This window comes from Arthrobacter sp. NamB2, assembly GCF_005281365.1.
Taxonomy (GTDB): domain Bacteria; phylum Actinomycetota; class Actinomycetes; order Actinomycetales; family Micrococcaceae; genus Arthrobacter_D.
The window spans coordinates 1-214001 of sequence record NZ_SZWI01000007.1; the positions used below are offsets into that span (position 1 = coordinate 1).

Sequence of the window (214001 nt, forward strand, 5' to 3'; positions counted from 1 at the left end):
GCAACAACACCGACGGCAACGGCACCATGCCCGTCCGTTCACGGCAACCCGCGTCATGAGTGGGTACGGGAACGCCGCGCTGAGTAAGGTTGGAGCCGTGCAGGGACCCATCCCCGCACGGCTCCGACGAGGACACCGCTCTCCAGGGAGCCAGCAGGACCCCGATTGATTTCGGCACGAAGGTGTGCCCGGTACCAGATTTATTCGTCGCCGGCGCCGCCCGAGAAGGGTCGGCCGGCGGCACCACCTATGAAGGAGATGGAAACCAGTGACTACTCGTGTTGGAATCAATGGCTTCGGCCGCATCGGCCGCAACTACTTCCGCGCGGCCCTCGAGCAGGGTGCCGACCTCGAGATCGTTGCCGTCAACGACCTGACGAGCCCCGAGGCCCTCGCCCACCTGCTGAAGTACGACTCCGTCACCGGTCGCCTGAAGGCCTCCGTCGAGGTGGACGGCGGTGACCTCGTGGTCGGCGGCAAGCGCGTCAAGGTGCTGGCCGAGCGCGATCCCGCCAACCTCCCCTGGGCCGACCTCGGTGTCGACATCGTCATCGAATCGACCGGTTTCTTCACGAAGGCGGCCGATGCGCAGAAGCACATCGATGCCGGCGCCAAGAAGGTCCTGATCTCCGCACCGGCATCGGACGAGGACATCACCGTGGTCCTGGGCGTCAACGACGGAGACTACGACCCCGAGAACCACCACATCATCTCGAACGCCTCCTGCACCACCAACTGCCTGGGCCCCCTCGCCAAGGTGCTGAACGATGCTTTCGGCATCGAGCGCGGCCTGATGACGACGATCCACGCGTACACGGCGGACCAGAACCTGCAGGACGGCCCCCACAAGGACCTCCGCCGCGCCCGCGCAGCAGCGATCAACATGGTTCCCACCTCCACCGGAGCGGCCAAGGCGATCGGCCTCGTCCTGCCGGAACTCAAGGGCAAGCTCGACGGCTACGCCATCCGCGTCCCGGTCCCCACCGGCTCCGCGACCGACCTGACGGTCACCCTCAACCGTGAGGCGACGGTCGACGAGATCAACGCTGCGTACGCGGCTGCGGCAGCGGACGGTTCCCTCAAGGGCTACCTCTCCTACACGGATGCCCCCATCGTCTCGTCGGACATCGTCACCGACCCGTCGTCGTGCATCTTCGACTCCGGCCTGACCAAGGTGCTGGGCAACCAGGTCAAGGTGGTGGGGTGGTACGACAACGAGTGGGGCTACTCCAACCGCCTGGTCGACCTGACCGAAATCGTCGCCGCCAAGCTCTCCTAGGCGGACCGCACGTGGCTTACGCATCACTCGACGATCTCCTCGCCGAAGGGGTACGGGGACGTCGCGTCCTCGTCCGCTCGGACCTCAACGTGCCCCTGGAGGGCGAGGTCCCGGAGCAGAGGGTCACGGACGACGGTCGCGTGCGAGCTTCGCTGCCCGTTCTGCGCAAGCTGAGCGAGGCAGGAGCCGCCGTCATCGTCATGGCGCACCTCGGACGCCCCAAGGGTGCGCCCGAGGAGAAGTATTCGCTTAAGCCGGCGGTCGATGCGCTTCGCGGGCTCGCCGACTTCCCGGTGACCCTCGCGCCGGACACCACGGGGGAGGGGGCCCGCAGTGCTGCGGCGGCACTCGGCGACGGTGAGGTGCTGGTGCTCGAGAACGTGCGTTTCGACGCGCGCGAGACCAGCAAGGACGACGCCGAGCGCAAGGCATTCGCGGTCGAGCTCGCTGCGCTGGCGGGCGACGACGGCGCCTACGTGGACGACGCCTTCGGAGCTGTCCACCGGAAGCACGCCAGCGTGTACGACGTCGCTGCACTGCTCCCGGCCTACCAGGGTGACCTGGTCAGGACTGAACTCGTGGTGCTCGAGAGGCTGACGAAGGACCCGCAGCGGCCCTTCGTCGTCGTTCTCGGGGGTTCGAAGGTGTCCGACAAGCTCGCCGTCATCGAGAACCTGATCGGCACGGCCGACCGGATCCTGGTGGGCGGTGGGATGGTGTTCACGTTCCTCGCGGCCCAGGGTCACGCGGTGGGCGCGAGCCTGCTCGAGAAGGACCAGATCGACACCGTCCGCGGGTATCTCGAGCGGGGGGCACGGGACGGGACCCAGTTCGTGCTGCCGACGGATATCGTCGTGGCCGAGAGGTTCGCCGCCGATGCCGGTCACAGCGTGGTCGCGGCCGACGCCATGGAGTCGGGCACCTACGGTGCCTCCGGCATCGGGCTCGACATCGGGCCGGCGACGGGCGAGGATTTCGCCGCCAACATCGCCGAGGCGAAGACCGTCTTCTGGAACGGCCCGATGGGCGTCTTCGAGTTCGAGGCCTTCGCAAGTGGTACTCGGGCGGTGGCCCAGGCACTCGTCGACGCGCAGGCGAGCGGCGCGCTCACCGTGGTGGGTGGGGGCGACTCCGCTGCTGCCGTGCGCGGCCTCGGTTTCGTCGACGACCGTTTCGGGCACATCTCGACCGGAGGCGGGGCGAGCCTCGAATATCTCGAGGGCAAGGAGCTGCCGGGCCTGACCGCATTGGCTCGCGACTAGCAGGGCGGTCGATGGCCGGGCCCGGTCTCAAGCCGGGCAGGTGCAGCACCGGTAGGACCAGCCGCCCGGCACCGGGCGCAGGAGTGGCGGGATCCCACGGCCCAGGCCGTGCGGATCCCGCCGTCATGGAACGAACAGATGGAGTACGACGATGACCACCTCGACAAATGGCGCTTTCGACCGCCGTCCGCTGATCGCGGGCAACTGGAAGATGAACCTGGACCACATGCAGGGCATCACGTTCCTGCAGAAGCTGGCCTGGACCCTGGATGACGCCGGCCACGACTTCTCCCGCGTCGAGGTGTCCGTCTTTCCCCCCTTCACCGATCTGCGGGGCGTCCAGACCCTCGTGAAGGGTGACAACCTGGAACTCGTCTACGGGGGCCAGGACCTCTCTCCGGAGGACTCCGGAGCCTACACCGGAGACATCTCCGGCCAGTTCCTCGCGAAGCTCGACTGCACCTACGTGCTGGTCGGCCACTCGGAGCGCCGCACCATCCACCACGAGTCGGACGAGCTGCTCAACCGCAAGGTGCACGCCGCGTACCGGCACGGACTCGTTCCCGTCCTCTGCGTCGGCGAAGGCCTCGAGGTCCGGCAGGCCGGCTCGCACGTACCGCACACGCTCGAGCAGCTGCGCCAGGGCGTCGCGGGGCTCTCGGCCGAGCAGGCGTCGTCACTCGTTGTCGCCTACGAACCCGTCTGGGCCATCGGCACGGGAGAAGTGGCTGGTCCGGAGGACGCACAGGAGATGTGTGCCGCGATTCGCGCGGAGCTGGCAGAACTGTTCGACTCCGCGACCGCTTCGACGGCACGCCTGCTGTACGGCGGCTCGGTGAAGGCCGCGAACGCCGCGAGCATCCTGAGGGAGCGTGACGTGGACGGGGTCCTGGTCGGCGGTGCGAGCCTCGATGTGTCCGAGTTTGCTAGTATTGTCAGGTTCGAACAGCATCTGGTAACAGACTAGTTTCGTGCGCCGGCCGCTCCACAGAGCGGCTATCGAGCCTTGAAAGGGCCCCGTGGAAATCATTCGTATCATCCTGCTTGTCCTGCTCGGGATCACCAGCCTGCTGCTGACCCTGCTCATCCTGCTCCACAAGGGCCGTGGTGGCGGCATGTCGGACATGTTCGGTGGCGGCATGACTTCGAGCATGGGCTCCTCGGGCGTAGCCGAGCGCAACCTCAACCGCTTCACGGTGGCCCTCGGTCTCGCGTGGGGCGTCGTCATCGTCGCCCTGGGTCTCCTCCAGCGCTTCGCCGGTGAGTCGTAGGCCTAACTCTCCCGCACAATGACAAAGCCCCCGCTTCCATCGGAAGCGGGGGCTTTGTCGTCGTGCGGTGTACCGCGGGCGGGAACTAGGAGTCCGAGGACTCGTCATGGTGGTCGATCAGGCGTCCGGGCAGCTTCTGGGCGGCGTCCTGGTCGATCAGCCACAGGGTCTTCTTCACGCCGCGTGCGCCGGCGGCAGGCACCTGCACGTGGCCGGCGCCGGCGAGGGCGAGCCCCACGGCCCCTGCCTTGTCACTGCCACTGACGGACAGCCAGACTTCCTGCGCGGTGTTGATCGCCTCGAGGGTCAGGGAGATCCGCTGCGGCGGCGGCTTGGGCGCATCGGGGACGCCCACCGTCGTCACCCCCTTGGTCCGGATGCCCGCCATCTCGGGGAAGAGGGACGCGACGTGCGCGTCCGGTCCGACGCCCAGCAGGAGGACATCGAAGCGGGGGAGGCGAGGATCGGGCTGGACGGTGTCGCCATCCGCCGCGAGCTCCGCCCGGGCCGCCGCTGCCAGCTGCTCTGCGTAGTCGGCCGCAGCCGCGTCCTCGTCCGGGAACTCGTCCTTCGAGCCGAACTCGTGCACCTTCACCGGGTCGACGGCGATGCGGTCCAGAAGGGCCGCACGCGCCTGCACGGCGTTGCGGTCCGCGTCCTCCGCGCGCAGGAAGCGCTCGTCGCCCCACCAGAAGTGCACGTTGGCCCAGTCGACGGCGGTGTGCGCCGGGGACTCGACCACTGCCTGGAGTGCCGCGGTACCGATCGAGCCGCCCGTGAGGACCACCGTCGCCGTTCCGCGGTCACTTTGCACGTCGACCAGCCGTGTGATCAGTCGCGCGGCGACCGCCGCCGCGAGGGACGTCTGGGACGGATGGATGCTGACTTTCGGTTCGGCGCTCACGCGTTTTCCACGCTCCTTAGGTTGGTTCGGGCGAGACCCTCCGTGATGACTTCCCCGAAGACCTCGTCCGGATCCAGCCGCCTCAACTCCTCCGCCAGGCAGTCCCGCAGGCTGCGCCGTGGAAGGGAGATGCGCTGGATCGGCTGGTGCGGTTGGTGCAGTTCCGCGACATCGTGTCCCGGACGGTGCAGTTCGATGTCCCCACCGCTCCCGGACAGGAGCACGCGCTTGAGGCCCGTTCCCGCGGGTCCGGCCACGATGCTCACCGGGACGTCGAGCGATTTCGCCAGCCAGGCGGCCAGGAGCACGGTGCTGGGCGAGTCGGATGCGCCTTCGACCGCCACCGCGGTGATTCGCTGATCGCCTTCCGCCTGGTCGAGGACCGCTGCGAGCTGAATCCGCCAGTTGGTCAGGCGCGTCCAGGCCAGGTCGGTGTCCCCGGCGGTGTAGGTGCTGCTGATGTTGAACAGCGCGGCCGTCGGGTCCTCCTCATTGGCAGAATCGGTGATCCTCCGATGGGCGATGCTGCCGATCGAGGTCTGGGACGCGGCCTCGGGCACGCCGTGCGGCCACCAGGCGACGATCGGTGCATCCGGCAGGAGGAGGGCTGACACGAGGGACTCGTTCTCGTCCGAGAGCTCGCCGTATCCGCGGAGCACGATCACCTCCGACGCGCCGGCGTCACCGCCGACCCGGATCTGCCCGTCGAGGCGCGTCGCTTCATCGGCCGATCCTTCAGCGAGGACGATGATACGGCAGGGGTGTTCCCGGCTGGCCTCGTTGGCTGCGTCGATCGCCTCCTCCTCGTAGCCGGACTTCGTGATGACGACCAGGGTCAGCACGCGTCCCAGTGCGACGACGCCACCGCGTTCGCGCATCGTCATCAGTTCCTTCGACACCTTCGAGGTGGTGGTGTCCGGCAGCTCCACGATCATGGCCTTCTCCAGGTTCGTCCGTCGGCTGCGAGCAGCTCGTCAGCGGATGCGGGACCCCAGCTACCCGGCACATAGGGCTCGGGCTGCCCGTCGAGCGACTCCCAGTACTTCTCGAACGGGTCGAGGATCTTCCATGACAGCTCCACCTCCTCCTGTCGGGGGAAGAGCGGCGGCTCGCCGAGCAGGACGTCGAGGATGAGTCGTTCGTAGGCCTCGGGGCTGGACTCGGTGAAGGAGTGGCCGTAGCCGAAGTCCATCGTCACGTCGCGGACCTCGGTCTGGGTGCCGGGCACCTTGGAGCCGAACCGGATGGTCACGCCCTCATCGGGCTGCACCCGGATGACGACGGCATTCTGCCCGAAGTCCTCCTCGTTGTGGTCACGGAACAACAGGTTGGGAGCACGCTTGAAGACGACGGCGATCTCCGTGACCCTGCGCCCGAGCCGCTTGCCGGCCCGCAGGTAGAACGGAACACCGGCCCACCGGCGCGTGTTGATGTCCAGACGGAGCGCCGCGAAGCTCTCGGTGGTCGAGTCGGACGGTATGCCGTCCTCCTCGAGGAAGCCGTTCACACGCTCACCGCCCTGCCACCCGGCCTCGTACTGGCCCCTGGCGGAGCGTCCCGCGAGATCCTCGGGCAGGGAGACGGCCGCGAGGACCTTCTCCTTCTCCGACCGGAGGTGGTTGGCGTCGAACGAGATCGGTTCCTCCATCGCCGTCAGGGCGAGCAGCTGGAGCAGGTGGTTCTGGATGACGTCGCGGGCCGCCCCCACGCCGTCGTAGTACCCCGCCCGGCTGCCGATGCCGATGTCCTCGGCCATGGTGATCTGGACGTGGTCGACGTAGTTGGCGTTCCAGAGGGGTTCGAAGAGCTGGTTGGCGAAGCGCAGTGCCAGGATGTTCTGGACCGTCTCCTTGCCCAGGTAGTGGTCGATCCTGAAGACGGCATCGGGTGGGAAGACCTCCTCGACGATGCTGTTGAGCTCGCGGGCGGACGCGAGGTCGTGACCGAAGGGCTTTTCGATGACGACACGGCGCCACTGGCCGGCGTCGGGCTGAGCCAACCCGTGCTCGGACAGCTTCTGGCACACCGACTCGAACGCGTTGGGCGGGATAGAGAGGTAGAACGCGTGGTTGCCCCGCGTGCCCCGGCTCTGGTCCAGCTCCTCGATGCACTCCTTGAGGTTCTTGAATGCCTCGTCGTCGTCGAAATTGCCCTTCACGAATCGGATCCCCGCCGAGAGCTGCTCCCACACCGTGTCGTTGAACGGCGTCCGCGCGTGGCGCGTGACGGAGTCCTTGACCTGTTCGACGAACTCCTCGTCGGTCCAGTCACGTCGGCCGAAACCGACGAGCCCGAAGCTCGGCGGCAGCAGCCCACGATTGGCGAGGTCGTAGATGGCGGGCATGAGCTTCTTGCGGGCGAGATCCCCGGTGACACCGAACAGGACGAGCGACGATGGTCCGGCGATCCGGCTCAGCCGCCTGTCGCGCGAGTCACGCAGGGGGTTCGCGGCTTTCGCCGTGGTGCTTTCTGGCATGCTCACCCGTTCTCGTGCCGGTCCTCGCCGCGCACGGCAAGGGAGGAGATGACGTGATGGAGCTGTGCAACTCCTGCAGCGCGGTCCGTGAGGTGGAGGCGGAGAACGGGGCGTCCGTGGTCCGCGAGCACCTGCGCATCACCGGCGGCCTGGGCGGAGATGAGCTGCCCGAACGTGAAGGGCCGGTCCGGGATGGCGAGGTCGGTGCTGCTTGCCCCCGTCAGCTGGAGGTACACACCGATAGGGGAACCGCCCTTGTGGTACTGCCCGGTGGAGTGCAGGAAGCGCGGTCCCCAGCCGAAGGTCACCGGGCGCCCGGTGGCTGCAGCGAGCGGCGAGCGGATCTCCTCGAGGGACGCCTGATGGTGACGGTCGAGGTAGGCCTGCACGGACAGGTAGCCATTGGCGGGCAGGGCTGCGAGGAGCGCTTCGAGGGCTTCCGCGACCGTGCTCGACGAACCGAGCAGGCCGGCGTCGCCACGCACTTCCAGTGCGCCGTCGACGAAAGCGGCAGGGACCGGTTCCGGCTGTGCGTCCAGCAGGCCGCGGGCGGCCTTCTTCGCTGCCTCGACGTCGGGCTGGTCGAACGGATTGATCCCCAGCAGGCGTCCCGCGACGGCGACGGCGTACTCCCAGACGAACAGCTGGCTGCCCAGGGTGCCACTGACGGTGACGCGCGTACCCTCGGTGGCCTCGTCGCTGGGCGCCTCGTCGAACGGAGCCAGGATCACGGGCAGGACGTCGTCCGCCACGTCAGCCAGTTCGGGCGCGTCGAGGGTGGCGACGACGGGAAGCAGTCCGGTGCCGAGCTTCCCGGTCGATTCCGCGATGAGCTGCTCCGCCCAGTCCGCGAACCCGGGCAGGCCCGAGCCGGCGTCGGCGAACACGATCTTGTCCCGCAGCGGATTCGTGCCGCCGAGGACGGCGCCGAGTTGCAGTCCCACGTTGTCGGTCGTGTCGTCACCCAGGAATTCGGCGCTGTCCTCGGCGTCGTTCAGGAGTGCCTCGATGTCCGCGCCTGCGAGGCCGGACGGTACGAGACCGAAGGCCGTCAGGGCCGAGTACCGGCCTCCCACCTCGGGGTTGGCGTTGAACACCTTGCGGTATCCGGCCTTCCGGGAAGCCTCGTCGAGCGGAGAACCCGGATCGGTGACGATGATGATGCGCGAGGCGGCGTCGATGCCCGCGTCGCTGAATGCCTGTTCGAAGAGGCGGCGCTGCGAATCCGTCTCCACGGTGGAACCCGACTTCGACGACACGACGATGGCAGTGCGCTGGAGGTCCTCCTCGAGGGCCGTCCGGACCTGCTCCGGGTCGGTGGCGTCGAGCACGACGAGCTCGACGCCCGCTTCCTTGGTGATGACCTCCGGCGCGAGCGAGGACCCGCCCATGCCGCACAGCACGATGCGGTCGACGCCTTCGGCCTGGAGATCCGCCCGCAGGCCCGCGATCTCCGGCAGGAGGGCGCGCGAACCTTCGAACAGATCGAGCCAGCCCAGGCGGATCGACGCCTCGGACTCGGCGTCGGCGCCCCAGAGGGTGGAGTCCTTCGCCATGAGTCGTGAGGCGAACCGGTCACTCACGAGCGCGGGCACGGCCGCATCGACGGCGGCGAGCGCCGCCCCCGACGCGGTGAGAGCGAATGAGCCCATCGGGATCAGCCCTTCGAAGCGTCGAGTGCGGTCTGGACGGTCTCGAGGAGCTCCGACCAGCTGGTGACGAACTTGTCGAGGCCCTCGGTCTCGAGCTGCTCGACGACCTCGTCGTAGGAGATGCCGATGGCATCGAGCTTGTTCAGGATGTCGTTGGACTCGTCGTACGTGCCGGTGATGGTGTCGCCCTCGACGACGCCATGGTCCGCCATGGCTTCGAGCGTCTTCTCGGGCATGGTGTTGACGACATCCGGTGCGACGAGACCGGCGACGTACAGGGTGTCCGGCAGGTTGGGGTCCTTGACGCCCGTGGAGGCCCAGAGGGGTCGCTGTGCGTTTGCGCCCGCGGCCTTCAGGACCTGCCAGCGCTCCGAGGAGAACTGCTCCTGGAAGACCTGGTAGGCGAGACGCGCGTTGGCGAGGCCTGCCTTGCCCTTGAGCGCCGTCGCTTCGTCGGTCCCGATCGCGTCGAGCCGGGCGTCGATCTCCGCATCCACGCGGGAGACGAAGAACGAGGCGACGGAGTGGATCCTGGCCAGATCGTGGCCATTCTCCTTCGCCTGCTCCAGGCCCACCATGAAGGCGTTGATGACGGCGCGGTAGCGCTCGAGGGAGAAGATCAGCGTCACGTTGACGCTGATGCCCGCCGCGAGCGTCGACGAGATGGCCTCGAGACCCTCGACGGTTGCCGGGATCTTGATCAGCACGTTGGTGCGCTGCACCTTTGCGTGCAGGCGCTTGGCTTCGGTTACCGTTCCCGCGGTGTCGCGGGACAGCCGGGGATCGACCTCGATGGAGACACGGCCATCGGCACCGTTGGTGCGCTTGGCCTCCTCGGCGAAGATGTCGCAGGCCTGCGCGACGTCGTGGGTGGTGATGTCGAAGACTGCCTGGTCAACGTCGGCGCCGGCCTCGGCGAGTGCGCCTACCTGCGAGGCGTAGGACTCGCCCTTCTTCAGCGCTGCGGCGAAGATGCTCGGGTTGGTGGTCACGCCGACGACGTTGAGGTCCTCGATGAGGTGCTTGAAGGCGCCCGAGTTGATGCGCTCCCGGGAGAGATCGTCGAGCCAGATGGATACGCCGGCGGCCGAGAGGTCAGCTGTGGGTGTTGTCATGGTGTGCTCCTTGTCCGCTTGCGCGGAAGTATGTGCTGGACGGGTCTGACGGATGGGGCTGACTTACTGCTGGTCGCCGGTCTCGGTGGCGCGGTGACCGGACGGCATCGCCGAGGTGCCGTTCAGCGCCAGCGGATCGGCGGCCACGGCCTCGAGCGAGTCCTTGGCTGCAGCGACGACGGCGTCCGCCGTGATGCCGAACTCACGGTAGAGCGTCTTGTAGTCGGCGGAGGCGCCGAAGTGCTCGAGCGAGACGCTACGGCCGGCGTCGCCCACGATGCCGTGCCAGCTCTGCGAGACTCCGGCCTCGACCGAGACGCGGGCGCGGACGGTGCGTGGGAGGACACTCTCGCGGTAGGAGGCGTCCTGTGCGTTGAACCATTCGAGGCACGGCATCGACACCACGCGCGCGGAGATGCCCTGCGCTTCGAGTGCGTCGCGGGCCTCCACGGCGAGCTGCACCTCCGACCCGGTACCGATCAGGATGACGTCGGGGGAGCCGTTCTTCGCTTCCGCGAGGACATAGCCGCCCTTGGCGACCCCCTCGGCCGACCCGAAGGTGTCTCCCTCGGCCGCGCCCTCGCCCCGCTCGTAGGTGGGGATGTTCTGGCGCGTCAGGACGATGCCCGCCGGGTTCTCGGTGTTCTCGAGGATCGTCCGCCAGGCGATGGCGACCTCGTTCGCATCCCCGGGGCGCACGACGTCGAGCCCCGGGATGGTGCGCAGCGAGGACAGCTGCTCGACGGGCTGGTGCGTGGGGCCGTCCTCGCCGAGGCCGATCGAGTCGTGGGTCCAGACGTAGATCGCCGGGACGCCCATCAGTGCACCGAGACGGACGGCAGGACGCTGGTAGTCGCTGAAGATCAGGAAGGTGCCGGAGAACGCCCGCGTGCTGCTGTGCATCACGATGCCGTTGACGATCGCGGCGGCGGCGTGCTCACGGATACCGAAGTGCAGGACACGGCCGTACTCGTTGCCGGACCAGGCCTTCGTCTGCCGGCTCGGGGGGATGAACGACGGCGAGCCCTCGATCGTGGTGTTGTTCGACTCCGCGAGGTCCGCGCTGCCTCCCCAGAGTTCGGGAAGAACGGGTCCGATGGCTGTCAACACCTTGCCGGACGCCGCGCGGGTGGACATGTCCTTGCCGGACTCGAACGTCGGGAGGCTGGCCTCCCAGCCCTCCGGCAGCGTCCGCGCCTGGATGCGCTCGAGCAGGGCTGCCTCGTCGGCGTGGCCGGCCTTCCAGGAATCGAAGCCCTCCTGCCACGCGCTGTGTGCCTCAGCGCCACGCCGGACGACGCCGCGTGCGTGTTCGAGGACCTGGGGGTCGACGTCGAAGTGCTTCTCGGGGTCGAAGCCGAGGGCTTTCTTGAGGCCCACCAGCTCGTCCTTGCCCAGCGCCGAGCCGTGGATCTTGCCCGTATTCTGCTTGTTCGGGGCAGGGTAGCCGATGATGGTGCGCAGCGAGACGATGCTCGGCCTGGAGGTCTCGTTCTTCGCGGCCACGAGGGCGGAGTACAGCTCGGCGACGTCCTCGACGTACTCGCCGGTCTTGGTCCAGTCGACGCGCTGCGTGTGCCAGCCATAGGCCTCGTAGCGCTTGAGTACATCCTCCGTGAACGCGATGTCGGTGTCGTCCTCGATGGAGATGTGGTTCTCGTCGTAGAGCACCACGAGGTTGCCGAGCTCCTGGTGGCCCGCGAGGGAGGACGCTTCGGCGGTCACTCCCTCCTGCAGGTCGCCGTCGGAGGCGATGACCCAGATGGTGTGGTCGAAGGGGCTGGTGCCTGCGGGTGCATCGGCGTCGAACATGCCGCGCTGGCGGCGCTGGCCGTATGCGAAGCCGACCGAGGTCGCGAGACCCTGGCCCAACGGGCCCGTGGTGATCTCGACGCCCTTGGTGTGGCGGTACTCCGGGTGGCCCGGCGTGAGCGATCCCCACGTGCGCAGCGCCTTGAGGTCGTCGAGCTCGAGCCCGTAGCCGGACAGGTAGAGCTGGATGTAGAGGGTCAGCGACGTGTGGCCGGGGGAGAGGACGAACCGGTCGCGGCCGGTCCACTCGGGGTCCGACGGATCGTGACGCATCAGCTTCTGGAACAGGAGATAGGCCGCCGGCGCCAGGCTCATCGCCGTTCCTGGGTGCCCGTTGCCCACCTTCTCGACGGCGTCCGCCGCGAGGATACGGACTGTGTCGACCGCCTTCTGGTCGAGCTCGGTCCAGGTCAGTTCCTGCTCTTGCGTCTGTGGCACGTTTCCGGGCCCCTCTCTGTGCGGAACGGTCGCTGACGGGGAAGTGCCTCCAGGCACGCCGTCAGGCTGGCCGTTCACCGTTGAATCCTGCGAAGTTCGGCTCCGAGCGGAGACAGCACGAACCCCGGACGACATATTCCGGGCATGCTTCCACAGCGGGCTTTCGAATCCACACTATCCCTTCCGCCCTGAGTTGCGGCGTGGGTGTCGAAGAATGTCGTGCGTCACTTTTCGTGGTCACGCAGCTGCTTCTCGGGTCATCCCTCCCAGCGGCGGATTGCCGGCGCAGCGTTGACGCTTCGCGTCCGCGGATGCGCACCGGCACGGACGGTGGCGCGAAGGAGGGAGCAGGACCCTCTGCGGCCCCGCTTCGCTCCCACGCGGGTCGCGCCTCGGCAAGGATCGTCAGGACGGACGAGCGCGCCGATTTCTACACAGCGTAAAAGGGTATGATGAGGGTGTCTTTAACTCCGGAAGAAACGAAAGTGTTGCCTTGTGAAGACCCAGCAGGCTCCTGCTCCGGCACGTTCCCCGCAGGCCCGTCAGGGTTTCGGCCGCAAAGCGAAGGCCTACCTCGCGCTGACGAAGCCTCGCGTGATCGAGCTTCTCCTGGTCACCACTCTTCCAACCATGATCTTCGCCCAGGGCGGCTTCCCTCCGCTCGGTCTGATCCTCGCCACCATGATCGGCGGAGCCCTCGCAGCCGGTAGCGCAGGAGCCTTCAACTGCTACATCGACCGCGACATCGACAAGCTGATGCACCGCACGGAGAACCGTCCGCTCGTGACGGGAGAGATCACGCCCCGCGAGGCACTCGTCTTCTCGTGGATCCTGGGTGTCGTCGCGATCGCCGTGCTCTGGTTCGGGGCCAATCCGCTGGCCGGCATGCTCGGTGTCGCAGCGATCTTCCTCTATGTGGTCGTCTACACCCTGGTGCTCAAGCGCCGCACGCCGCAGAACATCGTATGGGGTGGAGCGGCCGGCTGCATGCCCGTCCTGATCGCGTGGGCCGCCGTCACCAATTCCGTCGAGTGGCCCGCGGTCGTCCTGTTCCTGATCATCTTCCTCTGGACGCCCCCGCACTACTGGCCGCTGTCCATGAAGTACAGCGACGACTACAACGCGGCGAGCGTCCCCATGCTCGGAGCGATCGCCGGTGCCAGGGTCGTGTCCGTGCAGGTCGTCCTCTACGCATGGGCGATGGTCGCCTGTTCGCTCCTGCTGATCCCCGCAGGAGCCGGCTGGGTGTACTCCGTGGCGGCGCTCGTCGGAGGTGCGTGGTTCATCCGCGAGTCGCACCGCTTGTACTCGCTCGCGCAGCAGGGGGAACTGAGCAATAAGGCAGCCATGAAGGTCTTCCACGGCTCCATCAGCTACCTGACCGTGCTCTTCCTCGGTCTCGCCGTCGATCCCTTCGTCGGATCGGCGCTCCTGCCCTGATCGGCCCTGGTCGGACCAGCTGACTGCGCAATGGTGTTCGCTGCAGCGATTCGGCTCGCTCGCCCCTAGGCTGGCACTCATGGACTTCACCGGACTGATCGCGTACCCCGTCACGCCCTTCTCCGCGGACGGGAGCGTCTCGCACGAAGCCCTCAGCGGTCTCGTCGAGGGACTGGCGACCTCCGGAGTCGACGCCATCACCGTGCTCGGCTCGTCGGGCAGCTTCGCCTACCTCGACCGGGCCGAACGATCCGCAGTGGCGCGGACGGCCATCGAAGCAGTCGGCGGTCGCCTTCCGGTAGCCGTCGGCATCAGCTCGGTGGGTACCCGCGAGGTTCTCGACGCCGCCGTCGACGCCCAGGCGGCAGGCGCCTCCGGGCTGGTTCTGTCACCGGTCTCCTACGTCCCCCTCACCGACGACGAGGTGAAGACGCAGGTGCGTGCCGTCTGCGCAGCGACCGACCTGCCGGTCTGTCTCTACAACAACCCGGGGACCACGCAGTTCGACTATTCGCTCCAGGTGGTCGCAGAGCTGTCGGTCCTCCCTGAGGTCGTCGCGTTCAAGGACACGGCCGCCGATGCCGCGACGTTCAACGCACGGCACGCCGCACTCTCGGCGCTCGTTCCCGGCGTCCTCAGCCACGGGGTCAGCGGAGACCTCCTCATGATGACGGGCGAGATCGCCGCGGACGCGTGGCACAGCGGCCCTGCCGCCCTCCTGCCGGTGCACTACGCCCGGCTCCGGTCAGCGGTCGTCGCCGGCGACCAGCACGAAGTCGACCGCGTGCGCCACGTGCTCGCACCCCTCGTCGACCACGTCGCCGGCCTGCGCAAGATCAGCGGGCTGCACCTGCTGGCGCGGGCCTGCGGGGTCGCGGCCGGCGATCCGCGCCCGCCCCTGCTGCCGAGCCCGGGCTCGGAACTCCGGGAACTGGGCAGGCTCCTCGACGTCCTCGAGTCGGAGTTCGGCGACGACTGACGGACGCGCACCCTCCCTCGGGACGGTCTGCCCGTCGGCGATGCCGACGTCACGGATCCAGGGCGGCGGCTGCCCGGGGACTCGCGGTGCCTCCCTGGTAGGTCGAGGCTGCCCGTCGGCAGGCGTCCTCCGACCGTATAATTCGAGCATGCCGATCACGCGCCCCCATGGCCTTCCCTGTCAGCCGTTCGCACTCGAGCAGTGCGGAGGCCGGCTGTGAGCGGCGGCCTCGTCGCCCTGCTCGACGACGTCGCTGCCCTGGCGCGCATAGCGGCCGCCTCGGTCGACGACGTCGCTGCCGGGGCGGCGAAAGCAGGGGCGAAGGCCGCCGGCGTGGTGATCGACGACGCCGCTGTCACGCCGCAGTACGTGTCGGGCGCCGATCCGTCCCGCGAGCTGCCGATGATCAAGCGGATCTTCTGGGGTTCGCTGCGGAACAAGCTCGTGATCATCCTGCCGGCTCTGCTGCTCATCAGTGCTTTCATACCCGGGGTCATTCCCTTCATCCTCATGCTGGGCGGGACCTACCTCTGCTACGAGGGCGCCGAGAAGGTATGGCACAAGCTCCGCGGCCACTCCGCGCACGAGGAGAAGGCTCCGGCCGTGGAACGCGGCCCGGAGGCAGAGGCCAAGGTCACCAAGGGTGCGATCACGACGGACTTCATCCTGTCCTGCGAGATCATGGTGATCTCGATGAACGAGGTCGCGACGGAGTCCCTGTGGGCCCGCGCGCTCATCCTCGTCGTCGTAGCTCTCGCCATCACCGTGCTCGTGTACGGCGCAGTCGCGCTCATCGTGAAGATGGACGACATCGGACTGCACCTGACCACCAAGGATTCTGCGGGCTCCCAGCGGTTCGGAGAGCTCCTCGTCAAGGGGATGCCGTCCGTGCTCGCGGCGATCACCCTCGTGGGCACGATCGCCATGCTGTGGGTCGGCGGTCACATCATGCTCCAGGGGGCCTACGACCTCGGCTGGCACCTGCCCTACGACGTCGTCCACAGCCTCGAAGCTCCCGTCGCCGGCATCGCCGTCGCCGGCGGTGCCCTGGCCTGGCTGGTGAACACCCTGTGCTCTGCGATCCTCGGCGCCGCCTGGGGCCTCGTGGTGATGGCCGTCGTGCACCCGCTGCTGAAGATGCTGCCCTTCGGGAAGAAGGACGGCCACCAAGAGGGCGACGTCCGCGCCGCAGTGGCGGGCCATCGCTCGACGAAACATGAAAACGATCCCGCCTAGGACAGGGCGAGCTCCCTTCCGGGGGTCGGAACTCCGGCCCCCGGTGCGCGGAAGGACAACTCCCGAGGCCTGGCGTCCTGAACGGTAGTCCGGCGGGGCTGGCCGGGCCCTGGGAGAGACCGAGTCCTAGGAGACGGTTTGGGGCAGCCTGGTGTCAGCAGCGGTGCCCGGCAAGGGTTTGCGCGTCGTGCCGGAGTACAGGGCATGGACCGCCGCGGCCATGAGCAGGGACGCGCCGAGCATGTGGAGGGCCACCAGCGCGATGGGCAGGTGGAGGAAGTGTTGCGTATAGCCGATGGCACCCTGTACCAGGACGACGGCGGCGAGCATCATGACCGGCTTCCGCAGCGTGCGGTGCGCCTCGGACCGGTAGGCGACCACCACAGCGAGGACCACCGTGGCGACCAGGAGGTACACCGGGAGGGCGTGCACGCGGGTCACGAGGTCGGAGTCCAGGCCGTTGCGGGCAGCCCCGTGGTCACCGGCATGCGGCCCGGACCCGGTCACGACGACGCCCAGCAGCACAGCGAGCGACGTCAGCACGGCTGACGTGACGAGCAGCTGCCGCATCAGGGGTGAGCCCACGGGTCCCGTGTCGGCCCGGTACTGCTCGGTGGTGAGCCGCGCGCGGTTCACGAGGACGGTAGCCAGGGAGACCAGGACCATCGAGACGACGAAGTGGAGACCGACGACCCACGGGTTGAGTCCCGTCCAGACCGTGATCCCGCCGATGACGGCCTGGGCGGGGATACCGAGGAAAAGCCCGATGGAGAGCCGGAACAGGTCCTTGCGCTCGCGCCTCATGCCGAGCACCGAGACGATCATGGCGACGGCGATGAGGACCAGCACGAAGGTCAGGAGCCGGTTCCCGAATTCGATCACGCCGTGGAACCCCATCTCCGGGGTGGTCACGAGGGAGTCGGGCGTGCAGCGCGGCCACTCGGGGCAGCCGAGACCGGAAGCGGTGAGGCGTACCGCCCCTCCGGTGACCACGATCGCGATCTGCGAGACGAGCGAGGCCACTGCCAGTCTGCGCACCGACGGCGTCGTTGTTCGGGGAAGGTTGTTCCTGAGGCGGGAGAGCGCGGGAAGGGTCATGGTCAGCTCCATTTGAACCAGCGGATGGCCGCCAGGCTAGCGAGAGCGGCCCAGGCGAGAAGCACGAGGCACGCTATGGGATCGAGGAAGCCGTCCGCCAGGGCGTGCCGCAGCCCGTCACCCAGAGCGGCGGAGGGAAGCACGGCGACGAAGGGCTCGGCCGCGGCCGGCAGGGCGGCTGCGGGGATGATCACGCCACCCGCAGCAGCCAGCAGGATCCAGACGAGGTTGGTGACGGCGAGGGTCGCCTCGGGACGGAGGGTGCCCGCAACGAGGAGCCCGAGGGCGGTGAACGCGGCGGAACCGATCAGCAGGAGCAGGGCCGCCGGCAGGATGCCCTCCGGCCGCGGCGACCACCCCATGAGGGCCGCGGTGCCACCGATCACGACGAGCTGGACGGCCAGCACGACCGCGACCGCGACCGCCTTGCCCAGGATGAGGCCCGAGCGGCCCAGTGGTGTCGTCGACAGGAAGCGCAGCACGCCGTACCGGCGGTCGAAGCCCGTCGCGATGCCCTGGCCGGTGAACGCGGTGGACATGGTGCAGAGCGCGAGGACGCCCGGCGCGGCAACGTCTATGCGGCTCGATCCGTATGCGTCGAGCAGGGGAGTGAGGACGAGCCCGGTGAGCGCGAGCAGCGGCAGGACGATCGCCAGGACGAGCTGCTCGCCGTTGCGGAGCATCGCCAGCGCCTCGTAGGCGCCGTGTCGCAGGACGCGCGTCGGCAGCGGAGCGGCGCTTCCGCCGATGATTCCCTGCGCTTCGCCGGGCGCAGCGGGGCGTGACGGCACTCCTGCCCTCGTACTCATCGGATGCTCCGTCCGGAGATGTCGAGGAAGACGTCCTCCAGAGACCGCGGCGCCATCGCGATGGCCGTCGGCATGACACCGAGGGAGGCCCACCACGTAGCCAGCTGCGCGACGTCGTCGGCTGTGAGCGCCCCGCGGAGCACGTACTGGCCGGGCTCCGGCTCACGCTGGTGCAGGTGGGGGAGAAGGTCCGCAGGGAGCATGAGTCCCGGTACCGTGTCGAAACGGAGCTCGCGCATCCCGTCGGCGTCCGTGTCGGCCGTCAGTTCGGCGACAGTGCCCTCCGCCACGGTGCGGCCGCTCTCGATGATGTAGACGTAGTCGGCGAGCTTCTGCGCATCGTCGAGCAGATGGGTGGTGAGGATGACGGCGAGGCCGTCGGCGCGCAGTTCGTTGATGAGGTCGAACACGATCGTGCGGGACTGGGGGTCGAGCCCCGCGCTCGGCTCATCCAGGAACACGACCTCCGGCCTTCCCACGAGCGCACACGCGAGGGCCAGGCGCTGCTTCTGACCGCCCGACAGCCGACGGATGGAGACCGCGCCGAACTCGTCGAGCCCGAGGCGCTCGGCCAGCGCGTCGACGGGCAAGGGGGAGCTGTACATGGACGCGACGTGGCGCAACAGGGGGAGCGGCCGTACGGAGGGTGGGAGTCCGCCGTCCTGCAGCATCACGCCCACGCGCGCACGCAGGTGCGGGCTCGCCCGGTGGGGATCCTCGCCGAGCAGCCTGATCGTGCCGCCGTCGGCGCGCTGAAGACCCTGGGCGCACTCCAGCGTCGTCGTCTTCCCGGCCCCGTTCGCTCCCAGCAGTACCGTCACGGCGCCGTGTGCGGCGCTGAGGCTCACGCCATCGAGCACGCGCACCATCCTGCCGTCGAGGGAACCGACGGGACCGAAGTCCTTGATCAGGCCGTCGATGACGAGGGCGGAGGGAGTTGTCGGCACGGCACTATTCTACGTCAGGTAGTAGGAGGGCAGCGGGGCCGAATGGGAAGCCTCACCTAAGTGGTGGGCCGGAATACATTAGGTCATGATTATGTTGTGTATTTTGTCGCCTACGGGAGGAATGGATCGTGACCGCATCAGCCCGTGCTGCCGTGTCGGTGGCAGTTTCCCCTCTCACCGCGTCGGCTCGCACGACCTCGAACCCGGGTGGCACGTCGTCCGAGCGGACAGCCCAGATCGTCTCGCCGGATCCGGACGAGCGGACCCGTGACCGGGTCCTGTCGGCCGTGCTGGAGAGGGGTCCGGTCAGCGCCGCCGAACTCGGCGATTGCCTGGGTTTCACCCCCGCCGCCATGCGCCGTCACCTCGATGCGCTGTCCTCCGACGGCCTGATCGAGGTCAAGCGCGTGCGGAGCTCGGCCAGCGGAGCCGGTCGGCCGGCCCGTCGCTACGTGCTCAGCCAACGCGGCCAGACCAAGATGGGCAACGACTACCTCGACATCGCGACTGCCGCCCTGGCGCAGCTCGGGCAAGCGGCCGGACCCGAGGCCATCGAGGAGTTCGCGCGGACACGCTTCGCCGGCATGGAGGAGCGCTACCGGCCTATCGTCGAAGCTGCTGGTCCCGACCTCGAGGCCCGTGCCCACGCGCTCGCCGGCGCGCTGACGACCGATGGTTTCGTCGGATCGACCAAGACGGTGGGCCTTCCGCAGGGCGGGGGCAGCCGGACCGCGGGAGTCTCCCGACCCGTGATGCTGAGCGTCCAGTTGTGCCAGGGGCACTGCCCCATCCAGGGACTCGCCTCCGCGTTCCCGGCATTCTGCGAGCAGGAGACCGGCGTCTTCGCCCGCCTGCTCGACGTCGATGTGCGCCGCCTCTCGACCCTGGCCAGCGGCGGTCATGTCTGCACAACCCACATACCCCTGGGACGGACGACGACGGCTCCGGCTCCTGCCGGCCCGGAAGCATCCACGCCGGCCGTCGATCAGGCGGCAGCGGATGCGGCTTCCCCCAGCAACCCAGCAACGTTATCCATCCATCAGCAAGGAAGGCCGTGATGACGGATCAAGTAGACCGCAAGCCAGCTGCATCGGCAGTGCCGGAGTCGGTGATCAATGACATCCTCGAGAAGAACCCCGAGCTCGAGGGCATCGGCACCTACCAGTACGGGTGGGCCGACAAGAACGAGGCCAGCGACAACGCTCGCCGTGGGCTCAGCGAGGAAGTCGTCCGCGACATCTCGGCCAAGAAGAACGAGCCCGAGTGGATGCTCGACCTCCGCCTCAAGGGTCTCAAGTACTTCGACCGCAAGCCGATGCCCGCCTGGGGCGCCGACCTCTCCGGCATCGACTTCGACAACATCAAGTACTTCGTGCGTTCCACGGAGAAGCAGGCGAACACGTGGGAGGACCTCCCCGAGGACATCCGCACCACCTACGAGAAGCTGGGCATCCCCGAGGCCGAGCGTGCCCGCCTCGTCTCCGGCGTCGCGGCCCAGTACGAGTCCGAGGTGGTCTACCACCAGCTCCGTGAGGACCTCGAGCGCCAGGGAGTCATCTTCCTCGACACCGATACCGCGCTGCGCGAGCACCCGGAGATCTTTAAGGAATACTTCGGCACGATCATCCCCGTGGGCGACAACAAGTTCGCGTCGCTGAACACGGCAGTCTGGTCCGGCGGCTCCTTCGTGTACGTCCCCAAGGGCGTACACGTCGAGATCCCCCTGCAGGCCTACTTCCGGATCAACACCGAGAACATGGGCCAGTTCGAGCGCACGCTGATCATCGCCGACGAGGACTCCTATGTGCACTACATCGAGGGCTGCACCGCTCCGATCTACACATCGGACTCCCTGCACTCGGCCGTCGTCGAGATCGTGGTGAAGAAGGGCGCACGCGTCCGGTACACCACCATCCAGAACTGGTCGAACAACGTGTACAACCTGGTGACCAAGCGGGCCATCGCGCACGAGGGCGCCACCATGGAGTGGATCGACGGGAACATCGGCTCGAAGGTCACCATGAAGTACCCGGCCGTGTACCTGGTGGGGGAGCACGCGAAGGGCGAGACGCTTTCCATCGCCTTCGCCGGCGAGGGACAGCACCAGGACACCGGATCGAAGATGGTGCACATCGCGCCGAACACGAAGTCCTCGATCATCTCGAAGTCCGTGGCACGCGGTGGCGGGCGGGCCGCCTATCGCGGGCTCGTCCAGGTCCGTGAGGGCGCCAAGCATTCCGCGAACACCGTGCGCTGCGACGCGCTCCTGGTGGACACGATCTCCCGCTCGGACACGTATCCCTACGTGGACATCCGCGAGGACGACGTCACGATGGGGCATGAGGCGACGGTGTCACGCGTCAGCGAGGAGCAGCTGTTCTACCTGATGTCCCGCGGACTCCCCGAGGACGAGGCCATGGCGATGATCGTGCGTGGGTTCATCGAGCCGATCGCACGGGAGCTGCCGATGGAATACGCGCTCGAGCTGAACCGGCTGATCGAACTGCAGATGGAAGGGGCCGTAGGCTAGCAATGGCTGAGACCACTCACACGGAATTTTCACCCAACACCGCCCCTGAGGGCGAGGTCACCGATCTCGGCGACCTCGACGAGAAGGCCCGCCTAGGGGCACCGTCGGGCGCCGCGGCGTCGGCCTCGATCGACGGCTTCACCGAAGAGGGCGAGCGGCTCTCGGCCCAGAACACGGGCAGCGAGCAGTTCGGGCTCAAGGAGCACAGCCACGGCAACGCCCCCGTCATCCCCGAGGCATCGCGCGGGGAGCGCCGCAGGTCCTTCGACCTCGCGGACTACCCGACGCTGACGGGCCTCGAGGAGGACTGGCGCTTCACGCCGCTCAAGCGCCTGCGCGGGCTGCACACCGATGCCCTCACCGGTACGGCTCCCTCCGTCGTCGTCACGGGTGCCGGGAACGTCACGGTCGAGACGGTCGGCCGGGACGACGCCCGCCTGGGCACCGCCGCGACGCCGGAGGACCGCGTGTCCGCAGCGGCATGGAACGCGTTCACCGAAGCCACCGTGATCACCATCCCGAAGGAGACGGTTGCGGACGGCGAGGTCACGGTGAGCGTCACCGGCTCGGCGATGGAGGCAGCAGCCCAGCAGATCCTGATCAACGCCGAGGCCTTCTCGAAAGCCGTCGTGGTCCTGGATCACTCCGGCTCCGCCACGCTCGCACAGAACGTCGAGATCATCGTGGGCGACGGCGCGGAGTTGACCGTCGTCAGCGTCCAGGAATGGAACGACGACGCCGTGCACGTCTCCTCCCAGCAGGCCAAGGTAGGTCGGGACGCCCGCTACAAGCACGTGGTCGTAAGCCTCGGCGGCGACCTCGTGCGCCTCACGCCGTCGTCGATCTTCACCGCCACCGGTGCCGAGGTCGAGATGTACGGACTGTACTTCGCGGATGCGGGCCAGCACCTCGAGCAGCGATTGCTCGTGGATCACGCCGTCCCGAACTGCACGTCGCGTGTGACCTACAAGGGTGCACTGCAGGGCCAGGACGCGCACACCGTCTGGGTGGGCGACGTCCTGATCCGCAAGGCCGCCGAGGGGACGGATACCTACGAGACGAACCGCAACCTGATCCTCACGGACGGTGCGCGCTCGGATTCGGTACCGAACCTGGAGATCGAGACGGGCCTCATCGAGGGTGCGGGCCATGCCAGCGCCACGGGCCGGTTCGACGACGAGCACCTCTTCTACCTCATGGCGCGCGGTATCCCCGAGAAGGCTGCACGCCGGCTCGTGGTCCGCGGATTCCTCAACGAGGTCATCCAGCAGATCAAGGTGCCGGCCCTCGAGGAGCGGCTCTCCGAGTCGGTCGAGCGCGAACTCGCGGCGGGCAACCTCTGATGGCGGATGCACCCCGCGGGGAACTGATCTGCAGCGTCGACGACATCCAGGTCAAGCAGGCGCTGCGGGTGCTGATCGACGACTACCCCGTCGCTGTCGTGCGTGATTCGGACGGCGAGATCCACGCGCTGGGAGACACGTGCTCGCACGCGGACATCTCGTTGTCCGAGGGCGATGTCGAGGGATGCGCGATCGAATGCTGGGGCCACGGCTCGCAGTTCGACCTCCGTAGCGGGGCTCCCCTGCAGCTCCCTGCCTACGAACCGGTTCCCGTCTTCGCACTCGAGATCCACGACGGCAACGTCTACGTCGACGTCACGACGGTCACCAATGGAGCACCCGCGCCGCAGCTCGGCTAGCTGCCGCCGACCCACGTACTTCCTGCACACTTCCTGCACAGCAGGCGAAGGAGAAAGAACACGATGTCCACACTTGAAATCAAGGACCTGCACGTCAGCATCGACACCGAGCAGGGCAACATCCCCATCCTCAAGGGCGTCACGCTGACGATCAACACCGGCGAGACCCACGCGATCATGGGTCCGAACGGCTCCGGGAAGTCGACGCTCGCGTCGACCATCGCCGGCCACCCCCGCTACAAGGTCGACAGCGGGTCCATCACGCTCGACGGGGAGGACGTCCTCTCGATGAGCGTCGACGAGCGCGCCCGCGCCGGGCTCTTCCTCGCGATGCAGTACCCGGTCGAGGTCCCCGGCGTCACGATGACGAACTTCCTGCGCACGGCCAAGACCGCGCTCGACGGCGAAGCCCCGAGCCTGCGGCACTGGACCAAGGACGTCAAGACGGCCATGGCGCAGCTCCGTATCGATGCGGACTTCGCCCAGCGCAACGTCAACGAGGGCTTCTCCGGCGGCGAGAAGAAGCGTGTCGAGATCCTCCAGCTCGAGCTCTTCCGCCCCAAGTTCGCGATCCTCGACGAGACCGACTCCGGCCTCGACGTCGACGCCCTCAAGGTCGTCTCCGAAGGAGTCAACCGCGAGCACTCGAAGGGCGAGATGGGCACGCTGCTCATCACCCACTACACGCGGATCCTGCGCTACATCAAGCCCGATTTCGTGCACGTGTTCGTCGCGGGGCGCATCGCCGAGGAGGGCGGTCCGGAACTCGCTGACCGCCTCGAGGAAGAGGGCTACGATCGTTTCACGGCCCAGTCCGCGGTCGAGGCCTAGGACCACCAGGATTACCGGCACGTCCGCGTGCCGAATCGCCCGAAAGGAAAAGTGCGATGAGTGATGTGCAGCAGGCGCAGACCGCGCTGGATGACGTCGAGGAAGCGCTGAGGGACGTGATCGACCCGGAGCTCGGTGTGAACATCGTGGACCTCGGCCTCCTCTACGGACTGAAGTACGCCGATGACGGCGCCCTCCTGATCGACATGACCCTCACCACGGCCGCGTGCCCCCTGACCGACGTGCTCGAGGAGCAGGTCGGTCAGGCGCTGGACGGCGTCGTCGACGAGTGGCGGCTCAACTGGGTGTGGATGCCGCCGTGGGGTCCCGAGCGGATCACCGAGGACGGCCGCGACCAGATGAGGGCACTCGGCTTCAATATCTGATCGGCAGGACAGTCGTTCCGACCACGGGGCGGTTCCAGCGGTTGCTGGGGCCGCCCTGTGGTCGTTCCTGCTCGGGTCAGCTCGTGCCCGTGTCCTCGGGGTCGAGTGACGGGCCGTCGCCGATGTCACCCGCTGATTTGGCGTCGCTCTTCTCACCACGGTCGTCGTGATCACCGAGGCCCCGTGCGGCCAGGGCTTCCCCCGTCCGATGGGCATAGGCGACCGCACCGACGACGAGGGGAGTGACGGCGACACGCGGATTGCGTTCGAGGCCGCGCGCCTTCGCCGCCTCCCGGACGTCGACGAACAGGCCGGCGAGGTAGGGGATGCTCCGCAGCATGATGGACAGTGCGAGCGCGAAGCGTTCGGGGTCCGCGCCCACGGCGCGGAGGGGCGTCACGAGCCGCATGATGCCGTCGAGCAGCGCCTGCGTCGGCGTCGTCAGTGTCACCGCTCGCGCCACGAGCAGGCACCCGGCGACGCCTCCCACCACGACGAATGCCCGCAGCCACCCCTGGGTCATGCCCTGATAGAGCCCGAGGATGCCGAGCACCGGTGCGGCAGGCAGCAGCATCCGCAGGATCCTCAGGGGGGAGAGGCGTGCACCGGTCAGGAGCGCTCCGAGGGCCATCAGCAGCACGGCCGAGGTGGTGGATGGGGAGCGCCAGGCGACGACGGCCACGGCGCAGCCGATCGATACCGCCGCCTTAACGGACAGCGGAGTCCGGTAGAGGAAACCCCGGCCCTCCTCGTACAGTCCGAGCGTGCTGCCGAAACCCCTCATGCGCCGGCGGCCGGGGTTCCGGCGAGGGAGCGATAGTGCGCCACGGCGGCGGCGGGAGCGCCGTCGAACACCACCCTGCCGTCGTCGACCACGAGCGTCCGCTGGGCCTCGAGGGCGAAAGCCAGGTTGTGGGTGGTGTAGACGACCTGCTGGTCGAGCCCGGCGAGGAGGGTCCGCACCAGGGCATCGTTGCGCAGGTCCAGGAGGGTCGTCGGTTCGTCGGCGACGAGGACACGCGGATCCACGGCGAGGACCACGGCAAGCGCGAGGACCTGGCGTTCGCCGCCCGAGAGATCGTAGATGCTGCGGTCGGCAAGCTGCTCCACGCCGAAACGCCGCAGGACCTCCTCACCGCGCCGCCGGCGATCCGTCGCGGACAACCTGCGGGTCCGGAGGGACAGTTCCACGTCCTCCCGGCCGGTCGGCATGACGAGCTGGGAGAGGGGGTCCGTGAAGACGAACCCGACGGCGCGTCGCACAGCCCGGCCCCCGGCACGCGTGTCATGGCCGAAGACCGCCACCGATCCTCGGCTGGGGAGAAGGAGTCCGTTGATGAGGCGCAACAGCGTGGACTTGCCGGACCCATTGGCTCCGATCACGCTGACGCGTTGCTCGGCCAGCGTCAGCGTGGTCGGATGCAGCAGCGTCCGGGCGCCGTCGTCCGTGCTGACCTGCGCGCCCCTGAGCTCGATCACTGTGCGCCGCGCGCCCTCGCGCCGAGGAGTCGGGGGAACGCCCGATGGACCGACACGGCAACCGCTGCGGCGAGAAGGTCCTTCACGACGTCGCCGGGCAGGTACGCGGCGTCGACGATGATCGCGTCGCGCAGCGGAAGGACCGCGTTCACCATGAGTCCTGCGATGCCCAGCGGATGAATGGTCAGCAGGCTGGCCGCGAGGCAGGCCAGGAACAGGAGGCCGGCGCGGAACCTGCGCGTCCTGCGGAGGACGACGACGGCCAGCAGACCGGCCACGAAGGCCGCGAGGGGGAAAGCCACGAGGTATCCGGCCGACGGTCCGGCCAGGACACCGAAACCTCCGTTGAAGCCGCTGAACACCGGCAGGCCGATCAGCCCGGCGGCGAGGTAGAGCAGGACGGCGGCCGCTCCGCGGGTGGGGCCGAGGACCAGCCCGGCGAGCAGGACGCCGAGCGTCTGCAGTGTGATCGGCACACCGAGCGGACCCACCGGTATACCGGGTAGGATTGCAAGGGCGGCGATGAGGGCGGCGAAGACCGCTACCAGGGAGAGATCGGTGGTATCCCACCGCTTGCGCGCCGGGGATCGGCCGGTGTCGGTCGATCCGGCGACGGTTTGCTCCGCTGGCTGCATGGAACACGCTCCTTCAGCAGGCCGGAGTCACACCGGCTGCTCCGGTGCTTTGTCGACTTCCTCCAGCCGTAACTGCTTCTGTACCGAGACTAGCGCCGGTCATCAGGGGATCCCTTGTGGGATTCCTACAACAAACGCCGTCTCCGGCACCATTGAAAGGCCTCACCGTGATTAGCGTATCGAACCTGGAGCTGCGGGCCGGAGCCCGCCTGCTCATGGATGAGGTGTCCTTCCGCGTCGACAAGGGCGACAAGATCGGGCTGGTCGGGCGCAACGGCGCCGGGAAGACGACCCTCACGAAGGTGCTCGCCGGGGAATCACTGCCCGCCGGAGGTACCGTGACCCGCTCGGGCGAGATCGGATACCTGCCACAGGATCCCCGCACCCCGAACATGGAGCAGCTCGCTCGCGATCGGATCCTCTCCGCGCGCAACCTCGACGCCGTCGTCGGCGAACTACGCCAGGCCCACGAGGACATGGCGAGCGAGAAGACGTCGGTGCGCAACAAGGCGATGGCTCGCTACGACCGCATCGAATCCGCATTCCTCGCCGGCGGTGGCTATGCAGCCGAAGCCGAGGCGGCTTCCATCTCGTCCAACCTCGCCTTGCCCGAGCGCATCCTGAACCAGCCCCTGAAGACGCTGTCCGGCGGTCAGCGTCGGCGCGTCGAGCTCGCCCGGATCCTGTTCTCCGGCGCGGAGACCATGCTCCTCGACGAACCGACCAACCACCTCGACGCCGATTCCATCACCTGGCTGAGGGATTTCCTGAAGAACCACCAGGGCGGCCTGATCGTCATCAGTCACGACGTCGAGCTGCTCGAGGCCACCGTCAACAAAGTGTTCCAGCTGGACGCCAATCGGGCGACGATCGACATCTACAACATGGGGTGGAAGCGCTACCAGCTGCAGCGCGAGACCGATGAGCGCGCCCGCAAGCGCGAACGCGCGAATGCCGAGAAGAAGGCGCAGGTCCTCATGGACCAGGCCAACAAGATGCGGGCCAAGGCGTCGAAGGCCGTCGCCGCCCAGAACATGGCCAAGCGCGCCGAGCGGCTGCTGGGCGGACTCGACGCCGTGCGCGCCTCGGACCGGGTGGCAGCGCTCCGCTTCCCGGAGCCGTCCCCGTGTGGCAAGACCCCCATGACCGCGGAGGGTCTCAGCAAGTCCTACGGGTCGCTGGAGATCTTCACCGATGTCGACCTCGCGATCGACCGCGGCTCGAAGGTGGTCATCCTGGGACTCAACGGTGCGGGGAAGACCACCCTGTTGCGGATGCTCGCAGGTGTGGACAAGCCCGATACGGGGAAGGTCATCGCGGGCCACGGACTGAAGGTGGGGTACTACGCGCAGGAGCACGAGACGCTCGACACGCAGCGCACCGTGCTCGAGAACATGAAGTCCTCGGCCCCGGACATGCAGGACGCGGAGGTCCGCGGGATCCTTGGATCGTTCCTCTTCTCCGGGGACGATGTCGACAAGCCTGCCGGCGTACTGTCCGGCGGCGAGAAGACCCGACTGGCCCTCGCGACCATCGTCGCGTCGTCGGCTAACGTCCTCCTGCTCGACGAACCGACGAACAACCTGGACCCGGCAAGCCGCGCCGAGATCCTCGGTGCGCTCAAGAACTACAGCGGGGCGGTCGTCATGGTCAGCCATGACGAGGGCGCCGTCGATGCCCTCGATCCCGAACGGGTCGTGATGCTGCCCGACGGCGTGGAGGACCTGTGGAACCAGGACTACCTGGAACTCGTCACGCTGGCGTAGGACGATGCGACGCCCCGACGGGAGCAAGCAGCCCTGCGGTCGCACTGCACATGAGCGACGCGCGGGGCACAGCGGTCATGCTCCGGGCACGCTAGGGTGATGCCCGTGGACTCCGATCGGCTGCGAATCTCGTGCCTGTCCTTCACGGGCGCCGTCGAGGACTATCCGTTCGGTCCGGAGATCGCGGTCTTCCGGGTGCGGGCGCCACAACGGGCGGCGAAGCCGAATCCCGGGAAGATATTCGCGCTGGTCCGTCTCGACGTCCATCCGCCCGCGATCTCCCTCAAGTGTGACCCTGCACTCGCCGTCCAGCTGAGGGCGGCCAATCCCGAGATCACCGGCGCCTGGCACCTGAACAAGAAGCACTGGAGCTCGGTACGGCTGGACGGAGCGCTGTCACCCGGGACCGTGCTGGACATGATCGAGGATTCCTACGACCTCGTCGTCGCCTCGCTCACTGCTGAGCAGCGGGCTTCGCTCGGCTGGTCGGCAGGTGCTCCGTGAGAGTCTGCAGCTACTAGCGGATCCCCTGCGAATCGAGGATGGCGTCCTCTTCATCCTCCGAGGAGGGGCGGCGCCGCGCGCGAACGGGCTGCCGTAGATCGCTGCCGTCCTGCTCGGAGTCGCTCCTGCGTTGCTGGCGCGCGGCATAGCCCAGCCCCACGAACGCCAGGACCCCGAAGGCGAACCACTGCATCGAGTACGAGAGATGCGGACCCTCGTCGATCGACGGTTTCGGTGCAGCAACAGGCGTCTGCGCCGCTGCCGGCCGTTCAAGCGCCAGAAGGCCGTACGCAGCGTCCTGCACGGGGTAGTCCAGGGTGCCGGCCAGGGCCTGCAGGTCGATCGATGCTACCTGTCCCTCCGGAGCGCCGCGGTTGACGGCGGGTTCGCCGGGCTTCATCCTGGCGGTGACTTCGACCCGCCCGGCCGGCGGTGCGGGAATCTCGTCCGGACGGCCGGCCTCCACGTTTCCGATGGGGAGCCAGCCACGATCGATGATCACGGCGGTGCCGTCCTCGAGCTTCAGGGGAGTGAGAACCTCGTAGCCGGGCTGGCCATTGAGCGGCCGGTTGCGCACGATCACCTGGTTCTCGACGTCGTAGGTGCCCTCGAAGGTGATCGGCGTCCATTCGCGGGAAGCGTCGTAGCTGTCGAAACCGTTCTCGCCGGGCACGTACCGTTCCGGTGCGGCGTCGTAGTTCGCCTCGATGCGCTGGATGTCCTCCACGACCGCCTCACGACGATCCAGCTGCCAGCGTCCGAGACCTACGCATCCGGCGGCGATCACCATGACCATGGCAAGCCAGCCGAACCAGCGGGCGGAGAAGAGGAAGCGGTACACCTAGCGGGTCTCCATCGGTCGGTCGGACGCCAGCGGAAGGGTCTCCTTCCAGAGGCCACGGGCGCGGAGGTACTCCTCGAACCACTCGACGTGGTCGGGACACGAGGCCCAGGCCTTCCTCCGCTCCGGGGTGTGGATGCGCGGGTTGTTCCACAACAACTGCCACTCGGCGTCGCTGCGACAGCCCTTGCGCGAGCACACGGGTGGCGCGTCGTGCGCCCGCTGCGGCCCGGCGAACAGTCCCAGACCCGCGGATGGAAACGCCCTCGCCGGCTCCCGGTTCGGTGCTCCGTCAGCCATGCGTGGACGGCCTGTCCTGACCGGCGGCGTGCGAGCCGTGCTGAACCGGCCCGGTGTCGTCGTCGATGATCTCGCCGCTGAGCACGTCGTCGCCGTCCCCGGGATCCGCATCGACGACCTTCGCCTCGATCTCGCGGACGGGCGCCCGGTCGATCAGCGCGTCGCTGTGTCGGATGTTGCTGGTGTCGCTGCCACCATTGGCGACGATCACGGCGAAGTACGGCAGGAACACCGCCCCGGCGATCATCACCCACTGCAGCCATACGTAGGGAACGACGAAGACCAGGACGAAGCAGACGAGACGGATGCTCATCGACACCGTGTACCGGATCATTCGTGTACGCATTTCCTCGCTGTGTGATTCACGAGCGTCGGAGATGCTGTGGACGTCTGTGTTGTGCTTCGTTTGTTTACTCATCACACTCCATGAAGACTCCCTCTATTGTCTCACTCAGGGTCCCGTTCCCGAAGTTGAGGGATGCGCCGCTAGGATCGTCGGGATAGTTTGACGAAAGAGCCGCCGAGCCGGTTCGACGGCGCCGAAGCCCTCGCCGGATCGCCTCCGTCGTCGGGATCGAACCGGACGTCGAACCGGACGTCGGACTGAACGTTGACTGGACGTCGAACTGGACGTCGAACTGGACGTCGAACTGGACATTGATCGGTATCTCGAACAACGCGGGCTCCTTGGAGCCCGCAGACAGAGGAGTTTCCCCTTGGCACCTGATGCAGACAGCACGACCACCGCGACTGGACGCAGTGTCCTCGTCACCGGTGGCAACCGAGGGATTGGCCTTGCCATCGCACAGGCATTCGTAGCGAACGGCGACAAGGTTGCCATCACTCATCGAAGTGGCGAGGTTCCCGAGGGGATGCTCGGCGTCAAGGCGGACGTGACGAGTCAGGAGCAGGTCGACGCGGCCTTCACCGAGGTCGAGGCCCAGCACGGACCGGTCGAGGTGCTCGTCGCGAATGCCGGCATCACACGGGACACGCTGCTGCTCCGGATGACGGAGAGCGACTTCACCGACGTCATCGACACGAACCTCACGGGCGCCTTCCGGGCGGTGAAGCGTGCATCGCGCGGCATGATCCGGATGCGTCGGGGGCGCGTGATCCTCATCTCGAGCGTCACCGGCCTTTACGGGGCACCAGGGCAGATCAACTACTCCGCATCGAAGGCGGGGCTCGTCGGCGTCGCGCGATCCCTGACCCGCGAACTGGGGTCCCGCGGCATCACGGCGAACGTCGTCGCTCCGGGATTCATCGACACCGACATGACGGCCGAGCTGCCCGAGGAGACGCGCAAGGGCTATCTCGCCACCATCCCCGCGGGACGCTTCGCTTCGCCGGACGAGGTAGCCGGCGTCGTGGCCTGGCTCGCCAGTGATGCAGCGGCCTACATCTCCGGCGCCGTCATCCCGGTAGACGGCGGCCTCGGCATGGGTCACTGACGCTCCTGCCGAGCCACCGCACCGATCCACCCCCTACCCCAGACTTCACCAGAAGGAGCACCATGGCCACTCTCGAGGGCACCACAGCTATCGTCACCGGTTCGTCGCGCGGCATCGGAGCCGACGTCGCGCAGCAGCTCGCTGCGCAGGGCGCCGCCGTCGTCGTCAACTACCGGCAGAAGGCCCCGCGCGCCAACAAGGTCGTCGCGGGCATCGAGGCAGCGGGCGGCAAGGCCGTCGCCGTGGGAGCGGACCTCACGACGCCGGAGGGACCGGCCGCGCTGGTCGATGCTGCCGTTACCTTCTTCGGCGGCCTCAACCTGCTGGTCCTCAATGCGTCCGGCGGCATGGAGACGGGAATGGGGGAGGACTACGCGCTGAAACTCAACCGCGATGCCCAGGTCGCGATGCTCACGGCCGCTGTCGAGGTCATGCCCGCCGGCTCGCGCGTCGTCTTCATCACGAGCCATCAGGCCCACTTCATCGAGAAGGTGGAGACGATGGACGCCTACGAGCCCGTGGCCCGCAGCAAGCGGGCCGGCGAGGACGCCCTGCGCGCCCTGATCCCGCAGCTCGACGAGAAGGGCATCTCCCTCGTCGTCGTGTCCGGCGACATGATCGAAGGAACGGTCACCGCGACCCTGCTCGACCGCGCGACTCCGGGCGCGATCGAGGCACGCCGCCAGGAGGCAGGGCGCCTGTATTCCGTCGCCGAGTTCGCCACCGAGATCGTCAGGATGGTCACCGCCGACGTCCCCACGGGTCACACCGAGTATGTGGGTGGCGCCGAGGACTTCCTCGCCAAGAGCTGACCCGGCGCCGCGGCGCGCCCCTGCCACCCCGGCCGGCACGGTCCAGGCGCCGGAGGGGTTCGCAGGGGCGTGGGTCCGGGCGTGCGCTCTCCCCCGGGGACCGCGCTCGTGCCGTTCGCAAGGCGGACTCCAGAAACCCTTGGTCCAGGAGTCCGCAGCCGTGCGGGCCTAGAGTCCGGCGAAGTGCCGCACGAGGTCGAGGTCCGGAAGGTCCACTGCGGCATCGGCTGCTGCACGTACGGCTGGCTTCGCGTTGAAGGCGACGCCGAGACCTGCCGCCCCGAGCATGTCGAGGTCGTTCGCGCCGTCGCCCACGGCGAGTGTCGCGGCGAGGGGCACGCCCGCCCGCTCCGCCTCGGCCCGCAGCATCCGCTCCTTCTCGCGGCGGTCGACGACGGCGCCCACGACCCGGCCGGTCAGCACCCCATCGACGATCTCCAGGTCATTGGCCTTCGCGAACGACAGCCGCAGGCGCGTGGCGAGTGGCTCGAGGACCTGCGTGAACCCTCCTGACACCACCCCGACACGGTGACCCGCGTCGAGGAAGGCGGCCACGAGCTCTTCCGCGCCATCGCTCAGCTCGATCCTTCCGATCACCTCGTCGATGACGGACGCAGGCAACCCCTCCAATGCTCGTACGCGGTGGTGCAGGGACTGGGCGAAGTCGAGCTCCCCGCGCATTGCCGCCTCCGTCACCGCCGCCACCTCCGACTCGCGCCCGGCGTGTGCCGCGAGCAGTTCGATGACCTCCTGCTTGACCAGCGTGGAGTCGACGTCCATGATCAGCAGCCGCGGACCCGCGCTGTAGAGAGCCTCCGGGACGAGGGCGGCACCGATGCCTGTCCTCGCGGTCCAGTCGATGAGGCCGGCACGCGTCGTCGCGGGATCGGTGAGCTCGACATCGAGCGTCAGGACGTCGTAGGTGCCCCCGCCGGTGAGCACCTCGGTCCTGACATCGCTCCCGAGGCGTCGAAGCATCGCTGACAGATCGTCGCGGTGTCCGTCGTCGAGGCGGCGCGCGTACGCAACCACCCTGGCGTTGTCGGGCATGTGTTCCTCTCCTGTCCGGGCGCTGTCGGCGCCCCTGATCGTGCTCGAGTTCCTGCTCGCGTGGTTCGTTCTTCGTGTCATCCGTACCGGTGCGCAGGTGCCGATCGCAGGACCCGATCGCCTTCCCTCGATGCGCCGGGACAAGCGCGTGAAGGAGCCACGCCGGAACGAGTGGCACAACCGGAGTGTGACCGGCGAGCACGACCGGGCCGGGGCCGTTGGTTTAGCCACGAAGCCGGTCCTTAGCCTAGTGTCTAGAACCATGAGTGACGTTCTGGAACTGGCGGGAGTGAGCCTCGTCAGGGGTGGCAAGACACTGCTCGACGACATCGACTGGCAGGTCAGCGAGGGCGAGCGCTGGGTGGTCATGGGTCCCAACGGAGCGGGCAAGACCACGCTGCTGCAACTTGCCGGCGCACGCCTGCACCCCACCCGCGGCGTGGTCGGCATCCTCGACGAGGTCATGGGCGCCGTCGACGTGTTCGAACTCCGCCCCCGCATCGGCCTCGCTTCGGCGGCCCTTGCCGCCCAGGTCCCGGACCACGAGACCGTCCTGAACGTCGTCGTCACCGCGTCCTACGGCGTCACGGGGCGTTGGCGCGAACAGTACGAGAGGCTCGACGAACGCCGCGCTTTCCGGCTCCTCGACGCGTGGGGTATGTCGCGCTTCATGAACCGGCCCTTCGGCTCGCTCAGCGAGGGTGAGCGCAAGCGCGTCCAGATCGCGCGGGCGCTCATGGCCGATCCGGAGCTGCTGCTCCTCGACGAGCCGGCGGCCGGCCTCGACCTTGCCGGCCGCGAGGACCTCGTGAAGCGGCTGACCGAACTCGCACGTGACGAGGACGCCCCTGCCATGGTGCTCGTCACGCACCATCTCGAGGAGGTCCCCCCGGGCTTCACGCACGCGCTGCTCCTCCGTGACGGGAAGGTGGTATCGGCCGGTCCGATCCGTGGCGTGCTGACGGAGGAGAACCTCAGCACCGCCTTCGACGTCGCGCTCAGGGTCACCGAGGAGGACGGCCGGTACAGCGCAGTCGCCAGGGCGTGACCACAGGCGCCGGCAGTGGTCCTTCCCCAGCGGACGGCACCCGATGACCGTCGTCGAACTCGATTCCGTCGACGATCCGCGGCTCGCCGACTACCGGAACCTCACGGACGTCCAGCTCCGCCTCGCGAAGGAGCCTGCAGAAGGCCTCTACATCGCTGAAAGCTCGAAGGTCCTGCGCCGGGCCGTCGATGCCGGCCATGCTCCGCGTTCGTTCCTGCTCGCGCCCAAGTGGTTGCCGGACCTCGGCGACGTCCTCGCCCGCTTCCCCTCCGTTCCGGCTTTCGTAGCACCCGAACCGACCCTCGAGGCGATCACCGGGTTCCACCTCCACCGGGGGGCCCTGGCCGCGATGCAGCGCCCCGAGCCGCTACCGCTGGCCGAGGTCCTGGCGTCCGCCCGCCGCGTGGCGGTGATCGAGGACATGGTGGACCACACGAACCTCGGCGCGGTCTTCCGGTCGGCGGCTGCTCTGGGAATCGACGCCGTCCTGGTGAGTCCCCGCAGTGCCGACCCGCTGTATCGGCGGGCGGTGCGCGTGAGCATGGGCAGCGTCTTCCAGGTGCCATGGGTGCGGCTGGTGTCGTGGCCGGACGACCTGGCGGCTGTGCGGCGGGCGGGCTTCACGCTGGCTGCACTCGCTCTCACACCCGGGGCCGTGCCCCTCGGCGATTTTCCGGCGCAGCAGCATGAACGCCTGGCCCTCCTGCTGGGAACCGAGGGTGACGGACTCAGCGAAGGCGCCCTCGCCGCAGCCGATGTCGCTCTCACCATCCCCATGCACGGCGGGGTCGATTCGCTGAATGTCGCCGCGGCGGCCGCCGTCGCCTTCTGGGAGTGCCGGTACGACGGCGACGCGGCACCCTCCGCTTTAGCCTCACAGCCCCTCCTGCGCTAGTATTGACAGCTGGCGCTGTCGCCAACCTTTCAATTTCCCGTGCCTGGCAAAATCCAGGCAACCAGAGAAGGTAGTCCCGTGAAGTCTGATATCCACCCCAAGTACCAGTCGGTCGTATTCCGCGACCTGGCCTCCGACAAGGCGTTCCTGACCAAGTCGACGGTCGGTTCGTCCAAGACCATCGAGTGGGAAGACGGCAACACCTACCCCCTCATCGAGGTCGAGATCTCCTCGGAGTCGCACCCGTTCTACACCGGCAAGCAGCGCATCATGGACTCCGCCGGCCGGGTCGAGCGCTTCAACGCCCGCTTCAAGGGCTTCGGCGCGAAGAAGTAGTCAGCTCTGCAGGAGCATCGGAGATGAGGGCCTGCCTGCCTCATGTCCTCGAGGGAAAGCCACGTCATCACGGCGTGGCTTTCTCCGCTTAAGACGACCAGTCACGGGCAGTCACAACCAGTACCGACACCGCGCCCCCGAAAGGGCCGGAGCACCCAGGAGACCATTCATGGCAGCAGTATCGGATCCAGGCCGCCTGCACGGGGAGTTCAAGACCCCGGGCGGCAAGCTCACCGCCGTGGACCTCTCGCTCCGTGAGGGGCGCCTCGCCGACGTCTCGGTGAACGGGGACTTCTTCCTCGAACCGGACGAGGCACTGCTCGATATCAACGCGGCCCTCGAGGGCCTGCCGGCGGATACCGCGCCCGGCGAACTCGCGGCAGCCGTCAGGGCGGGCCTCGATGACGACGCCGTCCTGTTCGGTTTCTCGCCGGAAGCCATCGCAACGGCGGTGCGTCGTGCCCTGGGACGGGCCACGAGCTTCGCGGACCACCAGTGGGAGATCATCCCGCCGACCCCGCTGTCCACAGCGATGCATGTCGCGATGGACGAGGTCCTCACCCACGAGGTCGGTTCGGGTGTGCGGAACCCCACTGTGCGGTTCTGGGAATGGCAGGCGCCCTCCGTGGTGATCGGCAGCTTCCAGTCGGTGCGCAACGAGGTGGATCCTGGCGGTGCGGAGCGGCACGGGGTGACCGTTGTTCGCCGGATCAGCGGGGGAGGTGCGATGTTCATGGAGCATGGCAACGCGATCACCTACTCCATCTACGTGCCGCAGTCCCTCGTCGACGGCATGAGTTTCGCCGACTCCTACCCGTTCCTCGACGCCTGGGTGATGGAGGCTCTGGAGAAGCTGGGCATCAAGGCCTGGTACCAGCCTCTCAACGACATCGCGACGGAGCTCGGAAAGATCGGTGGAGCGGCACAGAAACGGCTGGCCAACGGTGGCATGCTGCATCACGTCACGATGAGCTACGACATCGACGCGGACAAGATGCTCGAGGTGCTGCGGATCGGCAAGGAGAAGATGTCGGACAAGGGAACCAGGAGCGCGAAGAAGCGCGTCGACCCGCTGCGTCGTCAGACAGGGAGGACGCGCGAGGAGATTATCGACGTTCTGATGACCACCTTCCGCGAGCGCTATGGTGCCGTGGAGGCAACGCTGTCCGAGGATGAGCTGCGCCACGCCGAGAAGCTCGTCGAGCAGAAGTTCGGCACGGATGCGTGGCTCTACCGCGTGCCCTGAGCCTGGGCCCGGAGGGAGCGCACCAGCTGGTCCCTCTCCTCGATGACGATCCTCCGGAGCGCGGCGGGCGCCGTCGTATGCGCCGCGAGCCAGTCGTCGGTCCTCACGACGACCGGATGCTCCTCCGGTAGGCCGTCGAGGTCCTGGTGCCCCGGATACAGGCCGCGGACGATCCTGCTCGCCATCTCGATGCCGCGCGTGTCCCAGACCTTGCGTAGCGCCTCGAAGTACGGTTCCTCGTAGGCTGCGAGCAACTCGCGCGGACCGAGCGTGAAACCCTCGATCGCCGCACTCAGCAGTTCGTTCGACAGCCGGTCGCCGTGCACGGCTTCGTTCCAGGTCGCCTCCTTGATGCGGGCATCCGGGATGGCTGCGGAAGCGAGGGTGAAGCCCACCCTTCCCGATGCCGTCGCATCCGCGGCCCGCTCCGCCTCCAGCTCCCCGGGACGCACGCGCTGCTGGGCCGCGAGACCCTGCAGGAACAGCCACCGCAGCTCGGCGTCGAGGGGCAGCCCGGCGACGGCCTCGTCACCGCTCAGCACCGCCCGGACGACGTCGGCCGCTCGCGGAGCGGTGCGCGCCATGGCTCCGAGAGCACGCGCCCATGCGAGCTGCAGATCGGAGCCTGCCTCTGCGGAGCGCAGGCTGTCCCACAGGGAAGCGCTGACGCGCTCGCGCAGCGCAGGGCGACGGTCCGCCGGGGCGAATCTCTCGACGGCGGTGCGGACATTGGCCAGCAGGACCTGCAGGACGCCCACCCCGGTTTCCGCCGGGGCGGCGAGCAGGACGGCGTCGAGGTATGAGCCCACCGGCAGGCGCGCGTCCCTCGTGCTCGACCAGAGCGCTGTCAGGCAGGTGGCGCGGGCCAGGGGATCCTGCAGCCGGTGGATCGACGTCAGCAGGGTGGCGAGCGACCGCTCGTCGAAGGAGAGTTTGGCGTAGGTGAGGTCGTCGTCGTTGATCAGGAGGAGATCCGGCTGGGCCACTCCCACCAGGGCTGGGACCTCGGTCCGCCCTCCTTCGACGACGACGGCCTCCGCTCCTGTCCGGACCAGCCGGTCCTCGTCGTCGAAGGAGTAGAGCCCGAGCCGGACCCGGTGCGGGCGTGGTTCGTCGAGGCCGCTGACGGGATCGACGGCGTCCTGCAGGACAGCGACGCCGGTGAACAGTCCCTCGGCCACCGTGACCTGGGCGGAGAGGGACGGAACGCCGGACGTCTGCAGCCACGAGCGTGACCAGCCGTCGAGATCCTGACCGGTCGCACCTGTCAGCACGTCGAGCAGGTCTGCGAGGGTGGTGTTGCCGTACTCGTGCTTTCTGAAGTACTGCCGTGCGGCCGCGATGAAGGCATCGCGGCCCACGAACGCCACGAGCTGCTTCAGGACCGAAGCGCCCTTCGCATACGTTATGCCGTCGAAGTTCTGCTTCGCCGCCTCGAGATCGGGCACGTCCGCGACGATCGGGTGCGTCGTCGGAAGCTGGTCCTGCACGTACGCCCAAGATTTACGGCGATTCGCGAAGCTGACCCAGGAGGTGCTCCACCGCGTCGCCTCCGCTACCGCCAGCGCTCCCATGTAATCGGCGAAGGATTCCTTGAGCCACAGATCATCCCACCAGGACATCGTCACGAGGTCCCCGAACCACATGTGCGCCATCTCGTGCATGATCGTGTTCGCCCGAGCCTCCCGCTGGGCCTCGGTGGCTGCGGAGTGGAACACGTAGTTCTCGGTGAAGGTCACAAGACCCGGATTCTCCATGGCCCCGAGGTTGTACTCCGGCACGAACGCCTGGTCGTACTTGCCGAACGGATAGGGGTAGTCGAACAGGTCGTGGAAGAAGTCGAGGCCGCGCTTGGTCGTGTCGAAGATCTCCGGGGCGTCGAAGGACGAGACCAGGGAGCGGCGACAGAACAGCGCAAGGGGCACCTCGAGCCCTTCGCCCGCGGTTCCGGGACGGCCGGTCCAGGAGTCGTCCTCCCGGTGGTACGGCCCCGCGAGCACGGTGGTGATGTAGGTCGAGATGCGTCGTGTCGGCTCGAAGGTCCACAGGGTCGCCGGGGCCCGGGGGCCGTCGACAGGCTCCGTCCGCGCGAGCGCACCGTTGGAGGCGACCGACCAGCCCTGTGGCGCGATCACCGCGAAGGAGAAGGTCGCCTTGAGGTCCGGCTGCTCGAAGGTGGCGAAGACGCGTCGAGCATCCGCCGGCTCGTACTGCGTGTACAGGTAGGTCTCCCCGTCCACGGGGTCGACGAAGCGATGCAGGCCTTCTCCGCTCGAGCTGTAGCGGGCTCGGCCGATCACGGTCACAGTATTGCGCGCGGCGAGGTCGTCGAGCAGGATGCGGGCGCCCTCGCGAACGGCCGTCGGTTCGAGCACGAGTCCGTTGAGTTCCACCGCGGTGACCTCGCCGATGAAGTCGAGGAAGGTGGACGAACCCGGTTCCCGACACGAGAACACCACCGTGGTGGTACTCCGGTAGGTGCCCTCCGCGGGATTCCGTGCGTCCGAGAGGTCGAGTTCCACGGAGTAGCTGTCGGTCGCCAGGAGCGCTGAACGGGCAGCCGCCTCGTCGCGGCGCAGGTTCTCGTTGTCCATCCGGCCATTCAACCACGCACCCTGCGCGCTGTGTTTCGGGCAGGTTAACGGCGTGCGTACCGGTGTGTGCCTGTGTGTACGAACGCGTGATCCATGGCACTGTTGTCCCATGTCCGAGCTCTTCGCTGACTATGCAGCAGCCGCCCGCAAGACTCCCGCGTTCGACGAGATGTTCGATGTGGGACACCTGCCGCGCACGGAATACGGCCAGGTCGCGGCCGCTCTCGACGAGCTCAACCTGGCGGACGTGACGGCGCGCGCGGACTCCATGGCGCGCACCTTTCTCGACCGCGGGGTCACTTTCGACTTCGCGGGGGAGGAGCGTCCTTTCCCGCTCGACATCGTGCCGCGCGTCATCGCGGGCAGCGACTGGGACGTGCTCGAGCGGGGAGTGGCCCAGCGGGTCAAGGCGCTCGAAGCGTTCCTCGACGACGTCTACGACAAGATGGCGGTGGTGTCCGACGGCGTCATCCCGCGACGGCTGATCACGTCCAGCGCCCACTTCCACCGTGAGGTGTCGGGCTTCGCCCCAGCAGGGGGTGTGCGCGTCCACATCTCCGGGATCGACGTCGTCCGTGACCAGCAGGGCGTCTTCCGCGTGCTCGAGGACAACGTACGCGTCCCGAGCGGCGTCAGCTACGTGCTCGAGAATCGGCGTGCCATGGCGAAAGGCCTCCCGGAGGCCTTCGGCCAGCAGCACATCCGGCCCGTCGAGGAGTACCCCCGTCGGCTCCTGGCCGCGCTGCGGAAGACCGCGCCCCCAGGGGTCGAGGACCCCACCGTGGTCGTCCTGACCCCTGGAGTCTTCAACTCCGCCTACTTCGAGCACACACTCCTCGCCGGTCTCATGGGCGTCGAGCTCGTCGAGGGCCGTGACCTGATCTGCCGCGGCAACCGGGTCTATATGCGGACGACGGCAGGAGAGCAGCGCGTCGACGTCATCTACAAGCGCATCGACGACGAGTTCCTGGATCCCCTGCAGTTCCGTGCCGATTCGGTGCTCGGATGCCCCGGTATCGTCAACGCCGCGCGTGCCGGTCTGGTGACGATCGCGAATGCGGTCGGCAACGGTGTCGCGGACGACAAGCTCGTCTACACCTATGTCCCGGACCTCATCCGCTACTACCTCGGCGAGGACCCGATCATCGCCAATGTCGACACCTACCGGCTCGAGGACGCGCCGGCACGTGAGGAGGTGCTCGACCGTCTCGACGAACTCGTCGTCAAACCGGTCGACGGCTCGGGAGGCAAGGGCCTCGTGATCGGCCCGGACGCCTCGAAGGCCGAACTCGAGGTGCTTCGCGCGAAGGTCCTCGAGGATCCGCGAGGATGGATCGCCCAACCGGTCCTGCAACTCTCCACCGTGCCCACGATGTCCGGCGGGCAGTTCAGCCCCCGCCACGTGGACCTGCGGCCCTTCGCGGTGAACGACGGGGACGAGGTCTGGGTGCTGCCCGGCGGGTTGACTCGGGTGGCCATGAAGGAGGGTTCGTTGATCGTGAACTCCAGCCAGGGCGGTGGATCGAAGGACACCTGGGTCGTCGACGGCGAGGTGCGAGGACCGATGGTCGCCGATACGCCGCAGGAGCGATCCGTCGTCACCGTGCGTGAGCGTACGAGTGTCTGGCCGATCGAGACGAACTGGCAGGACAAGCAGTCGGAGCAGCAACAGCAATGATGCCCGTCGGCTCCCCGCCCGGAGCGGGTGCACCTTCGTCCGCCATACCCGCCATACCCGCCACGACCGCCACGGAAGGCAGGCCCCATGCTCAGCCGCATCGCTGAATCACTCTTCTGGATCGGCCGCTACGTCGAGCGCGCCGACGGCACTGCGCGCATCCTCGATGTCCACCTGGAACGCCTCAACCAGATGCCGCTGGCACAGCAGCGGGAGACGTCGAAGCAGCTCCTGGGCGTGATGGGGAGCCGGCCGGAGTCGGACGACATCGACCTCTCGGACCTATTGCAGGCCCTCGCCTACGACAGGTCGAGCGCGACCTCGATCGCCGGAGCCCTCGGTGCGGCCCGCGAGAACGCCCGGCGTGCCCGTGAGACGGTATCCAGCAGTGTGTGGGAGAGCCTGAACACCACCTGGTACGGCCTGACCCAGCACCGCAAGGACGTCGTCGGCACCTACCGCTTCTGCCACTGGGTCGTCGAGCGTACCGCCATGGTGCGCGGGCTCTCGGACACCACCATGAGCCACGATGAGTCGTGGCAGTTCCTCGTCCTCGGGCGCAGCCTCGAACGCGCCGACATGACGGCCCGAATGCTCACGACGCACGACGTGCACGCAGCTGGCCTGTCCTGGGTCAACATGCTCCGGTGTGCCGGAGCCTACGAATCGTTCCTGCGCACGCGACGGGCGTCCTTCGGCGACCAGCAGGCCGCGGAGTTCCTGCTGCTCGACCGTCTGTTCCCGCGTTCCATCGTGTACGCGCTCAGCGACGCGGAGAAGTGCCTCACGCAGCTCAACCCCGCGTACCAGCGGGTCGGCTTCATCAACGACGCGAGCCGCATCGTCGGGCAAGCCAGGACGTTCCTGGAATTCCACCAGACGCAGGACCTCATGTCCGAACTGCCCGAGCACATGGAACGTGTCCAGAAAGCCTGTGCCCGGGCCTCGGACGCCGTGTCCCGCACATACTTTTCCCAGGCCGACGAGCTGTCCTGGGTCGGAGAGGTCTCATGACACGCCTACGGATCGAACACCGCACCGGCTACGACTACCTCCGTCGCGTCTCGCTGTCCTACAACGAGGCCCGCATGACACCGCTGACGGATCCGCACCAGGTGGTCCTCGAGTCGACGCTCAAGGTGAACCCGTCGAGCGCCGCCATCTCCACCTACCGGGACTACTGGGGAACGCGCGTGACGTCCTTCGACGTCCACGTGCCGCACGAGCACCTCGAGCTCACAGCAATTTCCACCGTTGAGGTCAGCCGCACGGAGCGCGTCCCGGGGGAGGACGACATCCTGTCCTGGCAGGACCTCGCGTCGGACTCGCTGACGAGCGAGTTCTCGGACTGGCTGAGCCAGACGGCGCTCAGTGAACCGGGGGAGGAGGTCCGCGCGCTCGTGGCCGATCTCGCGCAGGAGCGCAATCCCCACGAGGCCGCGCGGGCCGTTTTCGGCTGGCTGCGCACGGAGATGGATTACGTCCAGGGCGCCACCGGTGTCCAGACCAATGCGCAGGACGCCTGGACCGAGCGGAAGGGAGTATGCCAGGACCTTGCGCACGTCGCGATAGGAGCCCTCCGCAGTCTGGGCATCCCTGCCCGGTACATCTCCGGGTACCTGCATCCGCGGCGCAGCGCCGGCATCGGTGAGACGGTTGCCGGGCAGTCCCACGCGTGGGTGGAATGGTACGACGGCGAGTGGCGGGGCTGGGATCCCACCAACAGCGGCCCGGTGAGCGACTTCCACGTCTCCGTCGCACGTGGCCGTGACTACCGGGACGTCTCGCCGCTGAAGGGAATCCTGTCCGGTGGCGGAGGGTCGACGCTCAACGTGACGGTGGCGATCACACGGGTCGCCTAGCTCCTCGCCGCAGGAACTGATCCGCGTACATCGACCGCACGCCGAAGAGGCCCCCGGGCGCTGCCGGGGGCCTCTTCGGTGCACTTTCGCCGCGAGCTACACGGCTGGATCAGGACGAAGAGCGACGACCTGACCCTTGCTGACGATCGTCAGCCCCGAGTCCGTGACCGCGAAACCACGGCTGCGGTCCAGTTCGAAGTCGACGCCGATCTGCGCACCCGGCGGGATCCGGACGTTCTTGTCGATGATCGCCCTGCGCACCACCGCGCCGGCTCCGACGTTGACCTTGTCCAGGAGCACGGAGCCCGTCACCTCGGCGGACTCGTCGATGAAGACGTCCGTTGCCAGGATGGAGGACTGCACGGCACCGCCGGAGACGACGACGCCAGCCGAGACGATCGAGTCGTGTGCCTCGCCGGGCCGGCCCGACGCGCTGCGGACGAACTTGGCCGGCGGTGAGACGCTCTGCCGCGTGTAGATGGGCCACTGGAGGTTGTACAGGTTGAACAGCGGCAACGGAGAGATGAGATCCATGTTGGCGTCGTAGTACGAATCCATGGTGCCGACGTCGCGCCAGTACTGGCGGTCACGGTCGGTGGCGCCCGGGATGTCGTTCATGGTGAAGTCGTAGACCGCGGCGTCGTTGCGCTCGACGAAGTAGGGGATGATGTCGCCGCCCATGTCGTGCTTCGTATCCAGGCGTGCGGCGTCGTCCTCCAGCGCCTTCACGAGCGCTTCGGTGGTGAAGACGTAGTTGCCCATGGAGGCGAGAAAGCTGTTGGGATCGTCGGGGAGGCCCGGAGTGGTCTTCGGCTTCTCCACGAAGGCTGCGATGCGCCCGGGATCATGCTGGTCCACCTCGATGACGCCGAACTGGTCCACGAGGTGCATCGGCTGCCGCACGGCTGCAACGCTCACGGACGCACCGCTCTTCACGTGGGCGTTGACCATCTGCTCGAAGTCCATGCGGTAGACATGGTCGGCGCCGATGACCACCACGATGTCCGGCTGGGCATCGTGGATGAGGTTCAGGGACTGGTAGATGGCGTTGGCACTGCCGAGGAACCAGCTCTTGCCCCGACGTTGCTGCGCGGGTACGGAGGCGATGTACTGCCGAAGCTGTGTCGACATGCGCCAGGTCTCCGAGATATGGCGGTCGAGGCTGTGTGACTTGTACTGCGTCAGCACCACGATCTGCAGGTATCCCGAATTGACGAGGTTGGAGAGGGCGAAGTCGATGAGCCGATAGCTCCCGGCGAACGGCACGGCCGGCTTGGCCCGGTCCGCGGTCAGTGGCATGAGGCGCTTGCCTTCGCCTCCTGCCAACACCACGGCGAGTACTTTCTTAGGTGCCATTGAGACCTCCCGCTCTTCTTTGAGTGTTCTGCAATCCCGACCGGTGGTTCGTCGAGCGTAGGTCCACACATCCCCGGAACCCTTCCGGTCCACTTCACACTAGAGGACTCCACCGCACTGCACTACGTTGAGATAGTGCGAGTAGACATTGTGACCAAGGAGTTCCCACCCGAGATCTATGGTGGCGCGGGGGTGCACGTCGCCGAACTGAGCAGGGTCCTGGCGCCGCAGGTGGACCTCCGGGTCCACGCATTCGGCGCTCCCCGGCCCGAGGACTACCACGGCGCCTCGGTGCTCTCCTACGGCGTTCCCGAGGGTCTGGGCGGCGCCAATGCGGCGGTGCAGACCCTCGGCACGGACCTCCAGATGCTCGGTGCCCTCGGCGGGGCCGACCTCGTGCATTCGCACACCTGGTACGCCAACATGGCAGGGCACCTCGCGTCCCTCCTCCACGGCGTCCCGCACGTGCTGAGCGCTCATAGCCTGGAGCCGCTGCGCCCCTGGAAGGCCGAACAGCTCGGCGGCGGGTATGCGCTGTCGTCGTGGGTGGAGAAGACGTCCTACGAGGCTGCCGCCGCAGTCATCGCCGTATCGGCGGGCATGCGGACTGACATCCTCCGTAGCTACCCCGACGTCGATCCGGGCAAGGTGCACGTGGTGCACAACGGAATCGACGTGGACCAGTGGGCGCGCGACGAGAACGACGACGCGCTTCGGGCCCACGGCATCGACCCCGACCGGCCGAGCGTGGTCTTCGTGGGCCGCAACACGCGGCAGAAGGGTGTTCCGTACCTGCTCCGCGCGGCCGCACACCTGCCGTCCGACGTACAGCTCGTCCTGTGCCTCGGTGCAGCCGACACGCCGGAACTCGCAGCCGAGACCGAGGTGCTGATCTCGGATCTGCGGGAGCGCCGGGGCTCGGTGGTGCTCATCGAGAGGATGCTGCCGCGGCGCGAGGTCGTCCAGATCCTCAGCCACGCGACCGTCTTCGCGTGCCCGTCCATCTACGAACCCCTCGGCATCGTCAATCTCGAGGCGATGGCCTGTGGTGCCGCCGTCGTCGCCTCGGCGACGGGAGGAATCCCCGAAGTCGTCGACGACGGCGTGACCGGCACCCTGGTGCCACTCGAGCAGGTCCAGGACGGGACGGGCACCCCTCTGGACCAGGAGAAGTTCGTGGCGGATTTCGCTGCCGCGCTGAACGCCCTCGTGGGAGATCCGGGCAAGGCCGCCGCCATGGGAGCAGCCGGGCGCGAGCGCGCCGAGAGGCACTTCGACTGGGGCTCCATCGCCGAGACCACGCTGGGCGTCTATCGCAGCGTCCTCTGACGCAGGCGACGGGCGGTCCGGCGAGGGCTAGCTCTTCCGGCGGGTCGTGGCCGTCTTCTTCGCCTTCTTCTCCTTCTTGTCCCTTGCCGCCCGGGCAAGGAGGGTTTTCTCGTCGATCGGCGCGTCACCGCTGGCACGACGTCGGCGCGTGTACTCGGCGGCTTCCGCCTGGCGCTGCTGCTCGGCTCCCGTCGCAACGGCGGATCGGAGGTGTTCCTGCCCGTATCCGAAGGCGTCGACGAGGTCGAGGGCGTGCGGTCGGATTTTGACGAGCAACCGGTTGATGTAGCCGTCCAGCGTCCGCGCCCGCTGTGCGGACAGGCGGCCGTTCATCAGGAACCAGGCGAGGTCCTTCTCGATGAGGCACAGGCCGAACAGGTCCCGGAGGCGCGTGAGGACTTCCCGCGTCCCGGGGTCGTCGACGTGCTTGAGCCCACGGGTGAACGCCTCCCACTGCAGCAGTTCGGCATGGGCGTGGGCCACCTCGATCAGTTCGTTCTGGTGCTCGTTGAAGAGCGCGGCGGCCTTTTCCTGGGACATGCCCTTGGCGCCGCGCAGGACGGCGGCCAGGGCGGCGACGCGTGACTGCACGCGGTCCGACAGCAACTCGTGCTGAGTTCCCTCGTCGCGGAGCGCCTTCGCCGACTTCTTCCCGGACCCGGAATCGGCGACCGTCTGGGCGACCCGCCGGAGACCGGAGCGGTGCAGGGTCCTTCCCGCCGCCTGCGACACGGCGTAGCGCGCCAGCACCCCGAAGTCGACGCCCTTGAACTCCTTGGCGTAGTCGGTGAGCAATCGCTTGGCGACGAGCTGCAGGAGGACGTTGTTGTCGCCCTCGAAGGTGACGTACACATCGAGGTCGGCGCGCAACGAGGCGAAGCGGTTCTCGATGAGGAAGCCCTGACCGCCCGTGGCCTCGCGGCACTCCTGCAGCGTGTCCAGGGCCAGCCAGGTGCTCAGCGGCTTGAGGGCGGCAGCGAGCGTCTCGAGGTCCTGGCGGTCCTCGTCGGTGTCGTGCTCGCCCGAGAAGACGTCGTCGAACTTCTCGAGGAGTTCCTCGTGGGCGAAGGATGCGGCGTAGGTCGCGGCGAGCCGCGGCAGGAGTCGGCGCTGGTGCCGCTGGTAGTCCAGCAGCACCTCTTCCTTGAGGTCGGACGACGCGTTGAACTGGCGGCGCTGCGTGGAGTAGGTGATGGCAGCGGCGAGCGCGAGTTTGCTCGCGGCGACGGCAGCGCCGTCGAGGGACACCCGGCCCTGGACCAGGGTGCCGAGCATCGTGAAGAAGCGGCGACCGGGAGAGGCGATGGGCGAGCTGTAGGTGCCGTCCTCGGCCACATCGCCGTAGCGGTTGAGCAGGTGGGTGCGGGGGACCCTCACGTCGGTGAAGTGCAGGCGCCCGTTGTCGATTCCGTTGAGGCCGCCCTTGATGCCGTCGTCCTCGCCGCCGACACCGCGCTTGAACGTCCCGTCGTCGTTGCGCAGTTCCACGTAGATGCCGTGGACGCCGTGGTTCACGCCCTTGGTGATGAGCTGCGCGAACACGACGGCTGCCCTGCCGTCGATGGCTCCATTGCCGATGTAGTCTTTCCACGCTGCGCGGAAGGGCGTGTTGATGACCAGCTCGTCCGTGGCGGGGTCGAAGGTCGCGGTCGTGGCGATGCTGGCCACGTCGCTGCCATGGCCCGTCTCCGTCATCGCGAAGCAGCCGGGAATCTCCATGGTCATGATGCCGGGAAGCCAGGCCTCGTGGTGCTTCTCGGTGCCCAGGTGCATGACCGCCGAGCCGAAGAGTCCCCACTGCACTCCTGCCTTGATCTGGAGCGACGGGTCGGCCACCACGAGCTCCTCGAAGCCCGCGACGTTGCCGCCGTGGTCGTCGTCCCCGCCGAAAGCCTTGGGGAAGGCCCGGTGGACGGCCTTCTGCTCGACGAGGTAGTGCAGCTGGTCGAAGCACCGACGGCGGTGGTCGTGGTGCGTCAGTCCCTCGATCTTGTGCACTTCCGGGCGTCCGGCGAGTTCGCGGGCGGTGCGGCGGACGTGTGCCCACTTGCCCAGGAGCAGCTCGCCGAGCTCCGCCGTGTCCACGGCGGCCCGCTCATCGTCCCGGATGTCGACCGTCGCGGGGATCTGCTGGGGCGTCGAGATGGTCTGCGTCATGGCGTGACCTTTCCTGGTCGTCGAGCGGCTTCGGGGGAGAGTGAGGCGCTGGGCGGAGCGAGCGATTCGTACCGGCTGATGCCGTCGAAGAGCCAGGCCGTGATATGCCGTGCCATGTGTTCCTCGCTCGGCTTGTCCGGCCCCTCGGGCGAGGAGAGCCAGTGCTCACCGGCGGCGCGCACCATGCCGATAGCCGCCGCGGGCCAGTACTCGGGTGCGGCGTCGTCCGGTCCGGCGGGCCGGTCCGGGGAGAGGAGGTAGGCCCTCATCGGCCGCGAGATCATGGCGGTGATCGCGGCGAGGAAGTGCGCGAGCGTGTCCTGCCCGCCGTCGTCGCCCGGGTTCGTCTCGGTGACGCCGACCCGAGTCACGAAGGCGTAGACGTTCGGGGAGGTCTGGGCCATCTGCAGGTAGGCCAGCACCATCGAGTACAGCCCTTCGCGGGGCGTCGACGCAGCCTTGGCGGCGTCGAGCACCTTCTGCTGCATCTGCCCGATGACCACCTCGGCCACGGCCCGCTGCAGGCCGGTCTTGTCACCGAAGTAGCGGTAGTAGACGGATTTCGAGGTGTCCGCGGCTGCAGCGATGTCCTCCATCGATGCTCCTGGGCCGAGCGCACTCACTGCGCGCCTTGCTGCCTTGATGAGTTGCCGTCGACGCTCCGACCGGTGCTGCTCCCATCGGCTCGACCGTCCGTCCTGTGCGGGCGCCGGACCATCGGTCGCCTTCGGGGAGGCGCTCTTCAGGGTGGCGGCAAGCTTCATGATACCCAGCGTATCAGGTACGCTAGGTATCGGTAATCCACCCCTCGGACCAGGAGCTACTCCATGGCAGATCAGGCCGGCGCGTCCAACGCGGCCCCGTCACCCCGCACGGCAGTCGTCATCGGCGGCAACCGCATCCCCTTCGCCCGCGCCGGCGGCGCGTACGCCTACTCCTCCAACAAGGACATGCTGATCGCAGCGCTCGACGGCCTCGTCGCACGCTTCGGCCTTCAGGGCGAGCGCATCGGCGAGGTCGCTGCCGGCGCCGTCCTCAAGCACTCGCGTGACTTCAACCTGACACGCGAAGCGGTCCTCGGATCCGCCCTGTCCGCTGCGACTCCCGCCTACGACCTGCAGCAGGCCTGCGCGACAGGCCTCGAGACCGTGGTGGGACTGTCGAACAAGATCAGGCTCGGGCAGATCGAGTCCGGTATCGCGGGCGGTGTCGATTCCGCCTCGGATGCGCCGATAGCCGTCAGCGAAGGGCTCCGGCGGGTGTTGCTGGATCTCTCGCGGGCCAGGACCACGCAGCAGAAGATCAAGGCGCTCGGGAAGCTTCGCCCGAAGGACCTCGCACCGAATGCGCCGACCACGGGCGAGCCCCGCACAGGTCTGTCCATGGGCGAGCACCAGGCCCTCACGACGGCGGCGTGGAAGATCAGCCGCGAGGCCCAGGACGAGCTCGCCTACCTGAGCCACCGGAACCTCGCTGCGGCGTACGAGCGAGGCTTCTTCTCCGACCTCATGACGCCCTACCGGGGCCTGACCAGGGATGCCAACCTCCGCGCGGACACCTCGCTGGAGAAGCTGGCGACGCTGAAACCCGTCTTCGGGAAATCCCTCGACACGCCGGCAACGATGACCGCCGGTAACTCGACACCTCTCACCGACGGCGCCGCCGTCGTCCTGCTCGGCAGCGAGGAGTACGCGACCGCCAACAACCTGCCCATGCTCGCGAACATCGTCGATGCGGAAGCCTCGGCGGTCGATTTCGTCTACGGTGAGGAGGGCCTGCTGATGGCGGCCGTGCACGGCATGCCCCGCCTGCTGGCGCGCAACGGCCTGACGTTCGACGATTTCGACTTCTTCGAGATCCACGAGGCGTTCGCCGGGACAGTCCTCAGCGCGCTCGCGGCATGGGAAGACGAGGACTACTGCAAGCGCGTCCTCGGGCTCGACGGCGCACTCGGCAGCATCGACCGCTCCAAGCTCAACGTCAACGGATCGTCCCTGGCTGCAGGCCACCCCTTCGCGGCCACCGGCGGCCGTATCGTCGCCTCTCTCGCCAAGACACTCTCCGAGAAGGGCGGCCGAGGACTCATCTCCATCTGCGCCGCCGGCGGGCAGGGCGTCATCGCGATCCTCGAAGCGAGGAAGTAATGGCCGACAGCTACCTGAACCTGGTCAACACGCCGCTGCCCGCCAGGATCGCGAAGGCTCTCGGCCTTCCACGGCCGTCGGTGCTGCGCCGCTACACGCCGAGCGAAGCACTCGCGGTGAACCCGGTCGTCGTCGCGGGTTCGGGCCCGGGTGCGGATGCGCTCGCCGACGTCCTGCTCGGCTGGGACGTCGAGGTGCGGCGCCACGTCCTGCCGGGGGAGAAGCTGAGCGCTGCCGTCGTCGTGCTCGATGCCGCCGCTTCTCCCGCCGACCTCGCAGCCCCCATGCTCGAACTCGGCCAGGCGGTGAGACTCCTGGTGCCCGGAGGCCGCGTGATCGGCGTCCTCCGGTCGCCGGCCGACACGACCGATCCTGCCGAGGCCGCCGCGCGCCAGGGCGTCGACGGCGCCATCCGGTCGGTGGCCCACGAACTACGGGGTGGAGCCACCGCCAACGGAATCATTCTGCGCGGCAGCACCACGACGACGGATCCCACAGCCCTCGGAGCGCTCAGGTTCTTCCTGTCGGGAAAGAGTGCCTACGTCGATGGGCAGTTCATCGAGGTGTCGTCCGCTCCCGTTGAGAGCATCAGCGAACTCGCCGCGTCCACCGCAGCGACCGGAGAGGGCGTCGCCGATCAGCCACTCGCCGGCAGGACCGCCGTGGTGACGGGAGCGGCACGCGGTATCGGTGCGAAGATCGCCGAGGTCCTGGCACGGGACGGCGCCCGCGTGGTCGTCGTCGACGTGCCGGCAGCCGGCGAGCAGCTCGCCCAGGTCGCCAACCGCGTGGGCGGAACGGCCCTCCAGGTGGACATCACCACGGCTGATGCCGCGACGCGCATCCTCGATCACGTGAGGCAGCGGTACGGCACGCTGGACATCGTGGTGCACAACGCAGGGATCACGAGGGACAAACTGCTCGCCAACATGGACGCGTCCCGGTGGGACTCGGTCATGGCGGTCAATATCGCCTCCCAGTTGAGGATGAACGAGCACTTCCTCGCCTCGCCCGTCTTCTCGGGCACCGGGCGCATCATCAGCCTCGCATCGACGAGCGGCATCGCAGGCAACCGCGGCCAGAGCAACTACGCAGCGTCGAAGGCAGGCGTCATCGGCATGGTCCGCGCGCAGGCCGCCGCGTTCGACGGCGGCGGACGCACCATCAACGCCGTCGCCCCCGGATTCATCGAGACGGACATGACGGAGAAGATCCCGCCCCTCACACGCCAGGTGGCACGACGACTGAGCAGCCTCCAGCAGGGCGGCCTTCCGGTCGATGTCGCCGAGACGATAGCGTTCCTCGCATCGGACTCGGCGGCAGGTATCAACGGGCAGGTTTTGCGCGTGTGCGGGCAGAACCTGGTAGGCGCGTGAACGGGACGGCCGCCGACGACGTGACCCTGCCGGAAGCGCCGGAGCTCCCGACGCTCTATCGCTCGGCGCTGACACTCGCCGTGCAGCGCAGGGCGGGGCGCGGCGACGTCCCGACGCGGCTTCCTGCTGCTCGGCACCGTGTCGACCGTGTCGCAGTCGACCTCGGCGCCCTCACCCGCTTCCAGCAGCTGCTCGGCTCGCCGGTTCGCGATCAGCTGCCGTCGGCCTACATCCACACCATCGCCTTCCCTGTGGCGATGAGCGTCCTCGCCCGGAAGGACTTCCCGCTGCCGTTGCTGGGTATGGTGCACCTCAGCAACGAGGTACACCAGGCCAGGCAGGTCGGTTTCCACGAGAAGCTCGACGTCGCCGCCTTCGCCGAGAACCTGCGGGCCCATCCGGCCGGTATGCAGGCGGACCTCGTGACGCAGGTCGACATAGACGGCGAGCGGGTCTGGACAGGCCGCTCCGTCTACCTGGCCCGTGGCGTCCGCATCGGGCCGGCCATGAGGGAGCGGCACGACGAGGACCGACCGCCATTCGTGGCGCCCGCGCCGACGGGCGTCTGGCGGCTCGACAGGGGCGTCGGCCGACGGTACGCGGCGGTGTCGGGGGACTGGAATCCCATCCATCTCAGCGGACCGACGGCGAAGGCACTCGGGATGAGAGGCGCCATCGCGCACGGCATGTACCTGGCCGCACGGATGGTGGACCAGGCCGTGCCTGCTCCATCAGGTGCCCTGCAGTGGCGCATGGATTTCGCGGCACCCGTCCTGTTGCCCGGCACCGTGACGACGTCGTTCACCCGGGTGGCAAGCGGTATCGACAGTGGCGTCGACAGTGGTGCCGACAGTGGTGCCCGGGTCGACGTCGTCGGCTGGTCCGCGAAGCGGAAGCGGCCGCACTTCACCGGATCGGTCCGCGCGGGATAGTTGCATGGCTTCGATGCCCTGTCCAGAGACACGCAGATTCTCACAGGAGATTCAGTCGAACTCCCGCATCGCTCTGGGCAGGGCGTTCTTCGGCGGGGCAGACTCCTCTCACCAGCCCACGAAGGCTGGCCCCACTGTATGGAAAGAGGAGTTTCGTGAACTCTCGAGGTCTCAAAGCCGCCATGGCCGCGGCGTCGGCCCTGGTTGCATCAGCGCTGATGGCAGCCGGTCCGGTCCAGGCAGCACCCGTAGCACCGGCCCCTGACACCGCCGCCGTCGGCGCGGTCACCCCTGGTGCCACGGAGTCCCATGCGCAGAACGAGGATCAGGCTGCCCTGGACGCCTATTGGACGGCGGACAGGATGAAGAACGCCAAGCCCGCAAACACGATCAACTCCGGCTGGGCGGCCGAGGGTCGATCGATCATGCCGAAGGCAGGAAAGGAGACGGTCGCGAAGGCTCCGAAGGAGCCGATAGCCCAGCCTGCCGCCACAGCACAGTCTCCGGTATCGCGCATCGGCAAGGTCTTCTTCACCATGGCCGGCCAGAACTACGTCTGCTCGGGTAACTCGGTACAGAGCGGCAACCAGAGCACCGTGGCCACCGCCGGTCACTGCACGCACGATCTCGCCTCGGGCTGGGCCACGAACTTCGTCTTCGTACCCGCCTACAACAACGGTGCGGCGCCCTATGGCAAGTGGTCCGCGCGCTCGCTCCACGCAGCGAGCGAGTGGGTCGCCCGCAACGACATCAACTACGATGGCGCCTTCGCGGTGGTCAACACGCTCAACGGCAGGACGCTCTCCGCGACGGTGGGAGCGTCGAGCATCGGCTTCAACATGGCCCGCAACCTCACCTACAGCGCCTACGGCTACCCCGCAGCCTCGCCGTTCAACGGCGAGCGCCTGTACAGCTGCTTCGGTACGGCAGCCGCGGACAGGATCGGCGGCACCCAGTCGCAGGGCATTCCCTGCGACATGACCGGAGGGTCCTCGGGCGGCCCGTGGTTCGTCGGTTCCGGCGCCTCCGGCACGCAGAACTCGGTCAACAGCTTCGGCTACAACGCGCAGAAGAACGTGATGTACGGGCCGTACTTCGGCAGCTCCATCCAGTCGGCGTACTCCACGGCGGCCAGCCGGTAGTCGGAGTCGGTCGTCGGTCCTCGGCCGCCGGCCATCCGGACGGGCAGTCGGGACGGGCAGTCGGGACGGGCGGTCGGGACGGGCGGTCGGGACAGGCAGTCGGGAAGGCAGTCGGGCGGTTCCCTCGCGGGAGCCGCCCGAGTGCTGTCGGCGCTGACCGTGCCATCCTCGCGCTGTCCGCAGCGGCCCCTCGAACGGACCACGGGTTCCTGCGCCCCGGCGTGATCCGCAGTCCTAGACTTGACCAATGACCGGCTTCTCCATCGCAGACCGCGCGGCCGAGCTCGACGCCGCAGACTCACTCGCCCCCTACCGCAAGCTCTTCCTGGGCACCGGCGATGATGTCGTGCGATCGTACGTCGACGGCAACTCGCTCGGCCGCCCGCTGGCGGCGACTGTCGGGAACCTCACGGCATTCGTCGAGGACCAGTGGGGTGGTCGCCTCATCCGTGGGTGGGACGACGGGTGGCTCGACCTCCCGCAGCAGATCGGGGACCAGCTCGGGCGGGTTGCGCTCGGGGCCGCGGCGGGTCAGTGCATCGTGGCTGACTCGACCAGCGTCCTGCTCTACAAGCTCGCGCGCGCAGCCGTAGCGGCCAGGCCCGAGCGCACCGAGATCGTGATCACCCGCGACGAGTTCCCTACGGACCGATTCATCGTCGAGGGTATTGCGCGGGAGCGCGGACTGACCCTCCGCTGGGTCGAGGTGGCTTGTGACGGCGGTGCCACGCCCACCGATGTGTCCGCCGCAGTCGGCCCTGACACAGCGCTCGTCCTGCTCAGCCACGTGGCCTACCGGTCCGGATTCATCGCCGATGTTCCTGCGATCACGCGGATCGCCCACGACGTCGGCGCTCTCGTTCTGTGGGACCTCAGCCACTCCGTCGGGTCCGTTCCCGCGGAGCTGGACGCCTGGGACGTGGACTACGCCGCCGGCTGCAGCTACAAGTACCTGAATGGGGGACCTGGCGCGCCCGCATGGGCCTATGTCGCTCAGCGGCATCTGGCCACGCTGGACCAGCCGATCCTCGGTTGGCTCGGCAGCGCCGATCCCTTCGCGATGGGCTCCGCCTACCAGCCGGCAGACGGCATCCGCCGGCTGGTCTCCGGCACCCCACCGATCGTCGGCATGGTGGCCATGCGCGACATGCTGACGCTGATCGAGGACGTCGGCATGACAGCAGTGCGCAGCAAGTCCGAACTCCTGACCGCTTTCGCCGTCGAGGCGGTCGACGAGGTGCTGGCGCCCCACGGCGTCGTCCTCGCGTCTCCCCGCGCAGTATCCGAGAGAGGCAGCCACATCACGATCGATCACCCCGCTTTCGTGGGCATGGTGCCTGAACTCTGGAAGGACGGTGTCATCCCCGACTTCCGCAATCCGAACGGGATCCGGCTGGGACTCTCGCCCCTCTCGACGTCGTTCCACGAGGTGGGGCTGGCCATCGAAGCCATCCTCGAGCGACTCGTAGCCCTCGAGAGCGACGCGGCAGAACAGTAGGGACCATCCATGGATGACTGGCTCGGCCAGCTCTGGGAGCACATCAGCGACGGCTTTGCCAGGGCGTCCCCACCTGAGGTCGGCGTCGTCGGCCTCGTAACCTTGGCGCTGGTGGCCGCGGTGCTGTCCGTGCCGCCCCGATCGTGGCGGATCTTCGGTCTCTTCGTCACCGTGGTGCACGAGCTCGGACATACGGCTGCGGCCCTGCTCACCCTGCAGCGTGTCACCGGGATCACGCTCCGCCTCGACCACTCCGGAACGACCACCAGCAGGGGGCGGCGCGGGTGGCGTTCCGCCTTCACGACGTTCTGGGGCTACCCGGTACCCGCCGTCGTAGGTGCAGCGCTCGTCTGGTGCGCCGCCTACGGCTGGGCATCCGTCGCCCTGTCCGTCGGCGCGCTGGTGCTCGTGTCGGCGCTCATCCTGGTCCGCAACGTGCAGGGTGTCCTGATACTGGGCGGCAGCGCCGCCGTGTCGCTGGCGCTCGTGTGGTTCGGCGGCGCGGCATCAGCCGGGTACGCCTGCCTCGTTCTCGGAATCGCCCTGCTGGTGGGGTCCTGCCGCGACTGGCTGAAGGTCGTGCGAGTCCATACGCGACGGCGGAATCTTGCATCGTCCGATGCGTACCTTCTCCAGGGATCCACGCGTGTTCCGTCCTTGCTCTGGATCGGGCTGTTCGCCTTCGTCATCGCGGGTGCGGTGGCCTCGTCCATCAGGCCGCTGGCGCTCATCGCTGCTGGCGCAGGTACCTCCGGCTGAACTCCGGCGACGCCCGTCGCTTTGGTCAGTCGCTGCAATGGCGGGTGTGCCCGGAGCTGTAGGGAGCACCCTGTTGCCGGCACAGGTCGTCGAACAACTCGTTGACCGCCTGCGAGATGCAGTCCCGCTCGTGGTCCGGCAGGTCGATCAGGCCGTGCAGGTAGGCATTGACCTCGTACTCGTCCACGCCGCCACCCATGCTGAAGTAGTGGAGCCACACCTCTCCGGTCGGGATGTTGGCGCGCTTCATGGCGTCATAGGTCAGGGCGTACTGTTCCTGGTCGGGATTCGTCTCGCTGGTCTCGCTCACGTCATCCAATCCGTCCGCTCAGCGGCTGCTACGGGTAGTTCGAGGCAGCGCTGCAGCCAGCGTAATCAACTCCCCGACTTCCGTTCCCGTGACGGTGGGGGTTGCCAGTTCGTCACGGCTGGCGTAGCCGTGACCTGCCCGGGGGCGATCGGGATCCCCACCTGAGGACGTCTCGGTCCGTTTCGGCCAGCCGGCGCTTCCGCCGATTCAACAACTCGGGCTTCCTCGTGTTAGAGTCTTTTTCGTTGCTTTCGCCGGTTCAGACCGCGAAAAACCACCCGCGCGGGTGGCGGAATGGCAGACGCGCTAGCTTGAGGTGCTAGTCCTCTTATTGAGGGTGGGGGTTCAAGTCCCCCTCCGCGCACAAAGAAAACCCCGGTTCGCCGGGGTTTTTTTGTGCCCTCGATCCGTGGAGTAGCATGAGCTGAATCACACGTCGTCCAGAGCAATGCGCCCGAGTGGGCCCTCCGTCGCACAGAGGACTCCCGACCTCTGCCAGCCGGTGGTGCTACGCACCCAGCCCTGGAGGTGCACGGGTTCCCTGACGCCGTAGTCGGCACGAACCTGGGACTAGTCCCTTCTATATCGGGCACGCGCTCGGGTCTACGGAGCAGCCGGTCCTAGGTTCCAACGACGTTCCAACGACGTTCCCATAACGGTTTGCACGACATTCCCACGACGTTCCCGTAACGGTTTGCACACCGACCTGCTGCGCGGTGTCCGCCACAAGGGGTTCGCGGTACTGTCGGCGATGGGGGATAGAGCAGCAGCGTTCGTGCAGAGCGATCCCTTGCCGCCCTGTCCCATCGCACCGAGGAACTCTACGACCGTGTCCAAGCTGTCAATAGTCATCGCTTCCGCCGCTATCACCGTTCTCCTCACCGCCTGTTCGAGCAGTGCTTCCGATCAGCCCGATGCTGGTTCGGTCGCGGCTGCCCCGACCGGGTCGTCGTCGGTCGGTGCGTCCCCGGATCCCTCCCCGGATCCCTCCCCGACTCTTTCGGCGGCTCCCTCCGTCGATGCATCCGCTGAACCTTCCCTCGAACCCGGCACTCCGCCGCAGGAAGCATCGACTGAAGCGGTCCCACCAGCCGTCGTGGCACCTGTCCTCGAACCTCCTGTCGTCGAGGCAACTCCCATGGCGCCCGAGGCACCTGCTGTCGTCATCGCGACCGATCCCGTCTGGGACGCGGTCCGCGCGACCGTTCGCCAGGGATCCTCGTTCACCATTACCGGGACCGGTTACCAGCCCGGTCAGCAGGTGGTCATCCACATGGGAATCTCCCAGTCCGACGGGATGGTGATGGATGAGCAGCGTGTCATCACGGACGGGGCGGGCAACTACAGCTTCACCATCTCGGTCGCTCCGGATCTCGCACCGCGCACCTACGCGGTCCTCACGTATGTCGACGACGGCGGCAACGGCGGTCCGCGGTTCGAGGCGTCGAAGCGCTTCGCGTCGATCGACGTCGTCGCAGCCTAGCCAGGGACGCAGCGCCCCTGTCGGTGAGCGTGCCCCACATGCCCGCCGCGATCGGCGTTGCTGTGGTGCTGCTGCTACCCGTCTGCGCTGATGGGCATGCTGCGCTGATCGGCATGCTGCACGATTCGGCGCGCACTCTCGGTAGGCTGGAGAGCAACTGCTACCCAGGAGGACCACGTGGGCATCTCACCCGAAGATGAAGTTGTCAGGATCTGCCAGGAACTGATCCGTATCGATACCTCGAACTTCGGCGACAACGTGGGCCCGGGGGAGCGGAAAGCTGCCGAGTACACCGCAGGCCTGATCGAGGAAGTGGGGCTGTCCGCCCAGCTGTTCGAGGCAGCTCCGGGCCGGAGCTCCGTCGTCGCCCGCATGGAGGGTTCTGATCCTTCCCTCCCGGCACTCGTGGTGCATGGCCACCTCGACGTCGTCCCTGCGCAGAAGCAGGATTGGACGGTCGACCCGTTCGGCGGCGAGGAGAAGGATGGTCTGATCTGGGGCCGCGGGGCGGTGGACATGAAGGACATGGACGCCATGATCCTGTCGGTGCTCCGTTCCATGCAGCGCGACGGCGTCAGACCAAAGCGCGACCTCATCTTCGGATTCTTCGCCGACGAGGAGGCCGGTGGCTCCTACGGCGCCTCCTGGCTCGTCGACAACAAGCCGGAGGTGTTCGAGGGAGCGACCGAGGCCATCTCCGAGGTCGGAGGCTTCTCGGCGACCATCGGTGGGCAGCGGACCTACCTCCTGCAGACGGCGGAGAAGGGCATCTCGTGGCTGCGCCTCGTGGCTCATGGGCGCGCGGGCCATGGCTCGCAGATCAACACTGACAATGCGGTCACCGCGCTCGCGCGTGCAGTGACGCGTATCGGGGACTACGCCTGGCCCATCGAGCTCACCCCGACGACGCGGCAGTTCCTCGACGGCGTCACCGAGCTGACCGGCGTGGAGTTCGACGCGGAGAACCCGGACATCCTCCTCAAGGAACTCGGTACCGTGGCGCGCTTCGTCGGGGCGACGCTGCAGAACACGGCCAATCCCACTGTCCTCAAGAGCGGCTACAAGCACAACGTCATACCCGGGACCGCGGAAGCGCTCATCGACGTGCGGACGTTGCCCGGCCAGCAGGACCAGGTCCTGGAAATCATCCGGGGGCTCGCCGGCGAGGGCGTGGACGTGACGTACGAACACAAGGACACGTCACTCGAAGTTCCGTTCGCAGGCAATCTGGTGGACTCCATGATCGATGCACTGCACTCGGAGGATCCGGGAGCCAAGGTGCTGCCGTACACACTCTCGGGGGGCACTGACAACAAGTCGCTGAGCCGACTCGGCATCACCGGCTACGGTTTCGCGCCGCTGCAGCTGCCGGACGACCTCGACTTCACCGGCATGTTCCACGGAGTGGACGAGCGGGTGCCCACCGACTCGCTCCGGTTCGGAGCGAGGGTGCTCTCCCGCCTGTTGACCACCTACTGAGCACCTGCTCGACCCGGAGGCGGAATGACCACGACGTCGGAGGAAACGACCGGGCAGCTCCTGCCCGACAGCATGCTCGAGCGCTTCAGGGAGAGGGCCGGGGGCTACGACGCCGCCAACGCCTTCTTCACCGAGGACTTCGAGGAACTCAAGCAGGCGGGGTACCTTCGCCTGCTGGTGGAGACGCCGCCGGGCGATGCAGGGGGCATGCAGCGTGCAACCAGGGCTCAGCGGCGGCTGGCTGCCGCAGCACCGGCAACAGCACTCGGGGTGAACATGCATCTGGTGTGGACAGCCGTCGCGGGTCTGCTCGCCGATCGCGGGGACGCGTCCCTGCACTTCGTCCTCGACGAGGCCGCTCGTGACGAGATCTTTGCGTTCGGTATCTCCGAGCCGGGCAATGACGCCGTTCTGTTCAATTCGCTGACCCGGGTCGAAAGGCTGCCCGACGGCGGTTACAGCTACACCGGTACCAAGGTCTTCACGAGTCTCTCACCGGTGTGGACCCGTCTCGGGATCTTCGGCAAACTCGAGGGCGCGAACGGCGACGACGACGTCATCCTGCACGCCTTCGTGCCCCGCGGGACTCCTGGCGTCGAGACGCTGGAGGACTGGGATCCGCTCGGTATGCGCGCCACCCAATCCAACACCACCCGACTGCGCAACGTGCGGGTGACTCCGGACGCGGTGTTCCGGCGACTGCCCGTGGGGCCGAACGCCGACCTGCTGGTGTTCGGGATATTCGCGGCCTTCGAGACCCTCATCGCCTCCGTCTACCTCGGCATAGCGGACCGGGCCCTCGACCTCGCGGTCCAGGCGGTCGCGCAGCGCCGGAGCCATGTCGCGCAGCGCGTGCTGTCGGACGACCCGGTGCTGAGGAGTCTGCTCGCGGGGGTCGCCATGAAGCGGACGGGCGTGGAGGCGGAGCTACGCGGGGTCGCCGAGGACCTGGACAGCCGGGCCGACGTCGGATCCCAGTGGTTCGCTCGGCTCGTCACCCTCAAGACCCATGCGGTCGAGACGGCAGTCGCGGCGACGTCCGCAGCTCTGCATGTCGGGGGCGGCTCCGGCTTCGCGGCGTCCTCGGAAGTCGTGCGGTTGCACCGCGACGCACTTGCCGGGCAGTTCCACCCGTCGACCGAGGAGTCAGCGCGCGCGACGGTCGCAACGGCATTGCTCGGACCACCGAGCGTCTGAGGGATACATCCGATTGTCCGGTGGGCTCAGGGGCGGCGTCCCGAACTAGGCGGTGCGTTCGACCCGCAGGACTTTCCGCCTCAGCCAGAACCGCCGGCTGCCGCCCATGTAGATGCAGCTGCGCTCGAGTTCCCATTTGCCGTACTCGGCGTGCTCGGTCAGAAGCTTCCGGGCTGCGGGCAGCGGCTCGCCGGCGTTGACCGTGAGCACCAGGTACTCGTACTGCCGTGCATAATCGCGCTCCCGGACGGCCGTCGCGTTCAGAAAATGTTCTCGCATATCCCTCCAATTTCGACCACTTTACCGATAACGTCTAGGCCATGAGCATAGATCCGCGTGTCGCGCTCCAGTCACTCGTGACGGCCCTCGAAGAGCACCTTGCGGCCTCTGCATCCCGGCGGCGTGAGGACGACCCTGCGGTGGAAGCGGCCTACCTCGCGATCGCGGATGCCTTCGAAGCCTACGAGGAAGCCTTGTACGACGCGTTCGGCGAAGTCACGCCGCTCGAGATCTACGAGGAGTCGGACGAGGACGGCGACGAGGACGGCGGCTACGCGTCCGACCTCGTGGAGGCCGAAGTCGAGCACTGACGGCTCCCCGAAGCTCCGAGCCACGTGCTTCGGCTCAGTCCCCTCGGTCGACGATACCGAGCCGATCATGCACACGTTCGCTGCCCGGGTCCCGAGCGGACAGGGCCGTCGAGCGGACAGAACCCGGCAGGCGCCCAAATAGACCGTCGGTCAGTTGACCAGGGCAGAGACCTCGTCGAGAACCTCAGCGATCGGCGCGGCCACAGGTGAGCTGCTGGTCTGCAGGATCTCCTTGAGTTGTTGTGGTGTCCGCGCTCCGACGATGGCCGAGGCAACGCCGGGCCTTGCAAGAAGCCATCGCAGGGCCAGTTCGTGCGGCTGGAGGTCCAGGCCCCTCGCGGCCGTGCAGAGCGCCTCCGTGATGCGTTGCGGTTTCCCCGAGAGGTAGGGCTCCACGTAGGGCGCCCACACGTCGGAGGCCCCTCGGGATTCCGAAGGGATCCTGCCGCGGTACTTGCCGGTGAGCACGCCCCGGCCCAACGATCCCCAGGCGAGCACGGCTGCGCCGAAGGCGTCCGCCGCTGGGAGGACGTCCCGTTCTGCGGTCCGATTGACCAGGGAGTACTCGACATCGTTGACGAGCAGCGGGAACGACGCCGTCGCAGCGGCCCGGGCGAACTCCCAGCCCGAGTAGTTGGAGACGCCCACATAGCGCGCCCGTCCGGTGACGTACGCGGCCTCGAGGGCGCTGATGGTCTCCTGCAGTGGAACAACCGGATCGGGGGAGGGTGCGAGCCAGACGTCGACGTGATCGGTGCCGAGCAGCGTCAGCGAGGCGTCGAGAGAGTCGAGTAGGCCGCGGCGGGAGCCGTCGAGCCTCCGGCTGCCGGCGCGCGTGGTGCCGCCCTGCACCACGAGCACGAGTTCGGAGCGGGCCACGGTGTCGCCGATGAAACCGCCGAGCATCGCCTCGGCCTGGCCCTCGCCGTAGCGCGCTGCGGTCTCGACGAGGGTGCCGCCGGCGTCGGCGAACAGGCGCAGCTGTTCACGTGCCGCTTCCTCGTTGACCTCCTGACCCCAGTTCATCGTGCCGAGTCCCAGCGCAGAGACCGTCAGGCCGCTCGCTCCCACGTTTCGCAGTTGCATACCGCCAAGCCTAAAGCCTGTCCTCATACTCATGGCTTAGGGTCGTAAGCGTGAATTGGATAGAAGCAGTCATCCTGGGGTTCGTACAGGGCCTCACCGAATTCCTACCCATTTCATCGAGCGCCCATCTGCGCATCGTGGGGGAGTTGCTGCCGAATGCGCAGGACCCGGGCGCTGCCTTCACAGCCATCACGCAACTGGGTACGGAGACCGCCGTCGTCGTGTTCTTCTGGCGGGACATCGTGCGGATCGTCAAAGCCTGGTTCGGTGCGCTCCGGGGCAGGGTGCCGCGAAATGATCCGGACGCCCGCATGGGATGGCTCGTCATCATCGGCAGTGTGCCGATCGTCCTGCTAGGGCTCCTGTTCCAGGAGCAGATCGAGAGCACCTTCCGGAGCATGTGGATCGTCGCCACCATGCTGATCGTCTTCGGGTTGATCCTCGCTGTCGCGGACCACGTGGGCAAGCAGTCCCGAGACCTCCAGAGCCTGACGTACCGACACGGCATCCTGTACGGACTCGCACAGGCGCTGGCGCTGGTTCCGGGCGTGTCGCGCTCCGGCGGCACCATCACGGCGGGCCTCCTGATGGGGTACACCCGCGAGGCGGCCGCCCGGTACTCGTTCCTGCTCGCCATCCCCGCGGTCTTCGGCAGCGGCGTATTCCAGCTCGTCAAGAGCTACGACGAGACCGGACCCTATGCTCTTCCGGAGACCGCGTTGGCGACGGTGGTCGCGTTCGTCGTCGGATTCGCGATCATCGGATGGTTCCTCAAGTTCGTGACCACGCGTGGCTACGGGCTCTTCGTCTGGTACCGCATCCTGCTCGGACTCGCGCTCTACGTGCTCCTCGGATTCGGCGTCATCAGCGCCTGACGCCGGGCCGTAAGGTAGAAGGTGTGATTGCGTGGAATTCGACTCCTGTCCCAGAACTCGACGGCACCCAGTCGGGCATCAGTTTGTTCGACACGGCCCTCCAGGAGTCGGCCCTCCTCGGTGAGCATCCCGAGCGCAGCCTTTATGTCTGCGGCATCACACCCTACGACGCCACGCACCTCGGGCATGCGTCCACCTACGTCGCTTTCGACCTCCTCAACCGCACCTGGCGCGATGCCGGGTCGAAGGTGTCCTATGTCCAGAACGTGACGGACGTCGATGACCCGCTCCTCGAGCGGGCATCGGCCACCGGGGTGGACTGGCGGGATCTCGCGTCCGAACAGATCGCGCTGTTCCGCGAGGACATGGAGGCGCTCAACGTCCTGCCTCCGGACCGATACATCGGCGCCGTCGAGGCGATCGACTGGATCGTCCCCGTGGTCGAGCAGCTGGTGGAACGCGGCCTCGCGTACACCGTTCCGAGCGAGGGTGGCGAGCCCGACGGCGACATCTACTTCTCGCTGGATGCCGCCGCCGCGCTCGCACCCGACGACGACGCCCGCTGGTTCCTGGGCCAGGTGTCGCACCTGGACGCGGACACGATGCTCGCGCTGTCCGCCGAGCGCGGCGGCGACCCGCTCCGGCCGCACAAGCGCACAGCGCTCGATCCCCTGCTGTGGCGTGCCGCGCGTCCGGGTGAGCCGAACTGGCCCGGCGGATCGCTGGGGGCAGGGCGCCCCGGCTGGCACATCGAATGCGCCGTCATCGCCCATCGCTTCCTGCCCGCGCCCTTCACCGTCCAGGGCGGCGGCTCCGACCTTGTCTTCCCGCACCACGAGATGAGTGCTGCCCACGCCTGGGCCGCCGGTGCTCCCCTCGCCGAGCACTACGCACACGCAGGGATGGTGGGGTATGACGGCGAGAAGATGAGCAAGTCCCGGGGCAACCTGGTCCTCGTGTCGAAGCTCCGCCAGGCGGGTGTCGACCCCGCCGCGATCCGGCTCGCCATCCTCGCGCACCACTACCGGTCCGACTGGTCCTGGACGGACGGCGTCCTCGACGAGGCCGTCGCGCGGCTGGCGGTCTGGCGTGACGCGGCACGGCATGCAGGTCCGCAGGACGTGGCCATCGTGCGTGAGGGCGTTCGCCGGCATATGGCGCAGGACCTCGACGCTCCCTCCGCCCTGAACTTCATCGATGCCTGGGCCGGCTCACTGCTAGCAGAAGCAGCCACGACGGATGGTCGCGCTCTGGCGGACGTCGTCGACGCGCTGCTCGGAGTCAGGCTCTAGCAGCACCGACCCACCTTCCGGTGCTGCTCCGACACACCGGTGCCGGGGCAGCACGTCCGCGGCCCGCAGTCACTGCTCGCGGGTTACTGCTCGCGCCGCCTCTTCTTCAGGTAGCGCTCGAACTCGCGGGCGATCGATTCGCCGCTGGCCTCCGGCAGGTCCACGGTGTCCTTGGCTTCCTCGAGCTGGCGCACGTAGGCGGCGACCTCGGGGTCCTCGGTGGCGAGCTCGTCGACCCCGCGCTCCCAGGCCTCGGACTCCTCGGTCAGCAGGTGCGTGTCGACCGTGATCTGCAGGATCTCCTCGAGCTTGTTGAGCAGTGCGAGCTGCGCCTTCGGCGACGGCGACTGGCCGACGTAGTGGGGTACCGCGGCCCAGAGCGACATCGTGGGGATGTCCGCCAGCAGGCCCATCTCGGCCAGCACGCCCACGATGCCGATCGGACCCTCGTAGGTCGAGGGCTCCACATCCAGGCTCTCCCGCACGACGTCGTCGTCCGAGGTGACCGTGACGGGGATGGGGCGCGAGTGCGGGACGTCGGCCAGCAGCGCACCCACCAGAACGATGCAGTCGACGGAGAGTTCCTTCGCCAGGGCGACGAGTTCCGCCGTGTACGCACGCCATTTGTAGGAGGGCTCGACGCCGTTGACGAGGATCAGATCGACATTCGAGTCCGGGACGACGGCCTTGCTGATGCGGGTGTTCGGCCACTTGATGCGCCGCTGGCCGGAGGAGTTCCGCTTGATCATCGGGCGGGTGAACTGGAAGTCGTAGAACTCGTCCGCGTCGATGGTGGAGATCCGCTCGCTACCGAAGAACCGGCCCATGTACTTCAGCGCGTCACTGGCCGCCTCACCGGCGTCGTTCCAGCCCTCGAACGCCGCGAGCATGATGGTGATGCGCCGTTCGGGCTCGCCGGCATCCTGGAAAAGGTCCTGTACGCCGGTCGGCTGATTCTCTTCGAAGCTGTCCACGCTCTCACCCTAAACCCCGGCGAGCGGCCATGTCAGGCGGGGTTCGGCCGCTACGCGCAGAGCTGACGGGCGGCGCCGGCAGGGCTCTTCCAAGGGGTGGAAGGGCCGGACGGCGAGGGCGGGTCCGGGTTGCCGTCGCGGGGTTGCCGAAGGGTCGCCGTAGACTTGGACCATGGCCAACCACCCCACCGGCAGCGTCCAGACCCTTGCCCGCGCCGAGCTCCACCAGGACCGAGAAGCCGGCCACGCGAACCTCCACGGGTTGCAGGGCGTGCTGTGGGACATGGATGGGACGATCGTCGACACGGAACCCTACTGGATCAGGGCGGAGAAGGAACTGGTTGAGGCGCACGGCGGGACGTGGACCACGGAGCAGGCAACGGCCCTCGTCGGACAGGCGCTCGAATACTCCGCGGGGCAACTGCAGCGGGCCGGCGTCGCGCTCGGCACCCGCGAGATTATCGAGCACCTGACCGAGCGCGTCGCCGCGGACGTGCGGACAGCCGTTCCCTGGCGCCCCGGTGCCCGCGAGCTGCTGGCCGCTCTGCGGGAGGAGGGCGTTCCCTGCGCGATGGTCACGATGTCCGAGAGCCTCCTCGCGGACGCCGTCGCCACCCGGTTGCCGGAGGGCACCTTCTCCCACCTCGTCACCGGTGACCGCGTGAGCGCGGGAAAGCCGGATCCGGAGGCATACCAGTTGGGCTTCGATCTCCTCGCCGCGGATCACCCGGGCCTGAGCAAGGACCGCGTGGTCGCCGTCGAGGACTCGCTCCCAGGTGTCACGTCGGCCCTCGCTGCGGGCCTGGTCACGCTGGCGGTTCCGCACTTCGTTCCGCTGCCACCCGACGATCGCCGCTCCGACTGGGACACACTCGAGGGACGCACGCCCGCCGATCTGGCCGCTCTGCTGCCCGGCAGCGACCATCAGGCCTCGAGCGGAGTACGCGCTGATTCATGAGTAATACGCAGAAGACCCCGCGACCGGAAGCAAACCCGGGTCTGTCGCTCGGGCGCATCGCCGGCATTCCTGTGGTCCTGGCCTGGTCCTGGTTCGTCATCACGGCGTTCATCGTGGTCGTCTTCGGACCACGCGTGAGCGGGGCATTCCCCGGCATCGGCGCCGGTGCCTACGCCGTCGCCCTCGGTTATGCGCTGCTCCTCGCCGCATCCGTCCTGATCCACGAACTCGCACACGCGCTCACCGCGAGGGCCTTCGGCTGGCCGACCACGCGGATCGTCCTCAACCTCTGGGGCGGGCACACGCAGTTCGCGAACTTCAACGCTTCGCCCGGGCGCTCGCTGCTCGTCGCCCTGGCGGGTCCGGCGGCAAACTTCGCACTGGCCGGGATTGGCTGGGCGATCCTGCAGGCGATGACGCCCGGAACCGTCAGCTACCTCCTCGCGACCATCCTGGTGTGGGCCAATCTGTTGGTCGCAGCCTTCAACGTGCTCCCGGGACTTCCCCTCGACGGCGGTCGGCTGGTCGAGAGTGCGGTGTGGAAGGCCACGGGCAGCCAGGAGAAGGGGACGGTCGCCGCCGGCTGGGCGGGGCGGATCATCGTCATCGTCCTGCTCGGCGTCGTGGTCGGCCTCCCGCTCGTACAGGGTCGTGGACCGGACCTCGCCGTCATCCTCATCGCCGTCGTCATGGGCGCCTTCCTGTGGATGGGCGCCACGGCGGCGATCGAGAACGCGCGCATGCGTCTGCGCCTTCCCGAGATCAGCGCCGGCAGGCTCCAGCAGCGCGCTCTGGGTCTACCGGCCGGCACCACGGTCCTGGCCGCCCGCCGCCTCCTCCGCGAGAACCCGGGCGCCGCCGTCGTCCTGACCGGCGTGTCCGGACAACCGGAGGCCGTCGTCGACGAAGCCGCACTGTTCGCCGTGCCGGAGGAAGCAGCGAACACGACGACGGTCAATGCGACAGCCCGGAGGCTCGCAGCAGGCGCGTACGTCCCCGAATGGGCGGAGGGCCAGGAGCTCGTCCAGTTCCTGGCACGGCTCGAGGGTAGCGAGTACGCCGTCATCAACCGTCAAGGCGCAGTCACGGGCCTGCTCCACCAGCGCACCGTCGTACAGGCCATCACGGGCAAGAACACACCGGGCTCCTGAGTCCCCTCTGCCGGGTGGGCCACTGCCTGTGCAACGCCCCGCACACCAGCCACTGATCGATCTCCTCTTCATCGCTCCATCCATGCCGGTTCCACCGGCCCATGCCGAAGGATCACCATGAGCACAATCCCGACCACGCCCGAAGCACCCTCGAGCCCCCATGGGGCAGCAGCCCGCCGCGGACCGCTCCGCGCAGGCGAGCGGGTCCAGCTCACCGATGAGAAGGGGCGCATGAGTACCATCACCCTGACCCCCGGAGGGGCCTTCCACACGCACAAGGGATTCCTCCAGCACGATCTGCTCATCGGGGCCTCCGAAGGCATCATCCTCGAGAACACGACGGGGCAGCTCTATCAGGCACTCAGGCCGCTGCTGTCCGATTTCGTCCTGTCCATGCCGCGCGGGGCGGCGGTCGTCTACCCCAAGGACGCCGGCCAGATCGTGACGATGGCGGACATTTACCCGGGGGCCCGCGTGGTCGAGGCGGGCGTCGGCTCGGGCGCACTGTCGATCTCGCTCCTGCGCGCCGTCGGTGATGCGGGCTACCTCCATTCCTTCGAGCGCCGGGAGGAGTTCGCCGACATCGCCCGGGGCAACGTCGAGACGATCTTCGGCGGACCCCACCCTGCGTGGCAGATTACCCTGGGCGACTTCCAGCAGCAGGTCGTCGAACACGAGGAGCCGGGGTCCGTGGACCGCGTTGTCCTGGACATGCTGGCTCCCTGGGAATGCCTCGACGCCGTGGCCACCGTCCTTGCCGCCGGTGGTGTGTGGATCAGCTACGTGGCGACCGTCACGCAGCTCTCCCGGACCGCCGAGGCCATCCGGGAGGACGGGCGCTTCACCGAGCCCGAGGCCTGGGAGTCCATGGTGCGCGGCTGGCACCTCGAAGGGCTCGCCGTCCGCCCAGATCACCGCATGGTCGCCCACACCGGGTTCCTGCTGACCACCCGTCGGCTGGCAGACGGAGCGACCGGATTCAGTCCCAAGCGCCGCCCCTCGAAGACCGGCTTCAGCGAGGAGGACCTCAACGCATGGACTCCGCGGGCCGTCGGCGAGCGCGATGTCTCCGACAAGCGTCTCCGTCGGGTCGCCCGCGACGCGGCGTCCACCATCCAGCGGGGCTCCCTGCCGCCGGAGGAGGCCCAGGCGCGGCGCGATGCCCTTGCCGACAGCGCTGGGGAGGAGTGAGGGGCATTCGTGGCAGGTGTCGGTGGCCGGGACGAAAGCCGCACGGCGCCCGTTGAACGTCGGCAGTAGCCGCACACCCGCAATACAGCACCCTGCGGGCTGGGGTCTGCGCTAAGGTCGAAAGACAGCTGAAGGAAAGAACCTAAGGTGGCGAACCGACATGCCGGACTCCGAAGACAACGCTTCTGCCGCTGACCAGCAGGGGCGCACCCCACCTCCGATCGACAGTTCCGTGGCCCAGCGGCAAGTGAACGTCCTGCGCGACAAGCTGCGTTCTATCGACCGCCAGCTCGCATCCGCGACGCAGAACAACGGCAAGCTCGTCGGAGCCCTCGAGTCGGCGCGCACCGAGATCGTCCGGCTGAAGGCCGCCCTCGAGAAGGAGGGCGCGGCGCCCTTCAGCTTCGCCACCGTGATGCAGGTGAACCCTAGGCGTGCGTCGGAGCCCGGTACCACCACCGAGGCCACGGTGCAGGACACCGCGGACATCCTGCAGTCGGGGCGGAAGCTCCGTGTGGCCGTCAGCCCGCTCATCAACGTCCGGCACCTGGCACCCGGACAGGAAGTCCTGCTCAACGAGTCGCTCACTATCGTCGCAGCGCTGGGCTTCGAGCGGGCCGGAGAGATCGTCACCGTCAAGGAACTCCTCGGCACCGACCGCGCGCTCGTGGTGGGCCGCACGGACGACGAGCGGGTCATCAGGCTCAGCGGGCCGCTCCAGACCGAGCGGATCCGCGTGGGGGACGCGCTCGCCGTCGACACCAAATCCGGCTACGGCCTCGAGAAGGTCCCGAGGAGCGAGGTCGAGAATCTCGTGCTCGAAGAGGTGCCGGACATCGCCTACGGCGACATCGGCGGGCTCGGTCCCCAGATCGAACAGATCCGCGACGCCGTCGAGCTGCCGTTCCTGCACCCCGATCTGTACCGCGAACACGGCCTCAAGCCGCCCAAGGGGATCCTTCTCTACGGCCCTCCAGGGTGTGGCAAGACCCTGATCGCGAAGGCGGTCGCCAATTCGCTCGCCGCCCGCGCCGCCGAGCGGGCCGGCCTGGAGCAGATCCGGAGCTACTTCCTCAACATCAAGGGGCCCGAGCTGCTGGACAAGTACGTCGGTGAGACGGAGCGCCACATCAGGCTGATCTTTGCGAGGGCCCGCGAGAAGGCATCGGACGGCAGTCCCGTCGTCGTGTTCTTCGACGAGATGGACTCCCTCTTCCGCACGCGTGGGACCGGTGTGTCGTCCGACGTGGAGACGACCATCGTGCCCCAGCTGCTGAGCGAGATCGACGGCGTCGAGAAGCTCGAGAACGTCATCGTGATCGGGGCCTCCAATCGCGAGGACATGATCGACCCCGCGATCCTCCGTCCGGGTCGCCTGGACGTGAAGATCAAGATCCAGAGGCCCGACGCCGAGGGTGCTGCCGAGATCTTCGCGAAGTACATCACGTCGGATCTGCCCCTGCATGCGGACGATCTCGCAGAGAACGGCAACGATCCGGCGACCACGATCGCCGAGATGATCCGCCGGACGGTCGAGCAGATGTACTCCACGGACAAGTCGAACGAGTACCTCGAAGTGACCTACGCCAACGGGGACACCGAGATGCTGTATTTCAAGGACTTCACTTCAGGCGCCGTGATCCAGAACGTGGTCGACCGGGCGAAGAAGTACGCCATCAAGGATCTCCTGCTGGACGGGAGCAAGGGCCTACGGATCGAGCACCTGATGCGGGCGGTCGTCGACGAATTCCGCGAGCACGAGGACATGCCGAACACGACGAACCCCGACGACTGGGCGCGGATCTCCGGGAAGAAGGGTGAGCGCATCACCTACATCCGGACGATCGTGCAGGGCAAGGCCGGGCAGGAGCCCGGCAAGTCCATCGAGACGACGGCGAACACGGGCCAGTATCTGTGATCGAGACGGGCGGACGCCGGAGCAGCAGCCCGGGATCCCTTCCCGCCGTCGGCGCGGGAATCTCCGTTCACCGCGTGATGGGCACCGAGACGGAATACGGCATCATCGCTCCTGCCGTGCCCTCGGCCAATCCCACGATGCTGTCCTCACAGGTCGTGAACGCCTACGCCGCCACGCTACGCGAAGGATTGGGCAACCTCGCGGGCACGCGCTGGGACTATACCGACGAGACTCCCCTGACGGACGCTCGCGGTTTCAGGATGGAGCGGGGGAGGGCGCACCCCAGCCAGCTGACGGATGAACCCATCGAGCTCAGCGCCGAGCAGATCGCGCTCGAACGCGGTGAACCTGCCGAGGCGGCCGTGCTGATGAACCTCGTCCTGAACAACGGCGCCCGGCTGTACGTGGACCACGCGCACCCGGAGTACTCCTCGCCCGAGGTGACGAATCCGCTCGACGCCGTCCTTTGGGACAGGGCCGGGGACCACGTGGCGATCACCGCGATGGAGCGCATCGGAGCGACTCCCGGGTTCTCGCCCGTGATCCTCTACAAGAACAACACGGACAACAAGAGCGTGTCCTACGGCTCCCACGAGAACTACCTCGTCCCGAGGAGTGTGCCCTTCTCCAAGCTCGCCGAAGCCCTGATCCCCTTCTTCGTCTCACGGCAGGTCATCTGCGGGGCAGGGCGGGTCGGGATCGGTCCGCTCAACCAGGAGCCCGGCTTCCAGATCAGCCAGCGCGCGGACTTCTTCGAGAACGAGATCGGTCTCGAGACCACGGTGCGGCGCCCCATCATCAACACGCGCGACGAACCGCACGCCGTTGCCGAGAAGTACCGCCGGCTCCACGTCATCATCGGCGACGCCAACCTGAACGAGGTGTCCAACTACCTCAAGGTGGGCACCACCTCCCTTGTCCTCGCGCTCATCGAGCACGGACTGGCACCGGTTCCGGTCCTGGTGAATCCGGTCGAGGCGCTGCGCACCGTCAGCCACGATCCCACCCTGCAGGCGAGAGTGCGGCTGGCGGACGGCCGGAGCATGACGGGGCTGGAACTCCAGGAGATGTACTGCTCCGCAGTCGTCGATGCCCTGCCGGCCGACGCGGACGAGCAGACGCGCGACGTCGTCGACCGCTGGCAGGCGCTCCTGGTCACGCTCCGTCGTGACCCGATGGCGGCGGCCCGGCAGGTCGACTGGATCGCGAAACTGAAGGTGCTCGATGCGTACAGGACACGTGACCGCCTCGACTGGGACGACGCACGGCTGGCCCTCATCGACCTGCAGTACGCAGACCTGCGTCCCGAGAAGGGGATCTATCAGCGCCTGGCGCGCCGCGGCGACGTCGACCTGCTCGTGAACCCGGCAGAGGTGGCGAGGGCCGCCGTCGAACCACCGCGGGACACGCGCGCCTACTTCCGCGGCCGGTGCATCGCCGAGTACCCGGCGGAAGTCGTGGGCGCCAGCTGGGACTCGCTCATCTTCGAGCTGCCGGGAGAACGCAGGCTCCAGCGCGTGCAGACGCGCGAACCGCTCCGCGGTACGGCCGAGCTCACCGAGGAGCTGTTCGACCTAGCAGCAGATGCGGAGGATTTCGTCGCCCGATTGTTGAGCGGCCCCGAACGCCGCGTGGCACGATAGGAACCTGATCACCGAAGTGATCACGAACACGGAAGGGGTGGCCGTCATGGCGACACAGGACCGCATGAACACGAGCGGATCGGCCCAGGAGTCGGAGGAGGAGATCCCCGAGCCCGCCCCGGTGGCTCCCGCCGCCCAGGAGTCCGCCCAGACCCAGGGTGTCGATGACCTGCTCGACGAGATCGACGGCGTCCTCGAGTCCAACGCGGAGGAATTCGTGCGCGGATTCGTGCAGAAGGGCGGCCAGTAGCGGATGGTCCTGGACGACGCAGCAGCAGCAGTGCCCAGAGCTGCCTCGAGCTCCTTCGCCGACTACCTGGACGCGCACCATCCCGGGTTGCTGCCCTCGAACCGGACGCTCGGGCCGGTGACCGCGTCCACCGATGCCGCGCACCTCGCACCTCACGCCACGACGATCGTCTCCCTGACGTTCCCCGGTGGCGTCCTCATGGCCGGTGACCGCCGCGCGACCATGGGCAACGTGATCGCAAGCCGTCACATCGAGAAGGTGTTCCCAGCCGACCGCTACTCCGTCCTCGGAATCGCCGGCAGCGCAGGTATCGGGCTGGACCTCACGCGCTTGTTCCAGGTGGAGCTCGAGCACTACGAGAAGATCGAGGCGACGATGATGAGCCTCGATGGCAAGGCCAATCGCCTTGCCGCGATGGTCCGGCAGAACCTGCCCATGGCGATGCAGGGCCTCGCTGTGGTTCCGCTCTTCGCCGGATTCGATCCGGACCGCCATGTGGGGCGGCTCTTCTCCTTCGACGTCACGGGCGGCCGTTACGAGGAGCACGAGCACCATTCGGTCGGGTCCGGCTCCGTCTTCGCCCGAGGGGCGCTCAAGAAGCTCTGGAACCCGCGTCTCGACGAGAGCGCCGCAGTACGTGTGGCGGTCGAGGCACTGTACGACGCCGCTGACGACGATTCCGCCACCGGCGGCCCCGACACCGTCCGCGCGCTGTGGCCCGTGGTCTACGTCGTCGACGGGGCGGGCTCCCGCCGCATCCCGGAGCGCGATCTCGAAGCCACGGCCCACGCCATCATCGAAGCCCGTTCCTCCGCGGGCCGGGAGGCATAGCTCATGACGCAGCAGTTCTACGTATCGCCAGAACAGCTCATGAAGGACCGCGCCGATTTCGCGCGGAAGGGTATCGGCCGGGGCAGGTCCGTCGTGGTGATGAGCTGCCGGGACGGCATCGCCCTCGTCGCGGAGAATCCTTCTCCGTCGCTGCACAAGCTCGGCGAGATCTATGATCGCATCGCCTTCGCCGCGGTGGGCAAGTACAACGAGTTCGAAAGCCTTCGGCAGGCGGGCGTGCGCTACGCGGATGTGCGCGGCTACTCCTACGCGCGGGAGGACGTGACAGCCCGCGGCCTGGCGAGCGTCTACGCGCAGAGCCTCGGCGCGGTCTTCACCGCCGAGAGCAAGCCCTTCGAGGTGGAACTCGTCGTGGCCGAGGTGGGCCGCTCCCAGGACACGGACCACCTGTACCGGCTCACGTTCGACGGTTCCATCGCGGACGAATCCGGCTTCGTGGTGATGGGAGGCGCGGCGGACGCCGTCGTCGATGCCCTCACAGGAAGCTGGTCGGCGGACCTGAGCCTCCCGGAAGCCGTCCGGGCTGCCGCCGGCGCTCTGCGGAACGATGGTGCGCCCGCCCATGCGCCGGCCGACGGTGGCAGTGCTGGAACGCCCGTGCTCGATCCTTCCCTCCTGGAGGTCGCGTTCCTGGAGCGTGATCCGGACACCCTGCGCGGGAGTCGTCGCGCATTCCGCCGTATCGGGGGCCCCGAGCTGGAGGTCCTGCTGCACCACGAACAGGACACCTGATGGACCGGCGCATCTTCGGAGTCGAGACCGAATTCGGTATCTCCTACTCGGGGCCCAACTCACGGCCCCTCTCACCCGAGGAAGTCGCCAGGTACCTCTTCCGCAAGGTGGTCAGCTGGGGGAGGTCGTCCAACGTCTTCCTCACCAACGGATCACGCCTGTACCTCGATGTCGGATCCCATCCCGAGTACGCGACGGCGGAGTGCGACGACCTGGCTCAGCTCATCGCCCACGACCGCGCGGGCGAGCTCATCCTGGAGGACCTCGTGGCGGAGGCGCAGCGCAAGCTCGGCCAGGAGGGCTACGACGGCAGGATCTACCTGTTCAAGAACAACACCGACTCGGCCGGCAACTCGTACGGCAGCCACGAGAACTACCTGATCCCGCGGAAACTCGAATTCGCACGGCTGGCGGACATTCTCATCCCGTTCCTGGTGACCCGGCAGCTGCTCGTCGGTGCAGGGAAAGTCCTCACGACGCAGACAGGCTCGATCTACGCCTTCTCTCAGCGCGCCGACCACCTGTGGGAGGGCATCTCCTCGGCCACCACCCGATCGCGTCCCATCATCAACACGCGTGACGAGCCGCACGCCGATGCCGAGCACTACCGCCGCCTCCACGTCATCGCGGGCGACTCCAACATGTCCGAGACCACCACGCTGCTGAAGGTGGGTTCCGTGGACCTGCTGCTGCGCATGGTCGAAGCAGGGGAGATGATGCGGGACTTCCGCCTCGAGAACCCGATCCGGAGCATCCGCGAGATCTCGCACGACCTCACCGGACGGCAACTGCTCAAGCTCGCCAACGGCCGCTCGATGACGGCCCTGGAGATGCAGCGGGAGTACCTGACCCGCGTGACCGCGTTCGTCGACCAGCACGGCGCCCACAACGACCATGTGCCGGCAGTCCTCGACCTGTGGGAGCGGGTCCTCCATGCCGTCGAGACCGGCGACGCCGGGGGCATCGACACGGAGGTGGACTGGGCGATCAAGAAAAAGTTGATCGACAGGTACCTGGCTCGGTCGGGCGAGGATCTCAGCTCGGCCAAGGCAGCGCAGCTGGACCTGACCTACCACGACATCTCACGCTCCCGAGGATTGTTCTTCCTGTTGCAGGCCCGAGGGGAGGCTGCCCGCGTCGTCGACGAGACCGCGGTCAAGGAGGCCGTGGACGTTCCGCCGCAGACGACGCGCGCACGTCTGCGAGGTGAATTCGTCCGCCGGGCGAAGGAAGCGAACCGCGACTACACCGTCGACTGGGTGCACCTGAAGCTCAACGACCGCGCACAGCAGACCATCCTGTGCAAGGATCCGTTCACCTCCGTGGACGAGCGTGTGGAGGCACTGCTGCAGCAGCTGTAAGCAGATGCGTCACACGCGGACGAGCCCATGCGCGCGCCTGTCAGCACATCACGAGGAGAAACCGGACGCCGTGAGCCGTTAGGCTTGTCAGGGCCCTTTGTTCTGCGGCCAGCCTGAACTGGACACCAATCTGAAAGTAGTTCTGTGCGAAAAGTACTAGCAATCCTCCTCCCGCTGCTGCTGTTGCTGACGGCATGCGGCGGAACGTCGACGGGGAAGTCGGCCGGCGCCGCCGAGGTCCTCGACACCGTCACGGTGAGCGGAGGATCCGACGAGGAAGCGCCGACCGTCGAATTCGAGTCCCCCATCGATACCAGCGCCGCTGCCGCAAGGACCGTCGCCGAGGGCGAAGGTGACGAGATCGAAGAGGGTCAGCAGATCAAGGTGCAGCTCGTCGCACTGAACGCGGAGGACGGCGAAGTCCTAGGGGAGACCTACAGCCAGGGAGCCCCCCAGGTCCTGCCCCTGGACGACACCTTCAAGGGTCAGTTCCCCGAGCTGTACGAGGTCCTGATCGGCACGAAGGTCGGAGCACAGGTGGCATTCGCCACGCCCGCTCCCGAAGCGGCGGAGGGAGCACCCGAGAACCCGAAGCAGGTGCTCGTCCTGAAGGTCATCTCGGCCGAGCAGCCGCCGCCCGAGCCCGAGGTCCTCTCACCCGAGGACGTGAAGAAGCTCGACGACGAGGGCAAGCTGCCCTCGTTCACCTTCGCGGACGACGGTTCGCCCGAGGTGACCATCCCCGAGAACGATCCCTCCGACGACCTCGTCGTCAACGTCATTGAGGAGGGTGACGGTGAGGTCGTCGCCGAAACCGACAGCATCACTGCGAACTACACCGGCTGGACCTACAGCGACGGCGAGAAGTTCGATTCGAGCTTCGATCGAGGTGAGCCCGCGACGTTCCCGCTGAGCGGAGTGATCGCCGGCTGGACCAAGGGCCTCGCCGGCCAGAAGGTCGGTTCGAAGGTCATGCTGGTGATCCCTGAGGCGTGGGCCTACCCGGGTGGAGAACCCGCCGGCACCCTCGTCTTCTACGTAGAGATCGTCAGCAAGAAAGCCGCCGAGTAGCCGCTCGACCCACTCCACGGGCCTTCCCGGCACCATCCCCGCGGACACCCCGCAGGGTCTCCCACGAAAGGAAACCATGTCCTTCGGACAGCGCAACTTCGACCGGCAAAAGCCGGAGATCGACTTTCCCGCCCACGACGTACCCACCGACCTCGTCATCGAGGACATCATCGAGGGCACCGGCGACGAAGCGAAGCCGGGTAACACCGTGTCCACGCACTACGTCGGCGTCGCTTTCTCGACAGGTGAGGAGTTCGACGCCTCGTGGAACCGCGGTGCCCCGCTCGACTTCACAGTGGGCATCGGGCAGGTCATCCAGGGCTGGGACCAGGGACTCCTCGGCATGAAGGTGGGCGGACGCCGTCGCCTCGAGATCCCGTCCCATCTCGCCTACGGGGCCAGTGGGGCCGGCTCGGCCATCGGACCGAACGAGGCGCTGATCTTCGTGGTGGACCTGCTCGCCGTCCGCTAGTTCGCCGCCCGAGCGAGGTGACTCACTCAGTCCGGCACGCCAGTCCCAGGAGGGACGCAGGTCGACCACGGTCGACCTGCGTCCCTCCTGCCGGTTCCGCGAAGGTAGGGTTTCTCCCGTGTCCGCAAAACGAACTGAACGACTCCTCACCCTTGTGATCATGCTGCTCTCGAGCCGCCGGGGGTACACGAAGGAGGAATTGTTCGACGAGATCGATCTGTACCGGGAAGCCACGTCCGTCGCAGCGCGCGAGAAGCTGTTCGATCGGGACAAGGCCGCCCTTCGTGAACAGGGGATACCCCTGGAATCCTTCAGCGAGGACACTCTCTTCGACAACGACAACACGGTGCAGCGCTACCGCATCAATGCGGAGGACTACCGCCTGGGCGGCGTGACCTTCCAGCCCGAGGAGTACGCCGTCCTCAACCTGGCGGCGGGGGTGTGGGACCAGGGCTCGCTCGACTCTGCTGCCTCCCGGGCCCTGAGGAAGCTCAGCTCTCGCAGCACCGACGGCGGCATCGAGCTGACGCCACTGATCCAGCCCCGTATCACGACCGACGCACCCTACTGGGATGTCGTCTGGCATGCCCTCACGTCACACGCGCCCATCCGCTTCCCGTACCGGGCGGCCAGCACCGGACGTGAAGAGGTGCGCACCGTCCATCCCTGGGGAATGGGAGCACGTTTCGGGCACTGGTACGTCGTCGGCTTCGACACCACGCGCAAGGCGGAGAGGTTCTTCCGGCTGTCGCGCATGACGGGCGAGCCCGTCCTCCTCAAGGGAACGTTCGACGTCCCCGCATCCTTCGACATGAACCAGACCCTGTCCTCGCTCGCGCGCCGCGAACCGGACAGGACGGCAGTCGTCGCAGCCCGCCCCGGCTCCTGTCAGGTCCTGCGCGTCCGCAAGGGCACAGAGGTGCTGCAGACGGGAGAGGAATGGGACATCCTCCGCGTGCCCTACGCAGCGTCCAGCCCGATGGCGGCGACGATCGCCGGGCTGGGAACGAATGCCCGGGTGGAGGAGCCCCAGGATCTGGCGGCGGAGGTCCAACGGCTGCTACAGGGAGCGTACGACGCCGCAGTGGTGGCACCGCAGGGAATAGAGATCACCGAGGGCACCCGACCCGCGCCGCGGCGGAAGTCCTCCTCGCAGGACCACCTGTTGCGCCTCCTCGATCTCGTGCCCTACCTCCTGGCGCACCCTGGCGCAGAGCTGGGGGAGACCGCCCGCAGGTTCGAGGTGACCGAGAGCCAGCTCAGCAAGGACCTCGACCTGCTGTTCGTCAGCGGTCCCCGCCACTATCCCGATGCCCTGATGGATGTGAACATCGAGGACGGCCGCATCTACCTGGGCAATGCGCGTGATCTCGCCGAACCCGTGAAACTGAGCATGGACGAGGCCTGCTCCCTCATCGTGGGCCTGCAGGCCCTCCGGGAGCTTCCCGGCATGAGGAACAACGAGGCGATCGTGAGTGCGCAGACCAAGCTGACCGCTGCCGCGGGCGACGCCGCCCGCATCGGCACCTCGGTGGCCACCAAGCTCACGGAGGACGACATCGACCCGACGCTCGAGGTGCTGCAGTCCGCCCTGCAGTCTCACGTGAGGGTCGAGATCGACTACTTCGTGCCGACGCGGGACGAGATAACGCACCGGGTGCTGGAGCCGATCCGGATCTTCCTGCACCAGGACACCTGGTACCTCGAGGCGTGGAGCGTGGACTCCGACGGATTACGGAACTTCCGCCTCGACCGTATCCAGACGGCGACGCTCACCGATCAGCCGGCCAGCGCGACGGTCGACGAGCGGTCCCCCTCCCGGGGCCGCGAGGCGGCGCTGCCCTACCGGTCGGGAGAAGCGGACCAGGCAGTGACGCTGCTCCTCGAGCCGCGCGCCCGGTGGATCGCCGCCCAGTACAACGCCGACGCCGTCCAGGAACTCGGCGACGACCGCCTCGCAGCTCGGCTGAAGGTGGCGTCGAGCTCCTGGATCCCGGGATTGGTGGCGGGGCTCGGAGGTTCCGCAGTCGTCATAGCGCCCGAACAACTGCGCGAGGAGACCCTCCGCTGGCTCCAGGCCGCCCGGTCGCATCAGTCACTGGCCTAGACTGGGCGCATGCTCTGGTGGATGTGGATCGTTCTGTGGGTCGCGCTGATCGCGGTCAGCCTGATCTTCCTCGTCGTCGTCGGGTTCCGCGTCTTCCGGCGCGGAATGCGAACTATCGGTGAATTCGGGGAAGCACTGGACCGACTCGAGGTGAACGTCCGGCCCGACGACGGCGCCGGCGCACATCCAGCCGGAGTGCCCGGAATCCCCGTTCCTGCCGTCTTCTCCGCGCCAGGGGACGTGCGGGCGGCGCGGGAGCTGGCAAGGATCCGTCGTGCCGACGACAGGCGGAGCAGGCGGATCGCGAAGCGTGCCGGCCGCGGGCAACCGCAACTCCTGCAGGACATGCCCCACCTGTGACCTAAACTGGAGGGGGATCAACGAGAGGAATTGGGCATGAGGCTCGAAGGCTGGCACATCGTCATCATCATCGTTCTTGCGATCGTTCTGTTCGGTGCGCCGAAACTGCCCGGTCTGGCCCGCAGCGTCGGCCAGTCGCTCCGGATCTTCAAGTCCGAGGTGAAGCAGATGAAGGACGAGAACAACACGTCCGACGCCGGAACGGACCCGGTCGAGGGCCGAGTCGTCAACAATCCGGCTCCGCAGACGTACGCTCCCACCTACCAGGCTCCCGCGCAGACCACCGGGCCCGGGCAGCAGCCTGCCCAGGGACAGCCGCATCAGCACTTCGATCCCAACGGTGCGCGGATCGACGGTGCTGGCCAGGCGGGACCGCCACAGCAGAGCGGTACCCCCTCCACCAACCAGTAGGCCAGGTAGACACAGGTGTCACCCGAGAAGGTCCGCAGGCGCGGCAGGAAGGCCAACCCCGAGGGACACATGGCCCTCAAGGAGCACCTGCGCGAGGCACGGAACCGTCTGTTCAAGTCCGCCATAGCGGTCATCCTCGCCACCGTTGCCGGCTTCTTCGTGTACGAGCCGGTCCTGCGGGCGCTGGCCGCTCCGATCATCGCGATCAACGAGCAGGACGGCCGGACCGCGTCACTGAACTTCGACAGTGCAGCCTCCCCGTTCGATCTGCTCATCCAGGTGTCGGTGTTCCTGGGTCTGGTCATCTCGAGTCCGGTCTGGCTCTACCAGTTGTGGGCCTTCATAACCCCTGGCCTGAAAACCAAGGAGCGACGCATCGCGCTGGCGTTCATCGCGGTGGCGTTTCCGTTGTTCCTGGCCGGCATCGCCCTCGCGTGGCTGATCCTGCCCAACGCGGTGCGAGTCCTGACGGAATTCACGCCCGAGGACTTCTCCAACTACATCAGCGTCTCCGTGTACTTCACGTTCGTTCTCCGGCTCATGCTGGCGTTCGGGATCGCGTTCCTGCTGCCGGTGGTCCTGGTGGGCCTGAACATGGTGGGACTGGTCTCGGGCCGGCAGATCCTCAAGGCCTGGCGGATCACGGTGTTCCTCGTCTGCCTGTTCGCGGCGATGGCGGCACCGGGCGGCGACGCCCTCAGCATGTTCTATCTCGCGGTGCCCCTCCTGCTGCTGTTCTTCCTCGCGATCGGGCTGTGCCTGCTCAACGACAAACGAAGGGCCCGCCGCAACGCAGCTCGCGAAGCCGCTGTCGAAGCCTCCGCGGACACCGCGTCTCCCCTCGACGCCCTCTGAAACGAGGCACGGAGCCACGCGTGACCGCAAGCACGATGCGGCCCGAACGCTCTGCGCGTACACGCCGTGCCCAGCTGCGGGTGAGCGTCTAGGGTGGAATGATGAGCACCCCCGCGGAGAGATACGCAGCTGCAAAGGCCCGCACGGAGCACTCCAGGACACAGCTGTTCCATTTCGAGCAGACCCTGGAGTTCGACCTCGATCCCTTCCAGCGGGAGGCGTGCACGGCGCTCGAGGCCGGTAGGGGGGTACTGGTCGCTGCGCCGACCGGCGCAGGCAAGACGGTGGTCGGGGAATTCGCGGTCTTCATGGCCCTGCAGCACGGGCTGAAGGCGTTCTACACCACGCCGATCAAGGCGCTCAGCAACCAGAAGTACTCGGAACTCGCCTCCGTGCACGGCAACGACCGCGTGGGACTGCTGACCGGTGACACGAGTATCAACCCGGACGCCGACGTCATCGTGATGACCACCGAGGTACTGCGCAACATGCTGTACGCGAACTCGGACGCCCTCGACAACCTCGGTTACGTGGTGATGGACGAGGTGCACTACCTGGCGGACCGTTTCCGCGGCGCGGTGTGGGAGGAGGTGATCATCCACCTGCCGACCGAGGTCAAGGTGGTATCCCTCAGTGCAACCGTCTCCAATGCCGAGGAGTTCGGTGCGTGGCTGGACACCGTGCGCGGCGACACGGACGTCGTCGTCTCCGAACACCGCCCCGTTCCGCTCTGGCAGCACGTCATGGTCGGCCAGAACCTCATCGACCTGTTTGCCGGCGATGTCGCCTTCGACGAAGCAGCGCCCGCGGGGGCGGAAGCCGGCGCCCGCGACCAGTACGACGTCAACCCGGAGCTGCTCGAGCTCGCCAGCAACGAGATACGCCTGAACCAGCGTGCCGGCTGGGGCACCGCCGGACGCCGCGGGAAGCCGCGCAACGGTCGCGGCGGTCCGCCCCAGACGACGGCGGTGCGGCGCGCGACCCGGCCACAGGTGATCAGCGCGCTCGACCGGTCGGACCTGCTGCCGGCCATCACTTTCATCTTCTCGCGTGCGGGATGCGAGGCGGCCGTGACGCAGTGCCTCAACGCAGGTCTGTGGCTCACCACCGAGGACGAACGGGACGAGATCAGCGAGACGATCGACGCCGCCACGATGGACATCCCTCGGGACGACCTCGAGATCCTCGGGTTCTGGACCTGGCGGGAGGGCCTCATCCGCGGGTTCACCGCTCACCATGCCGGTATGCTGCCGACCTTCAAGGAGATCGTCGAGCGCCTGTTCGCCGGCGGCCTGGTCAAGGCGGTCTTCGCGACCGAGACACTCGCGCTCGGCGTCAACATGCCCGCGCGCACGGTCGTGCTGGAGAAGCTCGACAAGTTCAACGGTGAAGCGCACGTGAACGTCACCGCGGGGGAGTACACGCAGCTGACCGGCCGAGCAGGTCGGCGCGGCATCGACGTCGAGGGCCACGCCGTCGTCCTCTGGCAGCCCGGAACCGATCCCGGCGCGGTCGCCGGCCTGGCGTCTCGCCGGACCTACCCGCTGAATTCCAGCTTCCGCCCCACGTACAACATGAGTATCAACCTCATGGCACAGTTCGGGCAGGAGCGGTCGCGGGAGATCCTCGAGACGTCCTTCGCGCAGTTCCAGGCCGACCGCTCCGTCGTCGGCTTGGCGAAGCAGGTTCGCAGCCGCGAGGAATCGCTCAAGGGCTACGAGAAGTCCATGACGTGCCATCTCGGCGACTTCCGCGAGTACGCGAACCTGCGCCGGGAGCTCTCCGACCTCGAGTCGAGGGCGACCCGGGACAGGTCACGGACGCTGCGGTCGGCGGCCGAGTCCTCCCTGGAGTCCCTGCGGCCCGGCGACGTCATCGATGTGCCGGGCGGCCGGAGTCAGGGGTACGCCGTCGTGCTGGACAGCGATACGTCGCGTGAGCCCCGCCCTACCGTCCTCACACTGGAGACCCAGATCCGCCGTGTCGGTGTGCAGGACCTCGACGGTCCGGTCGAGGTCCTCTCCCGCATCAGGATTCCGAAGCATTTCAGTGCCCGTAGCCCCAAGGACCGCCGTGACCTCACGTCGTCGCTACGCAACGCGCTGGACGAGCAGCGACCGCCGCGTCGTGGCGCCGATCGAGTAGCCGCCGGCTATTCCGCGTCGGCAGCAGCGGAGGAACGCGCCATCACCGAGCTCCGACGCCGCCTGAGGGCACACCCGTGCCACGGCTGCAGCGAGCGCGAGCAGCACGCCCGGTGGGCGGAGCGCTGGTGGAAACTGCGCAGGGAGACCGACAAGCTCGCAGGCCAGATCCGCGGACGGACCAATACCATCGCCAAGACGTTCGATCGCGTCTCCGAGGTCCTCGGCCACTACGGCTACCTGGAGTACACCGACGACGGCGTATTCGTCAGCGCATCCGGTCAGAAGCTCCGGCGGATCTATGGGGAGAAGGATCTCCTCATAGCGCTGTGCATCGAGGAAGGTGCGTTCAGCGACCTCGACGCGGCGGAACTCGCGGCGCTGACCACTGTCCTGGTATACCAAGCCAAACGCGAGGAGCGCGGCGTGCGGCCGGTGATGCCGAGCGTTTCACTGGAGGGTTCCGTCGAGACGATCATCCGGCAGTGGTCGCAGCTCAACGACGTCGAGGAGCAGCACCGACTCCCCGTCACGGGTGAGCCGGAGCTCTCGCTCGTCTGGCCCATGTTCAAGTGGGCTCAGGGCCGGTCGCTGCAGGCGGCACTGAGCGGGACCGAACTGGCAGCCGGAGATTTCGTGCGGTGGTCCAAGCAGGTGATCGACCTGCTGGACCAGCTCGCCAAGGTGCCCGACCTGCCCGAGGGTCTGCACCAGACGTGTGTGCGCGCCATCAAGCTGGTTCGACGTGGCGTGGTGGCATACTCGAACATCAGTGAGTAAAGCCCGTTCCGGGCCCGCCGATGACAGAAAGCCGCCGAGCATCCCCATGCCCACCCCTGAAGACCCGACGACCGTCCTGTACCGCAACGGGTCCGTCTACAGCCCCGCCGATCCCTTCGCGACTGCAATGCTCATCGACCGAGGTGTGGTGGCATGGGTGGGGTCGGAGCATGCGGCGGCGAACCTCACCGGCCCCGGCGTGCGGACGGTCGACCTCGATGGGGCGCTGATCACTCCGGGGTTCGTCGACGCCCACGCGCATACCACCGAGACGGGCATCGCCCTCGGGTCGATCGACCTGACTGCCTGCCGGTCGCTCGGGGAGCTGCTACAGGCGGTAGGGGACGCAGCGGCGTCGGGGGCCTCCACGATCCTCGGCTTCGGCTGGGACGAGTCCCAGTGGCCGGAGAAGCGCGTGCCGACTGCCGCCGAGCTCGACCGTGCCGGGGACGGCGCGCTCGTCTACCTTGTTCGCGCCGACATCCACTCGGCTGTCGTGTCCGGTTCGCTGGCAGCGGGGCTGGGTCTGTCCGGCGTGGACGGGTGGTCGGACGGCTTCGTGGTCCGAGCAGCCCACGAAGCCGCGCGAAGGGCCACGCGGAGCCTGACGCCGGACCAGCGCCGCAGTTACCAGCACGCGGCGCTCCTTCATGCCGCGTCCCGGGGGTACGTCGCCGTCACGGAGATGGCCGCACCGCATATCGCGCCGCGTGAGGACCTCGAGGCACTGCTCTCCATCGACGGCTCTGCCGGGGATGTTCCCCTTCCCGAGGTCATTCCCTACTGGGCGCAGCTGACCCGGACGCGTGAGGACGTCCGCGGCTTGATGCAGGGCTTCGGAGGTCGACTGGCCGGCCTCGCCGGTGACCTCAACGTCGACGGTTCCATCGGATCGCGGACGGCGGCCCTCCGTGCGCCCTACAGCGACGATCCCGGTTCCACGGGCACGCTCTACCTGAGCGAGGACGACGTCGCCGCGCACCTGCTTGCAACCACGGCGGAGACTGTCCAGGCGGGTTTCCACGTCATCGGGGACGCGGGTCTCGACGTCGTGCTGCGGGGGCTCGAAGCGACGGCCGCCGAGCTCGGGATCGAAGAAGTCCGCAGGGCTCGACACCGTCTGGAGCACGTCGAGCTCGCCGACGACGCGGCGATCGGTGCCCTGGTGCACTATGGCGTCGCAGTCAGCGGCCAGCCCGTGTTCGATGCCCTCTGGGGTCATGACGGCGGCTTGTACGACCAGCGGCTGGGGGAGCGGCGCTCGCGCATGAATCGGTTCGCGTCGCTTCTGTCCGCAGGTGTCCTCGTGGCGCTCGGTTCGGACAGCCCGGTCACCCCGCTCGATCCCTGGGCCTCGGTCCGCGCCTGCCTGCAGCACAGCAACCCCGCCGAGAACATCTCGGCGCGTGCGGCCTTCATCGCACATACGCGGGCAAGCTGGAGACTCTCCGGTCGCAGCCCGATGATGGGTCAGCTGGCACCGGGGGCGCCCGCGTCCTTCGCCGTCTGGAAGGTCGACGAGCTCATGGTGCAGACGCCGGACAACCGCGTCCAGTCCTGGAGCACCGACCCACGTGCGGGCACGCCGCTGCTCCCCGCCCTCGATACCGAGAACGCCCCGCTGTGTCTCGAGACGGTTCACGACGGGCATCGTCTGTATGTCGCCGAGGGCTTCCTGGCCGCCTAGTCCGACGTCGTTTCCGCGGGTTTTCCAGGACGCCCGCCACACCGTCCTGACCTGCGAAAAGAGGCGTTTGCGCAGGTCACAGCGCTGTTGACACCTCCTCCACAGCACGTAAGCTTTTGCCCTACGGGTTAGAGGATCTCCTGCGGGAGGAAACCTGGCCGGTCTCCGAGAGCGCAACGCATCGGCCTTCGTCAATGGCGCGCGTTGCCCGCCTGAACGGAACCGGTACTCAAAAGGGCAGGTCTGCGCGTCAGTAGAAAACGGTGTCGTGAAACCCGGCACCGGTACGAAGACGAGTGGACCTGCCCGAGTGCCGACCGGCGCCCGACACGACCCGGCCCGCGACACAGGACCGTCAGGGATGGCCTGCGGCCGTCGCCTATACTTGCACACTGGCTCCGCATACGGGGTCGGTCCCTGCGCGCGATGCGCACTCCCGAAGGAAAGGTCCACCTGCGTGCGAGTCGTCACGATCATCCCTACCTACAACGAGATCGAGTCACTCCCGCTGACCCTCGCACGCCTCCGCGCTGCGGTTCCGGCCTCTGACGTCCTGATCGTGGACGACAACAGTCCCGATGGTACAGGCGACCTCGCAGACCGTGCGGCAGCCGACGACAGCCAGGTCCACGTGCTGCACCGCACCGGCAAGGAGGGGCTCGGTGCGGCCTATATCGCCGGATTCCGTTGGGGTCTCGAACGGGACTATGACGTCCTGGTCGAGATGGACGCCGACGGCTCCCACAAGCCGGAACAACTGCAGCGTCTCCTTGATGCCGTGGACGGCGCAGACCTCGTCATCGGTAGCCGATGGGTCAGTGGCGGCAGTGTCGTCAACTGGCCGGCCCACCGGAAGCTCCTGTCACGCGCGGGCAGCACCTACTCGCGGCTCATGCTCGGACTCCCGGTTCGTGACATCACCGCAGGGTTCCGGGCCTTTCGCCGCTCCACCCTGGAGACCCTCGACCTCGCCGCCGTGGAATCCGTCGGCTACGGCTTCCAGGTGGACATGACCTTCAGGGTTGCCCGCCTGGGCCTCACCATCGTGGAAGTGCCGATCACCTTCGTCGAGCGCGAACTCGGCGCATCCAAGATGAGCGGGAACATCGTGGTGGAGGCCATCGCCAACGTCACGCGATGGGGCCTCGCTGCACGCTGGCAGAAGCTTACGGGACGACACTGATCGTCTGCCTGCACGAAAGAGGGCACCCGCCGCGGCGGGTGCCCTCTTTCGTGCGGTATGTTCTCAGGCGGAGCGGCGCTCACCGCGTCGCTCGCGCAGGATCGTGAGGCGATCCTGGAGAATCTGCTCGAGTTCCTCCACCGAGCGGCGCTCGAGGAGCATGTCCCAGTGGGTACGGACGGGCTTGTCGTTCGACGTGTCCGGCTTCTCGCCATCGACGAGGAGTGCTTCCTTACCGGTCTTCGACACCCAGGTCGCCGGAATCTCGGCTTCGGACGAGAAGGTCACGAAGACCCGCTCGCCGTCCTCGCACCGGTACTCGACGCGCTGCCGGGGGGCAGGCTCGACGCCCGACTCCGTTTCCATCGACTGCGCACCGAGGCGCATGCCGCGCAGGCTGCGATCGCTCATGATTTTCTCCTCATCACCTTGGCCGCCCGTAGGCGGGAGGCCGTTGCCGCTGTTCTTCACCGAAGTTCGCCGACGGTGCCGACGGCACCCCCGACCCCTCGATCGCCCGAGGGCGAAGGGGTAGCTATTCGTATAACACCGAGCGCCGCGAAGATGTTCCTGCAAGCAAACGGTAAACAGCTAACTATACAGGTGTTCCGGCGGCGCCCTCGTTCGCGAAGCGGCTTCGTGCACCGGGTCCTGCTCGCGGCCTCCGGCGAAAGAACGATGGCCGCCGTCGAGAAGTCGACGGCGGCCATCGCCCTGAACGGCGGTCAGGTACGCGATACCATCTCAGGCCCGTCGGAGGGGGAGTCGGGGGTGGTGGTCCCCAGTACGTTGCCGATGCCCTTCAGCGCCTCGCCGACCTCGCTCGGAATGATCCACAGCTTGTTCGCCGAACCGTCAGCGAGCTTGGGGAGGGTCTGCAGGTACTGGTAGGCAAGCAGTTTCTGGGTCGGGTTCCCCTTGTGGATCGCGTCGAAGACCTTGTGGATCGCCTGCGCCTCGCCGTCCGCCCGGAGGATCGCTGCCTTCGCATCGCCCTCGGCAGCGAGGATGGCGGCCTGACGCTGCCCCTCCGCCGTCAGGATCTGCGACTGCTTCGTGCCTTCTGCAGTGAGGATGGCGGCGCGCCGGTCGCGCTCGGCCCGCATCTGCTTCTCCATCGAATCCTGGATCGACAGGGGAGGGTCGATGGCCTTCAGCTCCACACGGCCCACCCTGATACCCCAACGGCCTGTCGCTTCGTCGAGGACGCCGCGCAACTGTCCGTTGATCTGGTCACGCGAGGTCAGGGCCTCTTCCAGGTTCAACCCGCCCACCACGTTCCTGAGGGTGGTGGTGGTCAGCTGTTCGACCGCCTGGATGTAGTTCGCGATCTCATAGGTGGCAGCACGGGGATCGGTGACCTGGAAGTAGACCACCGTGTCGATGGACACCACGAGGTTGTCCTCGGTGATCACGGGTTGGGGCGGGAAGGAAACCACCTGCTCGCGGAGGTCCAGCAGCGGGAGCAGCCTGTCGACGAACGGAATCAGGATGGTCAGTCCCGGGTTCAACGTCCGCTGGTACTTGCCGAGCCGCTCGACGACCCCCGCTCGCGCCTGCGGGATGATTCGGACGGACTTCACGAGTACGACCAGGACGAAGATGATGAGGACGATCAGGACCAGAGTGAGCCCGATCGTCCCGGCGTTGCCGTTCATGGATCCCCTTTGTTGTGGTGGTTGCATCCCGGGAGGCCGGGAGCGGAGAAGGCGAGGCCAGGCGTTCAGGCCTTGGCGACGGGAAAAGCCGGCGGGTCGAACGCCGGTTCGACGACGGCGGTCGCACCGTCGATCCGTGCCACGGACAAACGCGTCCCGGCGGGAAGTGCGGTCCCGGTGGAGGAACGCGCCGTCCAGGTGTCGCCACCGATCTTCACGGTGCCGGAGTGCGCGGTCACCGGCTCGAGAGCGAGGGCCGAAGCGCCGACCAGGCGGTCGATGTTGTTCAGTTGGTCTGCCGGCCCCTTCTTCAGGTGCTGCAGGGCGATTGGCCGGACAAGCAGGATCATGAGCAACGACACGGCAGCGAAGACGATGATCTGGAGGACCAGACCTGCTCCCGCAAACGTCGCGACCAGGGCAGCAAGGGCCCCGACCGACAGCATGATGAAGAACAGGTCCAGCGTCAGGGTCTCCACTGCGGCCAACCCCAGGAACAGGACGAGCCACAGAACCCAGCCGTTCGCGAGCAACCATTCCATCGAGCATCCCCTCACGTCCCTGCCGCATCGCGCGGCCGTTGCCTCCATCATGGCAAACGGGTCTGACATAACCTAGGGCGGCACCTTGCCCGGCGTGCAGTTGTTATCCATCCGTGCCGTCGGCGCCGGCATCCTCGCTCGCTGTGCGCAGGGGTTACCCGCGCGCGAGCACCTGCACGGTGAAGCGGGCTGTGACGTCGAGGGGAGCGGAACTGTCGGTGGCCGTCGTCGTGGCTCCCGTACCCGCCGCGTGGTGCGCCGCCGGTCCCATGACCAGCGCGGAGTGGGCCAGATCCGGCGGGAGCTTCATCACGTAGTCGAGTTCCTCGCGCCCGGTCTCGACCAGGACGCCCCTGAAAGCCGCGAGGACGTCGTCGGCCTTCTGCGCGGGCACGGACAGCAGCGGCCCCACCGCTTCCAGCCCGTCGAGGTGGCCCGGACGCGGGGTCACGACGACCACGCACCCCGTGGGTGCGAGCACACGGGCGAACTCCCCGGGATTCCTCGGCGCGAAGACGTTCAGCACCACATCCACCGAGCCGCTTCCGAGGGGAAGGGGCCGCCAGACGTCCCAAACCAGGCTCGCTCCTCCCGGAAGGCGGCGTGCAGCTCGCCGCAGGGCGATCTTCGAGATGTCGAGTGCTACGGGGAACAGCTTCGGAACTGCCGTCACCAACCCTGCGAGGTAGTAGCCCGTGCCGGCACCGGCATCCAGGGCGACAGCGGGAGTCGGCGCGTGACGCAGGGCGGCCTGGACGACCGCAGTGCGCAGCGGCGTGTAGTGGCCCGAGCCGAGGAACGCCTCCCGGGCATCGACCATGGCGGCGGTGTCCCCCTCGAACGGCGAGCCCTTCCCCGTCAGCAGGTTGAAGTAGCCCTGGCGTGCCGCGTCGAAGCGGTGCCCGTGGTCACACGCGAGCGTGCGACGGATCAGGTGCAGCGGTTGTCCGCAGACAGGGCAGGTGAGGAGCTGGTCGGGGACATCAAGCATCGTTCCATCCTAGGGAGACAGCAGTGCCCACCGTTGACGTAGGCCACTATTTCAGGTTCAGTCGAGGGGTGAAACCAGACCAGATCGACCTTCTGACCACCACCGGTACGCCGACCCTGCATCCGGATGGCTCCCGCCTGGTGGTGGCCGCGACCCGTCCCGACTTCCGTGCCGATTCCTATGTCGGGCAGCTATGGGAGGTGACGCTCGAGGGCGCACGACGACGGCTGACGCGCGGCTTCCGCGACACCGCCCCCCGCTATTCGCCCGATGGAGAACTGCTCCTCTTCCTTCGTGCAGCGCCCGGCGGGAAGCCGCAGCTGTTCGTGGTGCGCGCCGCGGGTGGGGAGCCGGTCCAACTGACGGACCAGCCCCTCGGCGTCTCCCGGTTCGACGTGGCACCCGACTCGCGGACGGTCGTCTTCGCTGCACGGGTGCCCGAGCCCGGGCGGTACGGCACGCTCGACGGCGTGGGCGCCGGCCTCGAGGACCCGCGCCTCATCACGCAGTACAAGTACCGGATGAATGGCTCCGGTTACATAACGGACAAGCGTTCACAGCTGTTCACCGTGGAGGTTCCGGACCTCGACGCCGAGCCCTGGATCGAGGCCGTCGGCAGGCTGAAGCAGGAGCGCGTGGACGGACCCGGGGCACTCGAGGAGCAAGGCGCGGTGCCGCGCGCCACCCAGGTGACGACAGCCGATGCGGACCACCTCGAGCCCGCCTTCTCCGCTGACGGCATGCGCATCTTCTTCACAGCTGCCCTGGCGCCCGACGCCGACTCGACTCTCGTCTCCGATATCCACTCGATAGCACTCGACGGCGGCGACCGGCGCCAGCTGACGAACCTGTCCGGGGGCAGCCGCCTCGGGTGCAGCGCCCCGGGTCCCAGCGCCGACGGCTCCTGGCTGTTCTTCCTGGCCACCGACCTGTCACCGTCCGGCGTGGATTTCGTGGCCCGCAGCACGGCCCTGTACGCCGCTCCGATGGACGACCCGCAGGACCTGCGGCGCCTGAGCGACCCCGGCACGATCGATCTGGGTGATGTCCAGGACATCGTCCGTGACGCCAGCGACGCCGTCCTCGTCTTCAACCGTTCGCGGGGCATGGGCGAGCTGCTCCGCTTCTCGGCGACGGGGGAGTCGGAGACACTCGTCACCGGTCCCACTGTCGTCACGGGAGCCGCGTCGGCGGGAGGCGCGGTGGTCGTCACCTACACGGATCCTTCGACGACCGGCGACGTCGCCGTCGTCGACCGGGCGGTGCTACGCCCGCTCACGGACTTCTCCGCTGCGCTCCGCGCCCGGACACGCGTCGGGGACATGCAGGAGCGCACCTACACAGCTCCGGATGGTGCCTCCGTGCATGGCTGGGTCGTGTTGCCGGAGGGTGACGGGCCGCATCCCGTGCTGCTCGTCATCCATGGAGGTCCGTTCGCCCAGTACGGCTGGGGGTACTTCGACGAAGCCCAGGTGTACGCCGCGGCGGGTTATGCGGTCCTGCTGTGCAATCCGCGCGGCTCCGCGGGGTATGGACCGGACCACGGTCGGAGCATCAAGGAGGCGATGGGCACGGTCGACCTCGACGACGTCCTGGCCTATCTCGACGGCGCGCTCGCCGAGTTCGAGGTCATGGACAACGAACGGCTCGGAGTCATGGGCGGGTCCTACGGTGGATACCTCACGGCATGGACGATCGCGCACGACCATCGGTTCCACGGCGCCATCGTCGAGCGCGGGTACCTCGACCCGCCGTCGTTCGTCGGATCGTCGGACATCGGCTGGTTCTTCTCCGAGCAGTACACCGGAACCGATCCTGCGCGCGTCGAGCAGCAGAATCCGTTCGCGAAGATCGGCAGCGTGAGGACACCGGCATTCGTCATCCATTCCGAGGAAGACCTCCGGTGTCCCATCGAGCAGGCCCAGCGGTACTACACCGCGCTCAAGAAGCAGGGCGTCGAAACGGAGCTGCTGGTTTTCCCGGGCGAGACCCACGAGCTGTCGAGGTCGGGTTCGCCGTGGCATCGCCGGCAGCGATTCGAGCACATCCTGCGCTGGTGGGCCAGGTACTTGCCCACGGACGCCAACCAGCCGGACCCGGCTACCCGGTAGTAGCGGCCCGACGGCGGGGCCTCAGAAGTCGAGGCCCCGCCGCGCGCCGTCGATGGAGGGTCCGGCCCAGCGTCCGGACTCGGCGTTGGAGGTGAGTGACCGAAGGATCGCACGGTCGAGGTACAGCCGTCCGTTCAGGTGGTCCGTCTCGTGCTGGACTATGCGTGCGGGCCAGCCGTCGAAGCGGTGCGTGACCGTGAGTCCGTTCGGCTGGGTGTAGGTGGCCGTGATGCTGTGGTGGCGCTCGACGACGGCCTGGTATCCGGGCACTGAAAGGCAGCCCTCGTAGAACGCGTCCAGACGGTCACCGGCCGCCTCGTACCGGGGATTGATGATTACGGTGAAGGGCAGGGGAGTGCGCGTGCGGGCTGCGGCGATCGCTGCATCCTGGACGCCCTGATCCTCGAGCACGGCGATGCGCAGGGGAATGCCGATCTGCGGCGCGGCGAGTCCGACGCCCGGCGCCTCCTGCATGACGCGCCGCATCACCGCCACGAGCCGACCCAGTGTGTCGTCGTCGAGCTGACCGTCGAAATCCTGCGCGGGTCGGCGAAGAACAGGATCGCCGGCAGTCACGATGGGCGGCACATCGCCGTCCAGGATGGCTTCGACCCTGCTCACCAGGTCGGTTAATGACAGCCGATCGGGGTACTGGTTGCTTGAAGCATCGGCACTCATGGCTCCAGCAAAGCACAATCGCGGACAGGAACGCGCGAGCGCCCCATTGCCGGTTGGAGCGCGACGACGGAGAATCGGACGTGCTGCGGATGGCCTCGGACACGCCGTCGTCACCTGCACCACCACGCATGGGAGCTGAAGCGCCCGCCCAACTGATGGAGGCACCATGAGCATCGCAACGACGGACGCCGCACAGGGCGTGCAGCACGCAGCGGACAGCCACGACCTCATCCGGGTGCAGGGCGCGCGGGAGAACAACCTGAAGGACGTCTCGATCGACATCCCGAAGCGGAGGCTCTCGGTCTTCACCGGTGTCTCCGGTTCCGGCAAGAGCTCGCTGGTCTTCGATACCATCGCCGCGGAGTCGCAACGCATGATCAACGAGACCTACAGCGCGTTTCTGCAGGGATTCATGCCCACGCTGGCGCGGCCCGACGTGGACGTCCTCGAGGGCCTGACGACGGCGATCATCGTGGACCAGGAACGCATGGGCGCCAATCCGCGCTCCACCGTGGGTACCGCCACGGACGTGAATGCGATGCTCCGGATCGTGTTCTCGCGCCTGGGTCAGCCCTACGTCGGCTCACCGCAGGCTTTCTCCTTCAACGTCGCGTCCATCAGCGGAGCCGGTGCTGTCACCATGGAGCGGGGCGGCACCACGGTGAAGGAGCGCCGCAGCTTCACCATCACCGGCGGGATGTGCCCGCGATGCGAGGGCATGGGATCGGTGACCGATATCGACCTCACGCAGTTGTACGACGACTCCAAGTCGCTCAACGGCGGCGCCCTGACCATTCCCGGTTACAGCATGGATGGCTGGTACGGCCGGATCTTCGGCGGCTGCGGTTTCTTCGATGCCGACAAGCCCATCCGGAACTTCACCAAGCGCGAGTTGCAGGACCTCCTCTATAAGGAACCCACCAAGATCAAGGTGGACGGGATCAACATCACCTACGAGGGTCTTGTCCCCAAGATCCAGAAGTCGATGCTGTCGAAGGACCGCGAGGCGATGCAGCCTCATATCCGCGCGTTCGTCGACCGCGCCATCACCTTCACCACGTGTCCCGAGTGTGACGGCACCAGGCTGAGCGCAGCCGCCCGGTCGTCGAAGATCGACGGCATCAGCATCGCCGACGCGTGCGCGCTGCAGATCAGCGACCTCGCAGCCTGGGTCCGGAACCTGCACGAACCGTCGGTCGCACCGCTGCTGACCGCTCTGGGGAAGACCCTCGACTCGTTCGTCGAGATCGGGCTCGGCTATCTGAGCCTCGATCGCCCGTCCGGTACCCTGTCCGGCGGTGAGTCCCAGCGCACGAAGATGATCAGGCACCTCGGCTCATCGCTCACGGACATCACCTACGTGTTCGACGAGCCCACCATCGGGTTGCATCCGCACGACATCCAGCGCATGAACGACCTTCTGCTGAGGCTCCGGGACAAGGGCAACACGGTGCTGGTGGTCGAACACAAGCCCGAGATGATCGCGATCGCCGACCACGTCGTCGACCTCGGTCCTGGTGCCGGAACCGAGGGCGGGACCGTCTGCTTCGAGGGCACCGTGGAGGGCCTGCGGAGCAGCGGTACGCTCACCGGCCGGCACCTCGACGACCGCGCGTCCTTCAAGGAGACCCTGCGCCCACGAAACGGCGTCCTGGAGATCAGGGGAGCCACCTCGCACAACGTGCGCGACGTCGACGTCGACATCCCCCTCGGGGTCCTGTGCGTGGTCACGGGCGTGGCCGGCTCGGGGAAGAGCTCCCTGATCCACGGATCCGTATCCCGTCGGGATGGCGTCGTCGCGGTGGACCAGACAGCGATCAAGGGATCACGCCGCAGCAATCCGGCGACCTACACCGGGATGCTCGAGCCGATCCGGAAGGCGTTCGCGAAGGCCAACGGCGTCAAGCCGGCCCTGTTCAGCGCCAATTCGGCGGGCGCATGCCCCACATGCAACGGGGCCGGTGTCATCTTCTCTGACCTCGCCATGATGGCCGGCGTCGCGACGACGTGCGAGGTGTGCGGTGGCAAGCGATTCCTCGCCGAGGTGCTCGAGTACAGGCTCGGCGGGAAGGACATCAGCGAAGTCCTCGCGATGCCCGTCACGGAAGCACTGGCCTTCTTCCGCACGGGCGACGCGAAAGTACCGGCAGCCCACGCAATCCTGGGCAGACTCTCCGATGTCGGTCTCGGCTACCTGAGCCTCGGCCAGCCGCTGACGACGCTGTCCGGCGGCGAACGGCAACGCCTGAAGCTGGCGACGCACATGGGGGAGAAGGGAGGCGTCCTCGTGCTGGACGAGCCGACGGCCGGCCTGCATCTTGCCGACGTCGAGAATCTGCTCGGGTTGCTGGACCGGCTGGTCGATGCCGGGAAGTCGGTGATGGTCATCGAGCACCACCAGGCCGTCATGGCGCACGCCGACTGGATCATCGACATCGGGCCCGGCGCCGGCCACGACGGCGGACGGATCGTCTTCGAAGGAACGCCGGCTGATCTCGCTGCGACCAGGGCAACGCTGACTGGACGGCACCTGGCGGACTACGTGGGGGCCTGAGCGCCTCCTGACGGTGTGCCTTGAGTGGCGGTGTGCCTTGAGGTGTTGCCCTGATCCGATAGCGCCTTCGAGCGCGCGTTGACAGGCGATACTCGTGCGCAAGCTGGAATGCCGGTCAAGGGAGGAAATCAGGGATACCTTGGGCCACTTCTGGAGCGAGAGCTTCGGTCAGATCTACCCGGCATTGGGTGCGCTCGAGCGGAATGGGCTGGTCGAGCGACGCGAGGTGGACGGGTCGCGCTCGGGAATCTTCAGTGTCACCGACGCGGGAATCGGTCGACTCCGTGAACTGCTCGCTGAGGAACCGCAGATGCCCAAGACGCGGAACGGACTCATGCTCCGGCTGTTCTTCGGCGCTCAACTCGGGCCTAAAGCATGTATGCAGCTCGTTCTTCAGGCTCGTGAGCAAGCCGAACAGGTCATAGCCCAGCTGTCGGCATCACGCTCCGAAAGTGCCCAGGACCCGAATCTGGCGCACGCGGCTCCGGGGTAACTGAACGACGTATTGAACGACATACCCAGCTCGACGGACCCACTCTCGAGGCGTCTCATTCGACTCGCCGATAATCTACATTATGTCAGGTAGTGGCTCGGAAAGGGCTCTCGCTCCTGTCGCCTCCGGTGCCGACAGCGCCCACTGATCGAAGCGCTGAGGCTGCTGTGCCCGCGGGGTACCGTTGCCCTGATCGTCGGCCCTGGCCGCGCCGATGAGCTGGAACCGTTGGCTCCAGGCTGGAATCGATGGCCCTGCCGCATGGCCACACCGGAGGTTCGCCAGACCGCGTTGTCAGAAGTGCCATGCTTCTCGACAGCTCCCCCGCATGGTTCTCCTGGATAGGTGCATGTGCCGCCGCCCTGAACATCCACGCAAGCCTCGACCATACGCAGGTCGAAAGACACGCAACAGGTCGTGCGCCGCGATTCGTCGACACCGCAAGAAGCATCGGTTACAGCTCCCCCGCGTACGATCTCCCGAGCCACATCGCCGTCCTGAATTGTCCAGTGATCCCGTATCTCTCGGATTTGTTGCGCGAGGGCTGCGCCGGAATCCCCGTCTGGACGGTGAATGCCTCCAAGACTTCTGTGAAGATAGAAACGCCTTCGATGCGTTGACCGCTCTTCCCGACCAGAACAGGAGATTCGTCGTGCCGACACTCCGCGCTACCCGATCGCCCATGCGCCGTGCGCTGTCCCTGACGGCCGTGCTGCTGGTCCTTGCCGGTTGTTCGCTCGCCGGTCCACAGCCCGGTACCCAGCAGCCCGCCACAGAACCGCCGGCAAGCGCGGCACCCCCTGGTACGCCCGCCTCCGACGTGGCCATCGACACCGTCGATGGCGCGTGTGCCCGCATCCTGGAGATGGTGCGCACAGCACCCGAACAGCTCGGCACAGATCCGCTCGGCCTGCTGCTCGAGATCGATGAAATCGCCAGAACAGCCCCGCCGGAGCTAGCCAGTCAGATCACTGAGCTCCGAGACGCTGTCGAGAGCTTCCGGCAGGGCAACGAGTCACTGATCACGGTGTTACGCGAAGTCCGCGAGCTGCAGGAGCGCTGCTCGGGCTGACCCGCAAGCAGTCCGTTCTGCCGGCTGCTCCGAGGAGCCGCGCATCTGCGGCCACTTCTCACGCTGCAACCGGGCGAGCTGGGGTAATCTACAAAGCACCGCGTCGCATCGATTATAATCGAAGTATGCAACTCGCTCACCCCGGTCCCGAGGAGTTCGTTCTGGCGAACGTGCTCAGCGCTCTTGGCAACCCCATCCGGCTCGAGGTCGTCAAACGCCTCAGCCAGGGCGAACATCTGAACTGCACGACCGCATTGCCGCACGTACCTCAGTCGACTGCGAGCCACCACTGGCGGGTCCTGCGCGAGAGTGGGCTTCTGCAGCAGACCCGGGAGGGAAGGGTTATCACCATGACCCTTCGACGAGCCGATATCGACGGCCGCTTCCCCGGGCTCCTCGACGCCGTCGTCGGATCCGGCCAGAGCTGACAGCGGAGGATTCCGTTCGCACGCCGTTCTCCTGTTCGTCATCCCGTGCTGACATACTTCCGACATGCCGACCTCAGACTCGTACAGGATGATTCACGATGCGCCTCGCGGCGCCGGCCCCGCGGACCGCGACATCGATCTCGACGTCGACGTCATGTTCGAGGAAGCCACCAGCGATCCGGATGCCGACGCCGCTGCCCTTCGGCAATGCGAACGCACATCGGCGCCCGTCTTCCGTACGCCCGTGCCCGGCGTACACCTCGACGGAGCGGCGCTCCGACAGGACATCGATCCGATTCCCGCCCTGCTGCCCGCTCCTGACTTGCATCCCCTCGGTGCCTGATGTCGATGACACGTAGCTGATGCCGGCGAACCACCGAGGGACTCCGCCTAGGAGCCCCCGCTTCCTGCATCCTTTGCGTCCAAGCGGGCATGGATGCCGGTGAGCAGGAGGTCGAGCCCCTCGTCGAAGAACGACTGCCAGACGCGGTGCGAGTCCGGTGTTTCCGCGACAGCGGACACGCGGGCAAATACCTCCTTCGCCTGTGGCGACTCGGGATCGCTCGGCCCCATCGCCTGAGCGCCCGCAGCGGCGGTCGCGGCTCCGAGCACGAAGTTGGACACGGCAGTGCCCGCAATGGCTTGGTCGCGTTCCGTCGCACCCGTCGCTGCGAGTGCGGAGATCAGCTGGCCGGCCAGCACCAGCGCATTGGGCCCGATGGCAGGACGTGTGCCGGCGAAGAGGGCAGCCCAGGGATGCCTGGTGAAGGCCGCGTATAGTCTGCAGGCTACTTCGCGCACGGTTGCGTCCCAGTCCAGCTGTGCCAGGGGCGCGGCCGCCTCCGGCGCCAGAACGTGGTCCACAGCGAGATCTACGAGGTCCTCGCGTCGTTCCACGTGCCAGTAGAGGCTCGTGGCGTGAACGCCGAGCTCCGCCGCTACCTTCCTCATCGTCAGGGAGGCGGGGCCCTCACGGTCGAGAAGGGCTATCGACGCTTCGACGATGCGGTCGCGCGAGAGTCCGGGCTGGCGGCGAGGCGGCTTGGCGGGGCGTGTGAAGACACTGCGTCCCTCTGCAGCGGCGCCTGAGGGTTCAGTCATGTCCTCCAGCCTATAAGGATGGCGGACCTGCTCGTTCATGCTGCGCACCGAGACGTTAGCGTAGGAGCATGACCCTTGGTTTCCGGTACGACGTCGAGATCCTGCACCTGCTGGCATCGCCCTCGCACGCCTACTTCGGGCGGTCCCGCGACGGCGCTGCCGACGTCGCCACGACCGACGCCGACAGCGTCGTCGTGGTCGAAGGCAAGGGGATCGTCGGAGACAGGTTCTTCGGCAAGGCGGCCCACATGGACGCAGCGGTGACCCTGTTCGCCGTCGAGTCGCTCGAGGCCATCGCTGCCGGCCTCGGCGCCGCTCCATTCGATCCGCTGCTTCCGCGCCGCAACGTGGTGCTGCGGGGTGCGGAGCTGACACCGCTCATCGGGCAGGACTTCGCTCTCGAGTCGCGGAACGGCCGGGTGGATCTCCACGGCGGCCGGCACGCGCACCCCTGCGCGTGGATGGATCGGGTCCTCGCTCCCGGCGCGCACAAGGCCATGCGCGGGCGAGGAGGGCTGCGCTGCCGCCCGCTGACCGGCGGAACACTGCACCGGGGACCTGCTGTGCTCCTGAGCCCTGTACGCCTGGATCCGGCGAGCGCTCATATAGCCTCGGTACTCAGGCCGGGCAGGCTGCCCTGAGGTCGAGCTCCATGACCGGCCGCTGGTCCGAGCAGATGATCTCTTTGGTCCGCGTCATTCCTGGGATCAGGGTGCGCCCGCCGGCGGGCCGCTCGAAGGACCACTGCGGACCATCAGGGTCCGCAGCACGAAACGCGTGCTGCGGTCCCTGATGGTTGCTCACCGGGAGGCGACAGTCCGTGCCCCTGCGATACGCTGCCGCAGCTCGCTTCCTACCGGTGCCCGCCGAGGATCCCCAGCTCGACCGCCTTCGCGGCGCCGGCGGCCTGCTCCTGCGTGAGTGAGCCGTCGGCCACCGCAGCGTCCAAGCGTTCCTGCAGGGCTGCAGATCGCTCCTCCTGCCGCTCGGTCCGCAGGTCGTCGAGTGCGGTCTGCACCGTCGGCTCGTCGAGGCCGAGAGCCTCCGCGAGCGACGCTGCGACGTCGGGCCTGTCCTTGCGATCCAACGTGCCACCGGCCTCTTCATCCGAACGGGCCTCGTCACGGAGGGCCGGCAGGGCATCGGCGACGGCGGACTCCTTCACACCGAGATGCCCCGCGAGCAACGGTGGTCGAGCCGCTTGTGGGCGGGCTTTCCCGATGCTGTGCGGAACCTGTGTCTCCCGATCGGTGACCGCAGGAGGGAGCGCCCCTACCGGCTGGGCGCCGATGTCTCACTCCCCGCGATAAGCGGCCTCGAGCGCAGCGATGTCGAGTTTGTGCATCTGGAGCATCGCCTGGACAGCCCGTTGGGCGCCATCGGCGTCATCGCCCCCTATCAGCTGCGGCAACACGGTCGGGACGATCTGCCACGACAGCCCGAAGCGGTCCTTGAGCCAGCCGCAGCGGCTCTCCTCTCCCCCGTCGGCCGTCAGGGCCGCCCAGTAGTGGTCCACCTCCGCCTGGTTCGCACACCCGATCTGGAAGGACACAGCTTCCGTGAAGGTGAACTGCGGTCCTCCGTTCAAGGCGACGAACGGCTGCCCGTCGAGTTCGAAGGAGACCGTCAGCGCGGGGTCGTCCGGGTTGCCCCCGGCACGGGCCACGCTCACCACCTGCGAGTTCCTGACAACCGAGGTATAGAGGTCCGCGGCCTGTTCTGCCTGGCCGTCGAACCAGAGGCAGGGAGTGATCGATCCCATGGGGGTGTCCTTTGCTCGTCGCCCGCGTCGGGCGCGGGCTGTCGCCCGAATCTAGTCCACCGGCACGACGGCGACAACCACTAGGCTGGAGCCATGCCTGAGCATGCGAACGGCCCCCTCACCCCTGGGGGGCAACGGGGGTCAGCGGCCGGGAACGCCGGCGTATGGGCGCTCGTCGACGTCGTCCTCATCGTTGTCTTCGCAGCCTCGGGGCGTCGCACCCACCAGCACGGACTAGACGTCTCCGGCGTCCTCGAGACAGCCTGGCCGTTCCTCCTCGCCTATGTCCTCACGGCCCTGGCGACGCGTGCGTGGCGTTCTCCCGCAGCACTGGTACCCACTGCACTCCTTCTGTGGGCAGGCACGGTCATCGGAGGCCTCACGCTGCGTGCCCTGACGGGTGCCGGCGTGGCCATGAGCTTCCAGATCGTCACCCTGCTGGTCCTGGGAGCGTTCCTCGTCCTTCCGCGCGCCGTTGCACGCACGCTCGGGCGGAACCGGCATCGTGAGCCGGTAGCGTAGGTGCGAGGTTCCGACTCTCCCGAAAGGCACGCCATGATCACCGCATTCGTCCTCATCCAGACCGACGCGTCCCGCATCCCCGAAAGCGCCCAGGCGATCTCGGAGATCGAGGGGATCAGCGAGGTCTACTCGGTGACGGGTGAATGGGACCTCATCGCCATCGCCCGCGTCAGCCGACACGAGGATCTGGCGGACGTCATCGCGGACCGCCTGTCAAAGATCGAGGGCGTGCGATCGACGACGACCCAGATCGCCTTCCGCTCGTACTCCCAGCACGACCTCGACGCCGCCTTCTCGCTCGGCTTCGACAGTTGAATCCTCCGGTCGTGTCGGCGCACGACGCGTTCGCTCCCGCGATGTGCGCGATCAGAAGGACCGGCTGACCTCGATCCACCGCTCGAGGACCGCGGCAGCGGCACCGGAATCGACCGAGCTACGCGCGCGGTCCATGGCCGACCGGATCCGCTCCACGAGACTTCCTTCCGCGGCCTCGTCGAGAGCAACCAGCCCGGCGGCAGCGTTGAGCACCACGGCGTCGCGCACCGGCCCGGGCTCCCCGGCGAGCACCGCACGTACCACGGCCGCGTTACCGGTCGCGTCGGTGCCCCTCAGCGCATCGACGGGGACGACGTCGAGCCCGAAGTCGCCAGGATGGACCTCGTGGGACTGCACCCGGCCGTCGCGTACCTCCCACACCGTCGAGGAGCCGCTCGTCGTCAGCTTGTCCCGCCCGTCGGAACCTCTGAACACCAGGGCGCGGATGCCCCGTTCCGCGAGCACGCCGGCCATCAGAGGCGCCATCCTCGAATCGGCGCAGCCAAGGGCCTGGGCCGTCACTCCGGCCGGGTTGCTGAGCGGACCGAGGAAGTTGAAGGCGGTCGGTACACCGAGTTCGCGCCGCGGCACTGCCACATGTTTCATGGATGGATGGAAGACCTGGGCGAAGCAGAACGTGATCCCGGCACGCTCCGCCGTCCGAGCGACGTCGGCGGGCGCGAGATCGAGCCTGACGCCGAGTTCCTCGATGACGTCGGCGGCCCCCGAGGCCGACGAGGCCCCCCGATTTCCGTGCTTGACAACCTTTGCGCCGGCTCCCACGGCCACCAGCGACGCCATGGTCGAGATGTTCAGCGTGTTCAGGCCGTCCCCGCCCGTTCCTACGATGTCCAGCGTCGGACCGGCGACATCTATCCGGTGCGCCCGGCCCAGCATCGCCTGCACCAGGCCGAAGAGCTCGCCCACGGACTCCCCCTTGGCGCGAAGCGCGATGAGGAAGCCTGCGATCTGGGCATGGCTCGCCTCGCCGGCCATGATGGTGTCCATCGCCCAGCGGCTCTGCCCGGTACTCAGATCGGCACCCGCCAGGAGCGCCGAGAAGATGGACGGCCAGGTGGGTACCGCAGTGGAAGGGCTCGTTGTCAGGCTCACGGTCCCAGATTATCTACGAATTGTAGAAAGTCATTACGGGGAACTTCCGCGGAATCACGGGCGTTGGAGACCGCTACCTGCTGATCGGGTCGGCCGGACGCCCGTTTCGCGTTGGTGATCGCCGCGATCTTGCGGGCATAATGAGTCCGTGACATCTGCGACCCAAGCCCCCAGCGCCGCCCCGCATCCAGCGCTCAACCGCCCCAACATGGTCTCCGTCGGAACCGTGGTGTGGCTGTCCAGCGAACTGATGTTCTTCGCCGGCCTCTTTGCCATGTACTTCACCCTGCGTTCCACGTCGAGCGAGTTGTGGGCCATGGAGACCGAGAAGCTGAACGTACCGTTCGCTCTCGTCAACACGATCATTCTCGTCTCGAGCTCGTTCAGCTGCCAGTTCGGCGTCTTCGCGGCGGAGCGCCTGCAGCCGCGCAGGACGGGCGGACTTCTCGCGATCACCCGCTGGGGCATGGTCGAGTGGTTCCTGCTGACGTTCATCATGGGTGCGATCTTCGTCTCGGTCCAGGCGTACGAGTACGCGGAGCTGGTCTCCGAGGGCGTGGCACTGTCGTCGAACGCTTTCGGGTCCGCTTTCTACATCACCACCGGATTCCACGGAATCCACGTGGTGGGTGGACTCATCGCCTTCCTCTTCATCATCGGCCGCGCCTTCATCGCCCGCCGTTTCGGTCACTTCGAAGCGACCTCCGCCATCGTGACGTCCTACTACTGGCACTTCGTCGACGTCGTCTGGATCGGCCTCTTCATCATCATCTACTTCCTTCAGTAATTACCTCCCGTAGACTCTTCTACTAAAGGTAGAATTCAATGAAGAACTTCAGCAGCTCTGGCACCACAAGAGGCAGGAACCATTTCGTGAAGGCACTTTCCCAGAGGCGGCGTCACCCACTAGCAGCATTTGCGCTGCTCCTGATGGCGCTCCTCGTCACCGGCGGGATTTACGCCGCTGCTAGCACCGCGAACGAGGCGCAGGCACAGACCACCACATTCACGGCGAACGACGTCGAAGAGGGCAGCAAGCTGTTCTCCGCCAACTGCGCTTCCTGCCACGGTATGGGCGCCACCGGATCCGACGCGGCACCGTCCCTCGTGGGCGTCGGCGCCGCCTCCGTGGACTTCCAGGTGGGCACGGGCCGTATGCCCCTGCAGATGAACGGCCCCCAGGCGCAGGCCAAGCCCGTTCAGTTCACCGAAGAGCAGATCCGCCAGATGGCGGCCTACGTGGCCTCGCTGGGAGCGGGCCCGTCGATCCCCTCCGAGGAGATCCTGGACGCGTCAGAAGGCGACTCCTCCAATGGTGGCGAGCTGTTCCGGGTGAACTGCGCCATGTGCCACAACGCGGCTGCTGCCGGCGGTGCGTTGACCCGGGGCAAGTTCGCCCCGTCGATCGACGGCACCAGCGAGAAGCACATCTACGAGGCGATGGTCACCGGCCCGCAGAACATGCCGGTCTTCAGCGACGCGAACATCTCGCCGGAGGACAAGCAGGACATCATCGCGTTCCTGAAGACCATCGAGGAGCAGGGCTCCCCTGGCGGCGCCGAACTCGGCTCACTCGGCCCGGTCTCCGAAGGACTGTTCATCTGGGTTGCCGGTCTGGGCGTCGTCATCGCCTTCACCGTGTGGCTCACATCAAGGTCCTCCTGACCATCCGGACACACACCGTGTACGAATCCACTACAGACTTGCGAATGCAGTACCTAAAGAAGGATGAGAGTGATCATGGCCGACTCTAGTAACGGCGCTCCGGGAACCTCGGTCACCGTCGCTACGCCGGGCCGCGAGCTCGACGAGTTCGAGAACCCGGGCCTCCCGCCGCATCGGCCACGTCTGGCCGACCGCGACCCGCGCGCGGAGAAGCGCGCCGAGCGCCAGGTGGCGCTCCTGTTCCTCATCTCGGTGCTCGGAACGCTCCTGTTCTTCGCCGGCTACTTCTTCGTTCCGCTGAACGAGACGATCGAGCGCCTTCGCCTTCAGAACCTGATGCTCGGTCTCGGTACCGCCTTCGCCATGCTGGGGATCGGCGTCGGGATCGTGCACTGGGCCAAGACGCTCATGCCGGACCACGAGGTCACCGAGAGCCGGCACGAGATCCGCCCGGAGAAGGACCGCCAGGACGCGGAGAAGATCGTCAACGACATCCTCGACGAGTCGGGCATCAAGCGTCGTCCACTGATCCGCAACACGCTCCTCGGCGCGGCGCTCCTGGCGCCGCTCCCGGCCATTGCGATCTTCCGCGATCTCGGCCCCCTCCCCGGGAACTCACTGAAGCACACCATGTGGGACACCGGGGTGCGCCTGACCCGAGACCCGAGCGGCACACCAATCCGTGCCTCCGACGTCACGATCGGTTCGGCCTTCCACGTGATCCCCGAGGGCCTCAACGAGGTCGAGAACAAGCTCGAGGAGAAGGCCAAGGCAGTCGTCCTGCTGATGCGCCTGGACCCTGAGGAGCTCAATCCTTCTCCCGGACGCGAGAACTGGGGCTACGACGGAATCGTCGCGTACTCCAAAATCTGTACCCACGTCGGCTGCCCTGTAGCGCTCTACGAACAGCAGACGCACCACCTGCTCTGCCCCTGCCACCAGTCCACCTTCGACCTCGAGCAAGAGTGCGAGGTGATCTTCGGACCGGCTGCGCGTCCCCTGCCGCAGCTACCCATCGAAGTCGACGACGAGGGTTACCTCGTCGCGTCAAGCGATTTCCAAGAACCCGTAGGACCTAGTTTCTGGGAGCGAGGCTGACCATGAGCAGCTCAACGACGACGCAAACCTACGTGCCGAAGACGCGCGTCGGTAAGGTCACCGATTATGTCGACTCGAGGGTCGGCGGTTCGGGGATCGTCAAGGAGTTCGGCCGGAAGATCTTCCCCGATCACTGGACCTTCATGTTCGGTGAGGTGGCGCTCTACACGTTCGTCATCCTGCTGATCACCGGAACGTTCCTCACGTTCTTCTACGATCCGTCGATGGCAGAGACGCACTACAACGGCAGCTACCTGCCGCTGCGCGGAGTGGAGATGTCCGTCGCCTACGCGTCCTCGTTGGACATTTCGTTCGACGTGCGAGGCGGCCTCTTCATGCGGCAGCTCCACCACTGGGCAGCACTGCTCTTCGCAGCCTCGGTGGCCGTGCACATGCTCCGGGTCTTCTTCACCGGCGCCTTCCGCCGCCCCCGGGAGTTCAACTGGGTCGTCGGTTGCGTGCTGGTCATCCTGAGCCTCGCCGCAGGCTTCACCGGCTACTCGCTTCCCGATGACCTTCTGTCCGGCAACGGTCTGCGGATCATCGATGGCGTCATGAAGGCCATCCCCGTGGTCGGCACCTACCTGAGCTTCTTCCTCTTCGGTGGCGAGTTCCCGGGCACCATGATCATCGGGCGCCTGTACGTGCTCCATATCCTGCTGATCCCCGCCGTGATCCTGCTGATGATCGGCATCCACCTCTTCATGGTCGTGCTGCACAAGCACTCGCAGTTCCCTGGCCCCGGCCGGACCAATACGAACGTCGTCGGTTACCCCGTTGGGCCCGTGTACGCGGCCAAGGCCGGTGGATTCTTCTTCATCGTCTTCGGCATCCTCGCCGCGATCGCCGCCGCGTTCACGATCAACCCGATCTGGAACTACGGACCGTACGACCCCTCCCCTGTGTCGGCGGGCACGCAGCCTGACTGGTACATCGGGTGGGTCGATGGTGCGCTCCGCCTGATGCCCGGAACCCTCGGGGACAACTTCGACTTCGAGTTCATGATCCCGTTCCCATGGGGTGTCAACGCCCTGTCCCTGAATGTCCTGGTTCCCGCCCTGGTGCCTGCGGCCATCGTCTTCACCCTGATGTTCGCCTGGCCCTGGATCGAGGCGTGGGTCACGAAGGACAAGCGTGAGCACCACCTGCTCGACCGTCCGCGCAATGCTCCTGCCCGTACCGGCGTCGGCGTTGCAGGCATCGTGTTCTACTGCGTCCTCTGGGCAGCAGCGAGCTCCGACCTGATCGCCACGCACTTCCTCGTCTCGCTGAACGATGTCACGTACTGGTTGCGTGCCCTGCTGTTCATCGGTCCGGTCGTCGCCTTCATGGTCACGCGACGCATCGCGCTGGCCCTGCAGCGCAAGGACCGTGAGATCGCCCTGCACGGCCGCGAAACCGGCCGCATCGTGCGTCTGCCGCACGGCGAGTTCATCGAGGTCCACGAGCCCGTCGACGATTACAAGCGCTACAAGCTGGTCAGCTTCGACTCGCCCGAGGTCATGGTGCCGAAGCCGGACGAGAACGGCAAGATCAGCCTTCTCGACAAGGTTCACGGGCGCGCCTCGCGCTTCTTCTTCGAGGACCGCGTTGCGCCGGTCACGCCGAAGGAGCTCGAAGCATCGCACAGCGACCACCATGGCGAGATCGCCGGCGCGAAGGATCGCGAGTCGATCGCCAGCCACTAGTCAGGTTCACCTGATGCGCGCAGAAGGGCCCGGACGGAATAGTCCGGGCCCTTCTGCATCGCCGGTCACAGTCCGTGGCGCAACTACCCCTCCAGGCCGGAGCCTGGCGAACACCGCCATGTACTACAGACGCCAGGGTGGGTAGGCCGGTCTTGTCAGAACATTCGCTGCAGAGGTCCGGTGCGGTCCGGCACATAGCAGGCTCCCTCATCCGCCCCTCTCATGCTGTGCGAGCTCATCTTGGCCAAGACCCGCCACAGCTGGATCACTGAGTGTCGGCTGCTGACCCAGTCACCGCTGTGGCCCCTAGTCTCAGTGGTTCGCTCCTGTCCCAACGAGACGCTCGGATACCTCCCAGATGCGGTGGGCGTCGTCCATGTGGCGCAGGGGTGCCCAGAACTCCTGCAGGGTCGGCGGCCCGCCGACGGTGCGCTTGGGCCCGAAGAACTGGTCTCCACCGTATTCAGGGTCGGTCGCCGCCATGAGTGCGGGTAGTGCAGCGCTGTCCGGGGTGCCGGCGAGACCGATCCGGGAGAGGAATCCGATGAGGCGGCGCGCCGGGGGCGTCCTGTCGCGACCCATGGCGGGTTGTGCTGCGAGCAGGTTGGTCGGGGAGATGCCGGGGTGTGAGAGGTTGCTGCTGATGCCCCATCCGTTGGCGCGGCTCCGTGCATCGAGTTCGCGCGCGAAGAGGCCGACGGCGATCTTGGACCCGGCGTACGCCTTCATGACGTCGTAGCCCTGCTCGTGGTTCAGGTCGTCCCAGTTCATCGAGCCCTTCCGGGCGGCAACGCTGGTTTGGTGGGTGATGCGGGCGCGGCCTTCGCGCAGGAGCGGCAGCAGGCCCAGGGTGAGGGCGAAGTGGCCGAGGTGGTTCGTGCCCCACTGCAGTTCGAATCCGTCACGGGTCTCCTGCCGTGTGGGTGGTTGCATGTCGCCGGCATTGTTGATCAGGACGTTGATCGGGCGGCCCTCCGACGAGAGCGTGGCCGCGAGGGATGTGACGGATTCCAGCGATGACAGATCCAGGGACCGGGTACTGACCCTGGCGCCGTCGACGGCGGCGCGGATCCGCTGCGCTGTTGCGTCGCCTTTGGCCTGGTTGCGGACGGGCATGATGACCTCCGCGCCGGCTCCGGCCAGCCGTGTCGCGATGACGGTGCCGATCCCGTCGCTCGCTCCGGTGACGACGGCGAGTGTCCCGGTCAGGTCGGGGATGGTGAGGTCGTGGGTGCGGGCCATGAGGAGTTCCTTCGGTCGGAGGATCAGGGGTGCCGGTATCGGCGCCTGATCTCATGGTTCACCGTTTGCTCATGCGCAGCTAGGACCTGTCGAGCCATGGTTTGCCAGACAGTGGCTGAGGGTGCCAGCGGTCAGGGGATGGCCTGCGTGCCGATGACCGCCAGCAGTTGCAGTTTCTCGTGGCTGTCGCTGCCGGGTACGGCTGTGTAAACGAGGAGGCGGTGGGACTGGTCCGGATCGAGCAGGGTCTGGCAGTTCAGATCCAGCCGGCCGACTGCCGGGTGCAGGAAACGTTTGACCTCGGGTGGCTGCACGCCGACTTCCTGGGTGTCCCAGACGCGGCGGAAGTCCGCGTTGTCCTGGAGGCTCGCGGCCAGTTCGGCTGCCCGCGAGCCCGGCCCGCGCAGGGCCACGAGCTGACGCAGGCCCGAGGCATAGAGCCGGGAGAGCCGTTCGCGTTCCTCTACCGGGTACGCTTCCCTGGCTGCGGGGTCGGTGAACCACCGGTATCCGATGCTCCGACCGGGACCCGTGCGCTGTGATGCATCACCGAAGAGAGCCAGACCGAGCGGTGTCTGCCGGAGGGTGTCCCCGACCTCGGTGATGATCTCTGCTGGAGTGTCGGTGAGCCGGTCCAGGATCCGCAGCAGTCCCGGGCTCACGAACTCGCTGTCGGTGCCACGCGGAGGTGGGGTGTGCCCGGCGATGCGGAAGAGATGGTCACGCTCGCCCAAGGTCAGGTGCAGCCCCTGGGCGATGGAGGCGATCATCTGCTCGGAGGGGTGGGGGCCGGTGCCGCGTTCGAGGCGGGCGTAGTAATCGCTGGACATGTGGCACAGCCCGGCCACCTCCTCCCTCCGCAGTCCGCTGGTCCGCCGCCGCTGGCCCCGCATCAGGCCCACGTCTTCCGGCTGTAGCGACTCACGGCGATGACGCAGGAACGAGCCCAGAGCCTCACGATCGATCATGCTGTGCCTCCTTCGGGGCTAGACCCTCTGTCTATCGTGTGCACGTCCGGCTAGCCACTGCCTGCCAATCCACTCATAGATGAGCTCGCAGGTCAGCGGGACGTTGATCCGTTGTCCTCTGGGAGTACTCGCTCAAGGATCTGCGCGGTCCACACACCCCGAAGTAGCTGTGAAGGAAGCAGCCGGCGCCCATGGTGAGGAGCCCCCAACCCAGCCATCTGCGAGGTCGGGCTATCTGAACGCGTCAAGAGCAGGAACAGATCACAGGTTCGTACGTGGCCACCTGGCTCCCCTGGTCCACGCCTCAGAACCGGCGCCATGCGTAAGGGAACTGCCCGACGACGCAGATCAGCACCAGCAGCGAGCTGAGCGCCGTCGCACTGATGGTCGTTGCCGTCGCGGCTGGTCGCTTGCAGCAATGCTGGTCGTCGCTGCTGACATGAACGCGGAGCACAGCTACCGATCCTCGTCTTCGCCTCGCCCCTGAAGGCACCTGCTCGGCTGCGCGAGCAGCAGCGGTCATCCGAGACGCTTCGAGCTGTAGGCACGCGGTGTGCGGACCCCTGGCCGCTGCAGGGGAACCCACAGCTTGTAACGGTCGGCTCGGTAATAGGACACGGAGTAGTCGATCATCGCGCGGGCAACATAGGCGTGCCGCTGGATCTTCAGCAGAGGCGCGTTCATCTCGACGTTGAGCAGCCGCGCTATCGACGGCGAAGCAGCAGTCGCCTCGATCGTGTCCTCGCCCCACTCCATGACCAGTCCGTACTTCTCGCTGAGCACGTTGTACAGGGACGTCGGGGGCGGATCGTCGAGGATTCCCACGACTCGGTGGGCCGGGATGAAGTTCTCATCGACGCTCATCGGTTCGCCGTCTGCCAGGAGTTGGCGCCGGAAGCGAACAACCGGCTGCCCGATCTCGATCTGGAGCTCCCTCGCCACGAGGGGCGAGGCGCCTTGCTGCTCAAAGCTGAGCACGCGCGCGTCCGGCACCATCCCCCGCCGGATCATCTCCTCGGTATACGACGTCATCTTCATGTGCAGATCCAGCTTGCTGCGCGCAACGAACGTGCCGAGACCGACGACCCGGTCGAGTACTTCCTCCGCCACGAGTGCATCCACCGCGTGCCGCACGGTCATCCGCGCAACCCCGAAGTACTCGCTGAGCTGACGCTCGGACGGAATGGTGGCACCGGGCTCACCGTGTCGGTGCACGTAGCGCCGTAGGCTCTCGCGCAACTGGACATGCTTCGGTGTGACGGACGCGTGATCAAGAAGTTCAGCATCGAACGGCCTGGGCAACACCGTCATGGCCTACTCCACCTCCTCAATGCATGGCTCCGGCGGTCCGATGCACGCCGTGTCGATCGTTCTCCGGTCCCGACTGTACTTAAACGAGAAGGAGCCCGCATGTGTGCGGACTCCTTCCGAGGCATTTCGATCGAGAGCTAGTGGGCGTGGTCCCCACGGCTGTACTCGAAGACCCAGCCGACCAACGCGATGACGGCCATGCCGAGTCCTATGTACAGGATCCAGAACCCGATGGCGATCCCGAGGAAGCCGGTAGCGGCAGAAAGGCCGAGCACGAGCGGCCACCAGCTCCACGGGCTGAAGTGGCCCTGCTCGCCTGAACCCTCGTGGATCTCGGCGTCGAGGCGGTCCTCGGGACGTTCACCGACACGCTTGCCGGTGAAGGCGAGGTAGAAGCCGATCATTCCAGCGAGACCTCCGACCAGCAGGATTCCGAGGAACCCTACCCATTCCGAGAACTCGGTCAGGAACCCGTAGATCACGCCGATCACGACGAAGATCGGAAGACCGATCAGGAACAGATTCTTTTCGATCCTCATGACTTCGCGTCCTTCCGGTCGGCCGAGCCCATGAAGCTCGCGGCGCTGTCATCGGGCGTGTGGGTCTGCTGCAGCTCCGGGTGGTGCAGGTCGAGCGCGGGGCGCTCGGACCGGATGCGAGGCAGCGAGGTGAAGTTGTGGCGTGGCGGCGGGCACGACGTCGCCCACTCGAGCGAGGCTCCGAAGCCCCATGGATCGTCGACCTCGACCTTCTTGCCGGTACGCCAGGTGACGTAGACGTTCCAGAAGAACGGGATCAGCGAGGCGCCGAGGACGAAGGAACCGATGGTGGAGAACTGGTTCATCGCCGTGTAGCCGTCCTCGGGCAGGTAGTCCGCGTAGCGTCGCGGCATGCCCTCGACGCCGAGCCAGTGCTGGATCAGGAACGTGGCGTGGAAACCGAGGAACAGCATCCAGAAGTGGATCTTCCCGAGTCGCTCGTTGAGCATCTTCCCGGTGAACTTGGGCCACCAGAAGTAGAACCCGGCGAACATCGCGAACACCACGGTGCCGAACACCACGTAGTGGAAGTGGGCGACGACGAAGTAGGTGTCGGAGACGTGGAAGTCCAGCGGCGGCGAAGCCAGGATGATGCCGGTCAAACCACCGAACAGGAAGGTCACGAGGAAGCCGAGGCTCCAGAGCATCGGGGTCTCGAAGGTGAGGGACCCGCGCCACATGGTGCCGATCCAGTTGAAGAACTTCACACCCGTCGGCACGGCGATGAGCATCGTCATGAAGGCGAAGAACGGCAGCAGGACGGCCCCGGTGACGTACATGTGGTGCGCCCACACGGTCACGGACAGCGCCGCGATCGAGATAGTCGCGTACACCAGGCCCTTGTAGCCGAAGATCGGCTTGCGGCTGAAGACCGGGAAGATCTCGGAGACGATGCCGAAGAACGGCAGCGCGATGATGTAGACCTCGGGGTGCCCGAAGAACCAGAAGAGGTGCTGCCAGAGGATGGCGCCTCCCGCTTCCGGGTCGAAGATGTGCGCCCCGAACCGGCGGTCCGCGCCGAGGGCGAACAGGGCTGCTGCGAGCGGCGGGAAGGCCATCAGGACCAGGATCGAGGTGATCAGCGCGTTCCAGGTGAAGATGGGCATGCGCCACATGGTCATGCCGGGAGCGCGCAGGCAGATGATCGTGGTGATGAAGTTGACCGCGCCGAGGATGGTTCCGAACCCGGAGAGTGCGAGACCGAAGACCCACAGGTCCCCACCGACTCCAGGTGAGAACGTCGTGCTGGACAGCGGTGCGTACGCGAACCAGCCGAATGAGGCCGCGCCCTGGGGAGTGATGAAGCCGGAGACCGCAATGGTGCTGCCGAAGAGGAAGAACCAGAAAGCAAGGGCGTTCAAGCGGGGGAAGGCGACGTCGGGTGCGCCGATCTGCAGAGGCATGATGACGTTCGTGAAGCCGGCGAACAGTGGTGTCGCGAACATCAGGAGCATGATCGTGCCGTGCATCGTGAACAGCTGGTTGTACTGTTCCTTGGTCTGCAGGAGCTGCATTCCTGGCTCGAAGAGTTCCGCCCGGATCACGAGGGCCATGACGCCTGCAAGGCAGAAGAAGACGAACGACGCGATCAGGTACATGTACCCGATGGTCTTGTGGTCGGTGGACGTGATCCAGTTGACCACGATGCGTCCCTTGGACCGCGGAACCACACGCGGAGCGGCTACCGTGCCGGCTTCCTCAAGGGTGTATTCGAAAGTGGACATCAGCTGCTGCTCCTGGCTGGGTCGGTATCGGGATCATCCTCTGGGTAGGAGTCACGGTCGTACTCGTCGCCGAGCTGACCGTCTTCCAACTGCGCCATCTGCGCATCGAATTCCGCCTGCGAGACCACCTTGACGTTGAAGAGCATTTCCGAGTGGTATTCACCGCACAGCTCGGCGCACTTGCCCGCGAAGGTTCCCTCCTTGGTCGGAGTGAGGTTGATGTAGTTGGTGCGTCCGGGATAGAGATCGCGCTTCTGGAGGAACGCGGGGACGAAGAACGAGTGCTGCACGTCGCGTGCGTTCAGCTGCAACTCGACCGACCTGTTGACCGGCAGGTACAGCGTCGGCAGGTCCTCGATCTGGCCCTCTTCGCCCGTGAGGTGGGCCTGCACGCCGGTGGAGTACTTGTCCTCGGTCACGTAGTTGAAGTCCCACGACCACTGCTTGCCGCGCACGTCCACGATGACGTCGGGATCCTCCACGCGGGCATCGATCGTCGCGATGTCGCGCTCCGTGAAGTAGAAGAACACGAGCACCATGAACAGCGGGATCGTCAGGTAGAAGATCTCGAGCGGCAGGTTGTAGCTCATCTGCCGGGGGTAGCCCGTGTCGTTCTTGCGGCGGCGGTACGCCACCATGCACCAGATGATGAGTCCCCACGTGATGATGCCCACGACCAGGGCCGCTATCCACGAGTTGACCCAGAGATCGGTGATGATCCCGGTGTGGTTGGTATTGTCCCGGTCAGCCGGAAGCCAACCCTTTTGGGCTTCTGCCGAACAGCCGGTCAGTAGGAGGGCGCCGACCAGCGAGATGCTGGAGATCTTCGCGATCCTGGCGCGCTTGCTACCGGTTCGGTCCTGCGAACTCACAGACGGACCTTCCTTTTCTACGTGCGTTGCCACCCGCCGATCATGCCGCCCGGGGTGCACATCCAGTTTTACTACTCACTGTAGAGCTTACCCGGAGAAGCGGCGATCCGGTGACATGCAAAAGGCCCGAAACACACCTGTGAAGTGATGTTCCGGGCCCCTGCAGCGTGTTAGTGGAAGGAGTCTCCGCAGGCGCAGGATCCGCCCGCATTCGGGTTGTCGATGGTGAAACCCTGCTTCGAGATCGTGTCTTCGAAGTCGATGGATGCACCCGACAGGTAGGGCACGCTCATCTTGTCCACGATGACCTCGACGCCGTCGAAGTCGCGGACCGCGTCGCCGTCGAGAACGCGCTCGTCGAAGTACAGCTGGTAGATCAGGCCCGAGCAGCCGCCCGGCTGCACTGCCACGCGCAGGCGGAGGTCGGTACGGCCCTCCTGCTCCAGCAGGCTGCGCACCTTGCCGGCTGCTACGTCGGACAGGTTGACCTCGTGGACGGGAAGCTCCGTGGACTCCTGCAGGGACGCCGTCTCGGTGGTCGATGTGCTCATAGTGTTTCTCCTAGCTCGGACCCCGTGATGGTGTCCGCTCTCAGTGCCGTCCGCGGTATGACGCACACGGCTTTGTCCAATGGTACGCCGCGCCCGTAGGAGTCATAACGGGCGGGAGGGCCGAAACATTTCCGTCCACCCGTCGAACCCGTTCCTCAGGTATCGGCAAGGCCCTGGTCATCGAGCCGGGCGAGCAGGATGGCCTCCGCCAGGACTGCCTTCCTGAACTCGCCGAGGTGGAGCGACTCGTTCGCACTGTGTGCACGCGAATCGGGGTCTTCCACACCGGTGATGAGGATCTGGGCGGAGGGGAACAGTTCGGTGAGATCGGCGATGAAGGGGATCGAGCCCCCCATACCGGCCTCCACGGGCTGCACGCCCCACGCCTCCTCGAGTGCCTCCAGTGCCAGGCGCGACGCCGGCTCGCTCGTGTCGGTCTGGAACGGGCTGCCCGTCTCCCCCGGCGTGAAGGTGACCGTGGCGCCGAAGGGAGCATGGGACTCCACATGGCGACGCACCGCCTGCATCGCGCCCTGGGGATCCTCGCCCGGGGCGAGGCGCAGGCTGAACTTGGCCCGCGCGCGCGGGAGGAGCGTATTGGAGGACAGGGCGACGCTCGGGATGTCCATTCCGATGATGGACAGCGCGGGTTTGTGCCACAGCCGGGACGCGATCGACCCCGTTCCCGCGAGCTCGACGCCCTCGAGCACCGACGCGTCCGCTCGGTAATCACGCTCGTCATAGTCCACGGTCGCGTGGTCACCTCCCGCGAGTCCTTCGATCGCGACATCGCCGGCGTCGTCGTGCAGTGTCGCAATGAGGCGGGCGAGGAGTGTCGGTGCGTCGAGTACCGGGCCGCCGAACATCCCGGAGTGCACGGCGTGATCCAGCACCTGCACCTCGATCATCCCGTCGACGAGTCCTCGGAGGCTGGTCGTCAGCGCCGGCACGCCGACCTTCCAGTTGCTCGAGTCCGCCACGACGATCACGTCAGCCTCGAGATCCTCCCGGTAGGTCTCGAGGAATCGGCGGAACGTCGGCGAACCTGCTTCCTCCTCACCCTCGATGAACAGGGTCACGCCGACTCCGAAGGCGTCGCCGAGTACCTCCGTGAGGGCTCCGATGGCACCGATATGCGCCATGATGCCGGCCTTGTCGTCTGCCGCTCCGCGACCATAGAGCCTTCCGTTCCGCTCGGTGGCGACGAACGGCTCGGTGTCCCACAGCGCGGGATCGCCCGGTGGCTGGACATCATGGTGCGCATAGAGGAGCACGGTCGGCTTGCCGTCCGCCGCGCGGCGGCGGGCGACGACTGCGGGGCCGCCGGGAGTACCGTCGTTGTCGACGCGAAGGATCCGGACATCGTCGATTCCTACGCCGCGGACCAGTTCGGCGACGGCCTCGGCGCTCCGGTCCAGGTTGCGGGCATCGAATGCTTCCCAGGCGATTCCCTGGATCGCGACGAGATCGGACAGTTGCTCGACGATGCGCGGGAACGCCGCATCGATGCTCGTGCGCAACTGCTCGCTGACAGGGGACGGTTCGCGCGGATGCTCGGTGGAAGGTGTCGTGGAAGTCATGCCAGAACCCTACACACGCGGGTGCACGGAGCGCTGGGATCCCGGACACGGCGTGCACGGAAACCAGCGGAGCGTCCTGCTGCAGGGAGCCGGTATCCTGAGGGGGTGTTCGGACGAAATAAAGAAGCCCCCTCTGCCCAGGAAGTCGTTGATCGCGCTTCACGTACCCAGGAAGCGCAGCGCGCGCAGGGCAAGGGCGCCCCGACGCCCAAGCGCAGCGTGCAGGAGGCCGCACGCAAGCGTCCACTCGTTCCCAATGACCGGAAGGCCGCGCGCGAGCAGAGCCGCTCGAGCGTGCGTGACGAGCGTGCACGGACGCGCCTGGCGCTGGACACGGATGACGAGCGCTACCTGCCACTTCGTGACAAGGGACCGAACAGGCGCTACATCCGCCAGTTCGTCGATGCGAGGACCAACATCGGCGAATTCCTCATGATCGCCGCCCTGGTATTCGTGATCCTGAGTTTCTTCCAGTCCCTCGCCGTGCAGAGCGCCGTGCTGATGGCGTTCTGGGTCCTGATCGTCGCCGTCATCGTCGACTGCGTCCTGCTGCGACGGAAGCTGAAGAAGAAGCTCACCGAGAAGTTCGGCGGCCCGAATCAAGGCGATCTCTGGTACGGGATCACGCGTGCGCTGCAACTGCGGCGCCTCCGGCTGCCGAAGCCCCAGGTGCGCCGAGGGCAGTACCCCTCCTGAGCAGTACCCCTCCTGATCGGGGCCGACGCGGCTGACGACGGACGTAGGACTTCGCCGTGACAACGAGAAGCCGGGCCCACGGGCCCGGCTTCTCCTGTTACCGCCACCTCCCCTCAGTGCGCCGGCAGCGCCACCGCCTCAGTGCCTGGAAGCGTAGTCGCCCGACCTCAGGTGGCTGATCGGGCCGATGCATACCCGGCCCTGACCAGGCCGCGGTTGATGTGTTGAGCCCAGAACGGGCCTTCGTAGAGGAATCCCGTATAGCCCTGCACGAGGGTTGCTCCGGCCTCCAGGCGCTCGAGGACATCCTCCGGTGTCTCGATGCCACCCACCGAGACGATCGCCAGCCGGTCGCCGACCGCCGCACGCAGCCGCGTCAGGACTTCGAGGGAGCGTGCCTTCAACGGAGCTCCGCTCAGCCCTCCCACCCCCTTGGACATGACGGTGGCAGGATCGGTGACGAGGTCCTCCCGCGTGATGGTGGTGTTCGTCGCCACGATGCCGTCGAGCCCGAGGTCGACGGCCAGGGCGCCGACGTCGTCGATGTCCTGGTCCGTGAGGTCCGGCGCGATCTTCACCAGCAGGGGAACGTGCCGGCCGGCAGCGTCATCCGCTGTTCGGCGAACCGCCTCGAGGAGCGGGCGGAGTGACTCGACGCTCTGGAGCAGTCGGAGGCCCGGCGTGTTCGGCGAGGACACGTTGACCACCAGGTAGTCCGCTGCGGGGGCCAGCTGCTTCGCGCTGATCAGGTAGTCGGCGACGGCGTCCGAGAGGTCGACCTTCTTCGTCTTCCCGATGTTGACGCCGATCACAGGACGCGGACGCGCCGTGTACCGCCGCGCGAGCCGTCGCCGGGCTGAGGCGAGGCGGGGTGCGACCGCGGCGGCGCCGTCGTTGTTGAATCCCATCCGGTTGATGACCGCGCGATCCTCGATGAGCCGGAACAGGCGGGGCCTCGGGTTGCCGGGCTGGGCCTGGCCGGTGATGGTCCCGATCTCCACGTGCCCGAAGCCGAGGGCCGTCAGGGACAGTACGCCCTTGCCGCCCTTGTCGAACCCGGCGGCGAGGCCGAAGGGCGAGGGGAAGTCCATCCCGAAGGCGCGGGTGGCCAGGCGTGGATCCGGAACGCAGTAACGGCGGAGGCCCCACCCGACCGGAGTCGCGTCGACCGCCCGGATGAGGGCGAACCCGATCCTGTGGGCCTTCTCGGCGTCCATGCCGGAGAAGACGATGCGGAAGAAGGTCGGGTAGATGCGCATGCCATCAGAATTTCATGGGCGTGGGGCCGGAACCAACTCCGGTCCACGAGGGGCACGACCACGTGGGTTCCGGATTCCGGGGGCCCCTGTCGAGGTAGGGTCGGACCATGGAAGCGCCCTGGTCGGAGGACATCCTCGGTGGGTGCTTCCGAGCACTCACGCTGCCCCTCGAGCCCGACGACGAGGGACTGCGAGTAGCAACCCTCGTGGCCTACGAGCCCGACGACGGGCTCGGCAGCCCTGACGAGCCACAGCAGGATGCTCCTCAGCGGGCGGTGCTCTACGTCCACGGCTTCAGCGACTACTTCTTCCACCGCGAACTCGCGCGTGCAGTGCACGCGCGCGGCTGGGCGTTCTTCGCCCTCGACCTGCACAAGTACGGCAGGAGCCTGCTGCCGGGCCAGACCCCCGGTTTCGCCGCCTCGCTCGAGGAGTACGACGACGACCTGGAGGTGGCGATCGCGGCCCTGCGGGAACGCCTGGCGGCGCGGTCGGGAGCGCGCGCCGTCGACCTCGTGCTGATGGCACACTCGACCGGAGGACTCACCTGTGCATTGTGGGCGGCTCGTCATCCGGGCCGCGTCTCGGCCCTCGTCCTGAACAGCCCGTGGCTCGATACGCAGGGCAGTGCGCTGCTGCGGACCGCAGCGCAGGGCATCCTCGACACCGTATCGCGCCGCCGCCCGAAGACGAGGCTGAGGTTGCCGGAGCTTGGATTCTACTTCCGCAGCATCAGCGACACGCGTGACGGCGAATGGTCCATCGATCCGGCATGGCGGCCGGAAGCCGGCTTCCCCATCAGGGCTGGATGGCTGGCTGCGGTCCTGGCCGGCCATGCCGCCCTCGCACGGGGTGTGTCGATCGACGCTCCCGTTCTGGTCCTGTGCTCGGCGGCGTCGACGATCAGTGCCACCTGGAGCAGCAGGATGCTGGAGACCGACAGCGTCCTCGACGTCACACCCATGGTCCGCCGAGCGGCGGAGCTGGGGCCGCATGTCACCATCCGGCGATTCGAGGGCGCACTGCATGACGTCTTCCTGTCCCGACACGACGTACGGTACGAGGCCGTCGACGCCGTCACCCGCTGGCTGGAAGTCGTCGCGGATAGCTCCCCGTGTTCCGGCCGACGCGCTGGAGAAGGCTTGGCGCAAGCCTGACAGTTCGCTGCCGCCGGGCGACGCTGTGGCGACAACGCCGGTGGTGTCAGGCGGACGGTCGGGCGCCGGACTGGTCCACCGCTCCCCCGTACCTGCGATCGCGCGCGGCGTATTCCTCCACGGCCCGCCACAGCGTCCGTCGGTCGACGTCGGGCCACAGGGTGTTCATGAACACCATCTCGGCGTAGGCCGACTGCCACAGCATGAAGTTCGAGAGGCGCTGCTCACCCGAGGTGCGCAGGAAGAGGTCGACGTCGGGCAGGTCCGGCTCGTCGAGGTAGCGCTGCACCGTCTTCTCGGTGACGGACGACGCCTTCAGGGTCCCGGCCGCGACGTCCTCCGCGATCGCCCGCGCAGCATCGGCGATCTCTGCCCGCCCGCCATAGTTGACGCACATCGTCAGGGTGCAGGTCGTGTTGCGGACAGTGTGCTGCTCGGCGTCCTCCAGCTCGCGGATGACAGACTGCCAAAGCTTCGGCCGTCGTCCCGACCAGCGGATCCGGACGCCCCACTCGTTGAGCTGGTCCCGCTGCCGCCGCAGCACGTCCTTGTTGAATCCCATCAGGAACCGTACCTCCTCGGGGGATCGCTTCCAGTTCTCCGTGCTGAACGCGTACACCGAGACATGCTTGATCCCGATCTCGATCGCTCCGGCCATGACGTCGAGCAGCGCCGCTTCGCCGGCCTTGTGCCCCTCGGTGCGGGGAAGTCCGCGCTCGTTCGCCCAGCGCCCGTTGCCATCCATCACGATCGCCACATGCTCGGGGACGAACTGCCGCGGGATGGTCGGCGCCTGCTCACCGCTGGGGTGGGGCCAGGGGGCGACAGGACGGCGGACAGGATTCTTCATACACGCTCCACGTGCTTGAGGGAGGGGACGCCTCGTTCGAGATGCCACTGGAGGTAGGCCGCCACGAGTCCTGCGGCTTCGCGGCGCGCCCCGTTCCCGGACGCGTCCGCGATCGTCCAGTCACCGGTGAGCAGGGCTCCGAGCAGTTCCATGGTCGCGGGCGACGGCGATGCGGATCCCGGCGGCCTGCAGGAGGGGCACACGGCTCCACCGAGCGGGGCCGAGAATGCGGTGTGCGGCCCCGGGGACCCGCACCTGGCGCAGTCGGTGAAGCTGGGAGCCCACCCCGCCGTCGCCAGGGCGCGCAGCAGGTAGGAGTCGAGGATGAGCTCCGAGGGATGGAGATTGCGGCTGAGGGCGGAGAACGCGCCGGCGACGAGCGCGTACTGGGCTCCCCCGGCTTCACCGATGTCCGTCAGTCTCTCGGCGGTCTCGGCGATCGCGGTCGCTGCGGTGTAGCAGCCGTAGTCCGCGGCGATCCCGTGCCCATAGGCACCCTTGGTCTGTGCCTGCGTGACGACGTCGAGGTTGCGCCCGTGAGCAAGCAGGACATCCACTGACATGAACGGCTCCAGGCGCGAGCCGAACTTGCTGCTCGTCCTGCGCACGCCCTTCGCGACCGCTCGAACCTGCCCGTGGTCCCGCGTGAGGAGCACGATGATCCGGTCAGCTTCACCGAGCTTGTAGGTGCGCAGCACGACACCTTCGGTGCGATAGGTGCGGGATGCTGTCGAGGAGGGCACTGAACCATTCTCCCACCTGCCACCCCTGCCGGACTCGGCCGGCGGGGGTGGCAGGTGATCGAGTGCGATCAGGCGGCGTCGCGGATGGCGCGGTTGACCGCTGAGATGACGGCCTTCAATGCTGCCATGGTCGTGTTCGCATCGATGCCGACACCCCACAGCACCCGCTCCCCGACGGCGCACTCCACGTAGGCGGCGGCCCGGGCATTCCCGCCGGAGGACAGGGCGTGCTCCGTGTAGTCCAGCACCCGGACGTCAACGCCGTCCTCGCTGAGGACGGTGAGCAGCGCATCGATGGGGCCGTTGCCCTGCGCCGCCCTCCGCTGCTGCACACCGTCGACGAGGAGCGTCGCGACGAGCTTGAACGAACCGTCCTCACCGGTATCGGTGTTCACGGACGTCAGTTCGTAGTGACCCCATGCCTTCGAGTCGGCCTCCGAGCGGGTAGGCAGGTACTCGTCCTGGAAGACAGACCAGAGCTGCGCTCCGCTGACCTCGCCGCCCTGTGTCTCGGTCCGGCGCTGGATGACCCCGGAGAACTCGATCTGGGCGCGACGCGGCAGGTCCAGGCTGTGCTCGTTCTTGAGCAGGTAGGCAACGCCGCCCTTGCCGGACTGGGAATTGACCCTGATCACAGCCTCGTACGAACGGCCGATGTCCTTGGGGTCGATGGGCAGGTACGGCACCGCCCAGGGGAGATCGTCGACGCCGACGCCCGCTGCGGCGGCGTCGCGCTCCATGCTCTCGAAACCCTTCTTGATGGCGTCCTGATGGGACCCCGAGAATGCGGTGAAGACAAGGTCCCCGCCGTAGGGGGAGCGCTCGGGCACGCTGAGCTGGTTGCAGTACTCGGCCGTGCGGCGGATCGAATCCATGTCGGAGAAGTCGATCTCCGGGTCGATCCCCTGACTGAAGAGGTTCATCCCCAGCGTCACCAGGTCCACGTTCCCCGTGCGCTCGCCGTTGCCGAAGAGGCAACCCTCGATCCGGTCAGCACCTGCGAGGTACCCGAGTTCGGCGGCTGCGACGCCCGTGCCGCGGTCGTTGTGCGGGTGCAGGGACAGGATGATGCTGTCCCTGTCCGCCAGGTTCCGGCTCATCCATTCGATCGAGTCCGCGTAGACGTTCGGTGTCGCCATCTCCACGGTGGCCGGCAGGTTGAGGATCATCTGGTGGTCGGAGGACGCTTCGAAAACGGCGGAGACCTCGTTGCTGATGCGTGCAGCGAACTCGAGTTCCGTGCCGGTGAAGGACTCGGGCGAGTACTCGTAGGTGATCGCGGTGTCGCCCATGTTCTCCTCGAACTTGCGGCACAGACGAGCGCCCTGGAGGGCGATATCGATGATCCCGTCCTGATCCTGGTTGAACACGACACGCCGTTGCAGCACCGAGGTCGAGTTGTACAGGTGGACGATGGCCCGGTCCGCCCCCTCGAGCGAGGCGTAGGTGCGCTCGATCAGGTGCTCGCGGGACTGGGTCAGCACCTGGATGGTGACGTCGTCCGGAATGCGGTCGCCCTCGATGAGCTGGCGCACGAAGTCGAAGTCCGTCTGCGATGCGGAGGGGAAACCGACCTCGATCTCCTTGTAGCCCATCTGCACCAGCAGATCGAACATCTTGTGTTTGCGCTCGGGGTTCATCGGATCGATCAGTGCCTGGTTCCCGTCACGCAGGTCGACCGCGCACCAGCGGGGCGCCTTCGTGATCGTGCGGTCGGGCCAGGTACGGTCCGGGAGCTCCACGGTGATCTGATCCTGGAACGGCCGGTACTTGGAGAACGGCATACCGGAGGTCTTCTGTGCATTATGCATGGGGGCGGCCTTGTCTGTTCGGAGCTGAAGGTGCTGGCGGCCGGGCATCACAGACTCCGCGGCGAGGGGTGGCCAGTAGCTCTGTAGTCCTAGAGGGCCTCGCCGCGGCACCGAAGAAGAGTCAGCTGTGCGCGCACTTTGCCACCATAGCACGGCACATAGGATGGCTTCCGGGGCGCTCGGACGGGCGCCGCAGGCCCAGCAGCACGAGGAAACGGGTAGCGACAATGACGATCAGCACATTCGATCCGGACAATCTCGACCGGACGGTCCGCCCCCAGGACGATCTTTTCCGTCATGCCAACGGTGTGTGGCTGAGGAGCGCCGTCATCCCCGAGGATCGTCCGCTCGCCGGATCCTTCACGGCGCTGCGCGATGCCTCCGAGCTCGCGGTCCGAAGCATCATCGAAGAGGCCGCCGCCCGGGCCCGCAGCGGCTCGGCGGATGGGATCGACGCGAAACTCGGCACCCTGTACTCGGACTTCATGGACACCGGCCGTATCGAGACGGAAGGGACCTCCCCCATCGTGCCGCTGCTCGACCGCATCACGGCAGTGACGAGCGTGGAGGAACTGGTCGAACTCAGCGCGGAGCTCAGCAGGTCGGGTGTCCAGGGCTTCGTCGCGGCGTACGTCAGCAACGACGCCGGCAACCCCGAGCGTTACGTGCTCCACCTCCACCAGTCGGGCCTCGGCCTGCCGGACGAGTCCTACTACCGCGAGGACGCCTCCGCGGAGACACGCGAGAAGTATTCCGCATTGCTCGCGACCCTCTTCGGTTTCGTCGGCACGCAGGATGCGTCCGGTGCCGCACAGCGCGTGCTCGCACTCGAGACGCGCCTCGCTGCGTCGGCGATGGACAGGGTCGAGCGGAGGGACCCGCAGAAGACCTACAACCTGGTGCAGCACGACGACGTCGCCGGGCTTTCGTCGCACCTCGTACCCTGGCTGCGGGTCGTGACCGACGAGGCCCCCCAATCTGCTGAGCTCGTCATAGGTCAGCCCGGGTTCGTGCGGGGCCTCGACGCCGCCCTGCGCGAGGAGGACCTCGGGACGTGGCGGGAATGGCTTGCGGCCCGCGTCCTGCTGCATGCGTCCGACTATCTCGGCGAGGCGTTCGTCGACGCCGCGTTCTCCTTCTACGGAACACACCTCGCAGGCACACCGAAGCTGAAGGACCGCTGGAAGCGCGGCGTCGCGCTCGTGGAGGGTGCGATGGGCGAGGCCATCGGCCAGCGGTACGTCGAGCGGCACTTTCCCGCGACGCACAAGGCCGCCATGCTCGATCTGGTCCGCAACCTCATCGAAGCCTATGAATCGAGCATCTCCGCTCTGACATGGATGACGGACGAAACCCGTAGCAGGGCACTCGAGAAGCTCTCGCAGTTCACCACGAAGATCGGCTATCCGGAGGAATGGATCGACTACGGCCCGCTCGAGGTGCGGCCGTCGGACCTCTACGGCAATGTCCTTCGCGCAGGTGAGTTCGAGCACCGCAGGCAACTCGCCAAGCTGGGCGGACCCATCGACCGCGGAGCCTGGCTCATGACCCCGCAGACCGTCAATGCCTACTACATGCCGACGATGAACGAGATCGTCTTCCCCGCCGCGATCCTCCAGCCGCCCTTCTTCGACATCGAAGCCGACGACGCGGTCAACTACGGAGCGATCGGAGCCGTCATCGGTCATGAGATCGGGCACGGCTTCGATGACAAGGGCTCCCAGTTCGACGGCACAGGGCGGCTCGCAAACTGGTGGAGCGAGGACGACCGGAAGGCGTTCGACACCCTGACCGGGCGGCTGGTGGAACAGTACGCGACCCTCCAACCGGCCGAAGTGCCGGGCGGGACGGTGAACGGGGAGCTGACGCTCGGCGAGAACATCGGCGACCTCGGCGGGCTGGGCATCAGTTACCGCGCCTATGTCCTGAGTCTCGGGGGCGGGGAAGCCCCCGTCATGGGCGGACTGACGGGGGCCCAGCGCTTCTTCCTCTCCTGGGCGACGTGCTGGCAGCAAAAGATCCGTCCTGAAGAGGCCAAGCGCCGCCTGACGGTCGACCCCCACTCGCCGAACGAGTTCCGCTGCAACCAGGTGGTCCGCAACCTCGACGAGTTCCACGAGGCGTTCGGAGTGCAGCAGCCGGACGGCCTGTGGCTCGCGCCGGAGGAGCGGGTGAGGATCTGGTAGACCGGCCGCTGCCGTGCCGGGCGTCGGCAGCGGCAGACGCCGGGCCTTCGGCTCGTCGCGCCCGCTGACACTCAGAAGCCGGACGACGCCTGGCAGGTAACCTGATCGGCGGTCTGGCCCTCGAGGTCGGCGCCGAGCGGCGGGACGACGACCTTCGACCCGGTGGCCAGGTCGGCTCCGACGAGGAGCTCGATCCCGACAGCGGTCTCGTCGAACAGGACCTCGCTCTCGGGGACCCCGAGACGCGCGGCAAGATCGGCGGCAGCGCCGTCGTAACCGGTGCCGAAGAAGATCTGCGAGGTCTCGACGGGCATCGACTCGAACGGGGCCGCCTGTGCATACCCGGCCTGGACGAGGAGCTGCACCATCTCGGCCGCACGTGTCGTGTCCGTCGTCGCGTTGATGACGAGGACGGGAACCGATGCAGGATCGATGGCGGGGGCTTCAGGAGTGGCGGGCGCCGCCGATGGCGAGGCAGTGGATGTGCCCGGCGTCGGTGTGGGCGCGGGCGTCTCCTCGGTGAGCCCGCGGTCCTCACGCAGTGCCTCGAACAGGGGGTCGGCGGCTTCCTCATCGAGGACGAGGCGGTTGGGGTCCTCGACCCAGGGAACGGTGGGTACCGTCACGAAGGCGATGTTGCCGAGGTCCACGTTCTTCATCCGGTCGGCGATCTTCAGGAGTTCCGTGGGTTGGGACAGTCCCTCGTCGACCGTGAGGTTGCGCGTGATCACATCGGCGATCGCATAGAGCTTCGGAAGGTTCGTCAGGGTTCCCTCGGCTTGGACCTTGCGAGCCATCGAGGCCATGAACGACTGCTGGGCCGCGATCCGGCCGGTGTCGCCCCCATCGCCGAAGCTGTGTCGCGTCCGCAGGAAGGCGAGCGCCTGGTCACCGGCGACCTCGCTGGTCCCGGCCGGCAGCACCAGTCCGGAGTATTCGTCGTTCACCGGCTGGTCCACGCAGACCTCGACACCCCCGAGGGTGGACGACAGTTCCTTCACGGCGTTGAAGTCGGCCATCATGAAGTGGTCGACCGAAAGGCCCGTGATGTCGTTGATCGCGGCGACCGTGCATCCCGGACCGCCCTCCCCCAGCGCGCCGTTCAGCTGGCCGAGCTCCACGGCGTCCGAGACGTCGCCCGTCTCGGGATTGACGCAGCGGGGCAGAGGCGCCAGCAGGTCGCGCGGGAAGGAGACGACCGTGACGTTCTCGCGGTCCGCCGAGAGCGTCACGAGCATCATGACATCCGAGTTCCCCTCGCCGGCTGATTCGCTCTCGTCGCCGAAGAAGGCCCCCGTGTTGCCCGTCCTCGTATCCGTTCCGAGGACCAGTATCTGCAGCGGATCGGTGCTCGAGTCGACGGGAAGGCCGGACTCCTGACCCTCACCGAGGTTCAACGGCATCGTCTGCACGTTCGCCTGCAGCCGGAGGACCTGTACAGCCACGAAGGCCACGGCAGCCACCAGCACCGAGGCCATCAGGATGGCGGTCAGCTTCAGCCCGCGGTGTCGCCCACCAGACCCCAGGTGCCGGCCGCCCCGGTCGGCAGCTCCGGACGGTCCCGAGGGTGCCTCCTCGGCGACGCTGGCACGGGCTGCGCCCTCGCGTGACAATCGGCGGGTCATGCCCGGGCTCCTTCAGGTGGATGGTCAGGGTGGATGTGCGCCGCCGGTCAGGCGGCTATCGGTGTCGCTCGTCGGGCGGCTCCGCTGCGGATCACTGGGCCCAAGGCCCTGGTTCCGCGTGCCGACTGTTCGGACGGAGATCGCGCACACCAGGGGTCGCACTTCCCCGTTCCCAACGAGTGGCCTGCAGGAGTAGTGCCCGTCAGAAGCCGAGCTTCACGAGCTGCTTGGGGTCGCGCTGCCAATCCTTCGCCACCTTGACGTGCAGGTCGAGGTAGATCCGGGTTCCGAGCAGCGCCTCGATTCCGCGGCGCGCGTTCGTGCCCACCTCCCTGAGCCTCGCGCCTCCCTTGCCGATGATGATCGCCTTCTGCGACGGCCTCTCGACGTAGAGATTCACATGGACGTCGAGCATGGGATTGTCCTCGCTGCGTCCCTCGCGCGGGATCATCTCCTCGACGACGACGGCGAGCGAGTGCGGCAGTTCGTCGCGCACTCCCTCGAGGGCGGCCTCGCGGACGAGCTCGGCCACCATGACGGCCTCGGGTTCGTCCGTGAGCTCGCCACCGGGGTAGAGCACGGGAGATTCGGGCATGTGCGCACTGAAGACCTGAGCGACAGTATCGACCTGGAAACCGTCGGCGGCCGACACCGGCACGATGTCCGCCCAGCCGTCGGCACCGGCGACCTCGGTGCCCAGTCTCGAGACCGCGAGGAGCTGCTCCGTGAGCGCTTGCCGGTCCACGAGATCGGTCTTGGTGACCACGGCGATCAGTGGCTTGCGGTTGAGCCGCGCGAGTTGCTCAGCGATGAAGCGGTCACCGGGCCCGATCTTCTCGTTGGCCGGCAGGCAGAAGCCCACGGCATCGACCTCTGCGAGGGTGTCTGCGACGAGATCGTTGAGCCGCTGCCCGAGGAGTGTGCGCGGGCGGTGCAGGCCCGGGGTGTCCACGAGGACGATCTGCGAGTCCTCGCGGTTGACGATGCCACGGATGGTATGGCGGGTCGTCTGCGGCTTGGCGGACGTGATCGCGACCTTCTGCCCCACCAGCGCGTTGGTCAGGGTCGACTTGCCCGCGTTCGGGCGTCCGACCAGCGAGACGAACCCGGCCCTGTGCTTAGCGTCGCTCATTGTCAGCCTCAATCGTCTCTCGTTCGTCGTGCTCTGTGTGCTCGGGTGGCAGCCGGTACGCAATCACGTGGGACACCCTGTTGCGTCGGCCCTCCACGCGCTCGGCGCGCAGGCCGATACCGTCAATTGTGACCTCCGAACCGACGATCGGCACCCTTCCGAGGGTCTTGGCGAGCAGACCGCCCACCGTGTCCACCTCCTCGTCCTCCAGGTCCAGTCCGAACAACTCGCCGAGATCGTCGATCCCCATCCGCGCACTCACGCGGTACTCGCCGTCGGTGAGCTGCTCCTGCTCCGGAACCTCGGAGTCGTACTCGTCGACGATCTCTCCCACGATCTCTTCGATGAGGTCCTCGAGCGTGACCAGTCCGGCTGTGCCCCCGTACTCGTCGATGACGATGGCGACATGGGTGGACTCGCGCTGGAGCTCCCGCAGCAGGTCGCCCACGGGCTTCGATTCGGGCACGTACCGTGCCGGCCTGCAGTCGGCATCGACGGGACGCGAGAGGTTCGAGGCCGGACGGCCGTGCAGATTGGCGACGACGTCCTTCAGGTACAGCAGCCCCTTGATGTCGTCCGAGCTCTCACCGATCACGGGGATCCTCGAGTAGCCCGAGCGCAGGAACAGCGACATCGCCTGGTTCAGCGTGGAGCCTGACTCGATCGTCACCATGTCGGTGCGCGGCACCATGACCGAGCGCACCTTCGTGTCGCCGAGCTCGAACACGGAGTGGATCAGCTCCGCCTCGTTGTCCTCGATCATCTCGGCGTCCGAGGCGCGCGAGAGAAGCTCGCGGAACTCCTCCTGGGTGAAGAAAGCGGCTTCGTCGCGCGCGGCACCCGGAGTGATAGCGCTGCCGATCCGCACGAGCCAGCGCGGGATCGGGCCCAGCACGGCGCAGAGGAACGCCACCAGTCCGGCGGTCAGGCGGACGACAGCGGCGGCATGGGTACGTCCGAGTTGTCGAGGGGACACCCCGACGATCACGAAACCGATCGCTGCCATCACGGCCGTGGCCAGGAGCCCCGCGAGCCAGACGCTGTCCAGCAGGTCGTGGAACAGGATGGCGACGGCGACGGCTCCGGCCATCTCGAACCACACCCGCCAGAAACGCAGCGCATGCATGTGGGCGACGGGTGCGCCCAGGATCCGCCGCAGCGATGACGTGCGCGACCCCTGGACGAGGGCTTCGCCCTCCTGTCGCGGCAGATAGCTGAATGCTGCTTCCGCAGCGGTGACGAGGGCAGCAGTGAGGGCGAACAGCAACCCCATGAGCCCGAGGAGCCAGATGGTCAAGCGCGAGTCTCCCGGGGTGCGTTGCCGCCGAGGAAGTCGGAGAGGAGCTGGCGCTGCAGGCCGAACATCTCCTTCTCCTCCTCGGGCTCCGCATGGTCGAATCCGAGGAGATGCAGGACGCCGTGGGTCGTCAGGAGGAGAAGCTCGTCATCCGTGCTATGACCCGCTGCCGCACCCTGGGACGCAGCGACCTCGGGGCACAGGACGATGTCCCCGAGAAGCCCGGCGGGGGTGACACGGCCAGGGGTGCCGGGCCGCAACTCGTCCATCGGGAAGGAGAGCACGTCCGTGGGCCCGGGCTCGTCCATCCATTCGACGTGGAGCTTCTCCATGGCGGCGGTGTCCACCAGGATGATCGACAGTTCGGCCTCGGGATGGACGAACAGGGACTCGAACAGGAAGTTGGCAAGACGGACGAGGGACTCCTCCTCGACGTCGTACCCTGACTCGTTGTTGACCTCGACGCTCATCGTGCCGCCACGGGCCGGGCGGAGCGGGACTGGCCGGCACGCTGCTCCTCGTCCCAGGCGCTGTAGGCGCTGACGATGTCACCGACGAGGCGGTGCCGGACGACGTCGGTCGCGTCGAGCTCGCTGAAGTACACGTCGTCGACGTCCCGCAGGATCTCACTGACGATCCGGAGCCCGGAACTCGTGCCGTTCGGAAGGTCCACCTGCGTCACGTCGCCTGTCACGACCATCTTCGATCCGAACCCCAGACGCGTGAGGAACATCTTCATCTGTTCCGGAGTGGTGTTCTGCGCTTCGTCGAGGATGATGAATGCGTCGTTCAGGGTTCGCCCTCGCATGTAGGCCAGCGGCGCCACCTCGATCGTCCCGGCTGCCATCAACCGTGGAATGGAATCAGGATCCATCATGTCGTGCAGCGCGTCGTACAGGGGCCTCAAGTAAGGGTCGATCTTGTCGTTGAGGGTACCGGGCAGGAATCCCAGGCGCTCCCCCGCCTCGACCGCCGGCCGAGTGAGGATGATCCTGTTGACCTCCTTGTGCTGCAACGCCTGGACCGCCTTGGCCATGGCAAGGTAGGTCTTGCCCGTACCGGCGGGTCCGATGCCGAACACGATGGTGTTCCGGTCGATCGAGTCGACGTACGTGCTCTGGTTGAGCGTCTTCGGCCGGATGGTCTTTCCGCGCGACGTCAGGATGTTGACGGACAGAACCTCGGACGGGCGGGCCGCGCTCTGCGTCTTGAGCATGGTGACCAACTGCTCCAGGACCTGGGGCGAGACGGTCGCGTTGTTGCTCGCCATCGTCTGGATCTCGCCGATGAGCCGCTCGGTGCGAAGAACGTCTGCAGAGGGTCCCGTAATGGACAGCTCGTTGCCCCTGGCCTGGAGGCCGATGCCGGGGAAGGAGTCCTCGATCAGACGGAGGGCTTCGTCGTTGGAGCCGAGTGCCTGCACCATCTGTTCGGTCGAATCGAACACGAACGTCCTCGTGTCCAGTCCTGCTGCGTTGATGCCTGTTGAAGATTCGCTCATAGATCGGCCGTCCGGCCTTCGATCGCCCCTCGTTCGAGTAGTCGTCCCAATGATGACGTGGTGCTGCGCCGCTTCCACTGCCCGAGCCGTCCTGCTCTGCACCGGCAGGCCACACCATCAAGGGCGGGCGTTGACAATGTTACGCCATGCCCCGCTTGGTCACCTGAAGGGAAAGGGGCTTGATTCCCCGGCAACCCGGGCACTACAGCACCCGAGCGACACTCGGGTTTCGTCGCGAATCGGCAACAGGTTCGTATCGATCGGGTTTCAGTCCCGGCGTGAATGCTCATTCGTCAGGATCGGTCCATGGCGCTATGCCAAGCTGAACCAGACCCGTGTCAGCTCCCACCAGCAGTCGGCGTCGGTAGGTCGCACAGATTCCAGTCAACGAACCGCGCACACACGCGCCCAGCGGAAAGGGGCCCGGCATGAGCGAGCAGGACCCCCTGCGGAAGAACCGGTTGGGCCTGCGCACCATGCTGCTGGTGTCCGGGGGCGTGCTCGTCGCCAGTAGCGTCTTCCTCCTGCCGAACGTCGGCCTGGTGCAGGGTACTGCACCAACGACCGCCCTCCCGGATCCACCCATGACGTCCGCGACTCCGGGGCGCACTGCCGCTCCGTCGGCGGGCGCTTCACCGAACGGCAAGGAAACCGGCTCCGGTTCCAGCAGCGCGGCACAGCCGCTTCTTCCGGTCTACTGGCTCGGGGGCGTCGACGGCCAGGACAGGTTGTTCCGCGAGTTCCTGCGCGCACCTACCGGGTCCGTGGGGGACCCGATCGCCGACGCGGTCCGGCTCATGACCTCGAGCGAGCCCCTCGACCCCGACTACCACTCGCCGTGGCGAGCCGCGTCCAGCGTGAGCTCCTCCATCAGCACGAAGAACGTCATCACCCTCGATATCTCGTCCGACGCCTTCGATGCGAGCCTCACGCCGGACGAAGCCCGCCTCGCCCTGCAGCAACTCGTCCACACCGCGACTGCTGCCGCCGCGAGTGCAGCCCTCATCGCGGGTGGGGAGTCGAGTTCCGTCGTCGTCCTCGTCGACGGAGCCGCAGGCTACCGGGCTTTCGACGCCATCGATCTCGACGGCGAACTGACCCGGGACGCCTCCACGCTCGCCCCGGTCTGGATCATCGATCCGCAGGAAGGCGTGGGCTCCGACGGCAGCCTCACCATCCATGGCCTGGGGCCCGCCTCGGAGGAGTCGCTGAACTGGCGTGTGGATCGCCTGGCCGACTCGACGTCGGAGGCTGGAACAGGTGGGACCGATCTCTTCCGCGATGGCAGGGTCGACATCGTGCCCGAAGAAGGAGCACCGGGCGCCTACTCCTTCTCCGTGACACTCCCGCCCGGACAGTACGAGATCTCCGTGTCGGTTCCGACGGACGGCGAAGCGGCCGACACGAAGAACGTCCTCGTCCGGTAGATCGGCCGTCCGTCGCGCCTGTCGGGCTACCAGCGCCCGAGAAGGTGATTCAGGAGCACGAGGGCCGCCGGTCCCGCCGAGGAGGACCGGAGCACGTGCGGGCCCAGCCGGGCCGGCAGCGCTCCGACCGCACCCAGCTTGGCGAGTTCGGCGTCGCTGATGCCGCCCTCGGGTCCCACCACCACAGCTGTCGACGACGGCGCGTCCAGGGCTCCGCCCGCCTCCAGCGCGGCAAACCGTTGGGCCAGGGTCTCCCCGGCATCCTCGTGCAGGATGACCATGTGGTCAACGGCCCCCGACCACGCGGCGAGCCGTGTCGTATCCATGACGCCATGCACCTCGGGGACGAACGAACGCCGGGACTGTTTCGCGGCGGCACCGACGAGGGAGACCCACTTCTGCCGGCCCTTGTCCGCCTTGTCCCCGCGCCAGCGGACGATACTGCGCTCTGCGTGCCACGGAACCACGGCGTCGACGCCCAGCTCGGTGGCGGACTCGACGGCCTGCTCGTCCCGACCGCCCTTCGCAAGGGCCTGGACCAGCACGAGCCGGTGCCGCGGCGCCGGGTCCTGCCCGACCGACTCGACCTCGAGCTCGACACTCCCCGTGCCGACCGCCGTGATGACGCCGCCGATACGGTAGCCCGAACCGTCCGAGACGTCGATGCGCTCTCCGGGAGAGAGCCTACGGACGACGGCAGCGTGGCGCCCCTCGTCACCGCCGAGAAGGAACGCGCTGCCGGGTGCAGCACCACGCACGGCCTCGACCGGCCCGAAGAAGAGGGGACGCGTCACGGTCAGCGGTTCCCCAGGCGCTCCCGCAGCCGCGCGAACACTCCGGAGCCGCTGCTGTCGAGCTGGCCGTCCGTGTACTCCTCGTTGCGCAGTTCCGCCAGTTTGCGCAGGAGTTCCTCCTGCTGGTGGTCCAGGTTCCGTGGCGTCTCGACGTTCAGGTGGACACGCAGGTCTCCCCTGCCCTGGTTCCTCAGGTGCGTGACGCCCAACCCGCGCAGCGTCAGGATCTCGCCGGACTGGGTGCCCGGCTTGATCATCAGTTCCTGATCGCCGTCGAAGGTGTCGAGGTGCACGCTGGTGCCGAGGGCAGCCGCCGTCATCGGAATGCTCAGAGTCACGTGCAGGTCGTCGCCGTCGCGCAGGTAGGTCGAATCCGTGTTGACGCGGATCTCCACATAGAGGTCACCCTGCGGGCCGCCCGCGATGCCGGCCTCGCCCTGGCCCGCGAGCTGGATCCGGGTGCCGGTGCTGACACCGGCGGGCACCTTGATCGTCAGCGTGCGGCGAGCACGGACGCGTCCTTCACCGCTGCACTCGTGGCAGGGGTTGGGGATGACGGTGCCGTAGCCCTGGCACGTGCCGCAGGGCGCGCTCGTCATGACCTGGCCGAGGATCGAGCGCACGGCGCGCTGGACCTGACCGGAGCCGCCACAGATGTCACAGGTGCGAGGCGAGGTACCCGGTTGGCAGCAGCTGCCGTCACACGTGGGGCACACCTCGGCGGTGTCCACCTCGATCTTCTTGTTGGTACCGAAGACCGCGTCCCGCAGGTCGATCCTCACATTGATGAGCGCGTCCTGGCCACGGCGTGTGCGCGAGGGCGCGCCCGCCTGCTGGCCGCCGCCGCCGAAGAACGTCTCGAAGATGTCCTGGAAGGCGAATCCCGACCCCGAGTACCCCGAACCGTAGCCGTTGTCGGTCCCGTTCTCGTTGCCCGTCGTGTCGTACACCCGCCGCTTCTGCGGATCCGACAACACCTCGTAGGCACGCGTGACGAGCTTGAACTCCTCGGCTGCATTCTCACCCGGGTTCACATCCGGGTGAAGTTTCCGGGCAAGCTTGCGGTATGCCTTCTTGATCTCCTCCCCGGTAGCGCCCTGCTCCACACCGAGGACCTCATAGTGGTTACTCACTCGTGCACTTCACTTCCTGTCGAAATCTACTGTCGTCTGCGAAATCTACTGTCGTCCGGCCGCCGGACCCTGCGGACGGAGATGCCTGGACGGCCTTCGAGCGCCGTGGCCTACTCCTCGAGGACCCTCGAGAGATAGCGGGCGACCGCCCGCACGGCGGCCATCGTCGTCGGATAGTCCATGCGCGTGGGGCCGAGGATGCCGAGCTTCGCCCCCGCATCCGGGCCGTAGCCCGTCGCGACCACGGACGCTTCCGACAGTCCGCCGTAGGGGTTCTCGCTGCCGATCCTCACCGAGATACCGCGCGCGTCGTACTCCATCTCGGACAGGAGCCGCAGCATGACGACCTGCTCCTCGAGGGCCTCGAGGATAGGTCCGATGCTCAGTGGGAAATCACCCGTGGATCTCGCCAGGTTCGCTGTCCCTGCCAGCAGGATCCGGTCGTCGCGTCCGAGCCCGGCGAGCTGCTCCAGCGCCTTCACGATCGTACCCCCGTGCGTCCTGAGAGGCGGCGGCAACTGCGAGGTGACGATACCGAGCTCCCCGGGGAGCGCCGTGAGTTTCACGCCGGACACTGCCGAGAGGATCCGCTGCTTGAGCTCCGCGAGCTCGGCCTCGTGGATCTCCGCAGGAGTGCGAACGATCCGCTGCTGCACGGTGCCGTTGGTCGCGATCAAAACCACGAGGACCTGCTGCGGTGCGAGCAGCACGCATTCGATGTGGCGGACGGACGCCCCACCCACACGGGGGAACTGCACGACTGCCACCTGGTTGGTCAGCTGCGCGAGCAGGCGCACGGTCCGGTCCATGACGTCGTCGAGGTCCTCTGCACCCTCGAGCAGCGTCTGGATGGCCTTCTTCTCGGGCGCCGACAGCGGCTTTACCTCGGAGATACGGTCTACGAAGAGCCTGTACCCCTTGTCCGTCGGGATACGGCCGGAGCTCGTGTGGGGGGCCGCGATCAGACCCTCCTCCTCGAGGACCGCCATGTCGTTCCGGATGGTCGCGGAGGAGACTCCGAGCTGGTGGCGGTCGACCAGCGCCTTCGAACCGACGGGCTCCCGCGAATGGACGTAGTCCTCGACGATGGCCCGGAGCACCTCCAGGCGTCTCGGTTCACTCACTCCTGTGTCACCTCCGGTCTGTCCTGTCTTTCACGAGCATGCGTGGCGGGCGGTTCCGAGCGGTTAGCACTCGACACACCCAAGTGCCAAGTCTAGTACGTCCGGGGCGATTGTTAGCATTGGGAAACCCGGGTGCGGCAGACCGCCGAGGCCCCTGGTGGAAGGACGGCTCGGGGATGGAATACGGCTGGGGAGCACAGGACATCTCGGCGCCGAAGCGGGTCGATCTGCCCGATGTGCCGGTTGAGAAGGACATGGTCCTCGAGGACGTGCAGAGCGGTTTCGTCGGCGCTGTGGTCCGCGTCGAGAAGTCCGGCGGACTGCACGTCATGGTGCTGGAGGACCGGCGCGGAAAGCAACGGACCTTCAGGCTCGGTCATGGGTTCCTCCTCGACGGTCAGCCCGTCCACGTCGTGGCACCCATCCTTCGCACCGCGACGACTCCCGGCCGTACGGCGTCCGGCTCCGTCCGGGTCGAGGGAGTGCGGGCAAGGACGGCGAGGGCCAGCAGGATCTGGGTCGAAGGGCAGCACGATGCAGAGCTCGTCGAGAAGGTGTGGGGCGATGACCTGAGGCTGGAGGGAATCGTCGTCGAACCGCTTCATGGCATCGACGACCTCGAGGGCGCCATCCGCGCTTTCGATCCGGGACCGCAGCGACGACTCGGCGTGCTCGTCGACCACCTGCTGCCGGGAACCAAGGAGGCGCGCATCGTGCGGCAGGCCATGACCGTGCCGGGAGCGCATCACCACGTTCTGATCGTCGGGCATCCCTACGTCGACGTCTGGCAGGCCGTGAAGCCGGCTGCGCTCGGGCTCGGGGCATGGCCGGTGGTGCCACGCCACCAGGACTGGAAGACAGGCATCCTCGCCGGACTCGGTTGGCCGCACCAGGACAAAGCGGCTATCGCCCGCGGCTGGAAGCGGATTCTCGCCGGCGTCACCACGTACGCCGATCTCGAACCCTCACTCCTGGGGCGGGTCGAGGAGGTCATCGATTTCCTGACCGCACCCGCGGGCCCACGATGAGCCGACTAACACAGGCAACCACGTATCCTTAAAACACAGTCCGCGGGAAGTTCTCGCCACTCAGCAAAGGAATCACGTTGTCCAATACCGCTGACCACCAGCACAACGGACGGGCCGAAGCCCAGCCGGCGTTCGAAGGCACGCCGGCGAATGCGCTACCGCTGACGGCATCCGAGGACCGCCAGTTCGCAACGTTGGCACACTTCGGCGGGATCCTGGGGTTCATCCCCTCCCTACTGATCTTCCTCATCTTCAAGGACAGGGGCCCCTTCACTGCGCAGGAATCCAAGGAGGCGTTGAATTTCACGCTTCCTCCGACGCTCCTCGCCCTGGTCGCCTGGCTCCTCTCGCTCGTGCCAGAGATCGGCGGATTCTTCGCCGTGGTGAACGCCCTGATCTGGGTCACGATCACGATCTTCTCGGTGAACGCGGGCATCCAGGTCAATCGCGGGAAGCCGTACCGTTACGCCTTCAACCTCCGCTTCCTCCGCTAGCACGCCACGTACGGGCCGCGCCCGCCGTCGTCCGAGAGGCCGAGGTTGCGTCCGACCCGACGTGCCGGCGGCGCCTCGCTCAGTCCGGCAGCAGTCTTCGCACGACGGCGTCCGCGAGCAGTCGGCCCCTGAAGGTCAGGACCAGGCGACCTGCGAAGGCGGCTGCGGGCTCGACGAGCCCCTCGGCGATGAGCCCCGCGACGGCGCGCCTGCCCGCCGGCGTCAACCTGCTCGTGTCCAAACCCTCACGCAGACGCACGCGCAGCATGACGTCCTCGACGTATCGGTCCTCCTCCGACAGCACCTCGCGTCCGGCGGCCGGCGAGTGACCCTGATCCAGCGCCCCCGCATACGGGCTCGGGTGCTTGACGTTCCACCAGCGGGTGCCGCCTACGTGCGAATGCGCACCGGGCCCGGCTCCCCACCAGTCGCCGCCGCGCCAGTACGCCAGGTTGTGCCGGCACGCGTCGGCGGGCGTCCGCGCCCAGTTGCTCACCTCGTACCACTGCAGCCCACCGGCCGTCAGCATCTCCTCCGCGAGGGCGTACTTGTCGGCGTGGTCGTCGTCGTCGATGGGCGGTACCTGACCACGCCGGATGCGCGTCGCGAGCTTCGTACCCTCCTCGATGATCAGGGCGTAGGCGGAGATGTGGTCCGGGTCGTAGGAGAGCGCGGTGGCCAGCGACGCGCGCCAGTCCTCCAGCGACTCCCCCGGCGTGCCGTAGATCAGATCCAGGCTGACCTTCAGGCCCGCCTCGCGCGCCCAGCGGACGGCCTGCGGCACGCGCTCCGGCGAGTGGGTGCGGTCGAGGACTGCGAGGACGTGCGGCACGGCCGACTGCATGCCGAACGACACGCGCGTGAAGCCCGCGTCCTTCAGCACGCGCAGCGATTCCGGCGTCACAGAATCCGGGTTCGCCTCCGTCGTCACTTCGGCGTCCGGGGTCAGGCCCCATTGTGCGGCAGCTGCACGAAGGATCTGCGCGAGGTCCTCCGCCGGCAGCAGGGTGGGAGTACCGCCTCCGAAGAACACAGTGGACAGGGGCCTCGCAGGCACTCCCGAGGCGTTCAGCGCCCGGGCGCCGAGTGCGATTTCCGACAGCACGGAGCCGGCATACGCGTCCTGCGACGCTCCCCCTCCGAGTTCGGTGGCGGTATAGGTGTTGAAGTCGCAATAGCCGCACCTGACGGCACAGAACGGGATGTGGACGTACAGGCCGAAATCGCGCTCCGTCGCTCCTTCGGCTGCCGCGGAAGGCAGCACACCGTCCTCGGGCGCTGGAAGGCCGAGCGGGAGCGCGCTAGGCATGCGCGCGCTCCCCCACGGTCGAAAGCAGTGTCACTTCTTGGCTTTGTCCTTCGACTCGTCCGATGACAGCGCGGCGATGAAGGCCTCCTGGGGTACCTCGACGCGCCCGACCATCTTCATGCGCTTCTTGCCTTCCTTCTGCTTCTCGAGCAGTTTCCGCTTACGGGTGATGTCGCCGCCGTAGCACTTGGCGAGGACGTCCTTGCGGATGGCACGGATGCTTTCGCGCGCGATGATCCGTGCCCCGATGGCGGCCTGGATGGGGACCTCGAACTGCTGGCGCGGAATCAGTTCACGCAGCTTACCGGTCATCATGACTCCGTAGGCGTACGCCTTGTCGCGGTGCGTGATGGCGCTGAACGCATCGACCTGTTCACCCTGCAGCAGGATGTCCACCTTGACGAGGTCGGAGACCTGGTCGCCGTCGGCCTTCCAGTCGAGGGAGCCGTAACCCCTCGTCTTGGACTTCAGGAGGTCGAAGAAGTCGAAGACGATCTCGGCCAGTGGCAGCCTGTACCGGATCTCGACGCGGTCCTCGGACAGGTAGTCCATGCCGCCCAGCACGCCGCGGCGCTGCTGGCAGAGCTCCATGATGGCTCCGACGAACTCCGAGGGAGCGAGGATGGTGGCTGACACCATCGGCTCGCGGACTTCGGCGATCTTGCCCACCGGGTACTCGCTGGGATTCGTCACCTTCATGACGCGCTTGTCCTCGAGGGTCACCTCGTACTCTACGTTGGGTGCGGTCGAGATGAGGTCGAGGTTGTACTCACGTTCCAGCCGCTCGCGCGTGATCTCGAGGTGCAGCAGGCCGAGGAAGCCGACGCGGAAGCCGAAGCCCAGCGCCGCAGATGTCTCCGGCTCGTAGACCAGGGCGGCGTCGTTCAGGGTGAACTTCGCCAGCGCGTCGCGGAGGACCGGGTAGTCCGTGCCGTCGAGCGGGTAGAGCCCGGAGAACACCATGGGCTTGGGGTCCTCGTAGCCGCCCAGCGATTCGGCAGCCGGCTTCTGGAGGTTGGTCACGGTGTCGCCGACCTTCGACTGGCGAACGTCCTTCACGCCCGTGATGAGGTAACCCACCTCGCCGACACCCAGCCCTTTCGAGGGCTTCGGCTCCGGCGAACTGACGCCGATCTCGAGCAGTTCATGGCTCGCCCTGGTGGACATCATCTGGATGCGCTCCCGCGGGCTGAGCTTTCCGTCGACCACGCGTACGTACGTCACGACGCCGCGGTAGGTGTCGTACACGGAGTCGAAGATCATGGCACGGGCAGGAGCATTCGGATCGCCGGTCGGAGCGGGGAGATCACGCACGATCTTGTCCATGAGCGCTTCGACGCCCACGCCCGTCTTGCCGGACACCATGAGGACGTCCTCCGGCTCGCCGCCGATGAGGCTCGCCAGTTCCGCCGCGTACTTCTCGGGCTGAGCGGCAGGGAGGTCGATCTTGTTCAGCACCGGGATGATCGTGAGGTTGTTCTCCATCGCGAGGTACAGGTTCGCGAGGGTCTGGGCCTCGATGCCCTGGGCGGCGTCGACCAGAAGGATGGCGCCCTCGCATGCCGCGAGCGACCGCGAGACCTCGTACGTGAAGTCGACGTGGCCGGGGGTATCGATCATGTTCAGGGCATAGGCGGTGCCATCGACCTCCCAGGGCAGGCGGACCGCCTGCGACTTGATGGTGATGCCGCGCTCACGCTCGATGTCCATGCGGTCGAGGTACTGCGCCTTCATGTCCCGCTGCTCAACGGCTCCGGTGAGCTGGAGCATGCGGTCGGCCAACGTCGATTTACCGTGATCGATGTGCGCGATGATGCAGAAGTTCCTGATGATCGCCGGATCGGTGGCGGCAGGCACCGGCGCGGTGCGGGCCATGGGTGACACGTAGGTTCCTCACTTTTTCGGGACAGGGTCCGGCATGCAGGTACCGGCCGAGCCGTCCTGTGCGGGTAGGGCATGCGCTGGGCGCCGGCCTTCCCACTAGTGTCCCACGGCGCCGCACGGCTCCGGCAATCGCGCCGGCACCTTCGGCGCAGGACCCGGAGAGGTGGTGGTCGGTAGGATCGCTGCATGGCGATCACCCTCCGCTCCCTCCTGTCGCTCGCAGGTCGCATCGCAAGCGCTGTCAACAGCACCCCGGCCACGCGCGGCACCGCGGCTCCTCCGCGAGCCCGCGACCGGAGGCGGCCCCGAACGACCGTTCCTGCGTCCCCCACGGCTCGACGAGCGGCCGATCGACGGGGTCGAGCCACGCTCGGCTATTCGCCATCCAGTGACGGCAATCCGGATCCCGGGGAGATCGTATGGACCTGGGTGCCCTATGAGGACGACCCGGCGCAGGGCAAGGACCGCCCTGTGCTCCTGATCGGGCGCGAAGGGAGCGAACTCCTGGGATTGATGCTGACCAGCCGCGATCGTAACAACGCACGCGACCACGATGCGCGCTATGTGGATATCGGGACGGGCGGTTGGGACCGACAGGGACGCCCGAGCGAGGTGAAGGTGGACCGCCTCCTGCGCATCGATCCGGGCCAGGTGCGGCGGGAGGGCGCGGTCCTTCCTCGCCAGCGCTTCGAACAGGTGATTGCTGCCGTCCCCGACAGCCTGCTGGGGTAGCGACATTCCGGTCCTGCTCGGTGGCAACGCGGTGCGCCAGAGGCAGGACTCATCGGCTGTGGGGAGCGGCCACGCAGGTGCCGCTGCTCGGGCGTTACGCGTATTTCTGGTAACCTTTATAGCTGTGTGTCCGCGCAGGTCTCCGGGCACTTTGGCCAATCGTCACACGGTATCCCCACGCCGCTCAGTCATTGGTTGGCCGAAATACCCTCACGACCAGTCCGCAATACAAAGAAAGTTCTCATACGTGGCAAATATCAAGTCCCAGAAAAAGCGCATCCTCACGAACGAAAAGGCGAGGCAGCGCAACAACTCGGTCAAGTCCGAGCTGAAGACCGCCATCCGCGCCGTCAACACGGCCGTCGAAGGTGCTGACAAGGACGCTGCCGCAACGGCTCTGCAGGCAGCCAGCCGCAAGCTCGACAAGGCTGTCAGCAAGGGTGTGCTGCACAAGAACAACGCAGCGAACCGCAAGTCCGCCATCTCCAAGAAGGTCAACGCGCTCTAAGCTGCGAATCCTTCGCTGGAGGGCCGGTTCCTTTCGGAGCCGGCCCTCCAGCGTTTAACCGCCCTGTCCGATACCTGCCCTGAATCCTTTCGACCGGCATAGCGGCTGAGGCGGCCAGTACTCCCCGGCAGCCACATCAGCTATTCCGGGCAGCCACATCAGCCGTTCCGGGCAGCCGACCCGCCGTTCCGGGCAATGCTCACCCGTCTCCGAGCGCGATGACCGTCACGGCACGCTCGACGGCGTAGACGGGGTCGCGCGACTCGCCCTTCACCTGGGCATCCGCCTCCGCCAGTGCCCGTACACAGTGCGCGAGTGCTGCTGAACTGAAGCGCTGCGCCTCTTTTCGCGCCTGGTCGACCTGCCACGGAGCCATTCCGAGCTCCTTGCCCAGCTGGATCGACGACCCGCGAACGCCGTGCACCCTGGCGACGGCTCGTACCTTCATGGCGAGTGCGGCGACGATCGGAACCGGATCGGCGCCCGTCGCGAGCGCGTGGCGCAGCATCGACAGAGCTTGAGCTGTACGACCGGCGAGAGCGGCATCCGCAACCTTGAAGCCGGTCGCCTCGACACGGCCTCCGTAGTACTTCTCCACCGTCTCGGCCGTGACGTCGCCCGCGGTGTCCGCCATCAGCTGCTGGCATGCGGCTGCGAGTTCGGGCAACTGCGAACCGACCGCTGCGACGAGCGCGCGTACGGCGTCAGGGTCGATGCGACGGCGTGCCAGGCGGAACTCCGTGGCGACGAACTCCGCTTTCTCGCCATCCTTCTTCAGGGGCTGGCAATCGACGATCGTGGCCTGCGAGGCCCTGATGGCGTCCAGCAGCTTCTTGCCGCGGTTGCCTCCCGAGTGACGCAGCACCAGGACGACGTCGGGGGCAGGATCGGCCAGGTAGGCGAGGGTATCGACCAGAAAGGCATCGTTCATCTGAGCCAGCCCGGACACTTCGATCACCGTCCAGTCACCGAAGAGTGACGGACTGGCATGCATCATGAGGGTTCCGCCCTCATAGGAGACGGCGTCCAGCCTCACGAGCTCCGCTGCTGGCTGCGCGGTGCGCACCTGGTTGCGGATCGATTCCGCCGCTTTCGATGCCACGTAGTCCTCGGGTCCGGAGAGCAGCACCACGCCGGCGGGCCTTACGTCACGCCATGTGGCCTGCTGGCTCGAGCCGCTGGTGCGACCGGCGGGTGATCTTGTTGCCACGTGGCGTCGTTCCTTCCGTCAGATCCATTCCTACTGTTTCACGGTGGGACCGCACCGCAAAGCTGCGAGGCCGTCGCGCGGTTGTTCTCAGCGCAGTTCGCGAACCTCCAGCGTGCTGCCGACGACCTCTACGGTGAATGAGCCGAGCTCGTCCGTCCGGGCTGTTGCGATTCCGGCTCGTGCAAGTGTCTCGAGGATCGCAGGGTGCGGATGGCCGTAGTCGTTGTCCTCACCGACCGAGATGAGCGCGAGGCCGGGGTCCACGGCCTCGATCAGCGAGCTGCCCCCATTTCTGGCGCCGTGATGGGCCACCTTGAGTACGTCGACTCCCCTGTCACTGAGACCCGTCGCGGAGGACAGGAGGGCGTCGGCGGCGTCCTCCTCGAGATCCCCCGTCAGCAGGAGTGTGACAGGGCGGTCGGGTGTCGGCACCACGACCTCGAGCACCGCGCTGGCGTTGTTCTCCTCGAAGGTGGGTGCGCCCGGACGGGGCCACAGCAGCTCGACAGTGATCGGTGGGAGATCGATCACGGTGGTGCTGCTCAGCTTCTCTGCCTCCACTCCTGCGGCAGCAGCTGCAGCGGTTACCTCCGACGGCAGCCTTTCCTCGCCGGAGGAGTAGTAGATAGCAGACACCGCACGATCACGTATGACGCCTCCGACGCCGCCGTAATGATCGTCGTGCAGGTGCGTGATGACCAGCGCATCGATCACGTCGACCTGCAGCCTGTCCAGGCATCGGTCCATCGCTTCGGGTTCCGGTCCCGTATCGACGACCATCGCGTGGCCGGGCGTCGTCCTGACCACGATCCCGTCCCCCTGGCCGACGTCGCACAGTGCCATCACCCAGTCGCCTCGCGCAGGCGTATCGATGCGTCCGAGCAGGAGGAGTCCGGCCGGAATAGCGGCGACGAGGAGGAACGAGACGGCAAACAGGATCCCCGACGCCGGCGGGCAGGCACGGGCACACGGTCGTACCCGGCGGGAGCGACGTGCGGTTCCGACCGGCCGATGCGTGCCGGCGAGCGGAACGTTCGTCCTGGCCCGCCCGAGACGCGAGGAGCGCCTCCTGACGCGGCCCCGTGGCCGGGGAACGAGCCCCGCCCGGCAAGGGGTGCGGACCCGGAGATGGCCTGCCCGCGTCGCGGGTGTCGATGCTGCCGCAGGAACGCGCCCCGTGCGCCGACGACCCGGAGGCGCTGGGTCAGCGGGACCTTCACGCGGCAGGCGACCGCCGTGTGCTGGGCGAGGAGGAGCAGCAGCGCCAGTGACGCCAGCGATGCCAGTGCTGCGACGATGGCCCCCGGTGGTCCCGCGATCCACGGCAGGGTGGCGCCAGGTGCCGTTGCGAGGATTTCAGCGACACCGGCTACCCATCGAGTGCCCCACTGAGCGGCGCCGATGAGGGGTGGAGCCAGTACGGGAGCTGCCACCAGCGCGAGGACAGCCACCATTCCCAGCAGGGTGATGGCAGGTACGACGGGCGACGCGAGGACATTGGCGGGCAGGGAGTATGCGGGTAGCGCGGGTTGGATGAGGACGATGATCGGCGTGCAGAAGAGTTGCGCAGTCAGCGGTATCGCGAGTATCTGGGCAATGCTTCGCGGCAACGCCGTTCCTAGTGCAGCCGCCACCATCGGTCCCGCGGTGACGAGACCCAGGGTCGCGGCGACCGACAGCATGAATGCAAAGGAGATCGAGAGCCATGGATCCACCGCGAGCAGGACGATGATCGAGAGCAGCAGCAGGGTCAGTGACACCTTGCCCCGACCGGACAGCACAGCCGCTACGCCGATCGTGCCCATCACCGCTGCGCGGAGCACGCTGGGCTCTGGCCGAACCAGCATCACGAACCCCGCAAGGGCGACGACCGCACCCGTGCAGGCTGGAAGCCTCGGCACGCGGACGGCGCGCAGTCCGAGGAACGCAAAGGCTACGACGTAGGAGCAGTTCGCTCCGCTGACGGCCGTCAGGTGGGTCAGGCCGGTGGTCTGCATGGCTTGCTCCAGTTCGCTGTCCAGGCCTATCCGGTCGCCCAGCGCCATGCCGGGGAGCAGACCGCCGTCCCGACTGTCCTGGACGGCCTGGTGTCGGAAACGGCCCCGCAGGTCACCGGTATATCCGAGCCAGCCTCCTGCGGCTGCGATCGTCGGACGACTGGAGGGAAGGAGCACGGCTGCGGCCTTGCCGACCCGGTCCGGGGCCTTGACGGTGCCTATGACGCGCACGGTGTCTCCTGTCCCCACGCCGGCCCATTCTGAAGAGGCTATGACGACGACCGGCGTCCTTGCAGCGAAGCTGTCGCCGTGCAGCACTCCTCCTACGACATCGCCGTCGACGAGATAACGGTCCCCGCCATCGAATGCTCCCGGTTCCAACAAGGACGGCTCGCCCGTGACCCTGAGGACGGCGGTGAAGGAGGTGCCACTCCGGACGGCTTGATCCAGCGGTCCGGCTTCAGACCGTGTGAGGCTCCCGCCGGCGGAGAGCAGCACCAGGGTCACGGCCGCTACCGGGGCCAGTGCGAGGGCCGCCAGCGGCACCCTCGGGTGCCCTGCCGCGCAGGGGATGGACACCAGACACGTGAGCACCAGGCCAGCAGCGACAGCAAGAAGACCTGCGGCAGACACGGCTGTCGCCTCCGCGTGAACGGCGATGGCGGCTGCTGTCCATGCTGCTGCCGCGGACGGGAGCAGTCGTAGGTCCCCCTTCCATCGAGCAGGAGGTGGCTGACGACCCTGCTTCCGGCGCGCATCGGCGCTCTCGTTCCGCGGCCGGTGCTGCGCGGCGAACAATGAGAACGACCCCGCGCTGATCCTGCTCACTCCGCCACGATGAGCGGAAGGATCCCGTCCAGCAGGGCAGGACCGATACCCGGAACCGCGTCGATGTCGGCTGCCTGTACGAACGGCCCGTGCTCATCCCGCCAGTCGATGATGCGCTGCCCGAGAACCGGTCCGACTCGGGGCAGTGATTCGATCTCGGCCAGTGACGCGGAGTTGATGTCGATTGCTCCCTCGGGACGCGAGGTCGCTCCGCTTACCGCGGCGGCCCCGTCCGGTTCGGCCGTCCGCCCGCCTGATGGCGATGCCGGTGCTTCCTGCGATGGACCACCCGCTGGCGGCTCCTCCCCCACGGCGAGGAGATGGACATGCTGCCCGTCCGCAGGGATTCCGGCGAGATTGATGCCTTCGAGATCCGCCTCCGGCAGGGCCCCGCCCGCCCTGTCGATGACCTCGAACAACCGTGTGCCCGCTGCGACGGTGACGACGCCCGGCGTGGCTACGGCCCCCGTGACATAGACGACGACCATCGCGGACGACGAGCTAGTCGCCGTGGCACCCGGCCGCGTGCCGGAGGACGGTTCTGGAGTCGTTCCTGAAGATGCCGCTGTCGTATCGGAACCAGTCGCGGAAGCCACGGAGGATGAATCTGACTCGCCCGAAGACTCGGCATCGAGCTGCACCGACACGGCGGCGGCCGAGGGCTCGGAGCTGCGGACGAGGAACATCGCCGCCCCTATCGCCAGGGCGACCCCGAGGAATACCAGGGCGGCCGAGCGTGCCACGCGCCATCGCACACCCGGACGTGCGGGCCATTCCTCGCCCTCGACATGCCCCGGCGTGGATTCAGGAGTGACCACGTCGTGCTGCGGCGGCGGGGGCTCTTCCTGCACGTCCACGTGCAGGAAGCCAGGAGCGTGCTCCTGGCGCGTCCAGCCGTCGGCAGCTACTTCCAGCGGTCCCCGCGGCGACAACAACTCGGACGTCCGTGGTGTCAGTGACCCCGACGCCCCTGCTGCCGGCGACAATCGCGCCCCGGCATCTCCGGCGACAGGCCAACGGTGCTTTCCCATACCCAGACGCTAGGAGCACGGGATGCGGCACCGACGGCATGCCCCTGCTATGTGGACATCTGCCCGGCCCCCTACCTCGAGGCGCTCCTGGCTGGGGGGAGGATCAGCCTGCGCTCACCGTGACCGCCAGCACGCCGAGGCCTGCGTGCGCGGCGAGGACCGAAGGACATGGCGCCGTCGTCACGCACTCCGCACCCACGGCACCAGCCAGACGCCCGGCAAGGCCGCTTGCGTCGGCCGGATTCCCGAAGTGGTGGACCGTCAACAGCACCGTTCCGGTACGGCCGGCGACATCCCCCTCCACCAGTTCCTGGAGGCGCTGCATTCCGCGCTCGGCGGACCGCATCCGTTCCAGGGGCACGAGCTTTCCGCCCTGCACGTGGAGGATCACCCGAACGGACAGGAGGGTCCCCAGCCAGCCAGCCGCTGCCGTGATCCTTCCCCCGCGGCGCAACTGATCAAGGCTCGGCACGTAGAAGTACAGGGCCGAGGCACGCGCGGACATGGCGGCCGCAGCCGCGGCCTCCTGCAGGCCTGCTCCGGCTGCTGCCGCTGCCAGAGCGGCCAGTGCTGCCCTACCCTGCGCCATCCCCGCTGTCCGTGTGTCGATGACTTCCACGGAGACGCCGACCCTCGACGCCGCCAACCTCGCCGCCTCCACCGTGCCGGACAGCAACCCGGACAGGTGCACCGACACGACGCCGTCGTAGCCTTCCTCTTCAAGGCGCTCATAGACCCGCTCGAACTGGCCGGGCGACGGGCGCGAGGTGCGGACGTCCGCGCCGGCGGCAAGTGCCACCATCAGCGGCGCCGTAACGTCGTCGTGCTCGCCCGTCAGGATGTCGTGCCCGACGAGCACCGGCATGGGGACCACCCGCACCCCCTCGGCCAGTCCACCCGATCGGCTCCACTCGGGAGCGAACCCGGCAGCGGAGTCGGTGACGACCGCGGTACGGACGGACTGCCCGTGCGATGCCGGCGGCCGGCTCATCAGGCCGGGACGATGTTGACCAGTTTGGGCGCCCGCACGATCACGGTCCGGATGCCGCGACCGTCCAGCACGCGCTGGACCTGCTCGCTGGCCAGCGCGAGCTCGCGGAGGGCCTCCTCACCGATGTCCGGTGACACCGTCAACCGGTCCCGCACCTTGCCCTGCACCTGGACGACGGCGACGACGGAGTCCTGCGTGAGGAGGGCCGGGTCGACCGTCGGCCAGCCTGCTGTGGCGACCGTGGCCTCGTGGCCGAGTCGGTTCCACAGGTCCTCGGCCGTGTACGGCGCGAAGAGGCTGAGGATGACGGCAACGGCCTCGGTGGCCTCACGGACGGCGGGATCAGCGCCTCCCGGCCCGGAGTCGATCGCCTTCCGCGTGGCGTTGACGAGTTCCATCAGCTTGGCGATGACGACGTTGAACTTGTTGGCTTCCATGAGCTCGGCGGCGTCGGCGACGGTGCGGTGCGTCATCGAACGCAGCGCGCGGTCCCCCGAGGAGGGATCGACGCCCGGTTCGCTGGTCACGTCCGCGCCGAGCCGCCAGGCACGCGCCAGGAACTTCGCGGAGCCCGACGGCGAGACGTCGGCCCAGTCGACGTCGTCCTCGGGAGGAGACGCGAAGACCATGGTGAGGCGGACGGCGTCGACGCCGAAGCGGTCGAGCTGCTCGCCGAGGTCCACGCCGTTGCCGAGGGACTTGCTCATGGCCTTGCCGCCGTTCAGCACCTGCCCCTGGTTCAGCAGCGCGCTGAAGGGCTCGGTGAAACCGACCATCCCGAGGTCGAACAGGACCTTCGTGAAGAACCGGCTGTACAGCAGGTGCAGGATGGCGTGCTCCACGCCACCGACGTACTGGCCGACGGGCAGCCAGCGGTTGACGGCCTCGGTGTCGAAGGGCGCGGAGTCGAGGTGCGGGTTGACGAAGCGCAGGTAGTACCAGGACGAGTCGACGAAGGTGTCCATGGTGTCCGTGTCCCGCTTGGCGGCACCACCGCACGACGGGCAGTCCACATTGACCCACTCCTCGACGGCGGCCAGCGGTGAGGTGCCCTTGGGCGCAAGGGCCTCCCCGCGCAGGCCTTCGGGCAGCGTGACCGGCAGCTGGTCGTCCGGCACCGGCACCTCGCCGCACGAGGGGCAGTGGATGATCGGGATGGGCGTTCCCCAGAAGCGCTGGCGCGAGAGCAGCCAGTCGCGCAGGCGGTAGTTGATGGTGTGCTCGCCGGTGCCCTGTTCCTCGATCAGCTCGACGGCGCGCCGGATGGCCGTGGCCTTGTCCAGCCCGCTCAACTCGCCCGAGTTCACGAGGGTACCTTCGCCGGTCGTGGCGATGCCGGTCTCAGCGGCGTCGTCCGCGCCGGTGTCGACGACGGTGCGCACCGGCAGGTCGAACGCGCGCGCGAAGTCGAGGTCACGCTGGTCGTGGGCGGGCACGGCCATGATGGCACCGGTGCCGTAGTCCGCCAGGACGTAGTCCGCGGCCCAGACGGGCAGCTTCTCGCCCGTCAGCGGATTGACGGCGTAGCGACCGGTGAACACCCCGGTCTTCTCACGCTCCGTCGCCTGCCTCTCGATCTCCGAGAGGCCCTTGACCTGCTCGCGGTACTGGTCCAGCTCGGCGCGCCGGTCGGAAGTCACCAGGTCGAGAGCCAGGTCGGCGTCGGCCGCGACGACGAAGAAGGTGGCCCCGTACAGCGTGTCGGGACGCGTGGTGAAGACGGTGACGTCGGTGTCCGGCTGGTCGCCGTCGGCCTCGATCCGGAACCGGACGTGCGCTCCCTCGGAACGGCCGATCCAGTTGCGCTGCATCGCGAGGACGCGCTCGGGCCAGTGTCCCTTGAGCTGCTCCATGTCATCGAGCAGCCGATCCGCGTAGTCGGTGATCTTGAAGTACCACTGATTCAGGTTCTTCTTCGTCACCATCGTGCCGCAGCGGTCACAGGCCCCGTTGATGACCTGCTCGTTCGCCAGTACGGTCTGGTCCTTGGGGCACCAGTTCACCGGCGAGTTCCGGCGGTAGGCCAGTCCCTTCTGGAAGAACCGGACGAAGAGCCACTGGGTCCAGCGGTAGTACTCGGGATCGGAGGTGTGCAGCCGCCTGCTCCAGTCGGCGCTGATGGCGTAGCGCCTGAACGAGTTCGCCTGCGTGTCGATGTTGGCGTAGGTCCACTCGGCCGGGTGGGCGTTGCGCTTGATCGCCGCGTTCTCGGCGGGCAGGCCGAACGAGTCCCAACCGATCGGGTGCAGGACGTCGAAGCCCTTCTGGCGGTAGAAACGCGCGGCGACGTCTCCCATGGCGAAGGCCTCGGCGTGGCCCATGTGGAGGTCGCCCGAGGGGTAGGGGAACATGTCGAGCACGTAGCGCCGCTCCCGCTTGCCGTCGTCGGCCGGAGCGAACGCCTGGAGCTGATCCCACACCGCGGGCCACTTCGCCTCGATGGTGGCGAAATCGTAGGTGTTCTCGTCCGGCTGAGCGCCCTCGGGGTTGATGCTCACTGTATGTTGACCTGTCCTGTCGGTGGAACGTCGTCCTGCTGTGCTGCCTGCAAGCTGTGATGCCGCTGTCCGCCCTCGGGGGCACCTCCGTGTGTCCGGGGCCGGACACACAAAAGCCCCTCACAAAGAGGGGCCGCCGCACGGTGGATACCGTGCGGCTAGGTAAGGAGGAGGGTGCGGAGCATGGGTCCACTTTAGCAGTGTGCTCTGCGGGCCGCCCGTCCCTGCCCAGCGTGTGCAGGGCGCACCGGGTTCGTGGGAACCGGGTGCGCCCTGACCGAGCTCGTCCCGACTAGCGGACGTCCTCGTCCACCCAGTCGAAGGTCTTCGTCACGGCCTTCTTCCAGAGGCGGAGCTGGCGCTCGCGCTCGGCGTCGTCCATGGACGGATTCCAGCGCTTGTCCTCCGCCCAGTTGGTCGCGAGTTCATCCGTGTCCTTCCAGAAGCCGACAGCGAGGCCCGCGGCGTAGGCTGCGCCGAGCGCCGTGGTCTCCGTGACCTTCGGTCGGATGACCGGGATTCCGAGGATGTCGGCCTGGAACTGCATCAGGGCGTCATTGGCGACCATGCCGCCGTCGACCCTGAGGTCCTCCATGTTGACACCGGAGTCCGCGTTGGCAGCGTCGAGGACCTCGCGGGTCTGGAAGGCGGTGGCCTCCAGTGCCGCTCGGGCGATGTGTCCCTTGTTCACGAACCGCGTGAGGCCGACGATGGCACCCCGGGCATCCGAGCGCCAGTACGGCGCGAAGAGACCGGAGAACGCAGGCACGATGTAGACGCCGCCGTTGTCCTCGACCGTCGTGGCGAGCTGCTCGACCTCCGGAGCACTCTTGATGATCCCGAGGTTGTCCCGGAGCCACTGCACGAGTGATCCGGTGACGGCGATCGAACCTTCGAGCGCGTAGACCGGCTTGGCGTCCCCGAGCCGGTAGCAGACCGTCGTCAGCAGGCCGTTCTTCGAGTGGACGATTTCTTCGCCGGTGTTCACGATCATGAAGTTGCCCGTGCCGTAGGTGTTCTTCGCACCGCCCTTGTCGAACGCGGCCTGTCCGAACGTCGCAGCCTGCTGGTCGCCGAGGATGCCGGCGACGGGCGTCTCGCGCAGGAGCTGGGAGGTGTGGACGGTGCCGTAGACCTCCGACGAGGAGCGGATCTCCGGCAACATCGACACAGGGACCCCGAAGTCGGCGAGGATACCCTCGTCCCACGACAGCGTCTCGAGATCCATGAACAGTGTGCGGGAAGCGTTGGTGACATCGGTGATGTGCACGCCGCCGTCGGTGCCGCCCGTGAGGTTCCAGGTGACCCACGAATCTGTGTTGCCGAAGAGGAGATCGCCGGCTTCGGCCTTCTCGCGGGCTCCCTCGACGTTGTCGAGGATCCACTTGATCTTCGTACCCGAGAAGTAGGTTGCCAGCGGCAGGCCGACCTTCGCCTTGTACCGCTCGACGCCGCCGTCCTGCGCGAGCTCATCCACGATGTTCTGCGTCCGGGTGTCCTGCCACACGATCGCGTTGTAGACGGCCTTGCCGGTCGTCTTGTCCCAGACGACGGCGGTCTCGCGCTGGTTGGTGATACCGACGGCGGCGATGTCGTGGCGAGTGAGATTCGCCTTCGAGAGCGCCGTGCCGATGACCTCACGTGTGTTGTCCCAGATCTCGGCGGGGTCGTGCTCCACCCAGCCGGCCTTCGGGAAGATCTGCTCGTGCTCCTTCTGACCGGACGACACGATGTCGCCCTTGTGGTCGAACACGATGGCCCTGCTGGAGGTGGTGCCCTGGTCGATGGCGATGACGTACTGCTGCGACATGTCTTACTCCTTCATTGGATGACGACGTGAAAAAGTGGCGCGGCTGAGGGCCGCTCGAGGTGGTTGACTAGGCCGCCGGCGGGAAAGAGATGAACTGGATGACTATGCCTGCCAGGATGCCGCCGATGATCGGTCCGACGATCGGTACCCACGCATAGCCCCAGTCGCTGCTGCCCTTGCCCTTGATGGGCAGCAGGGCGTGGGCGATACGTGGGCCGAGGTCGCGGTTCGGGTTGATGGCATAGCCGGTGGGACCACCGAGCGAGGCACCGATACCGACGACGAGGAGCGCGACGGCGAGGGGGCCGAGGCCGGACGGCGTGTTCCCGAAGGACAGGATCACGAAGACGAGCACGAACGTACCGATGATCTCGGTGACGAGGTTCCAGCCGTAGGAACGAATGGCGGGACCCGTGGAGAAGACGCCCAGCTTGTTGGCGGGATCCGGCTCCTCGTCGAAATGCTGCTTGTAGGAGAGCCAGCACAGGACGGCTCCGAGGATCGAACCGATCATCTGGGCGGCAAGGTAGGCCAGGGCATTGACGAAGTTCTTGTCGACACCCGACGCGAACTGGTCGGTGTCGCCGTTCACCCAGAGACCGACGGTGACCGCGAAATTCAGGTGTGCGCCCGAGAGGGCTGCGACGTAGACGCCGGCGAAGACCGCGAGGCCCCAGCCGAAGTTGACCATGAGAAAGCCGCCATTATTACCCTTGGTCTTGGCGAGCGCGACATTCGCGACCACACCCGTTCCGAGCAACAGCAGCAGCATTGTGCCGAACATCTCGGCGACGAATACTTCCAGAGACATCTTTGACTCCTCTATCTATTCACTTATCGCGGGTGCCGCCGCCTCGACGGCACCCGTTGGTTCCCCCCCGGCAACCACTGCCGTTGGCACTGCACCGCTGGAACAGCGGTTCGACCCGTTGCGGCGGGTGCCGCTACGCGGTCAGGCTCTTGACCTGCACCCGGTGAGCATCGGCGAGGACCTTCTCGGCCAACTCGATCTCCGCTGCCGAGTCCGCTGCGCTCCAGCCCAGAAGCGGAGCAAGGGTCTCGGCGAGCTCTGCGAGCAGCTCCTCGGTGACGAGTCCCCGGAATGCAAGTGACGTACGGCGGATCAGGACGTCGATCAGGTGACCGATCTGCTCGTGCTCGACCATATAGGCGAGCTCTCGCGTGCTCAGCTCCTTGGTCGAATTCAACAGCCTGTCCGGGCCTTCGGCAAGGTATTCGAGGACGTCTTTCGCGCGTGTCCCGTAGCGCGTCAGCAGGACAGCCACACGGGCCTCGTCGAAGCCGGGGCGGACAGCCTGCTCGATCCAGGCGCGCTCGGCGGCGGCGTCCTTCGGGAAGTCCTTGCCACCGCCGATGGCGACTCCCGCGGTCGACGTCCTGCGCGGAACTCCCAGGGCTGCCAGGGTGTCATCGGCAAGGTGCTCGGACAGGGCGCGGAAGGTCGTCCACTTGCCGCCGACCAGGCTCAGGGTCGTGACCGGACGACCGCCGACTGTCTCCTCGCGCTTCTCGATGCGGTAGTCACGCGAGACGAACCCGGGCTGCGTGTCGTCGTGCCGCGGCAGGGGACGGACGCCCGAGAAGCTGTAGACGATGTCGTCCTGGGAGACCTTGATATCCGGGAAGACGTGTCCGATCAGCTCGAAGAAGTACTCGATCTCCTCGTCGGTGCACACCGCCTGCTCATTGATGTCGACGTCGATGTCGGTGGTGCCGACGAGGACGCGGTCCCCCATGGGATAGATCAGGACGATGCGGCCGTCGACGTGCTCGAAGAAGATCTCCGTGCCGTTGCACGCCTCGAGCAACTCCCGGTGGTCGAGCACGATGTGCGAACCCTTGGTGCCGCCCATGAAGCGGGTCTCGGATCCGAGGACGGCGTTGGTGCCGTCGGTCCAGGCTCCGGTCGCATTGACGACGACGTCGGCCTGGAACGTGAATGTCTCGCCCGAGAGCTCATCGCGCAGGACGACGCCGTCGTCGCTGTTGCCGATGGCGCTGACGTAGTTGGCCGCGCGGACGTCCGGGTTGGCGACGTGGCCGTCGCGCAGCACATCGAGCGTAAGGCGTTCGGGGTTGTGCACGGAGGCGTCGAAGTAGGTGGCCGCATACTTGACGTCCTTGCGGAGGTGCGGCATCGCCGCGAGCGCCTTCTTGCGGCCCACGAAGGAGTGGCGGGGCACGTTGCCGCCGTCGCGCGAGAAGAAGTCGTACATGGTGAGCCCGGCCTTGATGAGCACGGCACCGCGCTCGACCTGCTTGCCCTGACGGTGCGTAAGGAAGCGCATGGGAGCGGAGAGGATGCCCGAGAACGTCGTGTAGATCGGGATCGTCGTCTGGAGGGGCTTCACGTAGTGCGGAGCGATCTTCATCAGGGCGTTGCGCTCGATGACGGACTCGCGGACGAGGCGGAACTCGCCGTTCTCGAGGTAGCGGATGCCGCCGTGGATCATGTGGGACGACGCCCCCGACGCTCCCTGGCAGTAGTCGCCGCGCTCGACGAGTGCTACGTCGACACCCTGCAGCGCGAGGTCACGGAAGGTCCCGACCCCATTGATACCTCCACCGATGATGAGGACGGACGCCCGGGGCTTGTCCCTGAGCTCCTGCACCGCGGTGCGGGTCGACGTTGTTGTGCCTTCACCGGTGGTCCGGTCGGCTGGAATGCTCAAGGTACTACTCCGTAACCTCAATGTTTTTGGAATGGTTGCTGCACCTCAATTCTTGGAGCGCTGGGAATAGCAGTCAACCGGATTGCACAAACGTGCATTCGAGGACCAGACTTGCGGGATGACGACGACGAGTGGGGCCGGCGACCGGGATCCCGGTCCCCCTGCCCAGGGCAATCGTTCGCGGGACGCCCTGCGGGCAGCACAGATGTACTACCTGCAGGACCTGACCATGAATGCGATCGCTCGTGAACTGCGGACGTCGCGATCCACTGTGTCCCGTCTCCTCTCGCTGGCCCGGGAGACGGGTCTGGTGCAGATCCAGGTGAACAACCCCTCGGAGCGCGCGCCGGCGCTCGAGCAGCAGATCCGGCGCCGCTTCGGGGTCGAGGCCCACGTGGTGCCCGTCGCGGACGGCATCAGCGACTCCGAGGTGCTGGACCGCGTCGCGATCCAGGCCGCGCGGACCATCGGACCGCTCGTCGACTCGAACGCGATCATCGGCGTCGCGTGGGGGTCGACCCTCAGCGCGGTGAGCCATCACCTCACCCGCAAGCAGACCCACGACAGCACGGTGGTCCAACTCAACGGCGCCGGCAACACCCAGACCACCGGTATCACCTATGCGAGCGAGATCCTCCGCCGGTTCGGGCAGGCCTATGGGGCCCGCGTCGAGCAGTTCCCTGTGCCGGCTTTCTTCGACCATGCCGCGACCAAGACGGCGATGTGGGAGGAACGCAGTGTCCGGAGGATCCTCGACCTGCAGCGTCGCATGACCATGGCGATCTTCGGCGTCGGCTCCATCGGGGCCGGTATCCCCAGTCACGTCTACAGCGGCGGATACCTCGACAGCGAGGATCTCGAGACGCTGGCGCGCGACGAGGTGGTGGGCGACGTCGCCACCATGTTCTTCCGCGCCGACGGCTCCCACCGCGACATCCTGCTGAACGAGCGCAGTACCGGACCGGATCTCCAGGAACTGGGCAAGGTACGGAGGCGCATCTGCGTCGTCTCCGGCGAATCGAAGATCAACGGCCTGCGTGGCGCACTCGCCGCGGAACTCGCGACAGACCTCATCCTGGATGAGGGATCGGCTCGCCGCCTGGTTCATTCGTCGGTCTGACCACGGCGTCGAATGAACCAGACGGGCACCCCTCCCCCGCTGACCGACCGAAGGATCGGAAGGGAGTGAGCCGCGCTCGCCGGTTGCTGCCGAACGTCAGGCGGCAGGTGCGATCTGCGCGTAGAGGGCGGCGGGGTCATGAGCGAGGGAGGCCTTGACCATCGAACTCCACTCGTCGACGACGACTTCGATCGCACCCGCGGCCAGGCCGTCGAAGGAGGCGCGAGGCACGACCGCGGGATCGATCATCGGGCCGTCGTAACCGGCCATGATGTCGGTGTCCGCCGCCCCGAGGTGGACACCCTGCACGAGGGTGCCCTGCGCCGCGAGGTCGAGGCGCACGCCATTTGTCATATTCCACTCGGCCGCCTTCGCGGCTGCGTAGGCTCCGTTACCGGGGAAGGAGAACCACGACAGAGCAGACAGGACGTTGACGACAGCGCCGCCTCCTGCCGCCGCGAGCGTCGGAGCGAACTCCCGGATCATGTCCAGGGTGCCCCAGAAGTGGGTGTCCATCTCGCGGCGAATGACGTCGAGGTCTCCCGTGACGAGAGGTGTCGCGGTGGAGATGCCGGCATTGTTGATCAGCAGCGTGACGTCGGTGGCCGTCCTCGCAGCAGCGACCACCGAGGCGTGGTCGGTGATGTCGAGCGAAAGTACCTCGACGCGGTCGAGGGCAGCGAGCTCACGCGCCTCTGCAGAGTCGGTGCGCCGTGCCGTGGCGTAGACCTTGCGGGCGCCGCGGGCGAGGAGCTCGTCGACGAAACGGCGGCCGATGCCGCGGTTGGCTCCTGTGACGAGGGCGACCTGATCGGTGATGTCCATGGGGGTGTTCTCCATTCTCGCGGTCGGGCCTTGTGCTCGACCTCTTCGGCTACGCTAGGACCTCACGTTGACGTCAAGGGCAAGTCTGCCCGTCAGGACGAGGAGCTCTCATGCGCATCGGCGACATCGCCGAGCAGACCGGAGTCAGCACCCGGGCGCTTCGGTACTACGAGGAGCAGGGCCTGCTGACCGCCGAGCGCACGGCACGAGGCCAGCGCGTGTACGAGGAGCGGGCGATCGAGCGGGTCCACCTGATCCAGCAGCTCTTCGCGGCGGGACTCGCCAGCCGCACGATCGTCGAGCTGCTCCCGTGCGTCGACACCGGTGAGGCGAGCGAAGAGGCGCTCGCCCTGCTCCGACGGGAGCGCGATCGCATCACCGAGAGCATGGCCGAGCTCGAGAAGGCGCGAGCCCAGCTTGATCGGGTCATCGAGATTTCGCTCCACCCCACCCCCGAGCATTGCCCCGCGCTCCGCACCGAGACAGCACTGCGGCCGGCCTGAGTCCAGCAGACAGGCACCACAGCTTCGATTCTGGTCTCACCCACGGATGTGCTCGACGCGTCGGCCCCGATGTCGGGGCGCCCCCGCGAAGGGACCACGGCGGCCCGGTCAGCAGTCCTCGGTAGAGTTCCCTCATGAGCTCCTCCGTTCCCCGCACCGCGCTCGCTGACGGCACCTCGATCGACGTCGTCGGGTACGGGGTCTACAAGGTTCCCCCCGCGGACACCGCCCGTCTCTGCTCGACGGCGCTCGAGGCCGGGTACCGGCTGCTCGACACCGCGGCCCTGTACGGCAACGAGGGCGGTGTCGGCGCCGCTGCCCGGGCCTATCTCGAGGCGGGCGACCGGTCCGACCTCTCCGTCACCTCGAAGGTATGGAACGACGACCACGGCTACGACGCCACTCTCCGCGCCTTCGACGCGAGCATGGACCGGCTCGGGCTCGACCAGCTCGACTTCTACCTCATCCACTGGCCCTGCGCCTCCAGGGACCTGTACGTCGAGACGTGGCGGGCGCTCGTTCGGCTTCGCGACGAGGGCCGTGTCCGGTCCATCGGCGTCTCCAACTTCCAGCAGCTTCACCTCGAGCGCCTGCTCACCGAGACCGGCGTCGCACCGGTCCTCAACCAGGTCGAACTGCACCCCTACCTGCAGCAGCACGAGCTCCGCTCCTTCCATGAGGAGCATGGCATCGCCACGCAGGCGTGGAGCCCGCTCGGACGGGGCAACGTCCTCCTCGACCCGGACATCGGCCGCATCGCAGCGGACCTTGGCCGCACACCCGCGCAGGTGGTTCTCCGGTGGCATCTCCAGCACGGCATCCTGACGATCCCCAAGGCCAGCTCCCCCGAACGGATCGCGTCGAACCTCGACGTGTTCGGGTTCACGCTGGACGACGCACAGCTCGGGGTCCTCGACACGCTGGACCGCGACCAGCGATTCGGCTCGCACCCGGACAGGGTGGGCTGATGCGGCAGGCTGTTCTACGGAACCTGAACTGGGAGGGTACGCTCCAGCGGGTCTGGGACTTCCCGGCGGTGGCCGGATCCGGCGACGGTATGGCGACGACGACGATCACCATGGTGCACGGCTTCCGGGGTGACCATCACGGCCTGCTGCGCCTGGTCGAGGAACTACCCCGTCACAGGGTGATCCTCCCCGATCTCCCGGGCTTCGGCCAGGGGCAGGAACTGCCCGGCACGCACGATGTGTCCACCTACGCCCGGTTCATCTCGGACTGCCTGCGGAAGCTCGCGCCGGAGCCGCGCGTGCTGCTCGGTCATTCCTTCGGCTCGATCGTGGCGGCCGAGGCAGCTGCGCTCGCCCCGGACCTCGCGTCCGTCCTCGTGCTCGTCAATCCCATCAGCGCGCCCGCGCTCGAGGGGCCGAGCCGCACAGCTTCCCGTGTCGCCGAAGGGTACTACGTCGCGGCCGATCGCCTCCCCGAAGCCGCGGGCCGCGCACTCCTCGCGCATCCGCTGATCGTGCGCGCCATGAGCGTCTTCATGGCCAAGACGAAAGACCGAGCGTTGCGCCGATGGATCCACGGCCAGCATGACGCCTACTTCAGTTCCTTCGCCAGCCGCCGCGTGGTGCTCGAGGCGTTCCGCGCCTCGATTTCCGGCACGGTCAGGGACCGGGCGCAGGAACTCACGATGCCCGTACTGCTCATCGCGGCAGAGAAGGATGACATCGGCTCCGTCGCGAGCCAGCGCGAGCTCGCGGCCCTGGTGCCCGACTCCGTCCTCGAGGTCCTGCCCGATGTGGGGCACCTCGTCCACTACGAGAAGCCGCGCGAGGCGGCACGCCTCATCGAGACGTTCCTGGAGACCACACCCGCATGAAGATCCTGTTCGATGCCCGCTTCACACGTACCGACCACCACGACGGCATCAGCCGATACGGAGCGAGCCTGATCGCCGCGCTCGCCGAGACGGACGACGTCGTGATGCTGATCAGCGATCCCCGTCAGCTCGCACTCCTGCCCGAGGTGCCCTCCGTGCTGATCAACAGCCCGCTCTCCCCCGCGGAAGTATTCGTGGCGCGGCGCATCAACCGGATGAAGCCCGACGTTGTCGTGTCCCCCATGCAGACCATGGGATCAGCGGGGCGCCGCTACCCGCTGATCCTCACGCTCCACGACCTCATCTACTACCAGAACCCGACTCCGCCGTCGTTCCTCCCACTGCCGGTCCGCCTCCTCTGGAGGCTCTACCACCTCGCCTACTGGCCGCAGCGACTGCTGCTCAACCGGGCGGACGTCGTCGCCACCATCTCCGACACCACGGCCGCTCTGATCCGGAAGCACCGGCTCACGCATCGTCCGGTCATGCTCGTGGGCAACGCGCCCCAGCCGACCGGGCGCCGCCGCGATCCGGAGGCGCCGAGGTCGTCGTCCCTGCTCTACATGGGCTCGTTCATGCCGTACAAGAACGTCGAGACACTCGTCCGCGCGATGGCCCTGCTCCCCGGCCACACGCTCCACCTGCTGAGCCGCATCGCGCCGGAACGCCAGGCAGAACTCACGGCGTTCGCACCCGCGGACGGGCGGGTGGTCTTCCACGGCGGTGTCTCGGACGCCGAGTACGAGGACCTCCTCGCCGACTGCACGGCTCTCGTCACGCTGTCCAGGGCCGAGGGCTACGGGCTGCCCATCATCGAGGCGATGGCCACGGGTACGCCGGTCGTCGCCAGCGACATCCCGATCTTCCGCGAGGTCGGCGGGAAGGCAGCCCTGTTCGTGGACCCGAACGACCCCGCCGCCGTGGCGGCGGCTGTCCTCGCGCTGGAGGATCCGGCCCGGTGGGCCGAGGCGTCCGCCGCAGGGCTCGAACGGGCATCCACCTATTCGTGGGCTACGTCCGCCGGACAGCTCCGGCTGGCATGCGAGCGCGCGATCGCGGAGCACGGGCGGCGACGCCGTCGCCGTGCGGGCGCTCAGGGGAGGGCCTGAATGGCGGATCTCCAGTGCCCCGCGACGGCGGTGCTGCTCGACGAAGCCGCGGACCCTCCGCCGTGGCTGAAGGACCTGAGGATCGCCCGGCGGTTCACGGCCCGTGACAGCCGATCGGTCGTGTCACTCGTCGACGAGACGGCCGATCTGTACCGCGGTGAGACGTTCGTGGTCGCCGCGCCCTCACCCGCGGTCGAGGAGGCGTTGCGCTACCGCGGCATCAGCGCCTCGGCGCCGCTTGTCATTGAGATCGACTCGGACGGCTGGGGTCGCCCCGCTTCGGACGCGGGCAGGCGCTGAACGGAGACAGCTACAGGACGTCCAGCGCATCGAGCCTGATGTGGACAGGCTCTCCCGTGCGCTTGGCGGACAGTGCGGCCCGGCGGGCCCTCAGCTGCCGCGTGATGCCCGCGGCGGCGCGGTAGGGGAAGAACAGGAGCACGCGGTGGCTGCCGTGCCCAGCCAGGGCGTCCGTGGATGCCGGACCGGTCCGGTCGCTCGGGCGCCTGGCCTCCGCACCTGCACGCGCTGCGAGCAGGGCACCCCGTCGTATGTCGGGGGGCACGGCCGCTGGCCCGACGACGCGGGCCGCGCCCTCGAGGTCGACCCCTTCGAGGAAGTGCTTGAGCGCTTCGCGGCTACCGGTCAGCACCGCGTACCTCACGGCCGGTGGAAGGCCGAGCTCGTGTCGCGCGGCGAGTTCGCGCGAAGCGGCTCCGGCCGCATCCCAGCGGACGAGGTGCCCCACCGCGACGTCGTCGTCGCCCGTGATCACCACGGTACCGCCCTCCGACGACGGCCTCGCGAGGATAGCGGCGGAGAACCAGCGACGCAGTGCGTCCTCTCCCGCGCGCAGCGACTCGCGGCTCAGGAGCGCGTTGCCATCGAGCAGGATCACCGCGGCGTACCCTCCTGGCGCGACAGGCTCGGCGCCCGGGGTCGCTACGACGACGGCGGGCGCATCCTTCACGGTGTCGACGATGTGCTCACCTGCGGAGGAGACCACCGGTACACCGGGAAACGCCCTGCCCAGTTCCTCCGCGGTCCGGGTGGCGCCTGCGACGGTTGCACGAACCCTGGTACCACCACACTCCGCGCATGACCAGTGGTTGTCCGGGCGTGCGCACCACCGGCACGTCAGAGGGGCGTTCCGGCCCGCCTGTGCCAACGGTCCCGCGCACACGGAGCAGCGCGCCGGATGGCGGCACCGGTCGCAGGCCAGAGCGGGAGAGAATCCGGTGCGCGCAACCTGCAGCAGGACCGGTCCGCGCTTCAGGCCGGCCTGCGCCGCCGCCCAGGCGGCATGCGGGATCCGCGCCTGTGCGGCGAGCGGGTCCCGTTCCATCTGGTAGGCATCAGCGGCGTGCACGACGCGGGCCGTGGCCCGGCGCACTTCCGTGCGGTCGGCCTGGATGGCGTGCGCCCACCCCGTGTCGACGAGCCGCTGGGCTTCGGTGCTGCGGGCGAACGACGAGAGCAGCATCGCCGCCCCCTCCTGCTCCGCTCGGAGCAGCGCCACGTCGCGGACGTGCTGGTAGGGTGCGCGCTGTTCCAGGTGCTGGTCGTCGCCGTCGTCCCAGACGCAGATGAGTCCGAGATCGCGCACCGGCGCATACGCCGCGGACCGGGTACCGACGGCGACCGTCGCCTCGCCGTGCAGGATCCGCAGGAAGTTACGGTAGCGCGGCGTCGCTCCGTCCTCCGCCGTCAGCCGTGCCACCGCCGGAGCACCGAGTCTCCTGATGAGCGCCGCCTCGACGCGCGCGAGATCGCGCTGGTCCGGGACGACGACGACGGAGCCGCGCCCGGACGCGGACGCTTCCGCCACGGCATCCGCGATCTCCTCCGTCCACGCCATGCTGCCGAACCCTCCGAGGCTCGTGAGGACCGCCCGCGGAGACTCCCCCGCCCGGAGATGCTGGAGGTAGGCGGGGCCGTTCGGGTAGCGGCGGAAGCTGCCCGAGGGGGACGGCGCCCCAGCCACGGCGGCACTCCCCCCGGGAAGGACCCGACCCGCGGCAGGCCCGGGTGGCAACTGGTCGGGGGCCGGCGAGGGAGCGGCTGTCGCTGCAACGGACCGCGCGACGAATTCGGCCTCGACCCGAGCCATCCGCGGAGGCACGGCCGAGCGCAGCACATCGCTCACCGTTCCGACCGACCGACCGGCAACAGCAGTCGCAAGGGCGAGGATCTCGGGGGCCAGCACCTGCTGGGGCGAGACGATCTTTCCCAACGGCAGGAGCGTCGCCGTCGTACTGGCCTCCGCTACCCGCTGGGTCAGGAACCCGGAGTGCTCACGACCGGCGAAGCGCACCTTGACCCGGACGCCGGGCTGAGCTTCCGCGTCCATGTCCGCGGGCACCGCATAGTCGAAGAACCGGTCGAGGTGCGGCAACTGGGCGTCCAGGATGACGCGGGCGACGGGCAGGGACGCCGCCCGCTCCGGATCGGCCTGGGGCAGCTTGGCGGCGCCGAAACCGTGCAACAGGGAGAGCTGCCCGCTCGAGCCGGTCGTGTCGTGCTTCGTCTCCGTCATGATGCTGCAGCCTCCGGGATGCGGGGGCCGTTCCTCCCGCCTCAGGCGTTGAAGTAGCTCCGAAGCTTGTCCACGCGGTCGGTGCGCTCCCAGGTGAAGCTGTCCTCCTCGCGGCCGAAGTGGCCGTGCGCGGCCGTGCGCTGGTAGATCGGCCGTTTGAGGTCGAGCGCGTTGATGATGCCGAGGGGCCGGAGGTCGAAGATCTCACGGATGGCCGTGCCGATGGATTGCGGATCGACGGTCTCGGTGCCGAAGGTCTCGACGTAGATCCCGACGGGCTGCGCCATCCCGATGGCGTATGCGATCTGGATTTCCGCACGGCGCGCCAGTCCGGCTGCGACGACGTTCTTCGCGACCCAGCGCATGGCATAGGCGGCAGAGCGGTCCACCTTCGACGGATCCTTGCCGCTGAAGGCTCCACCGCCGTGGCGCGCCATTCCGCCGTACGTATCGACGATGATCTTGCGGCCGGTCAGGCCCGCATCCCCGACGGGGCCACCGATCACGAAGGCGCCGCCCGGGTTCAGGATGTGCCGGACACCCGAGGTGTCGAGCTCCGACTCCGCCAGCACTGGTGTGATGACGTGCGCCACGAGATCCGCACGGAGTTCTTCCAGCGATACCTCGGCGGAGTGCTGGGACGAGATGACGACGGAATCGATGGACACCGGACGGTCGCCGTCGTACCCGATGGTGACCTGGGTCTTCCCGTCAGGACGCAGGTACGGGAGGGTTCCGTCCTTGCGGACCGAGGTCAGGCGCTCCGAGAGTCGGTGCGAGAGCCAGATGGGAGTCGGCATGAACACGGACGTCTCGTCGGACGCATAGCCGAACATGATGCCCTGGTCGCCGGCGCCCTGCGCGTCGTACGGGTCCACGCCCGTACCCTCGCGGGTCTCCAGGGACGTGAACACCCCCGAGGCGATCTCCGCACTCTGCTGACCGATGGACACGGAGACGCCACAGCGTGCTCCGTCGAACCCGTTGGCCGAGGAGTCGTAACCGATGCCGAGGATCGTCTTGCGGACGATGTCCGGGATCTCGACGTACGCCTCCGTGGTGACCTCGCCGGCGACGTGCACGAGTCCGGTGGTCACGAGCGTCTCGACCGCGACACGGGACTCGGGGTCCTGCTCGAGGAGCCCGTCGAGGATGGCATCGCTGATCTGGTCGCAGATCTTGTCCGGGTGCCCCTCGGTCACGGATTCCGAGGTGAAGAGGCGCAAGGGGGAATCGGTGCTGGGAGAATTCACGTGCTCACTCTACTTGGTCGGGAGGACAGTCCGGCGGGAGCTCCCGGACGGAGGCGCCCGACGACGTCGTGCGACGCGGCGTGACACCGCGTGACCGGCAGGGACCCCGGACCTGTTCCGGGACCGGTTCTCAGCGGACCAGCAGCTTCGCCGCGTGATCGATCACGGCGTCCGCGACGGCTCGCTTGGATCCCCGGACAAGTGCGGATTCGAAGCCGTCGGCGCCGAGGAGGGTGACCTCGTTCGCGTCCTCGCCGAACACGCGGTCCGCACCGACGACATTGAGCACCAGGAGATCGCAGCCCTTGCGTGCCAGCTTCGCGCGGGCATGCGTGAGGGGGTTCGCCGTCGCGTCCCCCGTCTCGGCCGCGAACCCCACGATGACCAGTGGCTCGGCTCTCCCTTCGCGGGAGAGCACCGCTTCGCGGAGCACATCCGGGTTGCGGACCAGCGTGATCACGGGATCGTTGCCGTCGTCGTCCTTCTTGATCTTGGTGGCGACCACCTCGGCCGGACGGAAATCGGCGACCGCGGCCGCCATGACGAGCACGTCCGTGGTGGGAAGCTCCCCGAGTACGGCGTCGCGCAGCTGAAGCGCCGATTCGACCCGGACGACGTCGCAGCCGGCCGGTGGCGCCACCTCTGCATGCGCGAGGACGAGGGTCACGTGCGCGCCCTCGGCCAGCGCCGCTTCCGCGAGGGCCATACCCTGCTTGCCCGAGGACCGGTTACCGAGGAAGCGCACGGGATCGAGCGCTTCGCGGGTCCCTCCGGCGGAGATCGTCACGCGCTTCCCCTGGAGGCTGCCGGGACCGCCACGGCGTGCGGCGACGGCCATCGCAGCAGCGAAGATGTCCTCCGGTTCCGGCAGCCTGCCCGGACCGGAGTCCGCACCGGTGAGCCGGCCGGACGCCGGCTCGATGATCGTGACGCCGCGCTCGCGGAGGGTCTCGACATTGGCCCGCGTGGCAGCATGCTGCCACATTTCGGTGTGCATGGCGGGCGCCATCACGACGGGGCCATGAGCCATGAGGAGCGTACCGGTCAGGAGGTCGTTCGCCAGCCCCGCAGCTGCGCGGGCCATGACGTCGGCAGTCGCGGGGGCGACGACGATGAGATCCGCCTCATGGCCCAACCGCACGTGGTTCACCTTGTCGACGTCGTCCCAGACGCTGTTGCTCACGGGGTTGCCCGAGAGAGCCTCCCAGGTGGCCGTCCCGACGAAGCGCGTGGCCGCGTCCGTCGGGATGACCGTGACGTCATGTCCGGACTCCTTGAAAAGACGGAGGAGGGATGCTGCCTTGTAGGCTGCGATCCCTCCTCCGACCCCGAGTACTATGCGCACGGGTTGCCTGGTGTCCGCTGTACTATTCGGACTGTTCCATGGGCGATGACACGAGCATGCCCTCGTTGATCTCGCGCAGTGCGATGGAGAGCGGCTTTTCGTTCAGCTTCGTGTCGACGAGCGGACCGACGTACTCGAAAAGGCCCTCGTGGAGCTGCGAGTAGTACGCGTTGATCTGGCGGGCGCGCTTGGCACCGTAGATCACGAGGGCGTACTTCGAGTCCGAGGCCTCCAGCAGAGAGTCGATCGGCGGGTTGATGATGCCTTCGGGCTGAGTTGACACAGATTCTCCAAATATTAGGCGGAACGGCTGCTACAGGGCTTGTCAGCGCTGCAGCGGGCGCAGTCCCATCAGTGATACGAGCTCGTCTGCCGCATGCTCCACGGTGTCGTTGACGACGGTGTGGTTGAATTCCGGCTCGGCGGCAAGTTCCAGTTTAGCGGTTTCCAGCCGTTGCTGCTGTTCCTCCGGTGTTTCGGTACCGCGGCCCACGAGCCGGCGCACCATTTCCTCCCAGCTCGGAGGAGCAAGGAAGACGAAGTTCGCCTCGGGCATGGTCTCCTTGACCTGCCGCGCGCCCTGCAGATCGATCTCCAACAGGACGGTCCGCCCCTCGTCCATCGCGGCCTGGACGGTACTGCGGAGCGTCCCGTAGCGATTGCGGCCGTGGACCACGGCCCACTCCAGCAGCTGGCCCTCGGCGATGAGCTGGTCGAACTCGTCCGAGGACACGAAGAAGTAGTGCACCCCGTGCACCTCGCCAGGGCGCGGCGGGCGGGTGGTCGCCGAGACGGAGAGCCACACGTCCGGGTAGTTGTCCCGGATATAGGTCGAGACGGTGCCCTTGCCGACCGCCGTCGGGCCTGCGAGGACTGTCAGCCGGGGCTGTGACACAAAGAATTCCTTACTTGCTGGCCGGGCCAGAATGATGTTGTTCCAGGTACGCGACGAGTGCCTTGCGCTGGTGGATGCCGAGACCGCGTACGCGACGCGTCGCGGCGATGCCCACCTCCGCCATGATGGCTGCCGCACGGACGTCCCCCACGCCGGGCAGTGCCTTGAGGAGGTCCAGGACCTTGAGCCGGCCCACGGCGTCGTCCCCCTCGGGGTTCTCGATGACCTCCGCAACCGAAAGCTTACCGGTCTTCAGCCTGGACTTGATGTCCGCCCGCACCGTCCGCGCCGCCGTCGCCTTCTCGCGGGCCTGGGTTCGTTCGACATCCGTCAATGGCTTCAGACTCACTGGTGCTCCCTGCGCTGGATCGCGCCACGGATGGCGACGACCGCTCGTCGTATGAATGGGTCAAGGATCTCGGCACGGTCCCTGCGGGTGGGTGATCGGCTGGATCCGAACCTACCGGGCGCAGGGCTGCAAAATCAATGCACCCGCAGCGTCATGCCAGCTCGTCCCGCGACCGCTCGGCGGCGACGCGCAGGGCGACGGGTTCGGGCCCGGCCGCAAGCACGGCGCGGCTCGACGTCGGCAGCACGAACGGCAGTGCCTCGCCGAAGGCCGACCTCAGCTCAGCCGCGCCCGCTCCCTGCGCGCCCACGCCCGGAGCCAGGATGGGCCCGTTGAGGGTGGGCAGATCGAGGCCCAGCCGCTGCGCGGCGTCACCGATGGTCGCTCCGACGACGAGCCCGACATGCCCCGGTACCTCGCCCGCGTTCTCGGCGGCGGCGGCACGGGCGATCGACCGCGCAACGGACTCGGCGCCACCGACGTGCTGCACCGACCGGCCTTCGGGGTTCGAGGTCAGTGCGAGGACGAACACGCCTCGTCCCATCGCGGCAGCGAGGTCGATGGCAGGCCGAAGTGACTCGAAGCCCAGGTACGGATTCAGGGTGACTGCGTCGGCCGCGAGGGGGCTGCCCTCCCCCAGCCACGCGTCCGCGTAGGCCTGCATCGTGGATCCGATGTCGCCCCGCTTGGCGTCCGCGATCGTCAGGAGCCCCGCATCGGCTGCACGCGCGAGCAACGCTTCGAGGGCCGCCAGTCCACGGGCACCGTGCCGCTCGTACAGCGCCACCTGCGGCTTGACGGCCGCTGCGACGGGGCCGACGGCGTCGAGCACCGCGAGCGAGAAGTGCTCGAGCCCGGCGGCCGAGTCCTGGAGCCCCCATGCGCTGAGCAGGTTGGGATGCGGGTCGATGCCGACGCACAGGCTGCCTTTCGACGCGCGTGCCGCGGCGAGCCGCTCCCCGAATGGTGCACGGGGAGCGGAGCCGGCCTCAGGAGGCATCGCGGGCTTCCGTGGACGCACGCAGGTTCGCGGCGTGTTCCTGGAGGCTCGTCACGGACCACTCGTAGGAGCGCATGGCCTCGATGGCCTGGACCGCTGCGCCCACCTCGGGGATGGTCGTGATGACGGGCAGCCCGTAGGACGTCGCTGCCGCACGGATCTCGTACCCGTCCCCGCGGGCCTGTCCGCCCGAGGGGGTGTTGATGATCATGTCGATACCGCCCTCGGTGATGAGGTCCACGACGGTGCCCTCGCCTGCCGCGCCGGCTCCTTCGGCTACCTTGCGCACGGTCGTGGCGTGGATGCCGTTGCGACGGAGCACATCGGCGGTTCCCCCGGTGGAGACGATCTCGAAGCCCAGGTCCACGAGTCGCTTCACCGGCATGATGATGGATCGCTTGTCACGGTTCGCCACCGAGACGAAGACCTTGCCCTGAATGGGCAGGGCGGCGTTCGCCGCGGCCTGGCTCTTCGCGAATGCCGTATCGAAGTACTTGTCGATACCCATCACCTCGCCGGTGGACCGCATCTCAGGGCCGAGCAGCGAGTCGACCACGGTGCCCTCCGGCGTGCGGAAGCGGCTGAACGGCAGGACTGCCTCCTTGACGGAGACCGGTGCATCCAGCGGAAGGGATCCGCCGTCGCCCCGCGCCGGCAGCAGACCGCGCTCGCCCCGGAGCTCCGCGATGGTGACGCCGGTTCCGATGAGCGCCGCACCCTTGGCGAGCTGCACACCCGTGGCCTTCGAGACGAAGGGCACCGTGCGTGAGGCCCTGGGGTTCGCCTCGAGGACGTACAGGACGTCGGAGGCGAGGGCGAACTGGATGTTGATGAGTCCGCGCACGCCTACGCCCTCGGCGATGGCGAGGGTAGCCTCGCGGACGCGCTGCAGGACGTCGGCTCCGAGGGTGATGGGGGGCAGCACGCACGCGGAGTCACCCGAGTGGATACCGGCCTCCTCGATGTGCTCCATGATGCCGCCGAGATACATCTCCGTGCCGTCGTACAGCGCGTCGACGTCGATCTCGATGGCATCCTCGAGGAATCGGTCGATCAGCACGGGGTGGGCCTCGGTGATCTCCGTCGCGTTCGCGATGTACCGCGAGAGGTTCGCCTCGTCGTACACGATCTCCATGCCGCGTCCGCCGAGCACGTACGACGGACGGACGAGCACGGGATAGCCGATCTCGTCCGCGATCCTCTTCGCATCCTCGAAGGACACCGCGGTGCCGTTCTTCGGTGCGATGAGCCCGCCGGCGTCCAGTACCCGGCTGAAAGCGCCGCGGTGCTCCGCGAGGTCGATGGCCTCGGGCGAGGTGCCGAGGATCGGGATCCCGGCGTCTGCCAGCTCCTGGGCCAGCTTGAGCGGCGTCTGCCCGCCGAGCTGCACGAACACGCCGAGGACGCCGCCGGTGCGCTGCTCCGCCGCGATGACCTCCAGGACGTCCTCGAGCGTCAGCGGCTCGAAGTACAGGCGCGTCGAGATGTCGTAGTCGGTGGAGACCGTCTCGGGGTTGCAGTTGATCATGACGGTCTCGTAACCGGCCTCACGCAGTGCCATGGTGGCGTGGACGCACGAGTAGTCGAACTCAATGCCCTGGCCGATCCGGTTGGGACCGGAACCGAGGATGATGATCGACGGCTTCTCGTGCTGCTCCACCTCGTCCTCCTCGTCGTAGGACGAGTAGTGGTACGGCGTGTAGGCGGCGAACTCGGCGGCACAGGTGTCCACCGTCTTGTACACCGGCCGGATGCCGAGGGCGTGCCGCACCCCGCGCACGACGGCATCGGGAGTGGAGGTCAGAGAACCGATCTGCTCGTCCGAGAACCCGTGCCGCTTGGCGAGCCGCAGCACGTCCTCCGTCAGGTTCGGCGCCGAGCGCACCTCCTCCGCGATCTCGTTCAGCAGGACGAGCTGATCGAGGAACCAGGGGTCGATGCCGGTCGCCTCGTACAGGCGCTCCACGCTTGCCCCGCCGAGCAGGGCGCGCTGGACCTGCGAGAGCCGCTCGGTGGTCGGGCGCTTCGCGGCCTCGACCAGGGCGTCGACCTCGTCCGCTCCCACGGGCGCGAAGGACAGCTGGGAGCCCTTCTGCTCGAGCGAACGCAGCGCCTTCTGCAGGGCTTCGGTGAAGTTGCGGCCCATCGCCATGGCCTCACCCACGGACTTCATGGTGGTTGTGAGGGTCGGGTCCGCCGCGGGGAACTTCTCGAACGCGAACCGCGGCACCTTGACGACCACGTAGTCGAGCGTCGGCTCGAACGAAGCCGGCGTCTTCAGCGTGATGTCGTTCGGGATCTCGTCCAGCGTGTAGCCGAGGGAGAGCTTCGTGGCGATCTTCGCGATCGCGAAGCCGGTGGCCTTGGACGCGAGCGCCGAGGACCGCGAGACACGCGGGTTCATCTCGATGACGACGACGCGGCCCGTGCCCGGCTCGACGGCGAACTGGATGTTGCAGCCGCCGGTATCGACGCCGACCTCGCGGATGACGGCGATGGAGATGTCGCGCAGGCGCTGGTACTCGCGGTCGGTGAGCGTGAGGGCGGGCGCCACCGTGATGGAGTCTCCGGTGTGCACGCCCACGGGATCAAAGTTCTCGATGGAGCAGACGACCACGACGTTGTCGTTCTTGTCGCGCATCATCTCGAGCTCGTACTCCTTCCACCCGAGGATGCTCTCCTCGAGGAGGACCTCGCTCGTGGGGCTGTACTGAAGGCCCTGCCCGACGATGCGGCGCAGGTCCTGCTCGGTGTACGCGAGACCGGAGCCGAGACCGCCCATGGTGAAGGACGGACGGACCACCATGGGGTAGCCGAGGTCCTCCGCGGCCACGAGGGCCTCGTCGATGGTGTGGATGATGGCGGAGCGGGCTGATTCGGCCCCGCACCGCTCGACGACGCCCTTGAACTTCTCGCGGTCCTCGCCGAGCTCGATCGCGGCGATGTTCGCGCCGATGAGCTCGACGCCGAACTTGTCCAGCACGCCGTTCTTGTCGAGGGCGATCGCGGTGTTCAGCGCCGTCTGCCCGCCGAGGGTCGGCAGCAGCGCGTCCGGGCGCTCCTTCTCGATGATCTTGGCGACGACGTCGGGCGTGATCGGCTCCACGTAGGTCGCATCGGCGAACTCGGGATCGGTCATGATCGTCGCCGGGTTTGAGTTCACGAGGATGACCCGCAGGCCCTCCTCGCGCAGGACGCGCAGCGCCTGGGTACCCGAGTAGTCGAATTCGGCGGCCTGTCCGATGACGATCGGCCCGGAGCCGATGACCAGGACGCTTGTGAGGTCGGTTCTGCGGGGCATCAGTTCTCTTCCTGCGTTGTGCTGCTCAGTTGTGTCGTGCCGTGGCGGGGCTGCGTGCCCGTCACCTTGGATCCGTGCGTGCCCAGTTCCGCTGCGGCTGCATCCGCCAGCGCTTCCGACTCCGAGCCGGCGTCGAGCGCGGAGGCTGCGACGACGTCGCCAGCGCCCGGGTTCTGCTTCTCGGCGAGCATCAGGTCGATGAAGCGGTCGAAGAGGTACGCGGAGTCGTGGGGGCCAGCAGCGGCCTCGGGGTGGTACTGGACGGAGAACGCCGGGAGGTCAAGGCACGCCAGCCCCTCGACGACGTCGTCGTTCAGGCTCACGTGGCTGACCTCGACGCGGCCGTAGCCGCCGGCCGGAGCCTCGACGGGGCCGTCCAGCGGCGCGTCGACGGCGAACCCGTGGTTCTGGGACGTGATCTCGACCTTGCCGGTTCGTCGGTCCAGGACGGGCTGGTTGATGCCGCGGTGCCCGTAGCGGAGCTTGTAGGTGCCGAAGCCGAGAGCGCGTCCCAGGATCTGGTTCCCGAAGCAGATGCCGAAGAACGGCATCCTCTCGTCGAGCACGCGGCGCAGCAGCTCCACCTGGGCATCGGCGGTCGCCGGGTCGCCCGGTCCGTTGGACATGAACACGCCGTCGGGCCGTACCGCGGCGACGTCGTCGAACGTCGCCCCGGCGGGCAGGACGACGGTCCGCACGCCGCGCTGGGCGAAGTGCTTCGGGGTCATGGCCTTGATGCCGAGGTCCAGGGCCGCGATGGTGGCCACCGTCCCGCCGGTCCAACCGTGGTCAGCGGGCTCGACGACGTATGCCTCGCCGATGCTGACCTCCTCTGCGAGGCGGGAGCCGGCCATGGACGGCTGCGCAACGACCTTCTCGACCAGCTGGTCGGCGGACAGGGACGCGTCCGCCCCGGAGAAGATACCGGCACGCATCGCTCCGCGCTCCCTGAGGTGGCGGGTGACGGCGCGCGTGTCGACGCCCTCGATGCCGACGACGCCCTGCTCGCGCAGCTGGTCGTCGAGGCTCTGCTCGGATCGCCAGTTCGACGGTCGGCGCGCGGCGTCGCGGATGATGTAGCCCGCGACCCAGATGCGCCGGGACTCGGCATCGTCCGCGTTGACCCCGGTGTTCCCGATGTGCGGTGCCGTCTGGACCACCAGCTGCCGGGCGTAGGAGGGATCGGTGATGGTCTCCTGGTACCCGGTCATGCCGGTGGCGAAGACCGCCTCGCCGAGCGCGGTGCCCTCGGCGCCGTAGGAACGGCCGCGGAAGGTCCGGCCGTCCTCGAGCACGAGCACCGCGGGTGCCTTCGGATGGACGGGGGCCTTGGGTGAAGCGCTCACGGGTGTTCCCTACCTTCGGGTGTGGGTGGAGTTCGGTGATGTGTCGTGTCGTTCGGCTGGTGCGAGGCGTCGGCCGGCACGAGCGCCGCCACGGCAGCGACGAGCTGCGCCTTGTGCGCTGCGTGACGTGTGCGGAACCCCGTGTCGACGCGCTCGGTGCCGAGAAGCCAGGTGATCACGACGAGGCCTTCCTTCTCGACGAACTTGCCCGTCATCCCGCCGGCCAGCTGGACCGACACGAGGTCCGAGCGGGGGATGTAGACGGCGCGTTCACCTGTGCGCCGGAACACGACGCCGCCGGCGTGCACGACGGCGACGGCGTTGCCGCGAAGGCCGAGCCCGTGCACCGCGATGCGATCGAGCCAGTCCCCTGCCGTCGTCGTAGCGACGTACTGGCCCTCGGCCTCGTAGAGGACGGCGCCGGGGTCGGCAGGCGGAGCGAGCGGCTCCGGGACATGACCCTGCCGTCGCAACCGGTTGCGCCAGCCGAGCGCCATGAGGGCGATGATCACGACGATGATGCCCAGGGTCAGGGCGACCCAGCCTAGATAGTCCATGCGGGCACATCCTGCGTCGGCGCGGCGCCGGGGGCAGCCGGACGGGGCGTGGCGAGGCGGCCGTCGAGCACGGTCGGGTGCCCGGCGTAGAAGGTGGCCTGGACACTGCCCGGCAGCTCCAGCCCGCGGAACGGGCTGTTGCGGCCCTTGGTCGCCATCGTGGAGGGGTCGACGGTCCAGCGTGCAGCCGGATCGACGAGGATCAAATTCGCGGGTTCGCCTGCCGCGAGAGGACGGCCCTGGTGTTCGAGCCGCCCGATCCGGGCCGGGGTCACGGAGGTGACGCGGGCGAAGCCCTCCCAGTCCAGCATGCCGGTCTCCACCATGGTGTGCTGCACGACGGACAGTGCGGTCTCGAGGCCCGTCATGCCCATCGCGGCCTGCGCCCACTCGCACTCCTTGTGCTCGCTCGGGTGGGGCGCGTGGTCGGTACCGACGACGTCGATCGTGCCGTCGGCCAGCGCCTCGCGCAGGGCGTGGACGTCCTCCGAGGTGCGTAGCGGCGGGTTCACCTTGTACACCGGGTCGTAGCTGCGGACGAGCTTGTCGGTCAGGAGCAGGTGGTGCGGCGTGACCTCGGCCGTGACGTCGATGCCGCGAGCCTTTGCCCAGCGGATGATCTCGACCGATCCGGCCGTGGAGACATGGCAGACGTGCAACCGCGACCCGACGTGCTGTGCGAGCAGGACGTCGCGCGCGATGATGCTCTCCTCGGCGACCGCCGGCCACCCCGTGAGCCCCAGCACCGCGGAGACCTCGCCCTCGTTCATCTGCGCACCCTCGGTGAGCCGCGGCTCCTGGGCATGCTGGGCGATGACGCCGTCGAACGCCTTGACGTATTCGAGGGCGCGGCGCATGAGGACCGGATCATGGACGCAGATGCCGTCGTCGGAGAAGACGCGCACGGCGGCCCTGGATTCCGCCATGGCGCCGAGTTCGGCGAGGCGCTCCCCACCGAGGCCCACCGTCACCGCCCCCACGGGCCGGACCTCGACCCAGCCCGAGGCCAGGCCCAGGCGGTACACCTGCTCCACCACTCCTGCGGTGTCCGCCACGGGCGAGCTGTTGGCCATGGCGTGCACGGCGGTGAAGCCTCCGAGAGCCGCAGCCCGGGACCCGGTCTCGACCGTCTCGGCGTCCTCCCGGCCCGGCTCGCGAAGATGGGTGTGGAGGTCCACCATCCCTGGGAGTGCGACGAGCCCTTCGGCGTCCACTGCAGTCGCCCCTGCGGACGCCCCGGCGTCCTGACCGAGGGCGACGATTCGTCCGCCCCGTACGAGGATGTCCTTGCTCGGGCCGCCGAGGATCGAGGCGCCCCGGATGAGGTATTCGGTGGTCGTGCTGGCGTCGGTGGTCACGGGTGCGTGCCTTCCCGGGTGGTGGCTGGCGTGGTTCGGGTGCCGTTGCCGGCGGGGACGTCGGTGGCGTCGTCCGTGGCGTCGTCCTTGGCGTCGTCCTGCTCGTCGTCCTGCTCGTCGTGATGGTCGCCGGAGAGCAGGAGGTAGAGCGCCGCCATGCGCACGGATACGCCGTTACGGACCTGTGCGAGGACGGTGGAGCGCGGGGAGTCCGCCGCTGCGGACGAGATTTCCAGCCCGCGGTTCATCGGCCCGGGGTGCATGATCACGGTGTCGTCCAGGCCCATCGTGTCGAGCAGTGCGAGGCGCCCGTCGTCGAACCCCCAGCGTCGCGAGTACTCCCGCGTCGACGGGAAGAACGCCGCGTTCATGCGCTCGGCCTGAAGCCGAAGCATCATCACGGCGTCGGGCCGCTGCGCGAGTGCCTCGTCGAGGTTGTAGTACACGGTGCAGGGCCAGGATCCGACTCCCACCGGAAGCAGTGTGGGCGGGCCCGCGAGCAGCACCTCCGCACCGAGGGTGGTCAGGAGCCAGACGTTGGAGCGTGCGACCCGGGAATGCAGGACGTCGCCGACGATCAGGACCTTCATGCCTACCAGGGTGGTGCCGGCGGAGGGGTTCCCGCCAAGCCGCGCCCAGTGGCGCCGGAGCGTGAAGGCGTCCAGCAGGGCCTGCGTGGGGTGCTCGTGCGTGCCGTCACCGGCATTGACCACGGCGGCGTCGATCCAGCCCGATGCGGCCAGACGCGCCGGTGCGCCGGACGCGGGGTGGCGGATGACGACGGCGTCCGCGCTCATCGCCTCGAGGGTCTGCGCTGTGTCCTTCAGGGATTCACCCTTCGACACCGAGGAACCCTTGACGGCGAAGTTGATGACGTCCGCGGACAGTCGCTTCGCCGCGGCCTCGAACGAGATGCGCGTGCGGGTGGAATCCTCGAAGAACAGGTTGACGACGGTGCGTCCGCGCAGGGCCGGCAGCTTCTTGATCTCCCGCTGGCCCACCGCGGCCATCTCCTCGGCGACGTCCAGCAGTCGCAGCGCGTTCCGGGCCGAAAGGTCCTGCGTGCTGAGGAGGTGCTTCACGGACGGTCCTCGATGACGACCTCGTTGACCGCGGAACCGCCGATCAGGTCGATCTCCGCGAGGTGGACGCGCACGCGTTCGCGGGACGACGTCGGCAGGTTCTTGCCGACGTGGTCGGCACGGATCGGCAACTCACGATGGCCCCGGTCCACGAGGACGGCCAGGCGGACGATGCGTGGTCGCCCCAGGTCCGCCAGCGCGTCGAGCGCCGCCCGGATGGTGCGCCCCGAATAGAGGACGTCGTCGACGAGCACCACCACCTTGTCGTCGATGCCCGACGGCGGCAGCTGCGTCGCGAGCGGCGAACGGGTCGGATTGCGCCGGAGGTCGTCACGGTACATCGTGACGTCGAGCTGGCCGGTGATGAGATCGGGATCGACGCTTTCGTCGACGGCAGCGATCTTTTGGGCGAGCCGCTGCGCGAGGGGGAAGCCCCTGCGGGGAATGCCGAGGAGGACGAGGTCCCGGGACCCCTTGTTCGCCTCGAGGATCTCGTGGGCGATACGCGTGAGAGCGCGGTCGATATCTGCTTCTGCGAGAACAACGCGCTTGTGGATGCCGGAATCCGGGGCAGGCACAGTCATAACACGCTTCCTCCTTCCCCGCCTCACTGGACGGAATTTAAAGGCTGGTTGCAGCGTCAAAACTATCACAGCGCCGCTTGCCCCTAGGGTTGCACCATGGCTATGAACAACCAGGGGACGGGGCCGGGCGGCTCCCAGTGGAACAGTGCACAGGGCTTCGGACACCATCCGGCGAACGACTTCCAGCCGCAGCAGCACCAGGGCTGGTGGGGACACACGACAGCACGGGAGCACCACCCGACGCCCGCCCGCACCAGCGGTCATCCGTTCCAGCCCGTCTGGAACCAGCCGCCTCCGCGGCGCCGGGGCGTGCTCAACGTCATACTGGTCATCGTCGCGGCGCTGGTCGTCGCGGGCGTCCTCCTGCTGCTCTCCCTGTCACTGGGGCCGTCCGCCTTCCTGCTCTGCGGAATCCTCGCCCTCGTACCCCTCGGCATCTGCCTGCTCGGCCTGCGCTGGATCGACCGGTGGGACCCGGAGCCCCGCGGCGCCCTGCTCTTCGCGTTCCTCTGGGGTGCGGGGGCCTCGGTCGTCGTCACCCTGCTGCTCGGGACCTACGTGGTGGAACTGCTCGGCAGCGCCCTGAGCACGACGCCGCCCGACGTGATCGGACCGGTGCTCCAGGCGCCGCTGGTGGAGGAGTTCGCCAAGGGTCTCGGCGTGCTGATCCTCGTCTACACGCGACGGAGCCACTTCGACGGTCCCGTCGACGGGATCGTCTACGCCGGGACGGTGGCGGCAGGGTTCGCCTTCACCGAGAACATCCTGTACTTCGGATCGGCCGTCGTCGAATCCGGCAACGCTGGCGCCCTCGTCAGCGTCTTCATCCTCCGGGGCCTGTTCTCCCCGTTCGCCCACGTCATGTTCACGTCGCTCCTCGGTTTCGTACTCGGCTACGCGCTGAGCCGCGGGGGCGGGAATGCCCGCATCCTCGTGGCTTTCGTCCTCGGACTCGTCCCCGCGATCGCGGGGCACATGCTGTGGAACGGCGGAACGCTCGTGCTGTTCCACAACTTCTTCCTCTTCTACCTCGTGGTCCAGGTGCCGCTCTTCATCGCCGCCGTGATCGCCGTCGTGCTCCTCCGCCGCTCGGAGCGCCGGCTCACCGAGGCGCGGCTCGGCGACTACGCCCGCGCAGGATGGTTCACGCCCGAAGAGGTCCGCATGCTGGCTACCCGCCCGGGACGCTCGCAGGCGCTCGCCTGGGCACAGTCCGTCGGCGCGAAACAGGACATGCGCGCCTTCATCCGTACGGGCGCGCGCATCGCCTACACGAGGCAGCGCATGCTGGGCGGGCGGCGCGACGCCGACTATGCCGCGGAGGAGCGGACCCTGCTGGAGGAGGCGACCCAGCGACGGGCACGGATCTTCCAGCTGGCCTCGTCCGCCCGCTGAGGACCGGGGCGAGCCGGTCCCACCGGGGCCCGTCGGCCCTTCCGACGCCCTGGACTTAGCGCGGGCGGAAACAGGAACTCCAACACCGCCCGAGAACGCAAGAGGCTCCCGGAGTCCGTCCTGTCGACGGACCACGGGAGCCTGTGTGGCTCTGGCGGGTGGCGCTTCTGTACAAGTGCAGTCCTGTACGAGTGCTGGTTCCCGGAGGAGAGAAGCCCTAGGCGAGCAGCGTCGGCTTGAGCTGCTGGAGCCTGCCCAGGAGTCCGTTGACGAACTTCGGCGACTCGTCCGTGGAGAGCATCTTCGCCAGTTCCACTGCTTCGCTGACCGCGACTCCGTCAGGAACGTCGTCGTTGTACAGGAGTTCCCAACCGCCGATGCGCAGGATCATCAGGTCGACGGCGGGCATGCGGTCGAGCGTCCAGCCCTGCGAGTACGTGCTCAGGAACTCGTCGATCTGCTGTTGGTGCTCCAGTACGCCCTCCACGATGTCCACCGTGTAGTCGGCGATGACCATGTCGGTCTTCTCCCGGCGCGCTCGAATGACCTCGAGGGCAGGCACGTCACGCTGTTCAGACTCGAAGAGGATGTCCAGTGCCCGACGGCGGGCCTTGCTGCGTGCGCTCACTCGTTGACGCGTCCCAGGTATTCGCCCGTCCGGGTATCGACCTTGACCTTCGTGCCGGTGCCGAGGAACAGGGGAACCTGGATCTCGTGCCCGGTCTCCACCGTGGCGGGCTTCGTGCCACCCGTGGAGCGGTCGCCCTGCAGGCCTGGTTCGGTGTAGGTGATCTCCAGCGTCACCGAAGCGGGGAGCTCGACGTAGAGGGGCGAACCCTCGTGCATCGCGATGGTCGCCATCTGGCTCTCGAGCATGAAGTTGGCGGCGTTGCCGACCGTCTTGCCGGGCACCGTGAGCTGGTCGTAGTCGGTGGTGTCCATGAAGACGAAGTCCTCGCCGTCCTTGTACAGGTACTGGTAGTCGCGACGGTCGACCGTGGCCGTCTCGACCTTCAGGCCCGCGTTGAAGGTCTTGTCGACCACCTTGCCCGAGAGGATGTTGCGAAGCTTGGTGCGGACGAATGCTCCACCCTTGCCAGGCTTGACGTGCTGGAATTCGAGGACGTTCCAGAGGTTGCCTTCGAGCTTCAGCACAGTGCCGTTCTTGATGTCGTTCGTGGTCGCCACAGATTCACTTTCGTCGGTTTCGCGGATGGATTGGCCGGCCGGGGCACAGCGGGCGCGCGGAGGCGCACTAAAGTCCGTCAACCAGTCTACCCTGCGCGGTACGGATGCCGTGGCTGATCACGACTCAGCAGGATCATCGACGGCAGCTTAGGAGGCGATCTCCTGGTAGGCGGCGAACAGGAGTGAGGTGTCCGGAACCTCGAGCATGCCCGGCCGGCCTATCCCGTCGAGCACGACGAAACGCAGGAGGTCGCCCCTCGACTTCTTGTCGCGGCGCATGCCGTCGAGCAGCGCTGCCCAGCGGTCACGCCGATAGGTCACGGGAAGGCCGAGTGACTCGAGGATGTTCCTGTGGCGGTCGGCCTCGCCGTCGCTGAGGCGCCCGACCATGCGGGAGAGCTCGGCTGCGAACACCAGACCGACCGAGACCGCCGCGCCATGGCGCCAGGAGTACCGCTCCGCGAGCTCGATGGCGTGCGCGAGCGTGTGGCCGTAGTTGAGGTACTCGCGGCGGCCGGACTCACGCAGGTCCTCCGAGACGACGTCCGCCTTCACCCGGATGGCGCGCTCCACGAGGTCCCGCAGCACGGGCGACGACGCATCGGTGGCTGCCGCCGTGTCCTGCTCGATGAGGTCGAGGATCGCCGGGTCGGCGATGAAGCCGCACTTCACGACCTCGGCGAGTCCGGTCACCAGTTCGTTCTTCGGCAGCGTGCCGAGCGCGTCGAGATCGGCGAGGACGGCCGCCGGTGGGTGGAAGGCCCCGACCAGGTTCTTGCCCTCGGCGGTGTTGATGCCGGTTTTCCCACCCACAGCGGCGTCGACCATGCCGAGCAGGCTCGTGGGCAAGTGGACGACCCGTACCCCACGGAGCCACGTTGCTGCGACGAATCCTCCGAGGTCCGTCACGGCCCCACCGCCGACGGTGACGACGGCATCCGACCGCGTGAAGTCGTTCTGGCCGAGGACCTGCCAGCAGAAGGCCGCGACCTGGATGTGCTTGCCCTCCTCCGCGTCCGGGATCTCGGCGGTGACCGCGGTGAACCCGGCGTCCGCCAGCTCGTCGCGCACGGTGTCACCGGTGGCCCTCAGCGCCCGCGGGTGGATGACCAGGACGCGGCGCACGCGCTCCCCGAGGATGGCCGGGAGCCTGCCGAGGAGTCCCCGCCCGACGACGACGTCGTAGGTGTTCTCGGTGGTGGTCCCGGTGACCGGGATGATGGTCGCTTCGTCAGTCGCTTCGTCAGTCATGGTGGTTCGTCCCGCTTTCGTCGTTCAGGTCGGTCGGTGGAGCGTCCGCAGTGCTCCTGGAGTGCCTGCCGTCGCCGGCGAGGGCGAGGAGGACGGCGTCGCACGCCTCGCGTACGGAGAGACCGCGGGTGTCGACGACGATGGATGCCAGCGCGGCGTACAGCGGGCGTCGCTCGTCGTACAGCTCCTGCCAGCGCTCCTCCGCCCCTCCGTCGAGCAGGGGCCGACCGGTGTCCCCGCTGATGCGCGGCCGGATGGTGTCGATATCGGTATCGAGGAACACCACGGTTGCTCGTTCGAGCAGTTCCCGGGTACCCGGGTGCAGCACGGCCCCGCCACCGAGCGAGACGACGACGTCGTCCTCCGCGAGCGCCTCACGGACCACCTCTGCCTCGAGCGTCCGGAAGGCCTCCTCGCCCTGCTGGGCGAAGATCGTGCTGATGGCACCGTGCCGCTCGACGATCACGCGGTCGGAGTCGATGAGGCGGGTGCCCGTGCGGTGCGCGAGCGTCCGGCCGACCGCGGACTTCCCGACCGCCATCGGACCGACCAGGACCACGCAACCGTTCCGATCCATCAGGTTCCGACGGAGTCCAGGAACTCCGGGATGCTCTCGAGGTAGCTCCTCATGTTTCGGGCGGTCTCCGCGAGCGAGTCCCCGCCGAATTTCTCGGTGACGGCTTCGGCCAGGACCAGGGCGGTCATGGCTTCCGCCACCACCCCCGCTGCCGGAACCGCGCAGACGTCGGACCGCTGGTGGTGTGCGCGTGCTGCTGCGCCCGTGCTCACGTCCACGGTGCGCAGCGCGCGGGGAACGGTTGCGATGGGTTTCATGGCCGCTCGGACGCGCAGGGCGTCGCCGATGCTCATGCCGCCCTCGATTCCGCCGGCCCGGTTGCTGGCGCGGACGATCTTGCCGTCGTTGTTCCGCAGGATCTCGTCGTGCGCTGCGGTGCCGCGGCGCGCCGCCGTCGCGAAGCCGTCACCGACCTCCACGCCCTTGATGGCCTGAATCCCCATGAGGGCCGCGGCGAGCCGGGAATCGAGCCGGCGGTCCCAGTGCACGTAGCTGCCGAGTCCCGGCGGCAGTCCGTAGGCGATGACCTCGACGACGCCGCCGAGGGTCTCGCCTTCCTTGTGGGCGGCGTCGACCTCGGCCACCATGGCATCCGACGTGTCCCGGTGGAAGCAGCGCAGTGGGTCGGTGTCGAGCGCTATGACGTCGCTCGGTCGCGGCAACGGCGCGTCCTCCGGAACGGACACGGAGGCGATGGAGACCGTGTGACTGACGAGGCGGATCCCGAGGCCTTCGAGGAACTTCGCTGCGACCGTTCCGAGGGCCACGCGGGTGGCCGTCTCCCGGGCACTCGCGCGTTCCAGGACAGGTCGAGCCTCACCGAAGCCGTACTTCTGCATCCCGGTGAAGTCAGCGTGGCCGGGACGCGGGCGCGTGAGTGGTGCGTTGCGTGCCGAGGCTGCGAGTTCCGCGGCGTCGTCCTCCCCCAGCGGATCAGCGGACATGATCTTGTCCCACTTGGGCCACTCGGTATTGCCGACCTCGATGGCCACGGGGCCGCCCTGGGTGAGCCCGTGGCGGACGCCGCCGATGATGCGCACCTGGTCCTGCTCGAACTTCATGCGGGCTCCGCGTCCGTAGCCGAGCCGACGGCGCGCCAGCGCTCCCTGGATGTCGGCACTCGTGACACCCACTCCCGCGGGCATGCCCTCGATGATCCCGACCACGGCCGGACCGTGGGATTCTCCTGCCGTCAACCAACGCAACATGGTTTCCATACTGCCATGCGGCACCGCGGGCTTCAGCGCCGGGGCACACCCACTGCGTCACACATCACGTTTAACACGCCGGCAGGGTCCTGGGGCGTATCCGGGAAAAACAGTCGTACCTGTTCCACCGCCTGGTGGAGCAGCATGTCGAGCCCTGGCACGATGGTTCCTCCCGCACCGCTGAACGCCGCGGCGATGGCGCTCGGCCACGGATCGTACGCGACGTCGAGGAGCGTTCCCTGCGTCCGGAACCCTGAGTCGACGAGCTCGCCGGCCAGAGGGTCCGCCGCGCGCGGCGGCAGCGTCGAGATCACCACGTCGGCGGACTGCACCGCCGCACCGGCGCTGCGCCATTCGACCAGGTCGACGTCCAGGCCGAGCTCCGCACCGATCCGGCCGAGGCCTGCAGATGCTTCGAGACGACGAACCACGACGCGTGCGGAGGACGCTCCGAGGCGAGCGAGCCCTGCGATGGCTGCAGCGGCAGTTCCACCACCACCGAGCACCACTGCGCGTTCCGCCGTGTCCACGCCGGCGCCGATCAGCGCGTTGGCGACGCCGACGACGTCGGTGTTGTGACCGGTGAGGACGCAGCCGCCGCCGTCGTCCTCCACGACCACGGTATTGACGACGCCGAGCACCTGCGAAAGGTGATCGGAGTGGTCGACGAGACGCGCCACGGCCGACTTCAGGGGCATGGTCACCGACAGGCCCCGCCAGTGCGGTGACGACCGGACATCACGGACGAAGGCGTCCAGGGATTCCTCGTCGACCTCGATCGCGCTGTAGGAGCAGTCGACGTCCAGCAGCCGGTATGCGGCCGCGTGCAGCAACGGCGACTTCGAGTGGCTGATTGGTGAGCCGATCACGGCGGCCCGGAACACCCGGGCCGCCGTCGGATCCGGCGAGGGCACCTACTCGCACCGTCCGGGATTGTCCGCGCACCAGGCGTCGTACTCGGCCACGTAGCGCAGGTGCTCCGCGTAGGTCTCGGAGAACTTGGTCTCGGCGGTGTCGAGGTTGACGGTCACCCAGAAGTAGAACGGCACGTCCGCCGGATTGACCGTCGCGTCGATCGCCTCGTCGCTGGGCGAACCGATGGGACCCTTGGGCAGGCCGGGATTGGCGAAGGTGTTGTACGGATTCGAGGTATCCGCCTTTTCCGCCTCGCTCAGCTGATACGTCCGCTTGCCGAGCCCGTAGGCCACGGTGGCGTCCGACTGCAGGAGACCGTTGGTCTCGGTGTTCCCCGGTGTGAGCCTGTTGTTGATCGCGCCGGCGACCGAGGCGTAATCCCCCTCGCCTGCTTCGGCCTGCACGATGCTCGCGATCGTCAGGATCTCGTACTGTCGGTTCGGATCGGTGACACCGTCCTCCAGCAGCCGGTCGGTGGTTGCCTTCACCATCTCGGAGATGATGTCCGTGGCGGTCGCCTCGACATCGAACCGGTACTCCCCCGGGTGCAGGTAGCCCTCGAGCGAGAGAGCCTGCGGCGGGAGGCCGAACTGCGTCGGCGCTGCGGACAGCGCATCGAACTCTGCCCGAGGTATGCCGGTCGATCTGCTGAGGATGTCGAAGACCTCACCCTGCCGGAGGTCGCGGGCGACGGCGGCGTAGGAGACCAGCGAGGGATCCTCTCCCAGGAGGGACTCGGCCGCTTGCGCGGCGGACATCTGGAGGCGCATCTCGTACTCGCCCGGCTGGACCTCACGGCCCTCGGAGATGGCGGCCAGCGCCGTGACGAACGTACCGGAGTCCGCGACGATGTCCGCGTCCTCGAGCCCGTTACCGATGGCGAGGGGACCTGCGCCCTCCGGCACCGTGAAGACGGTCTCGTCCCCTCCCGGCCCCGCGTAGTCGGTGACGTCGTTCAGGCCCAGGAGGTCGCGCAGCATGAGCGCCACGCCGAACACCGTTCCGGCGAACAGGAGGAGGACGACCAGCATGACGACGGTACGGCGGAGACGCCTTCGTCGCTTGGCCTTCGACGGCTGCCGACGCCGGCGGCGACGAGGAACGTCCTGCGCCACGAAGAACTCCTCGACCGGCTCGGGATGGTCATAGCCCTCATCCTCGTAGTGAGCGTCGACGGCACGCTGCTCTTCGGAGTCATAGGGGTCTGCGGAATGACGGACGCGGTTGCTCACGACTCCGCTCCCCTTCTGCTCGACGAACTGTCCTTGATAACTGGCTCCTCTGTAGGGGTCAGCAGCGGGCCTTGATCACCCTCTGCCTCGCGCACAGGAACCGGATCCCCCACGTCCCGTCCACGTGAACGTTGCATGTCGATGGCGTGCTGGAGTATTTCAACGGCGGCCACCTGATCCACTACCTTACGATGGTCCCGGCTACTCAGACCAGCGGAATGCAGGGAACGGTGAGCCGACACCGTACTCAGCCGCTCGTCGACCAGCCGTAGGGACAACGTCAGACCCTGGCGATGAAGTTCCCCGGCGATCAGTCCGGCATAGCTTCTCGCCATCTCCGCCGAGGCTCCTTCCCTCCCGCTGAGCTGCTTGGGCAGCCCCACGATGATCTGCACCGCGCCGCGCTCGACCGCTTCCCGGATCAGGATCCTGATGTCGCTGTTCTTCTTCGCGTCACGCTTGAGCGTCCGGATCGGCGTGGCGAGCAGGCCGTCCCGGTCGCTGCCGGCAAGGCCCACCCTGACCTGCCCGACGTCGACACCGAGCTTCGGTCCGAGGGGGTACGGTGTACCGCCCGGCACGCCGGGCGTCACCGTGTCATCGCCCGGCATGGCAGTCGTCAGCGTTCCGCTACAGCGGTGCGGATGGCGGACAGGGCTTCGGGGATGCGCGTGGCATCCGAACCGCCGCCCTGCGCGACGTCGTCCTTGCCGCCGCCGCCGCCGCCGAGGATCTTCGCTGCGGTGCGCACGAGCGCACCGGCCTTCACTCCGGCGGCCCGGGCGGCCTCATTGGTGGCCACCAGCACGAGCGGGCGGTTCTGCGAGACACCGGTCGCTGCGACGACGGCCGCCTCCGACCCGAGACGTCCCCGCAGGTCCAGTACCAGCGTCCGCAGGTCGTCCGCACCGTCGATCTCCCCGGCGTGGTGCGCGATGAGACGGACGCCGTCGACATCCACCGCCGTTTCCACGAGGGAACCAGCGGCGACGGCGAGCTGTTCCTTGCGCAGCCGGTCGAGCTCCTTCTCTGCCGCCTTGAGCTTGTTGAGCGTTGCCGAGAGGCGTTCGGGCAGCTGCGCCGAGGGCACTTTCAGCATGTCCGAGAGCTCGGACACGAGGGCGCGCTCGGCCGCGAGGTGCCGGAAGGCGTCCAGGCCCACGAGGGCCTCCACGCGCCTGTTGCCGGAGCCGACCGACTGCTCGCCGAGGAGCGTCAGGCTGCCGATGAGCGAGGTCGACGCTACGTGCGTGCCGCCGCACAGCTCGCGGGAGAAGTCCGCGTTCATCTCGACCACACGGACCGTGTCCCCGTACGCCTCGCCGAAGAGCGCTGTCGCACCGAGGGCCTTCGCGTCGGCGAGGGACATGATCTTCGTCTCGACCTCGTAGTTGTTGCGGATCGCGATGTTGGAGACTTCCTCGATCTCCGAGCGCGCCGCAGCGCTGATGCCCTCGCCCCAGGAGAAATCGAAGCGCAGGTAGCCTGCCTTGTTGAACGATCCACGCTGGAGCGCCTCCGGACCGAGGATCTCGTGAAGTGCCGCGTGGATGATGTGCGTCCCCGAGTGTGCCTGCTCCCCTGCGTGGCGGCGCTGGCGGTCGACGGCGGCGGTGACCGTCGCGCCCTGAGCCACCTCGCCCTCGCGGACGACGGCGCGGTGCACGCTGAGACCCTTGACCGGACGCTGGACGTCCAGGACCTCGACGACGAACCCGTCCCCGGTGATCAGGCCTACGTCGGCAGCCTGGCCGCCGGCTTCGGCGTAGAACGGCGTCTGGTCCAGGACCAGTTCGATCTCGTCGCCCTGAAGGGCGCTGGTGATCGACTGCCCCTTGTCGAGGACGGCGAGGACGGTCGCCTCGGAGATGAGCTCGTCGTACCCGGTGAACACGGTCTGGCCGCGTCCGAGCAGCTCGTTGAACACGGACAGGTCGGCGTGTCCGGCCTTCTTGCCGCGGGCATCGGCCTGCGCACGCTGGCGCTGCTCGAGCATGAGGGAACGGAAGCCGTCGGCGTCCACTGCGAGACCGGCCTCCTCCGCCATCTCGAGGGTCAGGTCGATGGGGAATCCGTAGGTGTCGTGCAGCGTGAAAGCGTCCTGGCCGGACAGCGGGCGCTGCTCGGCGAGGGATTCGCGGACCGCTTCCTCGAGCCGGGCGGTACCCGAGGCGATCGTGCGAAGGAACGCCTTCTCCTCGGCGTACGCTATGCGGCTGATGCGTTCGAAGTCCGTCTCGACCTCCGGGTACACACCCTTCATGGCGTCCCGCGATGCGGGCAGGAGGTCGGGGAGGCAGGCCTTCTCGACGCCGAGGAGCCGCATGGCGCGTACGGCACGACGGATGAGGCGTCGCAGCACGTAGCCTCGGCCCTCGTTCGAAGGGGTCACGCCGTCGGCGATCAGCATGAGCGAGGAACGGATGTGGTCCGCGACGACGCGCATGCGGACGTCGTCCGTGTGGTGCGGGTCCTCTGGGGACTCTGCGCTCGTGTAGGTCCTGCCGCTCAGCGCGGCGGCCCTGTCGAGCACCGGGCGGACCTGGTCCGTCTCGTACATGTTCTCGACGCCCTGCAGGATCATGGCGAGGCGCTCGAGGCCGAGGCCCGTGTCGATGTTCTTCTTGGGCAGTTCGCCGAGGATCTCGAAGTCGTCCTTGCCTGTGCCCTCACCACGCTGGTACTGCATGAAGACGAGGTTCCAGATCTCCACGTAGCGGCTGTCGTCCGCCTCGGGCCCGCCGTCGACGCCGTACTCGGGCCCGCGGTCGTAGAAGATCTCCGAGCAGGGACCGGCCGGTCCCGGCTGTCCGGTCGACCAGTAGTTGTCCTTCTTGCCCATCTTCTGGATGCGATCGGCAGGGACACCGATGCTGTCGCGCCAGATCTGCAGTGCTTCCTCGTCCTCGTGGTAGACGGTGATCCACAGCTTCTCGGCCGGCAACCCGAAGCCGCCGTCGGCGACGTCGCTCGTCAGGAGCGTCCAGGCGAGGCGGATCGCGTCGGCCTTGAAATAGTCGCCGAAGGAGAAGTTGCCGCACATCTGGAAGAACGTGCCATGGCGTGCGGTCTTGCCGACTTCCTCGATGTCACCCGTGCGGATGCACTTCTGCACGCTCGTGGCCCGGCTGTAGGGTGCGACCTCCCGTGCCGTGAGGTAAGGGATGAAGGGAACCATGCCTGCCACCGTGAACAGGAGCGAGGGGTCGGAGGATATCAGCGACGCCGAGGGCACGACGGTGTGCCCGTTCTTCTCGAAGTAGCTCAGCCAGCGGCTGGCGATCTCATGGGACTTCATGGGGCAATCCTTCTAGGAGGTCGGGACGCGGGAGCCGGATCCGGGAAGGATCCGCACCGGGTCCTCGGGTGGGACTCGGCACGAGGCGTCGACGGGGTGGTGCGTGCGGAACAGGACACCGCTGTCCGCACCGGTCGTCACGTCCGGCACGTCGGCTGGATGCGACAGGGCCTGCCGTAGGACACGGACACGCTCATCCGTCGCCGGCAGGTACGACGGCGCTGCGCGACGTGGGAACGACTAGCGGCGTGCGCGGCGGGTGGCGGGAACCGCCTCGACGACAGCCTCCGCGTCCGTCGTCGGAGCCTCGACTCCGAGTGCGGCACGGAGATCGCCCTCACGTTCGGCCATCGCAGACCGCAGTGCATCGGCGAAGTCGCTGATGCTGTCACTGATTTGCCCGACGGCGCGATTCAGGCCCTCGGGTCCGAGGTTCGATTTCGCCTGCGACACCTTGCGCACGGCGACGACGCCGATCGTGATGCCGGCGGCTAGCCAGAAGGCTCTTCTGATCATCGTTATCTCCGGTTCTAGGGCTAGCGGCTGCGGCGTCGGCGGGCGGGGGACCTCCGGCCCGCAAGGGCCGAACGGACTCCATAGGAGAAGGCCGACACCTTGATGAGCGGAGATCCGATCGTGGCGGCCACCAGCGAGGACAGCGCGGAGATGTTGGCCGAGGCATCGGAGACGTTCGAGGTGATGCCGTCGACCGTCTTCAGCTGCTGGTGCGTGGTGGTCACGGTGCTCGTGACCTCCTCGATCAAGGGAGTCGTCTCGTCGGTGACGGTGCGGATCGCCTTCCGCAGCTCGTCGAAGACGCGGCCGAGCTTCCAGATCGGTACGGCCAGCAGCAACACCAGGACGGCGAACACGCCAGCAGCTATCAGGCCCGCAATATCTCCACCTGACATGGGCGGTCTCCTTTACGCAGGGATGTGCCGCCTTGGAAAGCGGCACGGGAATTCTTGCTCTTTGTACCTTACAGAACGAAGAGCCCGCGGCGGGTGCCGCGGGCTCTTCCTCCACGCTTGTCGCTCGGACCGCCGGAATTTCCCGGCGGTCAGGGTGACTAGCGTGCGTAGTACTCGACGACGAGCTGCTCTTCGCAGGTCACGGGGACCTCAGCGCGCTTCGGGCGACGCACGAGGCGCGCCTGGAGCTTGTCGAGCTGCACGTCCAGGTAACCGGGAACGGCGGGGAGGACGTCGCGGTGCGCACCTGCGGCAGCAACCTGCAGCGGGACCATGGTCTCGCTGCGGCTGTGGACGTGGATGAGCTGACCTTCGCCCACGCGGAACGACGGGCGGTCCACGCGGGAGCCGTCCACCATGATGTGGCGGTGCACGACGAGCTGGCGGGCCTGGGCGATCGTGCGCGCGAAGCCGGCACGCAGCACGAGGGCGTCGAGGCGCATCTCGAGCAGTTCGATCAGGTTCTCACCGGTCAGGCCCGAGGTGCGTCGGGCCTCTTCGAAGACACGGGTCATCTGTGCTTCGCGGATGCCGTACTGGGCGCGCAGGCGCTGCTTTTCACGCAGGCGTACGGCGTAGTCGCTGTCCTGCTTGCGACGCGCGCGGCCGTGCTGGCCCGGCGCGTACGGCCGACGCTCGAGGTACTTCTCTGCCTTGGGGGTCAGAGCGATGCCGAGGGCACGCGAAATGCGAACCTTACGGCGGGCACGTGTGTTGTTAGCCACGTCTACCTTTCGATGATTTTTGCGGCGAAGAAACGGACCTGCGCCACGGGGGCGTCCGCACTTCCTGGTGTCGCTGGCCTCCTCTTGCGGAGAGCCGGGATTGGCCGCTTCCCGGTACTACAGTTCGCCCCGACCCTGGCCACCACCCCGCACAGCACGGCAGTCATGCCGGGATGGGTGGGGAGGCAAGCTGGTACACGACGACTTGCCAGTCAGCGTCCAATGCTAGCAGTCGGCCGGACCGACAACCGAATCGCGGGGTGGATCCCACCGCCGACCGCCACGTACCCTCGGTGGCAACCGGGCTGGCGGTGCTCCCGGCGTCAGGGCCCTCGCCGATACTCCCGGTGCCGCGCCGTGCTGCCGGTACATCCCGCTGCGGCGCTGGGCGTCCTCTACCTGCCCCGGATGATGCGGCGCAGGCGGGACAGGCGGGACGCGATGTCCCGTTCCACTCCCCGATCCGTCGGCTCGTAGTAGTTCCGCCCCACGAGGTCGTCCGGTGCGTACTGCTGTACCGCGATCCCATGCGGCTCGTCGTGCGAGTAGACATAACCCTTGCCGTGCCCGAGCTGGGACGCACCGGGATAGTGGGCATCCCTCAGATGGGCCGGGATCCCCTGTCCCCGGCCCGCCCGCACGTCCGCGATCGCGGCGTTGATGCCTTTGTAGGCCGCATTCGACTTCGGCGCCGTCGCGATATGGACGACTGCTTCCGCGAGGATGATGCGCGCCTCCGGCATGCCCACGAGCTGCACCGCCTGCGCCGCGGCGACGGCGGTCTGGAGTGCCGTCGGATCCGCCATCCCGACGTCCTCGGAAGCGGAGATCATCAGCCGCCGCGCGATGAAACGCGGATCCTCGCCCGCCTCCAGCATCCGCGCGACGTAGTAGAGCGCGGCATCGACGTCCGAGCCGCGGAGCGACTTGATGAAGGCACTCGCGACGTCGTAGTGCTGGTCACCCGCGCGGTCGTACCGCAGCGCGGCGACATCCACCGCCTTCTCGGCGTGCTCGAGGGTGACGACGACGGGCGGCCTACCCGGACGTTCCTCGTTCCGGCCGCTCCCGACGGCGCCATCGCCATCCTCATCGTCGTAGCCGTTCTCATCGTGGTCCTCGTCGCCACTGCCACCGTCCGCAGGATCATGCCGCACGGCCTGGGAATCCTCTGCCGACTGCGCGACGCCGGCAGCCGCTTCCAGCGCCGTCAGTCCCCGCCGCGCATCGCCCGCCGCGAGTCGGACGAGGTGTTCCAGCGCCTCCTCGGACACAGCCACCGTGCCCGCCAACCCGCGTTCGTCGTCGACCGCGCGCTGCAGGAGGCCCCTGATGTCCGCCTCGTCCAGTGGCCGGAGTGTCTGCAGGAGTGACCTGGAGAGGAGCGGCGACACCACCGAGAACGAGGGGTTCTCGGTGGTGGCCGCGATGAGCACCACCCAGCCGTTCTCCACGCCGGGCAGCAGGGCATCCTGCTGCGCTTTGTTGAAGCGGTGGATCTCGTCGAGGAACAGCACCGTGGTCTGGCGGTACAGATCACGCGAGGTCAGGGCGTCGTCCATGACCCGCCGCACGTCCTTGACGCCCGCGGTGATGGCCGACAGCTCGACGAACTTGCGGCCCTGCCCACGGGCGATCACGTGCGCGAGGGTCGTCTTGCCGGTGCCGGGAGGACCCCAGAGGATCACGGACGACGGCGCGGCGTGCGCACCCGGATCGTGCTCGCCAGCGAGCGTCCGCAGGGGCGATCCCCGGCCGAGGAGGTGCTGCTGCCCGACCACCTCGTCCAGGCTGCGCGGCCGCATACGCACAGCCAGCGGACTGCGCGGGCGGACGGACCCAGGCGCCCGGACGCCACCGTCCGGCAGGTCATCCGGCGTGTCCTCGTCCGCCCCGACGCTGAATAGATCATTCACACCGTCAACGTTACTGTGGGCCACTGACGCCTCCGGCCCTTCCGGGCCGCCCGCTTCCAGCGCCGATGCCCCCCCCCCCCCCCAGATACACGAGAAGGACTCCCATGCCCTCGACCAGGTCCGTTCTCGTCGAAGCGCAGCGCCTCGACGGGTGGCTGGCGCGGTTCGCCGACCGCAACGGCTCCTACACCGTGCACCCGGCGGCAGACCGGACCGATGGCTCCCTGAGCGTGGTGGCCGAGAATGGCTGCCGGGCGCTCCTGGCTCCCCCCTTGCCTCAGCCCCGGCCGCCCGCGACAAGCGGAGCGGAAGCCGCTGCAGCGGACCTCGTCGCGGGGCTCACGTCGGCGATCGACGTCACTGCCGCCGTCGGGCTCCTACTGATCCGACGCGGCGGCTATTCCGTCGGCGTAGCACGAGCAGGGCAGATCCTGTCCTCGAAGACCGGCACACGCTACGTCCAGGGGAAAACCGCCGCCGGAGGCTGGTCGCAGCAGCGCTTCGCGCGTCGACGCGCCAACCAGGCCGATGCCCTGGTCGAGGAGACAGCGGCGAGGGCCGCCGCGCTCTACGGCGTCGACAGGCCGTCCTGCCTGCAGCTCGGGGGCGACAGGGCGCTGGCGTCGGCCGTGCTCGACGAGCGGATCCTCGCGCCCTACGCGGCGCTCCCGCAGGTTCCTTTCCTGACGGTTCCCGACCCGCGATTCGCCGTCCTGAAGGAGGCAGCGCGCACCGCTCTGTCCGTGCGGATCACGGTCACCGACGCACCGGAGGACTGAGGGCGACAGGAGCGCCGGAAGCTCAGGCTCCGGCGCCGCGGGTCCCGGCGGTGCGGAGGGCCGCGACGGCGGCGGCGGCGTCGTCCGCGCCGTACACGGACGACCCCGCCACGAAGACCGTCGCCCCCGCGTCCGCCGCGCGCAGGATGGTCTCCTCGGTGATGCCGCCGTCGACCTGGATCACCAGGGGCAGGTTTGCATCACGGACAGCGGCAGCGGCCCGGCGGATTTTCGGCAGGGTCAGGTCGAGGAACGCCTGACCGCCGAAACCGGGTTCGACGGTCATCACCAGCAGCATGTCGAGCTCGCCGAGCAGATCGAGGTAGGGCTCCACGGGCGTCGCCGGCCGCAGCGCCATCGCGGCCTTCGAGCCGGCGTCGCGCAACTCCCGGGCGAGCTTTACCGGAGCCGACGACGCCTCCGCGTGGAACGTCACCGACGCGGCTCCGGCCTCTGCGTACTGGGGCGCCCAGCGATCGGCGTCCTCGATCATCAGGTGCACGTCGAGCGGGATCGGACTGACCTGCTGGATGCGCCTGACGACCGGAAGCCCGAGGGTCAGGTTCGGCACGAAGTGGTTGTCCATCACATCCACGTGCACGGCGTCGGCCGACGCGATGCGCTGCAGTTCCGCCTCGAGATTCACGAAATCCGCCGAGAGGATGCTGGGGTTGATGCGCAGGTGCGTCATGGCCGTTTCCTTTCCAGGCTGTGCTCGTTCCGGGGGTGGGTCAACCTCGCCTCGCATGGCCTCACGGCGTCTTCCTGATCAATGCGAGGTACATGGCATCCGTGCCGTGGACGTGCGGCCAGAGCTGGGCACTCGTGCCGTGGCCGGCACCGAGCGCTCCACCGATACTCACGGCGTCCAGGGCGGCTCCTGCATCGAGCCGCTCGAATCCCGACCGCTTCCGCAGGCAGTCGTCGACGACGGCTTCCGTCTCGGCGTGGTGGGGCGAGCAGGTCACATAGGCGACGACACCCCCCGGGGCGACGGCGCCCAGCGCGGACGCCAGGAGTTCCCGCTGCAGCGGTGCCAGCGACACGAGGTCGGCGGGCTGGCGACGCCAGCGGGACTCGGGGCGGCGCCGAAGAGCACCGAGCCCGGTGCACGGCGCGTCGACGAGCACGCGGTCATAGCGGTCCGGCTGCTCCCGTCCGAGATCGCGTCCATCGCCCACGCGTACGGTCCAGGAGTCCTCCGGCAGCGGGCGTAGCGCCTGCCGGACGAGTTGTGCGCGGTGCCGCACCGGCTCGTTCGCCGTCAGGTGCACACCCGTGTCCTGACCGATGGCCGCGAGCAGAGCGGTCTTACCGCCGGGGCCCGCGCACAGATCGAGCCACCGCTCCGTGGTGCCCGTCCGTGCGTCACCGAGGTCAAGAGCGGCCAGGGCGCGCGCAACGAGCTGCGATCCCGAGTCCTGCACCCTGATGGTGCCCGTCGAGACGCCGGGCAGCCGGCTCACATCACCTCCGGAGTAGTAGGCGGAGCCTGGTGCGAGGCGGCCTGGCTCGGCTCCTTCCTCGAGGACTCCCTCGAGCGAACCGAGCCCCGGCAGCGCCACGAGGTGCACGACGGGCGCGGAATTGTCCGCCGCCAGCAGTGCATCGATCTCGGAGACGTCACGGCCGTGGGCCACGAGCGACTGGCGCATCGCTCGGACGATCCATTCGGGATGGCTGTACGTCAGGGCGGCGATCGCGGTGGCGTCAGTCAGTCCGGCGACGAGCTCACTGACCCAGCCGTCCAGGTCGCGGGCTGTTACTTTCCGGAGCACGGCATTGACCAGCGACGACGGTCCGGCGCCGATGACGGCGCGCACCAGCCCGACGGTCTGGTCCAGCGCGGCATGAGCCGGAACGCGCATCGCCAGGAGTTGATGGACGCCGATGCGCAGGGCGTCGAGCACGGCGGGGTCGAGCTGATCGAGCGGTCGGTCGACGCAACGGGCGAGAACCGCGTCGTAGGTCCCCTGGCCCCGCAGCGCGCCGTAGGTCAGCTCCGTCGCAAACCCCGCATCCCTCCGGTCCAACCTGTGCTTGCGGATGCTCGCCGGGAGCACGAGGTTCGCGTAGGCGTCCTCGCCTGCGACGGCGCGCAGAACCTCGAACGCCACCAGTCGCGCGGGATCGGCGCGGCGCGTGCGCTGCGACGGCGCGGCCTGGGAGAACTGGCGGTCACCACCCCTGTTGCGCTCGCGCCCCTGCTCGTTGCGACGGCGGTTGCCGCCCTGACCCTTGCCCCCGCCACCCGGAGCGCCTCGTCCGCCGGTCCCACCGGCCCCGCCGAAACCGCCCCGGCCTCCGGCTCCCCTGCTGTTGCTTCCGGCTTCACTCACTCGAACACCAGCTCTCCGCGCGTCGCCGCGCCTCGCGCCCAGTCGAGGGCGTCCATCATCTTCTTGCCCGCGGGCTGAAGGGTTCCCAGCACGACAGGAACGGTACCCGTGCCGACACGCACCTCGCGAGCAACGATGTGGAGCACACCCGGCCGGAGCGTGTCCGCCCCGGTGCCGTGCGTGGCTGCTCCGCCCGCCTCGTCCTCTGCCTGCCTCACCGGCGTGACGGGACCGAGTTTCACCCGCTGTCCGTCGAGGGTGGTCCACGCGCCGGGTTCGGGGGTGACTGCATTGACCCGGCGGCGGACCGCGACGGCAGGCTGTGACCAGTCGACGCGGGCATCGTCGATGGTGAGTTTCGGTGCGAGGGTCGGTTCACCCGCCTGAGGGGTCGCGGTCACCCGCCCCGCCTCGATGCCGGACAGTGTCTGCACGAGCAGGACAGCGCCACTGTGGGACAAGCGCTCGAGGACTTCCCCGCTCGTTGCACCGGGTTCCAGCGATTCGGTCATGACGCCGAAGACAGGGCCGGTATCGAGGCCCTCCTCCAGGCGGAACGTCGTGGCACCCGTGATGTCGTCGCCGGCGAGGACCGCATGCTGCACCGGTGCCGCACCCCGCCACGCGGGGAGCACGGAGAAGTGCAGATTGATCCAGCCGTGCCTGGGCACGGCGAGTCCGGCCGCCGGCACGATGCCTCCATAGGCGACGATCGCCGCGGCGTCGAGGTCGAGGGTGCCGAGCTGCGCCAGGAGTTCAGGCGAGAAGCGGTTCGCCTTGAGGACCGGCAGCCCGAGTTCCTCCGCAGCCACTGCCACCGGGCTCGGCGTCAGCACCTTCCTGCGGCCCACCGGCGCGTCGACGCGCGTCAGCACAGCGACCACGTCGAAGCCCGCGCCGACGAGCGCCTTCAACGAGGGGACGGCGACCTCGGGCGTCCCGGCGAAGAGGATCCTCATCGCGTCCGACCGGACACACCGGTGATGCCGGTACTGCCGGCGGGTCCGCCACCGGAGATGAAGCTCGAGCCGAGCGATCGGGAGCGCTGCGCAGCGGTGCGGGACGTGACGCGGTTGTAGTCGGCGCTCCGGATGGCCTTCAGGGCACTCCTGCGGTCCTCGCCCTCGAGACGGTCGATGTACAGGGTGCCGCGCAGGTGGTCCGTCTCGTGTTGGAGGGCGCGCGCCAGCATTCCCGTTCCCTCGACCACGATCTCCCTGCCGGTAACATCCCGACCGGTGACGCGTGCCCAGTCGGTTCTGTCCACGTAGCTGCCGAGCCCCGGCACGGAGAGGCACCCCTCGACATCGGTCTCCCCTTGCGAGTCCCCGCCCGTCTCGAGGACCGGGTTGACGACGTGCCCCTCCATGCCGTCGACGCGGTAGGTGAATACCTGCAGTCCGACGCCTACCTGGGGGGCGGCGAGACCGGCGCCCTGCACGTCGATCATGGTCTCGGTCATGTCGCCGACAAGCCGGGCCAGGTCCGGCCCGAAGTCGGTGACCTCGGCTGCCGGTGTGCGGAGGATCGGGTCGCCGATCATGCGGATACTCAGGACGGCCATCGGTGCTCTGTTCCTCGCTTCGGTCGCGGCGCTCGCATCATTCATGTGCGGTTCGGACGGGGCTCCCGCGACGGGACTCCTGCCGCGCGGCTCCCGACAATCTTAGTGCCGGTCCGGCCGGCACCGAAGCGGGCAGGACCTGCCTACCAGGATGACGCCGCGGGCAGTCAGGCGAGAGTGGCCGGAACGGAGGGTCCGGGCGACGCCGTCGGCTCCGCCCTGCCGGGTGGCGGCCCGATCGGGAGGAGAGCGCGGCCCGCCCCCTCCGCTTCCAGGCCGGCCTCCCACGCGCGGCGCAGAGCACAGAAGCGCAGCCAGTGGTTGCGTAGCACGGCCGGGTTCGCCCGCATGGCGCGCACCTCCGTCTGGCCCACGGCCACACCGAGCAGCAGAGGCTCGTCACCTTGGGCCCAGGAGCGCCATTCACCCTTCTGGGGGTCGACGACGTATTCCTCGGCTTTCATTCCGGCAACCAGCTGCATGACCACCTTGTCGTCCAGCGCCTTGACGAAGCCGTCCCTGTCGGTGTTCTTGGTCTTGTAGTCGATGAGGCAGGTACGCCCGCCGATGGTGGCGACGAGGTCGAGGGTGCCGGCATAGCCGAGCTGCGTGTTCCAGATGGTGAGCTCCGGCTCCACGGGACGCACGTCGTACAGCTTCCACCACTCGTCGAACCGCTGGGCGAAGCCTCCCTCTCCGTTCTCCTCGAGGGCGAGGCGCGCGGCGTCGAGCTCTTCCGGACGGCCGAGGGCCCTCAGTGCAACCTGCTCGCAGTAGTGATGCACCCGGGTACCCCTCGACGCGGCTTCGTCCCGATACCGTTCGGCCGCCGCCGCTGCATCCTTCACTGCTGTGCGCAGTTCCGAGGGGTTTCCCAGGGCCCCCGGCAGGCGCGGATCCCTCGACAGCGCACTGGCAGCCATGTGGCCGAACCAGCCACCGAGGGAGGTGGGCAGCTGGGAGATGACGGTGGTGATGGACGGCACGGATGGCTGCTCCGAGGTCGATCGGGCGTACATCCTTCCGTGAGGTGTCGAATGTGCGAGGAGCGGGGCGGTCATGGCTCAAGTCTCTCAGGTGCCTCTGACAGCGCATGCGGCCGAACGAGAGGCCCCCTTCGAGGCGCGGCGTCGCGCCGATTGGACGAACCCCCAAACGTCCTATAGAGTTTTTTCTCGTTGGAAAACGAAGAAACAGCGCGAAATGTACGGCATCGGGCGGGTTTCCACTTCATTTTTCTTCTGCGGACGTAGCTCAGCTGGCTAGAGCACCACCTTGCCAAGGTGGATGTCGCGGGTTCGAATCCCGTCGTCCGCTCGCAAGTCACTGTATGGCCGGATCAGTCCGGTGACCGGAGCGATCCGGTCACGGTGGGGTGGCCGAGAGGCGAGGCAGCGGCCTGCAAAGCCGTATACGCGGGTTCGAATCCCGTCCCCACCTCGCTACGGTACGAGCAGCACGGCAATGGGCGATTGGCGCAGCGGTAGCGCGCTTCCCTGACACGGAAGAGGTCACTGGTTCGATCCCAGTATCGCCCACCATGGCGCCCCCTCGGGGGCGCTTTTTTGCGGACGTAGCTCAGCTGGCTAGAGCACCACCTTGCCAAGGTGGATGTCGCGGGTTCGAATCCCGTCGTCCGCTCTCAAGTCTATCCGGCCATCACCCGGTCCTCGCGAGGACCGGGTTCTTCTGTCTCAGCCTCCGGCGAACAGGCCTCCTGCACACACCGCTCCCACACCTTCGTGACCTATGATTACCGAAGCGGAAACGGGACTGCGTTTCCACGACCGAAAGGAGGTGTCCGTGGGTTTATTGGATGGGCTCAAGGGCAAGGCCGGCACCCTCGCGGGCAAGGCGACCGAACTCATTGGCGATAATTCCGACAAGGTGAAGAACGGCATCGGGAAGGCTGGCGACTTCGTCGACAGCCGCACCCAGGGCAAGTATTCGAGCCACATCAGCGGAGTGCAGACGAAAGCTTCGCAGATGGTCGACAACATCGACAAGAAGGACGGAAAGGGCGACGTCGGCCCTACCTCCCCGCCGGCCGTGTGATCCCCAGCCTGGCAATAAGGAAGCGCCGGTCCCGCCGAGAGGCGGCACCGGCGCTTCTTGCGTTGGGGCGACACGTGGCCGTTCCGCCCCTACTTCGTTGCGGGGCCGGTCACGACCAGCCGCTACCTCTACTCGAGGGCGAGGCTTCGGTCAGGCCTGCGCCGCGACGTCGCTCCCCTGCCGCGCGAGCGCCGTCAGCCGCGACACCGCCCTGTAGTACTTCTTCATGTAGCCGCCGCCCATCATCTCCTCGGTGAAGAGGTGATCGAAGGTGGCGCCACTGGCCATGATGGGCACATCGCGGTCGTACAGGCGATCGGCGAGCACCACGAAACGCAGTGCGACTGCCTGTTCCGTGATCGTCCGCACGTTGTGCCAGGCGACGGCGTCGATGCCGTCCAGCAGTTGCCGGTAGCGGCTCGGATGCACATCGGCGAGGTGGCCCAGCAGGTCCGAGAAATCGTCCTCCGCCAGCACTCCGCCCGAATACGAGGCGATGCGCTGGCGCAACGCGGCATCATCGATAGCGTCCGGCGCCTGAGGAAGGCCTCGGTGGCGATAGTCCTCGCCATCGATCCGCGCCACCTCGAACTGGTCGGCGAGAACCTGGATCTCCCGCTGGAAATCCTCGGCCGCGAAGCGTCCGTCGCCGAGCGACCCGGGCAGGGTGTTCGACGTCGCGGCGAGCTTGACACCGGCGTCGGCGAGCTCGCGCATGAGGCGGGACATCAGCACCGTGTCCCCCGGGTCGTCGAGCTCGAACTCGTCGATGCAGACGAGGCTGTAGCCGCTCAGGGCGTCGACGGTCTTGCGGAAGCTGAGGGCTCCCACCAGGTTGGTGTACTCGACGAACGTGCCGAAGGCTTTCCTACCAGTCGACGCATGCCACAGCGAGGCGAGGAGGTGGGTCTTGCCGACGCCGAACCCGCCGTCGAGGTAGATGCCTGCCCGTGACGGGGCCTTCTTGCCGCCGAAGAGCTTGCGGAAGCCCGAGGGCTCCGGCTCATTGACGGAGGAGGCGAAGTCACGGAGCTTCGCGACCGCAGCGGACTGCGAAGGCTGCTGCGGATCCGGGCGATAGGTGTCGAAGGAGACCTCACCGAAGCGCGGCGACGGATAGAATCCGCCGAGCAATTCATCGACTGAGACCTTGGGGGCCCGCTCTGTCAGGTGTTCGATGGCTGGCAAGGATCTGAACCGCTTTCTCTCTTCGGCTGAAGTGCGGCGACGGCCCGGACGGGCGGCCGCTCCGCTAGGCAAGACTACGGCAACGGCAGTGCTGCCCCGAGCGGCGATCGCGCGCCCGTCCGGGCTTGACCGGTTGCCCGATCGGTTGCCCGACCGGTTGCCCGACCGGTCGCAGGAACGGCTGTGCTGCAACCGGCCACCGAGCGGAGCCGGAAGGAAATGGAGTGCGTCGTGGTTACGCTAGACAAGAAGACAGGTGCCCTTGCACGGGGCGCACACAGCTACGAGAAAGGCCCCCATGACCCTGGCTCCAGACACTCAGGACAAGTTCGCCGAGTACGCCCACCCGGAACGCCTCGTGTCCACGCAGTGGCTCGCCGACAACCTCGGCAGCGAGGGACTCGTCGTCGTCGAGTCCGACGAGGACGTGCTGCTCTACGAGACGGGTCACGTTCCGGGCGCCGTCAAGATCGACTGGCACACCGAGCTGAACGACGAGGTGAGCCGGGACTACATCGACGGTGAGGGTTTCGCCCGCCTGCTGTCCGCCAAGGGGATCTCACGTGACACCACGGTCGTCATCTACGGCGACAAGAGCAACTGGTGGGCAGCGTACGCCCTCTGGGTGTTCACGCTGTTCGGCCATGAGGACGTACGTCTCCTCGACGGCGGCCGGGACAAGTGGGTGGCCGAGGGCCGGCCGATGACGACGGACAAGCCCGAGGTGGCCACCGGGGAGTATCCCGTCGTCGAGCGCGACGACGCGCCCATCCGCGCGTTCCTCGGCGACGTCCTGCAGCATTTGGGAAAGCCTTTGATCGACGTCCGCTCGGGTGACGAGTACACGGGCGCCCGCACCACCATGCCCGCCTACCCCGAGGAGGGTGCGCTGCGTGGGGGTCACATCCCGACAGCCACATCCGTTCCCTGGGCTCGTGCGGCTGCGGAGGACGGCACCTTCCGTACGCGCGCCGAGCTCGACGCCATCTACCGCGAGGAGGCCGGTCTGCAGGACGGCGACGACGTCATCGCGTACTGTCGCATCGGGGAGCGGTCGAGCCACACCTGGTTCGTGCTCAAGCATCTGCTCGGTTTCGAGAATGTGCGGAACTACGACGGCTCCTGGACGGAGTGGGGCAACGCGGTACGCGTACCGATCGTGCGGGGCAGCGAGCCCGGCGAGGTGCCGGCACGTTCGGCGCAGGCGTCCCGATGAGTACGGAAGCGATTCCGGCGAAGCTCGCCGAGATCATCGACGACTTCCAGGACCTGACCGAGCCGGACCGGCTGCAGTTGCTGCTGGACTTCTCTCGTGAACTCCCCGACCTGCCGGAGCGGTACGGCAACCATCCGGAACTGCTCGAGCAGGTGGTGGAGTGCCAGAGCCCGCTGTTCCTGACCATGGAGATCGGTGAGGAGCCCGAGCGGCCGGTCCACCTGTTCTTCTCCGCTCCGCCGGAAGCGCCGACGACGCGTGGGTTCGCGGGCGTCCTGCTGGAGGGGCTCGACGGCCTGCCCGCGGAGGAGGTCCTCGCCGTGCCGGACGACGTCCCCGACAGGCTGGGCCTCACACGGGCCATCACTCCCCTGCGCATGCGCGGAATGTCCGCCATGCTTGGGCGCATCAAACGGAAGATCAGGGAAGCGCAGTAGCCTCGGGCTCGGGAGCCTTCCCGCCGGGAAGAGTACGCCCGTTCAGGTGGCCGTCGAGCCAGCGCTCGACGACGGTCTCCCATCGCTCCGGATCCACGTTCCATTCCTTGGTGTGCCGTGCCCGGTGGAACCGCTCGAGAGTGACGAAAGCGGGGTTCCGTGCGGCGAGCTCTGCGGAAGGCCCGATGGGGACGAACTCGTCGTCCTCGCTGTGCAGGACGAGCGTCGGCAGGGTCAGTTGCTCTGCACGGGCGATCCAGTCCATACTCTTCAGGTCCAGTGGTGCTGCCAGCCCGGTGATCCTGCGCGCCCGCTGGCTTGCCAGGAGGTATTGTCCGAGCCGGCCGACCGGGGCAGGAATGCGGTTCAGCTCCGCGTGGTGGGCGAGCACCTCGATCCAGTTGATGACCGGACCGTCGAGGACCAACGCGCTGATGCGGCGCCTGTGGCGGGAGAGGTCCGCCGTCTGCAGGGCGATTGCACCTCCCATGGACCAGCCAAAGAGGACGACGTCGCGGGCACCATGGGCGACGGCGAAATCGATCGCGGCATCGACGTCGTGCCACTCCGTCATCCCCAGCCCGTACCGTCCGTCCGGCGCCGAGGGGGCTTCGCCGTCGTTCCGGTAGGACAGGACGAGACTTGTCAGCCCGAGGCGGCGGGCCGGCGTGAGCGCACGCAGGGCCTCGGCCCTCGTTGCGCCACGACCGTGAACCATGATCGCCCATGTGCGCGCGGGCTTCTCGGCACGAACGAGCCATGCCGGCGCCGATCCCCCCTCGACGGGGATGAGCACCTCCTCCTCCGCGAAGCCCATGGCGGACGGCGACGGATAGACAGCTCCACCCCACCAGCCCCTCGTGGCCGCCGCCAGATTGCCCGCGTACACCTTCTCGACGGCGCGTTCGACGGTCCCCTCGCGCGGAACGTAGGAGCGGATCTCCCCGATCCGGGCGTGCCCGGTCCCTTGGTCGAAGTGCAGGCTGTAGGTCCCCTCGATGGTCGTGTCGTCGTTCGCGGGAAGGATGACCGTCTGGTGGCCCGCCGAGCCCACCACCGCCAGGATGTCGAGGTTCTCGTCCCGACCTCGCGCCGGGGTCACCACCTGGCGCGCGAAGTACACGGCGAGGCCGGACACCGCCCCTGCTGCGGAGGACGCCAGAGCAGCACCGGCCCCTACCCCAAAGGCTGTCCACTTCAGCCAGGGTGCGGTGTTCCGCTGCGCTGCGTCCGCCGACGTCATTGATGCCATAGCTCCATTTCTACCCTGCCCCGATACAGCCGTCGATTCACGGCGCGTTCGTGGGCCATCGGGAGGCCACTCGGCAGGATCGCGCAGCATGTCGCAGTACAGTGGCGCCATGACGCAAACGATCCTCGTGCTGACAGAGGAAGCCCTGACCCTCCCGGATCTCCGCAATCTCCGCACCCTTCAGGGCGAGGAGCCCGCGGAGGTAGTCGTCCTGATTCCCGAGGACCGCAACGAGTCCGTCCTGGGCGAGTTCTTCCGCCACCTGAGCCTCCTCGAGGTGGGCGAGGCGTTCCGCTCGCTCTCCCCGGACGACCGCCGCGACGACGAGGCTGCAGCCCGCGGCGCTCTCGAGCAGTCACTGCAGTTGCTCCGTGGTGAAAGTTTCACCGCCCGGGGGCGGACGACGAAGGGAAACCCTGTCGACGCGCTCGTGCAGGAAGCCGCGGGTAGCGGGGCCGCACAGGCCGTCGTCATCACGAGGCCCCACGCCATGGCGGATACGTTCCACACGGACTGGGCCAACAAAGCCCAGGACAAGCTCGGTATCGCGGTGCTGCACCTCTACTCCGGATCGGGATTTATTGGCGACTCGTAGGCGTTGTGCAAGGTATGACTACCGAGCGTGATACCTACCGACCAGAGATCGACAAGTCCGACGACGAGTGGCGGCAGGAACTGACACCGCAGGAGTTCCAGGTCCTGCGCAAAGCCGGCACGGAGCGCCCCTACACGGGCGAGTACTACGACGCGAAGACCGCGGGAACCTACGCCTGCCGTGCCTGCGGCGCCGAGCTCTTCACCAGCAACGAGAAGTTTGACTCGCACTGCGGTTGGCCCTCCTTCTGGGCTCCGTTGGCCGAGGACAAGGTCCGGTACCTGCATGATCGGTCTCTCGGCATGGAGCGCATCGAGGTCCGGTGCACTCGGTGCGACTCCCACCTCGGCCACCTCTTCAAGGGCGAGGGCTTCGACACGCCGACCGACCAGAGGTTCTGCATCAACTCGATCTCGATGAAGCTGGTGCCCGCCGAGTAGCGGCCGCCACACCCAGCATGTCCGCGAAGGCCGGCCGCAAGGCCGGCCTTCGTGCTGTCTGCACCGAGTGCCGGGATGGTTTCCGCGGCCGGTGTGCCATTAGGTCGCCGAAGCGCGGCGACGCTGTAGGCTCCAGATGTCGGCCGTCGTGATCAGGACCTGAGCGTCTTCGCCGACACACCATCGCCGAGCTGCGTCACTGCCACGGGCGTACCCGTGACGGTGCATCGCGCTCCGCGTGTCGTCCTTGGGGGAAGGGTTTCGGCATGGAGCGCCGCACGTTCATCAGTACCTTCGTCGCGAGCGCTTTGGGCCTCGGCACTGCCGCCTGCACCCGACCTCCCCGCACCGCCGCTGAGGTTCCGCGAGTGGCACCACCGACGGGCGCGCCGGTTAGGACCTCCCCTGCTCCCGTGCCGTCTCCTGCGGCTTCACCGCCTGCGCCGGTCCGATCGCCCGTCTCCCCTTCTGTGACGAGAGTGCCGCTACCACCCGGTGCGATCACAGGATTACCCAGCTCCGAGCAGGTTCTGGCGTGGACGGTCGACGACGGCTCTGACAGCGAGGTGGTGCGCCTCTACATCGAGTTCGCCCGCAGGAGCGGCACCAGGCTGACATTCTTCCTCAACGGGTCCTACCCTGGGTGGTCCGAGCACGCCGAGGACCTCAGGCCGCTGGTGGCCTCCGGTCAGGTTCAGCTGGGGAACCACACCTGGTCGCACGCCGCCCTCACGGGCCTGAGCGACGCGGACATAGTGGCCGAGCTGCAACGCAACCATGAATTCATCTCCTCCACGTTCGGCGTCGATCCCCGCCCGTACTATCGGCCCCCGTACGGGTACAGGGACCACCGAACCGATGCCGCCGCGGCCTCGATCGGCTACACCTCTCCCGTCATGTGGTACGGGTCCCTGGCCGACTCGAGCCTCCGCAGCGACCAGGAGATCATCGATCTCGCCCAACAATGGTTCCGTCCCGCGCACATCGTGATCGGTCACCTCAACTTCGTGCCGGTCACGCGCGTCTTTCCAGAACTGCAGCAGATCATCGCAGATCGAGGGCTGACAACCGTCACGCTGAACGACATCTTCGACACCTGAGCCGACGGCAGCACCGGTTCCTGCAGCATTCCCACGCGTTCCCAAGGCACCCGCAGGGCAAATCTTGAGGGTGAACACGGGTGGTATTGAAAGTGCAGTACACATACTGGATGCACGCCTGAAAGATGTTCCGTGGTTCGTCCACGGGGCTCAGCCGGCCACACCGACGAGCCTCGTGCACGAACGTGGGATCTCCTTCATGGTTCAAGCAGCCGGGCCGTGAGGGAGAACTGACCGCGATGCTCGAATCAGGAAAGAATCAACTCATCGAACCGGTCAAGAAGCTGGCCGGTTGTTCTGTCGCGTCGAAAGATCCTCCAGTGACCAGCGCCTCTTCCACGTCTCCGGGAACCCCGGCAACCATGCCGGCAGTCGAAGCCCTTCCCGCGGCGACCATCGAGCATTTTGTGAACTGCCCTACCGGTATCGTCGAGCACTACTTCGAGTCCCCGGCCCTGCACTGGTCCGATGAGCTGTATCGCATCCACGGTTACGAGCGCGGCGAGATCGTGCCCACCCTGGACCTCGGTATCTCCCACTTCGAACCGACCGATCAGGACGCCGCCAGGTCACTGTGGGAGAGTCTGTTGAGCCAGGGCGGACCATTGTCGGCCTACCTGTCCCTGCGCGACGTGCATGGCAAAGTCCGCAAGGTGCTGATCTCCGGCGACTACATCCTCACAGCGGGCAAGGACAGCAGCGAACCCATCGGCGTCTGGGCGCTGGTCGTAGATCTGACCCGATCGATCCAAGCTGACACCCACCGCATCGCGAACGAAGCCGTCGCCGCGTCCGCTGTGAAGCGGAGTGTCATTGAGCAGGCAAAGGGCATCGTGATGGGTCGAGGGGGCCTGACAGCCTCCGAAGCGTTCGACTGGATAAGCCACCGCAGCCAGGCGACCAACCGGAAGGTCATCGCCATCTCCCAGGACATCATCGACCGTAGTCATCAGCTCAACGAGGAATCACGGCCGCACCTTCGCGCCCAGGCCCTGCGGGACCTCTTTCCGATGACCTGAGAAGTCCCACCCGATCCATCCGGCCGGTCAGTCCGGCGCTGGCTCGAGTACCGTGAACGAAAGCGGACCCGGTGAAGGTTCCGCCCGCATGATCGATGCGGAGGCTCATCATGATCGATGCGGAGGCTCATCGGAATCGGCGTTCTGGTGGGGTTCTTCCCGTGGTGGGGCCCTCCGCTGCAGGGCGTTGCTGACCCGTGGTTGGGCTTCGATGACGGACCTGACGCGCTGGGTGGGGTAAGGAGGACGGTGCTGCTCGTAGTGGTGCAGAACGCAGCCGAGGCTGAGGACTCACGCCCTCAATCGGCGGACACCCCAGGCCCGCACCTTGCGGGTCAGCATCTCTGTCGGCAGCTCGAACAGCAGGTTGATCGAGGCGTGCTCCCTCGTGGAGTACAGCCAGGCGAGCACGAGCGGCGTCCCGGCGCCGACCAGAATCAACAGCGGCAGTGCGAACCAGTCATGGGCGAGCCCGGCTGCGTCGACGAGCGCCAGCGTGATCATGATCGGCCCGAGGTGCGCGACATAGAAGACGATGGAGTGGCGCCCGATGAATTCGAGGGCGATCGTAACGCGATTGGAGCCGAGCCGGGGAAAGGACCAGCACGCAATGGCCAATCCCCCGATCACGCCCCAGGCGTACTCCGCCCTGTAGAGCACGTTCTGGCCGACGACGCTGAGGACACCGACGGCGACGGCCGAGGCCGCTGCGCCGAGCAGCACCCACGGCCTGTCGAGCATCCGCTCTAGTTGCCTGAAGTGCTGCGCACACCAGGCCCCGAAGAAGAAGAAGGCCGCGAGGAACGTCATGGCCCCGCTCCGACTTCCGTCCGGCAGCAGGAGAGATGCCGAGAGCCCGGCGGCGGATACCGCCAGGGGCGGAATGCGCCGCAGCGGAAAGGCGATGCCATAGAAGACGAGGATGAACCAGAGGTACCAGAGGTAGGTCGGCGACTGGTAGAAGATCGCGGCCACCGCGGCCGGCGAGAGGTCACCGCTCGCGGCCAGGATGATCAGCGACCACAGGACGTACGGCCACGCCACCCGCGAAGCCTTGCCCGCGATGTACTCGGGTGCCGCCTTGACCAGGGAGCGTGGAAGCAGGATTCCGGAGAGAAACATCAGGCCGGGCATGCGGAAGGGCTCGAGGAAGAGATTGAACTGATCCATCCCCGGTGTCGGTCCGACCGCGATGCGCAGGGCCTCCCCGGCGTGCAACACCACGACAAGCAGAATGGCGACGCCGCGCAGGCTGTCCAGCCATCCGACCCGGGTGCTCGTGGTAGCGCTGATCGCAGCCTCCCTCGTAGACATCGCCTGTGTCGGCCTGTTCTCTGGGACTTCGTCGGCGGTACCTCCGCGGATTGCCGACAGTCTCGCTCCTGACCGAGTGGCCGTGAAACAGGAGCTTCCTCGCGCCTTCGGCGCAGAGCAGCAGTACACTCTCGCAGCGCTGCTTACTGCCCTCGGCCACTGGAACTGTTCAGCCCTGAGTACCTTCCCGCTCGAGATCCTCCTGCGGGCGGTAGTCACTGGGGTTTGTGCGGTCCGATCGGTGAATGCTCCGACGTGCGCAGGTGGACGACATCAGATAGCTGTCAGACATTGAGCAAACCTCTGATGCTGCGTTGCAGCTGGTCAAACGGTCAGCAGCGCGCGAGTCATATATGAGCTGTGCGGATCTTCCTTGTAGGAGCCGAAGGGCGGGCAGGGATCGAAGCCGTAGCTGGCATAGAGTGCTCGGGCGGGCGCGAAGAACTCCATGCTTCCGGTCTCCAGGGAAATGCGAGTGACGTGACGTGCTGTGGCATCCGCGAGCACGTGATTCAGCAACTCGGAGGCGATTCCGCGCCCACGTAACTCGGGCTCCGTCCGCATGCTCTTGAGCTCCTCATGCCCTGGCTCCAGCACAGCAAGTGCGCACGTGCCCGCTATCCGCCGTTCGTGCCAGGCTACCCACAGCTTCACGCCGGGCTGCCGCAATGCACCCATGTCCAGCGCGTGCTGGCTCTCTTTCGGCGACTGCGGCGCCATGTCCGCCAGATGGGCACGCAGGAAGAGCTCGAGGGCCGGATCCTCGAAGTCGGCCGGTCGGATGGTGCACCTCATGGGCGTGAGGATAGCAGCCCCGCTGTGCACCTCCGATTCCCGTCATCCGCCGCTTCTCACTCGGTTCTCACTCGGTTCTCGCCGTCCGGTGCTCGGCGGCGAATCTGCTCGGCGTGGTGCCCGTGACACGGGAGAAGTCGCGGGAGAAGTGCGCCTGGTCGGCATAGCCCAACATCGCGGCTGTCCCGGCCAAAGTCGTCCCCGTGGTGCGCAGTCGTTCCGCGGCTTCTTGGAGGCGACGCCGCTGGATGAGCCACTTCGGGGTCAACCCGAGTCGGCGTCGGATCAGGCGCTGCAGGGCACGCTCCGACATCTCGGTCTCGGCGCACAACTGTGCGACCGTCAGCAGGTCGGGGCGTTCCTCAACGAGAGCCACCACGCGGTCGACCAGCTCCCCCTCCGCGTCGACAGGCAGCAGCGGTGACAGAGCATCACCGAATGCTTCCATTACTGTTCGGTGGTTGCCCGGCAGGCGAGGATCATCGCGCATCGCTGCCCGGACACGATTGGTCAAGTCCGTCCCTGACCGGCCGAGGACGTCGGACACATCGACATGCTGGTCGGTGAAGCGAGCCATGGAGCCCTGACTGATCAGTGAGCCGGCGGCCGGCGTGCACATGACCCCGGCAGCCCACCCGTTCCCGGCCAGCACGGTCTGCGACAGACCGGTCGTGACGCCGTAGAAGCGGGCGTAATCCTGAGCGATGACCAGCAGTGCCACGGGGTATTGCAGGACCCGCTGCACGGACTGCTCACCGGCAGGTACAGACCACACAGGAATCCAGAACCGGCGCACGAGGCCCGCCAGTTCGGGTGGCGCCGCATACCGGTACATCACGTGTGAGGTGTCGCCGGGCACCTTGAGGTGAGCTCGCTCGACGTCGTTCAGAGCAGGCGGTGCTGCGTCGGGTTTCATCAAGACTCAGGATCCCGCATCTGACACCCTCGAGCACATGAATTCGACAACGATCGCCTATCGGACCGCCCTTCGCCCTCTCTCCCACCTGCTCGACGCGGTGCCAGCTACGCGTGGACCAACCCTTCACCCTGCGCCGGCTGGACCGCGCGCGATGTCGTCGCACACATGATCGACACCCAGCGGAGCCTGCTCACTGACCACGGCAACGACCCAGGGCCCGCCCCCGACCTGACAGATCCTGCCGACGGGTTCCGTGAGCACGCCGGACGAGTGCACAGCTTGATGAGCAGCGACGAGGTGGTCGATGCAACGTACGACGGGTTCTTCGGACCCACCACCGTGGGAGCGACCCTGGAACAGTTCTACGTGTGGGACATGCTCGTCCACCGCTGGGACATCGCCCGAGCCACCGGCGGGAACGCGACCCTGTCCCCCGAGGAGTTGGACCGCGTCGAAGCCGGCGCTGACAGCTTCGGGGGCGCCCTGCACATGGAGGGCATCTGCGGACCCGCCCTACCCGTCCCCGCCGTCGCTGACCGGCAAACCCAGCTCCTCGCTCGGCTCGGCCGAGATGCCCTATCAGCAGGTATCAGCGACATGGCGTGAAAAACCGAAGCGCTGTGGGAGGTGCAGTGGTGTGCAGCTCCGAACTGCTTGATTTCGGAATGACGGCAAAGCTCCTGTCCTGCAAGCCTGTCCCGCTCCTGCTGGCAGCAGAACGGGCGGTGGAACCTGAGCCCACCGCCCGTTCCTGCGGACACCTCACTACTGCCTGTCGTACTACTGGGGCTTGCCGTTGCCTGGTCGCACCGTGATGTCGGCCGTAGCGGTGGTTTCGATGCCCGCGTGGTTGATCGCGGTCGCGCTGAGCACGAAGTCGCCCCTGAGGCCTTCGATCGGGAGTTCGTAGCGGCCGTCGACGCCGGGAATCTCCTGCCCGTCGAAGCTGACGGTGAGCGAGCGAATTCCCGAGTCGGCGTCTTCTGCCTGGACGTCGACCGTGAGGCCGCGCTTCGCACCTACTCTCGTGTCCCTGAGCCCGGTCACGACCGGTGCTGTCTCGTCCGGTGCCGGGGCATTGACGTAGGCAATGCTCGGAGCGGGAGGTGTCTTCATCCCCTCGCCGAGGAAGAAGCCCGTGTGAGGGGGCTGGTTGTAGGCGGTGTTCTGCCAGGCCACGCCGAGGCGATACACGGGATCATGCATCAGGGTGCGGATGCGGTGCTCGGTGACATCGGTGGTGGTGACGATCTTCAGCGACGAGTGGTCAGCGCTGCGGTAGACGAGTTCCTCGCGCCAGTCACCGAACAGGTCGGCCTGCAGTGCAGGGTTCCCCTTGGTGCCGTTACCGGTGAGGGTGCTGTCGAGCGTGAGCAAGCGCTCTTCCGTCTTCGACTTCCAGTTCCACTTGGAGATGGTCGGCGTCGCGCCGGTGGCGAGCTCGGCCGGGTCGGTGTAGTCGTGGTCGGTGATCTCGCGCAGCAGATCCCCGTCCCACCAGGTGAGGAAGTTCGCTGCAGGGATGCTCGTACCGAGGTCGGTGCCATCTGCTGCGCGGAGAGATCCGACCTTCGAGTAGAACTTGTATGTACCTCCGATCGCCCAAGCCTCATTGCCTTCATGGGTCGGGTCGATGTCCCCCGCCGCGCCTCGACCGGTGTCACGGGCACCGGGAATCGACCAGAGGATGTCACCCGTCGCCGCGTCGCGCATCGTCGCCGCACGCTGTCCGCTGCTCGGCATGCTCTCGTGCACCGAGTAGACCTCGAGCCCGTCACGGGAGGGAATGTGGTCGGTGACATGCATCGCGTCGCCGTGGCCGAGGCCTGTCGTGTAGAGCGGGGTGCCGTCACTATCGATCGTCATCGACCCGAAGACGATCTCGTCGGCGCCGTCCGCGTCGACGTCCGCGATCGAGAGGTTGTGGTTGCCCTGCCCGGCGAACTGGCTGCCGGCCGTGGTCGAGTCGAACAACCAGCGTTCTTCGATCTTGCCGTCGACGAAGTCGAACGCCGCGATGTAGGTCTTCGTGTAGTACCCGCGGCTGAAGATCATGCTGGGGTTCTCGCCGTCAAGGTAAGCAGTGCCGGCAAGGAAACGATCCATCCGGTTACCGCTGGTATCACCCCATGATGCGAGCTCTCCGCGCTCCGGTACGTAGTCAATGCTGTCCAGTGCCGCACCCGTGGTGCCCTCGAAGACGGTCAGGTACTCGGGTCCGGCCAGGATCCGGCCGCTCGTGTTGCGGTGATCCGCCGCCGCGTCGCCGATGACCGTTCCGGCACCATCGACCGTGGCGTCCGCGGTCTTCATCGCAACCTCGGCTTTGCCGTCACCGTCGTAGTCGAACACCTGAAACTGCGTGTAGTGCGCTCCCGCGCGGATGTTGCGGCCGAGGTCGATCTGCCACAGCCGGGTACCGTCGAGTTCGTAGGCGTCCAGGTAGACGTTCCCGGTATAGCCGGAACGCGAGTTGTCCTTCGCGTTCGTCGGATTCCACTTGAGGACGATCTCGTACTCACCATCACCGTCGAGGTCACCGACCGACGCATCGTTGGCCTCGTACTCGTAGGCCTCGCCTGCCGGAGTCGTTCCACCTGCCGGTCTCTGCAGCGGGATGTCCAGGGACTGATCCCCCCACGGCGTGAACTCGTCGGTCACCGAGACTTCGCGTTCGTCGATGAGCGCGGTGACGCGGTACACGGAAGCGCCGGTCCCCTCCGCGTCGAGCAGATTCGTACTGCCGGTGATCGGGGTTCCAGTGATGCGAACACCGTCGCGGTAGACGTGGAAGCCGATCGAATCTGCGTCGCGGCCCAGCATGCGCCAACCGACGTAGATACCACCGTCGGTCATCACCGCGACCGGAGCCCGGTCGAGGTTTTCCACCTGCCGGATCTGCATGCTGCCGGGTGCCGCGGATGCCGGCATACTCGCGAGCGTTGCGGCAGCGACGGCTGCCGCTGCCGCCACTCCCAGTGCTCGTCGTGACCTTCGTGATTGGACGAACGAAACCATAACCATCTCCCTTGATGTCCTGGTGCAGAAGCAGAAGCAGCCGCCGAAACGGGAAACCGCTTTCCTTTGTGATTTCATCGTGCTTTCGGCCCGATCAGTTGTCAAGAGCAACAGAGATGATCGAGGAGCGAGGGTTGACAAGTACCAGTACTCCCGCGCCCGGCCGACGGGTGATCTGTGAAGCCACACTGGTCCTGCCGGCGAGGAGAGCACGAGCGAGCATAAGCTTTGCTTTATTTGAGAGGCGTTCACTGTAAGGCACGCTGCACCTGTTGCTAGGCTCGCGGCAACAACGGAACGTCGTTCTAACCCAGGGAAAGCAGGAGCCATGACCGTCACTCCCCTCGCACCGATTCATGACACGCCCCAGGACAGCGCCGCCTGGCACGCCCTGAAGGCGGCGGTGCAGGAGCTGCGCCTCCTGCAGGTCAAGGACGGCTCCATCCCCGACCCTGAGCATCACGCGTCCGCCGCCCAGCAGACAGCCACGATCACGTCGGCGATACAGGAGCTCGCCCCCCTCTTTCCGCACGACGCCGAGTACCTCGACCGCACCGTCACCGCTTTCGAGGCCTGGCGTGCAGGAGGGTTCGCCGTCCCCGACTTCCTCGAACCCCTGGTGGCCTTCCAGCCGCAGCTCGATCGGATCGACGGCCTGCAGCACCTGGTGGTCTTCCCCATGTACACGCAGAACGGCAGCACCAACCGGCTCGTCGAAGCCGTGCTCATCGAGGTTCTCTGGCCGGAATTCATAGCGGAGCTGGAGGCCGGCGACTACTCCAACGCGCTGTTCGTGCCCATCCGCTTCCTCGACTTCACCGAGGGTTACAACACGAACTCCGCCGTCCTCTTCCCGGAGACGGTCGCCGTCAGCCGGACGCCGACCTTCACCTGGGGCGCGATCTTCGCCGACCGTGAAGCAGCCCGCTTCCGCCGGGTGGTCACAGCGGCAGCGGAGATCACACGGCTCGACCTGCCCGAGGACGCGCTGGAACTTCTCGATGACCAGCAGCTCGCGGAAGAGACCTTCGTGATGTGGGACCTCATCCACGATCGCACCCATATGCGCGGGGACCTCCCCTTCGACCCGTTCATGATCAAGCAGCGCATGCCGTTCTTCCTGTACTCGCTGGAGGAACTGCGCTGCGACCTCACGGCCTTCCGCGAGTCCGTGCGGATTGAGAACGACGACGACGCGTCCCCCGAGGCCCGCAGGCACGCGAAGCTCGTGCAGTACGCCGTCATCTTCGACCGCATCTTCCGCTTCAGCATCACCGGGAACCGCGTGCGGAACTACGACGGGCTCGGGGGGCAGCTCCTGTTCGCCTGGATGCACCAGCACCGTGTCCTCCACTGGACCGACACGAAGCTCGCCATCGACTGGGACGAGGCAGCGGCAGTCGTCGTCGCCCTCGGGGAGCAGATCGAGCAGCTGTACTGGCGGTCCATCGACAGGCCGAAGATCGCCCACTGGCTCGCCGCCTACGAACTCGTCGCCGCCACCGTCACCCCGCACCCGGCCTCCGTGTGGGCGAAGGGCCCGGACGCCCTCGAGCTGATGGGTCCCCCGCGCGCCCTCACGGACGCCGTCCTCGACGACGAATTCCCGCTCTCGATGTTCTTCGAAGCCCTGGAGCGCAAGATGAAGCCGATCATCGAGTCGACGGCCGGCATCACGGCGGACGCGGCGTGAGCACTGACGGCAGCCGCACCGCCGTCGTCGCGGGCGCGACCAGCGCGTCTGGCGTGGCCCTCACGCGACGGCTGCTCGCCGACGGGTTCACCGTCGTCGCCGTCGGTTCCGATGCGGGACGCCTGGCGACGGCGTTCCCCGCACACGACGGCGTAGTTCGCCGCGTGTGCGACCTGACGAGTGAGGACGCCGTGGGCGCGCTCGCCGACGAGATCCGGGTGGACCATCAGGGTGCCGATGCGCTCTTCCACCTCGTCGGCGGCTGGCGTGGGGGCAAGGGAATCACCACGCAGTCGACGGCTGACTACGCCATCCTCCACCGGTCGGTGTTCCTGACGCTGTTCAACACCTCGCGTGCGTTCTACGACCAGCTGGCGGAGCGCGCCGGACGGCTTGCGGCGGTCTCCGCGACGGCGGTCGCGGCCCCGACCGCGGGGAACGCGTCCTATGCGGCGGTGAAAGCGTCGGTCGACGCCTGGCTCCGGGCCGTTGCCGACGGTTTCGCCAAGGACGGTACCTCGGCTGCCGCAACCGCCGTCGTCGTCAAGGCGCTTCTGGACGACGAGATGAGGAAACAGCGGCCCGACCGGGCCTTTCCCGGCTTCACGCATGTGGATGACCTCGCCGCGATCCTCGCGTCCCTTCCGGATTCGCCGGCCGCAGAGGTCAACGGAGCTCGCATCGATGCTGTTCGGGGATAATGGAACCGTGACCGACACCATGATTCCGGCAGCAGCGCCCGCGCCCCTGCACGATCGCACCCAGCGCAGCTTCGCATCCGACAACTACTCGGGCGTGCACCCCGAAGTGCTCATGGCCCTGGCGGCCGCGAACGAGGGACATCAGGTCGCCTACGGCGAGGACCAGTACACAGCGCGGCTGCAGGAGGTGATGGAGCAGCACTTCGGTGAGGGCATCTCGATCTACCCGGTGTTCAATGGCACCGGCGCCAATGTGCTCTCGCTGCAGTCCATCCTGCCTCGCTGGGGAGCCGTCATCTGCCCCCGGACCGCCCACATCAACGTGGACGAGAACGCGGCACCCGAGAGGGTCGGCGGCATGAAGCTGCTGCCCGTGGCGACACCGGACGGCAAACTCACGCCGGAATTGATCGACAAGGAGGCGTGGGGTTGGGGCGACCAGCACCGCGCCCAGCCCTTGGCGGTCTCGATCACCCAGACCACGGAGCTCGGCACTCTCTACTCGGTCGCAGAGATCAAGGCCATCGCCGACCACTGCCACGCCCGAGGCATGCGGGTGCACATGGACGGCGCGCGACTTGCGAATGCCGCAGCGGCGCTGGGACAGCCCCTGAGGGCCTTCACCCGGGATGCCGGAGTGGACATCCTGTCCTTCGGCGGTACCAAGAACGGCCTCATGTTCGGCGAATGCGTCGTCGTCCTGAACCAGGAGGCATCCACGGGACTGGACTACCTGCGCAAGTTGAACATGCAGCTCGCCTCCAAGATGCGCTTCGTCTCGGCGCAGCTCATCGCCCTGCTCGAAGGGGACCTGTGGATTCGCTCGGCGTCGCACGCGAATGCGATGGCCGCGCGCCTGACGGAAGGCGTCCGGGGCATCAAGGGAGTGACCCTCACCCAGGAGACGACGGCGAACGCCGTCTTCGCGATCCTGCCGCCGGGCGCAGCGGACCGCATCCGGGAGAGCTTCAGGTTCTACGACTGGGACCAGTCGACGGGCGAGGTGCGCTGGATGTGCTCGTTCGACACGACGGAGGAGGACGTCGACGCCTTCATCGAGGTGATCCGCACGGAGGCCGCGGCCGGGCCGGATACGACGCGTGAATCTGCTCCCGAGTAGCAGCGGCCGTATTGTCGCGACGGCGCGTCGCAACCCGACGTGCGCGCTCCGGGCGTAACCTGCTGGGGTGAGTGCAATCGGCGGCGTATCGCAGCTTCCTGCCGAATTCCTCGACGCCCTCTCCGGTTTGAGGAAGGCAGCGCGTCGCAGTGAGATCCGGCTCGAGGAGATCCCGGCCCCCGCGCGGCTCGCGCCCTTCGCGGTCGCACTCGGCGCGGAGGTCTTCGAGACCACACCCGTCACGCCTCCGCCGCTCCACGGACCGGCACGCAACCTCATCCCTCCGCCCGAGCCGGAGGAACTCGCGACAGGCCGCTTCATCCTCCTCTACGATCCTGCCGGATCCGAGGTCTGGAACGGCAGGTTCCGCATCGTGACCTACATCCGCGCGCAGCTCGAACCGGACATGGGCAACGACGCCCTCCTCGGTTCGGTCGCCTGGACCTGGCTCGTGGAGGCACTCGAGAACCACGGCGCGCGCCACCACAGTACGGGCGGCACGACGACGAGGATCCTGTCAGAGAGCTATGGCACCCTCGAGGACCGTGCCGACACGATCGACATCGAACTCAGGGCGTCCTGGACGCCCGACACCGCCGACGTCCGTCGACACCTGGAAGCCTGGTCGGAGATGGTGTGCACCTTCGCCGGACTACCGCCCCTTCCGGCCGGCGTGGCGCACCTGCCCCACCGCCGGTCCTGACGGGCCGGAGGCGGCCCGCACTCCCCTGGTCGTTTCCCGGACCCACGTTCGCGCGGGGATAGACTGAAAACACCATGAGTTCCCACACGTCCGAGCAGACGGACAGTACAGACGCGTCCGTGCCCGCCGTCATCGACGGCGGCGCCCCCGAAGCCCTTCCCCTGCTGACCGAGCCGCGCGACGGCGTCCCGCTCGTCATCGACACCCCGGCCGGCCTCGAACGTGCCGCGGCGGCACTCGCGGCAGGAACGGGACCCGCCGGCGTCGACGCGGAGAGGGCCTCGGGGTTCCGGTACGGGCAACGGGCCTTCCTCGTGCAGATCCGTCGAGAAGGAGCCGGAACCTGGCTCATCGATCCCGAACCGTTCGACGACCTGCGCGTGATCGACGATGCCCTCGACGGCGTCGAATGGATCCTCCACGCCGCCAGCCAGGACCTCCCCTGCCTCTCCGAACTCGGCATGTGGCCGGACAGGCTGTTCGACACGGAACTCGCCGCCCGGCTCGCGGGCCTCCCTCGCGTAGGGCTCGCGGCGGTCATCGAATCCCAGCTCGGCTTCACCCTGGCCAAGGAGCACTCGGCCGCGGACTGGTCCAAGCGGCCCCTGCCCGAACCCTGGCTCCGCTATGCGGCGCTCGACGTCGAGGTCCTGGCCGAGCTCAGGGACAAGCTGTCGGACCTCCTGCAGCAGGACGGCAAGCTGGACTTCGCCCTGGAGGAGTTCGAGCACATCCGCCGGACTCCTCCTGCGGAGCCCCGGATCGATCCGTGGCGGCGCACGTCCGGGCTGCACCAACTGCGCGACCGCCGGCAGCTGGCAGCCGTCCGGCAGATGTGGCTGGAGCGGGAGGACCTCGCGCAGCGCCGCGACGTCGCACCCGGTCGCCTCATTCCGGATTCTGCGATCATCGCCGCCGCGAAGGCCATGCCGAGTACCGTTCCCCAACTGCTGGCCACCAAGGGATTCCATGGGCGAGCCGCACAGAAGGAGGCGCCCCGCTGGCTCAAGTGCATCAGCGAGGCGCGGAAGCTGACGGACCTCCCGCCACTGCACGTGCCGACGAACGCCCCTCCTCCGCCGCGTATCTGGGCCGAGAAGGATCCTGAGGCCGCTGCGAGACTGCAGACGGCGCGGCCCCGCGTCGCACAGCGCGCGGAGAAGCTCGGCATGCCGATCGAGAACCTGCTGACGCCCGACTACCTCCGCAGGATCTCCTGGCGCCCGCCCGCGGAGATCTCCCTCGAATCGGTATCGGCTGCGCTCGCGGAACTCGGCGCCAGGCCCTGGCAGATCGAACAGGTCGCCGCGATCATCACGGTCGCTTTCCTCGACCCCGATCCGCTGCCCAGCAAGGGGCAGCAGGTCAGCGGGGACACCGACCCGGGGCAGTGACGCCCTGGTGATACCGGATCACGTGGCGTGTGGGAGACCGATCTGCCCGCTGAGGTGCACCATCTCCTCACGCGGCACTACTTTGATGCGCTCGCGTACCACCTGCTGACCGTCCACGACCGACACGGCGTTTTCACCGAGAATTCTCTCGTGCGCGTCCAGGGCCAGCCACCCCTCCCAGGTGGTGTACTCCACCCCGCGGGCTCTGAGGAGCACCTCCAGGTCCTCGTCACGGGACGGTCGGCCCTCCGTCGCCGGGAGATCGGCGAGGACGCAGCCGATGGTCTCGAGTGCATCGCCCTTGGTGTGCCCGATGAGGCCCACGGGGCCGCGCTTGATCCACCCCGTGGTGTACAGCCCTGGTATCGGCGCGCCATCCGCATCCAGTACCCGGCCTGCCACGTTGGGGATGGTTCCCCGTGCATGGTCGAACTCGAGATCGTGCAGCGGCGAGCCGAAGTAGCCGATGGCCCGGTACACGGCCTGGACGGGGTAGTCGATGATCTCGCCGGTTCCCCGGACATTGCCGTCACCCGTCAGCTCGGTGCGCTCGAACTTCATGCCGGCGACCTTGCCGGGT

The 214001-nt window shown here is 67.5% G+C and carries 199 protein-coding genes, 5 tRNA genes and 3 pseudogenes; 102 read left to right on the forward strand and 105 right to left on the reverse strand.

What is annotated here, in order from left to right:
• The first annotated feature begins 268 nt into the window (after positions 1 to 268).
• The 4 genes from gap (at position 269) to secG (ending at position 3812) form a co-directional block, all read left to right on the forward strand.
• Entirely contained in the window at positions 269 to 1279 is a 1011-nt protein-coding gene (gene gap, locus FDK12_RS12310; RefSeq protein ID WP_104118670.1) for a type I glyceraldehyde-3-phosphate dehydrogenase, read from the forward strand.
• Positions 1280 to 1290: 11 nt separating this feature from the next.
• On the forward strand, positions 1291 to 2541 hold the full coding sequence (locus FDK12_RS12315) for a phosphoglycerate kinase (protein ID WP_137369848.1): 1251 nt from the start codon (positions 1291 to 1293) through the stop codon (positions 2539 to 2541).
• Positions 2542 to 2692: 151 nt separating this feature from the next.
• Complete coding sequence (gene tpiA / locus FDK12_RS12320; protein WP_137369849.1) at positions 2693 to 3508, forward strand: triose-phosphate isomerase; 816 nt, start codon at positions 2693 to 2695, stop codon at positions 3506 to 3508.
• Positions 3509 to 3560: 52 nt separating this feature from the next.
• Positions 3561 to 3812, forward strand: a complete 252-nt coding sequence (secG, locus tag FDK12_RS12325) for a preprotein translocase subunit SecG (RefSeq protein ID WP_104118673.1) — start codon at positions 3561 to 3563, stop codon at positions 3810 to 3812.
• Between the two features lie 85 nt (positions 3813 to 3897).
• Here secG and pgl read toward each other — a convergent pair whose 3' ends face one another.
• The 6 genes from pgl to tkt form a co-directional block, all read right to left on the reverse strand.
• Entirely contained in the window at positions 3898 to 4716 is an 819-nt protein-coding gene (gene pgl, locus FDK12_RS12330; protein ID WP_137369850.1) for a 6-phosphogluconolactonase, read from the reverse strand.
• Entirely contained in the window at positions 4713 to 5651 is a 939-nt protein-coding gene (locus FDK12_RS12335) for a glucose-6-phosphate dehydrogenase assembly protein OpcA (RefSeq protein ID WP_137369851.1), read from the reverse strand. Before FDK12_RS12335 ends, pgl begins: the two co-directional genes overlap by 4 nt.
• Positions 5648 to 7192, reverse strand: coding sequence for a glucose-6-phosphate dehydrogenase (zwf, locus tag FDK12_RS12340; RefSeq protein ID WP_137369852.1), 1545 nt, complete (start codon positions 7190 to 7192; stop codon positions 5648 to 5650). Before zwf ends, FDK12_RS12335 begins: the two co-directional genes overlap by 4 nt.
• A gap of 2 nt (positions 7193 to 7194) precedes the next feature.
• Positions 7195 to 8844, reverse strand: a complete 1650-nt coding sequence (locus FDK12_RS12345) for a glucose-6-phosphate isomerase (protein WP_137369853.1) — start codon at positions 8842 to 8844, stop codon at positions 7195 to 7197.
• A 5-nt stretch (positions 8845 to 8849) separates the two neighbouring features.
• The gene (gene tal, locus FDK12_RS12350) at positions 8850 to 9959 is read right to left on the reverse strand and encodes a transaldolase (RefSeq protein ID WP_137369854.1); all 1110 of its coding nucleotides are present in this window, start codon (positions 9957 to 9959) and stop codon (positions 8850 to 8852) included.
• 63 nt (positions 9960 to 10022) lie between these two features.
• Entirely contained in the window at positions 10023 to 12209 is a 2187-nt protein-coding gene (tkt, locus tag FDK12_RS12355; RefSeq protein WP_223263261.1) for a transketolase, read from the reverse strand.
• A 495-nt stretch (positions 12210 to 12704) separates the two neighbouring features.
• On the opposite strand from tkt, the gene FDK12_RS12360 reads away from it, so the two are divergent.
• From FDK12_RS12360 to FDK12_RS12370, 3 genes are all read left to right on the forward strand, one after another.
• Positions 12705 to 13649 (forward strand): heme o synthase, encoded by a 945-nt coding sequence (locus tag FDK12_RS12360; RefSeq protein ID WP_137369856.1) that lies wholly within the window; start codon positions 12705 to 12707, stop codon positions 13647 to 13649.
• A gap of 79 nt (positions 13650 to 13728) precedes the next feature.
• Positions 13729 to 14628 carry a dihydrodipicolinate synthase family protein gene (locus FDK12_RS12365; protein WP_137369857.1) on the forward strand — a complete coding sequence of 300 codons (900 nt, stop codon included), beginning with the start codon at positions 13729 to 13731 and terminating at the stop codon, positions 14626 to 14628.
• Positions 14629 to 14844: 216 nt separating this feature from the next.
• Positions 14845 to 15864, forward strand: coding sequence for a DUF808 domain-containing protein (locus FDK12_RS12370; protein ID WP_137369858.1), 1020 nt, complete (start codon positions 14845 to 14847; stop codon positions 15862 to 15864).
• Between the two features lie 126 nt (positions 15865 to 15990).
• Here the strand turns inward: FDK12_RS12370 and FDK12_RS12375 are convergent, their stop codons facing one another.
• Genes FDK12_RS12375 through FDK12_RS12385 form a run of 3 tightly spaced genes read right to left on the reverse strand, consistent with a single transcriptional unit; the run spans position 15991 to position 18718 of the window.
• Positions 15991 to 16962, reverse strand: a complete 972-nt coding sequence (locus tag FDK12_RS12375) for a COX15/CtaA family protein (protein WP_137369859.1) — start codon at positions 16960 to 16962, stop codon at positions 15991 to 15993.
• A gap of 2 nt (positions 16963 to 16964) precedes the next feature.
• Positions 16965 to 17771, reverse strand: a complete 807-nt coding sequence (locus FDK12_RS12380) for an ABC transporter permease (RefSeq protein WP_104118684.1) — start codon at positions 17769 to 17771, stop codon at positions 16965 to 16967.
• A complete protein-coding gene (locus FDK12_RS12385; RefSeq protein WP_223263262.1) occupies positions 17768 to 18718 on the reverse strand; it encodes an ABC transporter ATP-binding protein in 951 nt (316 codons plus the stop codon). Before FDK12_RS12385 ends, FDK12_RS12380 begins: the two co-directional genes overlap by 4 nt.
• 236 nt (positions 18719 to 18954) lie before the next feature.
• Between FDK12_RS12385 and FDK12_RS12390 the strand changes: the two genes are divergently transcribed.
• From FDK12_RS12390 to FDK12_RS12415, 6 genes are all read left to right on the forward strand, one after another.
• Positions 18955 to 19776 carry a helix-turn-helix transcriptional regulator gene (locus FDK12_RS12390; protein WP_137370002.1) on the forward strand — a complete coding sequence of 274 codons (822 nt, stop codon included), beginning with the start codon at positions 18955 to 18957 and terminating at the stop codon, positions 19774 to 19776.
• Positions 19776 to 21248, forward strand: coding sequence for a Fe-S cluster assembly protein SufB (gene sufB / locus FDK12_RS12395; RefSeq protein ID WP_137369860.1), 1473 nt, complete (start codon positions 19776 to 19778; stop codon positions 21246 to 21248). The genes FDK12_RS12390 and sufB overlap by 1 nt, the downstream gene beginning before the upstream one ends.
• 2 nt (positions 21249 to 21250) lie before the next feature.
• Complete coding sequence (gene sufD / locus FDK12_RS12400; protein ID WP_137369861.1) at positions 21251 to 22591, forward strand: Fe-S cluster assembly protein SufD; 1341 nt, start codon at positions 21251 to 21253, stop codon at positions 22589 to 22591.
• Positions 22591 to 22950, forward strand: coding sequence for a non-heme iron oxygenase ferredoxin subunit (locus FDK12_RS12405; protein WP_104118687.1), 360 nt, complete (start codon positions 22591 to 22593; stop codon positions 22948 to 22950). Before sufD ends, FDK12_RS12405 begins: the two co-directional genes overlap by 1 nt.
• Positions 22951 to 23013: 63 nt before the next feature.
• Positions 23014 to 23781, forward strand: a complete 768-nt coding sequence (sufC, locus tag FDK12_RS12410) for a Fe-S cluster assembly ATPase SufC (protein ID WP_104118688.1) — start codon at positions 23014 to 23016, stop codon at positions 23779 to 23781.
• A gap of 56 nt (positions 23782 to 23837) precedes the next feature.
• Positions 23838 to 24167, forward strand: a complete 330-nt coding sequence (locus FDK12_RS12415) for a metal-sulfur cluster assembly factor (protein ID WP_104118689.1) — start codon at positions 23838 to 23840, stop codon at positions 24165 to 24167.
• A gap of 76 nt (positions 24168 to 24243) precedes the next feature.
• Here the strand turns inward: FDK12_RS12415 and FDK12_RS12420 are convergent, their stop codons facing one another.
• The 3 genes from FDK12_RS12420 to FDK12_RS12430 are packed head-to-tail and all read right to left on the reverse strand — an operon-like array spanning position 24244 to position 26281.
• Positions 24244 to 24951, reverse strand: a complete 708-nt coding sequence (locus tag FDK12_RS12420; protein WP_137369862.1) for an energy-coupling factor transporter transmembrane component T family protein — start codon at positions 24949 to 24951, stop codon at positions 24244 to 24246.
• Positions 24948 to 25646: an energy-coupling factor ABC transporter ATP-binding protein gene (locus FDK12_RS12425; RefSeq protein ID WP_137369863.1), complete on the reverse strand. Its 699-nt coding sequence runs from the start codon at positions 25644 to 25646 to the stop codon at positions 24948 to 24950. Before FDK12_RS12425 ends, FDK12_RS12420 begins: the two co-directional genes overlap by 4 nt.
• Entirely contained in the window at positions 25643 to 26281 is a 639-nt protein-coding gene (locus FDK12_RS12430) for a biotin transporter BioY (RefSeq protein WP_137369864.1), read from the reverse strand. The genes FDK12_RS12425 and FDK12_RS12430 overlap by 4 nt, the downstream gene beginning before the upstream one ends.
• Positions 26282 to 26448: 167 nt before the next feature.
• Here FDK12_RS12430 and FDK12_RS12435 point away from each other — a divergent pair, with 167 nt between their 5' ends.
• Positions 26449 to 28047 (forward strand): ABC-F family ATP-binding cassette domain-containing protein, encoded by a 1599-nt coding sequence (locus FDK12_RS12435; protein WP_104118693.1) that lies wholly within the window; start codon positions 26449 to 26451, stop codon positions 28045 to 28047.
• Positions 28048 to 28152: 105 nt separating this feature from the next.
• Positions 28153 to 28551, forward strand: coding sequence for an MmcQ/YjbR family DNA-binding protein (locus FDK12_RS12440; RefSeq protein WP_137369865.1), 399 nt, complete (start codon positions 28153 to 28155; stop codon positions 28549 to 28551).
• Between the two features lie 13 nt (positions 28552 to 28564).
• Here the strand turns inward: FDK12_RS12440 and FDK12_RS12445 are convergent, their stop codons facing one another.
• The 4 genes from FDK12_RS12445 to FDK12_RS12460 are packed head-to-tail and all read right to left on the reverse strand — an operon-like array spanning position 28565 to position 30369.
• On the reverse strand, positions 28565 to 29392 hold the full coding sequence (locus tag FDK12_RS12445; protein WP_137369866.1) for an SURF1 family protein: 828 nt from the start codon (positions 29390 to 29392) through the stop codon (positions 28565 to 28567).
• Positions 29393 to 29692, reverse strand: a complete 300-nt coding sequence (locus FDK12_RS12450) for a hypothetical protein (RefSeq protein ID WP_223263263.1) — start codon at positions 29690 to 29692, stop codon at positions 29393 to 29395.
• Complete coding sequence (locus tag FDK12_RS12455; RefSeq protein WP_137369867.1) at positions 29685 to 30110, reverse strand: DUF3099 domain-containing protein; 426 nt, start codon at positions 30108 to 30110, stop codon at positions 29685 to 29687. Before FDK12_RS12455 ends, FDK12_RS12450 begins: the two co-directional genes overlap by 8 nt.
• Entirely contained in the window at positions 30103 to 30369 is a 267-nt protein-coding gene (locus tag FDK12_RS12460; protein WP_137369868.1) for a hypothetical protein, read from the reverse strand. Before FDK12_RS12460 ends, FDK12_RS12455 begins: the two co-directional genes overlap by 8 nt.
• A 39-nt stretch (positions 30370 to 30408) precedes the next feature.
• Here FDK12_RS12460 and fabG point away from each other — a divergent pair, with 39 nt between their 5' ends.
• Together fabG and FDK12_RS12470 are read left to right on the forward strand one after the other, a co-directional pair.
• Positions 30409 to 31146 (forward strand): 3-oxoacyl-ACP reductase FabG, encoded by a 738-nt coding sequence (gene fabG, locus FDK12_RS12465; RefSeq protein WP_137369869.1) that lies wholly within the window; start codon positions 30409 to 30411, stop codon positions 31144 to 31146.
• A 62-nt stretch (positions 31147 to 31208) separates the two neighbouring features.
• Positions 31209 to 31958, forward strand: a complete 750-nt coding sequence (locus FDK12_RS12470) for an SDR family oxidoreductase (RefSeq protein ID WP_137369870.1) — start codon at positions 31209 to 31211, stop codon at positions 31956 to 31958.
• 168 nt (positions 31959 to 32126) lie between these two features.
• Here FDK12_RS12470 and serB read toward each other — a convergent pair whose 3' ends face one another.
• On the reverse strand, positions 32127 to 33008 hold the full coding sequence (serB, locus tag FDK12_RS12475; RefSeq protein WP_137369871.1) for a phosphoserine phosphatase SerB: 882 nt from the start codon (positions 33006 to 33008) through the stop codon (positions 32127 to 32129).
• Between the two features lie 262 nt (positions 33009 to 33270).
• Between serB and FDK12_RS12480 the strand changes: the two genes are divergently transcribed.
• The 4 genes from FDK12_RS12480 (at position 33271) to FDK12_RS12495 (ending at position 36533) form a co-directional block, all read left to right on the forward strand.
• Positions 33271 to 34056: an ABC transporter ATP-binding protein gene (locus FDK12_RS12480; protein ID WP_137369872.1), complete on the forward strand. Its 786-nt coding sequence runs from the start codon at positions 33271 to 33273 to the stop codon at positions 34054 to 34056.
• Positions 34057 to 34099: 43 nt separating this feature from the next.
• Complete coding sequence (locus FDK12_RS12485) at positions 34100 to 34951, forward strand: TrmH family RNA methyltransferase (protein WP_104118701.1); 852 nt, start codon at positions 34100 to 34102, stop codon at positions 34949 to 34951.
• Between the two features lie 78 nt (positions 34952 to 35029).
• Positions 35030 to 35287: a type B 50S ribosomal protein L31 gene (locus FDK12_RS12490; RefSeq protein ID WP_104118702.1), complete on the forward strand. Its 258-nt coding sequence runs from the start codon at positions 35030 to 35032 to the stop codon at positions 35285 to 35287.
• A gap of 169 nt (positions 35288 to 35456) precedes the next feature.
• Complete coding sequence (locus FDK12_RS12495) at positions 35457 to 36533, forward strand: biotin/lipoate A/B protein ligase family protein (RefSeq protein WP_137369873.1); 1077 nt, start codon at positions 35457 to 35459, stop codon at positions 36531 to 36533.
• On the opposite strand, the gene pepN is transcribed toward FDK12_RS12495, so the two are convergent.
• Positions 36518 to 39127 carry an aminopeptidase N gene (pepN, locus tag FDK12_RS12500; RefSeq protein WP_137369874.1) on the reverse strand — a complete coding sequence of 870 codons (2610 nt, stop codon included), beginning with the start codon at positions 39125 to 39127 and terminating at the stop codon, positions 36518 to 36520. The genes FDK12_RS12495 and pepN overlap by 16 nt on opposite strands.
• A 109-nt stretch (positions 39128 to 39236) precedes the next feature.
• Here pepN and FDK12_RS12505 point away from each other — a divergent pair, with 109 nt between their 5' ends.
• From FDK12_RS12505 to FDK12_RS12515, 3 genes are all read left to right on the forward strand, one after another.
• Positions 39237 to 40805 carry a circularly permuted type 2 ATP-grasp protein gene (locus FDK12_RS12505; RefSeq protein ID WP_137369875.1) on the forward strand — a complete coding sequence of 523 codons (1569 nt, stop codon included), beginning with the start codon at positions 39237 to 39239 and terminating at the stop codon, positions 40803 to 40805.
• Positions 40806 to 40892: 87 nt separating this feature from the next.
• On the forward strand, positions 40893 to 41819 hold the full coding sequence (locus FDK12_RS12510; RefSeq protein ID WP_104118706.1) for an alpha-E domain-containing protein: 927 nt from the start codon (positions 40893 to 40895) through the stop codon (positions 41817 to 41819).
• Positions 41816 to 42667, forward strand: a complete 852-nt coding sequence (locus FDK12_RS12515) for a transglutaminase N-terminal domain-containing protein (protein WP_137369876.1) — start codon at positions 41816 to 41818, stop codon at positions 42665 to 42667. Before FDK12_RS12510 ends, FDK12_RS12515 begins: the two co-directional genes overlap by 4 nt.
• Before the next feature lie 96 nt (positions 42668 to 42763).
• Here the strand turns inward: FDK12_RS12515 and glgC are convergent.
• Positions 42764 to 44029 (reverse strand): annotated as a pseudogene (gene glgC, locus FDK12_RS12520) (glucose-1-phosphate adenylyltransferase); the annotation flags it as partial.
• Between the two features lie 129 nt (positions 44030 to 44158).
• Between glgC and glgA the strand changes: the two are divergent.
• The gene (gene glgA / locus FDK12_RS12525) at positions 44159 to 45352 is read left to right on the forward strand and encodes a glycogen synthase (protein WP_137369878.1); all 1194 of its coding nucleotides are present in this window, start codon (positions 44159 to 44161) and stop codon (positions 45350 to 45352) included.
• A gap of 27 nt (positions 45353 to 45379) precedes the next feature.
• On the opposite strand, the gene FDK12_RS12530 is transcribed toward glgA, so the two are convergent.
• A complete protein-coding gene (locus tag FDK12_RS12530; RefSeq protein WP_137369879.1) occupies positions 45380 to 47509 on the reverse strand; it encodes an acyl-CoA dehydrogenase in 2130 nt (709 codons plus the stop codon).
• Positions 47506 to 48273: a TetR/AcrR family transcriptional regulator gene (locus FDK12_RS12535; protein ID WP_137369880.1), complete on the reverse strand. Its 768-nt coding sequence runs from the start codon at positions 48271 to 48273 to the stop codon at positions 47506 to 47508. The genes FDK12_RS12530 and FDK12_RS12535 overlap by 4 nt, the downstream gene beginning before the upstream one ends.
• A gap of 63 nt (positions 48274 to 48336) precedes the next feature.
• Here FDK12_RS12535 and FDK12_RS12540 point away from each other — a divergent pair, with 63 nt between their 5' ends.
• The 6 genes from FDK12_RS12540 (at position 48337) to FDK12_RS12565 (ending at position 55360) form a co-directional block, all read left to right on the forward strand.
• Positions 48337 to 49653 (forward strand): acetyl-CoA C-acetyltransferase, encoded by a 1317-nt coding sequence (locus FDK12_RS12540; protein WP_137369881.1) that lies wholly within the window; start codon positions 48337 to 48339, stop codon positions 49651 to 49653.
• Entirely contained in the window at positions 49653 to 51029 is a 1377-nt protein-coding gene (locus FDK12_RS12545; protein ID WP_137369882.1) for a 3-oxoacyl-ACP reductase, read from the forward strand. Before FDK12_RS12540 ends, FDK12_RS12545 begins: the two co-directional genes overlap by 1 nt.
• Entirely contained in the window at positions 51026 to 51961 is a 936-nt protein-coding gene (locus FDK12_RS12550; protein WP_223263265.1) for a MaoC family dehydratase, read from the forward strand. Before FDK12_RS12545 ends, FDK12_RS12550 begins: the two co-directional genes overlap by 4 nt.
• 155 nt (positions 51962 to 52116) lie before the next feature.
• Entirely contained in the window at positions 52117 to 53103 is a 987-nt protein-coding gene (locus FDK12_RS12555) for a trypsin-like serine peptidase (RefSeq protein ID WP_223263266.1), read from the forward strand.
• Positions 53104 to 53350: 247 nt separating this feature from the next.
• Positions 53351 to 54601 carry a kynureninase gene (locus FDK12_RS12560; protein WP_137369883.1) on the forward strand — a complete coding sequence of 417 codons (1251 nt, stop codon included), beginning with the start codon at positions 53351 to 53353 and terminating at the stop codon, positions 54599 to 54601.
• A 9-nt stretch (positions 54602 to 54610) separates the two neighbouring features.
• Positions 54611 to 55360, forward strand: coding sequence for a M50 family metallopeptidase (locus FDK12_RS12565; RefSeq protein ID WP_137369884.1), 750 nt, complete (start codon positions 54611 to 54613; stop codon positions 55358 to 55360).
• A 25-nt stretch (positions 55361 to 55385) separates the two neighbouring features.
• Here the strand turns inward: FDK12_RS12565 and FDK12_RS12570 are convergent, their stop codons facing one another.
• Entirely contained in the window at positions 55386 to 55670 is a 285-nt protein-coding gene (locus FDK12_RS12570) for a hypothetical protein (RefSeq protein ID WP_137369885.1), read from the reverse strand.
• Positions 55671 to 55950: 280 nt separating this feature from the next.
• On the opposite strand from FDK12_RS12570, the gene FDK12_RS12575 reads away from it, so the two are divergent.
• The 4 genes from FDK12_RS12575 (at position 55951) to FDK12_RS12590 (ending at position 59829) form a co-directional block, all read left to right on the forward strand.
• Positions 55951 to 56034, forward strand: a tRNA-Leu gene (locus FDK12_RS12575).
• A gap of 465 nt (positions 56035 to 56499) precedes the next feature.
• The gene (locus tag FDK12_RS12580) at positions 56500 to 57153 is read left to right on the forward strand and encodes a hypothetical protein (protein WP_137369886.1); all 654 of its coding nucleotides are present in this window, start codon (positions 56500 to 56502) and stop codon (positions 57151 to 57153) included.
• A 177-nt stretch (positions 57154 to 57330) separates the two neighbouring features.
• Entirely contained in the window at positions 57331 to 58632 is a 1302-nt protein-coding gene (locus FDK12_RS12585; RefSeq protein ID WP_137369887.1) for a M20/M25/M40 family metallo-hydrolase, read from the forward strand.
• Positions 58633 to 58656: 24 nt separating this feature from the next.
• Positions 58657 to 59829: an acyl-CoA dehydrogenase family protein gene (locus FDK12_RS12590; RefSeq protein ID WP_137369888.1), complete on the forward strand. Its 1173-nt coding sequence runs from the start codon at positions 58657 to 58659 to the stop codon at positions 59827 to 59829.
• A gap of 45 nt (positions 59830 to 59874) precedes the next feature.
• Here the strand turns inward: FDK12_RS12590 and FDK12_RS12595 are convergent, their stop codons facing one another.
• Positions 59875 to 60108 carry a DUF5703 family protein gene (locus tag FDK12_RS12595; protein WP_137369889.1) on the reverse strand — a complete coding sequence of 78 codons (234 nt, stop codon included), beginning with the start codon at positions 60106 to 60108 and terminating at the stop codon, positions 59875 to 59877.
• Between the two features lie 41 nt (positions 60109 to 60149).
• Here FDK12_RS12595 and FDK12_RS12600 point away from each other — a divergent pair, with 41 nt between their 5' ends.
• A complete protein-coding gene (locus FDK12_RS12600; protein ID WP_137369890.1) occupies positions 60150 to 60419 on the forward strand; it encodes a hypothetical protein in 270 nt (89 codons plus the stop codon).
• Between the two features lie 150 nt (positions 60420 to 60569).
• On the opposite strand, the gene FDK12_RS12605 is transcribed toward FDK12_RS12600, so the two are convergent.
• Positions 60570 to 61505 carry an aldo/keto reductase gene (locus tag FDK12_RS12605; protein WP_137369891.1) on the reverse strand — a complete coding sequence of 312 codons (936 nt, stop codon included), beginning with the start codon at positions 61503 to 61505 and terminating at the stop codon, positions 60570 to 60572.
• A gap of 50 nt (positions 61506 to 61555) precedes the next feature.
• Here FDK12_RS12605 and FDK12_RS12610 point away from each other — a divergent pair, with 50 nt between their 5' ends.
• Together FDK12_RS12610 and mshC are read left to right on the forward strand one after the other, a co-directional pair.
• Entirely contained in the window at positions 61556 to 62380 is an 825-nt protein-coding gene (locus FDK12_RS12610; RefSeq protein ID WP_137369892.1) for an undecaprenyl-diphosphate phosphatase, read from the forward strand.
• A gap of 23 nt (positions 62381 to 62403) precedes the next feature.
• Positions 62404 to 63672 carry a cysteine--1-D-myo-inosityl 2-amino-2-deoxy-alpha-D-glucopyranoside ligase gene (mshC, locus tag FDK12_RS12615; protein ID WP_137369893.1) on the forward strand — a complete coding sequence of 423 codons (1269 nt, stop codon included), beginning with the start codon at positions 62404 to 62406 and terminating at the stop codon, positions 63670 to 63672.
• A gap of 83 nt (positions 63673 to 63755) precedes the next feature.
• Here the strand turns inward: mshC and FDK12_RS12620 are convergent, their stop codons facing one another.
• Entirely contained in the window at positions 63756 to 64646 is an 891-nt protein-coding gene (locus FDK12_RS12620) for a PAC2 family protein (RefSeq protein ID WP_223263267.1), read from the reverse strand.
• Between the two features lie 172 nt (positions 64647 to 64818).
• Between FDK12_RS12620 and FDK12_RS12625 the strand changes: the two genes are divergently transcribed.
• The 18 genes from FDK12_RS12625 (at position 64819) to FDK12_RS12710 (ending at position 85772) form a co-directional block, all read left to right on the forward strand.
• Positions 64819 to 65604, forward strand: a complete 786-nt coding sequence (locus FDK12_RS12625) for an HAD family hydrolase (RefSeq protein ID WP_137369894.1) — start codon at positions 64819 to 64821, stop codon at positions 65602 to 65604.
• Positions 65601 to 66755 carry a site-2 protease family protein gene (locus tag FDK12_RS12630; protein ID WP_137369895.1) on the forward strand — a complete coding sequence of 385 codons (1155 nt, stop codon included), beginning with the start codon at positions 65601 to 65603 and terminating at the stop codon, positions 66753 to 66755. Before FDK12_RS12625 ends, FDK12_RS12630 begins: the two co-directional genes overlap by 4 nt.
• A 117-nt stretch (positions 66756 to 66872) precedes the next feature.
• Positions 66873 to 67946, forward strand: a complete 1074-nt coding sequence (locus tag FDK12_RS12635) for a tRNA (adenine-N1)-methyltransferase (RefSeq protein WP_137369896.1) — start codon at positions 66873 to 66875, stop codon at positions 67944 to 67946.
• 160 nt (positions 67947 to 68106) lie between these two features.
• Positions 68107 to 69864 carry a proteasome ATPase gene (arc, locus tag FDK12_RS12640; RefSeq protein ID WP_137369897.1) on the forward strand — a complete coding sequence of 586 codons (1758 nt, stop codon included), beginning with the start codon at positions 68107 to 68109 and terminating at the stop codon, positions 69862 to 69864.
• A 77-nt stretch (positions 69865 to 69941) separates the two neighbouring features.
• Positions 69942 to 71507, forward strand: a complete 1566-nt coding sequence (dop, locus tag FDK12_RS12645) for a depupylase/deamidase Dop (protein ID WP_137370006.1) — start codon at positions 69942 to 69944, stop codon at positions 71505 to 71507.
• 64 nt (positions 71508 to 71571) lie between these two features.
• Complete coding sequence (locus tag FDK12_RS12650) at positions 71572 to 71757, forward strand: ubiquitin-like protein Pup (RefSeq protein ID WP_411266168.1); 186 nt, start codon at positions 71572 to 71574, stop codon at positions 71755 to 71757.
• A 3-nt stretch (positions 71758 to 71760) separates the two neighbouring features.
• Complete coding sequence (gene prcB / locus FDK12_RS12655) at positions 71761 to 72588, forward strand: proteasome subunit beta (protein ID WP_137369898.1); 828 nt, start codon at positions 71761 to 71763, stop codon at positions 72586 to 72588.
• Positions 72589 to 72591: 3 nt separating this feature from the next.
• The gene (prcA, locus tag FDK12_RS12660; protein ID WP_104118732.1) at positions 72592 to 73341 is read left to right on the forward strand and encodes a proteasome subunit alpha; all 750 of its coding nucleotides are present in this window, start codon (positions 72592 to 72594) and stop codon (positions 73339 to 73341) included.
• A complete protein-coding gene (pafA, locus tag FDK12_RS12665) occupies positions 73341 to 74702 on the forward strand; it encodes a Pup--protein ligase (protein ID WP_137369899.1) in 1362 nt (453 codons plus the stop codon). The genes prcA and pafA overlap by 1 nt, the downstream gene beginning before the upstream one ends.
• Before the next feature lie 144 nt (positions 74703 to 74846).
• Positions 74847 to 75773, forward strand: coding sequence for an FKBP-type peptidyl-prolyl cis-trans isomerase (locus FDK12_RS12670; RefSeq protein ID WP_137369900.1), 927 nt, complete (start codon positions 74847 to 74849; stop codon positions 75771 to 75773).
• Between the two features lie 76 nt (positions 75774 to 75849).
• A complete protein-coding gene (locus FDK12_RS12675) occupies positions 75850 to 76245 on the forward strand; it encodes an FKBP-type peptidyl-prolyl cis-trans isomerase (RefSeq protein ID WP_137369901.1) in 396 nt (131 codons plus the stop codon).
• A gap of 118 nt (positions 76246 to 76363) precedes the next feature.
• Complete coding sequence (locus FDK12_RS12680) at positions 76364 to 78352, forward strand: helix-turn-helix transcriptional regulator (RefSeq protein WP_137369902.1); 1989 nt, start codon at positions 76364 to 76366, stop codon at positions 78350 to 78352.
• A 9-nt stretch (positions 78353 to 78361) separates the two neighbouring features.
• On the forward strand, positions 78362 to 78712 hold the full coding sequence (locus tag FDK12_RS12685) for a DUF948 domain-containing protein (protein ID WP_137369903.1): 351 nt from the start codon (positions 78362 to 78364) through the stop codon (positions 78710 to 78712).
• Between the two features lie 36 nt (positions 78713 to 78748).
• Complete coding sequence (gene tatA / locus FDK12_RS12690) at positions 78749 to 79123, forward strand: Sec-independent protein translocase subunit TatA (RefSeq protein WP_137369904.1); 375 nt, start codon at positions 78749 to 78751, stop codon at positions 79121 to 79123.
• 69 nt (positions 79124 to 79192) lie between these two features.
• A complete protein-coding gene (gene tatC / locus FDK12_RS12695) occupies positions 79193 to 79978 on the forward strand; it encodes a twin-arginine translocase subunit TatC (RefSeq protein ID WP_137370008.1) in 786 nt (261 codons plus the stop codon).
• Between the two features lie 101 nt (positions 79979 to 80079).
• Positions 80080 to 82902 carry a DEAD/DEAH box helicase gene (locus FDK12_RS12700; RefSeq protein ID WP_137369905.1) on the forward strand — a complete coding sequence of 941 codons (2823 nt, stop codon included), beginning with the start codon at positions 80080 to 80082 and terminating at the stop codon, positions 82900 to 82902.
• A 46-nt stretch (positions 82903 to 82948) separates the two neighbouring features.
• The gene (locus tag FDK12_RS12705; RefSeq protein ID WP_137369906.1) at positions 82949 to 84589 is read left to right on the forward strand and encodes an amidohydrolase; all 1641 of its coding nucleotides are present in this window, start codon (positions 82949 to 82951) and stop codon (positions 84587 to 84589) included.
• Positions 84590 to 85046: 457 nt separating this feature from the next.
• Positions 85047 to 85772 (forward strand): polyprenol monophosphomannose synthase, encoded by a 726-nt coding sequence (locus FDK12_RS12710; RefSeq protein WP_137369907.1) that lies wholly within the window; start codon positions 85047 to 85049, stop codon positions 85770 to 85772.
• Between the two features lie 63 nt (positions 85773 to 85835).
• Here FDK12_RS12710 and FDK12_RS12715 read toward each other — a convergent pair whose 3' ends face one another.
• From FDK12_RS12715 to FDK12_RS12730, 4 genes are all read right to left on the reverse strand, one after another.
• The gene (locus FDK12_RS12715; protein ID WP_104051092.1) at positions 85836 to 86183 is read right to left on the reverse strand and encodes an RNA polymerase-binding protein RbpA; all 348 of its coding nucleotides are present in this window, start codon (positions 86181 to 86183) and stop codon (positions 85836 to 85838) included.
• Between the two features lie 314 nt (positions 86184 to 86497).
• Positions 86498 to 87430, reverse strand: coding sequence for an SPFH domain-containing protein (locus tag FDK12_RS12720; RefSeq protein WP_104118742.1), 933 nt, complete (start codon positions 87428 to 87430; stop codon positions 86498 to 86500).
• A gap of 65 nt (positions 87431 to 87495) precedes the next feature.
• A complete protein-coding gene (locus FDK12_RS12725; RefSeq protein WP_137369908.1) occupies positions 87496 to 87972 on the reverse strand; it encodes an NfeD family protein in 477 nt (158 codons plus the stop codon).
• A gap of 154 nt (positions 87973 to 88126) precedes the next feature.
• The gene (locus FDK12_RS12730; RefSeq protein ID WP_137369909.1) at positions 88127 to 88963 is read right to left on the reverse strand and encodes a putative RNA methyltransferase; all 837 of its coding nucleotides are present in this window, start codon (positions 88961 to 88963) and stop codon (positions 88127 to 88129) included.
• A 68-nt stretch (positions 88964 to 89031) separates the two neighbouring features.
• On the opposite strand from FDK12_RS12730, the gene FDK12_RS12735 reads away from it, so the two are divergent.
• The gene (locus FDK12_RS12735; RefSeq protein ID WP_137369910.1) at positions 89032 to 91074 is read left to right on the forward strand and encodes a S9 family peptidase; all 2043 of its coding nucleotides are present in this window, start codon (positions 89032 to 89034) and stop codon (positions 91072 to 91074) included.
• A 21-nt stretch (positions 91075 to 91095) separates the two neighbouring features.
• Here FDK12_RS12735 and FDK12_RS12740 read toward each other — a convergent pair whose 3' ends face one another.
• Positions 91096 to 91752, reverse strand: a complete 657-nt coding sequence (locus FDK12_RS12740) for a peptide deformylase (protein ID WP_137369911.1) — start codon at positions 91750 to 91752, stop codon at positions 91096 to 91098.
• A gap of 166 nt (positions 91753 to 91918) precedes the next feature.
• Here FDK12_RS12740 and FDK12_RS12745 point away from each other — a divergent pair, with 166 nt between their 5' ends.
• The 5 genes from FDK12_RS12745 to FDK12_RS12765 all read left to right on the forward strand — a co-directional run bounded on the left by FDK12_RS12745 (position 91919) and on the right by FDK12_RS12765 (position 96642).
• Positions 91919 to 94306, forward strand: a complete 2388-nt coding sequence (locus FDK12_RS12745; RefSeq protein ID WP_137369912.1) for an ATP-binding cassette domain-containing protein — start codon at positions 91919 to 91921, stop codon at positions 94304 to 94306.
• A gap of 94 nt (positions 94307 to 94400) precedes the next feature.
• On the forward strand, positions 94401 to 94799 hold the full coding sequence (locus tag FDK12_RS12750) for a PadR family transcriptional regulator (protein WP_223263268.1): 399 nt from the start codon (positions 94401 to 94403) through the stop codon (positions 94797 to 94799).
• Positions 94800 to 95451: 652 nt separating this feature from the next.
• Positions 95452 to 95871: a hypothetical protein gene (locus tag FDK12_RS12755; RefSeq protein ID WP_137369914.1), complete on the forward strand. Its 420-nt coding sequence runs from the start codon at positions 95452 to 95454 to the stop codon at positions 95869 to 95871.
• A 125-nt stretch (positions 95872 to 95996) separates the two neighbouring features.
• Positions 95997 to 96299: an ArsR/SmtB family transcription factor gene (locus FDK12_RS12760; RefSeq protein ID WP_137369915.1), complete on the forward strand. Its 303-nt coding sequence runs from the start codon at positions 95997 to 95999 to the stop codon at positions 96297 to 96299.
• A gap of 64 nt (positions 96300 to 96363) precedes the next feature.
• The gene (locus tag FDK12_RS12765) at positions 96364 to 96642 is read left to right on the forward strand and encodes a hypothetical protein (RefSeq protein ID WP_137369916.1); all 279 of its coding nucleotides are present in this window, start codon (positions 96364 to 96366) and stop codon (positions 96640 to 96642) included.
• 47 nt (positions 96643 to 96689) lie between these two features.
• Here the strand turns inward: FDK12_RS12765 and FDK12_RS12770 are convergent, their stop codons facing one another.
• Complete coding sequence (locus FDK12_RS12770) at positions 96690 to 97400, reverse strand: TetR/AcrR family transcriptional regulator (RefSeq protein ID WP_137369917.1); 711 nt, start codon at positions 97398 to 97400, stop codon at positions 96690 to 96692.
• Positions 97401 to 97468: 68 nt separating this feature from the next.
• On the opposite strand from FDK12_RS12770, the gene FDK12_RS12775 reads away from it, so the two are divergent.
• On the forward strand, positions 97469 to 98041 hold the full coding sequence (locus tag FDK12_RS12775; protein ID WP_137369918.1) for an MOSC domain-containing protein: 573 nt from the start codon (positions 97469 to 97471) through the stop codon (positions 98039 to 98041).
• Between the two features lie 212 nt (positions 98042 to 98253).
• Here the strand turns inward: FDK12_RS12775 and FDK12_RS12780 are convergent, their stop codons facing one another.
• Both FDK12_RS12780 and FDK12_RS12785 read right to left on the reverse strand, forming a co-directional pair.
• On the reverse strand, positions 98254 to 98565 hold the full coding sequence (locus FDK12_RS12780) for a hypothetical protein (protein WP_137369919.1): 312 nt from the start codon (positions 98563 to 98565) through the stop codon (positions 98254 to 98256).
• A 129-nt stretch (positions 98566 to 98694) separates the two neighbouring features.
• Entirely contained in the window at positions 98695 to 99162 is a 468-nt protein-coding gene (locus FDK12_RS12785; RefSeq protein ID WP_137369920.1) for a VOC family protein, read from the reverse strand.
• 93 nt (positions 99163 to 99255) lie between these two features.
• Between FDK12_RS12785 and FDK12_RS12790 the strand changes: the two genes are divergently transcribed.
• Together FDK12_RS12790 and FDK12_RS12795 are read left to right on the forward strand one after the other, a co-directional pair.
• A complete protein-coding gene (locus FDK12_RS12790) occupies positions 99256 to 99684 on the forward strand; it encodes a DUF3054 domain-containing protein (RefSeq protein ID WP_137369921.1) in 429 nt (142 codons plus the stop codon).
• Positions 99685 to 99717: 33 nt separating this feature from the next.
• Complete coding sequence (locus FDK12_RS12795) at positions 99718 to 99999, forward strand: Lrp/AsnC family transcriptional regulator (RefSeq protein ID WP_104119215.1); 282 nt, start codon at positions 99718 to 99720, stop codon at positions 99997 to 99999.
• 51 nt (positions 100000 to 100050) lie between these two features.
• On the opposite strand, the gene trpD is transcribed toward FDK12_RS12795, so the two are convergent.
• The gene (gene trpD, locus FDK12_RS12800) at positions 100051 to 101112 is read right to left on the reverse strand and encodes an anthranilate phosphoribosyltransferase (RefSeq protein WP_137369922.1); all 1062 of its coding nucleotides are present in this window, start codon (positions 101110 to 101112) and stop codon (positions 100051 to 100053) included.
• Between the two features lie 148 nt (positions 101113 to 101260).
• Between trpD and FDK12_RS12805 the strand changes: the two genes are divergently transcribed.
• The 4 genes from FDK12_RS12805 (at position 101261) to FDK12_RS12820 (ending at position 105563) form a co-directional block, all read left to right on the forward strand.
• Positions 101261 to 101899, forward strand: a complete 639-nt coding sequence (locus tag FDK12_RS12805) for a heme-copper oxidase subunit III (RefSeq protein ID WP_104119213.1) — start codon at positions 101261 to 101263, stop codon at positions 101897 to 101899.
• Between the two features lie 86 nt (positions 101900 to 101985).
• Positions 101986 to 102777 (forward strand): c-type cytochrome, encoded by a 792-nt coding sequence (locus FDK12_RS12810; protein WP_104119212.1) that lies wholly within the window; start codon positions 101986 to 101988, stop codon positions 102775 to 102777.
• Positions 102778 to 102852: 75 nt separating this feature from the next.
• A complete protein-coding gene (locus FDK12_RS12815; protein ID WP_137369923.1) occupies positions 102853 to 103875 on the forward strand; it encodes a ubiquinol-cytochrome c reductase iron-sulfur subunit in 1023 nt (340 codons plus the stop codon).
• 2 nt (positions 103876 to 103877) lie between these two features.
• The gene (locus FDK12_RS12820) at positions 103878 to 105563 is read left to right on the forward strand and encodes a cytochrome b (RefSeq protein WP_137369924.1); all 1686 of its coding nucleotides are present in this window, start codon (positions 103878 to 103880) and stop codon (positions 105561 to 105563) included.
• Between the two features lie 312 nt (positions 105564 to 105875).
• Here the strand turns inward: FDK12_RS12820 and FDK12_RS12825 are convergent, their stop codons facing one another.
• The 9 genes from FDK12_RS12825 to FDK12_RS12860 all read right to left on the reverse strand — a co-directional run bounded on the left by FDK12_RS12825 (position 105876) and on the right by FDK12_RS12860 (position 114350).
• Positions 105876 to 106805, reverse strand: a complete 930-nt coding sequence (locus FDK12_RS12825) for an SDR family oxidoreductase (RefSeq protein WP_137369925.1) — start codon at positions 106803 to 106805, stop codon at positions 105876 to 105878.
• Between the two features lie 131 nt (positions 106806 to 106936).
• Entirely contained in the window at positions 106937 to 107773 is an 837-nt protein-coding gene (locus FDK12_RS12830) for a helix-turn-helix transcriptional regulator (protein WP_137369926.1), read from the reverse strand.
• Positions 107774 to 108077: 304 nt separating this feature from the next.
• Complete coding sequence (locus tag FDK12_RS15090) at positions 108078 to 108227, reverse strand: hypothetical protein (RefSeq protein WP_189636343.1); 150 nt, start codon at positions 108225 to 108227, stop codon at positions 108078 to 108080.
• Between the two features lie 65 nt (positions 108228 to 108292).
• The gene (locus tag FDK12_RS12835) at positions 108293 to 109084 is read right to left on the reverse strand and encodes a GntR family transcriptional regulator (protein WP_137369927.1); all 792 of its coding nucleotides are present in this window, start codon (positions 109082 to 109084) and stop codon (positions 108293 to 108295) included.
• Between the two features lie 137 nt (positions 109085 to 109221).
• Positions 109222 to 109623, reverse strand: a complete 402-nt coding sequence (locus FDK12_RS12840; protein WP_104119207.1) for a cytochrome c oxidase subunit 4 — start codon at positions 109621 to 109623, stop codon at positions 109222 to 109224.
• The gene (ctaD, locus tag FDK12_RS12845) at positions 109620 to 111347 is read right to left on the reverse strand and encodes a cytochrome c oxidase subunit I (RefSeq protein WP_137369928.1); all 1728 of its coding nucleotides are present in this window, start codon (positions 111345 to 111347) and stop codon (positions 109620 to 109622) included. The genes FDK12_RS12840 and ctaD overlap by 4 nt, the downstream gene beginning before the upstream one ends.
• Complete coding sequence (coxB, locus tag FDK12_RS12850) at positions 111347 to 112219, reverse strand: cytochrome c oxidase subunit II (RefSeq protein WP_137369929.1); 873 nt, start codon at positions 112217 to 112219, stop codon at positions 111347 to 111349. Before coxB ends, ctaD begins: the two co-directional genes overlap by 1 nt.
• Before the next feature lie 170 nt (positions 112220 to 112389).
• Positions 112390 to 112770, reverse strand: a complete 381-nt coding sequence (locus tag FDK12_RS12855; RefSeq protein WP_104119058.1) for a HesB/IscA family protein — start codon at positions 112768 to 112770, stop codon at positions 112390 to 112392.
• A gap of 155 nt (positions 112771 to 112925) precedes the next feature.
• Positions 112926 to 114350: a dipeptidase gene (locus FDK12_RS12860; protein ID WP_137369930.1), complete on the reverse strand. Its 1425-nt coding sequence runs from the start codon at positions 114348 to 114350 to the stop codon at positions 112926 to 112928.
• A 105-nt stretch (positions 114351 to 114455) separates the two neighbouring features.
• Here FDK12_RS12860 and FDK12_RS12865 point away from each other — a divergent pair, with 105 nt between their 5' ends.
• Positions 114456 to 115046, forward strand: a complete 591-nt coding sequence (locus FDK12_RS12865) for a DUF3043 domain-containing protein (RefSeq protein WP_137369931.1) — start codon at positions 114456 to 114458, stop codon at positions 115044 to 115046.
• A gap of 167 nt (positions 115047 to 115213) precedes the next feature.
• On the opposite strand, the gene FDK12_RS12870 is transcribed toward FDK12_RS12865, so the two are convergent.
• On the reverse strand, positions 115214 to 116305 hold the full coding sequence (locus FDK12_RS12870; protein WP_137369932.1) for a quinone-dependent dihydroorotate dehydrogenase: 1092 nt from the start codon (positions 116303 to 116305) through the stop codon (positions 115214 to 115216).
• 107 nt (positions 116306 to 116412) lie between these two features.
• On the opposite strand from FDK12_RS12870, the gene FDK12_RS12875 reads away from it, so the two are divergent.
• A complete protein-coding gene (locus FDK12_RS12875; protein ID WP_137369933.1) occupies positions 116413 to 117462 on the forward strand; it encodes an alpha/beta hydrolase in 1050 nt (349 codons plus the stop codon).
• A gap of 46 nt (positions 117463 to 117508) precedes the next feature.
• Here FDK12_RS12875 and FDK12_RS12880 read toward each other — a convergent pair whose 3' ends face one another.
• From FDK12_RS12880 to leuA, 3 genes are all read right to left on the reverse strand, one after another.
• Positions 117509 to 118312, reverse strand: coding sequence for an isoprenyl transferase (locus tag FDK12_RS12880; RefSeq protein WP_137369934.1), 804 nt, complete (start codon positions 118310 to 118312; stop codon positions 117509 to 117511).
• A complete protein-coding gene (gene recO / locus FDK12_RS12885) occupies positions 118309 to 119055 on the reverse strand; it encodes a DNA repair protein RecO (protein WP_137369935.1) in 747 nt (248 codons plus the stop codon). The genes FDK12_RS12880 and recO overlap by 4 nt, the downstream gene beginning before the upstream one ends.
• A 68-nt stretch (positions 119056 to 119123) precedes the next feature.
• Positions 119124 to 120866: a 2-isopropylmalate synthase gene (leuA, locus tag FDK12_RS12890; protein WP_137369936.1), complete on the reverse strand. Its 1743-nt coding sequence runs from the start codon at positions 120864 to 120866 to the stop codon at positions 119124 to 119126.
• A 227-nt stretch (positions 120867 to 121093) separates the two neighbouring features.
• Here leuA and FDK12_RS12895 point away from each other — a divergent pair, with 227 nt between their 5' ends.
• Entirely contained in the window at positions 121094 to 123052 is a 1959-nt protein-coding gene (locus FDK12_RS12895) for a M13 family metallopeptidase (RefSeq protein WP_137369937.1), read from the forward strand.
• A 71-nt stretch (positions 123053 to 123123) separates the two neighbouring features.
• Here FDK12_RS12895 and FDK12_RS12900 read toward each other — a convergent pair whose 3' ends face one another.
• The 5 genes from FDK12_RS12900 to FDK12_RS12920 form a co-directional block, all read right to left on the reverse strand.
• Positions 123124 to 124677, reverse strand: coding sequence for an LCP family protein (locus FDK12_RS12900; RefSeq protein WP_137369938.1), 1554 nt, complete (start codon positions 124675 to 124677; stop codon positions 123124 to 123126).
• A gap of 202 nt (positions 124678 to 124879) precedes the next feature.
• Complete coding sequence (gene era / locus FDK12_RS12905; RefSeq protein ID WP_137369939.1) at positions 124880 to 125809, reverse strand: GTPase Era; 930 nt, start codon at positions 125807 to 125809, stop codon at positions 124880 to 124882.
• Complete coding sequence (locus FDK12_RS12910) at positions 125796 to 127106, reverse strand: hemolysin family protein (protein WP_137369940.1); 1311 nt, start codon at positions 127104 to 127106, stop codon at positions 125796 to 125798. The genes era and FDK12_RS12910 overlap by 14 nt, the downstream gene beginning before the upstream one ends.
• Complete coding sequence (gene ybeY / locus FDK12_RS12915) at positions 127103 to 127576, reverse strand: rRNA maturation RNase YbeY (RefSeq protein WP_137369941.1); 474 nt, start codon at positions 127574 to 127576, stop codon at positions 127103 to 127105. The genes FDK12_RS12910 and ybeY overlap by 4 nt, the downstream gene beginning before the upstream one ends.
• The gene (locus FDK12_RS12920) at positions 127573 to 128607 is read right to left on the reverse strand and encodes a PhoH family protein (protein WP_137369942.1); all 1035 of its coding nucleotides are present in this window, start codon (positions 128605 to 128607) and stop codon (positions 127573 to 127575) included. The genes ybeY and FDK12_RS12920 overlap by 4 nt, the downstream gene beginning before the upstream one ends.
• Before the next feature lie 428 nt (positions 128608 to 129035).
• Between FDK12_RS12920 and FDK12_RS12925 the strand changes: the two genes are divergently transcribed.
• On the forward strand, positions 129036 to 130034 hold the full coding sequence (locus tag FDK12_RS12925; RefSeq protein ID WP_137369943.1) for a GerMN domain-containing protein: 999 nt from the start codon (positions 129036 to 129038) through the stop codon (positions 130032 to 130034).
• Positions 130035 to 130060: 26 nt separating this feature from the next.
• Here the strand turns inward: FDK12_RS12925 and FDK12_RS12930 are convergent, their stop codons facing one another.
• The 3 genes from FDK12_RS12930 to hrcA all read right to left on the reverse strand — a co-directional run bounded on the left by FDK12_RS12930 (position 130061) and on the right by hrcA (position 133085).
• A complete protein-coding gene (locus tag FDK12_RS12930) occupies positions 130061 to 130828 on the reverse strand; it encodes a 16S rRNA (uracil(1498)-N(3))-methyltransferase (RefSeq protein ID WP_137369944.1) in 768 nt (255 codons plus the stop codon).
• A 2-nt stretch (positions 130829 to 130830) separates the two neighbouring features.
• Positions 130831 to 131961, reverse strand: coding sequence for a molecular chaperone DnaJ (gene dnaJ, locus FDK12_RS12935; RefSeq protein WP_104118838.1), 1131 nt, complete (start codon positions 131959 to 131961; stop codon positions 130831 to 130833).
• Positions 131962 to 132071: 110 nt separating this feature from the next.
• Complete coding sequence (gene hrcA / locus FDK12_RS12940) at positions 132072 to 133085, reverse strand: heat-inducible transcriptional repressor HrcA (RefSeq protein WP_137369945.1); 1014 nt, start codon at positions 133083 to 133085, stop codon at positions 132072 to 132074.
• Between the two features lie 176 nt (positions 133086 to 133261).
• Here hrcA and FDK12_RS12945 point away from each other — a divergent pair, with 176 nt between their 5' ends.
• Positions 133262 to 134113 carry a DUF3097 domain-containing protein gene (locus FDK12_RS12945; protein ID WP_137369946.1) on the forward strand — a complete coding sequence of 284 codons (852 nt, stop codon included), beginning with the start codon at positions 133262 to 133264 and terminating at the stop codon, positions 134111 to 134113.
• Positions 134114 to 134190: 77 nt separating this feature from the next.
• Positions 134191 to 134607: a DUF4870 domain-containing protein gene (locus FDK12_RS12950; RefSeq protein WP_104118841.1), complete on the forward strand. Its 417-nt coding sequence runs from the start codon at positions 134191 to 134193 to the stop codon at positions 134605 to 134607.
• Positions 134608 to 134686: 79 nt separating this feature from the next.
• On the opposite strand, the gene hemW is transcribed toward FDK12_RS12950, so the two are convergent.
• On the reverse strand, positions 134687 to 135916 hold the full coding sequence (gene hemW, locus FDK12_RS12955) for a radical SAM family heme chaperone HemW (RefSeq protein ID WP_137369947.1): 1230 nt from the start codon (positions 135914 to 135916) through the stop codon (positions 134687 to 134689).
• 30 nt (positions 135917 to 135946) lie between these two features.
• Positions 135947 to 137800 carry a translation elongation factor 4 gene (gene lepA, locus FDK12_RS12960; RefSeq protein WP_181036494.1) on the reverse strand — a complete coding sequence of 618 codons (1854 nt, stop codon included), beginning with the start codon at positions 137798 to 137800 and terminating at the stop codon, positions 135947 to 135949.
• Positions 137801 to 137986: 186 nt separating this feature from the next.
• Here lepA and FDK12_RS12965 point away from each other — a divergent pair, with 186 nt between their 5' ends.
• Positions 137987 to 138532 (forward strand): type II toxin-antitoxin system PemK/MazF family toxin, encoded by a 546-nt coding sequence (locus tag FDK12_RS12965; protein ID WP_137369948.1) that lies wholly within the window; start codon positions 137987 to 137989, stop codon positions 138530 to 138532.
• A gap of 247 nt (positions 138533 to 138779) precedes the next feature.
• A complete protein-coding gene (gene rpsT / locus FDK12_RS12970) occupies positions 138780 to 139040 on the forward strand; it encodes a 30S ribosomal protein S20 (protein ID WP_087075755.1) in 261 nt (86 codons plus the stop codon).
• 199 nt (positions 139041 to 139239) lie between these two features.
• On the opposite strand, the gene holA is transcribed toward rpsT, so the two are convergent.
• The 9 genes from holA to FDK12_RS13015 all read right to left on the reverse strand — a co-directional run bounded on the left by holA (position 139240) and on the right by FDK12_RS13015 (position 152092).
• Positions 139240 to 140250 carry a DNA polymerase III subunit delta gene (gene holA / locus FDK12_RS12975; RefSeq protein WP_137369949.1) on the reverse strand — a complete coding sequence of 337 codons (1011 nt, stop codon included), beginning with the start codon at positions 140248 to 140250 and terminating at the stop codon, positions 139240 to 139242.
• A gap of 87 nt (positions 140251 to 140337) precedes the next feature.
• Positions 140338 to 141093, reverse strand: a complete 756-nt coding sequence (locus tag FDK12_RS12980; protein WP_137369950.1) for a ComEC/Rec2 family competence protein — start codon at positions 141091 to 141093, stop codon at positions 140338 to 140340.
• Entirely contained in the window at positions 141093 to 143075 is a 1983-nt protein-coding gene (locus FDK12_RS12985; protein WP_137369951.1) for a ComEC/Rec2 family competence protein, read from the reverse strand. The genes FDK12_RS12980 and FDK12_RS12985 overlap by 1 nt, the downstream gene beginning before the upstream one ends.
• The gene (locus tag FDK12_RS12990) at positions 143072 to 144106 is read right to left on the reverse strand and encodes a ComEA family DNA-binding protein (protein WP_137369952.1); all 1035 of its coding nucleotides are present in this window, start codon (positions 144104 to 144106) and stop codon (positions 143072 to 143074) included. The genes FDK12_RS12985 and FDK12_RS12990 overlap by 4 nt, the downstream gene beginning before the upstream one ends.
• A 103-nt stretch (positions 144107 to 144209) precedes the next feature.
• Entirely contained in the window at positions 144210 to 145097 is an 888-nt protein-coding gene (locus FDK12_RS12995; RefSeq protein WP_137369953.1) for a DegV family protein, read from the reverse strand.
• Complete coding sequence (leuS, locus tag FDK12_RS13000; protein ID WP_137369954.1) at positions 145097 to 147595, reverse strand: leucine--tRNA ligase; 2499 nt, start codon at positions 147593 to 147595, stop codon at positions 145097 to 145099. The genes FDK12_RS12995 and leuS overlap by 1 nt, the downstream gene beginning before the upstream one ends.
• A 292-nt stretch (positions 147596 to 147887) precedes the next feature.
• Entirely contained in the window at positions 147888 to 149405 is a 1518-nt protein-coding gene (gene glpK / locus FDK12_RS13005) for a glycerol kinase GlpK (protein WP_104118851.1), read from the reverse strand.
• A 67-nt stretch (positions 149406 to 149472) separates the two neighbouring features.
• A complete protein-coding gene (locus FDK12_RS13010) occupies positions 149473 to 150216 on the reverse strand; it encodes an MIP/aquaporin family protein (RefSeq protein WP_137369955.1) in 744 nt (247 codons plus the stop codon).
• Positions 150217 to 150349: 133 nt separating this feature from the next.
• Positions 150350 to 152092, reverse strand: coding sequence for a glycerol-3-phosphate dehydrogenase/oxidase (locus FDK12_RS13015; protein WP_189636346.1), 1743 nt, complete (start codon positions 152090 to 152092; stop codon positions 150350 to 150352).
• Between the two features lie 124 nt (positions 152093 to 152216).
• On the opposite strand from FDK12_RS13015, the gene FDK12_RS13020 reads away from it, so the two are divergent.
• The gene (locus tag FDK12_RS13020; protein ID WP_137369956.1) at positions 152217 to 153218 is read left to right on the forward strand and encodes a sugar-binding transcriptional regulator; all 1002 of its coding nucleotides are present in this window, start codon (positions 152217 to 152219) and stop codon (positions 153216 to 153218) included.
• A 96-nt stretch (positions 153219 to 153314) separates the two neighbouring features.
• Here FDK12_RS13020 and FDK12_RS13025 read toward each other — a convergent pair whose 3' ends face one another.
• Positions 153315 to 154043 carry an SDR family oxidoreductase gene (locus FDK12_RS13025; protein WP_137369957.1) on the reverse strand — a complete coding sequence of 243 codons (729 nt, stop codon included), beginning with the start codon at positions 154041 to 154043 and terminating at the stop codon, positions 153315 to 153317.
• Positions 154044 to 154153: 110 nt separating this feature from the next.
• Between FDK12_RS13025 and FDK12_RS13030 the strand changes: the two genes are divergently transcribed.
• The 5 genes from FDK12_RS13030 (at position 154154) to FDK12_RS13050 (ending at position 157798) form a co-directional block, all read left to right on the forward strand.
• A complete protein-coding gene (locus tag FDK12_RS13030) occupies positions 154154 to 154546 on the forward strand; it encodes a MerR family transcriptional regulator (RefSeq protein WP_137369958.1) in 393 nt (130 codons plus the stop codon).
• A gap of 134 nt (positions 154547 to 154680) precedes the next feature.
• Entirely contained in the window at positions 154681 to 155514 is an 834-nt protein-coding gene (locus FDK12_RS13035; RefSeq protein WP_137369959.1) for an aldo/keto reductase, read from the forward strand.
• Positions 155514 to 156389 (forward strand): alpha/beta fold hydrolase, encoded by an 876-nt coding sequence (locus FDK12_RS13040; RefSeq protein WP_137369960.1) that lies wholly within the window; start codon positions 155514 to 155516, stop codon positions 156387 to 156389. The genes FDK12_RS13035 and FDK12_RS13040 overlap by 1 nt, the downstream gene beginning before the upstream one ends.
• Positions 156386 to 157498, forward strand: coding sequence for a glycosyltransferase family 4 protein (locus FDK12_RS13045; RefSeq protein ID WP_137369961.1), 1113 nt, complete (start codon positions 156386 to 156388; stop codon positions 157496 to 157498). Before FDK12_RS13040 ends, FDK12_RS13045 begins: the two co-directional genes overlap by 4 nt.
• Complete coding sequence (locus tag FDK12_RS13050; RefSeq protein WP_137369962.1) at positions 157499 to 157798, forward strand: hypothetical protein; 300 nt, start codon at positions 157499 to 157501, stop codon at positions 157796 to 157798.
• 10 nt (positions 157799 to 157808) lie between these two features.
• Here FDK12_RS13050 and FDK12_RS13055 read toward each other — a convergent pair whose 3' ends face one another.
• The 13 genes from FDK12_RS13055 to pyrR form a co-directional block, all read right to left on the reverse strand.
• Positions 157809 to 160034, reverse strand: a complete 2226-nt coding sequence (locus FDK12_RS13055; protein ID WP_137369963.1) for a primosomal protein N' — start codon at positions 160032 to 160034, stop codon at positions 157809 to 157811.
• Positions 160035 to 160075: 41 nt separating this feature from the next.
• Positions 160076 to 161287, reverse strand: coding sequence for a methionine adenosyltransferase (metK, locus tag FDK12_RS13060; RefSeq protein ID WP_137369964.1), 1212 nt, complete (start codon positions 161285 to 161287; stop codon positions 160076 to 160078).
• 130 nt (positions 161288 to 161417) lie between these two features.
• Positions 161418 to 162632 carry a bifunctional phosphopantothenoylcysteine decarboxylase/phosphopantothenate--cysteine ligase CoaBC gene (gene coaBC, locus FDK12_RS13065; RefSeq protein WP_137369965.1) on the reverse strand — a complete coding sequence of 405 codons (1215 nt, stop codon included), beginning with the start codon at positions 162630 to 162632 and terminating at the stop codon, positions 161418 to 161420.
• Between the two features lie 22 nt (positions 162633 to 162654).
• Positions 162655 to 162915 (reverse strand): DNA-directed RNA polymerase subunit omega, encoded by a 261-nt coding sequence (rpoZ, locus tag FDK12_RS13070; RefSeq protein WP_055771293.1) that lies wholly within the window; start codon positions 162913 to 162915, stop codon positions 162655 to 162657.
• A 42-nt stretch (positions 162916 to 162957) separates the two neighbouring features.
• Positions 162958 to 163527, reverse strand: a complete 570-nt coding sequence (gene gmk, locus FDK12_RS13075) for a guanylate kinase (RefSeq protein ID WP_104118863.1) — start codon at positions 163525 to 163527, stop codon at positions 162958 to 162960.
• 10 nt (positions 163528 to 163537) lie between these two features.
• Entirely contained in the window at positions 163538 to 163876 is a 339-nt protein-coding gene (gene mihF, locus FDK12_RS13080; protein WP_104118864.1) for an integration host factor, actinobacterial type, read from the reverse strand.
• A 151-nt stretch (positions 163877 to 164027) separates the two neighbouring features.
• Complete coding sequence (gene pyrF / locus FDK12_RS13085; protein WP_137369966.1) at positions 164028 to 164876, reverse strand: orotidine-5'-phosphate decarboxylase; 849 nt, start codon at positions 164874 to 164876, stop codon at positions 164028 to 164030.
• Positions 164866 to 168177 carry a carbamoyl-phosphate synthase large subunit gene (carB, locus tag FDK12_RS13090; RefSeq protein ID WP_137369967.1) on the reverse strand — a complete coding sequence of 1104 codons (3312 nt, stop codon included), beginning with the start codon at positions 168175 to 168177 and terminating at the stop codon, positions 164866 to 164868. Before carB ends, pyrF begins: the two co-directional genes overlap by 11 nt.
• Complete coding sequence (gene carA / locus FDK12_RS13095) at positions 168177 to 169523, reverse strand: glutamine-hydrolyzing carbamoyl-phosphate synthase small subunit (protein ID WP_137369968.1); 1347 nt, start codon at positions 169521 to 169523, stop codon at positions 168177 to 168179. Before carA ends, carB begins: the two co-directional genes overlap by 1 nt.
• Positions 169520 to 170080, reverse strand: coding sequence for a hypothetical protein (locus FDK12_RS13100; RefSeq protein ID WP_223263269.1), 561 nt, complete (start codon positions 170078 to 170080; stop codon positions 169520 to 169522). The genes carA and FDK12_RS13100 overlap by 4 nt, the downstream gene beginning before the upstream one ends.
• Positions 170068 to 171438: a dihydroorotase gene (locus FDK12_RS13105; protein WP_137369969.1), complete on the reverse strand. Its 1371-nt coding sequence runs from the start codon at positions 171436 to 171438 to the stop codon at positions 170068 to 170070. Before FDK12_RS13105 ends, FDK12_RS13100 begins: the two co-directional genes overlap by 13 nt.
• Positions 171435 to 172520, reverse strand: a complete 1086-nt coding sequence (locus FDK12_RS13110) for an aspartate carbamoyltransferase catalytic subunit (RefSeq protein WP_137369970.1) — start codon at positions 172518 to 172520, stop codon at positions 171435 to 171437. Before FDK12_RS13110 ends, FDK12_RS13105 begins: the two co-directional genes overlap by 4 nt.
• A complete protein-coding gene (gene pyrR / locus FDK12_RS13115) occupies positions 172517 to 173104 on the reverse strand; it encodes a bifunctional pyr operon transcriptional regulator/uracil phosphoribosyltransferase PyrR (RefSeq protein ID WP_104118870.1) in 588 nt (195 codons plus the stop codon). Before pyrR ends, FDK12_RS13110 begins: the two co-directional genes overlap by 4 nt.
• A 96-nt stretch (positions 173105 to 173200) precedes the next feature.
• Between pyrR and FDK12_RS13120 the strand changes: the two genes are divergently transcribed.
• On the forward strand, positions 173201 to 174499 hold the full coding sequence (locus FDK12_RS13120) for a PrsW family intramembrane metalloprotease (RefSeq protein WP_137369971.1): 1299 nt from the start codon (positions 173201 to 173203) through the stop codon (positions 174497 to 174499).
• A 217-nt stretch (positions 174500 to 174716) separates the two neighbouring features.
• Here the strand turns inward: FDK12_RS13120 and nusB are convergent, their stop codons facing one another.
• The 13 genes from nusB to FDK12_RS13185 all read right to left on the reverse strand — a co-directional run bounded on the left by nusB (position 174717) and on the right by FDK12_RS13185 (position 187780).
• A complete protein-coding gene (nusB, locus tag FDK12_RS13125) occupies positions 174717 to 175127 on the reverse strand; it encodes a transcription antitermination factor NusB (protein WP_137369972.1) in 411 nt (136 codons plus the stop codon).
• Positions 175124 to 175687, reverse strand: coding sequence for an elongation factor P (efp, locus tag FDK12_RS13130; protein ID WP_137369973.1), 564 nt, complete (start codon positions 175685 to 175687; stop codon positions 175124 to 175126). Before efp ends, nusB begins: the two co-directional genes overlap by 4 nt.
• 147 nt (positions 175688 to 175834) lie before the next feature.
• Positions 175835 to 176938 carry a 3-dehydroquinate synthase gene (gene aroB, locus FDK12_RS13135; RefSeq protein ID WP_137369974.1) on the reverse strand — a complete coding sequence of 368 codons (1104 nt, stop codon included), beginning with the start codon at positions 176936 to 176938 and terminating at the stop codon, positions 175835 to 175837.
• A complete protein-coding gene (locus FDK12_RS13140; protein WP_137369975.1) occupies positions 176931 to 177515 on the reverse strand; it encodes a shikimate kinase in 585 nt (194 codons plus the stop codon). The genes aroB and FDK12_RS13140 overlap by 8 nt, the downstream gene beginning before the upstream one ends.
• Complete coding sequence (aroC, locus tag FDK12_RS13145) at positions 177515 to 178723, reverse strand: chorismate synthase (protein ID WP_137369976.1); 1209 nt, start codon at positions 178721 to 178723, stop codon at positions 177515 to 177517. Before aroC ends, FDK12_RS13140 begins: the two co-directional genes overlap by 1 nt.
• A gap of 32 nt (positions 178724 to 178755) precedes the next feature.
• Entirely contained in the window at positions 178756 to 179637 is an 882-nt protein-coding gene (locus FDK12_RS13150; RefSeq protein WP_223263270.1) for a shikimate dehydrogenase, read from the reverse strand.
• Positions 179638 to 180870 carry an endolytic transglycosylase MltG gene (locus FDK12_RS13155; RefSeq protein ID WP_137369977.1) on the reverse strand — a complete coding sequence of 411 codons (1233 nt, stop codon included), beginning with the start codon at positions 180868 to 180870 and terminating at the stop codon, positions 179638 to 179640. It abuts the gene before it with no gap.
• Positions 180867 to 181481: a Holliday junction resolvase RuvX gene (gene ruvX / locus FDK12_RS13160; RefSeq protein ID WP_137369978.1), complete on the reverse strand. Its 615-nt coding sequence runs from the start codon at positions 181479 to 181481 to the stop codon at positions 180867 to 180869. Before ruvX ends, FDK12_RS13155 begins: the two co-directional genes overlap by 4 nt.
• An 8-nt stretch (positions 181482 to 181489) precedes the next feature.
• Entirely contained in the window at positions 181490 to 184168 is a 2679-nt protein-coding gene (gene alaS / locus FDK12_RS13165; RefSeq protein ID WP_137369979.1) for an alanine--tRNA ligase, read from the reverse strand.
• Positions 184169 to 184408: 240 nt separating this feature from the next.
• A complete protein-coding gene (locus tag FDK12_RS13170; protein WP_223263271.1) occupies positions 184409 to 184684 on the reverse strand; it encodes a hypothetical protein in 276 nt (91 codons plus the stop codon).
• A 20-nt stretch (positions 184685 to 184704) separates the two neighbouring features.
• A complete protein-coding gene (locus FDK12_RS13175; protein WP_104118881.1) occupies positions 184705 to 185079 on the reverse strand; it encodes a DUF948 domain-containing protein in 375 nt (124 codons plus the stop codon).
• A 158-nt stretch (positions 185080 to 185237) separates the two neighbouring features.
• Positions 185238 to 185864: a 30S ribosomal protein S4 gene (gene rpsD, locus FDK12_RS13180; protein WP_137369980.1), complete on the reverse strand. Its 627-nt coding sequence runs from the start codon at positions 185862 to 185864 to the stop codon at positions 185238 to 185240.
• Between the two features lie 395 nt (positions 185865 to 186259).
• Entirely contained in the window at positions 186260 to 187780 is a 1521-nt protein-coding gene (locus FDK12_RS13185) for a replication-associated recombination protein A (RefSeq protein WP_137369981.1), read from the reverse strand.
• 104 nt (positions 187781 to 187884) lie between these two features.
• Here FDK12_RS13185 and FDK12_RS13190 point away from each other — a divergent pair, with 104 nt between their 5' ends.
• Positions 187885 to 188559 (forward strand): acVLRF1 family peptidyl-tRNA hydrolase, encoded by a 675-nt coding sequence (locus FDK12_RS13190; protein ID WP_137369982.1) that lies wholly within the window; start codon positions 187885 to 187887, stop codon positions 188557 to 188559.
• A 22-nt stretch (positions 188560 to 188581) separates the two neighbouring features.
• Here the strand turns inward: FDK12_RS13190 and rpe are convergent, their stop codons facing one another.
• The 5 genes from rpe to FDK12_RS13215 form a co-directional block, all read right to left on the reverse strand.
• The gene (gene rpe / locus FDK12_RS13195) at positions 188582 to 189250 is read right to left on the reverse strand and encodes a ribulose-phosphate 3-epimerase (RefSeq protein ID WP_137369983.1); all 669 of its coding nucleotides are present in this window, start codon (positions 189248 to 189250) and stop codon (positions 188582 to 188584) included.
• Positions 189251 to 189311: 61 nt separating this feature from the next.
• Positions 189312 to 190898, reverse strand: a complete 1587-nt coding sequence (locus tag FDK12_RS13200) for an RsmB/NOP family class I SAM-dependent RNA methyltransferase (RefSeq protein WP_137369984.1) — start codon at positions 190896 to 190898, stop codon at positions 189312 to 189314.
• Entirely contained in the window at positions 190895 to 191857 is a 963-nt protein-coding gene (gene fmt, locus FDK12_RS13205; protein WP_137369985.1) for a methionyl-tRNA formyltransferase, read from the reverse strand. Before fmt ends, FDK12_RS13200 begins: the two co-directional genes overlap by 4 nt.
• Complete coding sequence (gene def, locus FDK12_RS13210; protein ID WP_223263272.1) at positions 191854 to 192462, reverse strand: peptide deformylase; 609 nt, start codon at positions 192460 to 192462, stop codon at positions 191854 to 191856. The genes fmt and def overlap by 4 nt, the downstream gene beginning before the upstream one ends.
• A gap of 167 nt (positions 192463 to 192629) precedes the next feature.
• A complete protein-coding gene (locus FDK12_RS13215) occupies positions 192630 to 193523 on the reverse strand; it encodes a cytochrome (RefSeq protein WP_137369987.1) in 894 nt (297 codons plus the stop codon).
• A gap of 182 nt (positions 193524 to 193705) precedes the next feature.
• Between FDK12_RS13215 and FDK12_RS13220 the strand changes: the two genes are divergently transcribed.
• The 5 genes from FDK12_RS13220 to FDK12_RS13240 all read left to right on the forward strand — a co-directional run bounded on the left by FDK12_RS13220 (position 193706) and on the right by FDK12_RS13240 (position 194517).
• Positions 193706 to 193779 (forward strand) — tRNA-Gly (locus FDK12_RS13220).
• A gap of 52 nt (positions 193780 to 193831) precedes the next feature.
• Positions 193832 to 193902 (forward strand) — tRNA-Cys (locus FDK12_RS13225).
• Between the two features lie 26 nt (positions 193903 to 193928).
• Positions 193929 to 194003: transfer RNA gene (locus FDK12_RS13230), tRNA-Val, on the forward strand.
• A 26-nt stretch (positions 194004 to 194029) separates the two neighbouring features.
• Positions 194030 to 194103, forward strand: a tRNA-Gly gene (locus tag FDK12_RS13235).
• Positions 194104 to 194265: 162 nt separating this feature from the next.
• Positions 194266 to 194517, forward strand: coding sequence for an antitoxin (locus FDK12_RS13240; protein WP_223263273.1), 252 nt, complete (start codon positions 194266 to 194268; stop codon positions 194515 to 194517).
• A 150-nt stretch (positions 194518 to 194667) separates the two neighbouring features.
• On the opposite strand, the gene zapE is transcribed toward FDK12_RS13240, so the two are convergent.
• The gene (gene zapE, locus FDK12_RS13245; RefSeq protein WP_137369989.1) at positions 194668 to 195705 is read right to left on the reverse strand and encodes a cell division protein ZapE; all 1038 of its coding nucleotides are present in this window, start codon (positions 195703 to 195705) and stop codon (positions 194668 to 194670) included.
• Between the two features lie 298 nt (positions 195706 to 196003).
• Between zapE and FDK12_RS13250 the strand changes: the two genes are divergently transcribed.
• Complete coding sequence (locus tag FDK12_RS13250) at positions 196004 to 196921, forward strand: sulfurtransferase (RefSeq protein WP_137369990.1); 918 nt, start codon at positions 196004 to 196006, stop codon at positions 196919 to 196921.
• Entirely contained in the window at positions 196918 to 197358 is a 441-nt protein-coding gene (locus tag FDK12_RS13255) for a SufE family protein (protein ID WP_104118892.1), read from the forward strand. The genes FDK12_RS13250 and FDK12_RS13255 overlap by 4 nt, the downstream gene beginning before the upstream one ends.
• Here FDK12_RS13255 and FDK12_RS13260 read toward each other — a convergent pair.
• Positions 197342 to 198601: an alpha/beta hydrolase family protein gene (locus tag FDK12_RS13260; protein WP_137370011.1), complete on the reverse strand. Its 1260-nt coding sequence runs from the start codon at positions 198599 to 198601 to the stop codon at positions 197342 to 197344. The genes FDK12_RS13255 and FDK12_RS13260 overlap by 17 nt on opposite strands.
• A gap of 118 nt (positions 198602 to 198719) precedes the next feature.
• On the opposite strand from FDK12_RS13260, the gene FDK12_RS13265 reads away from it, so the two are divergent.
• From FDK12_RS13265 to FDK12_RS13280, 4 genes are all read left to right on the forward strand, one after another.
• Complete coding sequence (locus FDK12_RS13265; RefSeq protein WP_137369991.1) at positions 198720 to 199205, forward strand: hypothetical protein; 486 nt, start codon at positions 198720 to 198722, stop codon at positions 199203 to 199205.
• 14 nt (positions 199206 to 199219) lie between these two features.
• Complete coding sequence (gene msrB, locus FDK12_RS13270) at positions 199220 to 199645, forward strand: peptide-methionine (R)-S-oxide reductase MsrB (RefSeq protein WP_137369992.1); 426 nt, start codon at positions 199220 to 199222, stop codon at positions 199643 to 199645.
• A gap of 479 nt (positions 199646 to 200124) precedes the next feature.
• A complete protein-coding gene (locus FDK12_RS13275; RefSeq protein WP_223263275.1) occupies positions 200125 to 200745 on the forward strand; it encodes a polysaccharide deacetylase family protein in 621 nt (206 codons plus the stop codon).
• Positions 200746 to 201107: 362 nt separating this feature from the next.
• Positions 201108 to 201764: a PAS and ANTAR domain-containing protein gene (locus FDK12_RS13280; RefSeq protein WP_137369994.1), complete on the forward strand. Its 657-nt coding sequence runs from the start codon at positions 201108 to 201110 to the stop codon at positions 201762 to 201764.
• Between the two features lie 291 nt (positions 201765 to 202055).
• On the opposite strand, the gene FDK12_RS13285 is transcribed toward FDK12_RS13280, so the two are convergent.
• The 3 genes from FDK12_RS13285 to FDK12_RS13295 all read right to left on the reverse strand — a co-directional run bounded on the left by FDK12_RS13285 (position 202056) and on the right by FDK12_RS13295 (position 204789).
• A complete protein-coding gene (locus tag FDK12_RS13285) occupies positions 202056 to 203078 on the reverse strand; it encodes an acyltransferase family protein (RefSeq protein WP_137369995.1) in 1023 nt (340 codons plus the stop codon).
• 324 nt (positions 203079 to 203402) lie between these two features.
• Positions 203403 to 203873 carry a GNAT family N-acetyltransferase gene (locus FDK12_RS13290; protein ID WP_137369996.1) on the reverse strand — a complete coding sequence of 157 codons (471 nt, stop codon included), beginning with the start codon at positions 203871 to 203873 and terminating at the stop codon, positions 203403 to 203405.
• Positions 203874 to 203940: 67 nt separating this feature from the next.
• On the reverse strand, positions 203941 to 204789 hold the full coding sequence (locus FDK12_RS13295) for a helix-turn-helix domain-containing protein (protein ID WP_137369997.1): 849 nt from the start codon (positions 204787 to 204789) through the stop codon (positions 203941 to 203943).
• 123 nt (positions 204790 to 204912) lie between these two features.
• On the opposite strand from FDK12_RS13295, the pseudogene FDK12_RS13300 reads away from it, so the two are divergent.
• Positions 204913 to 205398 (forward strand): annotated as a pseudogene (locus FDK12_RS13300) (maleylpyruvate isomerase family mycothiol-dependent enzyme); the annotation flags it as partial.
• Positions 205399 to 205572: 174 nt separating this feature from the next.
• Here the strand turns inward: FDK12_RS13300 and FDK12_RS13305 are convergent.
• Positions 205573 to 207810, reverse strand: coding sequence for a rhamnogalacturonan lyase (locus FDK12_RS13305; protein ID WP_317616739.1), 2238 nt, complete (start codon positions 207808 to 207810; stop codon positions 205573 to 205575).
• A gap of 328 nt (positions 207811 to 208138) precedes the next feature.
• Here FDK12_RS13305 and FDK12_RS13310 point away from each other — a divergent pair, with 328 nt between their 5' ends.
• The 5 genes from FDK12_RS13310 to FDK12_RS13330 all read left to right on the forward strand — a co-directional run bounded on the left by FDK12_RS13310 (position 208139) and on the right by FDK12_RS13330 (position 213421).
• On the forward strand, positions 208139 to 209503 hold the full coding sequence (locus FDK12_RS13310; RefSeq protein WP_137369998.1) for a DUF6421 family protein: 1365 nt from the start codon (positions 208139 to 208141) through the stop codon (positions 209501 to 209503).
• Positions 209500 to 210204: an SDR family NAD(P)-dependent oxidoreductase gene (locus tag FDK12_RS13315; RefSeq protein WP_137369999.1), complete on the forward strand. Its 705-nt coding sequence runs from the start codon at positions 209500 to 209502 to the stop codon at positions 210202 to 210204. Before FDK12_RS13310 ends, FDK12_RS13315 begins: the two co-directional genes overlap by 4 nt.
• Positions 210205 to 210223: 19 nt before the next feature.
• Positions 210224 to 211324, forward strand: coding sequence for a threonine aldolase family protein (locus FDK12_RS13320; protein ID WP_137370012.1), 1101 nt, complete (start codon positions 210224 to 210226; stop codon positions 211322 to 211324).
• A gap of 76 nt (positions 211325 to 211400) precedes the next feature.
• A complete protein-coding gene (locus tag FDK12_RS13325) occupies positions 211401 to 212027 on the forward strand; it encodes a DUF3000 domain-containing protein (protein WP_137370013.1) in 627 nt (208 codons plus the stop codon).
• A 74-nt stretch (positions 212028 to 212101) separates the two neighbouring features.
• Positions 212102 to 213421 (forward strand): ribonuclease D, encoded by a 1320-nt coding sequence (locus FDK12_RS13330; RefSeq protein ID WP_137370000.1) that lies wholly within the window; start codon positions 212102 to 212104, stop codon positions 213419 to 213421.
• Positions 213422 to 213439: 18 nt separating this feature from the next.
• Here the strand turns inward: FDK12_RS13330 and FDK12_RS13335 are convergent.
• Positions 213440 to 214001 (reverse strand): annotated as a pseudogene (locus tag FDK12_RS13335) (pyridine nucleotide-disulfide oxidoreductase); the annotation flags it as partial.

Bases quoted from the DNA above. Each gene is read 5' to 3' on its own strand.
- FDK12_RS12715 (WP_104051092.1), bottom strand. From the start codon at position 86,183: ATGAGCGATCGCAGCCTGCGCGGCATGCGCCTCGGTGCGCAGTCGATG.
- FDK12_RS12775 (WP_137369918.1), top strand. From the start codon at position 97,469: ATGACCCTTGGTTTCCGGTACGACGTCGAGATCCTGCACCTGCTGGCA.
- FDK12_RS13020 (WP_137369956.1), top strand. From the start codon at position 152,217: ATGACGACGACGAGTGGGGCCGGCGACCGGGATCCCGGTCCCCCTGCC.
- FDK12_RS12515 (WP_137369876.1), top strand. From the start codon at position 41,816: ATGACACGCCTACGGATCGAACACCGCACCGGCTACGACTACCTCCGT.
- FDK12_RS12840 (WP_104119207.1), bottom strand. From the start codon at position 109,623: ATGAGGATCGAAAAGAATCTGTTCCTGATCGGTCTTCCGATCTTCGTC.
- FDK12_RS12595 (WP_137369889.1), bottom strand. From the start codon at position 60,108: ATGCGAGAACATTTTCTGAACGCGACGGCCGTCCGGGAGCGCGATTAT.
- zwf (WP_137369852.1), bottom strand. From the start codon at position 7,192: ATGCCAGAAAGCACCACGGCGAAAGCCGCGAACCCCCTGCGTGACTCG.
- FDK12_RS12825 (WP_137369925.1), bottom strand. From the start codon at position 106,805: ATGGCCCGCACCCACGACCTCACCATCCCCGACCTGACCGGGACACTC.
- FDK12_RS12820 (WP_137369924.1), top strand. From the start codon at position 103,878: ATGAGCAGCTCAACGACGACGCAAACCTACGTGCCGAAGACGCGCGTC.
- FDK12_RS12415 (WP_104118689.1), top strand. From the start codon at position 23,838: ATGAGTGATGTGCAGCAGGCGCAGACCGCGCTGGATGACGTCGAGGAA.
- serB (WP_137369871.1), bottom strand. From the start codon at position 33,008: ATGCCCGACAACGCCAGGGTGGTTGCGTACGCGCGCCGCCTCGACGAC.
- pepN (WP_137369874.1), bottom strand. From the start codon at position 39,127: ATGGACAACGAGAACCTGCGCCGCGACGAGGCGGCTGCCCGTTCAGCG.
- prcA (WP_104118732.1), top strand. From the start codon at position 72,592: ATGACGCAGCAGTTCTACGTATCGCCAGAACAGCTCATGAAGGACCGC.
- FDK12_RS13305 (WP_317616739.1), bottom strand. From the start codon at position 207,810: ATGGTTTCGTTCGTCCAATCACGAAGGTCACGACGAGCACTGGGAGTG.
- FDK12_RS12365 (WP_137369857.1), top strand. From the start codon at position 13,729: ATGGACTTCACCGGACTGATCGCGTACCCCGTCACGCCCTTCTCCGCG.
- ybeY (WP_137369941.1), bottom strand. From the start codon at position 127,576: ATGAGCGTCGAGGTCAACAACGAGTCAGGGTACGACGTCGAGGAGGAG.
- FDK12_RS12335 (WP_137369851.1), bottom strand. From the start codon at position 5,651: ATGATCGTGGAGCTGCCGGACACCACCACCTCGAAGGTGTCGAAGGAA.
- FDK12_RS12990 (WP_137369952.1), bottom strand. From the start codon at position 144,106: ATGGGAAAGCACCGTTGGCCTGTCGCCGGAGATGCCGGGGCGCGATTG.
- FDK12_RS12920 (WP_137369942.1), bottom strand. From the start codon at position 128,607: ATGAGCGAATCTTCAACAGGCATCAACGCAGCAGGACTGGACACGAGG.
- FDK12_RS12635 (WP_137369896.1), top strand. From the start codon at position 66,873: ATGAGCACAATCCCGACCACGCCCGAAGCACCCTCGAGCCCCCATGGG.
- FDK12_RS13055 (WP_137369963.1), bottom strand. From the start codon at position 160,034: ATGACGGAGACGAAGCACGACACGACCGGCTCGAGCGGGCAGCTCTCC.
- sufD (WP_137369861.1), top strand. From the start codon at position 21,251: ATGGCTGAGACCACTCACACGGAATTTTCACCCAACACCGCCCCTGAG.
- FDK12_RS12770 (WP_137369917.1), bottom strand. From the start codon at position 97,400: ATGACTGAACCCTCAGGCGCCGCTGCAGAGGGACGCAGTGTCTTCACA.
- FDK12_RS12560 (WP_137369883.1), top strand. From the start codon at position 53,351: ATGACCGGCTTCTCCATCGCAGACCGCGCGGCCGAGCTCGACGCCGCA.
- FDK12_RS12480 (WP_137369872.1), top strand. From the start codon at position 33,271: ATGAGTGACGTTCTGGAACTGGCGGGAGTGAGCCTCGTCAGGGGTGGC.
- rpe (WP_137369983.1), bottom strand. From the start codon at position 189,250: ATGACGCACCTGCGCATCAACCCCAGCATCCTCTCGGCGGATTTCGTG.
- FDK12_RS12795 (WP_104119215.1), top strand. From the start codon at position 99,718: ATGATCACCGCATTCGTCCTCATCCAGACCGACGCGTCCCGCATCCCC.
- carB (WP_137369967.1), bottom strand. From the start codon at position 168,177: ATGCCCCGCAGAACCGACCTCACAAGCGTCCTGGTCATCGGCTCCGGG.
- def (WP_223263272.1), bottom strand. From the start codon at position 192,462: ATGGCCGTCCTGAGTATCCGCATGATCGGCGACCCGATCCTCCGCACA.
- FDK12_RS12565 (WP_137369884.1), top strand. From the start codon at position 54,611: ATGGATGACTGGCTCGGCCAGCTCTGGGAGCACATCAGCGACGGCTTT.
- FDK12_RS13190 (WP_137369982.1), top strand. From the start codon at position 187,885: ATGCCCTCGACCAGGTCCGTTCTCGTCGAAGCGCAGCGCCTCGACGGG.
- FDK12_RS12600 (WP_137369890.1), top strand. From the start codon at position 60,150: ATGAGCATAGATCCGCGTGTCGCGCTCCAGTCACTCGTGACGGCCCTC.
- prcB (WP_137369898.1), top strand. From the start codon at position 71,761: ATGGTCCTGGACGACGCAGCAGCAGCAGTGCCCAGAGCTGCCTCGAGC.
- hemW (WP_137369947.1), bottom strand. From the start codon at position 135,916: ATGCCTAGCGCGCTCCCGCTCGGCCTTCCAGCGCCCGAGGACGGTGTG.
- pyrR (WP_104118870.1), bottom strand. From the start codon at position 173,104: ATGACTGTGCCTGCCCCGGATTCCGGCATCCACAAGCGCGTTGTTCTC.
- FDK12_RS12675 (WP_137369901.1), top strand. From the start codon at position 75,850: ATGTCCTTCGGACAGCGCAACTTCGACCGGCAAAAGCCGGAGATCGAC.
- FDK12_RS13045 (WP_137369961.1), top strand. From the start codon at position 156,386: ATGAAGATCCTGTTCGATGCCCGCTTCACACGTACCGACCACCACGAC.
- tatC (WP_137370008.1), top strand. From the start codon at position 79,193: ATGGCCCTCAAGGAGCACCTGCGCGAGGCACGGAACCGTCTGTTCAAG.
- FDK12_RS12860 (WP_137369930.1), bottom strand. From the start codon at position 114,350: ATGACTTCCACGACACCTTCCACCGAGCATCCGCGCGAACCGTCCCCT.
- FDK12_RS12510 (WP_104118706.1), top strand. From the start codon at position 40,893: ATGCTCAGCCGCATCGCTGAATCACTCTTCTGGATCGGCCGCTACGTC.
- FDK12_RS13215 (WP_137369987.1), bottom strand. From the start codon at position 193,523: ATGACCGCCCCGCTCCTCGCACATTCGACACCTCACGGAAGGATGTAC.
- glpK (WP_104118851.1), bottom strand. From the start codon at position 149,405: ATGTCGCAGCAGTACGTCATCGCCATCGACCAGGGCACCACCTCCAGC.
- FDK12_RS13010 (WP_137369955.1), bottom strand. From the start codon at position 150,216: ATGTCTCTGGAAGTATTCGTCGCCGAGATGTTCGGCACAATGCTGCTG.
- FDK12_RS13320 (WP_137370012.1), top strand. From the start codon at position 210,224: ATGATTCCGGCAGCAGCGCCCGCGCCCCTGCACGATCGCACCCAGCGC.
- FDK12_RS13140 (WP_137369975.1), bottom strand. From the start codon at position 177,515: ATGGATCGGAACGGTTGCGTGGTCCTGGTCGGTCCGATGGCGGTCGGG.
- aroC (WP_137369976.1), bottom strand. From the start codon at position 178,723: ATGTTGCGTTGGTTGACGGCAGGAGAATCCCACGGTCCGGCCGTGGTC.
- FDK12_RS13330 (WP_137370000.1), top strand. From the start codon at position 212,102: ATGAGTTCCCACACGTCCGAGCAGACGGACAGTACAGACGCGTCCGTG.
- FDK12_RS13175 (WP_104118881.1), bottom strand. From the start codon at position 185,079: ATGTCAGGTGGAGATATTGCGGGCCTGATAGCTGCTGGCGTGTTCGCC.
- FDK12_RS12625 (WP_137369894.1), top strand. From the start codon at position 64,819: ATGGCCAACCACCCCACCGGCAGCGTCCAGACCCTTGCCCGCGCCGAG.
- FDK12_RS12455 (WP_137369867.1), bottom strand. From the start codon at position 30,110: ATGAGTAAACAAACGAAGCACAACACAGACGTCCACAGCATCTCCGAC.
- FDK12_RS12540 (WP_137369881.1), top strand. From the start codon at position 48,337: ATGGCAGATCAGGCCGGCGCGTCCAACGCGGCCCCGTCACCCCGCACG.
- FDK12_RS12870 (WP_137369932.1), bottom strand. From the start codon at position 116,305: ATGCGCATCTACCCGACCTTCTTCCGCATCGTCTTCTCCGGCATGGAC.
- ruvX (WP_137369978.1), bottom strand. From the start codon at position 181,481: ATGCCGGGCGATGACACGGTGACGCCCGGCGTGCCGGGCGGTACACCG.
- FDK12_RS12965 (WP_137369948.1), top strand. From the start codon at position 137,987: ATGGCGATCACCCTCCGCTCCCTCCTGTCGCTCGCAGGTCGCATCGCA.
- fmt (WP_137369985.1), bottom strand. From the start codon at position 191,857: ATGAGGATCCTCTTCGCCGGGACGCCCGAGGTCGCCGTCCCCTCGTTG.
- FDK12_RS12420 (WP_137369862.1), bottom strand. From the start codon at position 24,951: ATGAGGGGTTTCGGCAGCACGCTCGGACTGTACGAGGAGGGCCGGGGT.
- FDK12_RS12720 (WP_104118742.1), bottom strand. From the start codon at position 87,430: ATGAACGGCAACGCCGGGACGATCGGGCTCACTCTGGTCCTGATCGTC.
- FDK12_RS12900 (WP_137369938.1), bottom strand. From the start codon at position 124,677: ATGACCCGCCGATTGTCACGCGAGGGCGCAGCCCGTGCCAGCGTCGCC.
- ctaD (WP_137369928.1), bottom strand. From the start codon at position 111,347: ATGTCCACTTTCGAATACACCCTTGAGGAAGCCGGCACGGTAGCCGCT.
- FDK12_RS12530 (WP_137369879.1), bottom strand. From the start codon at position 47,509: ATGACGCAGACCATCTCGACGCCCCAGCAGATCCCCGCGACGGTCGAC.
- FDK12_RS12505 (WP_137369875.1), top strand. From the start codon at position 39,237: ATGTCCGAGCTCTTCGCTGACTATGCAGCAGCCGCCCGCAAGACTCCC.
- FDK12_RS12685 (WP_137369903.1), top strand. From the start codon at position 78,362: ATGCTCTGGTGGATGTGGATCGTTCTGTGGGTCGCGCTGATCGCGGTC.
- FDK12_RS13290 (WP_137369996.1), bottom strand. From the start codon at position 203,873: ATGAGGTGCACCATCCGACCGGCCGACTTCGAGGATCCGGCCCTCGAG.
- FDK12_RS13260 (WP_137370011.1), bottom strand. From the start codon at position 198,601: ATGACGTCGGCGGACGCAGCGCAGCGGAACACCGCACCCTGGCTGAAG.
- FDK12_RS13025 (WP_137369957.1), bottom strand. From the start codon at position 154,043: ATGGACATCACCGATCAGGTCGCCCTCGTCACAGGAGCCAACCGCGGC.
- msrB (WP_137369992.1), top strand. From the start codon at position 199,220: ATGACTACCGAGCGTGATACCTACCGACCAGAGATCGACAAGTCCGAC.
- FDK12_RS13040 (WP_137369960.1), top strand. From the start codon at position 155,514: ATGCGGCAGGCTGTTCTACGGAACCTGAACTGGGAGGGTACGCTCCAG.
- FDK12_RS12815 (WP_137369923.1), top strand. From the start codon at position 102,853: ATGGCCGACTCTAGTAACGGCGCTCCGGGAACCTCGGTCACCGTCGCT.
- FDK12_RS12880 (WP_137369934.1), bottom strand. From the start codon at position 118,312: ATGAAGAATCCTGTCCGCCGTCCTGTCGCCCCCTGGCCCCACCCCAGC.
- FDK12_RS12375 (WP_137369859.1), bottom strand. From the start codon at position 16,962: ATGACCCTTCCCGCGCTCTCCCGCCTCAGGAACAACCTTCCCCGAACA.
- arc (WP_137369897.1), top strand. From the start codon at position 68,107: ATGCCGGACTCCGAAGACAACGCTTCTGCCGCTGACCAGCAGGGGCGC.
- sufB (WP_137369860.1), top strand. From the start codon at position 19,776: ATGACGGATCAAGTAGACCGCAAGCCAGCTGCATCGGCAGTGCCGGAG.
- FDK12_RS12700 (WP_137369905.1), top strand. From the start codon at position 80,080: ATGAGCACCCCCGCGGAGAGATACGCAGCTGCAAAGGCCCGCACGGAG.
- era (WP_137369939.1), bottom strand. From the start codon at position 125,809: ATGAGCGACGCTAAGCACAGGGCCGGGTTCGTCTCGCTGGTCGGACGC.
- FDK12_RS13250 (WP_137369990.1), top strand. From the start codon at position 196,004: ATGACCCTGGCTCCAGACACTCAGGACAAGTTCGCCGAGTACGCCCAC.
- sufC (WP_104118688.1), top strand. From the start codon at position 23,014: ATGTCCACACTTGAAATCAAGGACCTGCACGTCAGCATCGACACCGAG.
- FDK12_RS12470 (WP_137369870.1), top strand. From the start codon at position 31,209: ATGGCCACTCTCGAGGGCACCACAGCTATCGTCACCGGTTCGTCGCGC.
- FDK12_RS12925 (WP_137369943.1), top strand. From the start codon at position 129,036: ATGAGCGAGCAGGACCCCCTGCGGAAGAACCGGTTGGGCCTGCGCACC.
- FDK12_RS12980 (WP_137369950.1), bottom strand. From the start codon at position 141,093: ATGGCACTGTGCGACGTCGGCCAGGGGGACGGGATCGTGGTCAGGACG.
- tal (WP_137369854.1), bottom strand. From the start codon at position 9,959: ATGACAACACCCACAGCTGACCTCTCGGCCGCCGGCGTATCCATCTGG.
- FDK12_RS12650 (WP_411266168.1), top strand. From the start codon at position 71,572: ATGAACACGAGCGGATCGGCCCAGGAGTCGGAGGAGGAGATCCCCGAG.
- tatA (WP_137369904.1), top strand. From the start codon at position 78,749: ATGAGGCTCGAAGGCTGGCACATCGTCATCATCATCGTTCTTGCGATC.
- FDK12_RS13170 (WP_223263271.1), bottom strand. From the start codon at position 184,684: ATGATCAGAAGAGCCTTCTGGCTAGCCGCCGGCATCACGATCGGCGTC.
- FDK12_RS13120 (WP_137369971.1), top strand. From the start codon at position 173,201: ATGGCTATGAACAACCAGGGGACGGGGCCGGGCGGCTCCCAGTGGAAC.
- FDK12_RS12535 (WP_137369880.1), bottom strand. From the start codon at position 48,273: ATGAAGCTTGCCGCCACCCTGAAGAGCGCCTCCCCGAAGGCGACCGAT.
- FDK12_RS12630 (WP_137369895.1), top strand. From the start codon at position 65,601: ATGAGTAATACGCAGAAGACCCCGCGACCGGAAGCAAACCCGGGTCTG.
- FDK12_RS13255 (WP_104118892.1), top strand. From the start codon at position 196,918: ATGAGTACGGAAGCGATTCCGGCGAAGCTCGCCGAGATCATCGACGAC.
- FDK12_RS12895 (WP_137369937.1), top strand. From the start codon at position 121,094: ATGACGATCAGCACATTCGATCCGGACAATCTCGACCGGACGGTCCGC.
- alaS (WP_137369979.1), bottom strand. From the start codon at position 184,168: ATGAAGTCCCATGAGATCGCCAGCCGCTGGCTGAGCTACTTCGAGAAG.
- FDK12_RS13285 (WP_137369995.1), bottom strand. From the start codon at position 203,078: ATGTCTACGAGGGAGGCTGCGATCAGCGCTACCACGAGCACCCGGGTC.
- FDK12_RS12405 (WP_104118687.1), top strand. From the start codon at position 22,591: ATGGCGGATGCACCCCGCGGGGAACTGATCTGCAGCGTCGACGACATC.
- FDK12_RS12760 (WP_137369915.1), top strand. From the start codon at position 95,997: ATGCAACTCGCTCACCCCGGTCCCGAGGAGTTCGTTCTGGCGAACGTG.
- FDK12_RS13280 (WP_137369994.1), top strand. From the start codon at position 201,108: ATGCCGGCAGTCGAAGCCCTTCCCGCGGCGACCATCGAGCATTTTGTG.
- FDK12_RS13030 (WP_137369958.1), top strand. From the start codon at position 154,154: ATGCGCATCGGCGACATCGCCGAGCAGACCGGAGTCAGCACCCGGGCG.
- FDK12_RS12830 (WP_137369926.1), bottom strand. From the start codon at position 107,773: ATGATCGATCGTGAGGCTCTGGGCTCGTTCCTGCGTCATCGCCGTGAG.
- FDK12_RS12835 (WP_137369927.1), bottom strand. From the start codon at position 109,084: ATGACGGTGTTGCCCAGGCCGTTCGATGCTGAACTTCTTGATCACGCG.
- FDK12_RS12725 (WP_137369908.1), bottom strand. From the start codon at position 87,972: ATGGAATGGTTGCTCGCGAACGGCTGGGTTCTGTGGCTCGTCCTGTTC.
- FDK12_RS13265 (WP_137369991.1), top strand. From the start codon at position 198,720: ATGACGCAAACGATCCTCGTGCTGACAGAGGAAGCCCTGACCCTCCCG.
- FDK12_RS12785 (WP_137369920.1), bottom strand. From the start codon at position 99,162: ATGGGATCGATCACTCCCTGCCTCTGGTTCGACGGCCAGGCAGAACAG.
- FDK12_RS13295 (WP_137369997.1), bottom strand. From the start codon at position 204,789: ATGAAACCCGACGCAGCACCGCCTGCTCTGAACGACGTCGAGCGAGCT.
- FDK12_RS12345 (WP_137369853.1), bottom strand. From the start codon at position 8,844: ATGGGCTCATTCGCTCTCACCGCGTCGGGGGCGGCGCTCGCCGCCGTC.
- aroB (WP_137369974.1), bottom strand. From the start codon at position 176,938: ATGACTGACGAAGCGACTGACGAAGCGACCATCATCCCGGTCACCGGG.
- FDK12_RS12605 (WP_137369891.1), bottom strand. From the start codon at position 61,505: ATGCAACTGCGAAACGTGGGAGCGAGCGGCCTGACGGTCTCTGCGCTG.
- FDK12_RS12730 (WP_137369909.1), bottom strand. From the start codon at position 88,963: ATGCTTGATGTCCCCGACCAGCTCCTCACCTGCCCTGTCTGCGGACAA.
- pyrF (WP_137369966.1), bottom strand. From the start codon at position 164,876: ATGCCTCCTGAGGCCGGCTCCGCTCCCCGTGCACCATTCGGGGAGCGG.
- FDK12_RS12745 (WP_137369912.1), top strand. From the start codon at position 91,919: ATGAGCATCGCAACGACGGACGCCGCACAGGGCGTGCAGCACGCAGCG.
- FDK12_RS13035 (WP_137369959.1), top strand. From the start codon at position 154,681: ATGAGCTCCTCCGTTCCCCGCACCGCGCTCGCTGACGGCACCTCGATC.
- tpiA (WP_137369849.1), top strand. From the start codon at position 2,693: ATGACCACCTCGACAAATGGCGCTTTCGACCGCCGTCCGCTGATCGCG.
- FDK12_RS12855 (WP_104119058.1), bottom strand. From the start codon at position 112,770: ATGAGCACATCGACCACCGAGACGGCGTCCCTGCAGGAGTCCACGGAG.
- pafA (WP_137369899.1), top strand. From the start codon at position 73,341: ATGGACCGGCGCATCTTCGGAGTCGAGACCGAATTCGGTATCTCCTAC.
- FDK12_RS13100 (WP_223263269.1), bottom strand. From the start codon at position 170,080: ATGGACTATCTAGGCTGGGTCGCCCTGACCCTGGGCATCATCGTCGTG.
- FDK12_RS12740 (WP_137369911.1), bottom strand. From the start codon at position 91,752: ATGAGTGCCGATGCTTCAAGCAACCAGTACCCCGATCGGCTGTCATTA.
- dop (WP_137370006.1), top strand. From the start codon at position 69,942: ATGGGCACCGAGACGGAATACGGCATCATCGCTCCTGCCGTGCCCTCG.
- FDK12_RS12945 (WP_137369946.1), top strand. From the start codon at position 133,262: ATGGAATACGGCTGGGGAGCACAGGACATCTCGGCGCCGAAGCGGGTC.
- FDK12_RS13310 (WP_137369998.1), top strand. From the start codon at position 208,139: ATGACCGTCACTCCCCTCGCACCGATTCATGACACGCCCCAGGACAGC.
- FDK12_RS12765 (WP_137369916.1), top strand. From the start codon at position 96,364: ATGCCGACCTCAGACTCGTACAGGATGATTCACGATGCGCCTCGCGGC.
- FDK12_RS12545 (WP_137369882.1), top strand. From the start codon at position 49,653: ATGGCCGACAGCTACCTGAACCTGGTCAACACGCCGCTGCCCGCCAGG.
- FDK12_RS12485 (WP_104118701.1), top strand. From the start codon at position 34,100: ATGACCGTCGTCGAACTCGATTCCGTCGACGATCCGCGGCTCGCCGAC.
- FDK12_RS12590 (WP_137369888.1), top strand. From the start codon at position 58,657: ATGACCACGACGTCGGAGGAAACGACCGGGCAGCTCCTGCCCGACAGC.
- FDK12_RS12450 (WP_223263263.1), bottom strand. From the start codon at position 29,692: ATGGCTGACGGAGCACCGAACCGGGAGCCGGCGAGGGCGTTTCCATCC.
- FDK12_RS12430 (WP_137369864.1), bottom strand. From the start codon at position 26,281: ATGCAGCCAGCGGAGCAAACCGTCGCCGGATCGACCGACACCGGCCGA.
- FDK12_RS12875 (WP_137369933.1), top strand. From the start codon at position 116,413: ATGGAAGCGCCCTGGTCGGAGGACATCCTCGGTGGGTGCTTCCGAGCA.
- FDK12_RS12380 (WP_104118684.1), bottom strand. From the start codon at position 17,771: ATGAGTACGAGGGCAGGAGTGCCGTCACGCCCCGCTGCGCCCGGCGAA.
- FDK12_RS12790 (WP_137369921.1), top strand. From the start codon at position 99,256: ATGCCTGAGCATGCGAACGGCCCCCTCACCCCTGGGGGGCAACGGGGG.
- FDK12_RS12495 (WP_137369873.1), top strand. From the start codon at position 35,457: ATGGCAGCAGTATCGGATCCAGGCCGCCTGCACGGGGAGTTCAAGACC.
- FDK12_RS12995 (WP_137369953.1), bottom strand. From the start codon at position 145,097: ATGAGCCGGCCGCCGGCATCGCACGGGCAGTCCGTCCGTACCGCGGTC.
- leuA (WP_137369936.1), bottom strand. From the start codon at position 120,866: ATGCATAATGCACAGAAGACCTCCGGTATGCCGTTCTCCAAGTACCGG.
- FDK12_RS12705 (WP_137369906.1), top strand. From the start codon at position 82,949: ATGCCCACCCCTGAAGACCCGACGACCGTCCTGTACCGCAACGGGTCC.
- FDK12_RS13050 (WP_137369962.1), top strand. From the start codon at position 157,499: ATGGCGGATCTCCAGTGCCCCGCGACGGCGGTGCTGCTCGACGAAGCC.